This window comes from Collinsella sp. AF18-8LB (assembly GCF_003459795.1).
Lineage (GTDB): Bacteria > Actinomycetota > Coriobacteriia > Coriobacteriales > Coriobacteriaceae > Collinsella.
Genome location: NZ_QRWU01000001.1, coordinates 1 through 230,686 on the forward strand (window position 1 = coordinate 1; position 230,686 = coordinate 230,686).

The following is a 230,686-nucleotide window of genomic DNA, read 5'->3' on the forward strand; positions in this document are numbered from 1 at the left end:
GGGGAGGACAACCCGGGGAACTGAAACATCTAAGTACCCGGAGGAGAGGAAATCAATCTCGAGACTCCCCGAGTAGCGGCGAGCGAAAGGGGACCGATGGCCAAACCGTCGAGCGGGCATACCCGGCAGGGGTTCCGCCGGCGGGGTTGCAGGGCCGCGCATCCGGGGGCTGCCGCCCCCGGGCGCAGGTCCGGCTGGGGAGCGGAACGGCATGGGAGGGCCGGCCGCAGCGGGTGACAGCCCCGTACGCGAACCCAGACCGGACGGCGCGACGCGGTCCCTGAGTAGGGCCGGGCACGTGAAACCCGGTCCGAACCTGGGTGGACCACCATCCAAGCCTGAGTACTACCCTGTGACCGATAGCGCACCAGTACCGTGAGGGAAAGGTGAAAAGCACCCCGGGAGGGGAGTGAAACAGTACCTGAAACCGTGCGCCCACGAGCAGTCGGAGCACCTTTACGGTGTGACGGCGTGCCTTTTGTAGAATGAGCCAGCGAGTCGCTGGCGCGGGGCGAGGTTAACCGGAAGGGAGCCGTAGCGAAAGCGAGCCTTAACAGGGCGACTTGAGTCCCGCGCCGCGGACGCGAAGCCGGGTGAGCTATCCGTGGGCAGGCTGAAGCGGGGGTAAGACCCCGTGGAGGGCCGAACGCACGTCGGTTGAAAACGGCGGCGATGACCTGCGGATAGGGGTGAAAGGCCAATCAAACCCGGAGATATCTCGTTCTCCCCGAAATAGCTTTAGGGCTAGCGTCGCGCGTTCACCGCCGGAGGTAGAGCACCGGATGGACGAGGGGGCTTCGCCGCCTACCGAATCCAACCGAACTCCGAATGCCGGCGGCCCAGAGCGCGGCAGTCAGAGCATGTGGGCTAAGCTGTGTGCTCGAGAGGGAAACAGCCCGGACCGCCCGCTAAGGTCCCCAAGTTCCAGCCGAGTGGCAAAGGATGTGCGTCCGCCCAGACAACCAGGATGTTGGCTTAGAAGCAGCCATTCATTCAAAGAGTGCGTAACAGCTCACTGGTCGAGTGGACATGCGCCGACAATACACGGGGCTAAGCTGGACACCGAAGCGGCGGGATTTTAATTCATTAGAATCGGTAGGGGAGCTTCCCATGGGCGGGGAAGCCGCCGGGCGACCGGCGGTGGAGCGCATGGGAGTGAGAATGCTGGCATGAGTAGCGAGAGACGAGAGAGTAACTCGTCCGCCGTGAACCCGAGGTTTCCTGGGCAAGGCTAATCCTCCCAGGGTCAGTCGGGGGCTAAGGCGAGGCCGGTAGGCGTAGCCGACGCGCAGCAGGCAGACATTCCTGCACCGCGCACGCGGCGCTACGACCGACGGGGCGACGGATGGGGGTGGCTCGGCGGGGTTCTGGACGTCCCCGTGATGGAGCGCGGCCCGCGGACCAGGGAAATCCGGTCCGCACACAGGGCGAGGCTCCGGACGAAGCGACTGAGCGAAGCGAGTGAGCCCGAGGTCCCTAGAAAAACCCCTAGGCAGGCGCGTGCGCGCCCGTACCGCAAACCGACACAGGTGGGTGGGTAGAACATACCGAGGCGATCGGGTCAACCATGGTCAAGGAACTCGGCACAATGGCCCCGTAACTTCGGGAGAAGGGGTGCCCGCGCGTACGTGAACGGACTTGCTCCGGGAGCGGAGGCGGGCCGCAGTGGAGAGGCCCAAGCGACTGTTTACCAAAAACACAGGACTCTGCAGAAGCCGCAAGGCGACGTATAGGGTCTGACGCCTGCCCGGTGCCGGAAGGTCACGCGGAGGAGTTAGCGCACCGCGCGAAGCCCCGAAGCCAAGCCCCGGTAAACGGCGGCCGTAACTATAACGGTCCTAAGGTAGCGAAATTCCTTGTCGGGTAAGTTCCGACCTGCACGAAAGGCGCAACGACTTGGGCGCTGTCTCGACCATGGACCCGGTGAAATTGCACTGGTCGTGAAGATGCGACTTACCCGCGGAAGGACGGAAAGACCCCGTGAACCTTCACTGCAGCTTGGCATTGGCCGCTGGTCCCGCGTGTAGAGGATAGGCAGGAGGCACAGATCCGGAGGCGCCAGCCCCCGGGGAGCCGCCCTTGGAATACTGCCCTCGCGCGACCGGCGTCCTAACCCGAGGCCGTCAACCGGCTCGGGGACCGTGCCAGGCGGGCAGTTTGACTGGGGCGGTCGCCTCCTAAAGGGTAACGGAGGCGCGCGAAGGTCCGCTCGGGACGGTCGGCAACCGTCCTTTTGAATGCAAGAGTACAAGCGGGCTTGACTGCGAGGCCCACGAGCCGAGCAGGTGCGAAAGCAGGCTCTAGTGATCCGGCGGCCCCGAGTGGGTGGGCCGTCGCTCAACGGATAAAAGGTACTCCGGGGATAACAGGCTGATCTTGCCCAAGAGTCCACATCGACGGCAAGGTTTGGCACCTCGATGTCGGCTCATCGCATCCTGGGGCTGGAGCAGGTCCCAAGGGTACGGCTGTTCGCCGTTTAAAGCGGTACGCGAGCTGGGTTCAGAACGTCGTGAGACAGTTCGGTCCCTATCCTCCGTGGGCGCAGGAGAATCGATGGAGGCTGCCCCCAGTACGAGAGGACCGGGGTGGACGCACCTCCGGTGAACCGGTTGTCGACCAACGGCACGGCCGGGTAGCCGCGTGCGGCGCGGATAACCGCTGAAGGCATCTAAGCGGGAAGCCGTTCCAGGGATTAGTTCTCCTTCCGGTAAGGGCCCAGGTAGACTACCTGGTCGATAGACGGCAGGTGCAAGGGCGGCGACGCCCTCAGCCGAGCCGCACTAATCGCCCGAGCTCTTCCGGAACCGCACCTCGCGGCCCGCGGGACCGAGCGCTCCATGCGCGGTCCGGGCACGAGGATGCCCCCGAGTCGACTCCTCCTATGCGCCATGCGGCCCCCAGGGCACGTAGATGAGACCCAGGACACCGTGAACGGTGGGCGCCGCCCACCGGTCAGCGGCCAGAGCATGGGGGGCACGCCCGGTCCCGTTCCGAACCCGGAAGCTAAGCCCCATCGCGCCGAGAGTACTGCGGGGCCAGCCCGTGGGAGGCCAGGGCGCCGCTGACCGGTGGACGGCACCGAGCCGTACGCTTGAACTGAGAAGGGGGAGGCCTCGCGGCCTCCCCTTTTTTGCGTTTACGGGCTTTTGTCTCACATAGTAGCTGTGTTTTATAACCCTCGTTTGTCGCATCTTCTGCGAACGGGCTAAAATAACTTAGTCTGTGCGATATGGAGGTGAACATGGCTGAAGCTGGTATCGGCGTTGATATCGTCGAGATTTCCCGTATGAAATCAATTCTTGAAAAGACGCCGTCGTTTGCTCGGCGCGTGTTTACCGAAGAAGAGCGTGCGTATTGTGATGCATCATCGCGTCCCGCTGCTCACTATGCCAGCCGCTTTGCTTCGCGCGAGGCGGTACTTAAAGCTCTCGGCACGGGTTTTAGTCAAGGCGTTGGTCGCAAGGATGTTTCGGTTACGCGTGATAAACTCGGCAAACCGAAGGCGCTGCTTTCGGGCCGTGCTCTCGAGATCGCTCAAGAGCTGGGTGTTGTTGAGGTCGCTCTTTCCATTACGCTTACAGGAGACTTAGCCGTTGCGAATGCCATCGCGATTACCGAAGATGCTCGGCCTAAGCCAAAAGAGGAAAAGGTGAGCACCAAGAAACGCGTAGCGCAGACATTTAAAGAGGCTCGCTCTGTTTTAGATGAGCTTGAGCAGCTGCAGAATTCAGCATTGGCGGAGCACCTGGGCGATGCTTCGCAAGATACGCTAGGAGCATAGATGAAACCGGTTTTGAGTACCGAAGAAGTCGTTCGCCTCGAGGATATCATCGAACGCGAAGGGACTTCGAAGGCCGAGCTTATGGAGCTAGCGGGTGAGTTTGCCGCCAACGAGGTCTTGAAGCTCAATCCCGATCGGGTTCTCGTTCTGGTCGGTTTTGGTAATAATGGCGGCGACGGTTGGGTTGCCGCCGATATCCTGAGCCATAAGGGTGTGGACGTGGATATCGTTTCTCCGGTTGAGCCGGATGAGATTCCTGCTGCTCTGGCACGTCATGTTGCTCGTCGTACTGCCGGCCGCGATGTGCACGTTTGCATCGGCCCCTCTCGTGACGAACTCGAGGTTTTGATCGATAAGGCCGATGTTGTTGTCGATGCCATTTTTGGTACCGGTTTCCACGGAAATCTGCGTGCGCCGTTCTCCATCTGGATTCCTACGGTCAATGAATGCGCCGATTGTGTCGTATCCATTGATGTTCCTTCGGGCCTGAATGCCGAGACGGGCGTTGTTGATGACGACTGCATTCGTGCCGAGCATACGGTGACGATGATTGCGCCCAAGATTGGTCTGTATAGCGCTGATGGTCCTGAGTATGCTGGCGATTTGATCTGCGGCAATCTTTACGACCGTCTTGACGAGGTCATCGATGATGTCGACCACGCCGCCGAGATTGTCGAGCCCGGTGACTTAGTTGATTACTTTGCTCCACTTCCTACGAATATCGATAAGTATTCCCGTGGCTCTGTGCTTATTGTCGCCGGATCTGCGCAATATCCTGGTGCTGCCATTATGGCGGCCAAGTCTGCAGCTCGCGCGGGTGCTGGTTACGTGGCGGTCGCGGCTCCTGACGCCTGCGCTAATCTTATTCGCATGGCACTTCCTTCGATTCCCGTCTTTGCTATTCCGTCTGATTCCCGCGGCTCCTTTGGCGCCGCTGCGCGCATGACGGTGTGCGAGATTGCAAAGAAGTACAGCTGCGTACTGTGCGGTCCCGGTATGACGACGTCGGCCGGCGCTATGCAGGTGGTTTCGGGCTTGCTCGAGCTTGATGTACCGCTTATTTTGGATGCCGATGCACTCAACTGCCTTGCTAAGATTGCCATTGACGGTATTGATAGTAACCCCGAGATGTATCGTCGCGAGCAGCCGTTGGTTATGACGCCGCACTATCGTGAGCTTTCGCGTCTGGTTGCCGGTGACGAGGTGAACGACCTTGGTACCGCGATTGCGGCCGCGCAGAAGGTTGTCTGGGCTGCAGGCTCCGACAATCTGGTGGTCATTGCCAAGGGGCCGACGACGGCTATCTGTGGCGTTGAGCGCGTTCTGTTGCCGCTCTCGGGTCCGGCTTCTCTGGCAACTGCCGGTTCGGGTGATGTTCTCGCGGGTATTTTGGCCGGCACGCTTGCCACCATGCGCGACGAGATGGATCGTTGGGAGTTGCTGTATTCGTACGCCGTCGCACTTCACAGCTACGCCGGTTTTGCCGCGGCGACGGAGTATGGTGAGAAGAGCGTTATCGCGACCGATCTTATCGACTTGATTGGTCCTGCCATGGAGCTGGCGGCAAAGGATGCGCTCGAAGATCTGGGAATCATGGACGAAGGGTCGGATGACTAATCATGAATAAAGCCGATTTGACGCGCTGGTCCTGGGTCGAGATCGACCGCGGGGCGCTCCGTCGCAACACGAGGGCCTATAAGAACTTGTTGAATCCACGTCAGCGCCTGTGCTGCGTGGTCAAGGCCGATGCTTATGGTCATGGAGCTGTTGAGTGCGCCAAGATCATGTATTCGGCCGGTGCCGACATGTTTGCCGTGGCGACGGTTAACGAGGGCGTTGAGCTCCGACAGGGCGGGATTACGAAACCCATCCTCATCCTAAGCGAGCCGCCTATCGAGGCCATTCCGACGTTGCTCGAGTTTGATATCATGCCCTCGGTCTATACGTCTGACTTTGCTCTTGCGTATGGCGAATGTGCCGTCGCGGCGGGCAAGGTGGGCAAGTATCATCTCGCCATCGAGACGGGTATGAATCGTATCGGCGTACACTACACACAGGTGCTCGACTTTGTCCGCGGTATAAATTTCCATCGCGGTATTCAGTGCGACGGCGTATTTACGCACTTCGCCACGGCCGATGAACCTTCGGGCTGGGACTACAAGCTGCAGTGTCAGCGCTTTACCGAGGCCGTTCAGGCCATTAAGGATGCGGGTTTTGAGTGCGGTATCGTGCACTGCGCCAACACGCCGTCCTCGATGCTCGACCCCTCGATGCATTTTGATATGATCCGCGCCGGCGTTGGCTTGTATGGCATGCAGCCGTGCGAGCTGAGTGGCCGCGTGATGCAGCTTGATCCCGTTATGAGCGTCCATGCGCGTGTGACGCGCGTGGCACACCCTGCGATGGGTGAGGGCGTGGGCTACGGTTTTACCTACCGCGTACCGCGTACGCGCGTTCAGATCTGCACGCTGCCGATCGGTTATGCCGATGGCCTATCGCGTACGCTTTCCAATCGTATGGATGTGCTGTATCGCGGCGAGCGTGTGCATCAGGTTGGCAATATCTGCATGGACCAGTTTATGGTCGCCATTCAGTCCAACCCGGCACACGAGATTCCCGAGGCCGAGTATGGTGACGAGATGATCATTGTCGGCCGCGATGGCGATGCCGAGATCACTATGGACGAGATGGCCCGACTGCGCGGAACGATTAACTACGAGGTCGCCTGCGGCTTTGGCATGCGTCTCGACAAGGTCTACGTGTAGGAGCCGCTATGGGCGTCATGCACATCCCCGGCCATACCCATCAGGCACCACGTGAGGTCGCACTCGAGGAAATTGAGGCCGTTCTGGGCGATTGTCACCTCTGCCAGCTCTACCAGTCGCGTCACAATATCGTGTTTGGCGTGGGAAACCCCCGCGCTCGCGTGATGTTTATTGGCGAGGCGCCGGGCCGCAATGAGGATTTGCAGGGCGAGCCCTTTGTGGGGGCGGCAGGCGAGGACCTCAACGGCATTTTGTCGCTGGCGGGGCTCAAACGCGAAGACGTCTACATTGCCAACGTGCTTAAGTGCCGCCCGCCGGGAAACCGCAATCCGCGCCCCGAGGAAGTGCTGGCTTGCTCACCGTTTTTGCGCGAGCAGATTCGAAGCATCTGGCCCGATATCATCGTGACGCTCGGCAACCCCGCAACGCACTTTGTGCTCAAGACCGAGATCGGCATTACCAAGCTGCGCGGCAGGTTCCATCAGATGGGGCACTTTGTGGTGATGCCCACGTTCCATCCGGCAGCAGCGCTACGCAATCCGGCGTGGCAGGAGCTGCTGGAGGAAGACTTTAAGATGCTGGGCGACTATCTGGAGCGACATCCCGCACCAGAGGACGCCTCGGAATAATAAGGAGCATATATGTCCCTGGAGCGCCTGGGGGTAGGTACTTACAAAACGACTTGCGCTGCCGATACGGAGTACTTTGGCGAGCTAATTGCACCGTGCCTTGAGGATGGCGATGTGCTCATCCTGACCGGTGGCCTGGGAGTGGGCAAAACTCACTTTACCAAGGGCGTCTCGCGCGGGCTGGGCGATGGACATATGGTTACGAGCCCTACGTTCGCGCTCATGGCCGTTCACGATCAAGGTCGTATTCCGCTGTTTCACTTTGATCTATACCGCTTGGAGCATGCCTACGAGCTCGAGGATACGGGCATTTTTGACGTGCTGGGCTATGAGGGTGCTTGCCTGCTGGAATGGGGCGAACAATTCCAGGACGAGCTGACGGATGAGTATCTTTCGGTGACGCTCAAGCGTGACGAGAGCGACAGCGACGTGCGAACGATCACGCTCGAGGCTCACGGCGAGCGCGCGACGGAGCTTTCCGATTTGATTGATAGGGCTGTACAAGATGAGCTTGCATAGGGACAACGCGCCGGTGGTGGCGCTCGATACTTCGACTGACATGCTTGCCTGCGCGGTAAGCTGGATTGATGCGCAGACGGGCGAGGCGAAGCTGGTGAGTGGCGACCATATGTGCCGTCGCCATGCCAATGTGGAGCTCGTGAATACTGTTGATGGCGTACTGAAGCAGGCCGGCCTGGATCGCAGCGATGTTGGTTGCTACGTGGTCGGCCGCGGCCCGGGGTCGTTTACGGGCGTGCGCATCGGCATCTCCACTGCCAAGGGCCTCGCGCGTGGTGCCAATGTTCCGCTGCTGGGCGTGTCGACGCTCGACGCTTGCGCTTGGACGGCGTGGAAGGCTGGCGTGCGCGGCAAGCTTGGTATCTTGGCCGACGCTATGCGCGGTGAGGTATATCCGGCGCTGTATATGCTGGTCGATGAGGGCCCCGAGCGTCAATTTGAGCGCGAACACGTGGTCAAGGCCGCCGTGGCGCTCGATGAGTGGCGCCAAGCAGCGGACTGGGACCAGGTTCAGCTGACCGGTGACGGTCTCGTGCGCTATGGCAAGCTGCTGGGTGAGGACGAGACCGCCCGCTGCGTGGAGCGCGACCTGTGGTGGCCTTCGGGCGAGGGCTTGCTGCTCGCGCACGCTGCGGGTGACGGCGATCCGGCTCGCGTCCTGCCGATTTACACGCGCCTTTCGGATGCCGAGGAAAACGAGCGCAAGCGTCTTGGTCTTGCCGAGAGTGCGCAGAGCGAAATTACGGGCGTTGCCGATGAGCTCGCCGGTCGTCATCTGCAGTTCCGTCCCATGGGCGCGGCGGATGCCGAGGGCGCGAGCACGCTAGAGGCTGCCTGCTTTGAAGGTGCCGGACACGAGGCGTGGACGCCGGGTATGTTTCTGTCTGAACTGGGCAAGGACGTCGCTGCGCCGCGTAGTTGGTGGGTGGCGCACGACGACGGCCGTCTGCTGGGTCTTGCCGGCGGCATGGTCGTGGACGGGGACGTGCAGATTCTGGATGTCGCCGTCGACCCGGCACATCGCCGTGAGGGCATTGCTCGCAAGCTGCTGTCGCATGTGAGCTATGATGCCCAGATGCTCGGCTGCACCACGGCTTCGCTCGAGGTCGAGGACGGCAACGAGGGAGCGATCGCGCTTTATAACGCTCTGGGCTTTACCGAGGCTGGCCGTCGCCGCGGCTACTATGGTGCTGGCAAGGACGCAATCGTCATGACGGCTCCGCTGCCCCTGGTGCTTCCGGTCGACAATGCTTCGCCCGAGCCGACGGCGGCAGAGCAGCGCGTATGGCCGCTGGCCGCGCCCGATCGCACCGTTGAGGAACGTGCCGAAATCGAGCGCCGTCGCCTGGTGCTTGCCATCGAGAGCTCCTGCGACGAGACGGCCGTGGCGATTATCGATGCAGATGGCAATATGCTGGCCAACCAGGTGTCGACGCAGATTGATTTTCATGCCCGCTTTGGCGGCGTGGTGCCCGAGATCGCCTCGCGCAAGCACGTTGAGGTGATTGTGAGTGTCGTAGATGCGGCGCTTGAAGATGCCGCGGCATCGCTTGGCCTTGAGGGCGGAGCGATTGCGCCAAGTGAGCTTGCCGCCGTGGGCGTGACGCAGGGTCCAGGCCTGGTGGGCGCCCTGGTGGTGGGCGTCGCCTTTGCCAAGGGCTTTGCATATGCTGCCGGCAAACCGCTCGTGTGTGTCAATCATCTGGAGGGTCACCTGTTTGCCAACCTGTTGGCGCAGCCCGACCTCAAGCCGCCGTTCATCTTTACGCTTGTCTCGGGCGGGCACACCATGCTCGTGCACGTAAAGGCATGGGGCGACTACGAGGTGCTTGGCGAAACGCTGGACGACGCCGTAGGCGAAGCTTTCGACAAGGTGGCAAAGGCCCTGGGCCTGGGCTATCCCGGCGGCCCCATCATCTCCAAGCTGGCCGAGACAGGCAACCCCAAGGCGATCGATTTCCCCCGTGCGCTTAACAGCAGGGGAGACTACCGCTTCTCGCTTTCGGGTCTCAAGACGGCGGTGACGCTCTACATCGAGCAGGAGACCAAGGCCGGGCGCACGATTCACCTGCCCGACCTGGCGGCCTCGTTTGAGGCGGCGGTCTTTGACGTGCAGTACAAGAAGGCCAAGAACGCCCTGCATGCCACCGGGTGCAAGGAGTATTGCATTGGCGGCGGCGTCTCGGCCAATCCGCATCTGCGCGAGATGATGATCAAGAAGCTTGGACGTCAGGGAATCCGCGTAACGGTGCCGCCTCTCTCGGCATGCACCGATAACGCCGCCATGATCGCGGAGGTCGCTCGCCGTAAATTCGACCGAGGAGAAATCTCGCCGTTCGACGTCGACGCCGATCCGAACATGACGCTGTAGTCGTGCTCGTGCGGTCCCCGGCGCTGCCCGGGCGCCAGCGGCCACATATGAACTTTCCTGCTCGGACAGTCCTGCTCACGACGGAGGCCACATTAAGTGGCCTCCTGTTCGTGCGGAACTCGCGATAAAGTTCATATGTGGCCGCTGGCGCCCGGGCAGTGCCGGGGACCTTTCTGTCCCGATGCGGCGTGGGGGTTCGTTTGGCGTCGACAGCGTCCGGCGAGGGTGACCTGCCAGTGTCGAATTTCCGGCGTTCTTGAGCTGAAAGAAAAAGATGGCATGCGGAGCTTTGCTCCGCATTTGGGATGGGAGCCCCTCGGGAGCGGGCGGGCGTATACAAGGTTTATCGCGAGTTCCGCACGAGCCGGAGAGCACTTAATGTGCTCTCCGTGCGAGCAGGACTGTAGAGCAGGAAACCTTGTATACGCCCGCCCGCTCCCGAGGGACATCTGTCATGCAAAAACTTTTGTCGGGTAAAGTCCGAGGTCAGTGGCGTTCTATACCGTAAATTTCAAAAAAGTTGAAAATTCATTACATTTGTACGTTGACTTTAGGTAACTAAAGTTTCATACTGCTTTTCATCCACTGGGGGATGTGAACACGCACGGAACGTTCACATCATGATCGAAGAGGATTTCTTAGACATGTTCACGCATCAGCTAAACATTATCAGCGTAGTAATTATCTGATGCGGGTTAGCACATACAGCTAGCCCGTACGATAACGGGCGGCTGATGAAGATGAGGGCCGTCGAGCGCAACCGACGGCCCTCATTTTTTATGTCTAGGAAGTTCTTTTTAGAGGAGGAAATGTAATGAACGGAGTTTTGCTCATGGTTGTGGCCGCGACGGTGCTCGCCTGCGGCTATCTGGGCTACGGTCGCTGGCTGGCCAATAAGTGGGGCGTTGACAAAGAGGCCCTCACGCCGGCCAAGCGCATGAAGGACGGCAAGAGCTTCTCGCCCGTTTCCGCCTTCACCGCGTTCTCGCACCAGTTCAGCTCGATCTGCGGTGCCGGCCCTGTCACGGGCACGATTGTCGCCATGGCCTTTGGCTGGCTGCCCGTCGTGCTTTGGGTTCTCGTCGGCGGCATCTTCTTTGGCGCCGTCCACGACTTTGGCGCCCTGTACGCCTCGATGAAGAACAACGGCAAGTCCCTGGCTCAGCTCATCGAGAAGTACATCGGCAAGACCGGCCGTCGCCTGTTCCTGCTGTTCTGCTGGCTGTTCTGCATCATCGTCATCGCCGCTTTCACCGACATGGTCTGCAAGACGTTCATGTTCACCCCGGCCGTTGACGCTTCTGGTGCTGCTACCGGTGCCATCGACTTCACCAAGTCCTATGCCGCCGGCTGCGCTGGTACCATCTCCATCCTGTTCACCTTCGTCGCTATCGCCTTTGGTTGGGCCCAGAAGAAGTTCAACCTCACCGGCGCTGCCGAGTTCGTCACCGGCGTTGTCCTCATGGTTCTCATGTTCGCCGTCGGTATGCAGTTCCCGGTCTACCTGGATAAGTTCCAGTGGTTCGCCGTCGTCATGGTCTACCTGGTCTTCGCTGGCGCTATGCCCATCCAGATGCTCAAGACCCCGCGTGACTACCTCACTTCCATCATGATGATCGTCATGATCGTCTGCGCTGTCCTCGGCATCGTCGTCCTGGGCGTCAACGGTCAGGCTACGATGACCGCTCCGGTCTTCACCGGCTTCTCCACTGCCTCCGGCATGATGTTCCCGGTCCTGTTCGTCTCCGTCGCCTGCGGTGCTCTTTCCGGTTTCCACAGCCTCGTTTCTTCCGGCACCTCTTCTAAGCAGGTCGAGAAGGAGCAGGACGCCGTCAAGGTCGGTTACGGCGCCATGATCGTCGAGTCCTTCGTCGGCATCCTTGCCATCATCGTCGCCGGCATCATGTTCTCCGACATGAACACCGCCGGTACCGGCGCCCTCAACGCCGGTGTCGCTTCCACCCCGTTCCAGATCTTCGCCGCTGGCATCTCCCGCGGCATGCAGGCCTTCGGTGTTGACGGCACGCTCGCTACTGTCTTCATGACCATGAACGTCTCCGCTCTGGCCCTGACCTCGCTCGACGCTGTCGCCCGCATCGCCCGCACCTCGTTCTCCGAGTTCTTTGCCCAGACCAACGACGCCCTGGCCATCGAGTCCAAGGCCGGCTACATGAAGGTCCTCGGCAACCCCTGGTTCGCCACGGTCGTCACCCTGCTTCCTGGTCTCGCCCTCGCTTTTGGTGGCTATGCCAACATCTGGCCGCTCTTTGGTGCTTCCAACCAGCTGCTCGGTGGCATGACTATGATCACCCTCGCCGTGTTCTGCAAGTGCACCGGCCGCAAGGGCTGGATGCTCTACGTGCCCGTCGCCTTCCTGCTCTGCTGCACCTTCACCTCGCTGGTTCAGAGTGCCATGGGCTGCATGACCGCCGTCCAGGCCTACGGTTTCTTCGGTACCATCCCGGCTACCGCCACCACGGCCGCCGTCTCCGTCGCCGCCACCAAGGGCCTGCAGCTTGTCTTCGCTGTCCTGCTGATGGTCCTGGGCCTCATCGTCGCCGTCAACTGCCTCAAGGAGTTCTTCGGCAAGGAGGCTGGCTCCATGCCCGACGAGGAGCCCGAGTGGTCCGAGATGGGCAAGGCCGAGTATGGCCGCGCTGCTGCTGCCGAGGCTCCTGTCGACGCCGAGGCCGCCAAGGCTTAGTCGACCTGACGAGTTGAACGTCACATCTATATGACTCGGAAAGACCGGGTCCGCGACTTCGCGGGCTCGGTCTTTTTTCATGCAAAAGCGGGTGACGCTCGAGTGTTCTCGCAGATGTTTTGCGTGGATAAGGGCGCGCGTTGTACCATATAGACGTATATGTGTGCATATGAAAGGGGCCCCGTGGCCAAGACGGTATATTCCGATAACCAACAAAATGTCGATGCTCTGGCTGAGCGCCTGAGCAGCCAGACGTCGCTTTCTGCTGAGCGTGCCAAGCTGGTTGCCTACGACCTGCTTTGCCGCAAGGCGCTCAAGATTAAGTCGAGTGCGCTGGCGCAGATTTTCCGCTCCGTCGATAAGGAGTGCGACACCAAGGCGATGCGCGATGAGCTTATCGCGGCAAAGATCGTGACCAAGATCGAGGGTAGCGGCATTAACGGGCGCCCGGCGTTCTATACCATCAATGCCGAGATTAACGATGCCCAGGAGCGGCCCGTCGAGGTTGCCGAAGAGGCCGTCGAGGACGTTGTCGAGGCGCCCGCTTCGGTGGAAACGGCTCCGCGCGAGCATGTCGATACCGACGAGCTGCTTGACGAGAGCGTCGTTCGCGCCTTTACGGCCAAGGCCGGCCGCGGCGGTTTTGGCGGGAGTGGCAAGCGCGATGCGCAGCGCCGCGCCCAGCAGGAGCGCTTCCGTCGCGCCGTTGCTCAAAAGGGTGAGACGGATGCTGAGGCTGTTGAGACCGAGGTTGCTGCCGAGTCGCAGAAGCCCGCGAGGGAGCAAAAGCCCGTGGAGGCCCAAGAGCCCAAGCGTCGTCGCGGTGCTCACTTTAAGACTGCACAGCAGGATGCCGCGCGTGAGGTTGAAGAGTCTTCTGAGGTTGCAGACGATGTTGAGGAGTCTGCCAAGAAGGCTCCGGGTTCGTGTCGTCCTGGTCGCGGTTTTGCGGGACGTGCATATCCCGTAAAGCGTCAGGAGAAGGGCGAGTCGGTTTCGACCACCCAGGACGAGAAGACCGTTGAGCCGGCGGCTCGCGAGCAGAAGCCTGTTGAGCCGCAGCTTGAGGTTGATGCCGAGGCCAAGGGCCAGCAGCCTACTGATGAGCAGGCGGAGCAGGGCGCGTCGAGCAAGCCTCGCCGCCGTCGCCATCGTGGGGGCCGCAGTTCCCATGCCGAGACTGCAACCGAGAAGACCACGCCGCAGAACGAGGATGCGAAGGCCGAGGTTTCTTCGGGGCAGCCTAAGCGCCAGCCGGCGAAGGAGAGCAAGTCCGTTCGTCCGCAGAAGCAGGCGTCCTTGCCGAAGCACGAGCGCAATTCCCAGGGCGATTCTAAGCGCAAGTCTCAGAAGAAGCCGGAGTCTGCCGCAGCAGATACTGCTGCCCAGCAGCCCAAGTCGTCCGTCCACGGCGAGGTCTCGGCGTTTGCCCTTGCCCGCGTTTTAGGCAGGCAGCTGCTCAAGGTTGTCCCTACGCCTACGGCGCTCTCTAAGATCAAGGAGCAGCAGACACAGATCGTAAAGGTCGAGGGCAAGGACGGCAAAAAGGCTCCGCAGCGCACTCAGCACAACGAGATGTCCAACCGCAAGATTGCCGAGGAAATCGCAATCATCCAGGCTTGGATCGAGCAGAACCGAGGTGCCGATACGCCGGTTGCCTCGCGCCGCCAGCGTGCCTACCAGATCTTTAACGACGAGAAGGCTTTTGACGGCAAGCACGGTGAGCGCTTGATCAGACGTATGACCGAAAAGGGCATCAGCATGCAGGCGATCAAGGTCGCCCCCAATCGCCCCGTGCACTTTACGGGCTTCTTTACGCTGGGCGCCGACAAGCCGTTCATTATGGTCGAGAACCTGGACACCTACGACGAGATCGTCAAGCTGCTGCGTGGCCGCAAGCACGCCAAGCTCTTTGGCATCAAGGTGGGCGGCGTGATTTTTGGCGGCGGATGCAAGGCGAGCGTCTCGCATGCCCTGGACGATTATCTGGCCGAGATTGGCTATCGCTTTAACTACGTCTACTACGTGGGCGATATCGATCGCGAGGGCGCGCGCATCGTCGAGCAGACTCGCAATGCCAATGTGGTTGAGATTCGCCTGCATGCCGGCATGTACCGCGCCATGCTCGCCGAGCATAAACGTCGCGTGAAGGCCGGCGGCGAGTGCGAGCCCGCGGCTGCCAACCAGGGCGTGCCGCAGAACCTGGCGGCCACGATCAAAGACCTGCCCATGGTTACGCGCGTGCAGTTCCGCAACGTGCTGCGCGAAGGCGGGCGCATTCCGCAGGAGATCCTGATGACCGCTGACTATCGGGATGGCGACTCGGGAAGCTTCGACCGCATGCTGAACAATTAGTTCCGCCGGCCCCGGGAGAGCGGGGACACCGACTTAGGTTTCCTGCTCTAGAGTCCTGCTCACGATGGAGGCCACATTAAGTGGCCTCCTGTTCGTGCGGAACTGGGCTGATATTTTCTAGATGTAAGGCGCTCTTGGTTCTAATGGGCTTGGGGCGCCTGTATTTTGAGGGTGGATTTTTGGGACATGCCTGAAAATCTACCTTTTGCAACTTCTCGTTCTGTAGGAGAAGCTATGACCGGCACTTTGGGAGCGTCCCTAAGTGCCGGTTTGGCTGGAAAGTCGAGATGCGGGGAGCCCGTTGCTGGTATGGGACGGAGGGATTCCGCGTCCGCCTTTTCGGCGGCCGCGTCCCGCTGCGTCGCTTCGCTCCTTGCGTGCTGCGCTGGAAAACGCTTCGCGTTTCCTCAGCTCCGCACCCTGGCGGGTTCGAATCCCTCCGCTTGCCCACAAGAAAGCGCCCTGGGCTGATGAAAGCTCAGGGCGCTCAGTTACCTTGGCTGGGACGGAGGGATTCGAACCCCCAACAGCCGGCACCAAAAACCGGAGTTCTACCGTTGAACTACGTCCCAATGTGTGGTGTTGCCCAAAAGCAACTCGTCTAGTTTACCTAATCTGCGAGGGCATCGCAAACGCCATCGAGCAGGCGTACGGCGAGCGTCTGCGCGTCGCTGGCCGTGAAGGTGCCGTTGTAGCGCGTCATGCCCGTGAGCTCAATGCGAATGCGAGCCGGCTTCTGCTGCGCGGCGACATTGGCGGTGCGGATGCGCTGGGCCAGGTTGTGGCACTCGGCGAGGGCAATCGTGGCGCGCGGTGCGGCGTCGGCGGGCAGCTCGTCGCTTGCGATTTCGAGCACCAGGTCAACGTCGGTTGGGACCTCGGAGTCGCAGAGCATCATGCCGCTGTTGTCGGTCGTTGCCGTGGCGATATTCCACATGCGCGACGCAACGCTGCGTGCGATGGGGTCCTCGCCGATAACGGCAATCTGAAAGCGCTCAAGCACATTGGCGGCACGGGCAAAACCGATACGCGACTCGGCCTCGGTGACCGAGGGCTTACCCTCCCACACATGGTGCAGGCGGTTGATGTAGGCGTAGGTGTCCTGGAAGGCCATGCCGTCGGCAAACAGACCGACATTTTCCTGGAACTGCTGCAGGGCGGCCTCGGTATGCGGGCCAAAGTAGCCGTCGTCCTCGCCGCAGGCAAAGCCCAAAACGTTCAGAGCGCGCTGCAGGGCCTGCACATCGGCGCCATGGAAATTGGGCATGCGCAGATAGAGGGTGCGGTCGCCCAGCTTATACGAGGCGTCTACCAGGGCGCTCCAGCAGGGGATATCGACGGCGCTGCCGGCGGCAAGGCCGCTATCGAGCCTAAAGGTGCCAACAGCCTGCTCGGTGGTGGTGCCAAAGCGCTTGTCGGCGACCTCGGCGTCGTCGATTGTATAGCCGAGCTGCAGAAGGCGGGACTGGACGTCCTCGACGGCTGCTCCCTGCATGCCCGTAGTAATAGGTTCCATGAACGAACCCCTTTCGGCGTACCATTCGTACTATTTGAGCGTGTGTCGGATAGACAACGCAAAGGGATGCATAAACATGCACTCAACAGTGTAGCAAGTTGTACCCAAATACGCTGCTGACAGGTTTTATAACCCCCGCTAGTTAAGGCGCTCCACAAAGAAATCTGCCATGGAGAGGAATAGCTCGCGTGCATGCGGGTCGAGCTCGACGCCTTCGATGGCGGCCTTGGCCTTAGCGGTCAGGTCCAGCGCGTAGGTGTGGGCGTAATCGATGGAGCCGGTCTCCTGGAAGATCTCCACGGCGCGTGCGAGCTGCGCGGGATCATCGGTGCCCGAGGAAAGAATCGCCTCGACCTCGTTGTGGTGGCGCTCATCAGAGAGGGCGTGTACGGCGACGAGCGTACGCTTGCCCTCGGTGATGTCGGTACGGAAGTCCTTATTGGCGGTTTCCTTGGTGCCAACAAGGTTGAGCAGGTCGTCCTGGATTTGGAAGGCAAGACCGGTGTGCAGGCCAAAGGTGCGCAGCGCCTCGATTTGCTCATCGCTGCCGCCGCCAATAATGGCTCCGGCGGCAAGTGGCGTCGCTCCGCTGTAAAACGCGGTCTTGTGCGTCGCCATGTCCAGGTAGTCATCAACCGAGATATCAAAGCGCTCATCACGGACCCAACCCAGGTCGAGCGCTTGGCCCTCGATGGTGCGGACGATCATCTCGGTAAGCTCGTGGAGCACACGCACCTTCACGTCGGACTCCAGCGTGGGGTCGTCGAGAACCGTCTTGGTGACCATGGTGAGCGCTAGGTCGCCACAATTGATGGCAAGGCCCGTGCCCTCGGTAAGGTGCATGCAGGGCTTGCCTCGACGAAGCTGTCCGTTGTCGGCGATGTCGTCGTGGATCAGCGCGCCCGACTGGAAATGCTCGATGGCTGCCGCGGCGCTGCGGGCGCTCTCAAAGCTACCGCCCACTGCGGTTGCGGCGAGCATGCAGATAAGCGGGCGGTGGCGCTTGCCGGCGTTTGCCGTAAATGTCGAGAGCGGGGTATACAGGTAGCGCTCGATATCGGCGGAAGTCGCCTGTCCGTCAAAGAACGTGGCCAGATAGTCGTTAATCTGGTCAAAGTGCTGGGCTAAAAAGCTGGTAAACGGACTAGACACGGGCTCTCGCATTCTTTCTGAGGTTGCATCGTTGCATTATGCAGACAACATATTGCCACATTGGGGCGTCGAGCGCGGCGGTTGAAGACGATTGGTCCATGCGGCCGCAAGTGCGGTAGGGGCTTGGCTAGATAAGCCCAAAGTGTTCGAGCGCGGTGACGACGCCGTCGTGGTCGATGCTGTCGGTGACATAGTCGGCCTTTTCCTTGAGGAAGTCCGGTGCGTTGCCCATGGCGATACCGACATCGACGGCGTTCATCAGCGAGATGTCATTGCTGGCATCACCGATGCCATACACCGTTCCATGGTTGGGGTCGAGAGCGTCGAGTACGGACTGGATACCCTCGCGCTTGGTGCATTCGCGAGGCGAAATCTCGGTCACTTCGAGCTCGAGCTCGTTAAAGCAGAGCAGCGGCTCAAACGCTTGATCCTGAGCGATGCGGTTGGCAAGCGACGTAGACATTAAGATCTTGTAGGCGCTGTAATGTTGCAGCTGCGTAATTGCATCGCCCACGGTGCGGGCGTATCCGGGGGCGTCGGGCGCATCGGCACTCATGCGAACGACGCCATTGAGTCCCTCAAAACGAATCACTTCGTCCGATTGCTCAAGAATGGGAGCAAGGCGCTGCAGCATGCCGGGCGTCATCGCCAAATCGCGAATCACGTGTCCCTCAAGTTCGACATAGCCACCCGCGAGGCAGACGATGCCGGTCCAGGGCAGCTCGAGCAGCTTTGGATGGATGCAGCTCAGCGTGCGCCCTGTGCAGATAAACGCCATATTGTCCTTGGCGACAAAATCACGGATGGCTTGCGAGACCGCTTCATTGGGATAGGGGGAGAGGTCTCGCTCGCCCTCGGGAAGCTCTTGTGCCACTCGAGGGTCTTGCCAGGCGAGTGTTCCGTCGATATCGAAGAAGCAGATATCGCCGCGCTTATGGGCTGCGCTGGCGGCAGGGGAGGCCGAGGTGGTGGGCACAAATCCCGGCTCGAGGCCCATGATCTGGTCAAAATGCTCTTTAACGCGGGGAACGGAGATGCCGATAATCACCTGGGCGGTCTTGCCCGTAATGATGAGGCCCTTGGCGCCCACCGCGACAAACGACGCATTATCTGCAACGATGGAAGGGTCTGCGACCTCGACGCGCAGGCGCGTGGCGCAGTTGGTTGCGCCCACGATATTGCCAACGCCACCTAAAAGCTGAATTACCCGCTCAGCGAGGACGTGATCTTGATCGGATTGAATACTGACCTCGCCATTGGGAGATTGCTCTTTGACAAAGCCGCTTCCCGTTAAACGATCGATTGCCGCGCGATTGGAGGCATGATCCTCGCGGCCCGGCGTCTTAAGGTCATAGACCAAGATGAGTGCTCGAAAACTAACAAAAAAGATGAGGCTAAAGGCAAGACCGATACCGAGCGCCAAAAGGTAGGAGCTGGCATGCATTCGCATGAGTGGGATGAAGTTGAAGGCCGTCATTTCCATGAGACCGCCCGAGAAGATGCCGACGATGCCAAAGAAGTTCATGGTCATGGCAAGGCAGGAGGATAGGACGGCGTAGAGCAAAAAGAGTCCAGGATAGGTGAACATAAAGAGAAACTCGAGCGGCTCGGTGACACCGCAGACCACCGAGGCGACGATGGCGGGCAAAAGGATGACCTTAAGGCCGGTGCGGCGTTCGGGTTTGGCGGTGAAATAGAATGCTGCCGCGATGGCGGGAAGGCCAAAGAGCTTGCCCCAGCCGGTGGCGGTAAAACCTGCCCAGGGCGCAAGTTCATTTAAAGGGCGCGTGCTATGGGAGAGAATGGGGAGCAGGTTGGTCCACGTGGCGTAAATACCGTCGTGAATGACCAGATTGTCGTAATAGATGGGCATATAGAGCAGGTGGTGCAGCCCCATGGGCTCGAGTGCTCGCTCCAAAAACACAAAGATGCCCACGCCGAAGGGGCCGACGCCCGCAAGTGCGTGGCGCAGCGTTTCGGTTACAGCGTATGCGAAGGGCACGATGGCGGCCGAGATGGCGGCAAGGGCAAACACGGCAAAAAAGCTGATGAGGTAGACCAGCGAGGAACCCGAGAAGGTGCCGAGCCAATCGGGAACCTTGGCATCGTAGAAGCGGTCATGGATGGCGACGACGGTTGCCGATACCGCCAGCGGGCCGATAATGCCGGTGTCGAGCGTCTTGATGCCGTCGATGACGGTGATACCGCTGGCGGGGGTCAAAGATGATGGGTACTTAAGCCCAAGGTTGTCTCCGCTCAGCTTAATGATCTCGCTCAAAAAGAAGCAATAGGCAAAATAGGCCACAAGCGCCTCGAGGCAGCAGCGTGCCGGTTGCTTTTGGGCAAGACCGATAGGCAACGCTACGGCAAAAAGGAGCGGGAGACGTTTAAAGACCGTCCACGAGCCGCGCTGGATGATGGTCCAGAAAACGTACCAAGGGGTTCCGTATACGGCGAGGTCACCGACGATGTCTACGGTCGTGGCGAGGGCGGAGATGCCGACCATGAGGCCTGATATAGAAAACAGCATGGCGGGCGCGAACATGGCTCCGCCAAAACGTTGGATTTTCTGCAGCATAATATGCCTTCCGGATGCAACATGCTGTGCGAGCAAGAACGTTTAAACAATGAACTCATTGTAGAGGACTGGCTGCTTGCCGCATTGACGGTTTTGATTCGAATCGATTGGAGCATCACGGGCGCCGTTGACAGTTAATAATCGGTGCTTTGCCGATAGACGGTTTAAACAACCCAAAGAAATGCTATCGTGCCTAGCCATACATATTAATTAGAGGTGAAACAATGCCAAAAGCGATATACGAAGGAATCTACCGAGAAATACGCTCGCGCATCATTAATGGGACCTATGCGTTTCAGGAGATGCTGCCAACCGAAGCTGAGTTGACCGCGGAGTTCGGATGTACTCGCAATACTGTCCGTCGCGCCTTGGGTATGCTGGCCGACGGGATGTTTGTGCAGCCCATACACGGCAAGGGCGTGCGCGTTATTTGGCTTAAGGGCGAAACCGACATGTTGGGCGCACTCGAAGAGGTTGAGTCGTTTGGCGAGTTCGCAAAACGCAACAATGCCGTCGCATCGACCGAGGTCAAGTCTTTTGAACATTTGATTTGCACGGAGCAACTTTCTCGTCGCCTGGGCTTTAAGGTGGGCGAGGAGCTGATTCGTGTAGTGCGTGTCCGAAGCCTCAACGGCAGTGCTCGCCAGGTGGACCACGGCTACTTTTTGGAGTCGATCGCCAAGGGCCTGACGCCCGAGGTCGCCGAGAAGTCTATCTACGACTATCTGGAGCACAAGCGCGGCATCAAAGTGATGGCGAGCCGCCGTACGGTGAGTGTCGAGCTCGCCAACGATGAGGACTGCAGCTACTTGGACCTTGGCAAATACAACTGTGTCGCCGTCATGGAGAGCCAGTCGTACACCTCGGACGGCATCTTGTTCGAGGTCACGCATGCCCGCACGCATCCCGAGATCTTCCACTACCGCGTCAACTCCAAGCGATAGCCGGCTAGCTCGCAGCCTGACGAGACTCATGCCCTCAAAGCGAAAACGCCCGGTCAAACCGACAATGCATCGGCTTGACCGGGCGTTTTCGCTGCATTCGATAATAAATAATTGTTTATACAAAACTTGTCAAGTATCAAGTCGAAATTACCGTTCACCGAAGTTTTTCTACCGCTCTAGTAATACTTGTTCAAACAACTAGCCAAATAGCGTATTGTACAAATCAGCAAAAGGGGCAAAGTCCCCGAGCCAATCTCCGAAGGCGGCGGCAAAGGGTGCCGCCACGGTGTGAAAGGGTGGATTGTAATGAAGAACGAAATGAGCAGAAGGCAGTTCCTGGGCTTTGCTGGTTCCGCGGCTGCGGTTCTTGGTCTGGGCCTCGTGGGCTGCGGTGGTTCTGCCGGCTCTGGCTCCTCTGCTTCTGGTGACGCTGCCGAGGTCTACTTCCTCCAGTTCAAGCCCGAGGTCGACAAGGAGTGGAAGGAGATCGCCAAGGCGTACAAGAAGGAGAAGGGCGTCGAGGTCAAGATCGTGACCGCCGCCTCCAACACCTACGAGGAGAAGCTCAAGTCCGAGATGTCCAAGAGCTCCGCTCCGACGCTGTTCCAGGTCAACGGCCCCACCGGTCTTAAGAACTGGAAGGATTACTGCGCCGATCTGTCCGACACCAAGCTCCGCGGCGAGCTCATCGACGACTCCCTGGCTCTGCAGTCCGACGGCAAGGATCTGGGTATCGACTGGGTTCAGGAGAGCTACGGCATCATCTACAACAAGGAGCTCCTCGAGAAGGCTGGCTACAAGGCCGAGGACATCAACTCCTTCGACAAGCTGAAGGCTTGCGCCGATGACATCCAGGCCCGCAAGGACGAGCTCGGCGTTGACGGTGCCTTCACTTCCGCCGGCATGGATGACTCCTCCAGCTGGCGCTACACCACCCACCTCGCCAACCTCCCGCTCTACTACGAGTTCGAGAAGGAGCACAACCAGGAGGACGACGAGATCAAGGGCGAGTATCTCGACAACTTTAAGCAGATCTTCGACCTGTACATCACCGACTCCACCTGCGATCCTTCGCAGCTCGCCTCCAAGACCGGTGACGACGCCACTAACGAGTTCGCAACCGGCAAGGCCGTCTTCTACCAGAACGGCTCTTGGGCCTACGCCGACCTCACCAAGGCCGGTATGACCGACGACCAGCTCGGCATGCTGCCGATCTACATCGGCGTCGACGGCGAGGAGAACCAGGGCCTGTGCTCCGGCGGCGAGAACTACTGGTGCGTCAGCTCCCAGGCTTCCGAGGATGCCCAGAAGGCCACCGAGGACTTCATGTATTGGTGCGTCACTTCTGACACCGCCACCAGCATCATCGCTGACAAGATGGGTCTGACCGCCCCGTTCAAGAGCGCTAAGGAGACCACCAACGTCTTCTCGCAGCAGGCCGTTGCTATGGCCAAGGATGGCAAGAAGACCGTTGCTTGGGACTTCGTTTACATCCCCTCTGAGGAGTGGAAGAAGAACCTCAAGCAGGCTCTCATCGCTTATGCTGCCGACAACACCAAGTGGGACGGCGTCAAGAATGCCTTCGTCGATGGCTGGAAGACCGAGAAGGCTGCTTCCGAGTAAGCAGTTTCTGCCCAAGCTATCTGATTAGCGACAGGGGGCGGGCAGACGTAGGTTTGCCCGCCCCCTGCATATTGAAAGGACCCTTCTATGGGCAAAGCACTCAAGCGCTGGTGGCCGCTCTTTATGCTGCCCACGTGCCTGGCGTTTATGATCGGGTTCGTGATTCCCTTTATCCAGGGTTTCTATCTCTCGTTCTGCCAGTTTATTACCATCAATAACGCGCACTTTGTCGGTATCGAGAACTACGTGCGCGCACTGACCGACCCGCAGTTCTCCACGTCGTTCTTCTTTACCGTGGCGTTTGCCTTCCTGTCGACGGTGCTCATCAACGTGATCGCGCTGGCCATTGCGCAGGCGCTCACCCGCAAGGCGCTCAAGGGCACCAACATCTTCCGTACGATTTTCTTTATGCCTAACCTGATCGGCGGCATTGTGCTGGGTTACATTTGGCAGATTCTGATCAACTGCCTGCTCTCCAACGTGGGTGCCCAGCTTATCGCCCTCAACTCCGCCGCTGGCTTCTGGGGCCTTATCATCCTGACCCTGTGGCAACAGGTCGGCTACATGATGATCATCTACATCGCCGGTCTGCAGTCCATCCCGTCTGACTACATCGAGGCCGCCAAGGTCGATGGCGCTACGGCATGGCAGACGTTTTGGAAGGTTAAGATCCCCAACCTGATGCCGACCATCACCATCTGCCTGTTCCTGTCCATCACCAACGGCTTTAAGCTGTTCGACCAGAACCTCGCCCTTACCGGTGGCGCCCCGGCGCACTCCACCGAGATGCTCGCCCTGAACATCTACAACACGTTCTATTCGCGCGCTGGCATCGCATGGCAGGGCATTGGCCAGGCCAAGGCAGTCATCTTCTGCATCCTGGTCGTCGCTATTTCCATGATCCAGCTTAAGGCCACGAGGTCCAAGGAGGTGCAGCAGTAATGAAACGCGATAAGGCTATCAACCGCGCTCTCTCGATTTTCTTTACGATCCTGTCGCTCGCGTGGATCTACCCCGTGTTCATGATTGCACTCAATTCCTTTAAGAAGGGGACTGCAATCAGCACCACCACGGCGTTCGATCTGCTCACGCCCGAGACGTTCAACGGCCTTGCAAACTACGTGCATGCTCTTAACGAGCAAGGCTTTGCTTCGGCGTTTATGTATTCGCTTATCATCACGGTCACGTCGGTCGTGCTGATTTTGGTGTGCTGCTCCATGTGCGCTTGGTACGTGGTGCGCGTCAACAGCAAGATTTCGAACTTCTTCTATTACCTGTTCGTTTTCTCGATGGTCGTGCCCTTCCAGATGCTGATGTTCACGCTGTCCAACCTCGCGGACCGCATCGGCTTTAACACGCCGTTCAACATCTGCTTCATCTATCTGGGCTTTGGTGCGGGCCTGGCGGTCTTTATGTTCGCCGGCTTTGTCAAGAACATCCCGCTCGAGATTGAGGAAGCGGCCATGATCGACGGCTGCAACCCGGTCCAGGTGTTCTTTAAGATCGTCCTTCCCATCATGAAGCCCACCTATCTTTCGGTCGGCATCCTCGAGACCATGTGGGTCTGGAACGACTACCTGCTGCCCTACCTTACGCTCGACTCCACCAAGTACAAGACCATTCCTATCTTGATCCAGTACTTCCGTGGCGGCTATGGCCATGTCGAGCTTGGCCCCATGATGGCCTGCATCATGATGGTCGTCGTCCCCATCGTCATCATGTACATCTTCTGCCAGAAGTACATCATCGACGGTGTGGTGGCAGGTGCCGTCAAGGGCTGATGCCGTAACTGTTTTGCAAGTTTTGGCGGCGCCCCTCATCGCGGCGCCGCGTATCGAAAGGTAAAGACATGGCCGAGATCGTTCTCAAACATGTTCAGAAGGTGTATCCCAACAACGAGTCAAAAAAGAAGGGCTTCTTTGGCAAAAAGAAGAAGACCGGGGAGAAGAAGCACAACCTCAAGGTTACCGAGGACGGTGTGCTCGCTGTAGAGGACTTTAACCTCACCGTTCACGACCAGGAGTTCATCGTCCTCGTTGGCCCCTCTGGCTGCGGTAAGTCCACGACGATGCGCATGGTCGCCGGCCTGGAGGACATCACCTCGGGTGACGTGCTCATCGACGGCAAGCGCGTCAACGACGTCGCTCCCAAGGACCGCGACATCGCCATGGTGTTCCAGAGCTACGCTCTGTACCCCAACATGACGGTGTACGAGAACATGGCGTTTACGCTTGAGCTCAAGAAAGTCCCCAAGGACGAGATCGACCGCAAGGTCCGCTCCGCTGCCGAGATCCTGGGTATTACCGAGTACCTCGACCGTAAGCCCAAGGCGCTTTCGGGCGGTCAGCGTCAGCGCGTCGCCATCGGCCGCGCCATCGTGCGTGACCCCAAGGTCTTCCTGATGGACGAGCCGCTGTCCAACCTGGACGCCAAGTTGCGTAACCAGATGCGCGCCGAGCTCATTAAGCTGCGTCACGAGATCAAGGGTACCTTCATCTACGTTACCCACGACCAGACCGAGGCTATGACCCTCGGCGACCGTATCGTGGTCATGAAGGACGGCGTCGTCCAGCAGATCGCCACGCCGCAGGAGGTCTTCAACCATCCCGCGAACATCTTCGTCGCCGGCTTCATCGGCGTGCCGCAGATGAACTTCTTCGATGCCCAGCTGGTGCGCTCGGGCAACGGCTTTACCGTCAAGACCGAGGATATGAACGTGGCGCTCGCCCCCGAGACTTGCGCACAGCTTGCCCTCAACTGGGACGGCGGCGACGTGAAGGAGATTACGGCCGGCGTGCGTCCCGAGCAGATCCTGCTTGCCGACAAGGGCGAGGAGGGTGCGCTCCAGGGCACCGTCGAGGTGACCGAGCTCATGGGTTCGACCGAGCATGTCCACGTGACCGCTCCCGACGGCCAGTTTGTCCTGATTATCCCCGTCGTCGACCTCGAGGCCAAGGGCGCGCTCAAGGCGGGCGACCCCATCTGGTTCAAGTTCGAGAAGAACGCGACCCACCTCTTCGATAAGGTCTCTGGCAAGAACCTTATCTAGGCCCGGTGCATCCAGGCCCTCCCTTTGGGCGACTGCGGTATTGCCATCCTTTTGCCGCGGTCACATATAAGGCTTCCCTCCCGTCCACTGGGCGAGAGGGGAGCCTTTCTTTGTGTTGGGGCTGTCTGGCCGGTCGTTTGTCTCGATCTGTAACAGGTGGGGCCGATTTCGGACGTTAGATGTTACAGATCGAGACGGTTCCGCTGAGCTAACCATTTCATCTAAATCTGTAACACCAAAGACGAATTTCAGCTGCTAGATGTTACAGATTGAGATATTGCTGCGGGACGATTCCGTTTGTCTCGATCTGTAACAGGAAGAACCAATTTTAGGTGCCAGATGTTACAGATTGAGATGAACTCAGATGGACGGTTTTGATTGTCTCGTTCTGTAACGGGCGGTGCCAATTCTGCTGGCTAGTTGTTACAGATCGAGATTGTTAGGCAGAGTCGGGTCACAGGGTAACGTGCGGGCACAAAAAACGGAGCCGTGTTGCCACGACTCCGTTTCTCAAGAGGATGGGTAAGGGGAATGAGCTAGCTCAGGTGCCAGATCTCGTCGTTGTACTGGGAGATCGTACGGTCGGACGAGAAGGTGCCGGCGTTGGCGATATTGATGAGCGCCTTGCGCATCCAAGCGTCCTGGTCCTCGTATTCGGCCAGCACGCGCTCCTTGGTCTGGATGTACTCCTCAATGTCGAGTAGGGCCATGAACCAGTCCTTGCCCTTGATGTCGTCGTGCAGACGCTGCAGGCGCTCCGCGTTGCCGGTCGCCATAAAGGCGGGGTTGGTGATGAAGTCCACCAGCAGTTTGATGCCGGGCTTGCGGTAGAGTGCGCCGGCATCGTAGGTGCCGTCGGCGTAGAGCTGCTCTACCTGCTTGGACGAGGCGCCAAAGGTGTAGATGTTCTCGTCGCCCACGAGCTCGGCAATCTCCACGTTGGCACCGTCGAGCGTGCACAGGGTTAGGGCGCCGTTGAGCATGAACTTCATGTTGGAGGTGCCGCTTGCCTCCTTGGAGGCCAGGCTGATCTGCTCGGAGATGTCAGCGGCGGGGATCACGCGCTCGGCGGCGGTGACGTTATAGTTCTCGATCATGACAACCTGCAGGTAGGGCGCCACGTCGGGGTCGTTTGCAATCCACTGCGACAGCGTCAGGATCAGGTGAATGATGTCCTGGGCGATGGTGTAGGCAGGTGCCGCCTTGCCGCCAAAGATGATGGTGACGGGGTGAGCGGGCTTGTTGCCGTTCTTGATGTCGAGATACTTCCAGATGATGTAGAGCGCGAGCATCTGCTGGCGCTTGTACTCGTGGATGCGCTTGACCTGAACATCGATGATGGCGTTGGAGGGAATGGTCACGCCCTGCTCGAGCGCCATGAACTGGCGCATGATGCTCTTGGCCTCGACTTTGGTAGCAGCCAGGCGCTCAAGAACGTCCTTGTCGTCGGCGAATTCGGCGAGCTTGCTCAGATTGCCGGTGCTGCGCCAATCGGTGCCGATCACATCGTCGAGCAGGCTGGCGAGCGCGGGGTTGGCACCATGGATCCAGCGGCGGAAGGTGATGCCGTTGGTCTTGTTGGAGAACTTCTCGGGATAGATCTCGTAGAACGGATGAAGCTCGGTGTCCTCCAGGATCTTGGTGTGGAGGGCGGCTACGCCGTTGATGGAGAAGCCAAAGTGGATGTCCATGTGGGCCATGTGAACGGTGTTGTATTCGTCGATGATGGCGACGCGCGGGTCATCGTGCTCGGCCTTCGCAATCTCATCGAGCTTGACGATAATGTCGGCGATGGCAGGGGAGACCTTCTGCAGGCTGGCGAGCGGCCACTTCTCGAGGGCCTCGGCAAGAATCGTGTGGTTAGTGTAGGCGACCATGGAGCGTACGATGGTCACGGCCTCGTCAAACTCGATGCCATGCTCGGTGGTGAGCAAGCGAACGAGCTCGGGAATGACCATGGTGGGATGCGTATCGTTGATCTGGACCACGGCGTAGTCGGCCAGATCGTGCAGGTTACTGCCGCGCTCGACAGCCTCGTCGATCAGGAGCTGGGCAGCGTTGCTCACCATGAAGTACTCCTGGTAGATGCGAAGCAGACGGCCCTGCTCGTCGGAATCATCCGGATAGAGGAACAGGGTGAGGTTCTTGGCGATCTCGGTCTTATCGAAGTCGATGGAGCTGCCGGGGACCAGGCCATCGTCGACACTTGCCAGGTCAAACAGGCGCAGGCGGTTCTTGGTGGGCTGGCCGTAACCAGGCACATCGATGTTGACGAGCTTGGAGGTGACGGCAAAATCGTCAAACTCAACGGTGTAGGAGCGGTCGTCATCGACCAGGATGTCCTGCTCGCCAAGCCACTCATCGGGGACGGCCTTCTGCTGCTTATCGACAAAGCGCTGGCGGAACAGGCCGTAATGGTAGTTGAGGCCCACACCGTCTCCGGTAAGGCCCAGCGTGGCGATGGAATCCAGGAAGCATGCGGCCAGACGGCCCAAGCCACCGTTGCCCAGCGACGGCTCGACCTCAAACTCCTCGATCTTGTTGAGGTCGTGACCGGCGGCAGTGAGCTGATCCTTAACCTCGTCGTAGATGCCAAGGTCGATCATGTTGTTGATGAGCAGCTTGCCAATCAAAAACTCGGCAGAGATGTAGTAGAGCTTTTTCTTGCCATTGTTGAGCGGGCAGGCGGAAGAGCGCTCCTGCACGAGCTTGACCAGCAGCTTGTAAATGCGACGGTCGTCGAGCTGCTCGAGCGAGGCGCCAAAAGACTGCTCGGCGAGTTCCATGAGGTTTATTTGGGGCATGTTTCCTCCTGTGATGGGTTGTTTCATGTCTGCAATTCATAAGAAGCCCGCGCGAGGGGATTGGGGTGGCCTCGCGCGGGAAAAGCAAGCGCGTCCGCACGGTGGGGAGGGGTCGGGCGCGGTAGCTCCTATTGAGGAAGCTCGATTTCAGCTTCCGACGGGATGCGGAAGTAGGTTTCGGTCCAGTCGGTGAGTTTGTGCTCGAGCTCGCGGGTGATGGCGCCGTCGAGCATGCGCCAAGTCCAGTTGCCGCCCAGCGTGGCAGGGGTGTTGATGCGCGCCTCATTGCCCAAGTTGAGCAGGTCCTGCATGGTGTAGATGCACGTGTCGCTTACGCTGGCGGCGATGGTGCGATTGAGTGCATCTGCCATGGGTTCGCCGGCCTGCTGATGGGCGTACAGGGCTGCCTGCTCGCGCTGACGCGGGGTGGCCGTTCCCTCAAACCAACCACGCGCCGTTTCGTTGTCGTGGGTGCCCACGTAGGCGACGGTGTTGGCAATGTAGTTGTGCGGCAGGTAGTACGAGTTGGTGCCCTCAAAGGCAAACTGCAGGATCTTCATGCCAGGGAAGCCCGAGTTGTCGCGCATGTCGATGACACCGGGAGTGAGGAAGCCCAAGTCCTCGGCGATGATGGGCAGCGTGCCGAGCTTTTCCTCGAGCGCTTTGAAGAGCTTGAGGCCGGGACCCTGCGTCCACGAACCGTGGGACGAATCGGGCGAGGAGAACGGCACCTCCCAATAGGCCTCGAAGCCGCGGAAGTGATCCAGGCGGATGACGTCGTACATGTCGAGGGCAGCGCGAATGCGGCCCTCCCACCAGGAGAAGCCGTCGGACTCCATGGCGTCCCAGTCGTAGATGGGGTTGCCCCAGTACTGGCCGGTGGCCGAGAACTGGTCGGGCGGCGTGCCGGCGACGCTCACGGGATTGCCGGCGGCGTCGATCTTAAAGAGCTCAGGTGTCGCCCACATCTCGACGGAGTCGCGCGAGACATAAATGGGCAGGTCGCCGATGATGAGAATGTCGCGCTCGTTGGCATAGGCCTTGAGGCGGCTCCACTGGCGATCGAAGAAGTACTGCGTCATCTGGTGGTAGAGCATGCGCGCCGGATGGTCGGCGCAGACCTTGGCGGAAGACTCGCCGCGGGTGCGGAGCTCCGCGGGCCACTCCCAAAACGCCTTGAGACCGCACTCCTCTTTGACGGTCATGAACTCACAGTAGGGGATGAGCCAGTCCTCGTTGGCCTGGATAAAGTCATCGAAATCTGCCGGCTTATCGGCGGCAAAGCGCTCGGCGGCGCGGTCGAGAATCTGACGGCGGCCGCCAAAGATAGCACCGTAGTCGACATTGCTGGGGTCGGATCCCAGATACACGCCATCGATATCGCGCTGCTCAAGATACCCTGCCTCGATAAGCTCGGCAAAGTCGATGAAGTTGGGGTTGCCCGCGCGGGCCGAGAACGACTGATAGGGCGAATCGCCATAGCTGGTCGTCGTAAGGGGCAGAATCTGCCAGTAATGTTGTTTGCACGAGGCGAGAAAATCGACGAAGTCGTAGGCATTCCAGCCAAAGCCGCCGATTCCGTATGGTCCGGGCAGAGATGAGACGGGCATGAGGACGCCGCTTGCACGCTCCATGAATGCGCTCACCAACCTTCTTGTTGTGGGGTCGGCCTGCCAATGGGTGTGCAGTCCGCCTCCGGTGTTCTGATTCGATATGCCTATTGTAAAACATGTTGTTTAAACATGTATAGGCAAGATTAAAAAGTTGGTCGATTTTCGGCGAATGGCTATATGCCATGAAAAAAGCCCCGACCTCACAACGTGAAATCGGGGCAAGAGCGGTATGTAGGTTTTTGCTACTCGGCGTCGGCGAAGCCGTTGGGGTTGTGGCTCTGCCAGTTCCAGCTATCGCGGCACATGTCCGCGATGTCGTACTGGGCCTTCCAGCCCATCATGCGCTCGGCCTTGGAGGCATCGCACCAGTTGGCGGCGATGTCGCCGGCGCGGCGCTCGCGGATCACGTAGGGTAGCTCCTTGCCACAAGCCTTGGAGAAGGCGGCGACGACCTCGAGTACCGAGGTGCCGGTGCCGGTGCCCAGGTTAAAGATCTCGACGCCGGTCTTGCCGTTCATCCAGTTAAGGGCGGCAACGTGACCAGAGGCCAGATCGCACACGTGGATGTAGTCGCGCACGCCGGTGCCGTCGGGGGTGGGGTAGTCGTTGCCGAAGACCTGAACGGCCTCGAGCTTGCCCACGGCGACCTGGGCGACATAGGGCACCAGGTTGTTGGGGATGCCCTTGGGGTCCTCGCCGATCAGGCCCGACGGATGAGCGCCGATGGGGTTGAAGTAACGGAGCAGCACGACGTCCCACTCGGGGTCGGCGGTGTGGACGTCCATAAGGATCTGCTCGATCATCCACTTAGTCCAACCATAGGGGTTGGTCGCGGGCTTCTTAGGATCCTCCTCGGTGACGGGTGGGTTGTCCGGGTCGCCGTAGACGGTCGAGGAGCTCGAGAAGATGATGGACTTGCAGCCATGATTGCGCATGACGTCGATGAGCACCAGGGTGTTCTCGATGTTGTTGTGGTAGTACTCGACGGGCTTGCTCACCGACTCGCCGACGGCCTTAAAGCCGGCAAAGTGGATGACGCGGTCAATCTGATGGGTATCGAAGATCTTGTTCATCGCATCGCGGTCGAGCACGTTGGCCTCGTAGAAGGTGAGGTTCTTGGCGGCCTCGTCGCCCACGATGGTCTTGACGCGGTCGACGGCGACGGCGCTGGAGTTGGAGAGATCATCGACGATGACGACCTGGTAGCCACCCTCTAGCAGCTGAACGACGGTGTGTGAGCCGATAAAGCCGGCGCCACCGGTAACGAGGACGCAGGTGTCTTTGGGGTCGAGTGCTTTGGACATGTAGTCTCCTATCGAATCAGGAACACTTCTTCAGGGGAGTATAGCGCAGACAGTTGTTCCAAAAAACGTACGCGGCGGGAAAATCAGAGGATTATGTTAACGTACTCATACAAGAGCTTGCGTACGCATAACCTGATCTTTGGCATTTGCTTACGAGCCGTCGACCTTGCAGTTTCCTGCCGTTCGTGGAAATCGTTGGGACGCGCCATATGTACGCTAATATGTATGAGTTGAGCGACATATAAATAAGCATGTAACGGAGTACATATGTCACCAAACAGCGATTCCATCCTTTCCCAGGAGCTCTCGCGCCGTACCGCCCTCAAGGCCCTGTTCGGCGCCGCTTCTGCGGCAGTTCTTTTTGGCTTGCCCACTCGCGCCCATGCGGCGGAGGCTTCCAAAGAAACCACCGATAAACTGAATGCCGCCCAGGCCCAGCTCGACGAGGTTCAGGCCCAGCTCGACAGCATCGCAAATGAATACGCGGCGCTGGCCAGCAAGAATGCCCAGACCCTCAACGATATCGAGGGCGTACAGGGCCAGATCGACGACACGCAGGCGCAGATTGACGAGAAGAAGGCCGAGCTCAAAAAGAAACGCGGCGATCTTTCCGATCGCGTGGCCGCCAGCTACAAGTCCGGCGGCACGAACATCCTGTCGCTGCTGCTGGCCTCAGGCTCGTTTGAGGAACTCGTCGCCAACGCGCATTACGTTGAGAAGATTAACAAGAGCGACCGCGATGCCATCGAGGATATCCAGACGATTCAGGCTGAGCTCGACGCACAGAAGACCGAGCTCGAAGCACAAAAGGCCGACTTGGAGAAGCTCAAGGACCAGCAGACGGCTCAGATGCAGGATATGCAGGCCAAGCAGCAAGAAGTCCAGACCGTGCTGAACGGTCTTTCCGACGACGTCAAGGAGCTCATGGCTCAGCGCGATTCCGAGATCCTCGCTGCCGCCCAGGCCGAGGAGGCTGCCAGGAAGGCCGCCGCCGCTGCCGCCGCCGCGAACAAGAACAATTCCTACTCGGGCGGTTCGAGCTCGGGTGGCGGATCGTATGCTCCCGGAACTCCGCAGCAGAATGCCGGATCGGGCAAGCAGCAGGCCGTCGTCAACGCGTGCTACTCCACGCCTTCCCCGGGTCAGAACTGGTGCGCAGCGTGGGTTACCAACGTCTTCCGCAACGCCGGCGTTGGCTACTTTGGCGGTAACGCGTGCGATATGTTTAACGCCTGGTGCTATAGCTCTGACCGCTCGGCGCTGCAGGTGGGCATGATCGTTGCCGATTCCTCGCACAGCGGCACGGGTGCTCCGGGTCTTATCTACGGTCATGTGGGTATCTACGTTGGCGGCGGCATCGTTATGAGCAACGAGGGTGCCATTACGTCTAAGTCGCTTGACTCGTTTATTAGCTTTTACGGTACTGGCTCTGGCGTGCGTTGGGGCTGGCTTGGCGGCGTGGTGCTGTCGTAACTGCGGTTTGAAGTAAGTTGGTCCGCGGCTGCCCGAAAGGCATTAGGTTGCCTGCTCGGACAGTCCTGCTCGCACGGAGAGCACATTAAGTGCTCTCCGGCTCGTGCGGAACTTGCGATCAACCTAATGCCTTTCGGGCAGCCACGGACCTCTCGGGTCCAATACGTCACATACCGGACTGGTTTATCTGAATAAATATGGCGAAGGCCCCTTTCGGGGCCTTCTTTGTTAGAGGAATTCGCCTACTCGGTGAACTTCGGGTTCTAGGTCTACTCCGAATTGGTCTTTGACTTTGGCTTGGATGTCGCGGATGAGTTCGTCGACGTCGGCTGCGGTGGCGTGGTCGGCGTTGACGATGAAGCCGCAGTGCTTCTCGCTTACCTGCGCACCGCCGACGGCATGGCCGCGCAGGCCGGCGTCCATGATGAGCTTGCCGGCAAAGTAGCCCTCGGGGCGCTTGAAGGTGGAGCCGGCGCTCGGCATGTCGAGCGGCTGCTTGTCCTCGCGGCGCTGGCGGTATTCGTCCATGTCGGCCTTGATCATCGCGGCGTTGCCCGGGGCGAGATTGAAGGTGGCCGAAAGAACGATGAAGCCGTCGTCGGCAATGCGGCTCTTGCGATAGCCCAGGTTGAGCTCATCGACATCGAACTCGATGATGTTGCCGCTGCCGCGGGTGCCGTCGTCGAGCATGCGGGCGGGCTTGTAGACACGCACAGACTCCAGCACATCGGCCATGCAGGCACCATAGGCACCGGCGTTCATGTAGCAGGCGCCGCCGACCGATCCGGGGATGCCCGAGATGGGCTCCATGCCGGTGAGGCAGGTCTCGGCTGCTGCCGCGGCGACATCGGAAAGCAGGGCGCCGGCTGCCGCCGTGACGTGCGTGCCGTCGACCGTAATGTCGGAGAGGCCCTCGCCCAGCGCCACGACGACGCCGCGGATGCCCTTGTCTCCGACGAGCAGGTCCGAGCCGTTGCCTACGATGGTGAGCGGCAGATCACAGCGATAGCAGGTGTCAAGCGTGGCGACGAGGCCCTGCTCGGTATCGGGCGTGACAAAGACATCGGCCGGGCCACCGATCTTAAACGTGGTGTGCTCGCGCATGGGCTCGCTCATCAACACGTTGTCCTCGCCGGCAACGCCAGCGAGCGCGCACAGCAGGTCCTCGTTAAAAAAGTCGTTCTCGTGCATACGAATATCCGCCTTTTGGTGGTCGTTCTCATCAATCGATTGCAATATACCCCACCCAGATGTATTTGGTGCGCTGGCGGCGATAAAACTGCCGTCCACCGGATTGATAAAGTGTTTATCATCGAGGTAGAGGGGCAGTCGCTATACTTTCAAGAGATTGCGCGTAAACCCGGAAGGAGCGAGATGGCCAACAAAGTCACCCTCAAGCAGATTGCCCAAGAGGTGGGGCTTTCCCCTTCGTCGGTCTCGCTTGTTCTCAATAATCGGCCCTGTCGCATCTCGGAAGAAAACCGCAAACTCATCAAGGAGGTTGCGGCGCGCAACCACTATGTTCCCAACCAGATCGCGCGCAGCCTGGTCATGCGCGAGTCGCGCACCCTGGGCCTTATCGTCCCCAACATCGAGAGCCGCTTTTTCGCCTCGCTCGCCGGCAGCTTGGAAAAGCGCTGCCGCGAGGACGGCTACGCGCTTTTTATTACCAGCTCGGGCGGAAGCGCCGATGACGATCTGGAGCTGCTGCGCCAGCTGGTGACGCGCGGCGTTGATGGCGTCTTCCTGGTGGTAGGTGACGAGTTCTCCGACGACCGCGCCCTGCGCGAAGAAGTCAGCCACCTGCCCATCCCGGCCGTAATGGTCGACCGTGCCATTGAGGGGCTCGAGTGCGACAAGGTGATGTTCGACCACGAGATGGGCGGCTATATGGCCACCCGCTATCTGATCGAGCAAGGCCACCGCCGTATTGCCTGCTTGGTTAACGCGCGTCGCTCCAATACGGGTCGCAAACGACTTGCCGGCTATGAACGCGCGCTGCGCGAGGTTGGCCTGCCCATCGACGCGCGCTTGGAGTTCGAGAGCGAGTACTACATTCCGAGTGCCTACGAGGCCTCGGAGGCGGTGCTCGCAACCGATGCCACCGCCGTGTTCGCAAGTTCGGACAACATCGCCCTCGGTTTGCTCAAGCGCTTGCACGAGATGGGGAAGAGCATCCCGGGCGATATCTCGGTGGTGAGCTATGACAACTCGGCTGCCGACGTTCTCTTTGAGCCGGCGCTGACCGCGATCGAGCAGGATCCGGGCGTGCTTGCCGAGCATGCCTTTGGTTGCATGTCCAAACGTCTTGCCGGCAAGGGCGGCAGGCGTGCCGAAGAAGTGGTTCTGGAGCCTGCTCTCATTGTGAAGGGCAGCGTTCTAGAACTTACTAAATACAACTAAACATGTTTATCAATTCGAGAAGATCGAATGTGGAGCATCTGTGACAGGCAATGCCGCAGGTGAATGTTGCGTTTTGCCAATTGGTGTGTTTGATAGAGATGGTAAAACGTTTTTTCACCATGATAAAACGTTTTAGCAAATATACTAGTCCCAACGAATGGTTGCCGTATCGGAGGGTGACCGCGCAGCGAAGGGACATAAACAATGGCTAAAACACTGGGGACGCCGTGGCAAAAGCTGGGGCACGAGGTGCCGGCTTCCGAGCTCGAGGGTGTCGATCTGTATTGGCGCGCTTCGAACTACCTGTCCGTCGGTCAGATCTACCTTCGCTCCAACCCGCTGATGCGCGCTGACTTTGTCGACGATAAGACTGGCGAGGCGCGCGACTTCGGTCGTCCGGACGTCAAGCATCGCCTGGTTGGTCACTGGGGCACCACGCCCGGCATCAACTTCCTGTTCGGCCACGTCAACCGCCTTATTGCCGATCACAACCAGAACGCCATTTTCTTGATGGGCCCGGGTCACGGTGGCCCCGCCGGCACCGCCCAGTCGCTGCTCGACGGTACTTACCGCGAGATCCGCCCCGACATCACCAATGACGAGGCCGGCCTGCAGAAGTTCTTCCGCCAGTTCTCCTATCCCGGCGGCATCCCGAGCCACTTTGCGCCCGAGACGCCCGGCTCCATCCACGAGGGCGGCGAGCTCGGCTACACGCTCAGCCACGCTTACGGTGCCGTCATGGACAACCCGAGCCTGCTGGCCGTGGCCGTGGTGGGCGACGGCGAGTCCGAGACCGGCCCGCTCGCGACTTCTTGGCAGTCCAACAAGCTCGTGAACCCGGCAACCGACGGTATCGTCCTGCCGATCCTGCACCTCAACGGCTACAAGATCGCCAACCCCACCATCCTCGCCCGCGTGTCCGACGAAGAGCTCACCAAGTTCTTTGAGGGTATGGGCTATAAGCCGCACTTCTTTATCGCCGGCTTTGACGACGAGAGCCACGCAAGCATCCATGAGCGCTTTGCCGCCCTGTTTGAGCAGGTCTTTGACGAGATTTGTGACATCAAGGCCACCGCGCAGGCCCAGGCTGCCGCGGGCGAGACCGTGGTCCGCCCGGCCTACCCCATGATTGTGTTCCGTACGCCCAAGGGCTGGACCTGCCCCAAGCAGATCGACGGCAAGAAGACCGAGGACTCCTGGCGCGCCCATCAGGTGCCGCTGGCAAGCGCCAAGGACACTCACGAGCACTTCCGCGTGCTGCGCGAGTGGCTGCGCTCCTACAAGCCCGAGGAGCTCTTTACGCCCGAGGGCCAGGTGCGCCCCGAGGTAACGGCCTTTATGCCGACCGGCGAGCTGCGTATTGGCGCCAACCCCAACGCGAACGGCGGCAAGGTGCGTCGCGAGCTCGAGCTGCCCGATATCCACGCCCACGAGATTCCCGTCGCCGAGAAGGGCCATGGTTGGGGCTCCACCGAGGCTGCCCGCGTCTTTGGTGAGTACACTGCCGACGTTCTGGCCAAGAACATGGACGACTTCCGCATCTTCGGTCCCGACGAGACCGCGTCCAACCGCCTGCAGGCCGCTTATAAGGTGACCAAGAAGCAGTGGGATGCCGGCTTCTACGAGGACGAGGCCAACGACGAGCTGCTCGCTGGCTCCGGCAAGGTTGTCGAGCAGCTGTCCGAGCACCAGTGCGAGGGCTTCCTCGAGGCCTATGTGCTCACCGGCCGCTCCGGCGTGTGGAGCTCCTATGAGAGCTTTGTCCATGTGGTCGACTCCATGGTCAACCAGCACTGCAAGTGGCTCGAGGCTACCAAGCGCGAGATTCCGTGGCGTGCACCCATCAGCGGCCTCAACATTTTGCTGTCGAGCCATGTTTGGCGTCAGGACCACAACGGCTTCTCGCACCAGGACCCCGGCTTTATCGACCTGCTACTCAACAAGGCCAACGACACGCACATCGTGAACGCCTACTATCCGGCCGACGCCAACATGGCTCTCGCCGTGGCCGAGCGCGTCTACCAGTCCACCGACTGCGTCAACGCGATCTTCTGCGGCAAGCAGCCCGCCCCGACCTTCCAGACGGTCGACGAGGCAAAGGCCGAGCTCGCCGAGGGCGTCGCAACCTGGAAGTGGGCATCGACCGCTGACTCACTCACCGAGGCCGACGTCGTGGTCGCCACCTGTGGCGACGTGCCGACGCTCGAGGCTCTGGCTGCAACCGATATGCTGCGCGAGTTGGGCATCAAGGTATGGTTCGTCAACGTGGTCGATCTGCTCAAGATTCAGAACGTCTGCGAGAACGACCAAGCCATCAGCGACGAGCGCTGGGCTGAGCTGTTTGGCTGCGGCGAGAAGCCCGTGCTCTTCGCGTTCCACGCCTATGCCGGCACGATTCGCCGCCTGATCTGGAACCGCCCCGGACACGACGCGTTCCGCGTCCACGGCTACGAGGAGAAGGGCTCCACGACCACGCCGTTCGACATGCTGCGCCTGAACAACATGGATCGTTGGGCCCTGGCCGCCGACGTGCTGCGCATGGTCGACGCCGATAAGTTTGCCGAGCAGATTGATGAGTGGGAGGCCTTCCGCACCGACGCCTTTGAGTTCGCGTGCGACGAGGGCTTCGATCACCCGGCCTTTACCGACTGGGTCTGGCCCGACGCCGCTGCCGCAACCGCAGCCGACGGCGCGCTCTCCGCAACGCAGCTAACTGCCGGCGACAACGAATAGCATCCGGGACGGTCTCGCGCTGGGGCCGCCTCCGGGCGGGCGCCTTCCTCTGAGAAGTGGGCTTCGCGAACTTCTCAGAGGAAGGCGCCCGCCCGGAGGCGGCCCTCTCGACCGTTTCAATCTGCGGGGACTGATATTTTTAATGTAATGGGGACTTGGCTGTTGCTGCCTTGGAGACCGCGCACCTAACTATGGTCAGCCAAAATTACATTGCCGGGGCCGGGGCGGGGTGCTTGGTTTTGGAAGTTCGCGAAGCCCACTTCTCAAAACCAAGCACCCCGCCCCGGGTCTCGTCTGTGTATTTCCCGCTGAGCGAGCTATAGATGCCATGCACCGATGCGCTAAAGCGGCGACTTGAAATTGGTGCTATATTTAACTCGAGTTGTTAAGTGTTAGTACGGGAGTCTGATATGGGGCTGTTCAAGAAGAAAAACCCGCAGGATGCCTTTGATCCCGATGTGTTTACCATCACGGACACGATTTTGGACCCGCCGCGCTTTACGTTTTTGCCGGCTATCTACCAGGATGCCACGCGTCGCAAGTGGGCCGTGCATCAGCGCGGCGCGACCCCGAGGATTTTTGACTACGCGGATGTGCTGCAGTGCGAGGTGGTGGAAGCTGGCAATCCTGAGGCCGAAGAAGTGGCCTCGAAACAAGAATTTGCCCAGCGTATTCTGGCAAATCCTGCCAAGGCGGCAAAAATAAATGCGGCAAAGCGTAATATGTGTCTTGGTATGGGCGTTATTGTGGCGGTTCAGACGGGAAAAGACGAGGTTTCCAACTTAGAGATTCCCGTTATGACCGATGAAGTCAAACGCGATTCAAGCCTGTATAAGTCGTATCGGAATGTCGCCGAGAAGATCAAGGCCGAATTTGATGCCATGGGTGGTCTGGCCTAATTTTGGCGACATACGTTTCTGAACGAGGAGTCTGTGCAATGGCAGGCGAATCTTATGCAATTCCCCCCAAAGATCGTGCTGTCGAGGGGATTCTTTGGTATATCCAGCACCATCAGCTTGCCGGCGGCGACCGCCTGCCGGCCGAGCGCGTGCTGTGCGAAGAGATTGGCGTTTCGCGTGCGGCGTTGCGCGCCGGTATCACGCGGCTCATCTCGTGTGGAACGCTCGAGAGCCGTCGCGGATCGGGTACGTATGTGTGTCCTCCCAAACCGCTCAATATCTTTCAGGAAACGTATAACTTCTCCGATGCTGTGCGGACTGCCGGCCTGCACCCCTCTTCTCGTCTGGTTTCCACCGGGGCCATCGAGGCGGATGAGGCGCTTGCCGACAAGCTTGGGGTTGCTGTAGGCGCTCCTTTGCTCCGCATGCAGCGTGTTCGACTTATTGAGGGCGAGCCGGCGTCAATCGAGACGGCTCACGTTAACCTGTCCCTGTGCCCCGCGCTTCCCGATCACGATTTTGAGTGTGAGAGCCTTTACGATGTCTTGCTCAAAGAAGGTGGCGTGCGCGTTGAGCATGGACGTGAGCATATCTCCATCTCGCGTTTGAACGCCGAAGAGGCCGAGTTGCTCCAGCAAGAAGAGGGAACGCCGGTGTTCTATGAGAGCACGATAGAATTTGATAAGGACATGCGTTTTGTGGAGCATTGCAAATCGGTGATTTTGCCCACAAAGTTCCGCTTTGCCGATAACGGCGAAAAGAACGGCATGAGGAGCGTGGCAGGTGAACAATGGCTGAAACAGTAGATGCCACCCCGGTTTATATGCGCATTCGACGCCGCATCGAGGAGCGTATCGAGCGCGGTATATATCCTACGGGTTCCATGATTCCGTCCGAAAAGGACCTCGCCGAGGAATTTGGTACGACGCGCTTGACCATCCGAAGCGCTGTCGATGAGCTGGTTCGGCGTGGGCAGATTCGACGCGTCCGCGGAAAGGGCGCGTTTGTGGCACAGAAAGTGCCCGTTGCCTACGAGCGAACGGGAGGCTTTCGCGAATCGGTTCGTGCTTCGGGCGGCGAGCCGTCCGTCCGCATCCTCGCGCGTTCCAAGCGTTATGCGGGCCCATATTATGCCAACCTGTTTGGTATTGCCGAGGACGATTTACTGTATTCGATTCGGCGTTTGAACTGCGTCAACGGCGATCCCGTATCGATTGAGATGGCGTTCATCCCGTGCCTGCTGTTTCCCACAATCGAAGATATTGACGTGTCGGTCTTCAGTTTGTACGAGACCTATGAGATGTTGGGCCGAAAGCCGGTCATGGCACAGGAAAAGCTCGATATCGAAGCGCTGGGCGCGCGAGATGCCGGCCTGCTTGGACTGGAGCAGGGCGATCTTGCCTTGACGCTTGAGTGCGTGAGCTTCGATGCGAGCGGCCAGGCGATCGAGTACGTCAAGTCGTTTAACCGCGGTGATGCGGGTGGATATACCTATACGTACTAGCTGGTTTTTTGCATAACGGGCTGAAAGCTGACGGAATTTTGATTCGTTGAGCAGACTGCATATACAACCTTACATGGCTCAAAATCGACCGTTCGCCGATGGGGATAAATTAATCGACAAAGAGGTATCAAAAAGCCGTAACCTGTAACTGTGATTGGTATCAAATACTAATGATTTGTTACGAGGTGAGACGATGAAGATGCTCGATTACGTTCAGCTTGCCCATGTGCGTATGGGAGAGAATCTCGAGCGTTCGTCTGAGCTGGTAGCGCAGCTTGTTGATATTTTCCAGTCCGGTTCTTTTGACGCGCTGCGCATCGTTGCTTCGGGTTCGTCGCGCCATGCCGCCGATTGCGCCCGCGATTACCTGCAAGATGCCCTGCAAATGCAGGTGTCCGTTGTGACGCCCGAGGCCTTCGTCGATTTTGAACACACCTATCCGCAGCATGCGCTCAACATTGCCGTTTCGCAGAGCGGCTATTCGACCAATACGATCGCGGCTCTTGATTACATGCGCGCGCACGATATGGCTGCAGTTGCGCTCACGGCAAACGTCGAGGCACCCATCAAGGAACACGCTGACATCGTTCTTGACTACGGTGTGGGTGTCGAGTCGGTGGACTTTGTGACTCTGGGCGTCGAGGTTCTCGTTGAGTACCTGGTGCTCTTTGGTATTTACTGTGGTCAGGCGCGCGGAACGATTGGCGCCAAGGGCGTTGCCCAGCGTCTTGACGACCTGTGCGAGGCTATCCAGGCCAATGCCGTGATGTGCAAGATCGCCGAGGCATATGTCCAAGACCACATGCTCGAGCTTTCTGAGCACATGCCCGCGATGGTCGTCGGCAACGGCCCCAACTATGGCGTTGCCGAAGAAGCGGCCCTCAAGCTAAGCGAGACCATCAAGATTCCTGCCATGCATCACGAGGGCGAGGAGTTCGTCCACGGTCCCGAGATGCAGATAACCCCAGGCTACCTGGTGTTTATCGTCGACGATCCGCAGGGGTCGGAGCGTCTTGCGAATATCGCCGATGCGCTATCGAACGTTACGACAAAAACGGTGCTGCTCACGGCCCATCCCAAGGGTGGGGCTCACGAGGTTGTGGTGCCTCAGGTGGCTCCGCTGCTCAGCGCAATTCCCAATCTCGTGTTCTTCCAGACGATTGCGGCAATAATCGCCGAGCGTCTGAAGTCATGGGACGTTCACCCGTATCTCGATGCCGTCTCCAAGCAAATGGAGGTCAAGGCAGAGGGCTACGAAGAGTCAGTCAATGCGCTTAAGGCCAAAGCGGCTGAGTGTTACGGAATATAAGCGGGTTTTGATGCCCGTTGACATGGGGGATGTGGAAACAACCCCAGAAAGGAGAGACAAATGAAGGAAACCGAGAAGATCGAGATCATGCATTTCGACCAGGAGGGCTATCTCGAGGACGGCAAGGCGCTCTACGAGACCGGCAAGAAGATGACCGCGCTCGCCGACAAGGTCGCCGACGAGGGCTACGACGCCGTGTTCCTGATGGGCGTCGGCGGCACCTGGGACGAGCTCATGCAGCTCGAGTACCTCATGAACAAGTTCGGCGACCGCGACCTCGAGGTCTACCTGATCCACGCCGCCGAATGGAACGTCATGGGCCACAAGCGCATGACCGAGAAGTCCGTCGTGCTCACCGCCTCCGAGTCCGGAACCACCCCCGAGGTCCTCGAGGCCGTCAAGAAGATGAAGGAAAAGGGCATTCGCGTCTACGCCATGACCAAGCCCGAGGGCCCCATCGGCCAGGCTGTGGGCGCCGAGAACTGCGTCGCCATGGCTTCTGACCATGGTTCGGGCGGCTGCGAGAAGGGCTACTACCTCGCCGACTGCTTCGGCCTGCGCCTGCTCAACCGCCGCGGCTGCTTCCCCAAGTTCGACCTGTTTATCGAGCAGACCAAGGACATCTGGAAGGACATGCTCGATATCCGCAAGCGCTTCGAGCCGCGCGCCGAGGAGCTCGCAAAGAAGTACGCCCTGGCCCCCTACACCATGTTCATCGGCTCCGGCGCCCTGTGGGGCGAGACGATCCTGTTCTCGATGTGCATCCTGGAGGAGATGCAGTGGAAGCGCACCCGCTACATCACCTCGGCCGACTTCTTCCACGGCACCCTCGAGCTCGTGGAGCCCGGCGTCCCCGTGTTCCTGTTCATGGGTGAGGACGAGAACCGCAAGCTCGACGAGCGAGCCCGCGCGTTCCTGACCCGCGGCGTGACCGGCGACACCGACATCAACATCATCGACACCGCCGAGTTCGCGATCCCCGGCCTCGACGACGAGTTCCGCGTCATCGTGTCCCCGTGGATTCTGACGGTGCTCGTTACCGACCGCCTGGCTCGCTACTACGAGACGGTCACCAAGCACAACCTCAAGTATCGTCGCTACTATCACCAGTTCGACTACTAAAGAAAACGGGTGCGGGAACGCGCCGGGCTATTGAGAGGAACACAGAATGAGACAGTACATCATCGCCAGCCATGCGCACTTCGCTACCGGCATCAAGGAGAGCGTCGAGCTGCTCTCGGGCGCTCGCGACAACGTCCACGATCTTTCGATGTTCGTCGATGACCGTATGGACGTGGCCGAGGAGGCCCAAAAACTGCTGGCAGGCATGGCTGCCGACGATGATGTCGTCGTGTGCACCGACCTCTTTGGCGGCAGCGTCAACAACGAGTTCACCAAGATCGTCCAGACGCGTCCCCGCACGTACCTCGTTACCAACATGAACCTTCCTCTGCTCATTCAGCTGCTGTTCTCTGACGAGTCGGCGCCGGTTGAAGAGACGATTCGCGCCATCGTCGCTGCGGACGATACGCGCGTGAAGTTTGTCAACGACCTGTTGGTCGATGACGACGAGGAAGAAGAGTTCTAATCCGCAGCACCTACTGACACGCCGTAAGACGGCACAAAACCTTTGGGGGGTCACATTATGATTCAGCTACTTCGCGTTGACCATCGCCTGCTTCATGGCCAGGTCGCGGTTTCTTGGGTCCAGGGCCTTGGCTCCAACTGCATCTTCTGCGTGGGCGATAAGGTCGCCAACGACCCGGTGTGGAAGACGACGCTCAAGATGGGCAAGCCTGCCGGCTGCAAGCTCGTCATCAAAGATATGGCGAATGCCATCGAGGCCATTAACTCGGGCGTGACTGACAAATACAAGATGATCATCTGCGTCGCCACTATCGCTGAGGCAAAGCAGCTTGTTGAGGGCTGCCCGCAGATCAAGTCGGTCAACCTGGGTAACACCAAGCCCAAGGACGAGAAGCGTCCCGATGCCCGTCAGGTCTCTCGTCAGATCTTCCTGACCGCGGCTGAGGAAGCCGATGTGCGCGAGATGCTAGATCGTGGCGTTGAGGTCGAGATTCGACCCCTGGCCGATGACCCCAAGGTTGACTGCGCCAGCGTGCTCTAGGCGTTCAATTTCGAAGAGCCTTCGGGTTCTTCGTAGTGTCCTATATGGAAAGGGGGATGTATGCTTACCCAAGCAATCCTCATCGGACTTATCGCCGCATTTGGTAAGTTCGACTGCCAGCTCGGTACGCTCTACGCGTTCCGCCCCATCGTCCTGTGCCCGCTCGTGGGCCTGGTGCTGGGGGACCTGCAGTCCGGTCTCGCAATCGGTGCGAGCCTGGAGCTGCTGTTCATGGGCTCGATCTCCATCGGCGCCTACGTGCCGCCTGATGAGACGATCGGCGGCGTGCTCGCCTGTGCCTTCGCTATCCAGCTGGGCCAGAGCACCGAGGCAGCCATCGCGCTCGCTATGCCCATCGCCACGCTGTGCCTTGCCATCAAGAACATCCTCAACGCCGCCCTGCCGATTTTGGTTGACCGCGCCGATGTTTTCTCTGCCCAGGGCAACCTTAAGGGCGTCTATGCGATGCACTTCCTGATCGGTTCCACCGGTATCATCATGGCGTTCCTGTTGTGCTCGCTGTCGTTCTATCTGGGTGCTGACGCCATCCAGGGCGTGCTCGACTTTATCCCCGACTTTGTCCTTGCTGGCTTTGGCGTTGCCGCCAACATCCTGCCTGCCATGGGCTTCGCCATGCTCGGCCGCCTGGTGCTCACCAAGCAGCTCGTGCCCTTCTACTTCCTGGGCTTCCTGCTGTGCTCCTACGCCAACGTGCCCGTCCTGGGCGTCGCCCTGATCGCCATCATCATCGGCATCGACAAGTTCGACCTGCTCGGCCTGGGCGGAGCCCAGCCCCAGCTCTCCGCGGAAGGGGATGAGGACGATGACTTCTAGTCCCGAGAACAAGATCACGCGCTCCGACCTCATCAAGAGCGCCGTCAACACCGGCGCCCTGGGCATGGAGTTCTCCTGGACCTACTACAAGCAGATGAACATCGCCTTCTGCCTGATGGTCGCCAACATGCTCAAGAAGATCTACGCCGGCCGCCCCGACGACTACGCCGAGGCCCTGCACCGCCACTGCGCGTTCTTCAACATCACCGTCCAGTTCGCCCCGTTCGTCGGCGGCATCGCGATGGCCATGGAGGAGAAGGTCGCCCGCGGCGAGATCGAGCCCGAGAGCGTCAACGACGTCAAGGCCGCCCTCATGGGTCCGCTGTCCGGCATCGGCGACTCCATCTTCCTGTCGACGCTGCGCGTGGTCGCCGCCGCGGTGGGCATCAGCCTGTGCCAGGCCGGCAACCCCTTCGGCCCCATCGCCTTCCTGCTCATCTACAACGTCCCCGGCTTCGCGCTGCGCATCTGGGGCGCCGTCAAGGGCTACGAGCTGGGCGTGGGCTTCCTGGACGAGGCCCAGAGGACCGGCCTCATGCAGAAGATCATGACCTGCGTGGGCATCGTGGGCGTCATGGTCGTGGGCGCCATGTGCAAGGACATGTTCTGGGCCAGCATCCCGGTGGCCATCGGCTCGGGCGAGGACGCCCAGACCCTCCAGGACATCCTGGACGGCATCATGCCCGGCATGTTCGGCATGATCGCCTTCTGGCTGTACTACTGGCTGCTGTCCAAGAAGATCAACCCCATGGTGCTGATCGTGGCCACCATGGTCGTGGGCATCGTCGGCGCGTTCTTCGGCGTGCTGGCGTAAGGGCCCGGCTGCATAGACTGTCATTGCAACCTGGTAAGGGGATGGAGCGGGCCTATGCCCTCCATCCCTTTTTGTATAGAAGGAGTTCGTATGTTCGCGAAGGATCGCGAAGCAATGCGCCTGACACCGGCAGAGGTCAGGCTGATTCTTATTGAGTCCCTGCAGTGGTGCGCCAACAACGCGGTCTACTTTTTGGGGCTTATCGGTGCGGCCACGTATGATCTGGCCGGCACGGCCTTTTTGGTTGCCGCCATTACGCTCGCGCGCAATCTTATGACGTCGGTGGGCAATATGGTGTCGGGCTCGGTCATCGACCGCTTTGGACCGCGCCGGACGTCATTTGTGACGTGCGTGATTACGGCGGTGCTATCGCTTGGCGTGGGGTTGGCGCCGTTGTCTGTCCCCGGGCTTGTGTTTGCCGCGTGCGTCTTGGGACTTGCGGGCGGCTTTATCAACACCTGCACGCATGCGTTTCCGGGATACCTGGAGTCGACCACCGAGGGCCGTACCCGCGTGAACGGTCTCATGGTGTTCTACAGCAATATCGCCTATACCGCTGGCCCGCTGCTCGGCGGTGCCATCGTGAGCTGTTTTGCCACGCAATCGGTCTATCTGCTCATGGCGGGCATGATGGGTGTGGCGGCCGTGCTCTCCTTGGGCTGTCACGAGTGTGTTGCTCCCGCAAAAGGGGAGAAGCCGAAGGGCGGTATTCTGGGCGGCATGGCCGAGGGCGCGCGACTTACGTTTCACGACCACGACTTGCGCCTCATCTTTATCTCGGGCTTTTTGGGTTTCTTTGCGTTCGGCGCGTTCGATTCGCTTGAGTCGTTGTTCTACCGCGATGTGCTCAACGTGGATATCGTCTGGCTGGGCTGGCTGTCCTCGGTCGTGGGCCTCACTTCCTCGGTGGGTGCGTTCATCCTGACCAAGCTTTCTGCTCGCCATGTCAACCTGCGATTGTTGCTCGGCGCGCTCATGGCCGTGGGCATTGGGTCCATGGTGTACGTGGGCACCGATATGCTGGGGGTTGCGATTATCGGTCAGGCGATTAACGGTCTGGCCTGGGGATTCCTGGAACCGCTGCAGATGATCTTGATTCAGGAGCGCGCCGACATCAAATACCTGGGGCGCATTACCGGCTTTGTGCGTTTTGGCCTGATGAGCGCCGGCGTGCTGCCGCTGCTGGCGGCTCCATTTTTGGCGGAGGCTTTGGGCGTTCAGGCGGTGCTGTTTGGGGCATCGACCATTATTGCGCTGGTAGGAACGCTGTTCTTTGTCGCACAGGGGAGGCGGCAGAAATGCTAGATATACATCTAATTTTAATTTAATACCACTCACCCGAGAATATCGACCGTTCACCGAGGATCGGCGCAAATTACAAAGTGGTATTAAAAACACGTTGGGTGTATGTCGATAATTGGTATCGAAAAGAAACGCGATGTATAGATTCGCGTGCAGGACAGAAAGGAAAAGCCATGAAGGAAACCGAGAAGATCGAGATCATGCACTTTAGCCAGGAAGGCTACGTCGAGGACGGCAAGAACGTCTACGAGACCGGCAAGAAGATGACCGCGCTCGCCGACAAGGTCGCCGACGAGGGCTACGACGCCGTGTTCCTGATGGGCGTCGGCGGCACCTGGGACGAGCTCATGCAGCTCGAGTACCTCATGAACAAGTTCGGCGACCGCGACCTCGAGGTCTACCTGATCCACGCCGCCGAGTGGAACGTCATGGGCCACAAGCGCATGACCGAGAAGTCCGTCGTGATCACCGCCTCCGAGTCCGGCACCACCCCCGAGGTCCTCGAGGCCGTCAAGAAGATGAAGGACATGGGCGTGCGCGTCTACGCCATGACCAAGCCCGAGGGCCCCATCGGCCAGGCTGTCGGCGCCGAGAACTGCGTCAAGATGGCTTCCGATCACGGTAACGGCGGCTGCGAGATGGGCTACTACCTCGCCGACTGCTTCGGCCTGCGCCTGCTCAACCGCCGCGGCTGCTTCCCCAAGTTCGACCTGTTTATCGAGCAGACCAAGGATGTTTGGACCCACCTGGTCGACATCCGCAAGAGCTTCGAGCCGCGCGCCGAGGAGCTCGCCAAGAAGTACGCCCTGGCCCCCTACACCATGTTCATCGGCTCCGGCGCCCTGTGGGGCGAGACCATCCTGTTCTCGATGTGCATCCTCGAGGAGATGCAGTGGAAGCGCACCCGCTACATCACCTCGGCCGACTTCTTCCACGGCACCCTCGAGCTCGTGGAGCCCGGCGTCCCCGTGTTCCTGTTCATGGGTGAGGACGAGAACCGCAAGCTCGACGAGCGCGTCCGCGCCTTCCTCAACCGCGGCGTGACCGGCGACACCGACATCAACATCATCGACACCGCCGAGTTCGCGATCCCCGGCCTTGACGACGAGTTCCGCGTCATCGTCTCCCCGTGGATTCTCTCCTCGCTGATCACCGATCGCCTTGCCGCTTACTACGAGACGGTCACCAAGCACAACCTCAACTACCGTCGTTACTATCACCAGTTCGACTACTAATCGGTGACAAATAAGCTACTGATCAAGAAGCACCCTGCCCGGGCGCATGCGTCCGGGCATTTTTATGCCGAAATTCGCAAGAAAGGGGAATCGAATGAGGCAGTTTATCGTTGCATCCCATGCCCATTTTGCGTCTGGAATCGTCGAGAGCATTGGACTGCTTTCCGGCGAGCGCGAAAACGTCCATGCGCTCTCTATGTATGTCGACGGAAACGAGGACCTGACCAAAGAGGCCGCAGCGATTCTGGACGGCTTTGCCGCGGACGATGAGGTCGTTGTTTGCACCGACCTCTTTGGCGGCAGTGTCAACAACGAGTTCACCAAGATCGTCCAGACGCGTCCCAACACGCACCTCGTGACCAATATGAACCTGCCGCTCCTTATTCAGCTGCTGTTCGTGCCCGAATCCACCCCGATCGATGAGGCCATCCGCCAGATCGTCGAGGCGGACGACACCAAGGTCAAGTACGTCAACGACCTGCTGGGGCAGGCCGAACTCGATGAGTTTTAACCACTAGGGAGCACATCATGATTCAGATGATTCGTGTAGATTATCGACTGCTTCACGGCCAGGTTGCCGTTAGCTGGACCTCGGCTCTGGGTGCCGACTGCATCCTGCTGGTGAGCGACACGGTCCTCAATGACAAGCTTCGTCTGCAGGCCCTGTCCCTTGCAAAGCCGGAGGGCTGCAAGGTCGTTGTCAAAAACACCGAGGACGCCGTCAAGGCGCTCCAGAGCGGTGTGACCGACAAGTACAAGCTCTTCGTGGTTTGCGAGACGATCCAGCAGGCCGGTGCCGTCGCCAAGGCGATGGGGGTCAAGAAGATCAACCTCGGCAACGTTGCCTTTAGCGAGGATGCCCGCCAGGTCTCGACGAGCGTGTTCCTTACGCCCGAAAACGAGGCATATGTCAAAGAGCTGCTCAGCGAAGGCTACGAGCTGTTCATTCAGATGATTCCGGCAGATGCGAAGACTGACGCCGCGAAGGTCATCGGTTAGGGGCCGTCATGGTTATCAAGACAATCCTGATTTTCCTTATTGCCCTTTTGGGTTATTCCGAGTGGCTGACGGGCACGAGCTACCTCCAGCGCCCGATCGTGCTCGGACCTCTGGTTGGCCTTGTCATGGGCGACATGGTGACCGGCACGATCATGGGCGCCACGATGGAGCTTGCCATGGTCGGCGCCATCTCGGTCGGCGCCTATAACCCGCCCGATACGATTTCCGGCACTATCCTGGGCGTATCTCTTGCCATGCAGGCCGGCGCGGACGCTTCGGCGGCCCTGACCCTGGGTATTCCTATCGCCACGATCGTCCTGGCGCTCGACACGGCCCTGGGCCAACCGGTCATGCTGCTGCTGGTGCACCGTATCGACAAAAACGTCGAGGACGGAGACACCAAGGCCATCACGCGCAACATGCTCATCGCCGGTTACGCGCAGAGCTGGTGCGGCCTGCTGATTATTCCCCTGGCATTCTTCTTTGGTGCCGATGCTGTTGCCAGCCTGCTCAACATCATCCCCGATTTCGTTCAGACCGGCATGGATGTCGCCGCCGCCTTCTTGCCCGCACTCGGCTTTGCGATGCTGGCGCAGATGATTATGAACAAAACAGTGGCTCCGTTCTTCTTCGCTGGCTTCTTCCTCGTCGCCTACTTTGGCATTAGCACGACGGGCGTGGCGATCTTTGCCGCGATCATCGTCGTCGCGATGACGGTTTTGGGTGATAAGAAAAAAGCGGAGCAGCCCGCAGCGGCAACCGAGGATCCTGCGATTGGGAGTGGGTTCGATGAGTTTTAAGTTTGAGTCTTCTTACGACGGGCTGATTTCCCGCGCAGACCTTAAGAAGCTGTTCTGGCGCTCGATTCCCTATGAGCATTCCTGGAACTACGAGCGTATGGGCCATATCGGCTTTATGTGGGCCCTTATGCCGATCCTTCGCAAGCTGTATCCGCAGGATGCGGACTTTAAGGCCGCCCTTAAGCGCCATATGGAGCTCTATAACGTCACGCCGTACATCTCGACGCTTCCCATGTCCATCGCCGCTGCAATGGAGGAGGTCAACGCTACTGACGATAGCTTTGACACGAGCGCGATCTCTAATGTCAAGCTTGCTTTGATGGGGCCGCTGTCCGGCGTGGGCGATGCTTTCTACTGGGGCACGCTGCGAATTTTGGCAACGGGTGTCGGCACGTCGCTGGCGCTGCAGGGCTCTATTCTTGGCCCGATTTTGTTCCTGCTCGTGTTCAACGTTCCTCACTACATCATCCGTTACCTGCTGACGTTTGTGGGATATCGCTTTGGCTCGGACATGATCAGCAAGGTCCAGGAATCGGGCATTATGGACACGATCGTCAAGATGGCCTCTATCATGGGCGCCATGGTGATCGGTGCTATGACCATGGAGATGGTCACCGTGGACATTCCGCTCATGGTCGGTGCGGGCGATGGTGCTCAGACGCTCGCCGAGCTGCTCAACGGAATCTTCCCGGGCTTTGTCACGATGGGGCTGTTTGGAATTGTCTATCTCATGCTCAAGAAGAAGATGAATCCGCTGCTCATCATGCTTGTGATCCTGCTCGTGAGTATCGCTGGCGCGTTCTTTGGAGTGCTTGGTGTCCAGTAGGGTATCCGTCATAATGAAAACAATGTAAGAGGGGGCGTCGCGCACACTGTGCTGCGGCGCCCTTTTGCCGAAAGGTGGACAAGATGGAGTATCCGCAGCTTGCCGTTATGAATATCAGCCATCGCTACTTTAGTCTTGAAGAGTTCTTTTCTTCGGCGGCGGCCTCGGGCTACACGTGCTGCGAACTTTGGACGGGGGCGATGCACCTGTATGTGGACTGCCATGGTTACGATTCGCTCGAGCAGGTGCTTGAGCTGTCACAGCGGTATGGGGTTCGGATTGTGGGGCTTTGTCCCGAACAGAACAACCCCAAGCCGTGGAATATCGCGGCGCGCGGGAATGAGGCGCGTGCCCGCACGCTCGCGTACTTTAAGAACGTTGTAGATATCGCGGCGGAACTTGGAGCCGAGCAGGTCATGGTCTCGAGCGGCTGGGCATTTTTGAACGAGCCGATCGAGGACGCGTGGGGTCGCAGCGCCTCGATGCTGCGTGCGATTGCCGAGCATGCGGGAGAGCGCGGCGTGCGACTGGTGCTCGAGGCCCTGCAGCCAGTTGAGTCGATGATCGTGAACTCGGCGGCCGACACGAAGCGCATGATCGAGGCAGTTGATCATCCGGCACTTAAGGCATGTCTGGATATGGGCGCCATGGCGGTGGCGGGGGATACCATCGACGATTATTTCGATCTGCTTGGCGATGATGTCGCCCACGTGCATTTTGTCGATGTTGCGGCAGATGGCACGACGCATCTTGCCTGGGGTGACGGCGACCGCGATATGCGCGCCGACCTGGATAGACTGGTGGCGCGCGGCTATCGCGGAGTTGTTTCGGCCGAGACCTATGACGGGCGCTATTTTGCCGACCCCGCAGCTGCCGATGCGCAGGTAATGGCAGAGTATCGTCGTGCGATTGGCGCCTAGGTGGGGTCGGGCTGCGGCAACCTACCCTATGTTTCCAAATGAATACGGTGTGAGCGGCTGCGACGTATTTTCCCCGCAAGCACTCTAGTATGCTAAAGTACCCAGAAGACCGGCGGAGCTATGCCGGTCTTCTGTTCTATATGAAACACAGCATGAGGAGGCTCACCAGATGACGGCCACACCGTGGGGATTCCGGGACATATTGCCCGAGGAGGCTCAGGCACGCGAGGAGATCGCATGTACGGTGAAGGGCTGCTTTAGGGAGCATCATTACCTGCCGGTTGAGACGCCGCTGCTCGAGGACAAGGGTTCGCTCGAGGAAGGTGGCCGCATTGCGGACACGCCGTTTAAGCTCTTTGACGATGATGGGCGTTTGCTGGTGGTCCGTCCCGACAACACGTTGCCGATCGTGCGCTTGGTTTCGACCCGCATGCGCGCGGCCGACCTGCCCCTGCGCCTGCGCTACGAGGCGCCGGTGGTTCGCGAGTGCCAGCGCAATGCCGGCGGCTCGCGTCAGTTTACGCAGCTGGGCTTTGAGCTCATCGGTGCGGGAGATACCGCGCGCGATGTCGAGATTGTCTCGCTGGTAGCCGAGGCCGTGCGCAAGCTGGCGTTGCCCGATGCGCGCATTATCGCAGGTAGCGTGCGTCCTTTTAAGGAGCTGCTCGCGGCGTGCGAGGATCGCGAGCTGGCTGCCGAGGCCCTGCGCTGCGTGCACGCCAATGACTTTGTGGGCCTCGATGCCCGCGTGGCGGCAAGCGCCGAGTCCGAGGCCGTCAAGGCCGCCATTAGCGAGCTGCCGCGCTTGCACGGCGGTGCCGAGATACTCGACCGTGTGGATGCACTGCTGGAAGCTGCCGGTATCGTCGCGCCGCTGACGCGCGAGCTGCGTGCCCTGGTCGAGGGCCTGGCTCCCGAGGACGCCCAGGTGCTGTCCTTCGACTTCTCCATCATGAACTCTTTTTATTACTACACGGGCCTGGTCTTTAAGGCATATGCCGGTGGCCTGCCCGATCCGGTGGGTTCGGGCGGTCGCTACGACTCCATCTTTACCGGCGCGTTCAGCGATGGCATTGAGGTACCGGCGGCGGGATTTGCCTTTTCGCTCGAGCGTCTGGAGGCCGCGCACACTTCGGCTGAGGACGCCGCTTCCGACGGCGACCACGCCGCGGGCCGTGGTGCCGAGGGTCCGCTGCGCATCGCCGTTCCCAAGGGCTCGCTTAAGGCCGACACGCTCGATGTGCTCGAGGCCGCGGGCCTGGACGTCTCCGAGCTGCGCGACCCCGGCCGTCACCTGATCGTGCGCGGTCGCGATACGCGTGCCGGCGAGGGCGCGGTCGGCGATATCGAGTTTGTCATCGTGCGACCCAGCGACGCGCCCGCCTTTGTGGGCTGCGGCGGTGCCGACTGCGGCATCTGCGGGTGGGACTCGCTCATCGAGGCCGACCTCAACTTGCTGCAGCTGGTCGATTTGGGTTACGGCCTGTGCACCTTTATTGAGGCTGAGCCCGCTTGGCGCGCCGGTCAGGCCGAGCGCAACTATGCCCGCCGCGGTTCGCTTCGCGTGGCAACCAAGTACCCGCGCATCGCGAGTGCCTGGTATGCCGAGCGCGGCGTGAACGCCGACATTGTTTCGCTGCACGGCAACATCGAGCTGGGACCCATCGTCGGTATGACCGATCGCATCGTGGATATCACCGCCACGGGCGCCACGCTGCGCGACAACGACCTGGTCATCACCGGCCGCATTATGGACTGCACGGCCCGCTTCTTCGTCAACCCGGGTGCCGCGCGCCTGGATCCGCGCGTTCGCAACCTGGCCGATCGCCTGGCGGCTGCCGTGAAGGACAAGCATTTTGAGCCCGTCGCGGGCTCGGCACAATAGCGCGAGCGCGCACGGGCGCCCCATATCCGGGCTGCGGACCGATTGGTGCCGCTGCCCGGCATCTCGTTTTCCAAACGCAACCTCGACCGATAGAGGATACCGATATGAAGACCATCAAGCTTGCTCCCGGTGAGAGCCTCGTTACCAACCAGCTCAACCGCAAGGGTGTGCTGCCGCAAAACATCGTCGACGCCGCCCGCGATATCGTGGCCAACGTGCGTGCCAACGGCGATGCTGCGGTGCGCGATTACTGCCAGCGTTTTGACGGTGTCGAGCTGCAGAGCTTTCGTCTGCCGCAAGAGCAGATCGATGCTGCGCTCGAAGGCCTCGACCCGGCCTTTGTCGCCGCGCTCGAGAAGGCTGCGCGCCAGATTCGTGAGTTTCACCAGCGCGAGGTCGAGCAGAGCTGGTTTACCACGCGCCCGGACGGCACGATGCTCGGCGTTAAGGTGACCCCGCTTGCCGCGGCCGGCATCTACGTGCCGGGCGGTCGCGCGCAGTATCCCTCCACCGTGCTCATGAACGCTATCCCTGCCAAGGTGGCCGGCGTCAAGCGCGTGGTCATGGTGACGCCGCCACAAAAGGACGGCCTGATCAGCCCCTATACGCTCGCCGCGGCCAAGCTCGGCGGCGTGGACGAGATCTATATGGTGGGCGGCGCCCAGGCCGTGGCCGCGCTGGCGTACGGTACCGAGACCATTCCACGCGTCGACAAGATCACCGGCCCGGGCAACGCCTTTGTCGCCGCGGCCAAGCAGATTGTTTCGGGCGACGTGGGCATCGACATGGTCGCCGGCCCCTCCGAGGTCTGCGTGCTGGCCGATGCCACGGCCAAGCCCATGGTGGTCGCGGCCGACCTGATGGCCCAGGCCGAGCACGATCCGCTGGCCGCCTGCTATCTGGTGACCTGCGACGAGCAGTTTGCGCGCGAGGTCGAGGCGGGTATCGACATTCTAGTGGCGCAGTCGCCGCGTGCCGAGATCACGCGCTCCTCGCTCGACAACGAGGGCACCATCGTGGTGGCCGCCGATATGGCTGCCGCCGTCGAGGCCGTGAACACCGTGGCGCCCGAGCACCTGGAGCTGCACTGCAAGGATGCAATGGGCCTGCTCGGCGGCATCCGCAACGCCGGCGCCATCTTTGTGGGCGCCTGGAGCTCCGAGCCGCTCGGCGATTATGTTGCTGGCCCCAACCACACGCTGCCGACCGGCGGCACGGCCATGTTCTCCAACCCGCTTTCGGTCGAAGAGTTCGTTAAGCGCTCGAGTGTCATTTGCTATACACCCGAGGGCCTGCTCTCCGATGCTCCTGCCACGCAGCGTCTAGCCGAGGCCGAGGGTCTGTGGGCACACGCGCTTTCCGCCGCCCTGCGCCGCCGCGTGTTGGAGCAGGGCGAGGATGCCGTGAGCGCCGAGTCGATCGCCGCGGCCGACCTGACCAAGGTTGCCTGGCCGGGCGACGCCGTGGCGACGGTTGCCGAGGGCGTGGACCTGGCGGCTGCGGGCGCGGATGGCGCCGGCGCGACTGGCAAGGAGGCCTGATATGGCCGAGCTCACGCCCCGTATGAAGGAGCTCGTCCAGCCCTACTTGGCCGGCATTGAGCCCTACGATCCCAACTTTACGCCCACGCGCATCAACCTTTCGGCCAACGAGAACACCTATCCCGTGCCGGCTGGCGTGCGCGAGGCGGTCGACGCCGCCCTGGCTGCCACGCCGCTCAACCGTTATCCCGATCCCATGTCCAACGATCTGCGCGACGAGCTGGCCGCTTGGCATGGTGTGGCGCGCGAGAATGTCTGCGTGGGCAACGGCGGCGACGAGCTGCTCTATAACTACCTGTTGGCGTTTGGCGGCGCGGGGCGGACCCTGCTTAACTGCCCGCCGTGCTTTAGCGAGTACGCGTTCTTTGCGTCGCTCTGTCAGACCGAGGTGCGCGACGTGTGGCGCGACCCGGCAACTTTTGAGCTCGACCAGGCGGCTGTGCTCGCGGCCGCACCCGAGTGCAACCTGGCGATTGTGACCTCGCCCAACAATCCTACGGGCGACGTGGCGCCGCTCGACTTTATCGCGGCCCTGTGCGATGCCTGCCCCGGCATGGTGATGGTCGACGAGGCCTACGTGGAGTTTGCCGACGATTCGTTTGGCGCGGCCACCACGGCGCAAGGGCTTATCGCCGAGCATCCTAACCTGGTGATTTTGCATACGCTGTCCAAGGCGTTTGGCGCCGCCGGCACGCGTCTGGGCTACGTGATCGCGACCCCCGAGGTCATCGACGTGTTCGCGGCGATTCGCCAGATCTATTCAGTCAACGTGCTGAGCCAGGCCGCGGCGCTTGCCTGCGTGCGTGCCCGCGATGCGTATGCGCCCGTGGTGGCGCAAGTTGCATCCGAGCGCGAACGCGAGTTGTGCGCCCTGCGTGCAATGGCTGCCGAGGGCATGCCCGTGGAGGCATGGCCGAGCGCAGCAAACTTTGTGCTCGTGCGCACACCGCACGCCACGTGCGTGCGCGAGCGCCTGCGCGACGAGTATTCAATTTTGGTGCGCGACTTTAGCTACGCGCCGGGGCTTGCGGACTGTCTGCGCATTACCGTGGGTACCCCGCAGGAAAACGACGAGGTGCTGGCTGCGTTTGCCGCGCTGGTGAAGGAGGAGATGTAGATGGGCCGTTATGCCGAGGCAACCCGCAAGACGGGCGAGACCGACATTGTCGTTAAGCTCGATCTGGACGGATCCGGCGTGTGCGATATCTCGACCGGCGTGCCGTTTTTCGACCACATGCTCAACGCCCTTGGCCGCCATGGTCTGTTCGATCTGACGGTACATGCGGTGGGCGACGTGGAGGTCGACGCGCACCACACCGTCGAGGACACGGGCATTGTGCTGGGCGAGGCGTTTTGCCAGGCACTGGGTGACAAGGCGGGCATTACGCGCTTTGCCGATGCGGCGATTGCCATGGACGAGACGCTCGTGATAGCCGCCGTTGATATCTCGGGTCGCGGGCAGGCCTATTGCGATCTGCCCGTGCCGACCGAGCGCGTGGGCACCTTTGATACCGAGCTGGCCGTCGAGTTCTTCTACGCTTTTGCGCGAGACGCCAAACTCACGCTGCACGTGCGCGAGCTGGCGGGCGGCAACTCGCACCACATTATCGAGGCCGCCTTTAAGGCCGTGGGACGCACGATGCGCCACGCCTGCGAGCTTGATCCCCGCGTGCAAGGAATCCCCAGCACCAAGGGCTCGCTGTAACCGCCATATAGGCAGAAACCACCACAAAGGTGCCTGTCCCCTTTGTGGTGGTTTTGGATGATGGAAAAAGGAGGGTCGCGTGGGCGAACCGAAGATCGTGGTGGTCGACTACCACAAGGGCAACTTGTCGAGCGTCGTGCGCGGGCTTGCGCGCGCCGGTGCCGCTGCCTGCACATCGGACGATCCGGAGCAGATTCGCAACGCCGACGGCCTGGTCATCCCGGGCGTGGGCGCGTTCTATGACGCGATCGCCTTTATGCGCCAGAGCGGCGAGGAGGCGGCCGTGCTTGACGCCGTTGCCGCCGGAACTCCTCTGCTCGGCATCTGCCTGGGCCTTCAGCTGTTTTTTGAACGCGGCGACGAGGGCGTGCCGGCGGACGAGGGCGCGGACGCGGACGACGATGCCTCCGAGCAGGCCGGCGGTCCCTGGGTCGATGGCCTGGGCATTATGCGCGGCTCGTGCACGCGCTTGGAATCGAGTCGCCTGAAGGTGCCGCACGTGGGCTGGGACCAGGTGCACATGACGCCCGCCGGCGCGGCCGATCCGTTGCTCGCCGGTTTTGCCGAGGGCGCCAACATGTACTTCACCCACAGCTATGCGGTGGCCGACGATGTCGATGCCGCCGATGTTCTGGCGCGCACGCACTACACGCGGAGCTTCCCGTGCATCGTGCGCCACGGCAACGTGTGGGGCTGCCAGTTCCATCCCGAGAAATCCTCCGCGCTGGGACAGCGCATCCTTAAGAACTTCGTCAACATCGTCGAGGAGGCCGGCCGATGATCCTGTTCCCCGCAATCGATCTGATCGGCGGCAAGGTCGTGCGCTTGGAGCGCGGCGATCGCAGCCGCTGCAAGGTATATTCCGACAACCCCGTCGCCGTCGCCCGCTCGTTTGCCGAGCAGGGTGCGAACTGGGTGCATGTCGTCGATCTGTCCGCTGCCTTTGGCGAGGATGAGGACGCATGCGCTGCCAACTCGACGGCGATCAAGGCTATCTGCGGCGTCGACGGTCTGTCCGTGGACGTGGGCGGCGGCGTCCGCTCGCTCGCACGCATCGACGAGCTGGCCGGCTATGGCGCGCGCCGTATTGCGCTGGGGACCGTGCTGGTGACCGAGCCGGGTTTTGCCGAGGTGGCAGCGCGCGGCTTTGGCGAGCTGCTGGTGGCAGACATCGCCGCCCGTGACGGCCAGGTCAAGGTGAACGGCTGGCGCGATGGCGCGGGCGTGGCGCTCGATGATGCGGTGGCGCAGCTTTCCGAGTTGGGCTTTAAGCATTTGGTGTACACCGACATCGCGCGCGATGGCATGCAGACGGGCATCGACGTGGCGGCGTATCGCCATGTGGCCGAGGTCGCGGGTTTTCCCGTCGTGGCTTCGGGTGGCATCTCGACACTCGACGATATCTGCGCGCTTGCCGCGGTGGGTGAGGATGCTATTGAGGGTGCGATCACCGGTCGCGCACTCTACGAGGGCAACTTTACGCTGGTACAGGCGCTGGCCGCCGCCCGAGGGGAGGAGTAACCCATGCTTGCCAAGCGTGTGATTCCCTGTCTGGACGTTAAGGACGGCCGCGTGGTCAAGGGCGTCAACTTTGTGAGCCTGCGCGATGCGGGCGATCCGGTGGAGCTGGCGCGCGTCTACGACCGCGAGGGCGCGGACGAAGTCGTGTTCCTGGACATCACTGCGACGAGCGACAACCGTGCGACGACCATTGAGATGGCGGCGCATGCGGCCGAGGAGCTGGCCATTCCCTATACCGTGGGCGGCGGTTTTCGTGACCTGGCGGGCATGCGAACCATGGTGGCTGCCGGTGCCGATAAGGTGTCGCTCAACTCTGCTGCCGTGCGCGATCCGTCGCTGGTCAGCCAAGCTGCTGCTGCATTTGGCAGCCAGGCCGTGGTCGTGGCGATCGATGCCAAGCGTGTTGGTCTGCCCGGTGAGCCGGGAGCCGACAAGTGGGAGGTCTTTACCGCGGGCGGCCGTAACGCCACGGGTATCGATGCGGTGGCGTGGGCCGAGGAAGCGGCTCGTCGCGGCGCCGGTGAGATCTTGCTCACCAGCATGGATCGCGACGGCACCAAGGTTGGCTTCGACCTGGCACTCACCCGCGCCGTGGCGCGCGCGGTGCCGATCCCGGTGATCGCAAGCGGCGGCGTGGGCACGCTCGAGCATTTTGCCGAGGGCGTGATCGAGGGCGAAGCCGATGCCGTGCTGGCAGCAAGTGTCTTTCACTTTGGGGCCTTCAGCATTCGCGAAGTCAAAGAATACATGGCCAGCCAGGGAATACCTGTGAGATTGGACTTCTAAATGGAGCAAGTGACAATCGCGGCAGAGCTCAAATACGACGACCGTGGGCTGATTCCTTGTGTGGTTCAGCAGTATGACACCGGTGAGGTGCTTATGGTTGCTTGGATGAACGAGGAATCGGTGGGGCTGACGCTCAAGACCGGTACCACGTGGTTTTGGAGCCGCAGCCGCCAGGAGCTCTGGAACAAGGGCGCGACGAGCGGCAATATGCAGGAGGTCAAGGAGCTCTGGGCCGACTGCGATAGCGATACGCTGCTGGTCAAGGTCGACTCGCCGGGTCCGGCCTGCCATACCGGCAACCGTACCTGCTTCTTTAGAAAACTCGCGTAGGGCGGGCGCTCGACCAGGCGCTTGGCCAACCAGAAAGGATTGAACCATGGGTGTGCGCACCGCGAATGTTCAGGATGGAAATATCGGTGAGACGCTGACGGGGCTCGCCGGGGTGATTCACGGCCGTCGCGACGCATCGCCGCAGGAGAGCTATACCGCTCGCCTGCTGACCGATGTCGAGGACGAGCTGCTCAAGAAGCTTGCCGAGGAGACGAGCGAGGTCATCATGGCCTGCAAGGATAACGATCACGACCACATCCGCTACGAGGCCGGCGACCTGATCTACCACCTGCTCGTGACGCTCGAGCGCTACGGCATCACCCTCGATGAGCTGGCCGGCGAACTCAACGCCCGCCGTCAATAGTTGTTTAAGAACGTCCCCAACGACTAGTCTTAGGCGAGGGGCGTGGGTTCCCATTCGCCGGTGGCGTGGGGGATATCGAAGGTTCGGTAGCCGCAGTCGTAGGCGTGGGCCTGAGCCTCGCGGATGTTCCAGCAGATGTCGCAGGCGCGGTGTGCGTCCGAGCCAAAAGTAATCGGCACCTCGGCGTGGGCGAAGCAACGCAACAGCTTGGTCGCGGGATAGTAGTCGTCGAGGCCCTTACGCGGTGCGGCGGTCGAGATCTCAACGCGGCGGCCCGTATCGTGCGCGCACTCGGCCATCTGCTCCCAAAAGGGCATGGGGTTAAAGTCGGGCGCAAAGCCCTCTTTCGAAAAACGCATGACTAGGTCGGGATGGGCCATCACGTCAAAGTTGAGCGAGCTCTCGCAGGCGCGGCACCAGTCGTCGACATAGCGCTCCCATACGCCGCGCACGCCTAAGTTTTCCCAAACATGCAGGTTGGTATCGTCGTCAATCCAGCCGCAGAGCGAATCGGGCGTGTCGGGGCGAGCGACGTCCTCTGTCCCCGCCGTGCCTGCGGCGCCTGCCGCAATATCGCCTGGGTTGCCAATCCAATGCACGCTACCCAGGCGTACGATGGCGCCCTGGTACCAGCTCTCAACCAAAGGCTCGCAACCTTGGTACCAATCGCATTCAAAGCCATAGATAAGCTCGAGTTCGGGTGCGATCTGCGCGGCAAGCTTGCGGGCGTCCTCAAAAGCCAGACGGTGCGCCGGCAAGTCGCTTTCGACAACCTGCACCTCGCAGTTGGCATCCATGCTGGCGGGCAAGGTGAGGTGGTCGGTCGAGACCATGACCCGACAGCCAGCGGCCGCGGCAGCGCGAACGTTTTCCTCAAACGAGGCATGGCCGTCCGAAAACGAAGTATGGGTGTGGCAATCGACCAGCGGGCATGCGGGCATGGCGACTCCTTTGCATTTGGCGAATCCGCTCCATTGTAATGGCGTAACTCTCAAAACGCCGGGCACGTCGGGGGTCGAAATCGATTGGAAAGGCTGCGCGGCGCGCGGTGCGGCCTCGATTGCGCTCTCAAAACGTGTACGTCAGCCTCCAAAACCGACAAAAAATGGCATGTTTGGAGGCTGACGTACACGTTTGGATAGGGGCGAGGGCGGCGATGGACGAAAGTCACGTCTGCGCCACGTCCGATGTGCTAGCGTTTGGGTGAACAAAACGAGCCCGTGCGGAAAGGATCCGGACCGTATGCAACGTGGAAGTACATCTCCGCTGTCCCGCGAGACCGATGCGCCCGAAACCATCGTCAAGCTGGAGTGCGACATCGACGATGCATCGCCCGAGGTACTCGCCTATGCCGCCGACCGCCTGCGCGAGGCAGGTGCGCGCGAGGTGCACTGGCTGCCTCTCTACTGCAAAAAAGGTCGCCCCGGCTGGCAGCTGCAGGTGATCTGCTCGCACGAGGATATCGAGCGCCTACAGACGATTATCTTTTTGGAGACCACGACCAACGCCGTTCGTCGCCAGGTGATGGAACGCGTCTGCCTGCCGCGTCGTTTTGAGCAGGTAGCGACGCCTTGGGGCGAGGTGGCCGTCAAAGTAGCCACCCTGCCCGACGGCAGCGAGCGCGCGGCACCCGAGTACGAGGATTGTGCCCGTCTTGCCCGCGAGCACAACGCGCCGCTCCAGCGCGTGATGCAGGCAGCTCAGAGCGCGGTACTGCAATTTGAGTAGCACGGGCGAGCGACGCGCCACGCCAACCCTATTTGCCCCATCCCGAAAGGACTTCCCATGAAATACCTCATCGCCTCCGACATCCACGGCTCGGCATATTGGGCCGAGCGCCTGTGCGACGCCATCGAGTCCGAGCAGCCCGACCGCATCGTGCTGCTGGGCGACCTGCTCTACCACGGCCCGCGTAACGACCTGCCGCGCGATTACACCCCCAAGCGCGTGATTCCGCTGCTCAACGCCCTGGCCGACCGCATCATCGCGGTGCGCGGCAACTGTGACGCCGAGGTCGACCAGATGGTGCTCGACTTTCCCGTCATGGCAGACTACGCCACGCTGTTCGACGAGGCCGGCCGCGAGCTGTTCCTGACGCATGGCCATGTCTTTGGCGCCGGCATGCACAACAGCGTCGACCACGCGCCTGCGCTGCCCGAGGGCTCCGCGCTCGTCTACGGTCACACGCATATCAAGGTTAACGAGGCAAGCGAGGCACACCCGGGCCTGTGGCTGTTCAATCCCGGCAGCGTGAGCATTCCCAAGGACGGTACGCACAGCTACGGTATCTACGAGGGCGGCGCGTTCCGTCACGTGATCCTGGAGGAGGAATAACCATGGCCGAGCATATGGCTCAGCAAAATGCCGAGGGTTCGCGCGACCTGTCGACGCTGGTAGATGCGTCGGCCGAGCTGCAGCATCTGGTGCAGACCATCTGGCGCCTGCGTCAGCCCGATGGCTGCCCGTGGGACCGCGAACAGACTCATCAGAGCATCGGCAAGAACATGATCGAGGAGGCCTACGAGGCGCTCGATTGCATCGAGGCGGACGACGTGGCGCATCTGCGCGAGGAGCTCGGCGACGTGCTCATGCAGGTTGTGCTGCATGCGCAGATTGCGGCGGACGCCGGTGAGTTTACGCTGGCCGATGTGGCACGCGATATCGACGCCAAACTCATCCGCCGCCACCCGCACGTGTTTGGCGATGCGGATGCCGAGAACTCCGACGAGGTGCTCAAGATCTGGGACGAGGTCAAGCTTGCCGAGAGGGCCGTCAAGGACAAGGCCGTGGCAGCGGGCGAGGCAACGCCCGAGGGCCTGCTCGACGGCGTGCCCACGCATCTGCCGGCGCTGATGCAGGCTCAGAAGGTGTCGCGTAAGGCGGCTGCCGTGGGCTTTGAGTGGGAGACGGTCCAGGATGTGTGGGACGAGGTTGCCGAGGAGCGTGCCGAGTTTGAGGCCGAGGAGCCCGGCTCGCCCGAGCGCGAGATGGAGTTTGGCGACCTGCTCTTTGCCCTGGTCAACGTTGCGCGCAAAGAGGGGATTGACGCCGAGAGTGCCCTGCGCGCCAGTACGGCAAAGTTCCGCCGCCGTTGGGCCGCGATGGAGCAGATGGCAACCGACGTCCACGTGGATCTTGCCGAGCTTTCGACCCACGGCCTCAACGACCTGTGGGACGCCGCCAAGGCGGAGGAGTAAGACTGCGGGAACGACGGGCTGACATGCCTCATCGTTCCCGCTAAATAATTCGAAAAACAATTGTATCCTTCGGCTAACTTAGGGCATAATGCAAAAAGTGCGACGGCTAACTTACGGAGGCGCACCGACGGTGCGCAGTCGGCCAGTCGCTTGCATCCACTACGTTTCCAAGTGAGAGGGAGACAACATGAGCGATATTTTGGACGTCTACGGTCGTGAGGTGCTCGACAGCCGCGGCAATCCCACCGTCGAGGTCGAGGTCGTGCTCGAGGACGGCAGCTTCGGCCGCGCAATGGTGCCTTCGGGTGCTTCGACCGGCGCCTTTGAGGCCTGCGAGCTGCGCGATGGCGACAAGGGCCGCTACCTGGGCAAGGGCGTTTCGCAGGCCGTCGAGCACGTCAACAACGAGTGCGCTAACGCCGTCGTGGGCCTCGACGCCTTCGACCAGCGCGCCGTCGATGCCGCGCTGATTGCCGCGGACGGTACCCCCAACAAGACCAGGCTCGGTGCCAACGCCATCCTGGGCGTGTCGCTGGCCGTTGCCCGCGCCGCTGCCGAGTCGGCGGGTCTGTCGCTGTACCAGTACCTGGGCGGCGTCAACGCCCACCTGCTGCCCACGCCCATGATGAACATCCTCAACGGCGGCGTGCATGCCGACAATAACGTCGACTTCCAGGAGTTCATGATCATGCCGGTGGGCGCCCCGAGCTTTGCCGAGGGCCTGCGTTGGTGCGCCGAGGTCTACCACACCCTCAAGGGCGTGCTGCACGAGGCCGGCCTGGGCGGCGGCGTGGGCGACGAGGGCGGCTTTGCCCCCAACCTTAAGACCAACGCCGAGCCGTTCGAGTACATCACCAAGGCCGTGGAGAAGGCCGGCTTTAAGCCCGGCGTCGACTTCATGTACGCCATGGATCCGGCCTCGACCGAGTTCTACAACGCCGAGACCGGCATGTACGAGCTCAAGGGCGAGGGTGTGGAGTACACGAGCGCCCAGATGGTTGATTACTGGGAGAAGCTTGTCGACACCTATCCCATCATCTCCATCGAAGACGGCATGGCCGAGGAGGATTGGGACGGTTGGGTCGAGCTTACCCGCCGCATTGGCAACAAAGTGCAGCTGGTGGGCGACGACCTGTTCGTCACCAACACCGAGCGCCTCAAGAAGGGCATCGAGCTGGGTGCCGCCAACGCGATCCTGGTCAAGGTCAACCAGATCGGCACGCTCACCGAGTCACTCGAGGCCATCGAGACCGCCAAGGAGGCCGGTTACGCCTGCATCGTGAGCCACCGCTCCGGCGAGACCGAGGACTCCACGATCGCCGACCTGGTCGTGGGCGTCAACGCCGGCCAGATCAAGTCGGGCGCCCCGTGCCGCAGCGACCGTATCGCCAAGTACAATCAGCTCATCCGCATCGAGGACGAGCTCGAGGGCAGCGCGCGCTACGCCGGCAAGGCCGCGTTCTACAACATTCGCTAGACAGACGAGCCTGGCGGGGAGGGGGCAGACTCGGCTTTGCCCCGCTCCAGCTAGATGCTATAGAGCGCTATCGGGCGCTGGGCCACACGGCTCAGCGCCTTTTTTATGTCGAGCAAAGGCTGGCGAAGGCGGTGCGCATGCTCGTGCTATAACTAAAGGACTTAGCGCAAACAAACCTCAACCGCACAAGGCGCACATGGATCAGATTTACGACAACAGGTACTATTCCGCCGGTTCGCGCGAGCCGTCGCCTCGCCCTGCGCGCACGGTGCAGCTCGGTGGGTCCGCCTACGCCGGCGCCGACCGCTCCACGCAGCGCCCGACAAGTACCTCGCGCCCCAATGCTCAAGTGAATACTTCGACAGATGGACCAGTACGTCCGACACGTTCGCCGCATTCGTCGCGTCCCTCGGCCCAGACGCACGACAAATCGAGCAGACCTTCGAGCCGTCTTTCGGGCGCGGACTTTATGCGCTACGCCAACGACAATGCGGTGGTCGAGGCGATCTATGACTTTACGCATGGCTCTCTGCGCCTGCTGTTTATCGGTATCGTGGTGGCGCTGGCGCTCGTGAGCCTGTATTTTCCCGTACGCGACCTGTACGTGGCTAAGCGCTCGAGCGACATCTTGGCCAAGCAGGTCGAGATTCGCGAGCAATACAATGATGAGATGAAAAAAGACACTGATAAGTGGTTCTCGGAAGAGGGCATTAAGGATTCGGCACGGGACCTGGGCATGGTGATGCCCGGCGAGAAGAGGATTGAAGTGCAGGGTCTGGACGAGGATTCGGATTCGTCGTCGAGCAAAAAGTCCTCAAACGCCAAGAATGCCAGCGAGGTGGCCAAGGAGATCGAAGAAGTCGGCAAGGACGCGCCGTGGTACATTCAGACGCTCGACATGCTGTTTGGATTTAACGGCGTCGAGGGTCAGACGGTCGCGTCCAGCGGCGAGTAGGCGAGTAACGCCCGGAAGGGAGCCCGCAATGGCAGAGTGCAAACGATATAAGGTGGCCGCGATCGACCTGGGAACGGTGTCGTCGCGACTGGTGCTGGCGCAGGTCGAGGCCGGGGCGATCGTGGAATCGTCCAAGCATACCGAGATCACCGACTTGGGCGAGGGCGTGGACGCGACGGGGCGCTTTTGCGAGGCGGCCGTTGAGCGCGTGCTCGCTGCGTGCCGCATGTTTGTGGACGAAGCCCGTGCCTTTGGGGCCGTGCGCATCTGCACCACATGCACGAGCGCCGCGCGTGATGCGTCCAACGCCGCCCTGCTGCTAGGCGGCCTGCGCGAGCTGGGGCTCGAACCGCAGGTGATTCCGGGCGAGGTCGAGGCGCGCCTGACGTTTTTTGGTGTGGCGCACGACTTTGCGGGCGAGCGCATCATCGTCGCGGATTCGGGCGGCGGGTCGACGGAGCTTGCGACGGGTGTATACGCTCCGGAGCGCGGGGTCTTTGCGCTGGAGGGCACGCGTTCGCTGGACATTGGCTGCCGCCGTGTAACAGAGCGGTTTTTCTCGGCGCTGCCGCCTTTGGCAGGTGAGCTTGCGGCTGCTGCCGACTGGGCAAACGAGCAGTTTACGGCGTACTTTGAGAGCCTGCCCAACAACTTTGAGCGCGCCGAGCGCTTGGTCGCGGTGGGTGGCACCGTCACCACGCTCGTTGCACTCGTTCACGAGCTGGAGCCGTACGATTCGAGCTTTGTGCACCTGCGCGAGCTTTCGATGGAGCAGGTCTCGACCGCTATCGAGTGCATGTCTGCGCTGGACGTTGCGGGCATCGCCACGCTGCCAGGCGTGCAGCCCAAGCGTGCGGGCGTGATCTTGGCCGGCGCCGTGGTGATTCGCGAGCTCATGCGCGCTGGTGGCTACGAGACGCTCACCGTAAACGAGAACAGCCTGCTCGCCGGCATGGCCGCCACCATCAATGAGGTTCTCGATGACACGACCCCCACCATCGGCTGGACCCCCACTCTCAGCACACTCTAAAAGTAGTCTTTTTGGGACGGGGCTTTTTTAGCTACATGGTCCGCCCGAGCCTTTCCGTGAATGAGTTTTCTGGGACGGGGATTAAAAAATCATTGTGTACCTAATGATTTTTTAATCCCCGTCCCAGAAAACTCATTGGGTGGGCGGAAAAGTAGTCAAAAAAGCCCCGTCCCAAATTAGCTGCCCTGCAGTTGACGGCATCTAAAAGAAACGGGCCCGCATCCCTTGGGGACACGGGCCCGTAAAGCCAATGGTAGGGGCGGTGGGACGTCTGCGTATTTGCTTCGCAAATACGCACCGGCTTCGGTCGCCTGCCGGCGCCCTCGCCGGCTCGCTACAAACGCTCCGCGTTTGCTTAACGCTCGCCCCCTCGCGGGTTCGAGCCCCACCGGCGTGCAAAAGAAACGGGCCCGCATCCCTGGGAGATACGGGCCCGTAAAAGCCAATGGTAGGGGCGGTGGGACTCGAACCCACAATCCTTGCGGCGAGAGATTTTAAGTCTCCTGCGTATGCCAATTCCGCCACGCCCCCGTGAGACTAGAAGTCTAGCACAAGCCGCCCGTTACGCGTTGACAGCCATCGAGTGCTGGCCCGACTTCTCTAGGAACTCCTGGAACTTGGCCTCGTCGCCCTTGTTCTTGTACTGCAGGGCCAGCAGGTACTCCAGGCGGCAGCGCTTGACCGGGTCGTCGCCGACATCCTCGAGCATGCGCTCCAGTTCGGGAATGTCGTTGTGGCGCTTGAGGATCATCGTGTCGTACATCAGCTGACACTCGTGCGCGACTGCCTCGGCCTGACCGCCCTCAAAGCCCTTGATCTCGTGCAGCAACTCCTTGGACTTTTTGCGGTCCTCCTGGCCAACGTAGTAGTTAAAGGCCTTAATTACCAGGTCGACGCGCTGCATCTTGGGCAGGTTGAGCCCCAGCAGCAGGTCGAACATTTCGCCAGCGCGCTCGTGGTCCTCGCGCAGCAGATAGGAGTTCAGGCGCAGGTAGTCGCGGTTGTAGCGCGGGTACAGCATGCTGGTGAGTTTGCCGTCGAGCAAACGATCGAACTCGTCCCACTGCTTGGCGGCCATAAGCTGCTGCAGGCGTTTAAACGTGGTGCGTTTTTTAACGCTAAAGAACACCGACACGGCGATACAAATAATGACGACGGCGGTCCAGAGTGTGCGGGAATCGGGCATATTGAGCTCCTCGGTCGCTCATAAAACAGGCGGTATGACAACACGTACTAGATGTATTATACGCAGTGCGCAGGCAAACTGGTACAAAAGTGCATCGAAGCCGAGCACCATCGCTCGCTGCGGTACACTTACCTAAAGTAAACCATGAAGGGAGACATTACCTATGAAGAAGATCGTTTTGGCTTGCGGTGCTGGCGCTGCTACTTCCACGCTCGTTGCCCAGAAGGTCGCTACCATGCTCGACGCCAACGGTTATGCCGGCAAGTATGAGATCGTGCAGTGCGCCATCTCCGAGGCTAAGGACGCTTGCGACGAAGGCGCCGACCTGCTGATCGCCACCACCGTTGCCCCCGAGGGCCTCACCTGCCCGTACGTGAGCGGCGTGCCCTTCATGACCGGCATGAACCGCGTTGCTGCCGAGAAGGCCGTTCTCGACGTCATGGCTCAGTAGGCGCTGCCTGTATGAATGAGCAGAACGCCAATCCGGTTGAGCTCTTTGGCATGCGCGTCGCCCATGTGGGCATCAACGCCGCCGACCCGGCAGACGCCTTGGAGATCGCGGAGCTGTTCTCGACGATGATGGGCTTGCCCGTTATCGAGACCCCGGTTTCGTACTTTAACGATTCGCTGATCGAGGTCATGAAGCAGAACGGTCGTGGCGCCAAGGGCCACATCGGCTTTGCCGTCAACGACATCGATGCGGCCGAGAAGTGGTTTGCCGAGCGCGGGCTCGAGGTTAACGAGGAGTCGCGCGCGCTGCTGCCCGACGGTTCTACCAAGCTCGTGTACTTTAAGCGCGAGTTCGCCGGCTTCGCCGTGCATCTGTGCCGCGAGTAGCGCACAAACTGCCATAACGAACAAAAAGGGATAGGGCCGCATGGCCTTATCCCTTTTTTACGCCGAGGGGCTTCCTACCGTGGCAGGCGAATCGTAAAGCGGCTGCCGACGCCTTCGACCGAGGTCACGCCAATAACGCCGCCATGGCTATCGACAATCCACTTGGCAATGGCAAGCCCCAGACCCGAGCCCTGCGCGCCGGCATCGCGTGCGTTGTCGGCACGGTAGAACCGTTCAAACGCGTGAGCTGCGGATTCCTGATTCATGCCGATACCCTCGTCCTCAACACTTATGTCGATCGCGCCCGTGCCCGTATCCTGCGCTACGCCAAAGGTGATGGACGTGCCCGCGTCCGAATACTTGGCGGCGTTTTGCACGATCACGCGCAGGGCCTGCTTCACGAGCGCCACGTCGACAGAAGCATCGCAGCGCGGGTCGCTGGCGAGCGCAGTGTCGTACGCCAGCCGATACGTGTGCTCGGCATCGATCATCTGCGATTCCTCGCACACCTCGCCGACCAGTGCGGCCATGTTGGTGTCCACGCGCCTCAGTACGGTGCGGCCGGCATCGCCGCGCGCCAAAAACAGCAGCTGCTCCACGAGCTCTTGCATGTGCTCGCTTTCGGCCTTGAGGGACGCGATGGATTCTGTCAGCACGTCCGGGTCGTCTTTGCCCCAGCGGTCGAGCATGTTCACGTAGCCCTGAATCACCGCGATGGGCGTGCGCAGCTCGTGGCTCGCATCGTTGACAAAGCGCATCTGCTGTAGCTTGGCCTCTTGCATCTGGCGCAGCAGGCGGTTGAGCGCGACCTCGATGCTCGCCAGGTCGGCGTCGCCGGTGGTGACGCTCGGCGAGTCGACACTCGCGCGTTCGATTGCCTGCTCCAGCGTTTCCATCTTGCCGCCGGAGAGCTGCATGCGGCCGAGCTCGTCCACGCGCAGGGCCAGGTCGTTGAGCGGTGCCATGGTGCGGCGCACGCGGCGAGCGCCGCTGAGCATGTTGAGCACGCTGATGACTTGCCCGCCCGCAACGACAAGATAGAGGGGCCACAGCGCGATGAGGTCCTGCGCGAGGGGGAAGGTCTTGGTGGTGCGCGCAAGCTCGACGGTATAGGTGAGCGTGGCCAGGTCCAAGCCGCGCGCGGGCGCGAACGACATGCCGTGAACGGTGGCGCCGGGGATCCAGCCTGCGGTAAACGCGCCGTCGGGCAGCGTCTGGTTGTAGCCATAGACCAGGATCGCCGCCGCAACAACCAGCAGCCACAGATCGAGCCAGACGTAGCTCATCAGGCGGCGCCACATGTAGCTCCAGTTGATGGCGCGGGCAATGGAGGTGACGCGCTTGGTCTCGGCGTTATGCGCGGCAGACATAGCCCACCCCGCGCACGGTCTGGATGATGCGGGCGCCGCCGGCGTCTTCAATCTTGGCGCGTAGGTGCGCGATGTGCACGTCGACGTTGTTGGTGTCGCCTACGTATTCGTAGCCCAGCGCCTCGTGCGCGATGCGCTCGCGCGTGAGCACGGTGCCGGCATGCGCCATAAGCAGGGCGAGGACGTCGAACTCTCGGGCCGTGAGTACGATGGTTGAACTACCAACGATGACTTCGCGGCGGTCGGGATCGAGCGCAACCGAGCCCACGGTGAGCACGGCGGGGGAGGGCACGGCAGAGGTTTTGGCCGAGTCGCTAGCCGGGGACGTCGCGGCGGTACCGGCACCCGTAGCGCCCTCCCCGGTCCCAGCGCCGCCAACGCCCGAAGCCGCCCGCACGGCCTCCGAGCGCTTCAACGCCACGCGGATCCGTGCGAACAGCTCCTCAATCGCAAACGGCTTGGTCAGGTAATCGTCGGCGCCGGCGTCGAGCCCGGCTACCTTGTCCATCACGGCATCGCGCGCGGTGACCATGATCACCGGCACATCCTTGTGCTTGCGCACGCGCCGCAGCACCTCCATACCGTTGAGCTGTGGCAGCAGCACGTCGAGCAGAATCAGATCGTAGTCGCGCTCCAGCGCCAGGTCGACGGCGGTGCGGCCGTCGGCGGCGTGCTCCACCTGGTAGCCCTCGTGCTCCAGCTCGAGCGTCACAAAGCGGGCGATTTTCTCCTCGTCCTCTACGATCAGGATTCGTGCCATGCGTTCCCCCGTCTGCGATTACTTGTCGTCGTTCAGATTTTGCTTGATATCGTCTGCGGCATCGGCGGCGTGATTCATCAGGTTGTTGATGCTGCCGGGCACGTCGCCGTCGCTATCGATACGGTAACGCATGCCAAAGAACAGACCGATCAGCATCAGCCATATCGTGGCGCCCCAGGCAAACAAGGCGACGATGGGAATCAGGATGGGGATGTTGAGGATGATCGCATCGCGGCGCGTGGCGATAAACTTGGTGTCCAGGCTCAGGCGGAAGAGCTTTTTGAGGTACTCCCACACGCTGTCCATCTTCTTGGAGAAGTCGGTCTTTTCGCTCGACTTCTCGTAGGCGGCCTGCGCGGCGACCATCTCGGCCGAGGGCTCATCTACCGGCTCGGACTCGGTGGCGGCGTGCGCCGACGTGGTCTGGGTCTTGCCTTGCGACTCGAGCCAAATGATGGCGTCCAAAACGTTGCCGTCGGCGGCATCGAGTGCTGCCTTGGCATCGGTGTAACTCACGTTGCACTTGGTGCGGATGGTTTCAACTTTTTCGAGGTCGTCCATGACCTGTCCTTTCGTTCGATGGGCGCGACGCCGGGCGATTTGCCCGGGCGCGAGCGTTGCGTTCGGCTGCCTGCGTCGCGCGGCGCCGCCCCGCCCTTGGTCGAACTCTATAGTGCAGGTTATAGATTAAGCGATTCTTGAGCCAAGATTAATGTTGGATGAGTTTTTGGGTGGGGCGGAGGCCAAGCGCGCGGGGCGCTCGGGGCCCAGGGATAAATTTGTGTCCGCACGGCGAGATATACTTTTAACAATGTTGAGGGGTGTGACAGGACAAGGTTGCCCGGCGCCCGCGAAATCAGAGGGGCCGCCGTGCCACATGGCGCAAACGAGCGAGACCCCGACGCAAACAGGGGGTCATACGTGCATATCTACGCTATGAGCGACATTCACGGGTGCTTGGACGCCTTTAAGGCATCGCTCTCCACCATCGACCTCGATGCCGAGGGTTCCAAGCTGGTTTTGCTTGGCGACTACTGCGACCGAGGCCCCGATTCGCTCAGGGTCTTCGAACTCATCATGGACCTGCAAAAACGGTACGGCAATCGCGTCGTCGCTCTGCGCGGCAATCACGAGGAGATGTTTCTCGAGTACATTGACGAGGTGGACGATCCCAATTTTACGCAGGCATGGATACTTGCCGATAGTAATCTGGCAACGGCTAAGAGCTTCCTAGATGCCGAGGCGTTCAAGCACGTTAAGCACCTGTTGAGGCTCAGGAAGTTCGAGGAGGCCTACGCCTATACGGTTGAACGCATGAAGGTCGAACATGCGGACGTCATCGCGTGGGTTCGCAAGCTCCCTTACTTTTACGAGAGTCCCTTCGGCCAGGTCTTTGTGCATGCCGGCATTGACGAGGGTGCCGGGGAGTACTGGAAGCTCGGCACATCTGACGAGTCGTTTACTATGACGCTGCCCGATTACGTGGGGCGTAAGTTCTATCTGGATGTTATCGCCGGGCACATCAATACCGAGGCGGTCTCGGGCATTGCGGGCTACCGCGGTATCTGGCATGACGGAGCCAGCCATTTCTACATCGACGGGAACGTAGTTCAGCACGGCGAGGTCGTCGTGCTGAACTACGACTCAGAGACAGGGAAGTACAGCGGACAAGGGCTGGAGTAGGTTGGCGGGCGATTAGTTCTCCTACGGCCTACACAACGCTACTTTAAGCCATTCGTTCATCGCCGAAGAGGGCTGCCGTTGCCATTTTTTACCCTTTGGTCTAAGTTGAAGTTCAATGGTGCCGGAGACATAACGGCTGAATCGCAGTTCCAGGGCGTTCAAGTCCCCTTTGTCCCAGTCTTTAATGTGCTGGTATAGGCAATGGTATTCGTGCTGTTCGTTGCTTAAGGCGTGAGCGACATCAAGGTATGCGAGCAAGGAAATGAGCACGTGCCATTGCTGGTTGAGATTGTCGTGCGCGTTGTCGGTAAAGGGTTTAAAGGGGTCGATTCTTGCGATCGTATTGCCGCTATCATCAAACTGGTAGTGGTAATACCCCTGCTCATCAGGGTGTTCCTTGAGTCTGAATTTGAGTGCGAAATAGAAGGCAACATTCTCTGGCAGCTCTTTTGCTAGCGTGTCTGATATCGTTCTTTGATTGTTTTTGAGTTTGGAGATAAGCTCGTCACAATCGAGGAGTTTGGAGCGCGCTTCTGAGCCATCGGTATCGTTGAGAATCTGTCTGAGGTTATCAAGAACGTCGCTGCCAAGTTCGTTAAGCGCGCATATGGTTTGACCTAGTCTGTAGGTTGGGTCACTAGTGCTGCTTTCGGGAATATACTCGCAAGGCTCGTTGCACCATCCAATGAAGTCCTTGACGTCTATCGACTCGACAGAAGGCCTGTTGACACGGGTGAAAAAGTCCTGGATTTCGTTCAAATCGGCGTGCTTGGCTTCGTTCATAGCTGGATTCCTTTCTCATCAGGAAACATGTCTCATTATAGGCATACCTGCGGTCGTAGTGGCTAGGGGCGCCAGTGCTAGTGAGGGTTCCAGAGAAGGAAGCGGCGCACCCTCGGAACAGCCAGGAATCAAGGTCTAATACTTTTCCCGAGAAGTGAACGAGCTAAATCGGACCCCCGAAGCATCGACACTTTAGGAGTGCCGTTTCCTGCGGTTTCGGTACTGAGATCCTGCGATTTTGCCGTCGAAAAATGCGGATGTTTCAGGGGTTCAAAAACAGCCGTTCACTTCTCGGGAAAAAGTATTAGACCTCGACAGCGGGGGATGGGGTGCCGGTGTAAAACGGCGTCAAGGGTTGGTCGAGCAGGCTGTTTCTCCATTGATGTCCGCACGGCGTGTGACACTTACCCTGCCGCCCTGCTCTGCCGCGGCGGCATGTACCCGAACAGCGACCCTCTAAGGAGTTCGATATCGATGAGTGATAACACCAAGCATCTCGCAAAGAAGTGCGTCAAGGACGCGGGGCCGTGCCTCGTGCTGTGCCTTGCCGGCGCAGCGGTCGCGCTGCTGGCTGTTCTGGGGCCGTTCGACGTGCTCCGAAGTGCCGTCTCTCTACACATTTGCATGGCTCTTGCCGGCGCCATGATGACCGGCGGCGCGCTCGATCTGGTTTTTTGGGTGCTTGACCCGTTTGGATGGAAGAACGAGGGGTAAGCCCTAAGGGATGGAAGGGCTGGAACGATTGGCTTAGTGATCGTGCAGAATGCGGGCTAGCGACTTACAGGGAAGTGGTGATCCGATGACGGTCTATGTGACGGGCGATATTCACGGCGGCGTCGACATGCAAAAGCTGCGCGACTGGGATCTTGGGGATAGTTTGACGAGCGACGACTATCTCATCATCGCGGGCGACTTTGGCTTTCCGTGGGATTTCTCTGCCGAGGAATGCGCCGACATCGCTTGGCTGGAGTCGCGCCCCTATACCGTGCTGTTCGTCGACGGTAACCACGAGCGTTTCGATCACTGGGCGGAGCGCCCCATGGAGTTGTGGCACGGCGGGCTGACGCAACGCCTGTCGGATACCTCTCCCATACGGCGCCTGACGCGTGGCGAGGTTTTTGAGCTCGATGGCTCAACGATCTTTACCATGGGCGGTGCCACGAGTGTTGACAAGGAATACCGCATTCCGTATTCCAGCTGGTGGCCGCAGGAGCTGCCGGACGAGCGTAACTTTGAGGAGGCACGGACAAAGCTCGACGGCGTGGGCTGGAAGGTCGACTACGTAATCACCCACACTTGCTCCACGCGCATGCTTTCGTCCACGCTCTATCCGGCGCCCGGCTGGAATTGCCCCGCGGTTGATCGGCTTACAGCGTTTTTCGATGAGCTGGAAGATCGCTTGGACTACAAGCGCTGGTATTACGGGCATTTCCATCGGGATGCCAACCCGGCCGAGCGCCATACCGTGCTCTACGACTGCATCGTTCGCCTGGGCGACGAACTCCAGCCCTGGGATGTTGCGTAGGGGTGGGAATAGCGAGAACTTCATACGATACCTTGGGTAGTTACCCTACATTTCAGTAGTAATCTTTATTTGTAGGGTAACTTAGGGCATGCTGGGAGCTGGAGGAGATGTCGCCCGACGATCTAAAGTTTCAGCGCCATTCGGTTGGTGCCCGGTAGGGTGGCGAAGCCAAAATGTTCATAGAATGCTGCCGCCTCATCATCTACTGGATCGACAACTAAAGCTCGCGCTCCTGCTAGGGCAGAAATTTTCAAGGCGTTCTCGATGGCATCTTTGAGCAGTGAAGCTCCAAGACCAAGCCCCTTGAACTTCTCATCGACCCCCATCATTCCAAGCAGCACTGTGGGGACTTGGGAGGGGGAGTTTCGCACGAACCATCCTCCATCAACATTTTCGCGAGCCACGGAGTGCGTGCACAACGTATAAAACCCAGCGACTGCGCCGTCGCAATACGATGCGTATATAACTGCTGATCCTCTTCTTCGCGCCGAGGCTGATCTGTTTTTAGCCCATCCGTCTACAAGAGTATTTCCGCAGTGGAAAGCCTCGATGCCTTGGCCAACGGGGAGTTGAACGGGCTTGGTAAATGTGCTCATTCCCAAACCGCTTTACGGTCAAGCAGCGCTTTTGCGGCTTGGGGCATGGGGGAATCGAGCATTTCGCAAAATGCATCGAAACCATCAGGAGAAAGATAGGTTGTTGATGCCTCGGCGATATCACGTGCGGAGCTCTCGTCAAGGTGGGCTGTGGCCCATTGGGTGAGAGTTTGCCCGCGCAAGGCCGCGGCGCGCTCGTAAGTAAGGCGTTGACGTTCGGTCAACCTTAGATCCATACGGCGTTGTTTCTCAATCGTTGGCATGGCAAAAACCTCCTTTGCACAATTGTACGGAATTATTCCGTACATAACAAGACGCAGAATTATGTCCTCGTTGAGGGGGGGGCGAGGGGGCGGGGCGTATTTGACTACTCGGCCATTACGGTGATGTTCTCGCGGTGTGCGCGGATGACGTCCCAGCTAAAGTGCTCGGCCAGCTGCTCGGCAGAGCGCGGTGTGGTGTCCGGCGCGATGCCCGTTTGCCCGGCGAGCCATCCCAGCAGTGCCTCGGGTATGCCAAAGCGGGCGCGTAGTTCGCCTAGGTCCAGATCGCGGTCGCGCTTGGAAAGGCGGCGACCGTCCGGCGACATGAGCAGCGGAATGTGCGCGTAGTGCGGCGTGGGCAGTTCCAGCAGATGCTGCAGGTAAATCTGGCGGGGCGTGGAGCCCAGCAGATCGCATCCGCGCACGACCTCGGTGACGCCCATGGCGGCGTCGTCGACCACTACGGCTAGCTGATAGGCAAATACGCCGTCGCTGCGGCGCACCAAAAAGTCGCCGCACTCGGTGGCGAGCGCCTCGCATTGGGCGCCGTACGTGCGGTCCACGAATTCAATCACGTCTTCCGCGAGGTCATCTACGGTGGGCACGCGCAGGCGTGTGGCCGGGGCGCGCAGAGCACTGCGGCGTGCAACTTCTTCGGCAGAAAGAGCGCGGCAGGCGCCGCGGTAGATGGGCGTGCCGTCGCTGGCGTGCGGCGCGCTTGCGGCGTGGAGCTCGGCGCGCGTGCAAAAGCAGGGATAGGTGAGGCCGGCGTCTTGCAGCTGGCGTAAAGCGGCTTCGTACAGGTCTAGGCGATCGTGCTGATAGTAGGGGCCTTCGTCCCACTCGAGCCCCAGCCAGGCCAAGTCGTCAATTAGCTGAGCGGCAAGCTCGGGGCGCTTGCAGCGATCGTCGAGGTCCTCGATGCGCAACACGATGCTGCCGCCCTGGCTGCGGGCCGAAAGCCACGCGCACAAGCAACTGAACACGTTGCCCAGGTGCATGCGGCCCGAGGGCGACGGGGCAAAGCGGCCCACGACGGGGGTGGGCACTGCCGTTGCCGGTGCGACCGCGGCGGGTGTTGCTATGTTGCGTGCGTTGATATCCATGCGGACGAGTATAGCGCGGGACGCGGTGGGGGAGACGTTGCCGTGGCCTGCAAGTTGCCGAAGCCGCGCGTTGCGCGTGTCGGACCACCGGCTCGACAGCTCGATCGCCGCCCGCCAGCCCAACCCCTCAAACGACAGAAACCCCGGCAGCTCTTCGCAACTGCCGGGGTTTCCGCGGAAAAGGGGGACATGATCCTCGAGCGAACGGGAAAGGGGCAACCGTTTTCGCTCAACTGCTTTATGCCCCTCGGTTGGCGGCTCAATCAGCGCGTGCCGCGCCCACACAAAGCCGCTACACCTGTGACGGTGCTGTGAAGTGGTATCTATTGCTGGCGCGGGCCATGCCAAGGAGTGTCCCTAATGACTAGTCATTTAAGAACGTCCCCAATGACTAACTGCCGGGGTGCGGGCGTGACTTTTGTCCCGTTTTGACACTCCGCTGACCTAGATGTTCGTCACATGAACCCGCAAACGTGGGACAATGACGCTACTGGTATCACAGACAAAGGATGTGCCTATGAACGCCCCCGTTGCCAAGACCTGCCGGCAGCGCCACCTGTTTGCGCGATTCGCTTCCGTCTGCGCACTCGTCGCGCTTGCGTTGTTGCTACTGCCTGCCGCCGCGCACGCCGACGGCTACTCCATGACCCAAACCTATATCGGTGCCACGGTTGAAGCCGATGGATCGCTGACCGTTGTCGAGGGACGCCAGTTTGATTTCGATGACGATATCAACGGCGTGTATTGGGATATCAATACGGGCACCAACCAGCAGGGCGGCACGGCGGGCGTCGATGTGCTGAGCGTCGAGGAAGACGATGCCGCGTTTAGCAGGGTCGACTATGCAAACAAAGGCGACAGCGGCGTCTATACGGTTGAGCAGTCCGACGGCGGCGTAAAGATCAAGGTGTTCAGCCCTCACGAGAGCGGCGACAGCGCGATCTTTTACGTGAGCTACACCATGACCGGTGCGGTCATGAGCTGGTCCGATACCGCTGAGCTCTACTGGAAGTTTGTGGGCGACGGCTGGTCCGCGGATTCCGACGATGTCGAGATGGAAGTGCACTTCGCAAATGCCGCTGCCGGGACGGCGGCCGTCAAGGGCGATAACTTCCGCGCATGGGGCCACGGCCCGCTGACGGGCGACGTATCGATCGATGCGGACAAACCCATGGTCACCTACACCATTCCGTGCGTGCACGAGGGCGAATTTGCCGAGGCGCGCATCGCCTTTCCCAGCGACTGGGTGCCGCAGCTTGCCGCTTCGGGCGAAGATCGCATGTCAACGATCCTGAGCGAAGAAAAGGAATGGGCCGACGAAGCTAACGCCCGCCGTGAGCACGCGCGTGCGGTTGCCAGCGCGATTGCCGTGGTATGTGTTGTTGTGGCGGTTACCTATACCGGTGTGATCGTGATGCTCAAGCTGCGCAGGCTCAAGCCCAAGCCGCTCTTCCAAGACGAGTACTTCCGCGATGTGCCCTCGGCCGACCATCCCGCGGTGCTTGCAGCTCTTATGAGCTGGAACGACGTGCCCGATCAGGCATATATCGCCACGCTGATGAAGCTGACCGACGACCGCGTGATCAAGCTAGAAGAAGCGACCGAGACCAAGAAGAAGGGTCTGCTCCGTCGCGAAAAAGAGGAGCGGACGTATCGCATCACAGTGACCGACGAGGCCTGGAAGGCTGCCAAGAAGGACGGCATCGATCGCGACGTGCTCAAGGTCTTCTTCGCTGGCGTTAAGCCCGATAAAGACGGCGTCCGTTCGCGCACGTTTAGCGAGCTGGAGGAGTATGCCAGCGAGCGTACTGAATCTGTTAGCGACAAGCTCGAGGACTATCAGAGCACGGTTAAGGGCAAGCTGGAGGAGCGCGAGTTTATCGCATCGGATGGCACTATCGCGATGGTGGCCGGCCTGGTTCTCGGCATCATCATTATCTTTGGCATTTTGGGTTCTCTGTTCTATACCGACTTTGCGGACGCCAACGTCGGTGCCGCTATGATCTCGATCCCCGTCACGATTGTGGGTTTTGTCCTGAGCTGCACCTTCCGCCGTTACACGCCGGAGGGCGCCGAGGTGGCGGCTCGCTGCAAGGCGCTCAAGCATTGGCTCGAGGATTTTACGCGCCTGAAGGAGGCCGTCCCGGGAGATCTGGTGCTGTGGAACAAGCTGCTGGTGATGGGTGTTGCGCTGGGCGTTTCGAAGGAAGTGCTGCGTCAGCTTGCCGAGGCCGTCCCGCCCGAGGTGCGCGAGGCCGATGGCTTCTACGACAATTATCCCTGCTACTGGTGGTATTACCATCATTACGGTACCGAGTCCCCGCTCGATTCGTTTAACGACGTGTATCACGAGACCATCCGCGAGCTGGCTTCGAGTTCCGATAGTTCGAGCGGCGGCGGAGGCGGTGGCTTCTCGGGCGGCGGAGGCGGCGGCGTCGGCGGAGGCGGCGGCGGAACGTTCTAGCGGTCCTAAATTACGGGACGGGCTTTTCTCGACAGCCGTCGGGGAAAGCCCGTCCCTTTCTTATGTGCCGAGATGGGACGTTCTTGAATGACTAGGTGTGGCTACCGGGGTTAGGCGGTTAGGTCCAGCTCGTAGAGGAAGCTTTCGCGCGGCATGTCGTGGCGGCGCTCTTCGCGGTTGGCGCGGTGCGTTGCCGTGCGCTTAAAGCCGTGCAGCTCGTAGAACTTCCACGAGCAGTTGGAGTCGGTGTGCAGGTGCGCCCTCGTCGCTCCGCGTGAGGACAGGTGCGAGACCGCAGCATCGAGCAACACCGAGCCGACGCCCAAGCCATGGACATCGCGATCCACGGCAAGCAGCGTGACCTCGTTGTCGTGTGGCAGGGGGCTGCTTTCGAGCAGACGGTTGTTGGTGCGGATGGTTGCGCGCACAAACGAGAGATACTCGGCGCAGGCATCGGGCTCCAGCTCGCGCATCTGCGATAGCAGCGCGCGCTCGGTATCCATCCAATGTTCCTTGACGGCGGCGCCGGAGCTTTGCCCCGCACGCGCGAGCGCAATGCCGCGCGCCTGGCCGTCGATTACGGCAACCTGCGAAAACGTCGACGACGAAAGGCAATAGGCGAGGTCGCACGCGGCCTCGAGGCGGTTGTACTCATCGTTATCCGAATTGTTATGCCAAAGCTGCTGCAGAATCAGCGCGATGGCGTCGAAGTCTTCGGTGTCAAACGGTCGGTAGAGAACCCGCGAGACCATGGTGCCTCTTTCTTTTGCGGATGCATATCGAGCACAGTTCTACCACGCCATTGGCATCTAATTATGGTGCCCCTGTGTTCCATGAACTCACCGTGCCCGGTGCCGCACCATACCCTCCGCTCGCAAGCTTTTTCTGCACATGCGGCCGTTGCGGGGTGCATCGATGCGCTCGATGCGCTACATTAAATCAGTATTTTCAATGCCGCTGCGCGAGCGCTGCAGATCGACGTATCACCGACTCACAGAGCACGGCGGCGTACCAGACAGGAGGACTGCATGGGATCTGATGTGAAGATCGCACGCGCGTTGATCTCGGTTACCGATAAGACGGGCGTCGTCGATTTCGCACGGACGCTGGTCGATGACTTTGGCGTCGAGATCATCTCTACGGGCGGTACGGCTCGTGCTATCGAGGATGCGGGCGTTCCCGTAACCCCCATCGAGGAGTTCACGGGCTATCCCGAGATGATGGACGGCCGCGTTAAGACCCTGCACCCCAAGGTTCACGGCGCGCTGCTGGCCCGCCGCGATTCCGAGCAGCACATGCAGGAGGCGGCTCAGCACGGCATTAAGCTGATCGACCTGGTCGTCGTCAACCTGTACGAGTTCGAGAAGACCGTCGCCAACCCCGAGGTCACCTTTGCGGACGCCATCGAGCACATCGACATCGGCGGTCCCTCCATGCTGCGCTCTGCCGCCAAGAACGCTGCGAGCGTTACCGTCATCTCCGATCCGGCCGACTACGACGCTGTCCTGGCCGAGATGCACGAGACCGGCGGTTGCACCACGCTTTCCACCCGTCGTCGTCTGCAGGTGAAGGTCTACCAGACCACCGCTGCCTACGACACGGCTATCTCTCGTTGGCTTGCCGCCCAGGCAAGCGATGTGGCGGACACCTCTGCCAAGCTCGAGGTTTCGCTCGAGAAGGTCGACGACCTGCGCTATGGCGAGAATCCGCAGCAGAAGGCCACGGTCTACCGCTTTGCCGAGGGCTGCGAGAACTCCGCGAGCTCGCAGTTCCCGCTCGTGGGCTCCGAGCAGGTCCAGGGCAAGCCGCTCAGCTACAACAACTATCTGGACGCCGACGCCGCTTGGAACCTGGTCCGCGAGTTCGACGAGCCTGCCTGCGTGATCCTCAAGCATCAGAACCCCTGCGGTTCCGCCGTTGCCGAGGATATCACGGCTGCCTACGACCGCGCCTTTGCCTGCGATCCCAAGAGCGCCTTTGGCGGCATCATCGCCTGCAACCGCGAGGTTCCCTTTGAGTTGGTTGAGCACTTTGCCGACCAGAACAAGCAGTTCGTCGAGGTCATCATCGCGCCGAGTTACACCGCCGAGGCGCTCGAGCGCATGGCCAAGCGCCCCAACCTGCGCGTGCTGGCTACCGGTGGCGTGGACCACGGCGCCAAGGTGGAGCTGCGCTCCATCGATGGCGGCATGCTGGTGCAGGAGGTCGACCACGTGACCGAGGACCCCGCGACCTTCACGTTCCCCACCGACCGCAAGCCCACCGATGCCGAGATGGCCGAGCTCGAGTTTGCCTGGAAGGTCTGCAAGGGTGTCAAGTCCAACGCCATCCTGGTCTCCAAGGGCAAGGCCGGCATTGGCATGGGCCCGGGTCAGCCCAACCGCGTTGACTCCGCGCTGCTTGCCTGCGAGCGCGCCGAGGACTTCTGCGAGCGTGAGGGCGTGGAGAAGGGCGGCTTTGCCTGCGCAAGCGACGCGTTCTTCCCGTTCCGCGACAACGTCGATGTGCTTGCCGCACACGGCGTGACCTGCATCATCCAGCCCGGCGGCTCCAAGCGCGACGACGAGAGCATCCAGGCCTGCAACGAGCACGGCATCGCGATGGTCTTCACAGGTGCCAGGCATTTTAGGCACTAGGGCTTTCCCAAGAACCCGACCTTGCCCCTCAAACCGTCGCTTGCGTACATTTAGTACGCGGCGCTCCTCTTTCGGGGCAATCTCGGGCACTTGGAAAACCCTTAATGGAATGTTGTTCTATCCCATTAAGCTGATCGGTCGCTTGGCCATATCGTCAAAATAATCTCTGCAAAAGACGGCCGCTCCGTTTGGAGGGCCGTCTTTTTGGTATAAGAGGACGGAATGACTAACACGAAAGGGATGACCATGCCCCAGATTGATGATGCCGAGCTGTTTGGCAATGCCGAGGACCAGCGCGCGTACGAGGACTTTTGCGCCAATCAGGAGGCGGTTGAGAAGTTTACGCTCGACGAGCCCGCGCTCGTGTGCCGTTGGCGCATGTCCAACAAAAAGGTACCCATGCTCAACCGTCACATCCGTGCGCTGTCCGAGCGCTTGGTGCAGGGCGAGCCGCTCACCCATAACATGCTCAGCTGGGCAAAGCAGCACGTTGAGTGGTCGCTTGCCGAGGGCGATTACACCGCGCACGACGGCGTGCTCATGCTAGTGATCGACGTCAACGGCAATGCCGCCATGACGGTGGGCGAGTACGAGCCGCTGTCCGACACTTCGGCCAAGGCCTTGCGTGCCCGCTCTGCCGAGGCCCGCTCCGAGGCTGACGAAACCGGCGTGGCGCCCGAGCTGCTTGCTTCCGTCAACGACGGTGAGCTGGCCTTTGTGGCGCCGGCAGACGAGTGCCTGTGCGGCACGGCGACGCTCATCGAGCAGCTGGCCCAGACCAAGGGCATCTCGGTCGCGCGCGTGGACATTCCCGCGCAGCTCAAGGGTGCCCTGTTCCTGGTGAGCGATGAGCATGGCGTGGTTCCCGCCGCCGACGCGGACGCTGCCGAGTCCGATACCGCGACGGTCGCCTTCTTTGCCGACGGCTACGAAAAGCTCCGTGCCCGCCGCTAAATGATTTTTCTGGGACGGGGATTTTATAATCATTTGATCCCCGCGTCCGCTGCGAGCGAGGGCGAGTCGAACGCTTTCGTTCGCGAACAGTTCTGTCACCTTGCCGCCGTGCGAGCCGTGTGCCGGCGGTTTCGCGGCAATAATGGCTGTAAGACAACAAGAGGGGGAGCGGAATCCATGGCGCTGATCTATATCGTTGAGGACGACGAGCCCATTCGCCGTGAGCTTGCCGACATCCTTGTCCGTGCAGGTTTTGAGGTCGAGGCCTGCGAATTGTTCGAGCACGTCTCGCGCGATATTCTCGCTGCCGCGCCCGACCTGGTACTGCTCGACCTCACGCTTCCCGTCAAAGATGGCCAGCACATCTGCCACGAAGTCCGCCGCGAGTCCGAGGTCCCCATCATCGTCCTTACGTCGCGCACGACCGAAATCGACGAGGTCATGGCAATGACACTCGGCGCAGACGACTTTATTTCCAAGCCCTATAGCGCGCGCGTGCTCGTGGCGCGCATCAACGCGCTGCTGCGCCGCACCACGTCGGCAGGCGAGCGCAGCACCATGGTCCACAAGGGGTTGGAGCTCGACCTTGCCCGCTCCACGGTCACCAATACGGCAACCGGTGACAGTACCGAGCTCACCAAAAACGAACTGCGCATTCTCTCGCTGCTCTTGGGTCGCGCGGGCAAGATCGTCTCGCGCTCGGCCATCATGCAGGACCTGTGGGATTCCGATGCCTTCGTGGACGACAACACGCTCACCGTCAATATCAATCGCCTGCGTGCGACGCTCGACAAGATCGGCGTCAAGGGGTACCTCACCACGCACCGCGGCCAAGGCTATTCGGTTTAGGACCCGGCCATGTCGTTTGGCAAGTTCTTTAAAGACGCGTTGCTGCCCGTTGCCGTGTGGACGTGCGGCGTGCTGCTGAGCTGCTTTGTGCTGACGGTGGCCGGCGCCCCCGCATCCATCGTGATCGTGGCGGTTGGCGTGTCCTTTGTCTTTGGCATGCTGGGTATTGTGATCGAATACGCGCGCCGTCGCCGCTTTTTGCACCAGCTGGAGCGTGCGGCCGAGGAGCTGGAGAGCCCTGCGTGGGTGCAGGAGATGGTGCAATGCCCAACCTATGCCGAGGGCGAGCTCGAGTACGAGGTTCTGCGCCGGGTGGGCAAAGCCGCGTGCGATGAGGTTGCCGAAGGCCGGCGTCAGACCGATGACTATCGCGACTATATTGAGAGCTGGGTCCACGAGGCCAAGCTGCCTCTGGCGGCAGCCCATCTGATTTTGGAAAACTTGGACGGCAGCGAAGACGACCTGTCGCGTGTGGATGATCTGGGTCGCGAGCTGACTCGCGTGGAACGCTATATCGACCAGGCGCTGTTCTATGCGCGCTCGGAAGTCGTGGAGCGCGATTACCTGATTCGCCGCTGGGATCTTAAGACCTTGGTGGCGGGTGCGATTAAGGCCAACGCGCGCGAGCTCATCGCGGCGCACGTGGCCCCGGTGTGCGAGAACCTCGACTTCGAGGTCTTTACCGACGAGAAGTGGCTCGAGTTTATCCTGGGCCAGCTCATTCAGAACAGCATTAAATATGCGTGCGAGGACGGCGCGAAGATCGTGTTTTCGGGCGCGTTGCTGGACGAGGGCCTGGCAAGCGAGCGCATTGAGCTTGCCGTCGCCGATAACGGCTGCGGCGTGTGTGCGGCAGACCTGCCACGCGTGTTCGAGAAGGGCTTTACCGGCGACAATGGCCGCACCACCAAGCGCGCAACGGGCATCGGCCTCTACCTGGTGGCGCGCCTGTGCTCCAAGATGGGCATCGACGTCACCGCGGCATCCGACCCCGGTGAAGGCTTTGTCGTAACGTTCGCCTTCTCAACGAACAAGTTTCAATACTTTGAGTAGGCGTCGTGGCATGACGCTTCTGAGAGCCATTCACATAAAGTAGATTATCCCAAATGGGATAATTCAATCATATTGTGCTATGATTATCCCGTTTGGGATAAACATAGGGGATTAGCATGCAAGACTGGAATGAGCGAACGATTTTTGACCCAGCTGAACTCGGTGCATATTTGCGCGAACGCCGGAAGAAGCTCGGTTATACCCAACGCGATGTGGCTGACTTCAACCAGTGCAGTTTGCGCTTTGTGAGCGAGCTTGAGCGTGGAAAGGCGGGTGCCAATCTTCGCCAAACCCTTCAAATCGTCAACAGCCTGGGAGTCGATTTGATCCTGAGGGAGAGGGGCGACGGCTCATGGCATTAAAGGTTTATCGTGAGTATCGGGGAACGTTTGAGCTGGTCGGAGAATTTGAGAGGGCCGATCCCGCAAACGAGACGTTTGCCTATAATGCGGGCTATCTTGAATGCGATGATGCCGCCGCACTATCAGTTTCTCTTCCCTTGCGGCAAGACCCATATACCAGCAATGAGTTTTCGGCCTTTTTCTCGGGCATGCTTCCCGAGGGCCCGGTTCGGCATGAGCTGTCGATGCGTTTTCAAATCCCTCAGTCAGACTATCTATCGATGCTCGAGCGTTTGGGCGATGAGTGCGTCGGCGCCTTGAGGTTTCTCAACGATGAGAAATCGAGCCACGATCCTGGATATCGGCCTTTGCAGGACAAAGATTTTGAGGCGCTTTCTAAGGCGGAAGTGTTCGAGATTGCAAATGATATGCAGGATTCGAGGCTGTCGTTGGCGGGCGCTCAGTCTAAAACCGGTTGGTTTTTGCCGCGCGGCAAAGATGCAAAAAAGGCTGGGGCGGGGGACTGGATGCTGCCGATCGGCTCAGCCCCCTCGACTCACATAGTCAAGATTGCTTCTGCTAAACACCCGGATTTGCCGCTCAACGAATTCATTTGTATGACGGCAGCGTCTGCGGCCGGGCTTGAGGTCGCCCGTTCAGAAGCTTCTGATACCGTTTCTGGTGCATTTATTTCCGAACGTTACGACAGGATTTGGAGCGATGAGTCGCCATCGATGGGCGGATTTGATGTGCCTCTGAGACTGCATCAGGAGGATTTTTGCCAAGCGGCTGGCTGGCCTTCGTATATGAAATACGAGACACGTCCCGATACCTGCTATATGGCTCTTTGCGGCCGGTTGATAAGAGAACAATCGTCTAATGTAATTGCCGATGCTCAAACGTTTACTCGTCAGGTAATGGTCGATTATGCGTTGGGGAATTGCGACTCGCATCTCAAGAACCATTCGTTTCTCTATAGTCCGAGTTGGCGTGAAAAGAGGCTGGCCCCTGCATACGATATTGTCTGCACGACGATAATGGGATACGACCATAACCTTGGGATTGATATTGGGGATCATCGAGTGATCGATGAGGTGACGCCTGAAGATTTTGAATTCATGTCTCAAGATCTTCATCTACCGCTCAAGATGATCAAGAGCATCGCGGCAGAAGTTGCTGAAGGGGCGTCTGCCCAGCTTGCAGAGCTTGCTTCTGCAACTGGAGATTTGGGCAGGGTCGCATTGAAAATTCAGTCGGACTCCGTTGGGAGAATGAGGGTTCTGGAGCAATTCTCGGCCTAAAACAAAACGTGCCGCCCCAACCGGGGCGGCACGCCATCTTTATATCAGCCAGCTCGCTGAAGTAAGGCTGCGAAGGCCGCGGGGCCGGGAGGGGTTTCCTAAGGGCACATCCCGCAGCCGCAACGCGGCGAGGACGTGCCCGTGGAAACCCCGCAGACCCCGCGGCCGGTGGGAGCAACGCTACTTCACGACCAGAATATCGCAATCGGTGTTACGCAGCAGGAACGTCGAAATCGAGCCCAGTAGCGCATACTTGATCGAGGACAGGCCGCGGGCGCCGCAGAGCACCAGGTCGGGCTTGACCACGTCGAGCATCTCGTCTTTGAGCGTCTCGCGAATACGACCGGCGCGAATCATGACCTCGACCTCGGGAATATCAGGATTGGCCTTGGCCTCTTCGAGCTGCTTGGCGATGGAGTTGTTAAATGCCTCCTCCAGACCGTTGACCAGATCGACCGGATAGGAACCGGCGCTCTCGAGCGCCGTGGAATCGATAACGTGGCCGATAATCAGCTTGGCACCGTTGTTTGCGGCGACCTTGATGGCGCGTGCGAGCACAAAATCCTGCTGCTCAGTACCGTCGAGTGAAACAAATACCTTGGTGTAGCCCTCGTTCATGGTTTCCTCCTTGGTCTATCGCACGGGCGCTGGGCTCGTGCATCGGGCGGGCGCGGATGCGTGGCCGCCGGACACTTTATCTTGTTGCAGTTATACCCAAGGATTTGGGTTTGACCGCTCGCAATTCTGTGAACGGGCGAGTTTTTTGGTAAGGGTAGGCGCAGACGCGCCCGTACGGTTGATAATGGGATATCGCCCGCACCGTCCGCAGAATAATATCGGCGGGTGTCTAACGAGGGGGTCCCTTTGGATATCATCGAGCTTCTAAAATCTGCCTTTATGGGCCTGGTCGAGGGCATCACCGAATGGCTGCCCGTTTCGTCGACTGGTCACATGATCTTGGTGGACGAGTTCGTCAAGATGAACGTGAGCGAGACGTTCTGGAATATGTTCCTGGTCGTGATCCAGCTTGGCGCCATTTTGGCCGTTTGCGTCCTGTTCTTCTACGACCTTAACCCGTTTTCTCCCAGCAAGGGCAAGGAGGGCCGTCGCGACACCTGGGTGCTGTGGGGCAAGATTGTGCTCGGCTGCATTCCCGCCGCGGCAATCGGCCTGCCGCTCAACGACTGGATGGAGGAGCATTTCTACAATGCTCCCGTCGTGGCGCTGGCGCTCATCGTGTATGGCGTGCTGTTTATCGTGATCGAGAACTGGCGCGCGAGCAAGCGCGAGCAGGCTGCTCTTGCCGGTTCGTTTGGTTCTCGTGCCGTGACGTCGGGTGGGCGTCCCGCTGGCGCACACTTTGCCGCACCCGCTGCGACTGCCGCTGCAGACGACGATGACGATAACCTGGACTTTGGTTCCATCGCTACGCTCGAGGACCTGAGCTGGAAGACCGCACTGGGCATCGGTTGCTTCCAGGTGCTCTCGCTGGTGCCGGGTACGTCGCGCTCTGGCTCCACCATCATCGGTGGCCTGCTTTTGGGCTGCACGCGTTCGGTGGCGTCCAAGTTTACGTTCTTCCTGGCCATCCCTGTCATGTTTGGCGCGAGTGCGCTCAAGCTGGTCAAGTACTTTATTAAGGGCGGTACGTTCGGTGCCAACGAGGTCGCTATCTTGGGCGTGGGCTGCGTTGTGGCCTTTGTGGTTTCGCTCATCGCCATCAAGTGGCTCATGGGCTTCGTTCGCCGTCACGACTTTAAGTGCTTCGGTGTTTACCGCATCATCCTGGGCATCGTAGTGCTCGCATATTTCTTCGTTCTGGAGCCCATGCTCGGCCTGTAACTTGGTTGACGCTGCGCGGCGGCCAGAGCGACAACTTGTCATTCAAAGAGGGCGACATGACCAGAAGGTCTATGCCGCCCTCTTTTCATGCCAATTTGTTCGCTCTGGCCGCCGCTCGCTACCGTTGCCATGACATCGGTGGCTCCCTGATTGGTGCATTGGGGTCAGGTTATTTTGCACCGGCGTGGTGCAGACAAACCTGACACCTTTGCACCAAATTCGCTGGGGTGGGCCTGACGGTGGCGCACGGAGTCGTGGTGTGATTTGCGTCGGTGTCCGCGCGGCTCGGTATACTGGTACGGCTCAAACTATGGCGCTGCCCGCAGGCGCGCCGTCCGTCAGATGAGGAGTCGCCCATGACCCAGCCCTTGCCCTGGGAAAAGAACACCGCGGTACCCGTGCCGCCCGCGCCGGAACCCGTGCCACTCGATGCATACACCGCCCCCGCTGCGCCGGAGCCCGAGCTCGTTCCGCTCGACATCTACGACGCCCCCGCGCCGGCTCCTGCGCCCGCAAAGCCGCTTGTCGACATCGACAGCCTTAATCCCGCCCAGCGCGAGGCGGTGCTCACCACCGAGGGTCCGTTGCTGGTACTTGCCGGCGCCGGCTCGGGCAAGACCCGCGTCCTGACCTTCCGTATCGCACATATGCTCGGCGACCTGGGCGTTAAGCCTTGGCAGGTTCTTGCCATCACGTTTACCAACAAGGCCGCGGCCGAGATGCGCGAGCGTCTGGCAGCGCTCATCCCCAGTGGCACCCGCGGCATGTGGGTGTGCACCTTCCACGCCATGTGCGTGCGCATGCTGCGCGAGGACGCCGACCTGCTGGGCTACACCGGTCAGTTCACCATCTACGATGATGACGACTCAAAGCGCATGGTGCGCGACATTATGCAGGCGCTCGGCATTGAGCAAAAGCAGTTCCCCATCAACATGATCCGCAGCAAGATCAGCTCGGCTAAAAACGCCATGATCGGGCCCGAGGACATGCTCAAATCTGCCGACAGCCCCAATGACAAAAAGGCCGCGCAGGTCTACCTGGAGCTGGAGCGCCGCCTGCGCGCCGCCAATGCGATGGACTTCGACGACCTGCTCGTGCGCACGCTCGAGCTGCTGCGCACCCGCCCCGAGGTGCTCGATAAGTACCAGGAGCGCTTCCGCTACATTAGCGTCGACGAGTATCAGGACACCAACCACGTCCAGTACGAGATCGCCAACCTGCTGGCCGCCAAGTACCAAAACCTCATGGTCGTGGGCGATGACGACCAGTCCATTTACAGCTGGCGCGGCGCCGACATCACCAACATCCTGGACTTTGAGCAGGATTTTAAAAACTGCAAGACCGTCAAGCTGGAGCAAAACTACCGCTCCACGGGCCATATCCTGAGCGCCGCCAACGCCGTGGTGCGCCACAACTCGCAGCGCAAGGACAAGCGCCTGTTTACGGCCGAGGGCGATGGCGAGAAGATCCAAGCCTTCCAGGCGAGCGACGAGCGCGACGAGGGCCGCTGGATTGCCGGCGAGATCGAGAAGCTGCATGCCAAGGGTACGAGCTACGACGATATCGCCGTGTTCTACCGCACCAACGCTCAGTCGCGTATTCTCGAAGATATGTTCCTGCGTGCGGGCGTGCCCTACAAGATCGTGGGCGGCACGCGATTCTTCGACCGTGCCGAGATCCGCGATGTCATGGCCTACCTCAAGATGATCGTGAACCCGGCCGACGAGATGAGCGTCAAGCGCGTCATCAACACGCCGCGTCGCGGCATCGGCTCCACTTCGATCCAAAAGATTGAGCAGCTGGCGCGCGACAACCGTTGCTCGTTCTTCCAGGCCTGCGAGATTGCGACAGCCGAGACGGGCATGTTTAGCGCCAAGGTGCGCAATGGCCTGTCGAGCTTTGTGGCGCTGGTGCGCGAGGGCCGTTGCATGGACGGCGAGCTCAAGGACGTCGTCGAGATGATCGTCGATAAGACGGGCCTGCTGCGGGCTTTTCGCGCCGAGGGCACCATGGAATCCGAGAGCCGTGCCGAGAACATCCAGGAATTCCTGGGCGTCGCCGCCGAATTTGAGGAGACGCACGAGGATATCGAGGGCACGCTCGAGAGCTTGGAGGAGTTGCGCGCTGCCGGCGTTGCCGACGTGCCTGCCGGCGCCGAGCCCGAGCCCGTCGTGGTGAGTGCGCCCGCGCCCGAGCCGGGACCCTCCGCCCCGGCATCTTCGTTTGAAGTGCCCATCGGCGCACGTGACGCCGCGGGCACCAATCCGCTCGATAGCCTGGCCGCTCCGGCACTCTCGCCGCAGGACGCCCTGGCCGCCGCCATCGCGGGCAACGCATATGCAGCGCCGACGGAGTTGCCGGCGGGTGCCGTGCATGCCGATGAGATTGAGCGCACCTACGGTCCGCTCACCTGTAAGGCGCTTCCTGCACTTATGGAGTGGCTGGCCCTGCGCTCCGACTTGGATTCCCTGGCTGGCGAGACGCATGCCATCACCATGATGACCATCCACTCCGCCAAGGGCCTGGAGTTCCCGGCGGTGTTCGTGGCCGGCATGGAGGAGGGCATCTTCCCGCATGTGCACGACTTTAGCGGCAGCGATGACCCGGGCAAGCTCGAGGAGGAGCGTCGCCTGGCCTACGTCGCCATCACGCGTGCCCGTAAGCGCCTGTTCTTGACCTATGCGGCCACGCGCCGCACGTACGGCTCAACTTCTGCCAACCCGCGCTCGCGCTTCCTCAACGAGATTCCGTTTGAGGATATCGAGTTCAGCGGTATCGGTTCTGCCGGTTTTGAGGGCACGGGCTGGGAGAAGCGCGGCGACCGTCATGGCACCTTTGGCTCGGGTATGGGCTCGGATATGTACGGCGGCAAGGTGTTTGGCTCGCATACGCGCTCGACGGGCGGTTCCGCCTCGCGCGGCGGATCGAGCTTCGACGATTTCTTTGGCGGCAGCAGCTATGGGACCGAGCGCCATCGCGGGGTCTCACCCGATGCCGGCCGTGTTGCTTCGACCTTTGGCTCGGGTGCACCGCGAGCCAAAAAGCCGTCGTCCAAGGTGTCGCCGACGGTGGATCGCAAGGTCGATCGCGCGAGCGCGTCGCAGGACTTTGCCGCGGGCGATACCGTGAGCCACAAGACCTTTGGCACGGGTACCGTGATCTCGGTCGCCGGAGACATGATCGAGGTTCAATTCGAAAAGACCGGCCAGACCAAAAAGCTAATGAAGGGCTTTGCGCCTATAGTGAAACTGACCTAGGCGGCTTTCCCAGGCACGGCACCTCGGCCTTCAATCGTCGGGCATGACCTCAAGGTCTATGCCCTCCTCTTTCAGGCCGATCTGCCGCACCTGGAAAACCCGTACATCCGGCTGGCGGGCACGCCGGGGGCTTTGGTCGCCTGCTCGGGCAGTCCTGCGCAAGACGGAGAGCACATTAAGTGCTCTCCTTTGCGTGCGGAACTCGCGACCGATGTTGCCCTATACGCCCACCCAGGTCCTCAGGTAACGTTGCTTGCGAACAACGCTCTGCTCGTTCGCTTTATGGTCTGGAGAGCCGGGTGGGCTGATAAATGGATATGAGTAGGGGCTCCCCCGTTGATGGACGGGAGAGCCCCTTGTTGCTTTTAGGTTGTTGCTGCTGTCCAGAGGCTCGCCGGGATGGGCGCGGGGTTTGGTCGATCGCGAGTTCCGCACGAGCCGGAGAGCACTTAATGTGCTCTCCGTGCGAGCAGGACTGCCCGAGCAGGCGATCAAACCCCGCGCCCATCCCGGCGAGCACTTGGGGACCGGTGGCTTACAGGTGCGAGATGATCAGTTCCATCTTGCCCTCGAGGTCGATGGAGGTGACGGTGCTGGGGGCTAGCAGATGGCTTCCCTTGTGGACGGGGTCGCCGCAGACGGTGCCTTCGCCGTCGATGACCGACAGGCACATGAAGGGCCAGCGCTGGTCGAGGGTATTGCTGCCGTTGACACGCACGCGATCGACGGTGTAGCAGGAGTTAGACTCGAGCTCGGTCACGCCATCGATCTCGGGCGCGGTCACCGTGCCGTCGGTCGGAGCCTGAACGTCAAAATCGATGCAGTCGAGGCTCTGCTCAATGTGCAGGGGACGCAGTTTGCCGTCGGTGCCGGGACGGTCGTAGTCGTACAGGCGATACGTCACGTCGCTCGACTGCTGCGTTTCCAAAATGAGCGTGCCGGTCTTGATGGCGTGCACGGTGCCGGAGTCAATCTGGAAAAAGTCGCCCTTGTGAATCGGCAGCACGTTGAGCATGTCGTCCCAGCGGCCGTCCTTGATCATCTGTGCGGCCTCGGCGCGATCCTTGGCGCGCTGCCCGACGATAATCGTGGCGCCGGGCTCGCAGTCCAGCACATACCAGCACTCGGTCTTGCCCAGGCTGCCGTTCTCGTGCTCGGCGGCGTACTCGTCGTTGGGATGAATCTGGATCGAAAGATCGTCCTTGGCGTCCAGAATCTTAATGAGCAGCGGGAACTCCTTGCCCTCGCAGTTGCCAAAGAGCTCGCGGTGCTCGGCCCACAGCCACGAGAGCGTGTGACCGGCATACGGGCCCTCCGCAATCTGGCAGTCGCCGTTGGGATGGGCCGAGATGGCCCAACACTCACCGATGGGACCCTCGGGAATGTCGTAGCCAAATACGGTTTCGAGCTGGCGGCCGCCCCAGATCTTCTCGTGGAAAATCGGCGTCAGTTTAATCAAATCGGACATGTTCATACCCCCATGGCGTTGCGCGGCCGCCCGCTCTAAATGAGCCAAAACGAGCGCCCGCATGACTACAAAAATCTATGCCAACGTTACGTTGTGCAGCTCAAAGCGGTCGCCGACGTTGTGCGAGATCGAATGCTCAAAGGCGATGCCGCTATCTAAAAAGCCAATCTGGCTGAGTTCGAGTAGGGGAGAGCCGGGCTTGGTGTCCAGGCGCTCAGCTTCTTCCTCGGTTGCCGCTACGGCGCGGATGGTGCGGTGGAAGCTCGAAATCTTCAGCCCACATTGCTCGCGGATGAAGCTGTAGACCGATCCGTACAGATCTTTCTTTTTAAGGCCCGGGATCAATTCGAGGGGCATGTAGGTGTACTCGATAACGATGGGCTTCTCGTCCACCTGGCGCACGCGCACGATGTGATAGGCAAAGTCATCCTCGGCAATTCCCAGCTGAGCGGCGACGTCCGCTGGTGGATTGACAATCGAGAAATCGTAGACTACCGAGGACACCTTCTCCCCGCGGTGCTCATGCGAAAAACCCGCGGCGCGGTCGTTCTTGCCCTGGAAAAACGCCTTGCCGGGAAGCCCCGTCGTGTCCTTGACGTAGGTGCCCGATCCGCGCCGGCTGGTAATAAGACCTTCCTCGGTAATCTGCTCAATCGCTCGTTTGACGGTGATTTTAGAAACGCTATAGAGCTCACAGAACTCAACGACGGTGGGCAGCTTGTCACCCGGCTTAAGAGCGCCGTCCTCGATGCTTCGACGGATATCCGCAGCTATCGCCTCGTATTTGGGAATCATGGAACCCCCTTTCCGACATACATGGATACAAAAGTAAGTATAACCCTCTGCGAGGCATCCATATAATTCTTATCTAAGAAGTTCGAGAAAGAAAAAAGAAAAAGACGCTTTACTTATAAAATTAGAGCGCTATAGTTGTAGCCAACGAACGGAACCCTGCCGGACGGCAGGACCGACCGTTTGGGGACGGTTTTGTTTTGGCGGGCTGAATATCCAGATATCCGGTGCGCGCCCGCGCCGGATAACCTGCCAAGGCAAACCCGTCTCCAACCGGAAGCTCTAGAACACGAAAGCGAGGACTTCGATGGCACAGTATCAGCTGCCCCGTGACTTCTTCTTTGGCGCCGCTATGTCCGGCCCGCAGACTGAGGGTCAGTGGAACCAGGGCGGCAAGCTCGAGAACCTGTGGGACACCTGGTCCATCCAGGATCTGGATTCGTTCTATAACCGCGTTGGCTCTTATGCTGGCAATGACTTTATGGCTAAGTACCAGGAGGACCTTCGCATTTTGAAGGACTTGGGCCTGGATACCTACCGCACCTCCATCCAGTGGAGTCGCCTGCTCGATGCTAACGGCAACCTCAATGAGGAGGGCGCCGCGTGGTATCACGAGCTGTTCCGTGCCTCTCGCGAGGCCGGCCTGGAGCCGTTCGTCAACCTGTACCACTTTGACATGCCCACCTACCTCTTTGACCGTGGTGGTTGGGAGAGCCGCGAGGTCGTCGAGGCTTACGCTCATTACGCCGACGTCGCCTTCCGCGAGTTTGGCCAGGAGATCAAGTACTGGTTCACCTTTAATGAGCCCATCGTCGAGCCCGAGCAGCGCTATCAGGAGGGCGTGTGGTACCCGCAGCTCCATGACTATAACCGCGCTCGCACCGTGCAGTATCACATCTCGCTGGCGCACGCGCTGGCCGTGGCCAACTACCGCCGCGCCTATGACGAGGGCGCCGTTCGCGCCGACGCCAAGATCGGCATGATCAACTGCTTTACCCCGGTCTATACCAAGGAGAACCCCAGCGAGGCAGACCTCGAGGCCGTGCGTATGACCAGCGGTATCAACAATCGCTGGTGGCTCGACCTTATTACCAAGGGCGAGCTTCCCGCCGACGTGCTCGACAGCCTGGCCGAGGGCGGCGTTAAACTTCCGTTCCGTGCCGGCGACCAAGAGATCCTCAAGCAGGGTGTTGTCGACTGGCTCGGTTGCAACTACTACCATCCCACGCGCGTTCAGGCCCCGGCGAGCAAGATCGACCAGTACGGTCTGCCGCACTTTGCCGACGAGTACGTGTGGCCTGACGCCGTTATGAACGAGAGCCGCGGCTGGGAGATCTACCCGCAGGGTCTCTACGACTTTGGCATGGACTGCGCTAAGAATTACCCCGATCTTGAGTGGTTTGTGTCCGAGAACGGTATCGGCATCATGGACGAACACAAGAACCGTGACGCCGAGGGCACCATTCAGGACGATTACCGCGTCGACTTTGTGCGCCAGCACCTGGAGTGGGTTGCCAAGGCAATCGCCGAGGGCGCCAAATGCCGCGGATACCATTATTGGGCCGTCATCGATAACTGGTCTTGGGCTAATGCCTTTAAGAACCGTTACGGCTTTGTCGAGGTCGACCTTATGGACGGCTACAAGCGCCGCCTTAAGAAGTCGGCAGCTTGGCTCAAGCAGGTCGCAACGACCCACGTGGTTGACTAGCGACCAGGCGAACGCCCAGACCGCGCGCCGCCGCGCGCAAAACATGGCACATCTGGTGGCAAAGGGCGACAGACCACCGTGCGCATAGGAAAAGGCCGGATTTGATAGTTAGGAGCAATCATGGCCAGTGAAAACGGAAAGAGCTTCCTCGACAAATTTGCCGAGGTCTCTGCGAAGGTGGGAAACCAGGTTCACCTGCGTTCCCTGCGCGATGCCTTCGCAACCATCACGCCGCTCTATATCCTTGCGGGTATCGCGGTTCTTATTAACAACGTCGTGTTCCCTCTGTTCCCGCTCGATGCAGCGGGCCTTGCCAACCTTCAGACCTGGGGCTCGGCAATTACGCTGGGCACCCTCAACGTCTCTGCCATTATCTTGGCCGGATTGATCGGCTACAGCCTCGCTAAGAACGAGCGCTTCGATAACCCGCTTGCCTGCGTGGTCGTCGCCATCTCCGCTTTCGTTATCATGATGCCGCAGCAGATCACCGCCACGCTTGCCGCCACGAGCCCGCTGCTCACCGACAAGATCACCTCTGCCGAGGTCACGGGCGCCCTTTCGACTGCCAACACCGGTACCAACGGTCTGTTCGCGGCTATTATCATCGCCCTGCTCTCCGTCACGCTCTTCATCAAGATTTCCGGCGTCGAAAAGCTTAAAGTAAAGCTGGGCGAGGGTGTGCCCCCCGCGGTCTCCAACTCCTTTAACGTCATGATCCCGATGCTGCTCAACCTCTCGATCTTCGCAGTTGCCGCAGCGCTGCTCGCCGTGTTTGCCGGCACCGATCTGTGCACCATCATCTCCACGTGCATTTCCAACCCGCTCAAGAGCATCATGAACGCCGGCCCGTGGGCTGTTATCCTCATCTACACCCTTGCGAACCTGCTGTTCTGCGTCGGTATTCACCAGTCCACCATCTCTGGCGCTACCGTCGAGCCGATCCTGACCATGCTCATCGTCGACAACATGGCTACTTTTGCCGCCGGCGGTACCATCCAGCCCGACCACTACATGAATATGCAGATCGTCAACAGCTTCGCCCTCATCGGCGGCTCGGGCTGCACCCTCATGCTCCTGCTCGACACCTTCCTGTTCTCCAAGAACAAGGCTTCCAAGACCGTTGCCAAGATGGCTATCGTTCCTGGTCTGTTCAACATCAACGAGCCGGTCATCTACGGTTACCCCGTCGTGTACAACCTGCCGCTCATGATTCCGTTCGTGCTTCTCCCCGACCTGTTCATCGGCGCCACCTATGCTCTGACCTGCGCGGGCATCATCAGCCCTTGCATTGCCCAGGTGCCTTGGACCATGCCTCCCGTCATCAACGCTCTGCTTGCTACGGGCTTTGACTGGCGCGCTGGCGTGTGGCAGGCGCTCGAGCTTGTCATCGGCATGGCTGTCTACCTGCCCTTTATGAGGATCTCCGAGAAGGCTATCGCTAAGCAGGAGGCTCTTGCCGAGCAGAACGCTTAAACGTCGTTCTCCCTTCCACCGTTGCGGGCACCGGTACGCGGTGCCGATGCCCGCGGCTCTCCTCTTGTGTGAAGACGCAGGGGGTGGGCACAATAGCCGCAAGGAATAAAACCAGTTGTCGTCTGCGCGCCGCGCAGTTATAAGGAGGAAACCATGAAGAAGATCATGCTTTGCTGCAATGCCGGCATGTCCACGAGTCTGCTGGTCCAGAAGATGCAGGCCGAGGTCGCGAACCGCGGTCTGGACATCGAGGTCGAGGCTCGTCCCATGAACGAGGCTCACGATCACCTGGACGAGTGCGACATCCTGCTGCTCGGTCCGCAGATTGGCTACACCAAGGGCGATTTTGAGAAGGAGGCCGCCGGTCGTTTCCCGGTCGAGGTCATCAACATGGTCGATTACGGCCGCATGAACGCCGCCGGCATCATCGACCACTGCGTCAGCGTGATGGGCTAGGTGCAGCACATGGAGGATATGAATGAGCTGCAGATGACCTGCTTCGAGATCATCAGCTACGTCGGCACCGCCAAGAGCATGTATATCAATGCCGTGCAAAAGGCCAAGGAGGGCGATTTTGACGCCGCTGAGGAACTTATCAAGCAGGGCGACGAGGCTTACAACGGTGGCCACGATGTCCATATGGGGCTCCTCAAAAAGGAGGCCAACGGCGAGCGTAACGGCGAAGCCCCGCTGATTCTGCTGCATGCCGAGGACCAGATGGCCGGCACCGAGACCATGCGCGTCATGGCCACGGAGCTCATCGAGGTCCACAAGCTGCTGCAGGCGCTTAAGGCCTAGTCGGCGTTATCGCCGCGACGGAGTGTGCGGTTCACCAGACAATTCAGTCCCTTTCACGGGCGCTGGGAGTTTTCCGTCTCCCGGCGCCTTTGTATTTGGCGAAGGCCTGCGCGACCTGTTGGGCGGGCCTTCGTGTTTTCCCAGATAAAACCTGCCAAAACAAACCTGTCCCTTTTTGGCAGGTTTTTGTCTTGGGAGCGGTACCATACAGGCAATGTTTAAACGAGAAAGGTGGCTCCCATGGAACCTAAGCAGTACTACATCGGCATTGATGTCGGCGGCACTTCGGTTAAGGAGGGCCTGTTCGATGAGGACGGCAACCTGCTTGCCAAGGCCAGCGTGCCCACGCCTCCCATCGTTGATGCTGCGGGCTTTGCCGCGGTGACCGAGGCGATCGACCAGGTGGTCGCCAAGGCGCAGATTCCGCGCGCCTTTGTGGCGGGCATTGGCCTGGCTGTTCCGTGCCCCATCCCGGCTTCGGGCGATGCTAAGGTCAAGGCCAACATTGCCATTAACCTGCCCGAGCTTAGGATCGCCATTCAGGAGCACTGCCCCGACGCGGTCGTTAAGTACGAAAACGATGCCAACGCCGCTGCCATGGGCGAGGCCTGGCTCGGCTCTGCCAAGGGCGTACAGAACGTGGTGATGGTCACCATCGGTACCGGCGTGGGCGGCGGCGTCATCGTCAACGGCGACGTGGTGTCGGGCGTTGTGGGCGCCGGCGGCGAGATTGGCCACATGTGCCTGAATCCCGACGAGGAGCGCACCTGCGGCTGTGGCGGCCATGGCCACCTGGAGCAGTATTCCAGCGCTACCGGTGTGGTGAGCAACTACCTTGCCGAGTGCAAGAAGGCGGGCGTCGAGCCCATCGAGCTCACCGGCCCCTCCGATTCCAAGGACGTGTTCCAGGCCTGCCGCGAGGGTGACAAGCTCGCGCTGGCCGCGGCCGATACCATGGCCGATTATCTCGGTCGTGCTCTGGCGCTTATCGCCAACGTGGTCGACCCCGAGATGTTCCTGATCGGCGGCGGTGCCTCTGCCTCGGCCGATGTCTACCTCGATGCGGTTCGCGAGCACTTCCAGCACTATGCGCTTTCCGCCTCGCGCGAGACGCCTATCGAGGTCGCCTCGCTCGGCAACGACGCCGGCATCATCGGTGCCGCCTACGTAGCCCTGCGCGCCGCCGGCAAATAGCTGGTGCAAGGGGGACAGGTTACTTTGCGCCAACATGGTGCAAGGGGGACAGACTTCCCCCAACGCTTGCCCCAAATTGCGTCGCGGCCCTTCCATCGTCTAGGGTTCGGCGTCAGCGTGCTACCATAGCTACGTCCAAGTACACATATCAAGTGGAGGATATCCATGGCAAACGTTCTTGTCTTTGGTCACCAGAACCCCGATAACGACGCCATCATGAGCGCCGTCGTCCTGTCCCAGCTGCTCAACCAGGTTGAGTATGCCGGCAACACCTACGAGGCTTGCGCCCTTGGTCAGCTTCCGGCAGAGTCTGCCAAGCTGCTCGCCGACGCCGGCATCGCCGAGCCCCGCGTGATTGATTCCGTCGAGGCCGGTCAGCTCGTCGTCCTCACCGACCACAACGAGTCTGCCCAGTCTGTCGCCGGCCTTAAGGACGCCACGGTCTTTGGCGTTGTCGATCATCACCGCATCGGCGACTTCGAGACCGCCGGCCCGCTGCACTACATCTGCCTGCCCTGGGGCTCCAGCTGCACCATCGTCACCAAGCTCGCCGACGTGCTCGGCGTTGAGCTTTCCGACGTCCAGGCTAAGCTGCTGCTCTCGGCTATGATGACCGATACGCTCATGCTCAAGAGCCCCACCACCGCCGCCGCCGACCGCGTCGTCGCCGCTAAGCTCGGCGAGCAGGTGGGCGTCGACCCGGTCAAGTTTGGCATGGAGGTCTTCCTCACCCGTCCGTCCGGCTCCTTCACTGCAGCCGAGATGGTCGGCAACGACATCAAGATGTTCGAGCCCGCCGGCAAGAAGCTGCTCATCGGCCAGTACGAGACCGTCGACAAGACCCGTGCGCTTGGCATGATTGACGAGATCCGCGAGGCCATGCGCGCCTACGCCGCCGAGAAGGGTGCTGACGGCATTGTCCTGTGCATCACCGACATCATGGAGGAGGGTTCGCAGGTCCTGCTCGAGGGCGAGACCGAGGCTGCTCAGAAGGGCCTGGGCATTGCCGACGAGCACGACGGCGTCTGGATGCCGGGCGTCCTCTCCCGTAAGAAGCAGGTCGCTGCCCCCATCATGGCCGCCTGCTAGTTTTTGTAACCTGCTCACGACCGGATCGCGGACGCTCCGCGCTCCGGTCGTTTTTTTGTGCGCGGGATCGCGTCGCCTATTGAACGGGGGCGCTCGCACCGTTGAACAAATAATGTTCAACCTGTGGTTCCGCTTTTCGGCCGCGCTTGTGCGCTTGTCGCGCAGGGTAGGCTAGATGCAAGCGTAATACGTTGGAGCGCGGCGCTGCCATTTGGGCGGGCCGTTCTTTTTTAAGACGGGAGCCTTCCCGTGAAAGGAGCCGCCCATGGCAGCACCCGAGCAGCTGTTTAACGTTCGTGAGCGCAAGCGTTTTGAGCGTCACGACATTTGGGAGCGCATTGCCGAGAACGGCACGATTTCCGCCGCCGTCATGGTGATCGCTGCCATCGCCGCAGTCATCTGTGCCAACACCGATGCCTACGAGGCCATTCATCACTTTTTGGAGACCCCGCTGTATGTGGGTCTTGGCAGCCTTACGGCCGGCCTCACCGTCGAGGTCTTTGTCAACGACTTTCTCATGGCGATCTTCTTTTTGCTGGTGGGCATCGAGCTTAAGTACGAAATGACGGTCGGTGAGCTTAAGAACCCGCGTCAGGCCATGCTTCCCATGTTGGCGGCCGTGGGCGGCGTCGTCGTTCCCGCCTGCATCTACCTGATCTTTAACCATGCCGGCGCGCACAACGGCTGGGCTATTCCCATGGCAACCGATATCGCCTTTGCGCTGGGCGTGCTATCGCTTTTGGGCAACCGCGTGCCCAACGGCGTGCGCGTGTTCTTCTCGACGCTCGCCATCGCCGACGATCTCATCTCCATCGCCGCCATCGCCATTTTCTACGGTCAGAGTCCCAACCCGTTTTGGTTGGGCGCCGCCGCGGTTGTGACTTGCGCGCTCGTGTGGCTCAACAAGACGCAGCACTACCGTCTTGCCCCGTATTCGGTGCTGGGTCTGCTGCTGTGGTTCTGCATGTTCAAGAGCGGCGTGCATGCTACGCTTGCTGGCGTCATCTTGGCCTTTACCATCCCGGCCAAGTGCGGCGTCAAGCTCGATAGCCTTACCGACTGGCTGGGCGAGTGCCTGCCGTTGCTCGACGACCGCTACGACGACGAGGCGCACATCCTGGGTCAGCACGACTTTACCGTCTCGACCACCAAGGTCGAGCGCGTCATGCACCGCGTGACCCCGCCGCTCATCCGCATGGAGCGTCTGATCTCCACGCCGGTCAACTTTGTGATCCTGCCGATCTTTGCGTTCGTAAACGCGCAGGTTCGCCTAGTGGGCGTGGACATGAGCACGCTGCTCACCGACCCGGTGACGCTCGGCGTATATTTTGGCATGCTGCTGGGCAAACCGATCGGCATCTTTGGCATGACGTTTGCCCTGGTTAAGCTCAAGATTTCCGAGCTGCCGCACAATGTCAACTGGCATATGATCGCCGGTGTGGGCATTTTGGGCGGTATCGGCTTTACCATGTCGATCCTCATCAGCGGCCTCGCCTTCCCGACGGCCCAGTTTGAGGTCCTGGCCGCAAAGGCCGCCATTCTTGCCGGTTCGGTCACCGCGGCCGTGCTGGGCATGATCTACATGAGCGTGGTCTGCAAACACCCTGCGCCCAAGGACGAGTAAGAGCACATACAAGTTTGAAAACGCCGCCTGTGAATACCATCACAGGCGGCGTTTTAGTCACTGGGTAGTCGTTGGGGACAGACTTAAATGACTGCCCCATAGTCGTTGGGGACAGACTTAAATGACGACTACTCATTTAAGTCTGTCCCCAATGAGTGGTTCTATTCCACGGTGCCGTAGACGGCGCCCCAGCCGTGGGCGGCTAAGGCGGAGTTCAGCTGGTCGCAAAGTGACTGGCGGTCGTAATAGCCGGGCGGCAAAAGGTTCACGATCTCCATAAGGTCGGGCGCCAGGTCCAAGATTTCGGCCTGCACGATTAGGTCCAGGCGGTCGATGGCGTGGCGGTCGTAAAACAGCCCGTCGATCAGGCGCTGCAGGTCGCCGAATTCCTCAGCCCTAAACGAACCGTATTCCATAATGCCTCCTTAGGCGCCCCACGCCGGCATGTGCGGCGATGTCGTAATTCATTGCGATGAACTTAATCTATCACGGCTTCATACCGTTGCGGCGGTGGCGGTCTATACTTAGACGAACTGCAACGTCCCGCTTCGCGAAAGGTCGCACCCATGCAGACGATCTACCAGAAGATGGAAACCACCGAACTCGATGCCGCCATCGAGGCGCTCAAAGCCGAGGTCGCCGAGGTCAAGGCCAAGGGCCTGGCGCTCGACATGGCCCGCGGCAAGCCGTCGCCCTCCCAGGTGGACATCTCGCGCCCCATGCTCGATATCCTCAATGCCGAGGTCGATCTGCACGACGGCAACGTCGACTGCTCCAACTACGGCTGCTTCGAGGGCATTCCCTCGGCACGCAAGTTGGCAGGGGAGTTCCTGGGCTGCCCCGCCGAGCAGACGCTCGTGCTGGGTTCGTCGAGCCTTTTGATCGAGCACGACATCGCCGGCATGTTCTGGCGCTGTGGTTCGTGCGGCAGCGAGCCCTGGGATGCCTACGAGGCCGCGCACGACGGCAAGAAGGTCAAGTTCCTGTGCCCCGTTCCCGGCTACGATCGCCACTTTGGCATCACCGCCGACTTGGGCATCGAGAACGTCCCCGTTGCGATGACCGAGGCCGGCCCCGACATGGACGAGATCGAGCGCCTCGTTGCCGCCGACGATTCCATCAAGGGTATCTGGTGCGTGCCCAAGTATTCCAACCCCACGGGCATCACCTTTAGCGAGGACACCGTGCGCCGCCTGGTCGAGATGCCCACGGCCGCGCCCGATTTCCGCATCTTCTGGGACAACGCCTACTGCGTGCACGACCTGTACGACGAGACCGACGAGCTTGCCAATATCTTTGACCTCGCTCGCGCGGCGGGCACCGAGGACCGCGTGGTGGCCTTTGCCTCGACGTCCAAGATTACCTTCCCGGGCGCCGGCATCGGCTTTATCGGCGCGAGCCCTGCGGTCATCGCGGAGTTCTCCAAGCGCCTCAAGGCCGGCCTTATCAGCGCCGACAAACTCAACCAGCTGCGTCACGTGCGTTTCCTTCCCACCATCGAGGCGGTCAAGGAGCATATGAAAAAGCATGCCGAATTTTTGCGCCCGCGCTTTGAGGCCGTTGAGCGCAAGCTCACCGAGGGTCTGGGCAACACGGGTTGCGCCACTTGGACGCATCCCCGCGGCGGCTACTTTGTGAGCTTCGATGGTCCTGAGGGCTCGGCCCAAAAGGTCGCCGCGCTTTGTGCCGATCTGGGCGTTAAGCTCACGCCGGCTGGTGCCACCTGGCCCTATGGCAAGGACCCGCGCGACACCAACATCCGCATCGCGCCGAGTTATCCCACGGTCGAGGACCTGGAGGCCGCGCTCGACGTACTGGTGCTGGCCGTCAAGCTCGTCGCTGCCGAGATCACGCGTGCCGAGCGCGCCTAGCGCGCAGAGCTCTGCAAGTCCGCGCCGCGTACTTTTCCGCACTTTCGATACGCAAAGGAGCGTATACATGGATTTGGGTATTTCCACCAACCCCACGCCGGAGCTCTACACCATTAAGGTGACCGGCGAAATCGATATCTCTAACGCCGACAGTTTGCGTAACGCCATCGACTTGGCGCTTGAGCAGCCCACCGAGGCCGTTGAGCTCGACTTTGCCCAGGTGAGCTATATCGACTCGACGGGCATTGGCGTGCTTGTGGGCGCCGCGCACCACGCAGCCGATCATGGCAAGCGTTTTAGCTGCGCCAACGTGCAACCCCCGGTGATGCGCGTGGTTCAGCTGTTGGGTGTCGACCAGGAGATTTCGATCACCGCTGCATAATCTTTGCCCCCAAAAGGGGCGTGCCGTTTGGCATATGTTTGTGATGCGCTCGAACGTTTTGGCGTTCGGGCGCTATACTTGACCGAATGAATAGACGAGTTCCGGCCGAATGGCGCGGTGCGGGCTCGACTCACATCGAGCCTTGGAGGTATGTGTGTTTGGTATTGGAGAGGGTGAGCTGGCAATCATCGTGGTCTTCGGCTTTTTGCTGTTTGGCCCGGATAAGCTCCCGCAGATGGGCCGCACGATCGGCCGTGCCATCCGTCAGTTCCGCGAGACGCAGGAAAAGATGACGGCAGTTGTTCAGTCCGAGATTATCGATCCGGTAAGTGAGGCCGCTTCGGCGCCGGTCAAGCCCAAGAAGGCTGCTGTCGATGACGATTCCGATGCTGACGCCGATGCCGTCAAGACGGCCGCGCCCGCAAAGAAGGAGACCTTTGCCGAGCGCCGTGCCCGCCTTGCCGCCGAGAAGGCCGCGAGTGAGGGTGCTGCTGAGGGCGAGGCTGCTGCCGAGGAGACGGAGGCCGAGGGCGCTGGGCCCGCCGCTGCTGTGTCCGCTGCCGATGCTGCCACTGCCGCCGTCGAGCCCGAGCCTGCCGCAGAGCCCGAGCCCGAGCCGGCAGAGCCCACGACGGCCGACCTCTACGCCCGTCGTCCCCGCAAGCGCAAGGCCGTCGTCGACCAGCTCGCTCGTGAGCTTGAGGTCGAGGACGAAGCCGCTGCCGCCGACGCCCCGAAGGGAGGCGATGAGTAATGCCTATCGGACCTGCGCGCATGCCGCTCTTCGATCACCTGGGAGAGCTCCGTCGCCGCCTGACCATCGTGGTCGTATCGGTGTTTGCCGCCGCCATCGTGCTGTATTTCGCCACGCCCGTGGTGCTCGATATCCTGGAAGACCCCATCCGCTCGTTTGTGCCGGACGGTAAGTTCTACATCACCACCACGCTCGGCGGCTTTGGCCTGCGCTTCTCGCTGGCCATCAAGATGGCCGTTGTCATGTGCACGCCCATGATCATCTGGCAGATCTTGGCGTTCTTCCTGCCGGCGCTTCGCCCCAACGAGCGCAAGTGGGTCGTGCCCACGGTGCTCGCTTCGACGGTGCTGTTCTTCCTGGGTGCCATCTTCTGCTACTTCATCATCATTCCTGCGGGCTTTGAGTGGCTCATCGGCGAGACCTCTGCCGTCGCAACTGCGCTGCCCGATCTGGAGAACTACGTCAACATGGAGCTGCTCTTTATGATCGGCTTTGGTGTGGCGTTTGAGCTGCCGCTCATCATTTTCTACCTGTCCGTTTTCCACATCGTGTCCTACGCGGCTTTCCGCGGCGCCTGGCGCTACGTGTACGTGGGCCTGCTCGTGGGCTCGGCTGTGATCACGCCCGACGGCTCGCCCGTCACGCTGGGCCTTATGTACGGTGCCCTGCTTTCGCTCTACGAGATTTCGCTCGCCATCGCTCGCGTGGTCATTACTGCGCGCGAGGGCAAGGAGGGCCTGTTCGTGAGCCGTCTGGACCTGTTCTCGGACGACGAGGACGACGAGGAGTAAATCGGTATGCACGAGGTTGGCATTGTCAACGGCATACTCGATACAGTGATTCGCGCGGCGCGTGGGGCGGGGGCCTCGCGCGCCGTTTTGGTAACGCTGCGTATCGGGGATATGACCGAGGTGGTGCGCGAGGCGCTCGACTTTGCGTGGGAGACGTTTCGCGACGAGGACCCGCTCACGCGAGGCTGCGAGCTTTCCGTGGAGGAAGTCCATCCACAAAGCGAGTGCCTGGACTGCGGCGACGTCTTCGACCACGATCGCTTCCACTGTCGCTGTCCCCAGTGTGGTGGTGCCAACGTGCGCCTACTGCACGGCCGCGAACTCGACATCGCAAGTATCGAAATCGAAACCCCCGACGATTAGCCGTCACCAAATGGCAGAAGTAAGGAGTGCCGAGTATGGCCGAGAAAACGATTGATATCGCATCGCCGATCCTGTCGCGCAACGAGCGTCTGGCAGACCAGCTGCGTCAGCGATTTAATGAGGCAGGCACCTATGTGATCAATGTGCTGTCGAGCCCCGGTTCGGGCAAGACCACCACGATCCTGGGCACCAACGAGCGCCTGCGTGACAAAGCCGGCCTGCGCTGTGCCGTCATCGAGGGCGATATCGCCTCGGACGTCGACGCCATCATCATGAAGGAAGCCGGCATGCCCGCCATCCAGATCAACACCGGTGGCCTGTGCCATCTTGAGGGCAACATGATCATGGAGGCCGTTGACGCGTTCGACCAAGCGGTGGGCCTTCAAAACATCGATGTCATCTTTATCGAAAACGTGGGCAACCTGGTCTGCCCGGTCGACTTTGACCTGGGCGAGAACCTGTCCATCATGATTCTCTCGGTGCCCGAGGGCGACGACAAGCCCATCAAGTACCCGGGCATCTTCCAGCACGCCGGCGCGCAGCTGCTCAATAAGGTCGACGTGGCCCCGGCTTTCGATTTTGACATGGATAGGTATACTAAGACACTCGATGACCTCAATCCGCAGGCGCCGCGGTTTGCCGTGAGCGCGCGCAAGGGCGAGGGCATGGATGCCTGGTGCGATTGGCTCATCGGGCAGATCGAGCAAGCAAGGGCGTAAGTCGGCCGCCATAAGCGCGGGCGCAGCCGCAGAGACATGAGATAGGAGCCTCTTTTGAAGCTCATCATCGCCGAGAAAAACGACGCCGCGCGCCAGATCGCCGAGCGTCTGTCCACGGGCAAGCCCAAAAAGGACAAGGTGTACAACACCGCCATCTACCGTTTTGAGTGGAAGGGCGAGGAGTGCGTGACGATCGGCCTTGCCGGTCACATCCTCGCGCCCGATTTTTGCGACAGCGTGCTGTTCGATAAAAAGCTGGGCTGGTATTCGGTCACCGAGGACGGCGAGATGCTGCCGGCCGACATGCCCGATGGCCTGGCACGTCCGCCCTACGACACCAAGCGCAAGCCGTTCCTTGCCGACGGTATCTCCATCAAGGGCTGGAAGCTCGAGAGCCTGCCTTATCTCACCTGGGCGCCCGTTATTAAGCTGCCGGCCGAGAAGGAGCTCATTCGCTCGCTCAAGAACCTTGCCAAGAAGTCCGACAGCGTCATCATCGCCACGGACTTCGATCGCGAGGGTGAGCTGATCGGTTCGGACGCTCTCAACAAGGTGCGTGAGGTGGCGCCCGACTTGCCGGTTGCCCGCGCCCAATACTCTTCGTTTACCAAGGCCGAGATCACGCAGGCCTTCGATAATCTCGTCTCGCTCGACCAGAATCTGGCCGACGCCGGCGAGAGCCGCCAGCACATCGACCTCATTTGGGGTGCGGTGCTCACGCGTTACCTGACGCTCGCCAAGTTTGGCGGCTTTGGTAACGTGCGCTCTGCCGGCCGCGTGCAGACGCCGACGCTTGCCCTGGTGGTCGAGCGCGAGCGCGAGCGCATGGCGTTTGTGCCCGAGGACTATTGGCAGATTCGCGGTATGGGTGCCGCGCAGGGCGCCGCCGAGGACGACCGCTTTAAGATCGCGCACAAGACGGCGCGTTTTACCGATAAAGATGCTGCCGAGACGGCATACGGCCACGTTGACGGCATCAAGACGGCAACCGTCGCCGCGGTGACGAAGCGCTCGCGCAAGCAGCAGCCGCCCACGCCGTTCGCGACCACCTCGCTGCAGGCAGCCGCTGCGGCCGAGGGCATATCGCCCGCACGCACCATGCGCATCGCCGAGTCCCTCTACATGGCGGGTCTCATCAGCTATCCGCGTGTCGACAACACCGTGTACCCCGCGACGCTCGATCTGGGCGCCGTGGTAAGCGACCTGGCAAAGATCAACCCGGCGTTGGCGCCCGTGTGCAAAAAGGTGCTCGCCGGCCCCATGAAGCCCACGCGCGGCAAGGTCGAGACCACCGACCACCCGCCTATCTACCCCACGGGCGAGGGCGATCCATCCACGCTCGATGGTGGCCAGCGCAAGCTCTACGACCTCATCGCCCGCCGCTTCCTGGCGACGCTCATGGGTCCCGCGACCATCGAGAACACCAAGCTTGAGCTCGACGTTAACGGCGAGCCGTTCGTGGCTTCGGGCGACGTGCTCGTGACCCCGGGCTTCCGCGAGGCGTACCCGTACGGCCTTAAGCGCGACGAGCAGATGCCGCCGCTTGAGCAGGGCGATACGGTCGACGTGTTCGACATTAAGCTCGAGGCCAAGCAGACCGAGCCGCCCGCGCGCTACAGCCAGGGCAAGCTCGTGCAAGAGATGGAAAAGCGTGGCCTGGGCACCAAGTCCACGCGCGCGAGCATCATCGAGCGCCTGTACGCCGTGCGTTACCTCAAAAACGATCCCGTGGAGCCGAGTCAGCTGGGTATCGCCATTATCGATGCACTGTCGCAGTTTGCCCCGCGCATCACGAGCCCCGATATGACCAGCGAGCTCGACGGCGACATGACCCGCGTGGAGCGCGGCGAGGACACCGAAGAGCATGTCGTGACGCACTCGCGCGCGCTGCTGGCCGGCGTGCTCGACGAGCTGCTCAAACATACGCAGGAGCTGGGCGACGCCATCAGCGACGCCGTCACGGCCGATGCGCGCGTGGGCGCCTGCCCCAAGTGCGGCAAGGACCTGGTTATGAAGACGAGCGCCAAGACCCGCGGCAGCTTTATCGGCTGCATGGGCTGGCCCGACTGCGATGTGACCTATCCGGTGCCGAGCGGTGTCAAGGTGAGCCCGCTCGAGGGCGAGGCCGCCGTGTGCTCCGAATGCGGCGCGCCGCGCATTAAGTGCCAGCCGTTCCGCCAGAAGGCCTTCGAGATCTGCGTGAACCCGACGTGCCCCACCAACTACGAGCCCGACCTTAAGGTGGGCGAGTGCAAGGTGTGCGCCGAGGCCGGACGCCATGGCGATCTGATCGCGCACAAGAGCGAGAAGAGCGGCAAGCGCTTTATCCGCTGCACCAACTACGATGACTGCGGCGTGAGCTATCCGCTGCCGGCGCGCGGTAAGCTCGAGGCGACGGGTGAGACCTGCCCCGAGTGCGGTGCCCCCATCGTGGTGGTCAACACGGCGCGCGGCCCGTGGCGCATCTGCGTCAACATGGACTGCCCGACCAAGGAGAAGAAGCCCGCCCGCGGCCGCAAAACCACAACCAAGGCGAGCACGGCGAAGAAGACAACGGCGGCCAAAAAGACGACGGCCAAAAAGACGACCGCCAAGAAGTCGACGGCGAAGAAGTCGACTGCCAAGAAAGCGGCTACCGACAAGTAGCGGCGCAGTCGAAACATTGCCCTAAAAACGAGCGAGGACCCTGCGATCCTCGCTCGTTTTTTGACCGGCAGTTAGGGACGTTCCTTTTCTGCCGGCAGTTTAGGAACGTCCCTAACTGCTGGCTCGGGAACGACAAAGCGCTAGTTCACTTCGACGGGTTTGGCGCCGGGATAGCGCTCCTCAAAGTCTAGGCGGTACTTATTGTCATTGGTGCCCGCCACGTTGTCGTGTGACAGCGGCGCCACGATCTCATTCTTATGGTCCGCAGGCTTGGCGTATTTCAGGCTGATCTCCCAGGCATCACAGATTGCGTCGATGCGGTGATCCAGGTCGTCGTACAGGGCAACGATGTCCTTCCAGGAGCTGTAGTTCCTGGAGCTCGTCGGGACGTCCAGATCCTCGACGATGTCGTAATACTGCTCGATGGTGTCCTCCGTGCGCTCGGCGACGTCGGCGAGATTTTGACGGGTGGTGCGATCTTCTTCCAGATAGCTGCCATTGAAGGCCTGCGCGCAGGCGCGGACCTGGCTGTCGAGGTCTTCGAGCAGGTCGTAGTATTCGCTCAGTCGGCGGTAGAGGTTCTGCTCGGAGAGCGTTGCTTCGCCGCCATCCTCGTCGTCATCGTCATCATCGTCGTACAGGCTGTTGGGATCGCCGAGGGGCTTTAGGTCATCGTCGTCGACGTCATGGTGCAGCTTAGCTACCTCGGCAGTCGTCTGCGTGGCGGCGTTGTCGAACGGTCTGATTGCAAAGAAGATGACCAGAGCGATGATGATCGCCACCAGCACAACGATAACGGCGATAAGCGGCCCGGTGCCGCTCTTTTTGGGAGCGGGGGTCTGTGGCGAAGCGGGCGCGTATGAGGGAGCCGGCTGCTGTTGGGGCGAGCCGCTCGCGACGGGTATGCGCTGCGTGGTCTCGACGGCCGCGGGGCTTGCGGCGGAGTCGGGGCGATAGGCGAGGGGGTCGTCCGCCTTGGCTTGCGGCATATCAAGGGAGCCGGTCTGCTCAAAAGCGGGCTGGCTATCGCTCGCGGTTGTTTGCTCAACGGGTGCACCGCACGAGGTGCAGAACTTGGCATTATCTGCAAGAAGCTTGCCGCACGAGGAGCAATACCGAGACATTGCCACTCCTTTCGCCACATTTCAATGCAATACGACGATTATACCCATCGTCCAAAATTCCCCATCATGACAGTTGGGGACGTTCCTTTTCGGCCGGCAGTTTGGGAACGTCCCTAACTGCCGCCTGGTGGTTGGGGCGCGCCTGCCCCTGGGGTATCATGATTTGGTTGATATATCTGCATTTACGCGCCATGTAGGAAGGGGCTGCGCCCATGGCTTTTGAGCCCGCTCAACATAGCTTCATCACGCTCGAGGGCGTCGACGGCGCCGGCAAGTCTACGCAAGCGCGTCTGCTTGCCCGTGCGCTCGATCTTGCCGGCTACCAGGTGGTGAGTCTGCGCGAGCCGGGCGGTACTGCCATCAGCGAAAAGATTCGCGCCCTGCTGCTCGACCCCGCCAACACGGCGATGGGTGACACCTGCGAGCTATTGCTGTACGAGGCGGCCCGTGCCCAGTTGGTGCACGAGGTCATAGCCCCCGCCCTCGCGGCCGGTAAGGTGGTCCTGTGCGACCGCTTCTACGATTCCACGACCTGCTACCAAGCGTTTGCCGACGGCCTCGATCGCCAGATGGTACGCGATGCCAATAACCTGGCCGTCGCGGGAACGCATCCGGCGCTCACGCTCGTCTACCACATCACACCCGAGCAGGCGGCGCTGCGTATGGCCGCCCGTGGCGCGGCAGATCGCATGGAGGCAAAGGGCATGGCGTTCCAAGAGCGCGTTTACCAGGGATTTTGCAGCATTGCCGCCGAGGAGCCAGGCCGCGTAAAGCTCATCGACGCCACCGCGCCCATCGAGGAAGTCTTTGCGAAGACGGTCGAGCAGGTCCGCGCGCACGGTCTCGATATCTCCCAAGACGCCGTTGCCGCCGCGCTTGCCCAGGAGGCCGAGTAACATGGCCCCCGCTCAGACAAGCCTGTTGGCCAAGCTCGACACCCAAGAGCGCGTGCGCGACTTTTTGACCAATGCCGTCGCCGGCGGCCGCGCATCGCACGCTTACCTGTTTTTGGGTGCTCCCGGCGCCGGCAAGCTCGACGCTGCATGGGCGCTCGCCCAGGCCTTCCTGTGCGAGCAGGATGGCTGCGGCGCATGCGACAGCTGCGTGCGCGTTGCTCGGCATACGCATCCCGACGTGCACTATTACACGCCCGAGAGTGCCACGGGCTACCTCATTGCCCAGACCCGCGAGTTGCTCGATGACGTGCCGCTGGCGCCCATCCGCGCCAAGGCCAAGGTCTACATCATCGACCGCGCCGAGCAGCTGCGCGCCAACACCGCCAACGCGCTGCTCAAAACGCTCGAGGAGCCGCCCGAGGGCGTTATGTTCATCTTGCTGGGCACCTCGGCAGACGTGATGTTGCCCACTATCGTGAGCCGCTGTCAGTGCGTGCCGTTTCGGCTGGTGTCGCCCGCCGTGGCCGCGCAGGCCGTGAGCCGCGCCACCGGCCAGGACCTCGCGCGTTGTCGCATGGCGGTCGCCGTGGCGGGGAGCCCCACGCGCGGCATCGAGTTCCTTAAGAGCGCCGAGCGCCAGGACGCTCGCCGTCAGATGGTCCGTGCCATCGACTCGCTCATCGCCGCCGACGAGGCTGATGTGCTCAGCCTCGCCAAGTCGCTCATCGTCGCCGTTAAGGCGCCGCTCGCCGAGGTCAAGTCCACGCAGGAAAAGGTGCTCGAGCAAAATGCCGATTACCTGTCGCGTGGAGCATTGAAGCAGCTTGAGGACCGCAACAAGCGCGAACTCAACGCGCGCGAGCGTTCGGGTATCATGGAAGCGCTGGCGAGCGCGCGGACGCTCATGCGCGATGTGCTGCTGACGCTTCAGGATGAAGCGGCCGACGTGGTGAACGAAGACGTGCGCGACACGATCGGTCGGCTTGCCGCCGCGACCAATGTTGCGGGTGCCACCCAGGCGCTCGAGGCGGTCGCAACCGCCGAGCGCAACATCGCCAGAAACGTTACTCCCCAGCTGGCCATCGAGGTCATGCTGTTCGATATCAGGAAGGCACTGAAATGCCGTTAGTCGTACCCGTTAAGTTTACCTACGCCTCGCGCGACCTGTGGTTCGACCCACAGGATCTGGATATCCTCGAGGCCGATTACGCCATTTGCTCCACCGAGCGCGGAACCGAGATCGGCCTGGTCACGGCCGATCCCTTCGAGGTGCCGCAAGATGAGATCGGCCAGCCGCTCAAGCCCGTGCTGCGCGTGGCGAGCGACATCGACCTGCAGCTTGCCGATGACCTGGCCATCCAAGGCGACGAGGCCATGGTCGATTTCCGCCGTCTGGTCAAGGAACTCGACCTCGAGATGAAGCCGGTCGGCGTCGAGTACCTGTTTGGCGGCGAGAAGGCCGTGTTCTACTTTGCGGCCGAGGAGCGCGTCGATTTTCGCCAGCTCGTCAAGGACCTGTCCTCGACGCTGCACATTCGCGTCGACATGCGCCAAATCGGCGTGCGCGACGAGACCCGCCTGGTGGGCGGCTATGCCCAGTGCGGACAGGAACTCTGCTGCACGCGTTTTGGCGGACAGTTTGAGCCCGTCTCGATTCGCATGGCAAAAGAGCAGGACCTGCCGCTCAACTCGTCCAAGATCAGCGGTGTTTGCGGCCGCCTGATGTGCTGCCTGCGCTATGAGTTCGAGGCGTACAAGGACTTTAAGAGCCGCGCGCCCAAAAAGAAGACGCTTATCGACACGCCGCTCGGCAAGGCGCGCATCCAGGAATATGACACGCCGCGCGAGCAGCTTGTGCTGCGTCTGGAGAACGGCAAGGTCTTCAAGGTCAATCTGGCCGACATGACGTGCTCGGAGGGCTGCAAAAAGAAGGCCGCCGAGCAGGGCTGCAACTGTCGCCCCGACTGCGTGACGCGCGACGTGCTCGAGCGCATCGAGTCGCCTGAGATGCGCCTGGCGCTCATGGAGCTCGACCGTGAGAACGGCGTCGACGTGGGTGATGGTCTGTCGAGTGCCGACCGTCTGGCCGGTACGTCGATGCCCAAGCGCCGTCGTCGCGATGCTGAATCCGATGCTCGCGCCGGTCAAGGCCAGGGCGAGGGTCGTGGCCGCGGAAAGGGCCGCGGCAAGGCCGAGGTGCCCGAAGTCGAGGAGGCCGCCGGTGGCCGTCGTCGTCGCAAGCGCGCGGGCTCGGGCGATGTTACCGAGGCCGCGGCCGCGGGCAAGAACGCCTCTCGCGAGCGCGAGGCTCAGCAGCCCCAGCAGCAGAATCGCGGCGGTGGCATGAACCCCACACGTCGTCGTCGCCGCCATTTGTCGAGTGAGGAGCGCGAGGACGCCTTCCGCGCCGCAGCTGCTCGCGAGGCTGGTGCCGCCCCCAAGGGTGGTTCGGGTTCCGATACGCCTGCCGACAAGGGTGGCAAGCAACGCAACGATGACGAGCGCGCGCCGCGTCCGCGCCGTCGCCATTCCTCGGGCGCGCAGCAGAAGCCCTCAGTTCCCTCCGTGGCCGATCAGGTCTCGGATGGCGAGGTCAAGGTCACGCGCCGTCGTCCCGGAGATGGCGGAGGGACTGCCGCCAAGGCTTCGCGTGGCGCCGCTCGCGATGAGCACGAGCTGCGCGAGGATCGCGGTAGCGAGGGTTCGGCCGATCAGGGCCAGAAGCGCCGTCGTCGTCGCCGTTCCCGCAAGCCGCGCCAGGATGGTGGCGAGGGCTCGACCCCGTCTTCGTCTGCACCACAACCGCCCGCCGGCGAATAACGCCTGCGAGCGGATTTAGCCCGCCTTGCCCCGAGCGCATCGGGGTATCATAGCGCTGAATCAACAACCCTCCCTGCGACCGAACGTAGGGAGGGTTGTGTCTTGAAGAGCCATCTGAACATATTGAGCCGTCTGCAGGGTGCCGGCGCCCTACCGTTTGCGGACGAATTGCGACCGTTTGCCGAGCGGGCGGCACGCGAGGTGCTTGAGGCATTGTCGCCAACACGATGTGCCGGCTGCGAGCGCGCCGGTACGCTTATTTGCCAAGACTGCCTGGCTGCGCTCACGCTCATCGACCCATGCCATAGCTGCATCCGATGCGGTGCCCCGTTTGGGGATTTGCTGTGCACTGAGTGTTCGGTCGAGGGCACGTCCTCGGCAATGTCGGAGGCGCTCGACCGCTGCCTGGCGTGCGCCGTCTATGCGCATCCGCTGCCGCGCATCATTAAAGCTTACAAGGACGCGGGCGAGCGACGTCTGGCTCCGTATCTGGCGGAGTTGCTCTACGACACCGCCCTGCATGCCCAGGTCGTAGCGCCCGAACGCTTAGGAGGCGTGCTGTCCGGTGCGGATGCGGTGGTGTTTGTGCCTGCGACGGCGGCAGCGTTTCGGCGGCGCGGTTTCGATCATATGGAGGCCATTGCGCGCCCATTTTGCGAGCTGTCGGGTGTCCCTCTGCTCGATGCCCTCGTCAAGTACGGCCATGGCGACCAGCGCGAACTCGGTCGTGAGGAGCGCCGCGAGCGTGCCCAAGGCATGTACGAGACGGTTGAGGACGTGTACGGCCGCCGCCTGCTGCTTATCGATGACGTTATCACTACGGGCGCGACGATAGCCGCGGCTTCGGCGGAACTCAAGCGCGCCGGCGCTGCGGCAGTCGATGGCCTTGCTATCGCACGTGTTTGGTAGGGGTGGTTTTGTGGCAGTAAAGATTGAGCGGCGCAACGAGCCGACAGGCGAACAGCTAGCGGCTTCCGTAATCCTAACAGGCGCCTCGGCGCTGCGCATGATGCGCGCCGAGCGCCGGCAGATGGGCTATATCAGCTGGAAGGACCTTGATCCCGATGAGGAGCGCCGCGTACTAAACGCTTCGTCGCCTTCGGCTGAGGACATCTATCTTCCTGACTTGGTGCGGATTGGGGCCGCAAGCGGCGAGGTGCAAGAGGATTTGTGCTTGCTGGTAGGGTCTGCAGCGCAGCGCCGCCGCATGCCTGGCGTGGGCTGGTCCGTGTCTTCCGGGTTGCCTGCCGGCTCGATTCTAGAGGTGGAACCGGGGGTGTACAGCCTATCTCCCGAGGCCCTTTGTGTTGCCGTTGCACGCGAGGTTGGCTGCATCCAGGCGTTTGCCCTGACCCAGGAACTGTGCTCTAAGATTTCACTGAGCGACCGCGGGAAGTATCTGCCTCCCTACACCTCGCCCGTTGCGAACAAACTTGCAAAGGACAAGGACCAACCGACAGACGTGGGCTACTTTGAAGTCGAGCCAGTGCTGACGCCCGATCGCTTGGCAGATTACCTCGCGGTATGCAAGGGAAACGCGGCCAAACAATTGCAGCGTCTGTGTCCCTACTTGTCAGAAAACCTGCGCTCGCCCATGGAGTGCATCATGCTCGCCCTGTTTTCGCTTCCGTTTTCCTATGGAGGATTTGCCTGCGGTCCCTTTAAGACCGACTACAAGATCGAGTTCGATGATCGCGCGCAGGCAATCTCGGGGATGTCCCATGCAGTTTGCGATGCATATCAGGAGACAGCCCGGTTTGACCTGGAATACAACGGTGAGCTGGGCCATTCCTCCCGGAGGGGACGTACCCATGATGAAAAACGCAACACGGGCTTGATTACTATGGGAATCGAGGTCGCAACGGTCAACAACGAAATGCTTTGCGACATGGAAGCGATGGAAGCGCTCGCATGGCGCATCCACCAGCGTATGCGAAAGCGGTACCGGAATCGTGTCGATGCCCGCAGAAAGAAGCAAGAGGCGTTGCTTAACACGCTGCGGGTGTGTTTTGGGCTTAAGCCGGTCTAATTCGCGTCGAAAACAGGGGGTTAATCATATGCCCTGGCCAAAATATGGCAAATATGAGTACTGTCACTAAATCAGTAACAGCAAAATCAAAGAATTTAGGACTCGGAGGCGGCGTAAAGTAAGAAGATAATAAACAAATGTAGAATAACTAAGCATCAGGTTGGCGACACTGAGCGCGAAATCTGTCCGAGAGGCCAAAACTGCCTGTTACTAAATCGGTGACAGTACTCATATTTGCCATTTTTTGGTCACGGCACCCTAAGAAGGGTGCCCCGGAGCTCCCCACAGGGGAGCTTCGGGCTTCATAGGGGCACGAATAGCCCACTCCGACCTGCAAATCTGTACTCGCGATGCGAATGACGCCCCTAACCTTAAACTTTAGCTTGAACTTAGCTATAATGCGCTTCGTTCCTACCAGGCTGTGGTTGCGGACGGGCGAAATGCCCGTCCTAGTCCAAGACAGACGCGGTCAAAGGGATCCACGTAAGCGACCGCGTGCGCGCGGCGCGATCATGGCGCGTCCTAGATGTAAGCCGCACCGTCCGTTCTACTTTCTTTGGGGCAATACCGCCTCGCGGGCGAGCGGGTCAGTCGTGAAGGTGGCTGCGGCCTCCCGAGCAAACACCCCGGTGCGCAAGTGTGGGGTCAAATACCAGGTCAGCTGGTGGGAACAACCTGATATTCCGCGCAACGCACGGATCGTATACGACACAGAAGGCAGGGTAGTGGACATGGTGAGGGGCAGCTTGATGCACGCGGCTCGGTTAGGTGCTGGGACTGCAGCGGTCATCGCCGTTTTGGGCCTGAGCGGATGCGCGTTCAACCCGCTGTCTACGTTCACGACTCCCACGATCGACCAGATCGAGTACGAGACCGTCACGCCGGCGGTGTCGGATGATGCCCTGGTCACTCCCGGAACCCTGACGGTCGCCCTCGATACTTCCGATGCGCCACAGGCAATGCAGGGCGCCGACGGCGAGCTTACGGGGTATGCAGTCGACGCTGCCCGCGCCCTCGCAAGCCGCATGGGCCTTAAGGTCGCCTTTGTCGATGCGTCCTCGGCAGGTTCCGCACTCGGCGACAAAAAGGCCGATATCTTTATCGGCGAGATCAACTCCACGGACGGGGACATTAGCTCGCTCGGCGCCTGCCTGTACGATGCCGCTTCTGTGTTCGGTAAAACTAGCGATGGTGGGTCGCTCAGCGTTTCCACCGATACCCTTAACACGTCCACCCTGGGCGTTCAGATGTCCTCGGCCTCGCAGGAGGCGCTTGCTAAGCAGAGCATCACCGCCAACCAAAAGACCTATTCCAACATCAACGAGTGCTTTGAGGCGCTCGAGTCCGGCGAGGTCGACTATGTGATCTGCGACTCTACGGCCGGCGGCTACCTTGCACGCCTGATGAGCGAGGTCTCCTATGTCGGTTCGCTCGAGGCGCCCTCGACGCTTAGTGTTGCGGGCCTCTCGTCCAATGACGAACTGTGCCGTGCCGTGAGCGATGCCCTCGACGGTATTACGGCCGACGGCACGCTCGAGGCGGTCCACTGCGTCTGGTACGGCACGATGCCCTACGACCTCACCACTAAGACGGTTTCGGGCGCTAACGTGCAGCTGGGCGATTCTGAGTCCAGTGAGACCATGTCCTCCGGAAGCGAGTCCTCCGATTCCAACAATGAGACCGCATCCTCCGAGGACAAATCGTCCAGTCAGGAAGGCGCCATCACCGACGACGACATTAACAAACTCAATAGCTAGTTATTGCTAGGGGTGGCGTCTCCTATACGTTGGAAAGGACACCTCTTCACGGTTTCAACACGCACCGCCGGGCTTCCCCAATAGGGGAGCCCGGCTTTTTTGTTTCCGTAAAACCAGCAGGTCAAGGGCAATTTCCAGGAGAAAAACCAACTCAGCCGACGCTTTCCTATAGCGCACTTTGCCACGGAAAAGTGCGAGACTTCGGTATGCGGTATCAAGCAATCGTTATTCGGGTCTTTGGGAATTCGGGTGATTAAATGCACGGCAGTGGGTACATAGCCAGTACAGTAAGTCCCCGAGGCAGATTGGAGCCACGTATGGATATCAAGGTTTCTGGACGCAAGACGACGGTAACCGATGCTCTGCGTGCGCATGTGGATGAGAAGATCGGCGAGGCGCTCAAGGTTTTCGATATCGAGCCCATGACGGTCGACGTTGTGCTTCGCTATGAGAAGAACCCCTCGAACCCCAACCCGGCAATCGTCGAGGTTACGGTTCGTGCCCGCGGTTCGGTGATTCGCGTTGCCGAGCATGGCGCAGATATGTACGCCGCCATCGACCTCTCCGCCGATAAGGTCACCCGCCAGCTGCGCAAGTTTAAGACCAAGGTCGTGGACAACCGCCAGGGCGGTGCCAGCGCAGCGGATGTCGCACCGGTCGAGCGCGTCGAGGATTTGGCCGACCTGCTGCTGCCCGAGGAGGAGGACGATCTGCTCGTCCGCGAGAAGGTCATCGATGTCACCCCGATGACTGAGGAGCAGGCGCTGGTACAGACCGATCTGCTGGGCCACGACTTCTACGTGTTCGAGAACGCGACGACTGGCCTCATCAATGTGGTGTATCACCGTAAGAATGGTGGATATGGCATCATCAAGCCCCGCATCGAAACACTTGACGAGTAAAATACGTTAACTTGCATGAGTTAACGGCCGGCGGTCATCCCATGCGGATGGCCGCCTTTTTTACGTAAGGAGTCGCTTTGATGGACAAGGCTGCATCTACCGGCCATTCTGACCGCTGCCGCATCGTCGTCGATACCTGCTGCGACTTTAGCCCCGAGGTCGCTGCGAACCTCGATGTCGATATCTTGGGCTTCCCCTTTATCATCGATGGCGAGGAGCGCACGGACGATATCTGGTCGAGCATGAGCCCCAAGGAGTTCTACGACCGCATGCGCGCCGGCGCTCGCGTGTCTACCTCCGCCGTGTCACTCGGTCGCTATATCGAGTTCTTTACCGAGTGCGCCAAAGAGGGTACGCCCACGGTCTACCTGTGCTTTACCTCGGCGCTGTCGTCGAGCTACAACTCCGCGTGCCAGGCGGCAGATGCCGTGCGCGCCGAGTATCCCGATTTTGAGCTCTACGTGGTCGACAACGCTCTGCCCTGCGCGACCGGCGAGCTCTTGGCGCTCGAGGCCGTCCGTCAACGCTCGGCGGGACTTACCGCCAAGCAGCTGGTCGACTGGGCAAACGAGGCCAAGACCTATGTCCACGGCTACTTTACGCTCGAGAGCTTCGATGCGCTGGCTGCCGGCGGCCGCATTCCGCCCGCAGCGGCACAGCTCACGGCAAAGCTCGATGTCAAACCCGAGCTGTCTTACGACCTGGCCGGCTCGCTGTCGCTGATCGGCGTCAACCGCGGTCGCAAGAAGGCGCTCAAGTCCATCCTCAAGTCGTTTCGCGAGAACTACGTGCCCGACCGCACCATGCCCATCGCCATTATGACGGCCGATGCCGAGAAGGACGGTGACTGGCTCGAGGCCGCCATCCGCAAGGAGGAGGGCTGCGCCGACGTCACGATTATCCGCAGCTCCGTGGGCCCCACCATCGGCTCGCACGTGGGTCCTGGCATGGTGGCCTGCGCGTTTTGGGGCAAGAACCGCGCCGACAAGGCGTCGCTTTCCGACCGCATCGCCCGCCGTGTGCGCGGCCAGTAGACAGGCGCTGCGGCCGTAATCGCCCTCAACTCACAGCCCAAACGCTGGCACCGAGTATTCAACCTGGTAATAACACCCAACCCAAAAGGAAAGGTTTCATGGCAAACAAGCTCTCTGTCGCATTTATTGGCACCGGAATTATGGGTGCCCCCATCGCCGGCCACATTCTGGACGCCGGCTATCCCGTCACGGTCAACAACCGTACCAAGTCCAAGGCCGCGGCGCTTATCGAGCGCGGCGCTGTCTGGGCCGATACGCCGGCCGATGCCGTGGCGAACGCCGACGTCGTCTTTACCATGGTGGGTTATCCCTCCGAGGTCGAGGAGCTCTACCTGGCGGGCGACGGCCTGCTCGCGTGCACCAAGCCCGGCGCGGTCCTGATCGACCTCACCACGAGCTCGCCCGAGCTCGCGCGCGATATTGCCGAGGCCGCCCAGGTTTCCGGCCGCATGGCGTTTGACTGCCCCGTCACCGGCGGCGAGTCCGGTGCTATCGCCGGCACGCTCACGGCCATCGTGGGCGCCACCGAGAACGACATCGCCCCGGTCCGCGACATCCTTTCCACCTTTGCGGCAAATATCTGCTGCTTCGATGGCGCCGGCAAGGGCCAGGCTGCCAAGCTCGCCAACCAGGTGTCGCTGGGCGCCTGCATGGTCGGCATGGCCGATGCGCTGGCGTTTGCCGAGCTGAGCGGCCTTGATCTTGAGAAGACCCGTCAGATGATCCTGGGCGGCACCGGCAAGTCCGGCGCCATGGAGAGCCTGGCGCCCAAGGCGCTCGACGGCGACTACAAGCCCGGCTTTATGGTCGAGCACTTCATTAAGGACCTGCGTTTGGCGCTCGCCTATGCCGACGATCGCGAGCTTGCGCTGCCCGGCGCCGACGTGGCCTTTACGCTCTACGACATGCTCGACGCCATCGGCGGCGCCAAGCTGGGCACCCAGGCCATCACGGTACTCTACAAGGAGGAGGCCGACGCCATCGCCGCCGGACTGGACTGGTCGCAGTATCGTCCCGAGGAGCATGGTGCTCACGAGGAGGGCTGCGGTTGCGGCGAGCACGGCGACGAGCATGAGTGCGGTTGTGGCCACCACCACGGCGAAGACCACGAGTGCTGCGGCGGTCACGGTCACGATGACGGCCACGAGTGCTGCTGCGGCCACCATCACGAGGAGTAGCGCCCATGAGCTGGACGTTCGTGGTGCTCGCGCTGGTGCTCTTTCTCTTTGCGATCTACATTGGCTTTTTGTGCGGCCAGTGGGCCTGCGAAAAGCGCGTCATCACCAAGCGCGACTACTGGATTGCCAACTTTGCAGGAGCGGCGGCAGTCGTCCTGCTGACCTGGGTGTTCTCGCTGTTCCCGCTGGTGCAGTTTGCGCCGATCGGCTGGCTCGGCGGTTTTATCGCCGGTCTTAAGATGAGCTTTGGCGAGTCCGTCGGTCCGTGGCGCAAGCACGACGAGGTCTTTAACGTCAACAAGGCCCATCGCGCCGCCGCCGACGCGGGTGACGCCGAGGAGCGCCGCCGTGCGCGTCGCAATGGCGCGGCAGACCGACAGCTCATCTCGGTCACCGATGACAGCAAGGGTGCTGGCAAGCACGCTAAGAAATAGTAAGAAGAGGTAACTATGGCAGAAAACAAAGACGAACAGCTCACCGACGAGGAGCTGGCACAGCTTCAGCTGGCAGAGGAGAACGAGAACGCCGTCGACCGACTGGTCCAGGAGCTCGGCTGCCCCACGCGCCGCATGCGCCAGTTTGCCGCCCGCGTGCTGCACCTGCTTGCCGAGCGCGATCCGCAGCGCGTCGTGCCCTGCGTGCCCGCGTTGATCGAGGCGCTCGACCGCCCCGAGGCTCAGACCCGCTGGGAGGCTCTCGATGCCCTGGCGGCGCTCGCCACCACCTGCCCCGAGCAGCTGGGCGATGCCTTTGAGGGTGCCGAGACCGCGCTGTTCGACGAGATTTCCTCCACGCTGCGCTATGCCGCCTTCCGCCTGCTGTGCCTATGGGGCGCCACGAGCGTCGAGCGTTCGCGCGAGGCTTGGCCCATCCTGGACGAGGCCATCCAGTGCTACCACGGCGACCTCGAGTATCGCGACATGCTCGGTTGCCTGTACGAGTTTAGCCAGGGCGAGATCGACGCCGAGGTCGCCGACAAGCTCGCACTGCGCCTTAAGTTCGATGCCGAGAACGGCAAGGGCAGTTATCTCAAGGCCCGTTCGAGCGAGATTTGCGAAATGCTTGTTAAACGTTTTGGCCTGGAACTCTCCAAAAAGAAGAAGCGTGCTAGCGTTAAGAAATCTGACGACGCCGAAGACGAGGAGTAACAGATTATGGCGCACGATGTAGTCCTGATTCCCGGTGACGGTATCGGTCCCGAGATTACGCAGGCCATGCGCCGCGTGGTCGAGGCCACCGGTGTCCAGATCAACTGGAACGTCCAGGAGGCCGGCGCCGGCGTCATGGACGAGTTCGGTACGCCGCTGCCCCAGCACGTCCTCGATGCGGTCGCCGAGACCAAAGTTGCCATCAAGGGCCCCATCACCACACCGGTCGGCACGGGCTTCCGCAGCGTTAACGTCGCCCTGCGCAAGCACTTCGACCTGTACGCCTGCGTGCGCCCCTGCCTGTCGCAGCCGGGCGACGGCTCGCGCTTCCGCGACGTCGATCTGGTCATCGTGCGCGAGAACACCGAGGACCTTTACGCCGGTATCGAGTTCGATGAGGGCGCTGCCGAGGTCGAGGAGCTCTCGCAGCTCGTCGAGCGCTCGGGTCAGAAGACCTTCGCCGCTGATTCCGCCATCTCGATCAAGCCCATCTCCATCGCCAAGAGCCGCCGCATTGTGGAATACGCCTTTGAGTACGCCCGCCGCTGCGGCCGCAAAAAGGTGACGGCCGTGCACAAGGCCAACATCATGAAGGCGACCGACGGCCTGTTCCTGCGCGTTGCGCGCGAGGTGGCCGCCAACTATCCCGACATCGAGTTCAACGACAAGATCGTCGACGCCACCTGCATGGGCCTGGTCCAGAACCCCAACGACTTTGATGTCCTGGTGCTGCCCAACCTGTACGGCGACATCGTGAGCGACCTGTGCGCCGGCCTGGTGGGCGGCCTGGGTATGGCCCCCGGCTCCAACATCGGTGCCGACTGCGCCATCTTTGAGGCAACGCACGGCTCCGCGCCCGATATCGCCGGCCAGGATATCGCTAACCCCACGGCAGAAATTCTCTCTGCTGCCATGATGCTTGATCACTTGGGCGAGAACGACGCCGCTAATCGCATTCGCGCCGCCGTTTCTGCCACGCTCGACGAGGGCGAGCAGGTTACCGGTGACGTGCGTCGTGCCCAGACCGGTTCCGTTGAGGGTGCCGTGGGTACGCAGGCCTTTGCCGATGCCGTTATCGCGCACCTGGTCTAAGGCATGCAGGCTGCAAACGCCTAAATAGTACTTAAGTGTTTGCGTATAACCTAAGAATCAATACGCCCGGCGCTCCGTCGGGCGTATTCTATTGGGGACTATGTTTCCTAACAAGGAGTAACCGATATGGGTTTGATTCAAAAGAAGGACGAGAAGGACGAGATCGACGGCATCCAGATCATCGAGCGCGGCGAAGGCCCCAATGGTGACGAGGATGAGAAGATCGATCTGGTCGCCGGTACGTCTGCCGAGCACATTGCCGCCGGTACGACGGCCGAGGAGGAGGACGCCCGTCTGGAGGCTCAGATCGCCGCAGATGCCGCTGACGAGAATCTGATGCCCGAGGAGCAGGACGAGGACGATTCCGACGCGGACGATCATGCATCCAAGCACAAGAAGACGATGATCGCCGCCTTCGTGGTTACAGTCGTGATCGCTGCCGTGGTCGGCTTCTTTATTGGCAATGGCGGCTTTGGCGGCAAGGGTGTCGGTTCGGCGACCCTGACCGAGGACCAGCTCGATTCGACCGTGGCAAGTTATAGCTACAACGGCAAGAAGAGTGACATCACCGCGCGCGAGGCCATCGAGAGCCAGTACAGCCTCGACACCGTCAAGGACGGCGACGGCAACTACACGGCTCCTTCTGCCGACGTCATCCTGTCCTACGTGCGCAACAAGATTCTGCTCGATGCTGCCGAGGACGAGGGTATTACCGTCTCTTCTAAGGAGATGAAGAAGTACGCCGAGGATTCTATCGGCACTTCTGACTACGACACCATGGCCAAGCAGTATGGCGTCTCCAAAGACCAGGCCAAGCAGATCGTCCGCCAGTCCGCGACGCTGCAGAAGCTCTACAAGAAGAAGGTCGGCGACAGCTCCGCAAGCATGCCGACCGCCCCGACCGAGCCTGCTGACGGCAACGAGGAGACCGCGAGCAAGGACTACGCCGACTACATCATCAACCTTGCCGGCGACGAGTGGGATAGCTCAAAGGGCACTTGGAAGGACGCCGATGGCACCTACGCTAAGGCATTCGCCGACGATGCCTTTACTGCCGATAGCGCTACCTATAAACAGGCCATGACCGCCTATTACACCGCCTACCAGCAGTACTCCTCGCAGGCTTCGAGCGCCAGCTCCAAGTGGACCGAGTATGCTAACGGCCTCTACGCCAAGGCCAACATCAGCATCTACGGCCTGTTTGCGTAAGGGCTGCCCGAGCCACCGAGTGCGTAGCCAAAAAAACTGATAAGCCCGCTAGAACGGATGTCGTTCTAGCGGGCTTATTGCGTTTAGACACTGGTGGTTAGATTATGCCTATTAATCTTTAAGTCCAAAAAGGTTATCGGCTTCATCGTCAGGCATATATTCCAGTACATCGCCCGGTTGGCAGTCGAGTGCTCGGCATATCGCGTCAAGAGTTGAAAAGCGCACGGCGGAAACCTTGCCCGTCTTGATGCGCGACATATTGACCTGGGAGATGCCCACGCGTTCCGCAAGCTCTTTCGATGAGATCTTGCGTTCGGCGAGCATGCGGTCGAGCCGCAGAATAATCATGGATTCCCCCTAGAGCAACTCGTCATCTTGTTTTTGCAGGATGCACCCGTACTGGAAGACGCTGGCAATCAGGCTAATAATCAGGCCTGTAAAGAGCATGGAGAGGTCGAGATGCTGGCCGCCAAGCGCATCCGTAAAGCTACCGCCAAATCCTGAGAGAATCAGCCCTGTGACTATGGCACCAAAAAGTTTCACGGCGGCGCCGCCGATAAGGAACAAATGTCCTATTTGACGTAGTATGCGGATGCATTCGAGGTCAAAGGGCCTGCCCGCCTTTTCAATGGCGGAGAAAAACCTGTATGCGCTTAGCGCGATGGCAAGCGCGAGGCATGCCATCATGCCGCTCCCTATGGCAGTATGACCGTCGTGCGCGACAAGCATAAGAGGGGTCTGTTCGTTGGCGCCGACGAGAGCGAGAAATGGCCCTTCGCCAGCCGTAAGCTCTACGGATTGGAGACAGAACCCTTGGGAGAGGCTAGGCAATATGAGTAGAAGTTCGATTGCAATGACTGCGAGGAGTGCCAGAGCGAGCGCCACGATGGTGCAGATTGTGCCCCATTTGCAGTAGCGAGTGAGCTTCCTCAGCTTGGCGATTGCCTGTTCACGGTCGATGGCTTCATTCGATTTGGATACGTTCCAGCGGACCATAGCTCCTCCAACCAATGTCTTGGATGATACTTGTATCTTATATCATACTTAATGATAAACGATAAACAATTACAGATTAGAGTAAGTAATGTTTGTGAGACGAATAGTGAGAGCTATGGCATATTCAGGGAATGGGAGTTTGGAATGCGGGGGGGGGTGGACAAAGAACGATATTTCCTGCAATCGCGCAAATGCTTCATCGGGTCTCCCTAATTCATATGGGAAAACGGCTGCAAACGATTGCAAATAACCGGTGAACGGTCAAAAACTACCGTTCACCGATAATTTCTAAACTGGTTCTAACTGGTATTAAGTCAAAAAGACCAATTCACAAATCTTCACAATGACCTGCATTTTTCCTACACGCTATATTTAGCCGCCCTACGTTGTTTAGACACAGAAAAAGATCCGATCTTTTGCCAACGCATTTCGAAACGGTTTCAAAACCGCAGGTAGAAGTGTTAACGAGCGGTAAACGGTCGATTTATCACCGTGAACGGTGCAAAAACGTTTTACTGTATGAATCAACGAAAGCGACCTCTTCTGTGGTGATATAGTGACAACAACACGTCACGTGGTTACTACCAGTTGAGAGACCACTGGTCTTCAAAGAACGCTTTCTAAGAAGCTTTAAGGGCGAGCGCCCGCTGGCTTCCGAACATCATCGGACTCAGATCGTACACACCTTCGGAAGGGAAATTTGAATGGTTGGCTTTATTCTTACCGGTCATGGACAGTTCGCACCCGGCCTTGCAAGTGCTATCGCTATGGTTGCCGGCGACCAGCCCGCTTTTACCGTCGTTCCTTTTGAGGGCGACCAGGCTGCTTCCTACGGTGAGGATCTCCGCGCCGCTATTACCGCCATGCGCGAGGAGTGCGATGGCGTGCTCGTCTTTACCGACCTGCTCGGTGGTACTCCGTTCAATCAGTCGATGATGATTGCCCAGGATGTCGACAACGTCGAGGTTCTGACTGGCGCCAACCTTCCCATGGTTATTGAGCTTCTGTTCCTCCGCGGTAACGCCACGCTCGCCGAGCTTGGCGAGCAGGCCGTGACTGTTGGCCAGACGGGCATCACCGCCCAGACGGTCGCATCCGTTGCCGGCTCCGATGAAGAGGATATCTTCGGCGACGAGGACGGCATCTAATGGCCGATTTCGGAGCCAGTGTTCTGAGTTCCTCGGTAGCTCTTTTGGGCCTGCTTGCCATCATGGGTGTGATTTACACCATCTGGTCGCAAATCAACATGAAGAAGAAGCAGAAGTACTTCAAGGAGCTGCACACCGAGCTCAAGCCGGGTCAGGAGGTTCTTTTCGCCGGCGGTATCTACGGAACCGTCAAGGGCATCGAAGGCGAAAAGGTCCAGATCAAAGTCCGATCCGGTGCCGTCGTAGATGTTTCGCGTTACGCGATTCAGGAGATCAAGTAACTGTCGTCAGCAAATAACGAAAGGAAGCTGATCAACATGGCAGAACCCAACATTCTTCTTACCCGCATCGATAACCGACTGGTCCATGGTCAGGTCGCTACCCAGTGGAACTCCACCCTGGGCTCCAACCTCATCCTCGTCGCCAACGACGATGTGTCGACCAACACCATGCGCCAGAACCTCATGAAGATGGCCGCTCCCGCCGGCGTCGCTACGCGTTTCTTCTCCCTGCAGAAGACCATCGACGTCATTGGCAAGGCGAGCCCGCGCCAGAAGATCTTCATCGTGGCCGAAACACCGGAAGACGTGCTTACGCTCGTCAAGGGCGGTGTGCCTATAAAGAAGGTAAACATCGGCAACATGCACATGTCGGAAGGAAAGCGCCAAGTCGCCACCTCCGTCGCAGTTAACGACGAGGATGTCGCTGCGTTTAAAGAGCTGCAGGAATTGGGGGTGGAGTTGGAGATCAGGCGCGTTCCGAGCACGCCTGTTGAGGACACGAGCAAGCTCTTCTCGTAATCCTCGTGATCCACGTTGTCAGGATTGAAACCCTGACGTTCTGTACGTGAAATCCAAAGTGCGTACATACATTTTGAAAGGAGGAGCAAGATGGAATTCTCGATCATTCAGGTCGCCTTGGTCTTCGTTGTTACGTTCATCGCGGCAATCGACCAGTTTGACTTCCTCGAGTCTCTCTATCAGCCCATCGTCACCGGCGCCGTCATCGGTCTTATCCTTGGCGACCTCAACACCGGTCTTCTCGTGGGTGGTACCTATCAGCTCATGACGATTGGCAACATGCCGATCGGAGGCGCTCAGCCGCCTAACGCCGTCATTGGCGGCATCATGGCAGCCATTCTCGCTATCGCCACGGGCCTCGAGCCCAACGCGGCAGTCGGCCTTGCCATTCCGTTCGCTCTGCTTGGTCAGCTCGGCGTTACCCTGGTCTTCACGCTTATGTCCCCGCTTATGTCCACGGCCGATAACATGGCTCATAACGCGGACACCAAGGGCATCGAGCGCCTGAACTACTTCGCCATGGCTCTGCTCGGCCTGATCTTCGCTGTCGTCGTCACCCTGTTCTTCATCGCTGGCGCTACCATTGGTCAGACCATCGCTTCCGCCATCCCGACTTGGCTGCAGACCGGTCTGTCCGCTGCAGGCGGCATGATGCGCTTCGTCGGCTTCGCCGTCCTGCTCAAGGTTATGATGAACCGCGATATGTGGGGCTTCTTCCTCATGGGCTTTGGCCTCGCGCTCATCACCGTTGCCAACGATTCGCTGGCAACCCCTGCTCTGCTCATCCTCGCTCTCATCGGCTTCGGCATCGCTTTCTGGGACTTCCAGCAGCAGACCGAGCTGAAGGGTGCAGCTGTTTCTGACGGAGGTGACTTCGAAGATGGCATCTAATGAGTATGTGATCCCGGAGCACTACGAGGATCTCACTCCTGCTCCGCAGCTCGACCAGAAGACCCTCAACAAGATGGCTTGGCGCTCCTGCTTCCTGCAGGCATCGTTCAACTACGAGCGCATGCAGGCCGCTGGCTGGCTTTACTCCATCATCCCCGGTCTGGAGAAGATCCACACCAACAAGAACGACCTCGCGGCTTCCATGAGCCACAACCTGGAGTTCTTCAACACCCACCCGTTCCTCGTCACCTTTGTTATGGGTATCGTGCTTTCGCTCGAGCAGAACAAGGTTGACATCCCCACGATCCGCGCCGTCCGCGTCGCCGCAATGGGCCCGCTCGGTGGTATCGGTGACGCCCTGTTCTGGCTGACGCTCGTGCCTATCACGGCCGGCATCACCTCCAACATGGCCATCAACGGCAACGCCGCTGCGCCGATCATCTTCCTGGTGATCTTCAACGTCGTCCAGTTCGCTCTGCGCTTCTGGCTCATGAACTGGTCCTACAAGCTTGGCACCAGCGCTATTGACGCTCTGACTGCCAACATGCAGGCCTTCACGCGTGCCGCTTCCATCATGGGCGTCTTCGTCGTCGGTTGCCTGGTCGTCACCATGGGTGGCACCCAGATCAACCTCCAGATCCCCAACGGCACCACCCGTGGCCTCTCCGCTACTACCGTGATCGTCTCCGAGAAGGAGGCCGAGAACTTCACCGGTATGGAGGGCATCGATACCGAGACCGCTGAGGCCGGTACCATCGCCATGACCGATAAGGACGGCAACGCCCTTACCGCTTCCGATGCCGACGGCAACGCTGTCGAGTGCGGCGTCACCGATCTGGGCAACGGCATGGAGTCCGTTACCTACGGCACCGTCACCGAGGATCCGGTCAACTTCTCCGTTGCCGACACCCTCAACACCATCGTCCCGAAGCTCGTCCCGCTTATGCTTACGCTGCTGCTTTACTACATGTTCGCTAAGCACAGCTGGACCCCGACCAAGGGCATTCTGCTGCTCTTCGTCCTGGGCATCCTGGGCGCTGGCCCGCTTGGTCTCTGGCCGAGCATCTGGTAAGGCTCTAGCTTGAGGGGTGTGTCCCTACGCGGCTCACACCCCGACCCCTTAAGCCATGTGTATGTTAAAAGCCGCGTGCTCGAAAGAGCGCGCGGCTTTTGTTTTCTTGATGATTCGGGTGTGGCAGACAGATAATGCTAAACACCCTAGGTAGTTAGCCGAGTTTGAGAAAATGGGAGGATAGGATGGCGATCGGAGCGCGTAAGCAACCGCTGTACGATCAGCTGGTCGATATTCTGACCGAAAAGATTGACCATGAATATCGCGCCGGTGACATGATTCCTTCCGAGCGCGAACTTTCGGAACGCTATGGCCTCTCGCGCACTACGGTACGCCTGGCTCTGCAGGAACTGGAGCGTTTGGGACTGGTGGTTCGGCAGCACGGTCGCGGTACCTTTGTGACCGACCGTTCGGCAAAGGCAACCAATCTTATGCAGTCCTACAGTTTTACCGAGCAGATGCGCGCGATGGGTCGCGACCCCGAGACCACGATTCTCGAGTTTTGCGAGATGGAGGCCGATAAGAATCTGGCCGAGCATATGGGATTACGTATCGGTGATCGCATTTTTAAGCTCAAGCGCCTTCGTTCTGCCGACAACATGCCCATGATGGTCGAACGTAGCTATCTACCGGTTCGTCAATTTCTGTCCCTAAAGCGACCGCTGCTGGAGCGTAAGCCGCTTTACGATGTGATTGAGCAGGACTTTCAGCAAAAGATACGCGTGGCCGAAGAGGAGTTTTATGCGAGCATAGCCCGTCCCACCGATGCCCATCTTTTGGGAATTGTCGAGGGTTCGCCTGTGCTCGATTTGGTCAGGACTACGTATAACGAGTCAAACGAGGTTGTGGAGTATACGCTCTCGGTTGCTCGTGCCGATCAGTTTAAATACAAGGTTTACCACCAGCGTGGCGACTAGTGTTCACATCGTTTCCATGTGATGATTCTTTGCATTTAACTGGTTACTACCAGATAACCAACTGAAGTGTATAATTGCACGTCAGAGGATTACTTCTAGAGAGAGGTATTAGAAATGTTCGAGAAGAGTGTCGAGGAGCTCACCGAGCTCGGCGCCCAGATCACCACGGCCGAGATTGCTCAGCAGCCCGAGCTCTGGCGTGATACGCTCAACATCTATCGCGAGAACAAGGAGGCCATCGAGGCCTTTCTGGCCGAGGCTCGCGCTATGGGCGAGGGCCGTCTGTCCGTTGTCTTTACCGGTGCCGGTACGTCCGACTATGTTGGCGATACCTGCGCCCCGTACCTGCGTCACGCTGGCAACACTGATCTCTACGACTTTAAGCCCATCGCCACGACCGACATCGTGAGCGCCCCGCGCGACTTCCTGCGCGCCGAGGATCCCACGCTCGTGGTTTCCTTTGCCCGTTCTGGCAACAGCCCCGAGAGCCTTGCCGCCGTTGCCGTTGCCAAGGAGCTCGTCCACAACGTCAAGTTCCTTAACATCACCTGCGCTCCCGAGGGCAAGCTCGCCGTCGAGTCCGCTGATGACCCCAATGCGCTGACGCTGCTCATCCCGCGCGCCAACGACAAGGGCTTCGCCATGACCGGTTCTTACACCTGCATGACCCTGCTCTCTACCCTCATCTTTGACGAGGCTTCCGACGAGCAGAAGGCCGAGTGGGTCGAGACCATCGCCAAGATGGGCGAGGAGGTCATCGATCGTGAGCCCGAGGTCGCCGATTACCTGGCTGGCGACTTCAACCGCGTGACCTACTTGGGTTCCGGCTCCTTCGGGGGCCTTGCCCAGGAGAGCCAGCTCAAGATCCTCGAGCTCGCTCACGGTCTGGTCGCTACTTCCTACGACACCTCCATGGGTTATCGTCACGGACCCAAGTCCTTCGTCGACGACAAGACCCTCGTGTTCGTGTTCGTCAACAACGATGCCTACACCCGTCAGTACGATATCGACATCCTCAACGAGATCGGTGGCGACGAGATCGCTCAGCACACCGTTGCCGTTCAGCAGGATGGCGCTACCGTCTACGAGGGCGAGTCCTTCACCTTTAAGGGCTATGAGGCACTCCCCGAGGGCTACCTTGCCCTGCCGTTCGTGATGTTTGCCCAGGCCATCAGCCTGCTCAACTCCGTGCGCGTGGGCAACACGCCCGATACGCCGAGCCCCACTGGCACGGTCAACCGCGTGGTTAAGGGCGTGACGATTCACCCCTTCACCGCTTAATCGCGTCCCCCCTGTAAGGGCGCCCGTCCGCTCATAACGGCGGGCGGGCGCTTTCTGTTTTTACTAGGACCGGGTATAAGCATCACCACAGTCAACTGCTTTAGAAGCAAGGAGTGCATATGAGCACGTACGCAATTAAGGCTGACAAGTTCTTCTTGCCGGCAGGTCCGCAGCTGGGCGGCTATCTTATGGTCGAGGATGGCGTCTTTGGCGCCTGGCAGGCCGACAAGCCCTCTTGCGAGATTAAGGACTACACGGGATCGTGGATCGCACCGGGTATGGTCGATACCCACATCCATGGCTTCTACAACCACTCAACTACTGACAACGATCCCGAGGGTATCGATATCAGCTCGACCGAGCTCGCCCGTCGCGGTACCACCAGCTGGCTGCCCACGACGTTCACCGATGGCGTCGAGCAGATCAAGGACGCCTGTGCCGCTATTGCCCAGGCTGACGAGGGCCGCGGCCCCGACTTCTGCGGTGCTCGCATTCAGGGCATCTACCTGGAGGGCCCCTTCTTTACCATGAAGCACGTGGGCGCACAGAACCCCGCTTACCTGATCGACCCCTCCGAGGAGGTCTTCGACCAGTGGCAGGAGGCTGCCGGCGGACGTATCGTTAAGAGCGCCATGGCCGCCGAGCGCGATGGTGCTGCTGCCTATGCTGCCGCCCTGAACGCTAAGGGTGTCGTGACCAGCATCGGTCACTCTGATGCCACGTATGACGAGTGCGTCGCCGCCATCAATGCCGGTGCTAGCTGCTTTACGCACACCTATAACGGCCAGCGCGGTCTGCATCACCGCGAGCCCGGTGTTGTGGGCGCTGCTATGACCACCCCCGAGACCTACGCCGAGATTATCTGCGACGGCAAGCATGTGAACCCCGCCGCTATCAAGGCACTGCTGCAGGCTAAGGGCTGGCAGCATACGGTGCTCATCACCGACTGCTTGGGCTGCGGCGGCATGCCCGAGGGCAGCTACACCAGTGGCGGTATGGACGTTATCATGAAGGACAACCTGTGCTGGCTCGCCGACGGCAAGAGCATTGCCGGCTCGGTGCTCACGCTTGCCCAGGGCGTCAAGAACATTGTCGACTGGGGCATTGCCAGCGCCGATATCGCCATTCGCATGGCAACCGAGGTGCCGGCTCGCTCCGCGCACATCGAGGATAAGTGCGGCAGCATTATGCCGGGTCGCGATGCTGACTTTGTCGTATTCGACCACGAGCTCACCCTCGTCGAGACGTATGTTGGCGGCCAGAGCGTCGGCAACGCCTTTACCGAGTAACGATAGAAAAAGACGGCGGGCCCGAATCTGCTCGGACCCGCCGTATGGGTTAAACGCTCAAAAGCACCTTCACAGTTACAGCTTGTTAGCGATCTTCTTTGCTGTGCGCTTGACGCCGGCCACAAGACCTCCCGCAGGATGCTCCTTTTCGTAGGCTAGACGCTTCTCGCGCTTGGCATACTCTTCGACGATGATATCGCCGTACTCGTCTTCGATTTTGTCGAAGAAATCGACGGCGCCCTTAATTTCCTCGGCGGTTGGGTGTCCCTTTTGGACGCCGCCGGTAATCTTGAACGGTCCCCACGTGTCAAAACCGGGACAGCCGTAGACGCCCATAAATATGGCCTGTCTCATGCGGCAGATGCCATCGATATCCTTGCCGTACCACTTGTTTTTGCCACCGTAGGTCATAAGGCCAAACACCTTGTCCTGCGGCTGCAGCACGTTGGTGAGCACGCGTGCCATATCTTTGTCGATCTCGGAGTAATAAATGCCCGTAGCGACACCGATTAGATGATATTCGTGCAGGTCGGGATACTCGTTTTTTCCGAGCGTTTTTACATCGAGGGTATCGATCTCGGGGTGCGCCTCAACGATGGCGTCCACGAGCTTTTTCGTATTGCCGTGGTGACGCGAGGCGTAGAGGATGATGGTTCGCATAAGAAGGCCTTTCAGCTGTAATGACGTCAATGTCTGTATGGTACCCCGTTGCATGGCTGGGATACCGGACGCATCGATGAACATGCGGGTTTGTCCTTTGGTTAGGGCCGAGACGGGTACTTGCGAGCAAAAAAGCAGTTGTTCGAAAGGATGGGCAATGGAATACGCTCTCTCCAACGATTCGATCTCTATCAAGGTTTCCACAGCCGGCGGCTCGTTTACCTCGATTGAGGCCGACGGTCGCGAGTATTTGTGGCAGGGCGATCCTGCCGTGTGGTCCGGCCAGGCGCCGATTTGCTTCCCGATTTGCGGAGGTCTGCGCGACGGCAGCGGCATGACGTTCGCCGGGCATCATGTGAAGCTCGCCCGCCACGGGTTTGCGCGCAAGCAGGAGTGGAAGCTGCTGAGCCAAAGCACGAACGAGCTGGCTGTGTGTCTGGCATCCGAGGATAACGCTGCATTGCTGAGAGATTATCCGTATCCGTTCAAGCTCGTCGCCCGCTATACGCTTGAGGACGCTGCCGTGCGTGTCTCCTATGAGGTCACCAATGAGGGCACCGAGGACATGCCGTTCTTTATCGGTGGACATCCTGGCTTTAGGTGCCCGCTCGACGAGGGCGAGGCCTATACGGACTACGAGCTGCGCTTTGAGAAGGACGAGGCTGCGGAGCTTTGCACCGCCGTACCCTCGACCGGATTGATTGATGTGGCTAACCGCTCCAAGAACCCTATGGTGGGAAAGACGCTACCCCTGTCGCATGAGCTCTTCGATTTTGCGGAGACCATCTTTGACGTGCTCGAGAGCCGTCAGGTCACGCTTTCCAAGAAGGGCGAGGACAAGGGTGTTCGCCTGAGCTTTGAGGGCTTCCCGTATCTTATTGTGTGGAGTAAGCCCGAGGGTGATTTTGTGGCAGTTGAGCCCTGGGGTGGCCTTTCGACCTGTTCCGATGAGGACGACGTGCTTGAGCATAAGCGCGGCTGCCTTATCGCCAAGCCCAAGGAGACCGTCGTTCGCTCGTTCACGATTGAGATTCTGTAATTCCGTTTTGTCGACTCGTATCGCGAGGCACAAGGAGCCTGCGAGATAAGGAGCTAAAAATGATCCTCACCGTTACGATGAACCCGTCCGTCGATACACGCTATCAGCTCGATGAGCTCATTATCGACGACGTTAACCGTGTGACGCCCGAAAAGACCGCCGGCGGCAAGGGTCTCAACGTGGCCCGTGTACTGGGTCAGCTGGGCGACGACGTTGTGGCAACCGGTTTGCTCGGCGGCCACATGGGCGCCTACATGGCCGAGCTCATGGATGCCAACGGCATTAAGAATGATTTTGTACCCATCAAGGGCGAGACTCGCATTTGCCTCAACATCCTCCACGCCGGCAACCAGACCGAGCTGCTCGAGAGCGGCCCGACGATTGCCCCCGAGGAGCTTGATGCCTTTACCGCCAAGTTCGCCGAGCTTGCGAGCAAGGCCGCTGTCGTTACCATCTCGGGTTCGCTGCCCCGTGGTGTCGAGGCGGACTACTACGCCAAGATCACGGGCATTGCCGAGAACGCCGGCGCCAAGGTGCTGCTCGATACCTCGGGTGCTTCGCTTGAGGCTGCGCTCAAGTCCGAGGTCAAGCCTGAGCTGGTTAAGCCTAACCTGACCGAAATTAACGGCCTTCTGGGCACGAGCTTTACCACCGACGATGTGGACGAGCTTCGCGCCGCGCTCGCCTCTGATGCCCGCTTCTCCGATATCCCCTGGGTCGTCGTGTCCATGGGTGCCGCCGGTTCCGTGGGCTTCCATAACGGCCGCGCGTTCCGCGCCAAGACCCCCGATATCCCCGCCGTTAACGCTACGGGCTCTGGCGATTCTACCATTGCCGGCTTCGCGCACGCCATCGCAGCCGGCGCGGATGATGAGACGGTGCTGCGTACCGCCAATACCTGTGGCAAGCTCAACGCCATGGATCCCATGACTGGCCACTTGGTTATGGATCGTTGGGACGAGGTCTACAACGGCGTTACGGTGACCGAGCTGTAAGAGCTTGTGCTGCGGCCCCGGCATCGCTTGCTAGCTCATGTCGACGACAAGTGCAGTAGCATTATGCCGGGGCACGACTCCGACTTTGTCGTGTTCAGTCCCGACCTTACCCTGGTCGAGACGTATGCGGGCGGCAACAGCTTTGGTAATGCGTTTGCCGAGTAGCCGCCAAGGAAACGATCCGAGAGGGGATTTAGATGATTTACGGTGCATTGGGCGATATCGAGGAGTATCGCGGAATGCTCAAGGGCCTCGACGTGCTGATCGACTGGCTCGAGGAGAACGACCCGGCGCAGCTCGAGGTCGGCAGCCATCCGATTCTGGGCGACAAGGTCTATGCGAACGTCATGGCTCCCACGACGCGTCCCGAGGCCGAGGCTCACTACGAGACGCATCAGCGCTATCACGACCTGCAGATCGATGTCGAGGGTCGCGAGGCCTTTAAGGTTGCCACGGGCAGCCTGACGCTGGTCCAGGAGTTTGACGAGAAGGACGACTACGATCTGGTCGATTCCGACGCTTCGATCGCCGGCGATCTTGCCGACGACAAGTTCGCGCTGTTTGTTGCCGGCGAGCCTCACATGCCCACGCTCGAGTTCCCGGGCGATGGCGCACAGCCGGTCAAAAAGATTTGCTTTAAGCTGCTTGCAGATGCTTACTGGGAGGAGTAGCGAGCTGCTCGGTTGAGTTGTTCGTCTGATGGCGTGATTCCCCTAGGGAAATCACGCTAGGACCCCGCCAAACATGTTTTCCCTAGGGGAATCACGTTTGGCGGGGTTTTCTGTTGTTTGAGCTGGATTCATTGGAGCGGCCAAATTAGGCTGAACGACGCAGTTATTGAGACACGATTGATGCTAAATGGATTGAAGAATAATTAAAATGGCTGTGTATACGAGAAATAGCTAATTGATGGGAGCTCTTTATGGGACTCAGCACAACCGCTTTAATTCCTAGGCGCGCTTTCTTGGCGTTGGGGCTCGCAGCTGGTTCTGCCTGCCTTACCGCTTGCTCCGGGAAGGGAAGCTATGACGATGGTTACGCTGCGGGCTATGCTGCTGCTCAGGCAGACACTGCCGGAAAAGAGAAAGATGGCAGCGGCGGGGACGGCGATATCCCAGCATCGGGTATTGAGTACACCATCACGGGGGCGCAACGCGGAGTAGAAAGTTATAGTGACGGCAAGCCACTGTTGATTTTGAATGTGACTGCAAAAAACGTTTCGGATGACCCTCAGTTTGTCTTGTTTTCTGGAAATGAAATAGCGGCTTTCCAAGATGGAAAGGGGCTTAAGTCGGGTATGTTGGCGGAAGGCCTTGACCTTCCTGAATCGCGCCAAATAAAACCTGGTGCTGAGTTAGAGGGCTGGCTCGGTTATGAGCTGATTGACGAAACTACTCCGGTTGAATGTGAAGTCGGACACCAAGCCACATCCGCTGACCATGAGACTGCTTTCTATGGCCTGACTAATCCACAGACAATCGATCCGAGTACTCTTTAATCCCTATTCATGCGTATAAAAGCCGCTGTAATTCTTCTGGGGAACATATTTGAGTCCCGTTGATTGTGGTCTACTTGGGGACCGCAGTTGGCGGGGCTTTTGTTGTTGGAGGGAGCTGTTTGCCGTCGGGGTTGCTGCAGTTTCTTGGTGCAATGCACTCAATCGGCAACAAAAAAGCCGCCCGAAGGCGGCTATCTTGTGCAATGGAGCCAGCGACCGGGCTCGAACCGGTGACCCCCGCTTTACGAGAGCGGTGCTCTACCAACTGAGCTACGCTGGCGGCCATGTGGTGACGCAACTGAGGCGTCAACGGCTGTCTATGATACGGGACATCGCACATCCGCGCAAGTGTTCTGACGGCTTTTCTCACTTTAAATGCACTAATATTGGAGACGTGATGTCTTGCTCTTACGGGTCTCAAGCAGAATGGGGCAGTGATGATTCAACCCAAGATTCTTCTCACGCGCATCGATGATCGGTTTATTTACGGGCAAGACGTTGAGCTGTGGAATGAGGCGGTTGGTTCCAACCTCGTCCTGATCGTTAACGACGAGATTGCGGCGGATTCGCGCAAGTGGGCGCCTATGAGGGTCGCGGTGCCCGAGGGCGTGTGGACACGGTTTTTCTCGGTGCAAAGGGCCATCGACATCATTCATACCGCAACGCCGCGCCAATTGATTCTGATCATGGTGGCCTCACCCGCCGATGCACTCGCGCTGGTTAAGGGTGGCGTGCCGATCACCAAGATCAGCATTGGCCATATGCAGGCAGGGGAGGGCAAGCACCCCATAACGCCCGCAGTCGCCGTAGACGGCGAAGATGTCGCCGCCTTCAAAGAGCTGCAAAAGCTCGGCATAGAACTAGAAATCCGCTATCTCCCCAGCTCCAATCCCGACCCCATCGGCAATCTGTTCAACTGATCCCTTGGGGACGGAGAAAAACGAATCATTTTGCCCTTGCGAGGGACGCGTGCGATGCTGCCTGTCAAAAACAATGCCCATTTACTACGTTTGATCGGCTATCGCCGAGCATGTCGAATTTGAGAAAAACAAAACCGCAGGTAGGCGGCTCGCGAATTTAGCAAAAACCTGTGCATGGTCGAGCATCCCGGGCTAAACGTAGTAAATGGGCATAGTTTTGATATGTCGCTCATACAGTCACAGCGAAATTGAGCCCAAAAGATGAAAAAAACGCCCGTCGGCGGTGGTGCCGGCGGGCGTTGCTGTGCGATATGTTGCATTATGGGCTTAGTGCCTCATAAAGTGGTATTCGATCACATTGCTGTAGGGGTGACCCGGGCCCACAATGCCCTGCGGGAACAGCGGCTGGTGCGGCGTGTCGGGGTACATCTCTGCCTCGAGGGCAAAGCCGGCGCCCCAGCCATAGTTGGCATCGTCCTTGGCGTGCTCGTCGCCCAGCCAGTTGCCGGTGTAGAGCTGCACACCCGGGGCGGTGGTGTAGTAGTCCAGCTCGCGGCCGGTCCACATCTCCTCGACGTGCATCGCGCGGCGCAGGTTGCGACCGTACTGATAGCCATCGATACACAAGCAGTGGTCGTAGCCGCGTGCCTGCTTAATCTGCGGATCGTCGGCCTCCATGCCAGGCGCGACGGGGCGCAGCTCACGGAAGTCAAACGGCGTGCCCTCGACCGGAGCAATCTCGCCGGTGGGGATGTTCTGCTCGTTGATGGGCAGGTAGCGGGCAGCGTTAGCAACAAAGAAGTGCTCACAGTCCATACCGGCGTTGTGACCGGCAAGGTTAAAGTACGTGTGGTTGGTCATGGACACGTACGTGGCGCGGTCGCTCTCACAGCCATATTCGATACGGAAGCAGCCGGTGCGCGTCACGGTAAACACGGCCGTAAAGGTGCGGTTGCCGGGAAGGCCCAGCTCACCGTCCTCAAGCGAGGTGGTCATGCGTACGGCATTGTGGACCTCGTCGAGCTCAACGTCCCATACGCGCTTGTGCAGACCATGTTCAAGATCGCTGTGCAGGTTGTTGGTGCCCTCGTTGGCGGGCATATGCCAGTCCGTGCCGGCGATGGTGATCGTGGCACCTGCAGTGCGGTTGGCCACAGGTCCGATGGTCGCGCCAAAGCAGGCGGGGTTGTCAAAGTAATCCTCGAGCTTATCGAAGCCCAGCACCACATCGCGCACGTTGCCGGGGATGTCGGGCACGTCGATGCCCAGCACGGTGGCGCCAAAGTCCATAATGCGAACGCAGATCTCGGGCCCGTTGAGGGTGTAACGATGAACGGGGGTACCGCACGGCGCGGTGCCGAAAAGCTCGGAAGTGATCATTTGGTTCCTAACATCGAGGTATTTCCGACAAACTGTAGCGCGAACAGGCGAGATTATCACTACACCCCACTAAAGCAGGGGGTATTTTTCTCAAAAAAGTGATGATTGAGCTGTACGGGCGTTCATTTTTGACACGCACGGGTCTGATACAATTTGTTCGTTACTGTTTGAATGATATGCACGCATAGAACGGCGAGGATTCATCGTGATTAAGGCAGAGCGACAGGATAGGGTTCGTCAGCTGCTCGAGGAGCAGGGCACGGTCTCGGTCAAGGAGATTTCGGATGCACTGGGTGTCTCGGATATGACGATCCGCCGCGATCTCGAGGAGCTTGCGAGCCTGGGCGAGATCGAGCGCGTGCACGGTGGAGCCCGCAGTGCGCAGGGCCGTCCACATGCTATGTTGCGCCATGAGTATTCGCACAGCGAAAAGCGCACCAAGCATGCCGAGGAAAAGTTGCAGATCGCGCGCCGCGCCGTGGAGCTCATCGAGGAGGGCTCGACCATCTTTTTGGGTACGGGCACCACGGTTGAGCAGATGGCCTCGATGCTGCCGGCATTTCGTCTGCGCATCGTGACCAATTCGCTTTCGGTGTTTAACCTGCTCGAGGCGCGCGAGGACTGCGACCTGTGCCTAGTGGGCGGCATGTACCGTCGCCGTACCGCCGCTTTTGTGGGACCAACGGCCGAGGATACCCTGCGTGCGCTGGGTATCGACGCGGCGTTTATCGGCGCCAACGGCATTCTGGATGGCGACGTGTCTACGTCTAATATGGATGAGGGTCGTATCCAGCAGCTCGCCTTTAGCAAGGCCGACTCGCGCTATCTGATCGCCGACTCCAGTAAGATCGGCAAGCGCGACTTCTACACCTTCTGCCGTCTGGACAGCCTGGACGCCGTGGTGTGCGAGCCGGGCATCGCCGCCGAGGATCGCGCCGCCATCGAGGAACTCACGCAGGTCATTTGCTAGCTAGCGCTGCAAGCGATACATCTGCCCCCTGCCGGCGCGGGGGTACCGCTTTACAATGACGCGTAAATAACTTTGGGCAACAAGGATGAGGCTATTCTGGGATATGACTAGACTCCGTATTTCGTCTTTATGTCCCTTGAGAATGAATCGTAGTCTTCATAGAGCCCCTCTCTGCTTTCATCCTCGGCGTGGTTTACACGTTCAAGGAGCTTATCCTTTGGAGCCTCTTTTGTTATTGCGGCCTCGCTATCGGGTAATGTGGATTGCAAGAATAGTTCTAGAGCATGGACGTCTTTGAGTATGTAGCCCGTCGAACGACCCGCTCCTGTTTTTTCGATTGCGCTGCAACTAACAAGCTGACCGAGGGTTCGTTTAACGGTAACCTCGCTGATATCGGGGCAGTTGGATCGGATGTCGGATTTCTTAATGACACCGGGTCTCTGTTGAAATAGAACGGCGATGCGCGCTTGCTTCGACATGGGACGAGTGCTTGATTCAATTAAGGTACGCTGCTCGAGCTGTCGGTAGGCGGCCAGGGTTGTTCCGAGCATGAAACGGATAAAGGGTGCTTCGGTGTTTTGATTTTCATTCCATCCAGCGGAGCTTGCAGCGAGGGCGTTGTAGTAGAGCGCCTTGTTGTCTTCAATAAGTCGTTCGATGCTGATGTAACGCGCAACGTCGTATCCAGTCTTTTCGAGTAGCAGCGTTGTAAGGAGCCGGCTCATCCTGCCATTGCCATCGTTGAAGGGATGAATGCTGACAAAATCGAAGATGAAGCGGAATGATATAAGGAGGGGGTCGCAAACTTGACGAGATAAGGCGTCGTTGAGGGACCGACAGGCTTCTTCGATAAGTCCGGGGGTTGCTAGGGCCGAAGGCGGCCTAAAGCGCACAAATCGATTGCCTTGATCGTCGATGGAGATGATTTCGTTATCGCTATCTTTCCAATGGCCCCCATACGAGATTGCTGTGTGTACCATGAGGTCACGATGCAACTGCAGAATGACCGATGGCGTTACGGGAATGGAATCGTGTTGCTCGTGAATAAGCGACAGCACATCTCGGTATCCAGCGATTTCTTCCTCTGCGCGGGAGCTTGGCTTGGCGGAATACGCCATGATCGCTTTGAGTCTTTTTTGGGTGGTAACAATTCCTTCAAGTCCGTTGGAGGATTGGGTGCTTTGGATCTTAGCTTCCTCCATAAGGGACGATAGAAGTTCGGGTTTGACTTGACTCAGAGCAAGCTGTCGGCCTTTATGCTCGCGTATCGAGAGGAGGAGGTTGGTGATTGGAGTTGCTTCGAGTTCCGCTGGGACTGTGGTGTAATCGAACTGGCGCATGCGGCTCCTTTCGGTATCACGAACACACTTTCGATATCATAATATCATTAAATGATACCGAAAGTATGTTCGTGATACCGAAAACTAGAAACCATGCTTCATAACTGCTTGGAAAGTTTGGATTTGACTATCTTATTGTCTTGATCTGTAACATCTAGACGGTCAAAAGTGGTCTACATGTTACAGATCGAGATTGTTCGGCCCGGGCCACCCGTTCGTCTAAATCTGTAACAGCTAGGGCCGAAATACTCGACTAGATGTTACAGATCGAGACGAATGATCCGCTCGGGCCCACCAAAACAAAAAAGCCGCATGCGAACCCATGGAGGGATTCGTATGCGGCCGACAGGGGGTATGCGGCAAAAGTTAGGCCATGAGCAGGCCGGTCTCCGCGACGTTCTTGTACCAGTACGCGCTCGCCTTGGGATAGCGCTTCTGGGTCTCAAAGTCGATGTAGAACAGGCCGTAGCGCTTGTTATAGCCGTTGGTCCAGGAGAACTGGTCCTGCAGCGACCACACAAAGTAGCCGTCGACGTTCACGCCGCCGTCGATTGCCTTGAGGATCCACGCGAGATGCTGACGCATGTAGTCGATGCGAGGGGCGTCGTCGATAAAGCCGTCTTCGAAGTCGTCCTTATAGCCCATGCCGTTCTCGGTGATGTAGATCTTCTTGTAGTTGGGGTAATCGTTCTTAATGCGCAGCAGCAGGTCGTAGAGGCCCTCGGGATAGATAATCCAGTCCCAATCGGTGGTGGGTACGCCTTCGCGCACGCATGACTCGCCCACGCCCTTGAGGAACCAGCGCGAGGAGCCCTTGTCGCCGGTGCCATTGTGGTTGATGTCGTTTTCGCCCTCGGCGGCACGCAGGAACTGGCACTTGTAGGTGTTGACGCCCAGGCAATCGTTGTAGGGGAGCGCGGCGGTCAGCGCGGCGATGTCCTCGTCGCGGACGTCGAGCTCGCCGCCGGCGATATGGGCCAGCTTGGTCGCAGCCTCCATGGTGTCGGCTGCATAGTGGCCGCGGAAGGTGGCGTCGAGCACCCAGCGGTTGTTGATGACATCGGCCATGCGAGCTGCCTCGCAGTCGGCAGCACTGTTGGGATCGAGGGGATACTTGGGCTCCAGGTTCTGGACAATGCCGATCTCGCCCTCAAAGCCGCCCTCATGGAAGGCGACGACAGCCTTGGCGTGGGCCACCATCATGTTGTGCATGAGCTGGAAAGCCTTGTCCAGGCGATACTTCTCGCCGTGCGGCCAGTTGCCGACGATAAAGCTGCCCTCGGCGGTCGCGGGAATCTCGTTAAAGGTAAACCAGTGCTTGACCTCGGTGAACTCGGCAAAGCAGAACTTGGCGTACTCGACAAAGGCGTCGATCGTCGTGCGCGTCAGGAAGCCCTCGCCGCCGTTCTGGTAAAAGGCCTCGGGCGTATCGAAGTGATCGAGCGTGACATAGGGGATAACGCCGGCTTTATTGCAGGTGGCAAAGAGCTCGTGATAGAAGGCAACACCCTCGGGGTTAATCTCACCAGTGCCGCTGGGGAAGATGCGGCTCCAAGCGATGGAGACACGGATACCGTTGATGCCGAAGCGCTGGCACAGGTCGATATCGACCGGGTACTTGTTGTAGAAATCGCTTGCGGGGTCGGGGGAGAAACGGCCCTGAGCAGCCAGGAAATCGTCCCAGGGCACTTTGCCCTTGCCGTGTGTACGGGTCTCGCCCTCAACCTGGTAAGCAGCGGTGGCGCCGCCAAACACAAAGCCGTCGGGGAACTGCATGGGGTTGGTCATGAGTCATCCTTTCTGTGGGATACGAATAGGGAGAGGTGCCCGAACCGGGAATCCGGGCACCAACAGAGGGAGGTAACTAGTCGAGGTTCTCGCGGAGCCACTTGATGGCGCCAGCGGGGTCGCGAGTAAGGTCGATATATTCCTTACCGCGGGGAGCGAGCAGCTTAATGCCCAGGCGATCGGTGTCGGCCTTCATGTCGTTGTAGTAGCTACGAACCTGCGGGGCGAGCACGATGACGTCGTACTGATCCATGATGGCAGTGTGCTGACCATAGGCGCCTGCGGAGGAGGCGATGTTCTCTCCGGTCTGCGCAGCACCTTCCTTGATGGCGTTGGCAAGCATGGCAGAGGTGCCGGCGCCGGCGCACAGGACGAGGACCTTCAGACCGTCGACATCCTTCTTGGCGGATGCATCGGCAGCGGGCTCGGGCTCGGGCTCGGGCTGATCGGCGACAGGCTTGCTGTCGGCGGCGGCAACAGTCGTCTCGACGGAAGCGGTAGCCTGCTCGACGGCGGGCGCAGAGGGCTTGGCGGCGATGGCAGCGGCACCATTGGACTCGAGACCCAGCTCGGCGGCGCGCTCGGCCTCCTGGTCGCAGAGCAGCTTATCGTATGCCTTCAAGAACGGCAGGTAGATGATGGCGTCCAGCAAGATGATAATCGCGACAAATACCAGGGCGATAAGCTGGAAGTTCGTGGTGATGAAGATGCCGATGGGGGCGGGGGTAGCCCAAGGCACCACGAAGGAGAAGCCGTTCATGCCCACGTTATCGATAAAGAACTTGGCAACACTCACGTTGACGCAACCGGCGGCAACAAAGGGGATGAGCATGTAGGGGTTAAGGATCATCGGCGCGCCAAAGAGCAGCGGCTCGTTGACGGCGAAGGCAACAGGAACAATCGAGGCCTTACCGACGGCTTTGAGCTGCTTGGACTTCATAAAGAGAATCAGCAGAAGCGGCACGATGAACGTGGCGCCGGTGCCGCCGAACTCACCCACGAGCGACATGTTAAAGGTGAGGGAGTGGGCGGGGTGACCGCCTGCCAGCAGAACCTGCAGGTTCTCGGCCTGGTTGGCAAGACGGATGGGGTCGATGCCCGGCTGGACGATCGAGGGGCCGTGGACGCCGATGAACCAGAAGAACGCGGTGGCTGCCTGGATAAGGATAAGGCCAGGATAGGTTTCTGCGGCGGTAAAGAGCGGGGAGAGCAGTTTGATAAGCAGCTCGGAGAACGGAACGCCCATGAGGTTGCGCACGACGACATCGATGATGCCGCAGATGATGACGGCGCCGCCAAAGGGGATGATGTCGCGGAAGTTCTGAGCGATGGCCCCCGGGACCTCCTTGGGTAGCTTAATAGTCAAATCGCGCGAGACACAGAATTTGTAGACCCACACGGTAATGAACGCGGCGATATAGGCCGAGAACAGACCGCGCGTGCCCATGCTGGTGCAATCGAAGACCGAAAGTTCGGAGCCGTTGAACTTGGTGGTGAACTGCGTGACTGCGAGCAGCAGCATGCTGCACTGGGCGGCCACCATGGTGGAACCGTCGTTGAGCACTTTGCCGGCGGGCATACGACGGTTCATGGAAGCCGTAAAGTTCTTGGCAGTGGTGCCGGCGACCATGATGCCCATAACGCCCATGGTGAAGTTGTACAGCTTGTTGCACCAGTCGATGAGCGGTTGGGGCAGCGTGATGCCAACTACGCCAGGAAGGGTGGCGATCAACAGAAAGATCGAAGAGGTGAGGACGATGGGCATGCACCCAAGGAATCCGTCCTTAATGGCCTGGAGATAGATGTTCCTCGAGATCTTCTCAAAGAACGGCTGATGCTTTTCGAGCATCTTTACGATGGCGTCCATAGAGCTCCTTTGCTGCTTGATGCGCGATGCATGTGGATGGAACTGGTCGTCGATGGATGGTCAGGACTGCCCGGAAACCTTCCTGCTTGAGGGAGGCATTGCGAAATGACAACGTTGTCATTTCGTTAATGACAACGTAAGACATTTTTGGAAGAGCAACAAGGATATACGGGTGAGCGGTCGATATTGTTCGGTAAACGGTTGATTTATCAATCAGGCAGGTAGTGTATGCTAGAACGTAAAAAACAAGCGATGCAAAACCGACTGGAGAAGTAGTGGCAACGATGGACAAGAAAAATGTCTCAATGAACGATGTGGCAGTTGCCGCGGGCGTTTCTCTCAAGACGGTGTCGCGCGTGATCAACGAGCCCGATAGCGTGCGCGAGTCGACGCGCGATAGGGTCCATTCCGCAATGGAGGCGCTCGGGTTTCGAACCAACTTTGCCGCGCGTTCACTCAAGTTGGGCCGTTACGGGTGCATCGGCGTGGTGATGTTCCACTTGTCGGGCGGCGCCGTGGACATGATCGACGGTATCGCCGATGCCGCCGAAGAGCGAGGCTTTGCTCTCACGATGATCAAAAAGCGGGCGGGGGAGAAGATGACCCTTGCCGAAGCGGCGCATAGGATGTCGCAGCTTCCCGTCGACGGCATGATTTTCAACCTGCGCCAGATGGTCGATGACTTTGATACCTTTGAGGCACCGAAAGACCTCAAGACGGTGATTATTACGCCGATGGAGCATCCTACCTGCTCCACCGTCAGTGACGACCAAGAGGGCGGCGCGCGCATGGCGTGCGAGTACTTCTTGAATCACGGGCACAAGAGCGTGTACTTCGTTTCTGGTAAAAAAGAGTCACTGTCGAGCCAGTGCCGTATGAAAGGTTGGCGAGCGGCACTCGAGGCGCGTGGCATTGAGCCGCCCGAGCCTCTGCAAGGCGATTGGAATGCGGATAGTGGCTATGCCGCGGGCCTTGTGCTTGCCGATAAGCCCGATTGCACGGCGGTCCTCGCTGCTAACGACTGCATGGCAAACGGCGTGATGATGGCTCTACGTGACAAAGGGCTCGGTGTGCCCGACGACGTGTCCGTGATCGGCTTCGACGATGAGCTTTATAAGACGATTCCCAACTCGATTCTGACGTCGGTGAAGTTTCGTCACCGCGAGCTGGGCATCCGTGCGCTCAATGAGGTCGTCGCAGGTCTGGAAGCCCCGAGCTCCAGAAGCCGTACGCTCGTCTCGGGCGTGTTGGTCGAGCGCGCGAGCGTGCGGGATCTGCGGGCGTAGACGTGCTCGGCTCGTTCATCTCAACCTGTAACAGTTAGGGCCGAAATACTCGGCTAGATGTTACAGGTTGAGATTGAGAGGATTGTCCTGTGCGTTTATCTCAATTTGTAACAACTAGACGTCCAAAACCGGTTCTAGTGTTACAGATTTAGACAATTCGACCCGGTCTCCCCGGTTTGTCTTGATTTGTAACAGCTAGGGACCAAAAACTCGGTTAGATGTTACAGATTGAGATAAACGGCTTTCGACCTGCACAAAAGGGCCGGGGGCAGCGCGTCGTGTGACGTGCCGCCCCCGGCTGAGAAATGGGGACAGGTTATGTGGGCGGGTAACCCCGTCAGCCGCTAGTCCAGACGGCGGGTCTGCGCTACGTGCTTGTACCAGTAGGCGCTTGCCTTGGGCGTGCGCTTCTGGGTTTTAAAGTCAACGTAGAAGAAGCCATAGCGCTTGTTGTAGCCATTGGTCCAGGAGAACTGATCCTGCAGGCTCCACAGGAAGTAGCCACCCACGTTGACGCCCACCTCCATGGCCTTAAGCAGCCAGCGCAGGTGCTGCTCGATGTAGTCGATGCGCGGCTGGTCGTCCACAAAACCGTCCTTGTAGGGGTCCTTGTAGCCCATGCCGTTCTCGGTGATGAAGATCTGCTTGTAGTTGGGGTAGCGCTGCTTAATGTAGACGAGAAGATCGAACAGACCCTCGGGATAGATAATCCAGTCCCAGTCGGTGGTGGGGATGCCAGGCTTGTTCACATGCTCGCCAATGCCCTTAACGCGCCAGCGGCCGGTGCCCTTCTCACCCGTACCGTTGTGGTGCAGGTCGTTCTCGCCATCGTAAGCCTTGAGGAAGCGGCACTGGTAGTTGTTAACGCCCAGGTAGTCGTTGTAGAGTGCGGCCTCGCGCATAATCTCGAGGTCCTCGTCCAGGATCTCGATGGTGTCGCCCGAGATGGCCGCCAGGCGGTTGGCGCACTCGAGGGTGTCGGGAGCATAGTCGCCGCGGAAGGTGGCGTCGAGCAAGAACTGGTTCTGCAGCACGTGCTCGTTATTGGCGGCTTTGATGTCGGCAGGGTCGTTCTCGTTGAGCGGGTATTTAAACTCCAACGACTGGATGACGCCGATCTTGCCCTTAAAGCCGCCGTTGTGGAAGGCCAGTACGGCCTTGGCGTGGGCGAGCATCATGTTGTGCTCGCACTGGAAGGCCTCGGCAAGATGCGCCTTGACGCCACCGGGGAAGGTGCCCTCGATGTAGGTGTTGGAGGCGTCCGCCCAGATCTCGTTAAAGGTGAACCAGTGGGTCACCTGGTCGGCGTACTCCTTAAAGCAGAAGGTGGCAAAGTCCACAAAGGCGTCGATGGTCTCGCGGTTGAGGAAGTCGCCCTTCTCAAAGAGGGGCAGCGGCGTATCGAAGTGATGCAGCGTGACAAACGGCTCAACGTGGTGCTTGTGACATTCGGCGAAAAGGTCGTGATAGAACTGGACGCCCTCGGGGTTAATCTCACCGGTGCCGTTGGGGAAGATGCGGCTCCAGGCGATGGAGAGACGAATGCCGTTGATACCAAACTCCTCGCACAGCTCAAGGTCGACGGGGTACTGGTTGTAGAAGTCCGAGGCGGGATCGGGGGAAAAGCGCCCCAGGGCCTCCAGGAAGTCGTCCCAGGCAACCTTGCCCTTACCGTGAGTGCGGGTCTCGCCCTCTACCTGGTAGGCAGCAGTGGCGCCGCCAAAGACAAAGTTCTCGGGAAACTGCGCAGGCGGGTTGGTGACGCTAGCAGGGTTAACGGACATGATGATCCAATCGTCTAAATCGAAGGGCCAGTCGCTCTTGGATGGTCGGCTGGCCCTGAGCGTTACTTACTTCGAAAGCTGCTCGGAGACGAAGGCGAGAGACTTGTCGCCGTTCTGGGAGAGCTCGATGTACTGCTTGCCACGGCAGGCGACGCACTTGTTGCCCACGCGCTCGCAGTCCTTCTGCAGGTCGGCCAGGTAGCTGGCAGCCTGCGGGGCCAGGACGACCAGATCAAAGTCGGGGAGCATGTCCACGTGGTTGCCATAGGCCTCGGCAGCGGTCTCGAGGTTAATACCGCGCTCCTTGGCGGCCTTGGCCAGCGCGTTGGCGAGCAGGCCCGAGGTTCCGCCGCCCTGGCAGAGCACAAGCACGCGCTTGCCGTTGAGGTCGCTGGCGGTCGTTGCCCCGGCAGCGGGTGCTGCAGAAGCGGCGGGGGCGTCAGCCTTTACGACCTCGGCAGCGGCGCCGGCGGCAACGCTCTTGGCGTCGGCCTTACCCTGGAAGGCGTCGTTGAGCTTGGCGGCCTTCTCGGCGTTCTTGGCGGCGAGCTCCTCCCGGGAGATTTCGGCCTCCTCGGCGCACTTCTGGGCGTCATAGGCACGGAAGAAAGGGTAGTACAGGGCAAAGTCGACGACCAGGATAAGGGCGAGCATCACAAAGGCGAGCGGCTGGAAGCCCAGGCCCATGATGGTGCCAATGGGGCCGGGGACGGTCCAAGGCAGGGTGTACATAAAGCCGTTCATGCCCAAGAAGTCGATAAAGACCTTGAGGATCCAGATGTTGGCGATCGGGGCAAAGACAAACGGGACAAAGAAGACGGGGTTGAGCACGATGGGCGCGGCGAACAGCAGCGGCTCGTTGACGGCAAAGCACACGGGGACGATGGCGGCCTTACCGACGGCGCGCATCTCCTGGGACTTGGCCAGGAAGCAGAACATAAAGACCAGGACGAGCGTGGCGCCGGTACCGCCCATGCAGACGACGAAGTACTGGGCACCCTGGGTCAGGACAGCGGAAGCGTGCTGGCCAGCCTGGAACGCAGCCAGGTTGTCGGTCATGTTGGCAACGAGCGCGGCGGCGATGGCGGGCTCGACGATCGAGGGGCCGTGGACGCCCACGAACCAGAACAGGCTCATGGCGCCGTAGATCACAGCGAGGCCGATGTAGCCATCGGCAGCGGTGAACAGGGGCTGGAACACCTGGATGACGCCCTGGGCAAAGCAGAAGCCAAAAGCAGCGCGGAAGACGATGTCAAAAACCCAAAAGACGGTGATGCAGACGGAGAAGGGGATGATGTCCTTGAAGGTCTGCGAGATGTTGGGCGGAACCTGCTCGGGCATCTTGACGGTGATGTTGCGCTTAATGAAGAACTTGTAGATGATGCCGGTCACAAACGCAGCGATAAAGGCGGTCAGCAGGCCCTTGGAACCAAGGTAGGTGGTGTTGAAGCCGCTGGCGGCGTCCGTGGCGATCGTGTCGCTCGAAAGGAGCAAGAAGCCGATGATGGCCGCGCACATGCACGAGATGAAGTTGATCTGATTGTTCTTGGGCAGGTCGCGGTTCTGAGCGTCGGCGAAGTGCTTGGCCGTGGTGGCGGCGCAGGCGATGGCCAGGATGCCCATGGAGTAGTTGTAGCACTTCCACAGGGCGTTGTTGATGTCATCGGGCCAGTAGAAACCCCAGATGTTGGGGACCGAGGCTACTAGGCAGAAGATGGACGAGAAGATGATGATGGGGATGACGGAGATAAAGCCGTCGCGAATCGCCTTGAGGTACTTGTTGCGGGCGATCGCGTTGAAAAAGGGCTGGCCTTTTTCGATGGTGGCGATGAGTTGCTCCATGCAAAGCTCCTAAGAGTCGGTGGGTTAGCAACGATGGTAGCTTTTGACATCTGGTTGCCAAAATGTTGACGTTGCCATTTTGCGACACAAAAAAAGATGTGAATCGGTGGCCCCTGTGCCTGTAGACCGTCGATTCCTTGCGTGTAAACGATTGAGCTGCCCGGTGGCTCTGTGTTTGCACAATGGCAACGTTAACATTTGGGCGACAAAAGCCGTTCGGCGAAGCAGAATTGTCGGTGAACGGTAGGTTTTGGGTGGTAAGCGTATCGTTGGAGAGACGTTGGATATACTTAAATGTGTTCAAAATGACTGCGCAGGATGCCGTCAATGGCATCGTTGACATAGAAAGATCGACCTATGGCCGCTGTTAAAAAATCGGTATCCGTCAAAGATGTGGCGCGCCTCGCGGGCGTCTCGGAGCAGACGGTCTCGCGCACCGTGCACGATTCGCCCAGCGTGCGCCCCGAGACCAAGGAGCGCGTGCGTGCCGCCATGCGCGAGCTGGGGTATCGCCCCAATTTTGCCGGCCGGTCGCTGCGCCGCGGCAAGTTCAAGACCGTCGGCGTCGCCATGTTCAACATTACCGGTACCGGCAACCTCGATCGTATGGAGGGCTTTGCCGCCGCGGCCGACAAACATGGCTATGCCATCACCCTCACTAAGGTAGACGGGCATCCGTATACCCTCGAGAGCGCATCGTCGCGTATGAGCGCACTGCCGGTGGACGGCGTGGTCGTGATCATGAATCGCATGCCGGCGGACTTTGGCACCTTCGAGCCGCTGTCCGGCATGCAGACGGTGCTCGTTACGATGTTGGAGCACCCGCTCTGTTCAACGGTCGATAACGACCAGTTCGATTGCTCGCGCCAGGTGGTCGAGTACTTGCTGGAGCAGGGGCACAAAACCGTGCACTTTATCTCGTGCCCCGAGCGCTCGCTTTCGGGCATGCGGCGCGAGGAAGGCTGGCGCGAGACATTGCGTGCGCATGGCATTGAGCCACCGCAGCTCGTGCGCGGCGACTGGACGGCGCAGAGTGGATATGCTGCCGGCCAGGTGCTTGCGGATGATCCGACCTGCACGGCCATCTATGCCTCCAACGATGCCATGGCATATGGCTGCATTCGCGGGCTCGAGTCGCGCGGGAAGTGCGTGCCCCAGGACGTGAGCGTGGTGGGTGTTGATGACAGTCTGGGCGACATCGTGCCCGATTGTCGCCTGACTACGGTGCGCTTTGACAACAAGCGCGTCGGCATGTGGGCGGTCGACAAGATTGCCGGCGCCGAGGGCGTTGAACCCGGTGTGGAGCACATGCTGTTTCCGGGCGTGCTCGTCGAGGGCGATACGGTGCGCGATGTACGCTAGGGCGCGGGTCTGTTTGGGTTTCCGCTAATGGTGTTCGATATTGTTTGGATTGGTTTAAAAACCGTTCACGGGCGAAAAGTGACCGTTCATAGCTCGAAATTACGTTTTGCGCTGTTCCTTTTTGTTTGAATGTTATTGTTTCTGTCATACACAGCGCAGCGCGTATGCCCGGACGCGATGCTCTCCGTTGGTTCATATGTGAAAGGAACGCAATATGGCAACCAAAGAAGAAATCTCGATGGTTGGATTCGAGATTGTCGCATACGCAGGTGACGCCCAGACCGATCTGCTTGCAGCGCTCGATGCTGCTCGCGAGGGTGATTTTGAGAAGGCCGAGCAGCTGCACAAGGATGCCAGCGATGCGCTCATCGGTGCCCACGACACGCAGACCAAGCTGCTTTCGCAGGAGGCCGGCGGCGGCGAGATGGAGATGACCTTCATCATGGCCCATGCTCAGGACACTCTCATGACCACTATGATCCTGGAGAAGCAGACCCGCTTTACCATCGATGCCTACAAGCGCATCGCCGAGCTCGAGGCCAAGCTCGCCTAACGAGCCCTCACAACCAAGTCCCCTTCCAAAAGCCCTGCCGTTACCCGCGGCAGGGCTTTTTCTGTCCTCCTCCAAGTTGCGGTGAAATGGGGACTGAATAGGGGCCGGCGGGCGCAAAACAATCCCTATTCCACCGCAACTCATTCCGAGATAGTCATTGGGGACGTTCTTAAACGACTAGTCATTGGGGACAGCCTTGGTGCGCTCCATTCGTCCTCCCGTTCGATTTTTGCTCGGTGGGTATACTTCCATCCGCAATACAGACCGGACTGAGGAGGTATCCAAATGCCGGATAACGGGTCAATACAAAAAAGAGACGTGCGCGAGATGGCTCATGGGCGTCCTGTCCAGATAACCGAGCACACGACGGTAACCGAGCTGCAGCCCAGCCTGTCCGATGTCGTGTGCGCAAACAAAAAGCTGCAGATTGGCTTTATCGTTGCGCTCGTAGTACTGGCGCTGCTGTCGGGCTTTGTAGCTCGTCCGCATTTTGCCGATACCAAAACTTGGGACTCCACTATCGAGGTCATCGATCAAAAGAAGGGCAATGTTTTGGCGCTCACGACCTCGTGCGTGGCACTGTCTGCGGGTATTACCGCGCTGCCGGGTGATACGGGAACGCCGGTTGCCGAGCAGCTCGCGCAGCTTTCAGGCAACCTTGGTATCGTGCTTGCCGTGCTCTACCTAGAGAAATATTTGCTCACGATTTTGTGGTCGGTTGGCCTGGGCATCTTAATCCCGTTTGCGTTGGTACTCTTTGCGGTGTCGCTCGGCATTCACGGGCGCTGGAGCACGAGCACCGTTCTGCGCCGCGCGGCGACGCGCGTGCTGGTGGTTGCCGTGATCGGTATGGCGCTTGTGCCCGTGAGCGTATGGGTGTCGCAGAAGGTCGATGAAACGTATCGCGTAAGTATTGAGCAAGCCGAGCAAAAGGCTGCGGATGCGGCCGACACCACGGACAAGTCAGTCGAGACCAGCTCAAAATCGAACAAGAAAAAATCCGAGACCACGGAGTCCAAAAACGTGCTCGAGCAGTTGACTGATGGGGCATCGAGCCTTGTTACGTCGGTGACCAGCGGCGCCAAACAGATGACTGACGAGATCGTGCAGCAGGTGACCGATCTGATCGAAGGTGTCATCGTGATGATCGTGACCTCGTGCGTGATTCCACTGCTGGTGCTCGCGGCGTTTTTGTGGCTGGGGCACGTGCTGCTGGGGATCGATATCTCCGGTCCCGCGAACTATCTGACGGGCCGTTTCTTGAGCGCTCCGTCTAAACATGCCAAGAAGAGCGGGCAGTCTGAGTAGCTAAAACAGCTGTATATACCGGGGAATACCGCCGAAGGGCGGGCGAGACACGTTCTCGGCCGCCTTTTTGTTTGTTGAACACGTGGTCACTACGTCCGCGCCGGGCCCAAACGGCCAGCAATCATCCGTAAACGGTATTTGTTCAAAAAAGAACAAAGATAAACAAATAATACTTGCAGTTACTGTTCGAATGTGTTCAAATAAACATGAACAGTGAAGAACCGCACATTCAGATGCCCGGACCTGAACGCGATTCAACACTTCCAAACAGAAACTACGCACCTGCGTATCTCTCAAGGAGGATGTCATGAGGGTTGTAATCGCTTCCGATGCCGACGGTATGTCGATGAAGGAGTCCATCAAGGAGATGCTCATCGCCGACGGTCACGAAGTCGTCGACTATTCCGAGACCCCTGCCGCGGACCTTGTCGATTCCGCGACCGCCGTTGCCAAGGACCTGCTGGAGCACAAGGATTCCCAGGGCTTCGCATTCGATAAGTACGGCGTCGGCTCCTATATGGCTGCCGTCAAGATCAAGGGCATGGTCGTCGCCAACATTTCCGACGAGCGTTCCGCTTACATGACCCGTGAGCACAACGGCTCGCGCATGGTCACCATGGGCCCGGGCGTCGTGGGCACCGAGGTCGCCAAGAAGATCGCCCGCGAGTTCCTGCGTGCCCAGTACGCCGGCGGCCGTCACCAGATCCGTGTCGACATGCTCAACAAGATGGCCTAACGAGAGCCACCGAGAACTCGAACTTCTACCTCAACTTGTGAATTCAGACGAAAGGACGTTCTGATGAAGAAGACCATCGCAATCGGTTGCGACCATATCGTTACGGACGAGAAGATCTATCTGGCCGACCGCCTGGAGCAGGCTGGCTACAAGGTGCTCGACTGCGGCACCTACAGCCACACCCGTACGCACTATCCCATCTACGGTAAGGCCGTGGGCGAGGCTGTTGCCAGCGGCAAGGCCGACTTTGGCGTGGCCCTGTGCGGTACCGGCATCGGCATCACCAACGCCGTCAACAAGGTTCCCGGCGCCCGCTGCGCCCTGGTTCGCGACATGACCTCTGCCCTGTATGCCCGTCGCGAGCTCAACGCCAACATCGTGGGTTTTGGCGGCAAGATTACCGGCGAGTTCCTGATGGCTGACATCATGCTTGCCTTCCTGGAGGAGCCCTACGAGAAGACCCCCGAGCACGATGCCCTGATCGCCAAGATCGATGCCTGCAACAAGGCCGACGCCGAGGCTCAGGCTGATCCGCACTTCTTTGACGAGTTCCTCGAGAAGTGGGACCGCGGCGAATACCATGATTAGCGGGTATCCGGCGTAATTAACTAGTCCGTTGACGGCTCGCGTTTCTGTGAGGGGGCGCGGGCCGGTTTTCTATCAGCCCCACTGACTTGGCGGGCTGGCGTACGAAAGTGAAGGCTCCTATGGAGTTTGTTCTTGATAACGGTTCTATTCGTGTGGCACTGAGCACGGCTGGCGGATCGTTCACTTCGATTAAAGCCAACGGTCGCGAGTACCTGTGGCAGGGCGATCCTTCGGTCTGGTCGGGCCAGGCACCCATTTGCTTTCCGATTTGCGGCGGCCTTCGCGACGGTCACGCAATGACCATGGGCGGCCGCGAGGTTAAGCTCGCCCGCCACGGCTTTGCGCGCAAACAGGAGTGGAAGCTCGAGGAACAGAGTGACAACATGGTTGCGCTGAGCCTAAGCTCTGCCGACCATGCCGAGTTGCTCGAGCAGTACCCGTATCCGTTTAAGATCGTTGCTCGTTACACGATTGATTCGGAAAAGGTGGCCGTGTCGTACGAGGTGACCAATGAGGGCACCGAGGACATGCCGTTCTTTGTGGGCGGTCACCCCGGCTTTAAGTGCCCGCTCGACGAGGGCGAGTCCTACGACGATTACGAGCTCCGTTTTGAGCAGCGTGAGGCCGCCGAGCTCTGTACTGCCGTTCCCTCGACGGGCCTGATTGATGTTGAGCATCGCAGCAAGAACCCCATGATCGGCCAGAACCTGCCGCTTACCCACGAACTCTTCGACTTCGCGGAGACCATCTTCGACGTGCTCGAGAGCCGCGTGGTTACGCTGACCAAGAAAACCGAGGACAAGGGCGTGCGCCTGACGTTCCCCGATATGCCGTACCTGATTGTGTGGAGCAAGCCCGAGGGCGACTTTGTGGCAATTGAACCGTGGGGTGGCCTGTCCACCTGCTCCGACGAGGACGATATTCTAGAGCACAAGCGTGGCTGCCTGGTGGCCAAGCCGGGGGAGACCGTCACCCGCGGCTTTGAGATCGAGATCCTTTAACGAGCTATCGTATGTTTGGGGTGGGTCATGCCGCCCCGGAACAGGAGTTCAATATGATTCTGACCGTTACCATGAACCCGTCGATTGATACGCGCTATCAGCTCGACAAGCTGATCATCGACGATGTTAACCGCGTGACGCCCGAAAAGACCGCTGGCGGCAAGGGCCTCAACGTGAGTCGTGTGCTGCTGCAGTTGGGCGACGATGTGCTCGCGACCGGTCTGCTTGGCGGCCACATGGGTGCCTATATGGCCGAGCTTATGGATGCCGACGGCGTCAAGAATGACTTTGTGCCCATCGCCGGTGAGACGCGCATTTGCCTGAATATTCTGCACGAGGGTAATCAGACCGAGCTGCTGGAGAGCGGCCCGCAGATCGCTCCGGCCGAGCTCGAGGCCTTTACGGCCAAGTTCGCCGAGCTCGCTGCGAAGGCTGACGTCGTGACGCTTTCGGGCTCGCTGCCGCGTGGCGTCGATGCCGGCTACTATGCCAAGCTCGTCAAGATCGCCGAGGAGGCGGGCGCCAAGGTGCTGCTCGACACCTCGGGTGCATCGCTGGAGGCTGCGCTGGAGTCCGACGCCAAGCCCGAGCTTGTGAAGCCCAATCTGACCGAGATCAACGGTCTGCTGAGCACGTCCTTCACGACTGACGATGTCGATGCCCTGCGCGAGGCGCTTGCCGCCGATGGCCGTTTTGCCGGTATTCCCTGGGTTGTCGTTTCGATGGGCGCTGCCGGTTCGGTGGGCTTCCATGAGGGTCGCGCATTCCGCGCCAAGACGCCCGCGATTGCGGCTGTGAACGCGACGGGTTCCGGCGACTCGACCATCGCCGGCTTTGCGCATGCCATTGCTGCTGGTGCCGACGACGTCACCGTGCTCAAGACTGCCAATACCTGCGGCAAGCTCAACGCCATGGACCCCAAGACCGGCCACCTGGTCATGGACCGCTGGGACGAGGTCTACAACAGCGTTGAGGTCGTAGAGTTGTAGCGGTTGCGACTCCTAATAGAATGAGCGTGGACAATCTCCTGCTTTTGGGGCCCATACGAGCTCAAAGTGGGAGATTTTCCACGCTCGAGTCATTAGTCGTTGGGGACGTTCTTGTTTGACTAGTCGTTTAAGAGCGTCCCCAATGACTACACGCAAAAATGGCGCCCGCCGGCGATGTTGCCGGCGGGCGCCGGTGTCTTGAAGACGAAATGATCCGTTTTCCTTCGTCCGAAAGGGATCATTACAGTGAGTCGATAAAGCGCTGCTGGGCGGCGCGGCCGGCTTCGTCCCATTTAAAGACGCCGGCGTTGTCGAGCACGTGGCCAAACACCACGCCGACCTCCTCGTGCAGGATATCGATGGCGTTGTCCGCCGTAAGCTCGTCGGCGCGGCGGGCATAGACATCCTCGGCCCATGCGGCGTGGCTGCGGCAAAGACTATCGCCCTCGAGCGCGCCGGCAAGGTCGTAGCTGGCATCGGCCTTGGCCGCCAGCAGGTGCTCGCGGACAGCACCGAGCTCGGGAACCAGGCGCGGCGGAAGAATGGCGAGACCCATAACCTCGATCAGGCCGATGTTCTCCTTCTTAATGTGGTGATACTCGGCATGCGGGTGGAACACGCCCAACGGATGCTCGTCGGTCGTGATGTTGCAGCGAAGCGCCAGGTAGGCCTCGTAGATTTCGCCGCCGGCATTGCCGCGGGAGTCGACGCGGCGGATGACGGGTGTCACGGTGTTATGCGCCATGCCATCGGCTGTGTGCGCGATGACGCCCACAGACTCATCGGTCCACTCGCGCCAGGCGAGGATAATCTTCTCGGCAGCGTCGAGCAGCTGAGCGCGATCATGCGAGCGCAGGCGAAGCACCGAAAGCGGCCACTGCAGCACAGCACCCGTAACGCTGTCAAAGCCGGGCACGCTAAACTGTGAGACCTCGGTGGCATGCATCATGGGGAACTCGTGCGCGCCGCCCTGGAAGTGGTCGTGCGACAGAATCGAGCCGCCCACGATGGGCAGGTCGGCGTTGGAGCCAATAAAGTAGTGCGGGAACAGGTCCACAAAGTCGAGCAGGCACGTCAGGCCCTTGCGGTCAACGTGCATCGGGCGATGCTCGGAGCTCATGGCAATGCAGTGCTCGTTAAAGTACGCGTACGGGCTGTACTGGAAACCCCAGCGATCGCCATTGAGCGAGATGGGGATAATGCGCAGGTTCTGGCGTGCAGGATGAGCGCCGCCGTCGGCTGCGGCGGAGCGTCCGGGGTAGCCCTCGTTTTCGATGCAGAGCTGGCAGGCGGGATACTTTTCGCCCGTGTTCTTGGCGGCACCTGCCGCGGCGATATCGCGCGGGTCCTTCTCAGGCTTGGACAGGTTGATGGTTATCTCGAGATCGCCCCAGTTGGTGGGGGTGCTCCATTTGATGTTGCGCGCGATGGCGGCACGGCGCACGTAGCCGGCGTCGCAGCACAGGCCGTAGAACCAGTCGGTCGCGGCGCGGGGCTCGTTGACGCCCATGCGGCCGTTGAACTCCTCGTTTACAACCGAAGGCCTCGGCATGAGCATACCCATGATGCGCATGGCGATGCGGTCGCGCCCCGATGCCGTGTCCTCGGCAGCACCGTTGGCAACGGCGGCCTCGGCAAGCGCGGCGAGCGTGCCCTCCAGGTCAAAGTCGGGCAGGGTATCGGGGTGCAAGAGCGAAATCTTCTCGGTCTTGAGCGCCCAAGCCATGTCGAGTGCGGGGCCCGTGGCGCCGATGCACTCCAAAATGGTGTTGTATGCCCAGATGCGATCGTCCTGGCCGATCATCGACCGGTGGATAGCGTACTCGATCAGGCCCTGCGCGGCCTCGCGCACGTCGGTCATTACAGCCATGCCGCGTAAGCCCCCTTGTCAGAAATTGCGTAGTGGCGGGCAGAGCCCTCGCCCAGCCAGCCGTTCATCTTGGCAATGAAGGTGTCGACCAGGTCGAGCGGCACGAAGGCCTGGATGGTGCCACCAAAGCCGCCACCGTGAATGCGAACGGCGCCGCGGCCGTCGAGCACGTGCTCGGCCAGCGCCAGGGCATACATGGAAGGCTGCTCAGATCCCAGCTTGGCAACAACATTCTGCAGGTACATGGCGGAGCTGGCGCCGGACTCGCGCGTCAGGACCAGGAACTGATCGATATCGCCGGCGTTAAGGGCCGACCAACGCTTATCGACCAGGCCGTTCTCGTACCAGTAGTGAACGGCGCGCAGGCAGGCACGGTCGCCCAGCTTGGCGCGCAGCTCGGGGAGCTTGGCGTCAAAATCGGCAACGTTTACCTCGCACAGGCGTGCCTTGCCAAACTCGGCGGCGACGTCTTGCATTTCGCGCGGAACGGCGGCGTAGTCGTCGGTGGCGGCCACGTGGTCGGCACCGACCTTAACGAGCACGAGCGCATAGCCGTGATCTTCAAAGTTGAGCTCGAGCTTCTGGGTCTTAGGCTGAGCCTGATCCTCAAAATCCATGTAGGCAAGGCCGCCCAAGCACACGGCGGCCTGGTCCATAAGGCCGCAGGGCTTACCGTAGTAATTGTTCTCGGTGCGCTGGCTCATCTGGGCGAGCGCGACGGGCTCGATGGCGGGCGCTCCCCAGAGCGTCTCCATGGCACGACCGTATGCCGCCTCGACAGCAGCGGAGCTCGAAAGACCGCCGCCCGAGGGGACGGAGCAGGTGAAGGCGAGGTCGAAGCCCTGGGGCTCAACGCCCAGAGCAGCGATTTCGTGGGCCATGCCGCGGACGAGGCTCGCGGACGTGCCCTTCTCGGACTCCTGAACGTCTAGCGTGTCGAGCGCGATCTCAAACGTGGGATAGCCCTCGTCGGCAACGCGGACCTTGTTGGAAGCGGTTGCCACGGCGATGCCGTCGACGGCGACATCGAGCGAGCCGGCGATAACGTGGCCGCCCTCGTGGTCGGTGTGGTTGCCGCTGATCTCGGAGCGGCCGGGCGCGTGCACATAGAGCACCTGGCGATCGCCGATGGGGCCAAACTCATCCTCGAACAGCTTGGTGAGCGTGGCGAGTGTCTTTTCGTCGGGAGCGGTCATGAGGGTCCTTTCCTTGGCGCATACTGACGAGCTTTGCGTCGTAGTGAGTACGTTAACAATCTGAAGCGGCGTAAACTCAGCATCTACGATGCCGCACGTTACGGGCTATGTTAACGTACTCATAACACAACGCTTATCACTTTTTGAGAATCTGGTAATCGGTAGAAATTCAGCCGTGAACGGTATTGCCGTATGGACTTATAGAGCAGAAGAGTTGCGGATTGAAAAAGTAGAGTACGTTAGCATGCGTCCGACGATAGCGGGCTTCGGCGCGGGGTGTGTTTCTGCCCGGGCCGGCATTCACGCTATTCAGATCTCGCAAGGGTGAAGGTGATCCTGTGGCAAGGCGCCCGTCCAACGATACAGGTACGCGTCCGGTCTCCATGGCCGACGTCGCCCGCGCTGCTGGCGTTTCGCAGCAGACGGTTTCGCGCGTCGCCAACGGCTTGCCCAACGTTAACGAACAGACGCGCCAGCGCGTGCAGGCCGCCATGCAAGAGCTCGGCTTTCGTCCGAGTTATGCCGGTCGCTCGCTGCGCGACGGCCGCTACCATTCGGTCGGTCTGTGCGTCAACGATGTCACCAAGTTCGGTAACCTGACGATGATCGACGGCATTGCCAGTGCGGCCCGTGAGCGCGGTTGCGCCATCACGCTGGTCGAGATGTCCAAGACCGAGGAGTTTTCGCTTGCCGAGGCCACGCGTCGTATGGCTGCATTGCCGGTGGACGGCATCATCATCGGCATGAGTCGCATGGCGCCCGATTTTGAGTCGTTTGATCCACTGCCGGGCATTGGCACGGTTATCGTCACCATGTATGCGCATCCGCGCGTGACCACGGTCGATTCCGATCATTACGGCTGCTCGCTGCTGCTCATGGATCACCTGTTTGAGCTGGGGCACGAGCAGATTCGCTATATTGGTGGCCCGTCGTTCTCAGTCGACGAACAGTTTCGTCGCGCCGGCTGGCAGGATGCACTCGAGCGTAAACACATCGAGCCGGTAGAGCCGCTCGAGGGTGACTGGTCTGCCAACAGCGGTTACGAGGCCGGCAGGTACCTGGCCGAGCACGACCGCACCATGACGGCGATTTACGCGGCAAACGACCAGATGGCAAACGGCGCCATCGCCGCGCTGCGCGATAGCGGCTTGCGCGTGCCCGAGGACGTGAGCGTGGTGGGCGTCGATGACTCACTCGACGACTTTGTCGCGCATAACGAGCTCACGACCGTTCGATTCGACTTGCATCAGCGCGGACGAGAGGTGTTTGAGCATGCGGTTCCCGAGGCGGGTACGGCGGGCAAAACCGTTGCCATTCGTATTCCCGGCCAGCTTATCGTTCGACATAGTACGGCGGCACCGCGCGCATAGTTTCCGCAGGTCAACGGTGATATGTTGAACATCAATAACAATCGATAAGGATGCCGGCAGATGGCTGTTGGGATGCAGCCGAGTGCTATGATAGACGGGTTCTTTTGTCTATCTAGGAGGTTTTGCCTGATGGAGATCACCAAGGATATCCGCTACATCGGCGTCGACGACCACGACATCGACCTGTTCGAGGGCCAGTACGACGTGTCCGAGAACGGTATGGCATACAACAGCTACGTTATCTTGGGCGAAAAGATCGCTGTCGCCGATTCGGTCGACGCTGGCTTTGTCGACGAGTGGCTCGGCAACCTCGAGGCCGAGCTCGATGGCCGTACGCCCGACTACCTGGTCGTCCATCATATGGAGCCCGATCACTCCGCCGGCATTGCCGCCTTTATGGAGCGCTATCCCCAGGCCCAGATCGTGGCAAGTATGGGCGCCTTCCGCATGATGGTCAACTTCTTTGGCACCGATTTCCCCGAGCGCAAGATGGTCGTCAAAGAGGGCGATGTGCTCGACCTGGGCGGCCACAGCCTAACGTTTGTTGGCGCCCCCAACGTTCACTGGCCCGAGGTGCTCTTCTCCTACGAGGCCACCGACAAGGTGCTCTTTAGTGCCGACGGCTTTGGCAAGTTTGGCGCCAACGACATCGAGGATCCTGAGGGCTGGGCCTGCGAGGCGCGCCGTTACTACTTTGGCATCGTGGGAAAGTTCGGCAAGTTTGTGCAGGCCGTGCTCAAGAAGGCCGCCGATCTGGACATTCAGATTATCTGCCCGCTTCACGGCCCCGTGCTGACCGAGAACCTGGGTTATTACCTCGACACCTACAACACCTGGTCGAGCTATCAGCCCGAGGACGACGGCATCACGATTGCCTACGCGAGCGTGTACGGCCATCTGAAGGCCGCCGTTAAGGAACTCGCATCCGCGCTTGAGGCTCGCGGCCAGAAGGTTTCCGTCTTTGATCTGGCTCGCGACGACATGGCCGAGGCCGTTGAGGATGCGTTCCGCTATGACCGTCTGGTACTCGCTTCCATCACCTATCAGGGCGAGATCTTCCCGTTTATGAGCACCTTCATCCACACGCTCGCCGAGCATGCCTACCAGAACCGCACGGTGGCGCTTGTCGAGGCCGGCTCTTGGGCGCCCGCTGCTGCCAAGGTTATGACCAAGGAGCTCGAGGGCATGAAGGACATCACCCTGACGCAGAACAAGGTGACCGTGCTGGGTTCGCTCAACGACGCCTCGCGCGCCCAGATCGAAGCCCTCGCCGACGAGCTTTCCAAATAGCGATACGCTCACTTTTGACGCGCAAACCACCACAAAGGGGACAGGCACCTTTGTGGTGGTTTTTGTTTATGCGCCGGTGATGATGAGGTTCGGGCGTTCGTCATCGGCAATCTCGGCGATTGAGGTGGCAACGGCATGGTCGGGGTCGCAATCCATCACGACGGTGTCGACATCGGTCAGTTCGGCAAAGCGATACATGCCGCGTCCGTTGACCTTGCTGGCGTCCATGAGAGCGGCGCTTTGACGGGCTGCGGCGATCATAGCCGCTTTGGTCTCGGCCATCTGGGGAAAGTCGGTCGTAAAGCCGCAGTGGGGGACAAAGGCGCCGGGGCACATGACGGCAAGGTCTGCGTGGACCGTTTGAAGCGCCTGCATGGTGAGCGGGCCATATAGATAGCGATGGCCTTTGCGCAGCGCCCCACCCAGCATGACGACATCGACCGAGGGCATGCTTTCGTCGATGTAATCGGAAATGGTGATGTCGGCCGTGATGACGGTGATGCCGTCGCGCTGATCGAGGAGCCGGACAAACTCGAGTGCCGTGGTGCCCGAGTCGACGAGCAGGGTGTCACCGTTGCCGACGAGTTCAATGGCACTTTGTGCGATAGCCTGCTTGGCGGCGACATTGATGTTTATGCGGCGATCTTGCGTGGAGACAGTTAGGCGTTTATGAAGCGACACGGCGCCGCCATGCGTGCGGCGCAGCTTACCGGATTCGGCGAGCGCGTCCAGGTCGGCGCGGGCGGTGACAGAGGACACGCCAAAGGTTTGGGCGATGTCTGCCACCTGAACGGAGGCGTTATGCTCGAGCATTTCCATAATGGCGGCGCGCCGCTCGTCGGCGAATGCTCGAGTTGTTACGTGGGCCATAGCTGCTCCATCCGCGTCTGAAATTTGCAGGAATTGTGTTGAGTCCATTTTCGTTCATTTTCTTTTTAAGTAAGAAAACACCTTTCGATTACTTATCTTTTCTATAAAAGAAAGACGATTCGCGTGAAAACTTCAGTGTCGGATAGAGAAATTTGGTCCGAATCCCTTCCGTTTGCTTTTCAAAAACGGGTGTCCTGACCTGCGTGCCGGTGATATCTCATACATGTAACACGAACGATTTCCATACAATGGGCGCAGCAAAACGCAAGGTAAAAGGCCTTGCGGACACGTACGCCCGATGTCCAGATGCGGGCGAGGGAGAGGAGCAAACGCTCATGGCACTTGTTACCACCGAAAAGATGCTCAAGGACGCTCAGGCCGGCCACTACGCCGTCGGCGCGTTCAACGTCGAGAACCTCGAGTTTGTTATGGCCGTTCTGGCCGCTGCCGAGGAGACCAAGTCCCCCGTCATCATGCAGACCACCCCGGGCACCATCAAGACCGCTGGTCTGGACTACTTCTACGGCATGGTCAAGGCTGCCGCCGAGCGCGCTTCCGTGCCCGTCGCTCTGCACCTCGATCACGGCGATGGCTATGACCGCTGCATGCAGGCTTTCCGCACCGGTTACACCTCTGTCATGATTGACGGCTCGCACGAGTCCTTCGAGGACAACATCGCCCTGACCAAGTCCGTCGCCGACGCTGGCCGCGCCATGGGCGTGCCCGTCGAGGCTGAGCTTGGCAAGGTTGGCGGCAAGGAGGACGACGGTCCCGCGGTTGAGGGCGAGAGCCCCTACACCGATCCTGCCGAGGCCAAGGAGTTCGTCGAGCGCACCGGCTGCACCTCGCTGGCCATTGGCGTTGGCACCAGCCACGGTGTGTACACGAGCGATCCTCACATCGAGCAGTCCGTGGTCAAGGCCATTCGCGACGCCGTCGACGTGCCGCTGGTTCTGCACGGCACCTCCGGTGTGCCCGATGAGCAGGTCGCCGAGGCTGTGAAGAACGGCATCTGCAAGGTTAACTATGCCACCGAGCTGCGTCAGGCCTACACCAAGGGCTTCATGGCCTACATGGCCGAGAACCCTGCCTGCTTCGATCCCAAGAAGCCGGCCAAGGAGGGCATGCGTGAGATCACCGAGCTGGTTAAGATCCGCATGACCAACCTCAACTCTGTGGGCAAAGCAGAGTAACAGCAAGGGTACTCCGACTCGCTACATATCCCGGGGAGGGACGAGGGCTTAGTTCCCCAATCGTCCTCGGGCATGCAAAAAGCCTCGCTGCGCACTTCGTGCGGCGAGGCTTTTTGCCCCCTGCGGAAAGATTGGGGAACTAAGCCCTCGTCCCTCCCAGGTTGACCTACTCGAGGTCGTCGCCCTTGTGGCGTTGGGCGGAAAATTGGAGCGTTAGGGCTACTTTGTTGATGGGGGGGCTAGTATGCCCGGGCTTGGTTGGGGAAGGTTTTGTCTAGGGATGCTTGGAGCTTTTCGAACGATGCTTGCAAGTTGAGATTCTGATTGGTTGAGCGTTTGGCTTTTGTGGTGGGGGAGTCGAGGAGACCGTCTCTCTGTGTCGGGGGGAAGGAGAAAAGGTCTGCATGTGTTAGGGATGGCTGCTGTGCTGCGTCATTGGAAGAATGCATGCTTATGCGGCCTCCTCGATATCCACCAAAAGGATGCGCGCGGGGTGTGCTGCTAGGTCCCGTGCGTTGGCAGTATTATGCCGCGGCCGTCGCAAAGAAGCGCTAAAGAAAGGCTTAATGAGGTTTGGCGTTACGATGAAACCGCAGGTCAGAGGTATCGAGTAACACTCTTGAAAGGTTTTGGGCTTAAGGGCTTTCTAAGGTTTGTGACGTGGATGTGGCTCGCCTGTGTGGGGTGTGTGGACGGCTCGTTCCTAGCGCTGCGGCTCTGCGGCGCGCACCCGCTCGATGACCTTTTCCATCGTGGCGTCGATGCGGTCTTTTTTGAGATCGCATTCCCAGATGGTTATGGACGTCCAGCCCATTTGAGTGAGTGCTGCCACGGCAGCGCGGTCGCGCTCGACGTTGCGACGGAACTTTGCCTCCCAAAACTCAACATTGCGTTTTGGCTGGCTCGGATTGCACTTAGGGCAGCGATGCCAAAAGCAACCGTTGACAAAGATGGCGATCTTGCGGCCGGGGAAGGCGATGTCGGGCTTGCCGGGAACCTTCCATTCCAAGCGATAACCCGTAAGGCCCGCTGCGCGCAGGCGCTGGCGAACGAGCAGCTCGGGTTTGGTGTTTGCACGCTTGTTGCCCTTCATGGACTTTTTGATGGCAGCGCGACGGCGCACCAGTTCGCGCTCGTCGGCGGAAAGGTCCGAGGTATCGATGCCGTCGAGCAGACCGGGCTTGGGACGCTTTTTGCTGCGGCGCCTAGGTGCGCGCTTGGGCTTGGAAGCGGGCTCGTCGGTCGTGGTGGCCTCGGTGTCGTTGGCAGTGCTGTTGGCCTTAAGCCGATCTTCCTTCAGCTCAATCAGGGCATCAATGAGCCCCTTGTCGGCGGGCATCCATTCCACCGTGGTAAGCGAGGTGCGCGGAATCCAGCGGATATCGAGCTGGCGGTCGTGCTTCTGAGGCTCATCGGATTCATCGGCGAGCGAGCAGTAGTAGCACTCCATTGAGAGGTGGAAATCTGGGTAGTCATACTCAACGGTGTAGAAGTCACGCAGGTTGGTGACTCTGACCTGCAGCTCTTCCATGAGCTCGCGGCGCACGGCGTCTTCAGGTGTCTCGCCGCGCATGAGCTTACCACCCGGGAACTCCCAAAGTCCCTGCATGTCGCCGTAGCCGCGCTGCACAGCAAGTAGCTCGTCAGATCCATCCTTGCGAATGATCCCAGCGGCAACATGAACAGTCTTCAACAGGAGTCCTCTCTCAACATCATTACATGACGGGGTAGTCTTTTTGGGACGGGGCTTTTTTAGCTGCCCTATGTCAAATGCGCCCTCATGCCTCAAAAGCTTCGGATGGGGCAGCTAAAAAAGCCCCGTCCCAAAAAGACTACCCTTACCTTACGCAACGGTAAGGCAAGCGTAAGCCATATCGATGGTAGCCGACTCGGCTTCTTGCGACTATAGATGCCGTAGACTAATCGCAAGAAAGGACTCGGTATGCAAACCACGCAAACGGCAACCCCGGTACTGGAGGTCGCGCATCTCGAAAAGGTATATGGAGCGCTGGGCAACGTGACCCGCGCGCTCAACGACGTCAGCTTTACCGTCAACCGTGGCGAATTCGTCGGCATCATGGGCGCCTCGGGCTCGGGCAAGTCGACGCTGCTCAACTGCGTGTCGACCATCGATAGCGCCACGAGTGGCACCATCCGCATCAACGGCCAGGACGTGACGCGCATGAAGCAGGCCAAGCTTTCGCAGTTCCGCCGCGAGGAGCTTGGCTTTATCTTCCAGGACTCCAACCTGCTCGATACGCTCACGGCGCGCGAGAACATCGCCCTGCCGCTCACCATCGCCCGTATGAACTCGGCGGAGATCTCGACCCGCGTGCAGGATGTGGCTGCGCGCCTGTCCATCAGCCAAGTGCTCGACAAGTACCCCTACCAGATGTCCGGCGGCCAGCAGCAGCGCGTTGCCGCCTGCCGCGCGCTCGTCACCGACCCCACGATGATCATGGCCGACGAGCCCACCGGCGCCCTCGACTCCAAGAGCGCCCGTCTGCTGCTCGAGAGCCTGGAGGCGCTCAACCGCCGCCTGCGCGCCACGGTGCTCATGGTTACGCACGATAGCTTTGCCGCCAGCTACACGAGCCGTGTGCTGTTTATCCGCGACGGCAAGATCTTCACCGAGCTGCGCCGCGGCGACACCGACCGCCGCGAGTTCTTCGACCGCATTATGGAGGTCGTTGCCATGATGGGCGGTGAGGGCTCCGATGCTCTGTAAACTCGCTTGGGGCAACGTCCGCCGTGCCGGCCGCGACTACCTCGTCTACTTGTTGACGCTCACCCTGGGCGTCACGGTCTTCTATGCCTTTAACACCATCTCGATGCAGGTCGACATCGCCGGAATTGATGAAGAGGGCTTGGCGCAGGTTATGGGCAGTATGCTCGGCGACCTGACGTACTTTTTGGCCGGTGTCATGGCCTTTTTGATGGTGTACGCCAATAACTTCATCATGAAACGCCGCAAAAAGGAGTTTGGCCTGTACCAGGTGCTCGGCATGGGGCGCGGGCGCGTCGCCACGATCATGGCGCTCGAGACGGTGATTGTCTCGGTGGTGGCCTTTGTTGCCGGCATTGTGCTGGGTGTGGGACTCTCCCAGCTCATGACGTTCTTTACGGCCTCGCTCTTTAAGACGCAGATCGCCAATTTCCACTTCTTTTTCTCGATGCATGCGTTCAATCTGACCCTTGCCTGCATGCTCGTAATGTTTGTGCTCACGCTACTGCTGAACCTCCGCGCCGTGCGTCGTACCAAACTCATCGAGCTTATGGGTGCCGAGCGTCGCAACGAGACCATCAAGACACGCAACCCCTGGATCGCGATTGCCATCTTTGCCGTGGGCGTGGTGCTGGTGGGCGTGGCCTATTACCGTCTGCTACGTGATGGGTTCCCGCTAACCGCGACGGACAGCAAGCTGCAAGAGGCCATGAACCAGTTTGGTATTACGACCGCTATGGTTACCGCGGGCACCTTTGCCCTGTTCTGGGGACTCTCGGGCATGCTCATCAAGCTGCTGCAGAGCCTGCGCGGCGTGTATTGGCGCGGTCTCAACATGTTTACCGTGCGCCAGCTTGCGGCCAAGGTCAACACGGTGTGCTTTTCGATGGGCGTCATCGCGATGATTCTGTTCCTTGCCATTACTTCTGTGACTTGCGGTATGTCGATTGCCAGCGTGATGAACGAGAACCTGGAGCGCTATAATCCGGCCGACATGTCGCAGACGTATGTCTATTACACGCCCGATACGCTCGACTACTACAAAGAGTACGTCAATCCGTCTGAGGCCGATCGCATGGTGCTGGCCGATAGTACGGTCGATTTGTACTCCGCATGGCACGGCGATCCATGGCACGGCGATCGTAAGGACAAGTCGGCGGACAACAACGACGAGACCGGCAAGAAGGTCAATATCGCCGATGTTGCCGGGGAGCATGTGCAGATCGATTCGTATCTGAGTTACCCGCTTGGCGGCTCGAATCCTTCGGTGATCCCAAGTGAGATGTGCAAGACCATGGGCGAAAAGCTCCCCAAGGCGTTCGAGGGCAGCAACGCCGACATGACAGGCCTGTCTGTGACGCCGGCAAGTCAGTACAACAAATTGCGCCAGATGATGGGCGAGGAGCCGGTGAGCATTGGCCGCGACCAGTACTTGCTTACGTGTGATATGGGCGGTGAGCTGGTCGACCTGTACACCAAGTATATGGCTGGCGGCCATGCCCTTACCTTGGGCGGGCATACGCTCAAGCCCGCAACCGATAAGTCGGACGAGGACACGGCGGCCATCGCCAACTCGGCGATGGGCAGTAACGGGGGTACCGTCGTCGTTGCCGACGAGCTGTTGTCCCAACTCAATCTGCAGCCGTATTCCAGTAGCCTGCTCGTTAACTACAAACAGGGGATGGATACGACCGAGGCAGACGAGAGTATTAAATACACTGTGCTCGACAATCTGCTCGTTGACGGCAAGGAGCCGGGATCGTGGGGAATCTTCATCACACGCTCCGAGATGTACGCGCAAGCAGCGCAAATGAACGGTCTTATTAGCTACCTAGCCATCTACATCGGCTTTGTATTGGTCGTTGCATGCGCGGCGATTCTGTCGATCCAGCAGCTCTCCAACGTGGCCGACGGCAGCCGCAGCTATCGTGTGCTGGCACAGATCGGCTGCGACGACCGCCAGATTCGCCATTCGGTGATGGCGCAGCAAGCGGTATTCTTCCTGTTCCCGCTGGCAGTGGGCTTGGCGCACTCCTTTGTGGCGCTCAAGGTGATCATCGAGCTGGTGAGCATCTTTGGCAACATGAGCATCGGTGGCACGGTGGGCCTTACCTGTGCGATTTTCCTGGCAGCCTACGGCGGCTACTTTCTGGTAACGTACCTTATGAGTACCGGCATGGTGCGAGCCGCCATCGCCACCCGCTACAGCGAGTAACAAGCGGGTAAAACCATCGCAAAGCCACTGCGAACAACCGCTGCGGAGGGAGTCGGACTCCCTCCGCAGCGGTTTTTTGTCTATCGGATGCCTTTCAGATGCAAGTGAGTAGACTTTTTTGGATTTGCCGAGCACATCGCGACAAATGCGCGGTATAACCGCAGGTCAGCGCTGTGGCGTTTTGGGGCGTGCTTGGCCTCCTGCAAAAAGTCTACTCACTTGGTTTTGCTGTTAGAAAGCCGCCGCAAGGGAAAGCGGCTCCGTTGACGTTTGCCCAGATAAAACCCGCCAAAATAAACCTGTCCCTTTTTGGCAGGTTATCGCTTCCAAAAGTGGAGGATCAGGGTGGCGCCTTTTTGCGGAAGGGGCACATTGATTAATTCGGGTAACAGTTTTTTACGCCGGGGACGATGTTAAAATAGCCTAAATGCTATCTAGGAGCTTTGATTTTATGGCAACTGAGGCGGCTACCCTACAAAACGTGACGCGCTCGTTCCTCTGGCATCCAATTATGTTGTTTATAGGGGCGGCTGGTCTGTATTGTGTGGCGCCAAGTATTTATGCGGGCCTTTCTGGCACCGTTCTTATCGGCCTGCATCTGCTTTCGGGCTTCTGTGTGGGCCTCATCTCTCGCCCCGTGGGACCGGGTATTTCCAAAAGGCTTTTTGGACTTATGCTCGCAGATATTGCACTTCTTTTGATGTACACGATATCTCTTAATGTGTTTCATCAATTTCATGTTGTGGTTTCGGCGCTCGCGTTCATTTTGTTGTTGCTAGCCCCCTTGCTTGTCGCTTGCTGTTCTTGGGCGCTTGGCGGTGAATTCGCAAACATGCGTGCGGGATCAAAGGGGAAACATGTAGCCGATGACCCTACTCTCCACGGGTATCCTGAGCTTGCTCTTTACGGCCCCGTTGTGCTCTTGATTGCTTTGCTTGTTGGCCTTCAGTTTCTTCTCGTTCCGTTGATGGAGTCCATCGGTTCTTTCCTTTCCGTTAACGCCGAGATGGGGGTTGCTGCCTCGCTCGCCGAACCTCTTGCGTTTGGTAATGCTGCCGTTATTCTTGATACGGATTGTTTGTTTTCGCGCAATATAAACATCGGAGCTGTGCTCCTGAGCTTTGGTGGGCATCAAGAGATCGTATTGCTTCTGGTTACCGCCTTGGGCAGCATTCTTGCCAGGGCCATAACGCGATTTTTACCAGACTTAACGAGCACTTTTTCTGCGGCTGCCAAATTAGGAGGAAAGCACTCTTCAGTTGCCGATATCCCTGCGGCTTCGGGTTTTTCTCAAAGGGAGTTCGCGGTTTTCTCTATGAGGATAGAGGGAAAAACGTACGAGGAGATTGCTTCTGCCTTGGACATTTCCCCGTCTACCGCCCGTACCTATTTGTCGCGGGCATTGACTAAAACCGGATATAAGAGCATTTCAGAGGCGACCGCTGGGCTTCTTTTGTCAAAGGATGCGTGGCATCTTGACGCAGCAAATGGCCATGATCACCGTTCAGAATCGCTGGGGCCCTCATCGTCCAATCGGAACTGCAGGATAGTCTTCGCCTGCTTCTTGTTTATGTATGCGTCTGGAATGGGCATCGAGGAAATCCTCGTATATTTCGGCTTTGAGCATGATGCGATAATCCTATCGATAGCTATAGTGCTTGTGGCCCTGTGTTGCCGTGCGGCTATACGGTGGATGTCTGAAATACACTCGTGCCTTTCGCCTGAACTTACTCTTTCTTCGGTGTCTGTGGGTGCTGGAGCAGCGTTCTGGGTTCACGATGTGGTAAGTCGGCTGTACATTTTCTTTGAGTCCGTTGGGAGCGGTGAGGCCGTTGGCGGCCTTTTGCTTGCTTTACGCGTGACTGCGTTCCTTGTTGTACTTATCCTTATGGCTTATTCGCTGCTATTCTTGCGTTCGAAAGATACAGTTCGGGCGGCTGATCGACGCGATGTCGTGCGTGAGGCTTTCTTGAGGCTTGGCTTCACGCCGCTTTATGCCGACATCATGGCATGCGTTTTTGATGGTAATAGAACCGCCGAGATTTGTGCGCATCTTAACGTTGCTCGGGGAACCGTCAAAGAGGCCAAGAGCAAGAGCTATGCCTTGCTTGGAGTTCACTCAGAGCGTGAACTTAGAGATAGGGTTTTTAGTCTTATAGCAGATGTTATAGAAAATAGCAGGTAGAAGCCTGTAGACAAACAAGATTGTAAATCCATCCCACGCGTCTACAGACAGTTCTGACGATAAAGGTGATACTTCCGGACAACGGGTCCGACGACCCGTGCGTTGCGATCCGGAGGTGCTTACTGTGAAGACTTGTGATTGCCTCACATATGTACGGCTTAATTTAGAAATACTTGCGCACAACCGGGGAACTATGTTGCTGACGGCGCTGCTCGCGCTCGTATTCTGCATCCCGGTATTTCTATCCGTTCCAACGGGAGCGGATTATCTATATGGTAGAGCTTCCATCGAAGATCAGAGAGCCCTTTTGGTCTCTCAAGTCTCTGACGGCGTTTATGACACTGCCCCACAGGAGCTCAACAGCATCATTGCCGACGAAAGGGCGTGCCTTGATCGAGCGCTTGAAAGCAAGGCAGACTCCAGAGAGTATTACGATGCGATTGCCGATTACGACAATCTATTGCTCAAGGAATACCGACTCGGTTATTTGAATGGCGTTGATTCGGAGTTATCGCTTGAGGCCCAAGGGCGTCTTCCCCGAGCCATAGCGATGCTGCCCCATCCGGAATCGTACGGCTCAACAACAAAAATGCCTGGGATGATTCTTCTCGCATATTATTGCGGCGCTGTTCCGGCAATAGCGTGGCTTTTAGTTCCGGTCCTCGTCCTCTATATGTCGCTTGAGGGGGATGGAAAGCGGTTCTACGATCGGGCGTTGTTGTCAAAGTTAGAGATGAATGCATGCCGCGTTCTCGTCTCTGGTATTGCATCGACGGTGGTTTTGGTTCTGGCGTTGGTTCCCTGTTTTGTATTGGCAACGGTGTTTAACGGTGTCGGTCAGACAGAGTACCCAGTCGTATTCATTCAGTATGGTGACGTAGTCGAAAGAACTGTGTTAGTTCAGCTAGGGCTATTTGCCGTCTTTGAAGCTGCGCTGTCGATGATGTTTGCTTGCTTGGGCGTGTGCGTGTACGCCGGAAGCAGAAACAGGGCCATTTCGTCTATGGTGATCGCTCTTGTGGGGGGCATAAGCCAGCTTCCATTTTATGCGAGCAAAGATGCTCCATGGCATGCGTTGCTGCCGTATATGGTGTCGAGCTATTCTGCCTCTTCGTTTGCGCTCGGCGGCGCTTCTTACGCCAATGGAGCGGAGGTATCTCTCGTTCCTGAAGCCAGCGCATCGCACTGCTTCTTTGCCGTGATGGGCGCGTTTGTTGTTTGCGCGTTGGGAGTCATCTCGTTTTCGCGTCTAAAAAGCAAGAATCGTTGGGCCTGGAACCATATTCGCCCGGATAGTTTGGGCGAGAAAAGCTTGCTCTCTCTGTCGCTGGATGCGTTGACGGTTGGAAAAAAGCAGCTGGTAAAGGGATTGCAGCTTGATATGACCGCTGGCCAGATATGGGGTCTTGTCGCGCCAAATGGACATGGCAAGACTACGTTACTTAATACTCTTTGGGGAGATGCTGGGCCATCAGTGCGCGTGTCAGGTGCTCTCTGCTTTCATGCAAAACTATGCGTCGACTGTGAGGAAATGAGAAAGGTATTCTTCTTGGTTCCGAATAGGCCGTCGCTGTTGATTCCATACATGACCGTTGCTTTTCATCTCGACCGATGCAGGCAAATTTGGCATTCACCTCGCACTTTGGACCAAGTGCTTGATCGCTTTGACTTGACTGAGCTGATGAATACGCCCGTATCTAGGCTGTCTGATGGAAATAGACAATTACTTAATGTGGCGATGGCGTATATGTCCTATTGCGAAGTCGTCCTTTTGGATGAGCCCATGAATGCACTTGATGTGAGACACGTTGCGATCGTTTCGAATGCTCTTAGAGATGAAGCGGGTAGGGGAGCACATGTCATCATCTCTTCTCATCTTATCGGAAACCTCGAATCGCTCTGCGATGCCGCCGTATTGCTCACAGGAGATGACTCGCGTGTCGTTACCCGAGAAATGGGAGGTGATTCGGAGTGGATCGGTAATGTGTACACGCAGCTTTTCAAGACGAACGACAGTGAAACTAGGAAAGGAAGATAACCATGAAACGCCATGTAACGAAGAACTTTGTGAAGGCAATGTTCGCATGTTTTATGCTTACTCTGTCGATGGTCGCAATTCCCGTTTATGCGACGGCGCAACCAGATGCAGGTTCTGTTGCACCTTGTCGTCTTGTGACGGCGGATGTCTTGGACACCTACAAATCGTTCTCCACTGCAAACCACCCGAGTGAGAATATTGACTGTTTCGATCAGACATACAAGAGGCTGTCTTTCAAAACTTCGTATTCTCGTACGGGGCAAACGATTCTCTATACGGGTGCAGCGTTAAGCCCACGCGGCAACGGGATGCCCGGGTTTGAGACAAAATATCAGTGCACATATCGTACCTGGTAGATAACTCTAGGATCGGGTCTTTCCGAATAACTTTGCAGTGAACTTGTTTAACGCTGCAGCTCCTTCGTTTATCTCAATCTGTAACATCTGGCTGGCAAAAACGCCTCCACCTGTTACAGATCGAGATTATTCGACGCGCGCTCTGTAACTCGTCTCGATCTGTAACAGTAAGACGGCGATTTGGCCTCCATATGTTACAGATTGAGACGAAAGAAATTGTGAGTCAAAAGGCCGTCGCGAGGGAAAGCAGCTCCCCTCGCGACGGTTGGCGTTTGCCCAGATAAAACCTGCCAAAATAAACCTGTCCCTTTTTGGTAGGTTATCGCTTCCAGAAGTGGAGGATCAACGTCGTGCGGTTTTGCTGCTCGGTTTTGACCAGGATGTTGTGGATGTGGGTCTTGACGGTGCCTACGGCAAGGAATAGCTCGTCGGCGATCTCTTGGTTCGATTTGCCCAGCACAACCAGACGCAAAACCTCGGCCTCGCGGTTGGAGAGCCTGTAGGCGTTGCGGTAGAAGGGCATCTGCTCTTCGATGTGTCGATCAAGATCGCTGACGTTCTTTTCCTCGGGTGCCTCCTGCATGCGAATCGAAAGCACGTGATAGGCATAGATAATCAGCAGGATCGCAAAGTAGCACGCAAAGATATTCTCGCTAAAGTTGCGCTCGGATAGGTACAGCTGCAGCCAGGAGGGTGCCAGGCTCATGGGGACGACCAAGATGTTGTAGAAGTCCTCGGCAACGATGCACCCGACCAGAATGGCGCCGATAATGAGGTGCTTTCGTTGATTGTTGACGCGCGCCTTAAGCTCGACCTGCGTGCTTTTATGCGCCGTCCAAAAGATATAGAGCCCCACAAATACAAGGAATACCTGACGCATCGTGTAGTAGAGCCATTGATGCATGGGGCCGTAGGGGACAGCGACAATGATCAGCAGCTCGCTCAGGAAGAACGTTGCGACGGGAATTACAAACTGCTTTTTTGAATGTTTGTCGAGCAAGTCCATGGCAATGAGCCAAATAAAAGCTTGTGAAGCGGTTGCCACAAGCGTCCGCAACACAGGCATGGTAATTGAGTAATAGTCGCTGGCCGGAAAACTCTGGTTTTGCAGCGTGTATTCAAAAAAGAAAATCTCGGTCATCTCGATGGCATAGCAAATAAAAACGCCGCTGCCATAGATAAAGAACCGTCGACGAGACGAGGCATAGGCGGCAAGCGAAAGCACTGCCGTCACAATACAGATCACGAGTATCGCTAGGGTATAGAAGAACATCAGAGTGTTCATCTGCCACCGTCCCATCTCATTTATCTATGGCCGAGTCCTGTATATCTTGTGGGATATAGACGTCTCAACCCTTCGTTCCATTGCGGATTAGGCGCCGAGTTACAGCATAGCCGTATACCGTTCGCTGTTCTAGATACTAAACCCCCTGCAAGCTCGCTACCTGCGGGTTTATATTGGATTAGAGAGGTTGTAACTCCGTGAACGGTCTTTAATCCCGAATAAACTAGGTAAAAATTGCATACGGGTGAATGATGGTCTTGTCAACACGAGGCGTGATGTTCGAGCGCCTCATAGTAATAGTCGGCACGACCGGCGGAAAGGAAATTGACATGGCACTGCCTAAGGATTTCATCGACACCAATGACTTCACCAAAGAGCAGATCCTGGCTATCGAGGATCTTGGCCTGGCAATGAAGAAGGCCATCAAGGTTGACGGTTATTATCCGCACCTGCTCCGCAACAAGAGCCTTGGCATGATCTTCCAGCAGGTCTCCACCCGCACCCGTCTTTCCTTCGAGACCGCTATGACCGACCTCGGCGGCCATGCTCAGTTCTATGGCCCTGGCACCATCCAGCTCGGCGGTCACGAGTCCCTGGGCGACACCGCTCGCGTTATGGGCTCGCTGCTCGACATCATGATGGCTCGCGTTGACCGTCACAAGGACGTCGTCGGCCTCGCCGAGGGCTCCGCTGTGCCCGTCATCAATGGCATGTCCGAGTTCAACCATCCCACGCAGGAGATGGGCGACCTCATGACCATGCTCGAGAACCTCCCCGAGGGTAAGAAGATCGAGGACTGCACCCTGGCCTTCATCGGTGACGCCACCCAGGTCTGCGTCTCCCTCATGTTCATCGCCTCCAAGGTCGGCATGAAGTTTGTCCAGTTTGGACCTAAGGGCCACCAGGTCCCCGACGGCGGCCTGCACGTTGGCACCGTTGAGGAGCGCGCCGAGTTCGGCAAGCAGATGATGGCCATCGCCGAGGAGAACTGCAAGGTCTCCGGTGGCTCCATCGTCATCTCCGACGACATCGAGTGCATCAAGGGCGCCGACTTCATCTACACCGACGTGTGGTATGGCCTGTACGACGAGGAGGTCTCGGGCGAGAATTACATGGACGTGTTCTATCCCAAGTATCAGGTCACCATGGACATGATGAACTTTGCCGGCCCCAACTCCAAGTTCATGCACTGCCTGCCGGCCACCCGCAACGAGGAGGTCGTCGACGAGGTCATGGACGACCCTGAGCGCTCCCTGTGCTGGGTTGAGGCCGAGAACCGCAAGCACTCCATCCGCGCTCTCCTTGCCGCCCTGGGCAAGCGCACCCCGCTCAACGACGAGGGTGTCGAGTACTCCGCCAAGGCTGAGCTCCACGCCGCTCTCAAGGCTCTCGAGCAGCTCTAAGCCTCAAGGCCGCTAAAAGTACGTTTGCGGGCGGCGGATACTCGTCTCCTGTCGCCCGCTCACCGAGGCTTAAGCAATTGCCTTAGTACCTTGGGCCTCGGATCTGTCCAAGACTGAGCGAAGGAGCTCATCATGAGCGACGGAAAGAAAAAGCTTTCCTTCTTGACGGTCATTTCGACCATCATCTGCGTCGTCTTCGTTTGCGAGGCCGCCGCTCCTGCTGCTGCCATTGGCAACCAGCAGTTCTTCTGGTGGATCTTCCTGATCCTGACCTTCCTGCTCCCTTATGGCATGGTTGTTGCCGAGCTCGGTACCACCTATGACGGCGAGGGCGGCATTTACGACTGGGTACGCGACGGCCTGGGCGACAAATGGGGCGCCCGCATTTCGTACTACTACTGGGTTAACTACCCGCTGTGGATTGCCTCGCTGGCTACCATGTTCCCCGACATTTTGGGCATGGTCTTTGGCGTCGAGTTCAACTTGATCGCCAAGATGGGTATCGATCTTGCCTTTGTGTGGATCGTCTACCTCATGGGCCGCTCCAAGGCGTCCGACTCCGAGTGGGTCCTTAACGGTGGCGCCATCATCAAGGTCGCCGTCGCGGTTATCGTTGGCGCTCTGGGCATTTGGTATGCCATGGAGAACGGTTTTGCGAACGACATGTCCGCCGCCACCTTCCTGCCCGAGCTCACCAACACCAACGCTCTCGGTTACCTGTCGATCATCATCTTTAACTTCATGGGCTTCGAGGTCATCTGCACCATGACCGACGACATGGCCGATCCCGCTCGCGATATCCCCAAGGCTATCATCGTCGGTGGCCTGTCCATCGCTGTGATCTACCTGTTCGCTGGCTTTGGCATCGGCGCTGCTGTGCCGGCCGATTCCATCGACCCCGACTATGGCATGATTGTCGCAGTCCAGACCATGGTGGGCGACTCCATGATCTTTAAGGTCATCTGCATCGCCTTCCTGATCACCCTGTTCGCCAACATGGCCGCTTGGTCCTTCGGCGTTAACTCCGTTGCTCGCTACGCTGCCGAGCACGGCAACATGCCCAGGGTCTTCGCCTCGATGATCTCTGACGACGATATGCCCAACGGCGCCAACCTGGTCAACGCCATCGTTGCCTCCCTGGTGCTGTGCCTGCAGCTGGTTCCTATCGACGCCATCTCCAATGGTGTTTTCTGGATGCTCTTTGGCACCTCCGTCGTCTTCCTGCTGCTCACCTACATCCCGATGTTCCCGGCGTTCCTCAACCTTCGTAAGAACGACCCGAACCGTGAGCGCATCTTCACGTTCCCGTTTAAGGGTGCCATGATGAAGGTCATGCTGGCCATCCCTTGCATCGAGCTGATCCTGGCCATCGTTGCAACGCTGGTTCCGTTCTCCGTCGATGAAATTGCTGACAAGGTCCCGATGATCGTTATCTTCATCGTGCTTCTGCTCATCGGCGAGGTTGTCCGCGTCGTCAGCGCTAAGGGCCGCGAGACCGAGTACAAGGGCCTCACTCCCGAGCTGGCAGCTCAGCGTCTCGCTGAGGAGGCCGCCGAGGCCGAGGAGAACTAGAGCACCCGGTTCTGGGGCTCCAACCCTCCTCGCGTACCAACGTGCGCTTCGTCGGGCTTGTCGCTCCCGACTCCGGGCACTCTAGCCTCTTTGGAGACGTGCCCAAGCGACAGGTTTGCTAACCATTCCCTGGGGTGGGTGTGAGCGATAGCTCCGGTAACCACCGCCCACCCCAATCTCTCTTCCGTATCCTTCGTGCGTTTTGTCTCCGCGCACTTGGTTACGTCGTCGCTCGCCGGTGCGACTCCGTGAAAACCGGCGCCGGGCGCCCCGACCTTTGCCGGGGAACGGGCGCCTACCATCTCTTGGTTTTAGGCTGCGGGTAACCCGCCCGCAGCAAGCGATCGTTCGATTTGGAGGAAATCTTATGCGTACGATCACCGAGTCCGAGTCCACCCCCAAGGCCGACGGCTTCTTTATGCCCGCTGAGTTCGCCCCGCAGGATCGCGTGTGGATGGGTTGGCCCCACCGCACCGACACCTGGGCCCACGGCGCCAAGCCGGCTCAGAAGCAGTATGCCGCCATCGCCCGCGCCATCGCCGAGTTCACCCCGGTTACCATGTGCGCCAACCAGGTCGACTATGCCAACTGCAAGGCCGTCTTCGAGGAGGACGAGAACGTCACCGTCATCGAGATGACCACCGACGACGCCTGGTTCCGCGACACCGCCGCCACCTACGTCATCAACGGCAAGGGCGAGAAGCGCGCCAACCACTGGCACTTCAACGCCTACGGCGGTCTCGTCGACGGCCTTTATTTCCCGTGGGACAAGGACGAACAGATCGCCCTTAAGATGGCTGAGCTCTCCGGCTGCCGTCGCTATCGTCCCGATGACATGATCCTCGAGGGCGGGTCCATCACCGTCGACGGCGAGGGCACCCTCGTCGTGACCGACCAGTGCCTGCTTTCCCCGGGCCGCACCTGCTCTGCGGTTCTGGAGGAGGAAGAGGACCCCGAGTCCATCTGGCCCAAGTACCACAAGAAGTTCGAGCCCTGGAGCGAGGAGCTTCGCGCCTACATGGACGAGCACCTCAAGGATTACCTGGGTGTCGAGAAGGTCATCTGGGTCAAGGAGGGCATCGACCCCGAGGAGACCAACGGCCACATCGATGACGTCGCCACGTTCATCGCCCCGGGCGTCATGGCCTGCATCTGGACCGACGATCCCGAGTATCCGTTCTACGAGCAGTGCCACGCTGCCTACGAGACCCTCTCCAACGCCGTTGACGCCAAGGGCCGCAAGATGAAGGTCTACAAGCTCTGCATGCCCGTGAACCCGCTGTTCATGGACCAGGCTTCCTGCGACACCATCGACGCCGACGAGAACGCCGAGCCGCGCGTTCCCGACGAGCCGCTGATCGCCTCCTACATGAACTACCTGGTCACCAACCACGGCGTTATCGTCCCGCAGTACGGCGACGAGAACGACCAGTTGGCCGTTGACACGCTCCAGAAGATCTATGACGAGGTCTGGGGCGAGGGCGTCTACAAGTGCGTCGGCGTTCAGTCCGAGCAGGTCGTCTTCGGCGGCGGCAATATCCACTGCATTACGCAGCAGGAGCCCTCGGCGTAACTCAGGCACGCCACCTTGGCGTTCACTCGTCGCTTACGTAGCGTCAGTACGCTTCGCTCCTCGTTCGCGCCAATCTGGCGCACCTGAGCACGCCGAGTAAACGTCTGGCTTTCCGAGGCACCCCATCTCGCCGCTCAAACCGTCGCTCGCGTACCAAAGTACGCTTCGCTCCTCTTTCGCGGCGACCTGGGGCACCTCGAAAACCCAGTCGATCAATCGGACAGGTGGCGTGTCGTCCCATCTCGGGGCATTGATGGGCTGCTGCTTGATGTCTTGGTCGGTTGGGTTGTCTTTGGGCACTCCGTTGCCTCCACATCGGAGTGCCTTTTTTCTTTGATTGAATACGCGTCTGGCCTGGGATTTTTTGCGGGTTAGGCCAATTGTTCGCTTGAATTTCCCAGGTCAGACGCGTCTTCAATTGCCGAAAGTTCCCGGTCGCGAACGCGGCCGTTTTGATCGGAGTATCTATGTACCAGCGTATCGTCATCTACACGCGTCTGTTCCGCGAGCGTTGGTCCAACAACTGCATCCTCTCCTCTCTTTGGGATGGCACCTGTACCGGTGACGCGGCCTGTAACCCTACCTTGGGCTGCGCCTTCGGTACAGATGCCATCCTTTTTGCTGTAGGGGGCGCGCGCCATGGCAGGTAAAAAGTTCTCCCTGATCGAGGTCATCCTTTCGGTTATCTGCGTTGTGTTTACCATCGAGGCGGCGGCTCCGGCATCTGCCATGGGCAACGTGCAGTTCTTCTGGTGGATCTTCCTTATCATTACGTTTTTGCTTCCCTATGGTCTGGTGGTGGCCGAGCTGGGTACGGCGTTTGATTCCGAGGGCGGCCTGTACGATTGGGTTCGCTTGGGTCTGGGCGACCGTTGGGGCGCCCGTTGCTCTTGGTGCTACTGGGTTAACTTTCCGCTGTGGGCGGCAAGTATCGCCTGCATGTTCCCCAGTGTCATTAATGCGGTGTGGGGTATCGAGTTCTCACTCGGGATCCGAATTGCCATCGAGATTGCCTTTGTGTGGGGCGTCACGGTCATGGCAATGCAGCCGGTGGCCGAGGCCGATTGGGTTATGGACGGCGGCGCCGTCATCAAGGTGCTCATTACCGCTGTGGTGGGAATCGTCGGCATTTGGTTTGCCTGCAATAACGGCTTTGCCAACGACATGTCATTTAAGACCTTCATTCCAGATCTGGGCGACACCAATTCGTTGACGTACCTATCGATTATCCTGTTCAACTTTATGGGCTTCGAAGTGGTCGCGACTTTTGCCAGCACGATGAAGAACCCGTCGCGCGATATCCCCAAGGCGGTTATTGCCGGTGGCGTGGCCATTGCGGCAATTTACATCATTTGCGGCATTGGCATTGGAGCCGCGGTTCCCACCGAGCAGCTTTCACTCGATTCGGGCATTGTGGACGCAGTCGCCGCTATGGTGGGGCGCACCCACCCGCTGACGATGGTCGTGGGCGTGGCCTTTTTGGTGACGCTGTTCGCCAATATGATCTGCTGGAGCTTTGGCGTCAACAACGTAGCGAGCTATGCCGCGCGCCATGGCAACATGCCGCGTCCCTTTGCGTTGGTGTCCAAAAAGACCGGCATGCCCAACGGCTCGGCGCTCATTAACGGCTGTTTTGCCAGCCTGGTGCTGCTGCTCCAGATTCCGCTGGGTGAGGGTTCCGACGTCTTTTGGGTCTTCTTCTCGATGAACGTCGTCTTTCTGCTCATGAGCTATATCCCGATGTTCCCAGCGTTTTGGCGCCTGCGCAAATACGACGATCGCCCGCGCGTGTTCCGCGCGCCCTTCGAGGGCAAGGTGCTTGCGGTGGCGCTTGCGATTCCCGTGGTGGAGCTCGTGCTTTCGATTGTTGCTACGATTGTGCCGCTCAACAGCTCACCTGCCGAGATGGCAAAGTTGCCGATTCTCGCGGGCGTAGTGATTGGCCTGTTATTGGGCGAGGTTTCGCGCCTCATATCGCGCCGCGGCCGAAGCGTCGACAATCCCGGCGTTGGTGCACGGGGGTCAGGTTACTTTGCACCAAAACAGTAAGCGCCGCGAGTTGCGCAGCGCTTGGTGCATCTTGGATTACTGTTCGCGGTGCTCGGGATCGGAAACGAGCTTAGGCGCAAAGTAGGGGACGTGGCCCAGGTAGGGGCAGCTGTCCGAACGCTCCTCGACGACACAGGGGACGTCATTGTAGGTAAGTGAGTCGCTCAGGTGGACGATGGCCTTGGCGGCAGGGGCAACGAGTATTTTGAGCAGTGCGATAGGCGCCATGGCATCTCCTTTCCTGCATGCGACCCGTGTTTTAGCGCGAATGTGTACGCCGCAAGTCTAACATCCCGCCGCGGAGAGCTCCAAACCACCACAAAGGGGACAGGCACCTTTGTGGTGGATTTGGGGTTTGACCAGATAATACCTGTTATCGCTCCCAGGCAGTCGTCGGGGACGTTCTAAAACGGTTATAGGTTACTATCCAATAACGCCTCTGAACTGGGCTACTATTAGATTATGGAAAACACTACTGCAAGATTATGGCAAATGATACTGTCAGATTATGGCGTGTGCTGCTGTAGTCGTCGGGGGCCTGCCTTATGAGCGCCGGCATGGTGCGAACTGCCATCGCTGCCCGCTACAGCGAGTAGCAAGCGGGCAAAACCGCCTCAAAACCAGCGCGAACAACCGCCGCGAAGAGGATCGGACCCCTTTCGCGGCGTTTTTTGCCTATCTGGAGCGCCTCAAAACCAAGTGAGTAGGCTTTTTTGGATCTGCCGAGCACAGCACGACAAGTGCTCAATAAAACCGCAGGTCAGCGCTGTGGCGATTTGGGGTGTGCTCGGCTTCCTGCAAAAAGTCTACTCACTTGGTTTTGGCTGCTAGAAGACCGCCGCGAGGGAAGGCAACTTCCCTCGCGGCGGTTGGCGTTTGCCCAGATAAAACCTGCCAAAATAAACCTGTCCCTTTTTGGCATGTCCCTTTTGGCGTGGCTGATTGGTTTGGGCTGTTTTGGAGAAAGCCATGAGGCGGCACTCAGGCTAATCCTGCGTGTCGCCTCCGTACATGTAGACGATAAAGCCGTCGCCGGTGTCTTGGCTGTGATCCTCCAGGATGCGCTTCATGTTGAGGTGCTCGTAGAACTGCCAGTCAGAGTTGCAGTCGCTCATCAGGAAGAATTTGGTGCACCCGTCTTTGGCGAGTTCGGCGCGCGCAAGGTCGATGAGCTCGCGGCCGAGTCCCTTGCCCTGCCACTTGGGCACAATGATGATCAGGTTGAGCTGGCCCTGGGCATACTCGTTGCCCGTGGCGGCAAAGCGATCGGCCGTTGCCTTCTCACGGCTGTCGCCAAAGAGCGAGCCCTCGAGCTTGGCGTCGGCAGTCTTTGCCATCTCGGTTGCCTGGGCGAACATCTCGTCGTAGCAGGGTACCCACGTGGGGTTGGTACGCGGCTTGCCGTTCTCGAAGATGCCGATGCAGCAGGCGGCGATAATGCGGCCCTCGGCCTCGGCGACAAGCGCGATGGGGGAGCGCTGCAGCTGCATGGCGATGTTGAAGCGCGCGCAGAAATCGGCAGCTTCGACGTCGCCGCGGTTGCGTAGCGTGTTGCACCACAGCTGGTTGTAGATGGCGGCGATGCCGGTCAGGTCATCAAGCGTGGCGGCGCGCAGGGTTACGTTGTCAAGGCTCACGGAGGCTCCTTCCAGGTAGGGTCAGGCCACCTCTGAGTGTGACATGGGCGCACCGCCGCTGCAGCAACCATTCGGCAGACGAGCCCCGATCCTTCGGGGGCGGAGGAAAAGGGATCACGAGGATAGTCATTGGGGACGTTCTTAAACGACTAGTCAAACAAGAGCGTCCCCAACGACTACCCCAAGGAATGTCCCAGACTGCCGGCAGGAAAGGAACGTCCCCAACTGCCGCATCTCCGCGGATATGAGACTGAGCCGAAGGCGTCGATGACATGCCGGGGGCGGACCGGGACGGGTTTAACGGCAGGCCCCGCCGACCGATCGCAAGCGGTCGGCGGGGCCATTGTGGCCCTTGACAGTGGATTGGGTCATATGAGCGAGCGGGTCGCATTTGAGGCAAGGTGACGTGAAACGAAAGGGCGCTGACCTTCTGGTCGCGCCCTTGAAGTTGAACGTCAGATTGTCCAAATGCGGCCCGCGTAACTAAACACGCTCCGCGATCTCGTGGATGAGGTAATCGGTCTTTTCCCAGCCCAGGCACGGGTCGGTAATCGACTTGCCAAAGACGCCGCCGTCAACCGGCTGGTTGCCGTCCTCAAGGTAGGACTCGATCATAAAGCCCTTTACCAGCTTGGAGATGGACTCGTTGCGGCGGCAGCTGTCGAGCACTTCCTTGCAAATGCGATGCTGCTCCAGCGGACGCTTGCCCGAGTTGTCATGGTTGCAGTCGATAACCGCTGCCGGGTTGGCGTAGCCGGCGTGCTCGGTATAGCGTTCGGCCAGACGCTCCAGGTGCTCGTAGTGGTAATTGGGGTAGGTACGACCGTCGAGGCCGATGTAGCCGCGCATAACGGCGTGCGTGAGCGGGTTGCCGTCGCACTCGACTTCCCAGTTACGGAAGATAAAGCTCTGATGCGCCTGGGCGGCGTAGATGGAGTTGAGCATGACGGTGGTGGAGCCGGCGGTGGGGTTCTTCATGCCCACCGGCACCGAAATGCCGCTCGACACCAAGCGATGCTCCTGGTTCTCAACCGAGCGCGCACCCACGGCGACATAGCTCAGCAGGTCGACGAGGTACTGGTAGTTCGACGGGTAGAGCATCTCGTCGGCGGTGAAGAAGCCCGTTTCCTCAATAACGCGCAGGTGCATATGACGGATGGCCTTGACGCCCTCGAGCAGGTCGTCGGGAGCCTCGGGGTTGGGGTTGTGCAGAAGGCCCTTGTAACCGGTGCCCTTGGTGCGCGGCTTATTGGTGTAGACGCGCGGAATGATGATGAGCTTGTCCTTGACCTCCTCGGCGGTCTTGGCCAGACGATTCATATACTCGAGAACCGAATCCTCGCGGTCGGCAGAGCACGGGCCGATGATGAGCACCTTGCGTGCGTCCTCGCCGGTAAAGACTTTGGCGACCTCGGCGTCAAATGCCTGCTTTTTGGCGGTAAGCTCGGCGGAAAGCGGCATTTCTTCGCGGATCTCCATGGGGATCGGCAGCCTGCGTTTGAATTCCATGGCCATAGGGGCCTCCTTTATCAATTAACGGCAACAATTGGCGAATTCTCGAATGCTCGGCATTATCCGCTGTCGCACGCTAAAGTGCAAGCGAAACCTGCCGAAAAGGGACAGGTTTATTTTGGTCGGTTTTATCTGGGGAAATGTCGGCACTCGCCGGAAGGGGGGACCGGCGTACGACATGCTGGAGCAAGTTGGATCTTCTGCGGCATACCCCGTGGACAAAAAATGGCAAATATGAGTACTGTTGCTAGCTTAGTATCATATCGACCTTATAAGATATTAGACACAACAGTAGATATGTTCATTAACGTTGGCACGCAGAAGCATGCTACCGGGCGTTTTGATCAATTTGAAGGCATATCTAGGCCGCAAAGACGTCGTTTGGGGCAGTTTTGGCTGTTACTAAAAAGGTGACAGTACTCATATTTGCCATTTTTTGCCCACGGGGTCTTGAGGGAGAGCGTCAATCAGGTTCCAGGGGAGGCGTTTCGAGGCCCAAAGGACACAAAACGGGGGCGCAGGTTGTCCTGCGCCCCCGTTCTCGGGCGTTATTCGTTCCCTGCGGCAGAATTTACGCCGCTTCGTCGAACTGCGAGTTGTACAGGTCGGCGTAGAAGCCGCCTTGGGCGAGCAGCTCATCGTGCGTGCCCTTCTCGACGATGTCGCCGTCGCGAATTACCAAGATCACGTCGGCGTTGCGGATCGTGGACAGGCGGTGCGCGATGACAAAGCTGGTGCGGCCCTGCATCAGCGCATCCATGGCGCGCTGAATGAGCTCCTCGGTGCGGGTATCCACGTTGGAGGTCGCCTCGTCCAGAATCAGCGCCGGGCGGTCGGCCAAAATGGCGCGAGCGATGGTCACGAGCTGGCGCTGGCCCTGCGACAGGTTCGTGCCTTCCTCATTGATCATAAAGTCGTAGCCGCCGGCGAGCGTATGGATAAAGTGATCGCAGCGCGCTGCGCGTGCAGCTGCCTCGACCTCGGCATCGCTCGCATCGGGGCGTCCGTAGCGGATGTTCTCGCGGATGGTGCCGTTAAACAGCCAGGTATCCTGCAGCACCATGGCAAACTCGCCGCGAAGTGCCGCGCGGTCCCAGTCGCGCGCGTCGATGCCCTCGACGCGTAGCGAACCGTCGTCCACATCGTAGAAACGCTGCAGCAGCTTGATGAGCGTGGTCTTGCCGGCGCCGGTGGGGCCGACGATGGCGATGGTCTGGCCGGGCTGCGCCTCGCAGCTAAAGTTGTGGATGATGGTCTTGTCGGGCGTGTAGCCAAACTTGACATGGTCAAACTCAACGTGGCCGGGGCGCTTTTCGGGAATCTGGGCGTCGGCCTTCTGCTCCTCTTCGGGCGCGGCGAGGAACTCAAAGACGCGCTCGGTGGCAGCTGCCATCGACTGCATCGTGTTGCTCACGTTGCCCAGCTGCTGCACGGGTTGCGTAAAGTTGCGAACGTACTGGATAAAGCTCTGAATATCGCCAGGCGTGGCATTGCCGGTCAGCGCGAGCTGCGCACCCACCACGACGACGCCCACGTAGCCCATGTTGCCCACCAGGCTCATAAGCGGCATCATCAGGCCCGACAGGAACTGCGAGCGCCAGCCGCTAATAAAGAGACGGTCGTTCTCCTTATCGAACTCCTCGATCGAGGCCTCGGCGCGGTCGAACACCTGAATGACGTTCTGGCCGGCAAAGTCCTCCTCGATAATGCCGTTGACGGTGCCCAGGACCTGCTGCTGCTCGCGGAAGTACGGCTGCGAGAAGTGAATCATCACCATCAAGATAATCGCGGCGGCCGGCAGCGTGAGCACGGTGACGCCGGTGAGCGGCAGGCTGATCGACAGCATCATGACGAGTACGCCGATAATCTGCGTGATGGACGTGATGAGCTGCGTCACGCTCTGGTTGAGCGACTGGCCGAGCGTATCGACGTCGTTGGTAATGCGGCTGAGCACGTCGCCCTTGCTGTGGCCGTTGAAGTAGCTCATCGGTACGACGGCGATCTTGGCGGCGATCTCCTTGCGCATGCGGTAGCAGATCTTTTGCGTAACGCCGGTCATGAGCCAGCCCTGGATCAGGCTGCAGGCAGAGCTCGCCAGGTACAGGCAGAGCAAAAAGCCGAGCGTCTTGGCGATCCAGTTAAAGTCGACATCGCCGGTACCGTTGACCTTGGCAACCAGGCCTTCGAACAGCTTGGTCGTAACCTGGCCGAGCACCTTGGGCCCCACAATGTTAAAGATGACCGAGCACACGGCAAAGGCGACGGCGGCAAACACGGCAACCTTGTGTTGGCCGATATAGCCGAGCAGCTGCCGAATGGTGCCCTTAAAGTCCTTGGCCTTTTCGCCGCGGCCCATGCTGCCCATACGACCCATGGGGCCACGCTGGCGGGTGGGTTTGGGAATCTGAGTCTTGGTCTCGTCTGCCATTATCGCTCGCCTCCTTCCATAACAGCTGCAATCTCTTCTTGGGTAAGCCCCAGTTCCTCGGCAGAAAGCTGCGACTGTGCGATCTCCAAGTACGCCGGGCAGTTGTGCAACAGCTCCTCGTGCGTGCCGGTGCCCACTACGTGGCCGTCATCGAGCACGATGATCTGGTCGGCGTGCATGATGGTCGCGATGCGCTGGGCCACGACCACGAGCGCAGCGTCAGTGACGTTTTTGGCAAGCTCCTCGCGCAGGCGCGCGTCGGTCTTGTAGTCGAGGGCGCTAAACGAATCATCGAACACTAGGACCTCGGGCTTTTTGGCCAGGGCGCGGGCGATGGCCAGACGCTGGCGCTGACCGCCCGAGACATTGGAGCCGCCCTGGCTGATGGGGGAGTCGTAACCGCCCTCGCGCTCGGCGATAAAGTCCTCGGCCTGTGCGATGCGCGCTGCCTGGCGCATATCCTCGTCACTAACCATATCGCCGGCAAACTTGAGGTTGCTCTCGACGGTGCCCGAGAACAGACGACCCTGCTGCGGGATGTAACCGATGCGACGGCGCAGCTCGGAAAGGGTCATATCGCGCACGTCGATACCGTCGAGCGAAATGCTGCCGCCCGTCACGTCGTACAGGCGCGGAATCAGCTGCACGAGCGTGGACTTGCCCGAGCCCGTGGAGCCAATGATGCCGAGCATCTGGCCGGCGTGCGTGGTGAAGTTCACGCCGCTGATGACATCGGCGCGGGCATCGGGGTACTGGAAGCTCACGTCGCGGAAGGTGAGCTCACCGCGCGGCGCGTTTGCCGCGGGCAGCTTGGGCGAGACGGGGTCGTTGATGCTTGTGGGGCAGGTGATGACCTCTTCCACGCGCTCGGCTGCGACCTCGGCGCGGGGCAGGATGACCGAAACCATGGTGAGGATCATAAACGCCATGACGATCTGCATGGTGTAGGAGATAAACGCCATCATGTTGCCGACCTGCATCACGCCGTCGGACACGCCTTGTGCGCCAAACCAGACGATAAGCACGGTGATGCAGTTCATGACGAGCATCATGAGCGGCATCATAAAGCTCATGGCGCGGTTGGTGTAGAGCTGCGTGGTCATCAGATCGAGTGATGCCTTGTCAAAACGCTCGAGCTCGTGCTCCTCGCGGTTAAACGAGCGGATGGGCATAAGGCCGTCGAGCAGCTCGCGCGCGGTAAGGTTCACGCGGTCCACAAAGCTCTGCATCTTTTTGAACTTGGGCATGGTGAGGCCCATGAGCACGCCGACGACGGCCGAGACCGCGATGATGGCCACGGCGATGGTCCATTCCAGGCCGGTGTGGTTGGCCAGGACGCGCATGACCGCGACGATGCCCATGACGGGCGCCATGAGGCACATGCGGATGAACAGGGTCGCTGCCATCTGGATCTGCTGAATGTCGTTGGTGCAGCGGGTGATGAGCGAGGCCTGGCTAAACTTGCCCACCTCGGCCGGCGAAAAGTGCATGACCTTGTTGAAGGTCTCGCGGCGCAGGTCGCGGGCGATGGAGCAAGCAGTGCGCGAGGCCACGGCGCCGGTCAGGATGGTGGCGACAAGCGACACCAGGCACAGGCCAAACATCGTGGTCGCCATACGGCCCAGGTAGGAGTTCTGCACGTCGGCGGGGTCGATACCCTGCGCCTTGTACTCGTCCTGCACGTAGGTCACGGCGCGCTGCGTGACGATGGAACCCGACATGGAGCCCATTTTGTCCGCCATCTCGTTGGCACCTTCGACGAGCTTGCTTTGGTCTACCAGACCGCCCTCGATGCCCAGACGTAGGCTCTTCATGGTGATCTTACCGCCGTCGGCATCAATCTGCTTTTGCATGTTCTGTGCCGCTGCGGCCTTCTGCTGCATTTCGGCGAGCTGCTCGGGCGTCATCGCCGCCATCTGCTCGGGGGAGGGCATGGCCTGGGCGGCGCTGTTATCTTTCTCACTGGACGTGCCCATCATGTCGCCCATGGAGCTGGCATCGATGCCCTGGTTGAGCGAAAGGACGACGGTCTCGGGCAGGCTCATGATATCGGCGAGCTTGCTGCCGTCGGCGCGCTCATCTTCTGTTCCCTTGTACGTTCGAATGCCGTTCTTGTTCGCCTTGCTAAACACGGCCTCCACAGCCTTGGCATCCTTGGCGCTCATAAAGAGCTTGAGGTCATCGAGCGATTCGGCGCGAATGGTGTCGGGTACGGGCGAGGCGATGCCGCCTTGCTGCACGCCCACATCGACGATGTCACTCATATACGTAGGTAGCGCTAGGTCGGCATTGCAGCTGATTACGATAAGTACGATAGCTGTGAACAGTGCCAGAATATGCTTTTTAAAGAGCTTGAGAATCCTCACTCGGCATCTCTCCTTTCTTGATTGCGGTCGATAATTTCGTTGGCGCGTCTAAGAAGGCGCACCATCTCTTGGGTATCTGTTTCGCCGAGCTGCTCGAGGAAAGCCGCGGTGCGGTTCTCGAATTCCCGACGTTTGATTTCGAGATCCTGGAATCCCTTGTCGGTCACCGTGACGTGTACGCGACGACGGTCGGTCTTTGAGTGCTCGCGCTCGACCCAGCCCTTGGCTTCGAGAGCGCGCAGGATATTGGCGATGCGGGCGCTCGAGACCCAGGCACGATCAGCGAGTTCGCTCGGTGTGAGCGAACCACCAGCGAGCATGAGGGCGCGCATGACGGCCATCTCGCCGCTCAGGGCCTGGTCGGCAAAGCGCGAAATGCGCTGATGCATGCTGCCAAACTCGGTAAAGAGCTGACGCCCAAGCGCATGGAAATCGGTATCTTCCACCGAAAACCCCTAACACTAGAAACTATTTTCGGTGGAAGATGATACCCACATACGCGGGCTTCATGCGGTGAGCAATATAAAGAGCGCATAAAGACTTAAAACCATTCAATTGGTGAAGCGTTTCAAAGAATTATCATGCACGCGGTTGGGCGAGGGGTTGTCACCACCATGACGATTGGGACTCAAGTAACGCCACGCGCGATGCTCCAACTTCCCGCAAGGAGACACCTGAATCAAGGGGGTTGGAGTCATGGCATTTGACTTCACGGGCAAAACCGCGATCGTTACCGGCGGCACTCAGGGCATTGGCCTCGAGATTGCCAAGGGTATCGTTGCGGGCGGCGGACACGTCGCGCTCATCGCAAGGAACGCTACCAAGGGCGAGGCCGCGGTGGCCGAGCTTGGCGAGGGCAACAAGTTCTACCAGCTCGATGTCGCCGATGCGTCCAAGGCGCGCGAGACCGTCGAGCAGATCTTCGCGGATCTGCCCCAGACCAACATTCTGATCAACTGCGCCGGTGTCATCAGCACCAAGAAGTTCGACGAGATCGACGACACCGAATGGCGCCGCACCATCGACATCAACCTCAACGGCACCTTTACCATGATGAATGCCGTGTACCCGCACTTTAAGGCGGCCCACACCGGCACCATCGTCAACGTGAGCTCTGTGGCCGGCAAGATCGGCGGCGGCCTGCTCGGCACTGCTGCCTACGCAAGCTCCAAGGCCGGTGTCAACGGCCTAACCAAGGCGGTCGCCAAGGAAGGCGGTAAGTTCGGCATCCGCTGCAACGCCGTGTGCCCGTCGCTTACCCTTACCGACATGACCTCGATTCTCTCTGATGAGAACTCTCAGCGCATCATCAACGGTATTCCCCTGGGCCGCGCTGCCCAGGCTAGCGAGCCTGCACAGATGGTGCTGTTCTTTGCTTCCGACCTCGCCAGCTTCGTGAACGGCGAGATCGGCGACTGCGACGGCGGCATCGTTCTGGACGGGTAATACCCCGCGGCGATAATTCGGCGACGGCTCCTGCGACTCGGGACCGTCGCCTTCTTTCTGACTCAGGAGCGTGTGGCCGCGTGTCACACGCATCAAAAGGAGATATAAATGAGTGAATCGACTGCGGTGGAGGCGCCGGCAACAAAAGAGCCGTTCTTTAAGATGTCCTCCATCCCGGGCGCCAATATCCTGGTGCCGCTTTTTTTGGGTTGCCTGCTCAACACGCTGTTCCCCGACCTGTTTAAAACGCTCGGCAGCTTTACGCTCGGTATGACCCAGCAGGGCGCCGGCCCGCTTGTGGGCGCTTTTTTGCTCATCGTCGGTACGACGATTTCGTTTAAGAGCGCTCCTGCTGCCGCTGCCCGCGGTGCCATTATCATTGCCGTCAAGCAGATCGTGGTTGTCGCCGTGTCGCTGCTCATCCTTTATGTGTTCAACGACAACCTGTTTGGCATCTCGGCCATGGTGATGCTGGCCGCTTGCACGGGTGCCAACAACGCTATGTACGCTGGATTGATGGGCACCATGGGCAACGAGGCCGAGCGTGGCGCCGTCGCCATCACTACGCTGGTTGTCGGCCCTCCGGTCACGATGATCGTGCTCGGCGCCGCCGGCCAGGCTCCGATCGGCTGGTCGCTCGTGGGCGCCATCCTGCCGATCGTCGTCGGCATTATTCTGGGTAACCTCTTCCCGAGCTTTAAGAAGATGATGGCACCGGCACTTTCCGCCATCATCGTGCTCGTCTTCTTTGCCATGGGCTCGACCATGACTTTTGGTCAGCTTATCAACGGCGGTCTTCCCGGCATTCTGCTCGGCGTGATCTGCTCGGTGGTCTTCGCTGTCCCCGTTGTTGCGGTCGATAAGCTTACCGGTGGCACCGGTGTCGCAGGTGCGGCAATCTCCAGCTGCGCCGGAGCCAATGTGGCCACGCCTGCTGCCATGGCTAGCGTCAACGAGGCCATGTACGGCGGTGCGGTGCTCGCGACGGCTACGGCTCAGGTTGCAGCCTGCGCTATCGTGACGGCCATTTTGACCCCGCTGGTCACCAGCTGGTGCTACAAGCATTTTCAGGGCCAGCAGAGCAACAGCAAGGCAGCGACCGGCAGCGCCGCCTCAGCCGCTTAATGCCAAGCGGCAATCAAAGCTAAAAAACTAGCCACGCCACAGGGCGGCCGCGGGGAAAATCCCGTGGCCGCCCTTCAGTTTCTGAAGGGTCTCTAGGACACTTTACCCTGCTAAAGCTGGCATAACAGCTAGAGTGAAGGACGTATAAAGGCAAGGGGAAATATCAAACAATTCGGTGAACGGTAGCTGATGACGCGTGCGTTTCCTGCGGATTTGTCAAAAAAGGACTAATGGTATAAAAAAAGGAACATATAACAGCCCTGATGAAGGGGGTGGCTATGTTATCCTTCACAGACGGGTGAAATCTTGGGTTTAGGGTTGCAAGACCAAGGTGAATAAACGTTTTTCCCTGCGCTAACGCGCGATGAAAGGCGAATGAAGCCGGTCATGCAGGTCGAATATTCAAGAATTCAATAAGCAGCGGTGTGAGAGCGCCGCATAATACGTAACTAGGAGCGTGGTTACACAATGCAGGAGGCATGGGAAGGCTTCAAGGAAGGCATCTGGACGGGAGAGGTTGACGTCCGAGACTTCATCCAGAAGAACTACACCCCCTACGAGGGCGACGAGTCGTTCCTCGCCGGCCCGACCGAGCGTACCAAGGAGCTGTGGGGCGAGGTTCTCGACCTGCTGCTCAAGGAGCGCGAGCAGGGCGGCGTCCTCGATATGGACACCAAGACCGTCACGGGTATCGTGAGCCATCCCGCTGGCTACATCGATAACGCCCATCGTGAGAAGGAGACCATCGTCGGCCTCCAGACCGACAAGCCGCTCAAGCGCGCGTTGCACGTCAACGGCGGTATCCGCATCGCTTGCCAGGCTGCTAGCCAGCACGGCTACAAGATCGACGAGAACGTTGTCGAGCGCTACACCTTCGAGCGCAAGACCCACAACGCGGGCGTCTTCGATGTCTACACCCCCGAGATGCGCGCTTGCCGTTCGGCCCACATCATCACCGGTCTGCCCGATGGCTATGGCCGCGGCCGCATCATCGGCGACTACCGTCGTGTCGCCCTGTACGGTGTCGACTACCTGATCAAGGACAAGGAGGCCCAGAAGGCTTCCACCCCGACGGTCATGACTGCCGACAACATCCGCGATCGTGAGGAGCTGCAGGAGCAGATCCGTGCCCTCGGCGAGCTCAAGATGATGGCCGAGACCTATGGTTTCGATATCTCCAAGCCTGCTACCAACACGCAGGAGGCCATCCAGTGGATGTACTTCGCCTACCTCGCTGCCGTCAAGGAGCAGAACGGCGCCGCTATGTCCATCGGCCGTACCTCCACGTTCATCGACATTTACGCTGAGCGCGACCTTGCCAACGGCACCTTCACCGAGGAGCAGATCCAGGAGTTCGTGGATCACTTCATCATGAAGCTCCGCATGGTCAAGTTTGCCCGTACCCCCGAGTACCAGGCCCTGTTCACCGGCGATCCGCAGTGGGTCACCGAGTCCATCGGCGGCATGGGCGTCGACGGCCGTACGCTCGTTACCAAGATGAGCTACCGCTACCTGCACACGCTTGAGAACATGGGCACCAGCCCCGAGCCCAACATGACCGTTCTGTGGTCGACCCGTCTGCCCGAGAACTTCAAGAAGTTCTGCGCCAAGACTTCCGTCGCCAGCTCCTCGATCCAGTACGAGAACGATGACCTCATGCGTGTTTACCACGGCGACGACTACGGCATTGCCTGCTGCGTGTCCTCCATGCGCATTGGCAAGGAGATGCAGTTCTTCGGCGCCCGCGCCAACCTGGCCAAGTGCCTGCTGTACGCACTCAACGGCGGTGTTGACGAGGTCTCCAAGAAGCAGGTCGGCCCCAAGTACCGCGCCGTCGAGGGCGACACGCTCGATTACGACGACGTCGTGGCAAAGTACAACGACATGATGAAGTGGCTCGCTGGCGTGTACGTCAACTCGCTGAACATCATTCACTACATGCACGATAAGTACTGCTACGAGCGCATCCAGATGGCTCTGCACGACAAGCACGTGCACCGTTGGTTCGCTACGGGCATCGCTGGCCTTTCCGTCGTGGCTGACTCCCTGTCTGCCATCAAGTACGCCAAGGTCCACCCCGTCCGTGACGAGAATGGCATCATCGTCGACTTCGAGACCGAGGGCGAGTTCCCCAAGTACGGTAACGACGACGACCGCGTCGACCAGATCGCTCACGACGTTGTGCACCAGTTCATGGAGTACATCCGCATGAACGACACCTACCGCAACTCCGTGCCCACGACCTCGGTTCTGACCATTACCTCCAACGTCGTGTACGGCAAGAAGACCGGTTCTACGCCTGATGGCCGCAAGGCTGGCCAGCCCTTCGCCCCGGGTGCTAACCCCATGCACAAGCGCGATAGCCTCGGCGCCATCGCCTCGCTGTCTTCGGTTTCCAAGCTCCCGTTCCGCGATGCTCAGGACGGCATCTCCAACACCTTCTCCATCATCCCGGGTGCGCTCGGCAAGGAGGACCAGGTGTTCTTTGGCGATATCGACCTTGATCAGCTGGGCGAGTAACTATTGTTAATGCTATACTAACAATAACGATTACTGATTGGCGCGCCGGTTTCGGCCGGCGCCTATCAATCGAAGGAGACACATTATGAAGGTTTCTGAAGTTTCCGAGACTCAGGCCGATAACCTGGTCCACATGCTCGACGCTTACGCCGAGAAGGGTGGCCACCACCTGAACATCAACGTCTTTAACCGTGAGACGCTGCTCGACGCTCAGGCTCATCCCGAGAAGTATCCGCAGCTGACCATCCGCGTTTCCGGCTACGCCGTGAACTTCCACACACTCACCAAGGAGCAGCAGGACGAGGTCATTTCGCGTACCTTCCACAACAAGTTCTAAAGGGACTCAACTCCCACCGGAGACCCGGCAAGGCCTACGCACTTTGCCTCTCAAACGTCCTCGCCGCTTCGCGGCTGCGGAATGTTTGCGAGACAAAGTGCTCCCGGCCTTGCCGGGTCTCCTGCGTTGTCGCCCTTTAGGGAACCACGCTAAATCAAAATTGGTGTCCTCGGACATGCAAAGAGGCTCGCTGCGCACTTCGTGCGGCGAGCCTCTTTGCGTCCTGCGGAATATTTTGGGAGGTAGCCCAAACAGCCTTGGCTGGGTCCTGTGTAGTCACCCTTTAGGCGGAACTCTCCTAATTATTTGGATGAGTCGTTTACTTACTTGTACTGTTACCGTCTTCCCGCTCTTGTTGGGGTATGCTTTGTTCGTATGTAAACGTATGACATGTTGATGGGGGAGGGTGCTATGGCTCGCGAGAGTGCTCGTTCTAAGGATACGGCTAAGCCTGGTATCAAGGAAGTTGCGGCGGTGGCGGGGGTTTCGCCTACTACGGTATCTCGCGTGCTTAATAATCGCGGCTATATTAGCCAAGAGACCCGCGATAAGGTCCATGCCGCGATGAAGCGCATCAACTATACGCCCAACGATATCGCCCGTGCCATGCTCAACGGTCGCCTGAATCTTATCGGTATGATCGTCCCCTATGTCAGCAGTCCGTTTCATGCCCAAGTGGTTCAAGTCATTGAGCATACCCTGGCCGAAAACGGTTTTAAGATGCTGCTGTGCAATAGCGCCAATCGACCCGAGCTTGAGCGCTCTTATATCGACATGCTTCGACGCAATATGGTTGATGGCGTCATCGTCAACTCGCTTAATATCGGTGCCGAGGCGTATGCCGAGATGGGTTTGAGTCTGGTTGGTATCGACTGCGACCTTGGCGAGGCCTCTGTTCAGATTGCGAGCGACAGCTATAGTATCGGCGAACTTGCCACGCGTCGCCTGATCGATGACGGGTGTTCGCGCATCCTGTGCCTGCGCAGCAATAGCCGCATGCGCATGCCTGCCAATAAGCGTACCGATGCCTACCTCGATGTTGTTGAGCAGGCCGGTTTGCCCGCGCTTGTCCGTGAGGTCGAGTTCGTTAAGCCCGACGACGAAAAGAGCGCGGTCGTTGCGAAGATCCTCGATGAGAACCCCGATATTGACGGCATCTTTGCGGGAGACGACACGATGGCGGCTATCTGTCTTAACGTGATGAAGCAGCGCGGCTTGAGCGCTCCGGGCGATATTAAGGTCGTGGGCGCGGATGGTGCCCGCCGCACTATGACGTTTATGCCTGACTTAACAACCGTTCGCCAAGATATCGATCGCATCGGAGAGCTCGCGGCGCAATCCATCATTGCTCTTATTAACGGCGAAAAGCCCGAATCGAATATCAAGCTCCCCGTTGAACTCATTGAGGGTAAAACCGCGTAGTTCATCCCGTGCCAAAAGAATTCCTCAAACACCTCTGATGACCGTTCGCCAGCATATGTCAACCGTTTGCCGACGACTGGAACTGCGAAAAGACGTATTGGTGTGAAAACGTTTGACATATGAAAACGATTGACATATCTTGCAGTTGTACCGAGTTAGTATCTCGTGAGAAAGGAAGTCTCGGATGCACAAGGTGTATTACCAGCCTGAGGGAATTTGGGTAGGCGACATCATGCCGTACGGCGAGGACGGCACGTTCTATCTCTATCATCAGCGTGACACGCGAAACCCCGGACCTTTCGGAGAGCCGTTTGGCTGGGCACTCGCGACAACCAAGGACTTCGTCAATTACAAAGACTTTGGCGAGAGCCTTGAGCGTGGCGGCGACGAGGAAGTCGACCAGTATGTTTATGCCGGCACGGTGTTTAAGGTGGGCGACAAGTACCATGCGCTCTACACTGGTTGCAATCGCGATAAGGTCAAGGCACGCTTGATGAAGCAGGTTCTTCTTCACGCAACGAGTGACGACGCCGTCAAGTGGGAGAAGAACATCGCCGAGACGCTGCTTCCGCCCCAGGAGGGTTACGATGACCGCAACTGGCGCGATCCCTTTGTGCTTTGGGATGAGGAGAACGAAGAGTACATGCTCATCCTCGGCACGCGTGTGGGCGAGGACAAGCGTCTGATGACCGGTCGTCTGGTCAAGTTCACCTCCAAGGACCTGGATACCTGGGAGTTCCAGGGCGACTGGTGGAATCCGGGCCTGTACACCATGTTCGAGATGCCTGATCTCTTTAAGATGGGCGACTGGTGGTATCTGGTGTTCTCCGAGTACAGTGATGGCAACAAGACCCGTTACCGCATGTCTCGCTCTATCAACGGTCCTTGGATCACTCCTGCGGACGATTCCTTCGATGGCCGCGCGTACTATGCCGCGCGTACCGCATTTGACGGCGAGCGCCGCGTTCTCTTTGGTTGGGTTCCTACGCGTGACGAGGGCGGCGACCCCAGCTCTTACCTGTGGGGTGGCACCTTTATGCCCCTCGAGATCGTTCAGCGTGCCGACGGAACGCTCGGCACCAAGCTTCCTGACAGCATGCTTGGCGCCTTTGGCGAGGCTAAGGCAGTCGAGGCCTTTGAGCTCTCCTGCGAGTCGGGCAAGGTCGAGCAGGTGCTCGCCGCGGATGCCGGTTCCACCTATATGCTCGATGCCGACATCGAGCTCGCCGGTGACGCTGCCGGCTTCTCGGTGAAGCTTGCCGAGGACGCCGAGTCCGGTCTTGCCTATGAGTTCCGCGCCAACCTGCGTGAGGGCAAGCTCGAGTTTACGGCGGCCCCCCAGTATCCGTGGTTCCAGGTCAACAACATGGGCCTCGAGCGTCCGTTGTTCTTTAAGGGCGAGGGCACTCATCATGTGCGCCTGGTCGTTGACGACGATATCGCGACCATCTTTGTCGATGATGTTGCGCTTAACGCTCGATTCTGCAATAAGCAGGGCCAGGGTGTGGCGCTGACGGTCACCGACGGTACGCTTAAGTGCGCAAATGCAACGATCGCGTCTCTGTAATGGCATCAAAACGTCTTATGATTTCGTAAAGGAATGGAGAGGAACATGGACTACAAAGTAGTGTCTCAGCAAGTCGTCGATAACGTCGGCGGTCTGGAGAACATCGAGGGCGCCACGCATTGCGTTACGCGTCTGCGTCTGGTGCTCAAGGATACGAGCAAGTACAACAAGGCCGAGCTCGAGAACATCGATGGCGTCAAGGGCGTGCTGTACAACAGCGGCCAGCTCATGATCATCTTCGGTACCGGTACCGTCAACAAGGTTTACGATGAGTTTATGGCTCTGACGGGCGTTAAGGAGATCAGCGCTTCCGAGGTCAAGGGCGCCGAGGCGGACAAGAAGGGCAAGTTCTTCTCGGTCCTCAAGGTATTCTCGGACATCTTTATCCCCATCATTCCCGCTTTCGTCGGCGCTGCTATCATCATCGGCCTTAAGTCGCTGATCGTTGCCAACGGCCTCTTTGGCATGGAGGGCAGCCTCGCCGATCACAGCGAGTTCCTCAAGAACCTCGCAAGCTTCTTTGCCATTATCGCCACCACCTTCGACTACCTACCTGTCCTGGTTATGTACAGCGCGGTCAAGCGTTTTGGCGGTAACCCGATCCTGGGCATCCTCGTCGGTATCGTCATGGTTCACCCGAGCCTTATGAACCGTAACACGTTCGTTATGGACCCGACGGGTGCTGAGTACTGGAACTTCGGTCCGCTCTCCATTCCCATGGTTGCTTTCCAGGGCGGCGTGTTCCCTGCAATCCTGACTGCCTGGTTTATGGCCAAGGTCGAGAAGATTGCCCAGAAGTACATCCCCGAGGTCGTTTCGTTCGTCTTTGTCCCGACCGTTACCCTGATTCTTGCTAACGTCGCCCTGTTCACCGTGTTCGGCCCGCTCGGCAACCTGATCGGCGACGTCCTCGCCGGCGTAATCGATATCCTGTACAACAGGATGGGCGTCTTCGGTGCCTTTGTCTTTGCCGCATTCCTGCAGCCGCTCGTCGTTACCGGTACGCATCAGTTCATCCAGGGTATCGAGGCAAACCTCGTTGCCACGACTGGCTTCAACTACATCCAGGCAATCTGGTCGGTTTCCATCATCGCCCAGGGCGGCGGCGCCATCGGCATGTACCTCATTCACAAGAAGCATTCCAAAGAGCGCAACATCTGCATGTCGTCCTTTATCCCGACGCTGGTCGGTATCTCCGAGCCCGCAATCTTTGCTGCAAACATGCGCTACTCGATCATCCCGTTCATCTGCGCTTGCATCGGTGCAGGCTGCGGCGGTGCCTTCGTGAAGCTCTTTGAGGTGCGCGCCATCGGTCAGGGTCTGACCGGCGTGCTTGGCCTGCTCATCGTTACGCCCGAGACGCTCGTGTGGTATGTGGCTGGCAATCTCATCGCCTTCATCGTGCCGATCGTCTTGATCTTTGCCTACAACAAGGCAAAGGGCGTGCCGACCACCGATGAAGAGGGCGCTGGCGCTGGCTTCGACGTTAGCTTCTAGTTGAGCCGTTCAGCGTAATGTGCGGATAAGTCCATTTGGGGAAGGGCGTTCGGCTCGTGTGAGTCGAGCGTCCTTTCCTATAGACGAGAAGGTCAATGGCGATGTTTAATCAAAAAAACAAGGTGATGCGTGCGGACTATGAGCAGTGGCGTGCCGGACAGGATGAGACGGCGGCTCGCATCGCGTCCGACCCCGATAGGCTTTTGTTCCATGTGGAGCCTGAGCTTGGCTGGCTCAACGACCCCAATGGTTTGGTTCAGATTGGTGATACGTATCACATCTATCATCAATACGATCCGTTCGATGCTGCGCATGGCGGTCCAGTGCTTTGGAACCATCTGGCGACAAAGGATTTTGTGACGTACGAGAATCACGGTCCCGTGCTGTTCCCCGATTCCGATTTGGATTCGAGTGGAGCGTATTCTGGTTCTGCCTTTGTACGTGATGGCAAGATTCACTACTTCTATACCGGCAACGTTAAGCATTTTGACCGTGATGATTACGACTACGTGTTGACGGGCCGTGAGCAAAACCAGATTCATATGGTTGCCGAGAATCCCGACGAATTGGGCGAGAAGCGCATAGCTGTTGGGCCGGTCGATTACCCCGACGATATCGGTACGCACGTGCGCGACCCCAAGATCCTTGAACACGACGGTATCTACTACATGGTTCTGGGCGCTCGTACGAAAGACGACCGTGGCTGCGTGCTTGTCTATACCTCGCGCAATCTTGAGGACTGGAGCTATGCGACGCGCATTGAGTTGGGCGAGAAGTTTGGCTTTATGTGGGAGTGCCCCGATCTGTTTGAGCTCGATGGCGAGCTTATTCTCGTTTGCTGTCCGCAGGGTGTGCCTGCCGATGGTTGGCGTTACCGCAATCCGCATCAGTGCGTGTGGTTCCCCATCGAGGCCGATTGGGAGGCGCCGAGCTTTAAAATCGTCGGGAAGGGCATGCCCCCGATGGTCGATGCCGGTTTTGATTTCTATGCCCCGCAGTCCTTTGAGGACGCTGCGGGTCGGCGTTTGATGATCGGATGGTCGGGTTGCCCCGATGCGACGACAGAAAGCCCGACGGCGGCGCGCGGGTGGCAGTGCGCGCTGACGATGCCGAGAGAGCTGAGCATGCGCGGCGGCAAGCTCTGCCAGTGGCCGGCGCACGAGATTGAGAGGATGCGCGGCGATTGCGTTCGTGCTGTAGGCGGTGAGACCGTTGAGGAGCCGGGACGCCTGTTTGATGTCGTGGTTTCCTGCGAGGGAGCCAAGATGATCGAGCTCGAAATCCGCAAGGGTGTCTTTGTGCGTTATACGGACGGGATGCTTGCCCTCGATATGGGCGACGAAGGCTATGGACGCGACCAGAGGTCGATCGAGCTCGGCGAACTTCGCGACCTGCGCGTGCTTTCGGACACTACGATGGTCGAGATTTTTGCCAACGGTGGCGAGGCGGCACTTACGAGCCGTACCTATTCGCCGGCGGTTCCGGCGATGGCGCTGAACGCCGAGGGTGCGGCGTCGATGGATTTCTACCGCCTCGCTCATTAACCGTGCATGGAGCACGATTGGACTTGTTGGGCGGAATGTGTCGCAGTTGCCGCGGCCAGCTACCGCTTATCGCGTATAGCGACCGTTTGCGGAATAAGTAACACTCCTTAATAAACCGTGTAGAATCTCAGATAAGCACGGAGTTTTCCAGGGAGACGCTGTCCTTTGTTGTGTGCAAGGGACGGCGTCTCTTTGGCGCTTGGAGGCCGTTCTACAGCAGGACGGTGGACGTGCGTCATATATTAAAAAACCAACGTCGAGATGGGTCGTGATAAGAATGGGCAAGTATGTAATCGTGGTTGAGTCTGGGTCGGATGTGACGCCAGAGCTCTGCGAGCGCTACGGCATCGTGCGCGTGCCCATGCATGTCACGATTGGTGACGAGACCGTCGAGGACGGCTCGATCGATCCGCTCGAGATTTATTCGCGCTGCAACGAGTTTGGTGTGATGCCCAAGACCAGTGGCTGTTCGCCAGCGGATTTTGCGTATGTGTACGACCGCATCCATGCCGAGCAACCCGACGCGACTATTTTGCATCTTGCATATTCCGAGGCCACGACCTGTTCGCATCAGTCCTCTAAGATTGCGGCTCAGGGGCGCGACTACGTGTTCTCCATGGACACGCGCTTTGTCTCGGTGGGCCAGTCGCTCGTTGTCGTCGAGACCGCCAAATACATCGAGGCTCACCCCGATGTCACCGTCGACGAAATCTTTGCATTTACGAACTCCGTCATGGACCGCGTGCTGCTGGGCTTTGTTCCTACGGACCTTGCCTTCCTTAAGGCGGGCGGTCGCTTGTCCAACGTCGCGTTCCTGGGCGCCCATCTGCTCAAGATTAAGCCCTGCATTGAGGTGACGGGTGGTAAGTTCGTGGCGACCAAGAAGTTCCGCGGCTCTATGCTCAAGTGCGCCCGTGCCTTTATTGATCACATGGTAGAGAAGGGCGAGATCGACTACTCGCATATTGGCCTGGCGTATTCGGTAGGCCTTTCCGAGGAATTGCGCGACGACATGGAAGTCTATGCGCACGGCCTGGGCTTTAAGGACGTTACCTGGACTCAGGTCGGCGGCGTCATCTCGAGCCATTGCGGCCCGACCGCCTTCGGCGCGGTGCTCACACTCAAGGCGTAAAGGCCTGGCGTCTATCGATTTCTATTGCCACGGCGGCGGGCGGGTTGCGATAACCCTCCCGCCGCTCTTGCGTGGGGTCAAATAGAACAATCCAATTGACCGCTAAACCATTTCACCATCATGCGTATGGGCTAGAATGGCTCTGGCATTTTAATTGGTTGCACCCAAGGAGAGGCAAGGTAGCGCGAATGGCAGAAATGACGCTTGAGGGTGTGGACGCTCGTCCCGAGGACTCTGCGTTTGCCCTTGGCCGCGTGCATTCAATCGAGACGATGGGAACGGTCGACGGACCCGGCATCCGCTTTGTGGTGTTTGTCCAAGGCTGTCCCATGCGCTGCGCGTATTGCCACAATCCCGATACCTGGTCGGTCAACGGCGGCACGATGGTGACCGTCGAGCACCTCATGGATGAGTTCCAGAGTAACCACGAGTTCTATCGCAGCGGCGGAATTACGGTGTCCGGCGGCGAGCCGCTCCTACAGCCTGAGTTTTTGGCCGACCTGTTCCGTGCAATGCACAACAACCCCGACGGCCGCGTGCATACCTGCTTGGACAGCTGCGGCTATGCGTTCGATCCCAACCACCCCGAGAAGTTCGATGCCGTTCTCAACGAGACCGACATGGTGCTGCTCGACATCAAGCATGCCGATCCGGCTGAGCATAAAAAGCTGACCGGTTGCGATCCCGCACGCATCTTGGCGTTTGGCGATGAGCTTGCACGTCGCAAGATCAAGGTCGTTATCCGCCACGTGGTGGTGCCCGGCATTACCGACACGGTGGAGGAGTGCGAGGCGCTCGGTCGTCTGATCGCTCCATGGCACAACGTGGTGGGCCTGGAAATGCTGCCGTATCACACCATGGGTGTCGCCAAGTACGAGCAACTGGGCATTCCCTATAAGCTTGAGGGCGTGCCCCAGATGGATACCGCGCGCATGCCCGAGCTGCGCAACGCCGTCATGACGGGCATGAAAAAGCGCCGCGCCGAACTCAAAAACGCCATCGGCTAGCGAGCCATTTTCGCTCCCCAAAGGCACTCATTGGGGACAGACTTAAATGAGTACCCCTGGGCACCAAGTTGATTGCCAAAGAGCCCCGTCAAGTTGCGGTGGAATAGTTCTTGTTTTTCGGCTTATGCCGTCCAAACAGGAACTATTTCACCGCAACTGCGTTTTGGGTAGAGATGTGCAACAGAATTGGCAAAAATGCATAGAAACGCTTGTGGTTTCTTTAAAGACACCTTAAACGCCACTGAATATCTTTGGAAAGAAATGCCTGCTCGGTATCATGCTGCTCGTATATAAACGGTAGCAGTCAGGAGACCACGTGCGAAACATCGCATCGCGGGACGAGTATGTGCCGCAGCATGGCAGCAGATATAAGACGAAGGACACGTCTTCGCGTGGCCTTGCCGACACTCGCATCCGCGTGAGGAAGATTGCCGCCATTGGGATGCTAACGTCGGCGGTTATTATCCTCGGAATTACCGCCAAAACCTACGCGTCGGAGCGAATGGCACACTCAGATGCGTCAACGGTACAGACGCAAAACAAAAAGGTCTCTGAATCTAAAGTCACCGCAAGTCAAACCCTGTCGACAGCGAACCTCAAGACGGGGCTTTCGAAGGCGGACTTTAACGATATTCCCTCAGGCGATACCGTGCAGACCTTCTCACTGGTTGATGACCAGATCCTCGCCCTGGAGGATGAGAACCTCGCCGCACTCCAGAATGCGCTTGACCAGGCGCAGGAGCTGGGCGATGTGGGCGTGGTGTTTTACGACCTGTCGGGCGGTAAGGGCGTGACGTATAACGCTGATGTCGAGGTGTACGGTGCGAGTAGCTACAAGGCACTCTATGCGTTGTACATTTGCGAATCTCTGGTCGAGACGGGCCAGGTTTCACTCGATGACTCCCTTGGCACCTATGGTGGCTACAACATGGGTTGGCAGACGGTACGCGACTTGATCGAGGCTGCGGTCGTTTATTCAGACAACGATTCGTTTATTGCGTTACGTGCGGCGTTTGACCGTGTCGGTTACGAGGATTGGATTGTCGGCCTTGGCATCGATTACGATACGGCACTGGATCCGATGAGTGATTTTCCGACCTACTGCCCGCGCACTTCTGCGAGGTTATGGCGTGAGATGAGCGAGTATCTGAGCATGGATACCGAGACTTCACAGTGGTTGTCGGGCCTTCTGGCATCAACATCGCGCTCGTTTATTCGCGATGGCATTGCGGACGAGCAGGTTTTGGTGCGCAACAAGGCAGGCTGGATTAGCGAGGATGGTTACTATTCGACATGCGATGCAGGCCTCATCGACATCGATGGCCGTACCTATGTCATGAGCGTCATGACATCGATGCCATGGAGTGACCGTTCGAGCGAGGTTACGGCTGCGATTGCAAAGGCTCTGTTTGATACGCGAGCTGCACTGGCTTAGCGTGTTCGTTTGGCGAGGTCAAACAAAATGCTGGTACCATACCTTGGTTGAGAATTTCGTATAGGTTTGGGGAATGGTATGGCTACCATCGCGATTATCGGTGCGCTCGAAAAAGAGATCATGCAGATTAAGGAAGAGCTGAGCGACGTTTGCGAGGCACGGGAGGCAGGCTTGACCGTTGTGAGCGGCGAGCTCGACAGTTTGTCAGTTGTCGCTACGACCGCTGGCATGGGTACCGTGAACGCCGCGGCGGCAACGCAGCATCTCATCAGCAAATATGCCCCGCAGGCCGTTGTGTTTTCGGGCATTGCGGGCGGCCTAAATCCTAAGCTCCATATTAACGACGTGGTTATAGGCAAGTGCCTGCGCTATCTCGATACCGACACGGCGCTCATCGCCGAGTCGGCGCCGGGGCTCGAGGAGTTTGTCTCGACGCCGGCGTTGGCTGATGTTGCCGCCGCCGTGCTTGCCGAGCATGGGTTTGTGGACGTATCGCTGGATGTGGCGGCTGCGGAGAAGGACCCCAAGCAGTTCCTGTGTGGCACTATCGCCACGGGTGACCGCTTTGTTACGGGTGACGCCATGCGTAACGCTGCGATTGAGGCCACGCATGCCGATTGCGTCGAGATGGAGGGCGCGGCAATTGCGCACATCGCAGCCAAGAATGGTGTCGATTGCCTGGTGCTGCGCGCTATCAGCGATAATTGCGACGAGGCATATGACGCGTTTTGCGAGCGCGAGTTCGATCTGGATGAGTACGCTCGCACCGCGAGCGGCATCACGCTTGACATCGTTCGTCGTATCGCCGCCGCGCAATAGCACGCCCGTTTTGTAAAAACCTACGACCAAGGAGTGTCCATGGCCGATTCCATTAACTACCAGCTTGCCAAGTTCGTCGCCAGCTACGGCAAGGTTTCGCAGATTCCCGAGTCCACCTGCCCCGAGGTGAGCTTTGTCGGCCGCTCCAACGTGGGCAAGTCGTCGATTATGAACAAGCTCTTTGGCCGCAAGAACCTGGTCAAGGTTTCCAGCACGCCGGGCAAGACGAGCAACATCAACTTCTTCGAGGCCGACGACGTACACTTTGTGGACCTGCCGGGTTACGGTTTCGCCCGTCGCTCCAAGGCCGAGCGCGACCGCTGGGCCGAGCTTATCGGCGACTTCTTCGACTCCGAGCGCAGCTTTAACCTGGTTGTGTCGCTGGTGGACATTCGCCACGACCCCAGCAAGCTCGATCACGATATGATCGACTACCTGCAGGGCAACGAGTTCAACTTTATCGTCTGCCTCACCAAGGCCGACAAGCTCAGCCGTACCCAGCAGGCCCGTCAGGCAGCGGCCATCAAGAAGCAGCTCAACGTCCCGGCCGAGAACGTAATCATCACGAGCTCCCAGACCGGCACCGGCATCGACGAACTAAAAAAGCGCATCGCCGAGGCTTGCCTCTAGTAAGGCTGCAGCCCCTCAAAAGCTCTCATCTATATCACCCCAGTGATAGTTATTGGTAAACTATCACTGGGGTGATATTTTTAGGAGGTCGATATGGAGCTTTGGCACGGGTCGGAGGTTGTTGTCGAGCATCCATCGTTGGATAAATGCAGGCAATTCAATGACTATGGGCGCGGGTTTTATTGCACACCACATGAGGAAATGGCAATGGAATGGGCATGCCGGACCGAGTCTGATGGCATTGCCAATCGATATGAGCTTGATTTAGATGGCCTTTCGGTCTTGGATTTAGAGTCTGGGGAGTTCTCAATCCTCAATTGGCTTGCGATTTTGGCCGACAACCGGGAGTTTAATGTCTCGACGCCGCTGGCACGCGAAGGACTTCGGTATTTGCTGGACAACTGCCTGATTGATATTTCTCCCTATGACGTTATTCGAGGCTATCGCGCTGACGATTCCTACTTTTCGTTTGCAAGACAGTTCGTTAACGGCATGATTTCGCTCAGGCAATTGCAGCGCATTATGTTTTTGGGGGATTTGGGCATTCAATATGCGCTTATGAGTGAGCGCGCGTTCTCGGCGATCAGGTTTCGCGATTGGAAGCAGGCCTCGGGAGCTGAGTTTTATCCCAAACGATTTGAGCGAGAACAGAACGCTCGACGTAAGTACCTGGATACGGTAAACGGATTTGACACCGAGGGTGTCGACATTAGGGATTTGATGTCAGGGAGGGTTGATTTAAATGATCCAAGAGTTAACGGATCGTGGGCCGAGTAGGACATATCCCGTCTATTACCTTGAGGACGCAATGAACAACCTCGGGGATTGCTTCGACTATGCCGTTAACGATTACGGAGCAGAAGGATCGGAAGTTGCTGAACTCTTTTGCCTGAGCGGCGTAGCTCGCGAGTTCGAACGCGGCAACGCATGGGTAGTGTCGGGAAAATCGGGCGTTGAGCTGTTCGCGCTTATCGCCGAAAGGTCGGGCTACCAAAACGGGCCTATACCGGACTGCGCCTATCGATTTGAGAAGACGCCGGAATATTGGGCGGGCTGGATACTGGCATACCTGCAGTGGCGCCTAGGAGAGTCTTTCGAAGATTTGCTGCATGTCGTTCCATTCGATGTGCTACGCAGTCTGTACTACCCCTGGCACGAAGCCTCGGAGGAACGCGTGGCTCGTCTCGTCTGCGATATGGCGAAAAAAGCGTCCAGGCAAACAAAACTTGCGTTAGCAAGAAAGAAGCTTAAGAAAACCCAACAAGACCTAGCATACGAATCGGGCGTATCACTCCGCTCAATCCAAATGTACGAACAGCGCCAGAGAAACATCAACGAAGCTTCGGTAACAAGCGTAAGAGCCATAGCAAAAGCCCTCCACTGCAACATCGAAGACCTCCTAGAACCAGTCTTCGAATACAAAGAACCCAGCGCAGCCTAAGCCAAGCACATAGTCGAAGCCTGTCACTAGTAAGTGCTCCAGCCTATCAAGAGCCCCTACCAATAAAAAGCCATAATTTCAGCCTGGCGCCCCTTCAAAGCGTGGGTCCCTGTAGACATCGCCAGTCACGTTACCATAGGGCCACCCAGGGGCATCCCCTTAAAAACATTCCGCAGCACGAGGCCCGCTTATCCGCAGCTCCGAAGGAGCAGGATAAGCGGGCCTCAAGTGCGAGGACGTTTTTAAGGGGAAGCCCCTGGATGGCCCGGACAGACCGATCGGCGATGTCTACAGGTACTCGATTTGAGCGCCCTCGGTGTCGCACGTCAGAATATGCGTCTCACACTTGGGGAACTGCTCGCGCAGCTTGACCTGCAGGAACTTGGCTACGATGGTGTCATCGGTTACGGCCATGAGGGTTGAGCCCGAACCGCTGATCCAGATGGTCTTGGCACCGCCGTTCAGGCAGGTGTCGCGCACGGCGTTGTAATCGGGGATCAAGCGGCGACGATAGGGCTCCTGGATGCGGTCGTCATTGGCGGCGGCAATAAGGTCCAGGTCGCCGGTCTCCAGGCCGCGCGTCATGCCGGCGATGCGGCCCATTTGCCACACGGCGGTGGAGAGCGGAATCTCCTGCGGCACGACTTTGCGCGCCTCGCTCGTGTGCACCTCGTAGGGCGGAATCACGGTAATAAAACGCAAGCGATCGCTCACCTCATAGCGCAGGCACTGGGGAAGCGAATCGGTTGGCGTAAAGGAGCAGACGGCGCCGCCCAGGATAGCGGGGGCGACGTTATCGGGATGGCCTTCGACCTCGGTGGCGATGCGGACGAGCTCGGCGCGGTCGACGGTGTGGCCTGTCAGCGCGGCGGCAGCCATGATGCCAGCGACGACGCAGGTGGAGCTGGAACCCAGGCCGCGGGCGACGGGCACGTCGGTCTGAATGTCGATAGCGACGGGGAATGCCGGCTCGCCCCAGGCGGCCAGAGCATCGACAAAGCTCACATAGACCAGGTTATTCTCGTTTTGGAACTCCTCGGGGCAGCCCGTGATGGTGAGTTTGTCGGCGCGCTCGAAGGTGAAGTGCGAGTAGAGGCTGACGGCCATGCCGAGGGTATCGTAGCCAATACCCAAGTTGGCGCTTGTTGCTGGGACGGTGATTTTGATCATGTGAGTCCTCCTGGCGTGCCTGGCTGTTTAGTTCGCTGCTCGGGCAGTCCTGCGCAAGACGGAAAGCACATTAAGTGCTTTCCTTTGCGTGCGGAACTCGCGACGAACTAAACAACCAGGCACGCTGTGCGCGTTCGTCATCATCCCGGGGGCTATCTGATGGAAGAAGGCGCGCCGGCTTTCGCCGGCGCCTTATAAGGGGTTTTAGTTGGTAGTCATCTTTTTTGCTGCAGACTCTACGTAGTTGGCCATCTCATCGACGTCACAGACGTCTTCGAAGCGGACGGGTTTGGATTCGAGTTCGGCGAGCTGGGTCGGGGCGACCGTGTTGGTGGCCTGCTCGAGCACACGCATGGCCTCAAAGTCGTCCTCGGGAACGTCGAGGCCCAGGGCGTCGCAGCAGGCGCGCGGGAACTTGTAGGGGCTGGCGGTCGAAAGCAGCACGCGGACCTTGGCGCCCTCGGCGGGGGCGACCTGCTCAAAGACGTGATAGCCGCAAGCGGTGTGCGGGTCGATCACGTAGCCGTTGGCGTCCCAGCAGCTCTTGATGGCAGTGCGGACCTCGTCCTCGCTGGCCCAACCGCAGCCAAACACACTTTGGATCTTGGCCAGCAGCTCGGCGGGCACTTCGTAGCGACCGGTCTGTGCCAGCTGCTCCATAAGGCCGGCAACGAGCTCGCAGTCGCCATCGGACAGGAAGTAGAGCATACGCTCCAGGTTGGAGCTGATAAGGATGTCCATCGACGGCGAGATGGTCGTGAAGAACGGACGGTTGCGGTCGTAGACGCCGGTGGTCAGGAAGTCGGCCAGCACGTTGTTCTTGTCGCTCGCCACGACGAGCTTGGCGACGGGCAGACCCATGCGCTTGGCGTAGTAGCCGGCCAAGATATCGCCAAAGTTGCCGGTGGGCACACAGAACTCTACGGCGTCGCCAGCCTCGATAGCGGCGGCGCGCAGCAGCTGCGCATAGGCGGCAAAGTAGTAGACGACCTGCGGCACCAGGCGGCCGACGTTGATGGAGTTGGCGCTCGAAAGCACCGTGCCGGCGGCCTCCAGGCGCTCGGCCAGCTCCTTATCGGCAAAGATGCGTTTGACGGCGCTCTGGGCGTCGTCAAAGTTGCCGCGGATACCGCAGACGGCGACGTTGTCGCCCTCCTGTGTGGACATCTGCAGATTCTGGACGCGGCTGACCTTGCCCTCGGGATAAAAGACGGTAATGCCCGTGCCCGGAGCATCGGCAAAACCAGCGAGTGCGGCCTTGCCCGTGTCGCCTGACGTGGCGGTGACGATCATGATGCGCTCGGCGCCGCCTTCTTTGGCGGAGGTGCGGGCCATCAGGCGGGGGAGCATCTGCAGGGCGACGTCCTTAAAGGCGCTCGTGGGGCCGCCAAAGAGCTCCATCACATAGGTCTGAGGGGCGTCGGCGCCCGGTGCGGCATCGAGTTTGACGAGCGGCGTAACCTCTTCGCTCGCGAACGTGCCGCGGTATGCTTCGTCGACACACGCCGAAATTTCTTCGGCCGTGTAATCATTCAGTAACATTCCCAACACATCTTGAGCGATTTCAAAGTACGATTTATCTGCAAGCGAGCTGATATCGACCTGCTGGGTGCCGAGCTCGTCCGAGACAAACAAACCCCCGTCGGGAGCGATGCCAGTACGGATTGCCACCTTACTTGAGCACGATAAAGTGCGTCCTCGTGTACTATGATAAGTTCCCATATAACACTGCTCCTCGGATGCCTTGGTCCCAATCGGTGAAACCATGGTATCAGAGCGCGCAAAATAGGTTCGCAGAGGCTTTTTAGAAAGGTAACCTCCAGCCCATGATTAAGATTGCCAAGTTTGGCGGCTCGTCGGTCGCCGACGCCGAACACTTTAAGAAGATCAAGGCCATCGTCGATGCCGACCCTGCCCGCCGTTTTGTGGTGGTTTCTGCCTGCGGTCGCCGTTTTAAGGGCGACACCAAGGTGACCGACCTGCTTTACCTGGTTAACGCGCACGTTAAGTACCACGTGTCGTGCGAGGAACTGCTCGAGGACATTGGCCAGCGCTACTTTGATATCGCTGACGAGTTGGAGCTCACCTATCCCATCCGCGAAGAGTTTGCGGCCTTTGCCGAGCGTGCTCGCTCCGGTGGCTACTCCACTGAGGAGCTTGTGAGCCGCGGCGAGTACTTCACCGCTCGCCTGATGGCCGAGTACCTGGGCCTGCCGTTCCTGGACGCCGCGACGGTCGTTGCATTCCATCACGATGGTACGCTCAGCATGAACCGCACCTCCGAGTTGGTGCAGGAGTACGGTCAGCAGGGCGGCTTTGTTATGCCCGGTTTCTATGGCGCGACGCGTGAGGGCCAGATTAAGCTGCTTGATCGAGGCGGCGGCGATATCTCGGGTTCGATCTTGGCCAAGTGCCTTGGTGCCGACCTGTACGAGAACTGGACCGACGTTTCGGGCTTCTATTCTGCCGATCCGCGTATTGTGCCCGAGGCGCAGCCCATCGCCCGCGTTACCTACGAGGAGCTGCGCGAGCTTTCGTACATGGGCGCAAGCGTCCTGCACGAGGAGGCCGTGTTTCCTGTGCGTGAGGCGGGTATTCCGCTGGTCATCAAGAACACCAATGCGCCGCAGGACCCCGGCACCATCATTAGCGAGACGGCTGACGAGGGCGAGGCAGAGCCCATCATTACCGGCGTGACCGGCAAGCGCGGCTTTGTCGCCATCAATGTGGCCCGCGACCGCACCAAGCCCCGCGTCGGCTTTATGCGCCGCGCGCTTTCGGTGTTCGAGCGCTATGACGTTTCCGTTGAGCACATGCCCACCGGCGTCGATCGCTTTGGCGCCGTGGTGCAGGAGCAGGATGTGCACGATTCGCTGTACTCGCTTGTGGGCGACATTCAACAGGAAGTCGAGCCGCTCGAGATCGAGGTGGTTGAGGGTCTGGCACTTATTGCTACCGTCGGTCGTAACCTGCGCGGTCGTGCAGGTATCTCGGGCCATCTGTTTGGCATGCTCGGCCAGGCCGGCGTGAGCGTGCGCATGATTTCGCAGAGCTGTGACGAGATCAATATCATTATCGGTGTCGAGGAGAAGGACTTTGACCTGGCGATTCAGACCATCTACCGAGCCTTCTCCGACGAGAACGGCATTGTGAAGGTCTCCGATCTGGAGGCTCCTGCGCCGGTCGATCCCGCTCTGGCCGCACTCCACAAGTAGTTTCCGTCCCGGTAGATTTTTAGGATGTCCCAAAAATCTACTGCCGGGCGTTTCGTTTCGGTTTCGTTTCGACGGGGCGGGTTTTGTATCCGCCCCGTTCTTGTATAAACTGGGCAAGAATATCCGGCCTGCTTGGCGTGCGGGCGATAGCTACAACCTTTAAAGGGGGAAGCATGAAACAGTACACGGTTGCTATTTTGGGCGCGACGGGAGCTGTGGGCACCCAGATGCTCGAGTGCCTCAACGAGCAGGAGTTTCCGGTCGGTAAGCTCAAGCTGCTGGCGAGCGCGCGCTCTGCGGGCAAGACCGTTGAGTTCCGCGGCGAGCAGGTTGTGATCGAAGAGGCTTGCCCCGAGGCCTTTGAGGGCTGCGACATCGTACTCGGCGCTGCCGGCGACGATATCGCCAAGGAGCTGCTGCCCGAGGCCGTCAAGCGCGGTGCCGTTGTGGTCGACAACAGCCACGCCTTCCGTCTGGATCCCGAGGTGCCGCTGGTCGTGCCCGAGATTAACGCCGATGACATTAAGTGGCACCACGGCCTGATCGCCAACCCCAACTGCGCGACCATCATCGGTCTGGTTCCTACGTGGCCGCTACATCAGCTCGCCGGCGTGAAGCGCATGATCGTGTCCACGTATCAGGCAGCTTCGGGTGCTGGCGCTCCCGGTATGGCCGAGCTCGAGGCTCAGCTGGCCGCTCTGGGCCGTGGCGAGGAGATTCCCGAGCCGCGTGCATTTGCCGCCCAGCTGGCGAGCAACCTGATTCCGCAGATTGGCGGCGTCAAGGAAGAGGGCTTTACCTCCGAGGAGATGAAGCTGCAAAACGAGGGCCGCAAGATCATGCACCTGCCCGAGCTGCGCGTGAACTGCACCTGCGTGCGCGTGCCCGTGCTGCGCTCGCACTCCGAGAGCATTACGCTCGAGTTCGAGCGCGACATCACGGTGGAAGAGGCCCGTGCTGCGCTTGCCGCCGCTCCGGGCGTCAAGCTGGTTGACGATCTGGGTGCCGAGGATGCACACGATCGCTTCCCCATGCCGATGGACACCTCCGACCAGGACCTGATCTGGGTCGGTCGCGTGCGCCGTGATATCTCGAACCCCGAGGCCGCACGTGGCATCACCTTCTGGTGCTGCGGCGACCAAATCCGTAAGGGCGCGGCAACCAACGCCGTCCAGATCGCTAAGCTGCTCTGCGAGTAGGTTGACCTGTCCGGCGGGGGCCGGGTTTAGTTTTCAGAACGTCCTCGACCATGTGTGGCGCCTTGTCCTGCTCCTTCGGAGCCGCGGACAAGGCGCCACACTGGTCTGCGGAGTGTTCTGAAAACTAAACCCGGCCCCCGCCTGCGGTGACGCTGCTGCGCGCGGCCTGCGATGGGGCCGTTGTTGGTTGGGGCCGTTGGGCTGATGTGGGGGCACGTGGTTGTTGCGGGCCCTGGTCCCGGCGGCGGCCTTGGCGCTTCGCGCCTGCCGCCTTTGGGGACTGTGGGGCTCGGCCGGCAGCTGCGGCGCGTTCGCGCCTGCCGCCTTGGGTGACTTTGGGGTCGATTGGGGTTGTCTGCACAATTCGCGGTATTATGTTGCGGAGTTTTGAAAGGAGCCGCTGGTGGTCACGACGACGTTTGCTTCGCCTTTGGGCGAAATCCTGCTTGCCGCTGATGGCCGCGGTTTGACGGGGCTTTGGTTTGAGAGGCAGGAGCACTTTGGCTCTACGCTGCTCAAAGAGGATGCGGAGTATGTCGTAGGTGCCGATGCGGTTTCTGGTGCCGGTGGGATGTCTTCGGTGAGTCCGGCAAATGGTGCGGCTTCTTCGGTGCTTGAGCGTTCCTGGGCTTGGCTGAATGCTTATTTTGCGGGGCAGGAGCCTCGGTTTACGCCGCCGTTGCATATGATTGGCACGGCGTTTCAGCGTGAAGTTTGGTACGAGCTGCTTTCAATTCCGCGTGGCGAGGTCGCTACGTATGGCGAGATCGCCCAGCGTGTTGCGGCTCGACATCGTGTGCCGGGAAATGAGGCACCCGTTGTGTCTCCCCGTGCCGTGGGGGCCGCGGTCGCGCGTAATCCCATTTCGATTATTGTGCCGTGCCATCGCGTGGTTGCCGCCGATGGTTCGCTCAACGGATATGCTGGCGGCCTTGACCGCAAGGAGTGGCTGCTGCGGCTTGAGGGCGCGTACGAGGAGTAACGCTCGAGCACTTTGCATAGCCAAGATGCCGTGAAAGAACGGGACACGCTTTCCGAATGGAGGCTCAGACGGAAACCACGTTCCGGAATTCTGTTATAAAGCGGGATGCGCTTTCCGAATGGCGTCCCGAGCGGAAACCGTGCCCCGGAATACAGCCTCAGAGTGGGACGCCGTTTCCGGTTGAGACCACCTGCCTGGACATCGATCTACGCCCGCTCCTGCAGGGCGTAGATGGACTTATCCATGTTGAATAGGTAAGCCACAACGCAGACGATGAAGAACGCCGGCAGATTACCGAAACCGAAGACCTCGCAACCGATAAGGATTGGCGCGAGCAGCGTGTTGGTGGCGCCGCCAAAGACGGCGGCGTAGCCCAGCGCGGCGCAGAACTCGACGGGCATGCCGAGAATTCCGGCGAGCACGACACCCAGGCTTGCTCCGATGGAGAACAGCGGCGTTACCTCACCACCTTGATATCCTGCGGCAAGCGTGGCGATGGTGAGTGCGAATTTAAGCGCCCAGTCCCAAGGCATGATGGCAATCTTGCCGTTGTCGTCCAGCGCTGCCGATATCAGGTTTGTGCCAAGGCCGCAGTATCGCCCCTGCCACAGTACGAACAGAATCGCCGACAGTGCAAGGCCCATAACGGCAACGCGTATGTAAGGGTTGGGGAACAGCCGCGCTGCAAGGGTCTTGGCATGGGCAAGGCACCAGGCAAAAGCGCCGCCTACCATACCAAACGCGATACCCAACAGCGCTAGCCGTCCAAGACCGGGGATGTCGAGCGCATGCGAGGCGGTAACGGCGACCTCGAACTTCTCGAGTCCTAGGGCGCCGGAGGTCATACTTGCTGCGAGTGAGGCCGTAAGCGCGGGAAACAGCGCGCGGTATTCCATGCGTCCTGCGACCAGCACTTCGATAGCAAAGACCGTGGCTGCAAGTGGCGTTCGAAAGAGTCCGGCAAAGCCGGCAGCCATGCCGATAAGCAAAAACGTGTTGCCGGGGTCGCGGAAAGGCAAACGTCGGCCGATCCAATGTGAGACGGTTGCACCGATCTGCACGGCCACGCCCTCGCGTCCCGCGCTGCCGCCAAAGAGGTGCGTTCCCCACGTGCTCAGCATAATGAGCGGCACCAAGCGCGGGGAGATAGCGTCTTCGCGCCCGTGGCCTACGTCGAATACTAAGTTCATGCCGCGTTCGGTGCCTTTGCCCCAAGTGCGGTAGGCAAACACGATGGCAAGGCCCGCGAGGGCGAGGAGGGGAAGGAGCAGAGTGATGTGCTCGTCACGGAAGGTGCCAATCGCCAGAAGCACGCGACCAAAGAGCGCGCAGATGGCGCCAACGATAATGCCGACGGGGATTCCGACAGCGCCCATAAGCACGAGGCCGCTATAGGTGTTGACCAGGCGTTTAATCCTGCTCGATGTGCTGCTTTCTGACACTTCTCCTCCAAAACAAAAAAGACTCCTGCCGCGGCGTGATACCTAGGAGGCACCACGTAACAGCAGAAGTCATCAGCAACAAGGCGGTTTAGGGTGACGCGACAGCTTAGCTAGCGCACCCAGCGGAGACATTCATTCCGAAGCGGCATCATAGCGGTGGGCGAGGCTTGGGTCAAATGGTTGACTTGGGTAGCCTCAATGCCTCGCCCACACCCGCCATTCCCCCGTATAAAACCTGCCAAAATGAGCCTGTCCCTTTTTGGTGGGTGGGAAATGGGTAATACTAAAGAGTTATCCGACCAGATGGGAATTAATCGATGGCCTATATTGAATTCAAAGACGTCATCAAGGCATACGGCGAGGGCGACGCCCGCATCCACGCGCTCGACGGCGCGAGCTTTACGGTCGAGCGCGGCGAGCTCGCCATCATTCTTGGTGCTTCGGGTGCCGGCAAGACCACGGCGCTCAACATTCTGGGCGGCATGGATACGGCGACCTCCGGCACCGTGACGGTGGACGGGCGCGACGTGAGCTCCGCCAACGAGGCGCAGCTCGTGGAATACCGCCGCGCCGACGTCGGCTTTGTTTTCCAGTTCTACAATCTGGTCCCCAACCTGACGGCACTCGAAAACGTCGAGCTCGCGGCGCAAATCTGCCCCGATTCGCTCGATGCCGAGCAAACGCTTTGCCAGGTCGGCCTGGGCGAGCGCCTCGCCAACTTTCCCGCGCAGCTTTCGGGAGGAGAGCAGCAGCGCGTGTCCATTGCCCGCGCGCTGGCCAAGAACCCTAAGCTGCTCCTTTGCGACGAGCCCACGGGCGCGCTCGACTACAAAACCGGCAAGCAGATTCTGCAGCTGTTGCAGGACACCTGTCGCAAGCAAGGCATTACGGTCATTATCATCACCCACAACTCCGCGCTGGCGCCCATGGCCGATCGCCTGATCCGCTTTAAGAGCGGCCGCGTGGAGAGCGAGACGGTCCAGCAAAATCCTGTACCTATCGAGACGATCGAGTGGTAGCGCCCATGGACCAGGATCGCCAAAACAGCCAAAACCGTGATACGGAGCACGTCGGTCGCGACCGAGAGTTCGCGACCTACCGCACTGCCCAAAGTTCAAACGACATGGTGCCGACGGTGTTTCGCCGTGGCATCTACCGCACAATCCGAGGCAGTCTTAAGCGCTTCTTGTCCATCGTGGTCATCACGGCGCTTGGCGTGAGCGTGATGTGTGGCCTTAAGGCGGGCTGCGAGGACCTGTGCGATTCGGTTGACGCCTACTTTGACCAGCAGAATGTCTATGACATTAACGTGCAGTCGACCTATGGCCTTACGCGCGACGATCTTGCGGCCATTCAAGAGGTCGACGGCGTCGAGACAGCCGAGGGCATCTACACCGAGACCGCCTACACCGCCGTGGGTACAACGCGCGAGCGCGTGGTCGTCCAGAGCCTTTCCAGGGAGAATATCGATCAGCCGGTGCTGGTGAGCGGCGATTTGCCCGAGCGTGCCGGCGAGGTCGCGGTGACCTCGCGTTTTTTGAAGGCTTCGGGCAAAAAGCTCGGCGATACCGTGAGTTTTGCCGCCAATGACGCGAGCTCGTCCAATCAAAGTGCCAAGGACCAGTTCGCCGCAGGCGATTACACCATTACGGCTGAGGTCCTCGACCCCACCGATGTGAGTTCCGACTCGACCGTCAATGCCTTTCGCGCTGCTTCGGCTGCGGACTATAAGTTCTATGTGAGCGAGGATGCCGCGACATCTTCTTCCTACTCCGCGGTTCACGTGACCGTCGAGGGGACTAAGAGCCTCAATTCCTATTCGGATGCCTACACGACAAAGATTAATGAGGTCAAGGGCAATATCGATAAGATCCGCGACGGACGCGAAAAGGCACGTGCTCAAGAGTTGACGGTCGATACGCCGGCAAGTTTGGATGCGGCCGAGCGCCAAGCGAATATGCTCTTTGGGATTGAACAGGACAACATCGATCGTATGGCCGAGGGCAGCGAGGAGCGTGCGCAGGCGCAAGCCGACCTGGACCAGCGCCGTGCCGCCGCCGACCAGCAGTTTGCCGATGCCCGCGCCGAGATTTCCGACCTTGGCGAATGCACCTGGTACATCCAGGACCGCGGCAACATCGCGAGCTACTCGAGCGTCGAGAGCGATAGCTCCTCGATTGAGGCCATCGCCACGGTTTTCCCGTTCATCTTCTTTATCGTCGCTGTGCTCATCAGTCTCACCACCGCCACGCGTATGGTCGAGGAGGAGCGCACGCTCATCGGTCTGTACAAGGCACTCGGCTATTCACGCGGGCGTATCCTGTCCAAATACGTGGACTATGCGCTGTGGGCTTGCCTGATTGGCGGCGTGCTGGGCAACATCATTGGATTTGTGGGCCTGCCGCTGTTCTTGTTTACGGTATTCGACGACATGTACTCGCTGCCCCAGATGCTGCTTTCGTACGACATCGTGTCCTCGATCGTTTCGGTGGCGCTGTTTGCCGTGGGCGTGGTGGGCGCCACGATTATCGCCTGCCGCCACGAGATGGCCGAGACCCCGGCCTCGCTCATGCGCCCCAAGGCCCCGCGCGCCGGCTCGCGCATCTTGCTCGAGCGCATAGGCTTTATCTGGCGCCGCATGGGCTTCTTAAATAAGGTCGCTGCACGTAACCTATTCCGCTACAAAAAGCGCGCCTTTATGACCATCTTTGGCATCGCGGGCTGCACGGCGCTCGTGATCTGCGGTATGGGCATCCGCGATACATCGGTGGCGCTTTCGCCCAAGCAGTACGGGCATATCACGCGCTATGACCTGCTAGCGGTCGCCAATCCCGACGATTTTTCGCAGACGTGCGCGGCGCTCGACGAGCGAAGCGCAGCCAAGGATTCCGACGTGACCATGACTTCGACGCTGCCGATTATGACCGACAACGTCACCTTTACATTTGGCGGCAAGAGCGAGACCGTGCAACTGATCGTGGTGCCCGATGACCGCACGAACGACCTGGACGACTACGTGTGTCTCGAGGACGAGTCCGAAGAACCGCTCGCCCTGCGCGACGGGGATGTGTATTTGAGCAAGAGCTCTCAGCTGGTGCTGGGGATCAAGCCGGGTGACACAGCACATGTCCAGGATTCGTCACTCAACGTCGCCAAGGTCAAGGTCAGCGACATTTCGCTTAACTATCTGGGCAACACGCTCTATATGACGCAGAGCACCTATGAGAGCGCGTTCGGTCGAAGCGCGCGCCTCAACGGCATCCTTGCGCTGCTTAAGGGTTCGTCGGCCGATCAGATTGCGTTTACCAACCGTCTTAAGAGCGATGGTTGGATTACGCTGTCGAGTACCGCCGAGCATTGGGAAAACTATGAGGCAAACTTTACGATTATCAATTCGGTCGTGGTGCTTGTGACCTTTATGGCGGCGTGCCTGTCGTTTGTGGTGGTATTTACGTTGTCTAATACCAACATCTCGGAGCGCGAACGCGAGCTGGCGACTATCAAGGTGCTGGGCTTCCGTCGTGGCGAGGTGCACCACTACGTTAACAAGGAGACGCTGATTTTGACGGCGATTGGTGCCGCGCTGGGCGTGCCGCTGGGTGGCCTGCTTGCCGAGAGCTTTACGTACATCCTGCAGATGCCGTCGCTGTACTTTGACGTCGAAGTCGAGCCGCTGAGCTATGTGCTTGCCGTGGTGCTTTCCTTCGGCTTTACGATCATCGTCAACCTCGCCACCAACCGAACGCTCAACAAGATCGACATGGTCGGCGCCCTCAAGAGCGCCGAGTAACCTGCCAAAAAGGGACAGGGTTATTTTGGCAGGTTTTATCTGGGCGAACGCCGGACAACCATTAGGTGGCCCAGCGTTTGCCCCGTTTTGCTGGGGAGGTCTGTCGTTCAGTGCTCTTACTGCCCAATCCAGCGTTGCGCATAGCTCTTAATGTCCTCGGTAAAACCGTCAAGGTCGTCAAGGGTGATCACGCTGTCGATAAGCAAATTGGCTATCTCGCGGTGCATTGTGCTGCGGCGAATGTTGTTTGCGATTACGCCTGAGGACAGCTTGTCTCTATTGAGGCGCTCTTCTAATGCCCAAAATCTACTGGACGCTTCGCTGTCGCCGTTCAGCATCTCAACGTACTGGGCGATGAGCTTTTCCATATAACGTTCTTGCCATTGAGGAAGCATTTTCTTAAACAGCTTCCAGTCGCTTTCGGCTACGTCGCGCATATGTCCTCCGCTCGTCAAACGGGCTTTCCATTTGCCTTTCATTCTATTTGGTTTTCGCTCCCAGGCGTGGATGAGAGGCTCTCTTTAGCCTTCGAGATTGGGCTTGAATGGGTCGTATGCCACAAAACGGGCCTATCTACTACGTTTGCTACCACACCCTCGACCATGACAAAGATTATGAAATTAAAACCGCAGGTAGAGGGCTTGCCATTTTTCGGAAAAGGCGGGTATGGTCGGCCCTCTCGAGTTAAACGTAGTAAATAGGCCCTTTTCTTGGCGCGCGGTCAGCTCAATGCTAATCTCCGTGCCGGAACTGACCCAGTTGTTTGTAAGTTGTGGTGATATACGGACTGTTTGGCGCTTTGGAACTTCGAAACAGTCCCTATCTCACCGCAACTTAGGAGAAGGGCGGGGGGTGGTTGGGTGCTGGTGGGTCGGAGCGTGTTAGGCCTGTTTGCGGTGCTTCCATTGTTTGCGGCACCAGCGCATGAGCGCCTTTATGACGGGAATCGTGATGAGGATGATCCATGCAGGATGGGGCTGTCCCAAACAGAGCCACATGTAGAGGAACCAAGCGATGGCGGCTGCCGGGTAGATGGCCTCGATCAGCTTAGACAGGTGGCGCCGATCGATGAAGTCACCAATCGCGTAGTAGACGGGAACCAGAAAGACGAGGAAAAGCCCCATGCCCCATGTGCCGTAGACAATGCCGAGCACCAGATAGGCGAGAGCGACAAGTGCGGGGAAGGGAAACTTGTTCCACGCACGACCGACCTTGGTGTGGAAATGCTTGCCATGATGGTCGAGCTTGTCGTGTGCTTCCTTCCAGCTGGAAAACGTCTCGCCGTCGATGGTGACGGTGCCATCGTCATTGGTATGCACGTTATGTCCATCGTCCTCTAGCGTATCGATATGCAATCCGCCTGGCCCCACATGGACCTCTTCACCCTTGCGCTCGTTAGCCACATGGATGCCACTCCAGCCAACATGGACCTCTTCGCCTTTGTTGGGATCAATAACGTGGATGCCGCGCGCGAGGGAAATATCGACAAGTGGCTTATCGCTGCAATCAGCGTGCTCAGTAGAAGCCTCAGCCTCTTCAGCCTCATCTGGAGCTTTGGTGCCGGCGTTGCTGTTCTGTGCCTCATCATCAGTCTGCGAGTCATCAGTGCTATCCACCGCCTCTCCATACAGCAGTTCATCCAGCGACACGCCATACAGCGCGGCGAGCGCAATAAGGTTATCGGTATCGGGTGAGGATTCGCTGCGCTCCCATTTACTGACAGCCTGACGACTCACACCCAGCTGGGCGGCAAGCGCCTCCTGAGAAAGCCCGGCAGCCTTGCGGCGATCAACGAGCTGCTGCGCCATCGCAAGATCCATAACAGTTCCTTTCATGTGGTGACCGTAATCGAATGAGCCGAGTATGCCGAGAACAACCAGTAGCGACCACCATTTCTAGTTAGAATCTGCTCCAACCCTACCGCAACTACCGGTAGCAACCCCTAACGACCAGCCATTTCAGGACAAATGTCAGTGCTACTCTCAGCTAAGAGCCTGCAACATCCCAAAATCTCAGCCCACGCACTTGCAGCAAGAAGACGAATAGCCTCGGCGAGTATGTAAACGCAGGGCCCTCCGACCCCGCCCGACGATTTCGATTGGCGACCTTTGACGGAGTCAAGGGAGGAGCCAAATCGAAATACGTCGGGCGGGGTCGGAGGGCCCGATGGGATGGGTTTCGACCGAGGCTATTCGTCGCCGAAGCTGATGCCCAATGCCTTGGCCTCGCGCACCAGGTCGCTCTGGGGGTCGACAAACTTGAGCTTGCCGGCGACCTCCTCGAGCGGCATGTGGCACATCTTGCCGTCACGCAGGGCAATCATGTAGCCAAACTCGCCGCGTAGGCAGCCCAGTGCCGCCTCGACGCCGCACTGGGTCGCAAAGATGCGGTCCTGGGCGTCGGGCTGACCGCCGCGCTGCGTGTGACCGGGGATGGCGACGCGGGTCTCGCGACCGGTCTTGGCCTCGATCTCCTTGGCGATGTCGTAGACAATCGACGGGCTCGTACGCTCGGCGAGCTTCTTCTTGTACTCCTTCTTGGACAGCGCCGCGTCCTCCTTGGAGATAGCGCCCTCGGCGACGGCCACGATGGTAAAGCGGCTGCCGGTCTCCATGCGATGCTCGATGGTCTTGATGACGTTATCCATGTCGTAGGGGATCTCGGGAATCAAGATGACATCCGCGCCGCCCGCGACGCCGGCGTACAGCGGGATCCAGCCAACCTTGTGGCCCATGATCTCTATGACGAACACGCGGCCGTGGCTCGAGGCGGTGGTGTGGATGTCGTCGATGCACTTGGTGGCGACGTCGATGGCGCTCGTAAAGCCAAACGTCATCTCGGTGCCCCAGGTGTCATTATCGATGGTCTTGGGCAGAGCGATAACGTTGAGGCCTTCTTGGCGCAGACGGTTAGCGGTCTTGGTGGAGCCGTTGCCGCCCAGCATAAACAGGCAGTCGAGCTGCAGCTTGTGATAGGTGTGGACCATCGCGGGCACCTTTTCGACGCCGTCAGCCTCGGGAATGTCCAGGCGCTTGAACGGCGTGCGGCTCGTGCCTAGAATGGTGCCGCCGCGGGTGAGGATGCCGCTAAAATCGGCGGGAGTCATAACGCGGAACCTGCTGTAGATAAGGCCCTGGTAGCCGTCCTCAAAACCATAGATCTCGATAGGCTCTTCGCTATTGGTCATGAGCGTTTTGACAATGCCGCGCATGGTGGCGTTGAGCGCCTGGCAGTCGCCGCCACTGGTAAGAAGACCGATCCTAAGCATGATGAATCCTTCCGGGCAAGTTATAACATGCGCATAAGTTTACCCCCGCACACTGTTGATACAGGGGTAAAACGTGTTAGCTCAAGCGTATAGAAATGTAAGCAACGTCAGGCGAGCGTAAGGTCGACGGGCCTGGCTCCTTACAGCGCGAAGGCGTCGACGTCGCCCCAGTGGCGGCGCAGCGTGATGGCGGCAGCGGGCTCGGTGTTGTCAAAGACGACCGACCACTGCGTGTTGCTGGTGATGTCTTCCGGATTGGGCTCTTGCGCCGCAGCGCGTAGGGCCTTCCAAGCGATTGCCTCGTCTTGGGCGCCGGCACGGGCGTCGAGGACATCGGCGATTGCGACGGCGCGCTCTTTACCATGGCCCAGCTCGCCGTTCTTTTGGTTGGGGAGCACCTCATCACCATAGCAGGCGTAGAAGTTCGTGACCTGGCGTACGGGCGTCGCCTTGCATGCACGGTCGGGATCGCGCGGATCCCACTCCACCACCCGCGCGTCACCGGCGGCGTCGTTGATAAAGAAGTGGTAATCGCGTCCTGCCATGGCGTGCATGTCGTAGGCGGAAAGCAGGTTGACGGCCTCTTGCGTGGTGGCGGCACGGTCGAGCACCAGACGGATGGCGAGCGAGGTATTGATGACGGGGCGTTGCGTGTCCTGGTCACAGGGTTTGGAATCCAGGGTGAGCACGGCAATGGACACGCCACATTCGTTGACGCCGTCGAGCTGGGCAAACGGGCCCATCAACGCCGCAGCGCGTCCGCCGACGGAGTCAAGCGGAGTGTTATCGCCCAGGTTGTTAAGGGCGGCAAACCCGATGGAGGCATAGCCGTCGCACGGGTGATTACGCACCAGCAGCGCCGAGGTGTCGTCCTTAAAGTCGTAATTGCGACCGGTGCGCACGCGGCCTTCGGCATCTACGGCGACAAAAGCGCTGCAGGCAAACTGGGGCGCCTGGACATGTGCCGGCACACCGGGCAGCACCTGTGCCACAACGGCATCGATGTAGGCCTGGTCGTCGCGCACGCCAGTGGCGATGATGCGATCAAGATCGTAGTCGTAGGCAATGTCGATTGCGTACAGGTCATAGCCATCCGCGTAGCCGGTCAAGCGTTTGAGTGACGTGGCAGACTTGATTTGTTTGTGATAAACGATGCCGGTGGCAGCGGCAAGGCCGACGGCGACTCCTGCGACACCGCAGGCGATGGCAATGTTACGTGGCTTCATGACGGCTCCTTTCGCCCTGTTAGCGTAATTGTCGCAAAAGGAGTGCGGGCATGATGGCTCAACTTGGCGAGCGGCGCGGGATTAAACATGGAATGAAAGGCACGGCACTGGCGCGGCGGGGTATGCTGGAGGGGACCATCAGCCCAGTGAAAGGGGAGAGCATGACTGATCAGGAAACGCCCGAGCGCGCGCATGTGACGGCCGACGATATCGAGGCCGCCAACGACCTTATCGACTTTATCGAGGCATGCCCCAGCATGTTCCATACGGCGGCGACCATTATGGCTGAGCTCGACGAGGCGGGCTTTACCTATCTGCCCGAGAATGCGGCGTGGGACATCGAGCCGGGCGGGCGTTATTACACGCAGCGCAATACCTCGAGCGTTGTTGCCTTTAAAGTGGGCGAGGACCTGGCCGCTACGTGGGGCGAGGACGGCGTTGCCGGTGACTATCATTTTCAGCTGACGGCGTCGCACAGCGACTCGCCGACGTTTAAGGTTAAGGCCGTGCCCGAGCTCGACGGCGCGGGCGAGACGCTACGCCTGAACACCGAGGCCTACGGCGGCATGATCGACTACACCTGGTTCGACCGTCCGCTGGCACTCGCGGGCCGCGTGTTGGTACGCGAGGGCGACCGTATTGAGAGTCGTTTGCTCGCTACCGAGCGCGAAGTCGCCATCATCCCGAGCCTTGCCATCCATATGAACCGCGGCGTTAACGAGGGCTTTGCGCCCAACCGAGCCGTTGACCTGTGCCCTCTCATCAGCGCTGGCGACCTTAAGCAGGGCGACTTTGACGCCCTGATCGCCGACGAGCTGGGTGTTGAGCCCGAGCAGATTTTGTGCCGCGATTTGTTCCTGGTCAACCGCCAGGATGCGCGCATTTGGGGCTGGGCCGACGAGTTTATCTCGACGCCCAAGCTCGACGACCTGGCCTGCGCCTACACCTCGCTGCAGGCATTTTTAGGAGCTGAGAACGCGCACGACGTTTCGGTCTTCTGCTGCTTTGATAACGAGGAGGTTGGCTCCGAGACCAAGCAAGGCGCCATGTCGACGTTCTTGGCCGACGCGCTGCGCCGCATTAACGGATCGCTGGGCTTCGATGACGAGTCGTACCACCGTGCGCTTGCCGCTTCGATGCTCGTGAGCTGCGACAACGCGCATGCCGTGCACCCCAACCACGCCGAGAAGTGCGACGCCCGCAACCAGGTTGTGCTCAACGGCGGCATCGTTATCAAGGAGGCCGCCAACCAGCACTACTGCACCGATGCCTTTAGCCGCGCGGTGTTCCAGGCTATTTGCGATGACGCCGACGTACCCACGCAGGCCTTCGCCAACAAGAGCGATATGGCCGGCGGCTCCACCCTGGGCAACCTGTCGAACATGCAGGCGAGTATGCACGCTGTGGACGTGGGCCTGCCGCAGCTGGCCATGCACTCGAGCTACGAGACCGGCGGCGTGCGCGATGTGATGTGCGCCATCCGCGCCCTCACCGCCTTCTACGAGCGAAACCTAACCATCAACGGCGCCGAAAGCGTGGAACTCTAAAACCTACCAAAAAGGGATGTTAATTTTGGCAGGTTTTATCTGGGCAAATGCCGCAACGCCAACAGCTGGACAGAATTGTTAAGACACCGCAGATTGAGCAAGCGTCAGCGAGCGATGTCCAGAGCGAACAAGTTGGCATGAAAAAGGCAAGGCATAGACCTTCTGGTCATGCCTTGCCTTTTGAATGACAAATTGTCGCTCTGGGCGGCGCGCAGCGTCGACCGGTCCGCCGTTCGTTAGAACGGCGGAACCCTAATGCTCAATCCAGCAGCGTAGCGTCTCGCCAGCCAGAAGATGGCGTAGATTCTCCGCGGCGATGTCGACCACGTTATTGAGCGTGGCCTCTAGGTGGAACCAGCCGGAGACATGAGGCGTGATGAGCATGTTGGGCGCGTCCCACAGGGGGCTTGTCGCGGGCAGCGGCTCGGGATCGGTGACGTCGATCGCGGCGCCGGCAAGGTGTCCCGACTCAAGGGCGGCGACCAGGTCGTCGGCAACCACAAGGTCACCGCGGCCGCCGTTGGCAAAGAAGGCGCCCGGCTTCATTGCGGCGAAGAACTCGGCATCCGCAAGACCGCGGGTCTCGGGCGTGCTGGGCATAAAGGATGCGACGATGTCGGCCTCCGCCAGGCGCTCAGACAGGGCATCCATGCCGTCCATGTCCTCAAACACAATGGGGTAGACGAGCGGATGACGCTTGATGCCGCGGACGTGCGCGCCCATGTTGCGGCAGAGCGTGGCGAAGTGACCGCCAATGTCGCCCGCGCCCAGCACCAGCACATTGGCATTTTTGAGCGAGGTGACCGGGCCCAAGTCCTCCCAGCGATGCTCGCGCTGCAGGTCCTGGTAGCCGGGCAGGCGCTTCATCATTGACAGCACCATGGCAAACATGTGCTCGCTTACGGCCTGACCGTAGGCGCCGATCGAGCAAGACAGCTTGGCGTCAGCCGGCACGGTGCCGGCGGCCAAGTAATCGTCATAGCCCGCGGTCTGCAGTTGCAGTAGCTGGAGGTGCTCGCATGCGGTAAGCAGGGCAGGGTCTATGTTGCCCAAGATTACGTCGGCGTTGGCGACCTGCTCGCACGTGATGGCGTCGGCGCTCGTGTAGATAAAGTCCTCGCCTGGAGCGCTCGACTCGAGGATCGCTCGATGACGGTCGTTGACGGGCAGCAAAACTAGGATGTTCACAAGCAGTCCTCTCCGCTTGACCTACCAAAAAGGGACAGGTTTATTTTGTCAGGTTTTATCAGGCAAAACGTTCAAATAAAAACGCCGGATGCAAGACGAGCGTGCCCGTCAGCATCCGGCGCATCCACGGTTACCAGCTCAGCAGCTCGTAACCGTCCTCGGTCACCACGAGCTGTACCTCGCATTGAGCCGAATCGCTACCGTCTTTGGTGCGCACGCACCAGCCGTCGCCCTTGCTAATCTTGATGTCGGGCGCTCCGGCATTGACCATGGGCTCGATGGTAAAGACCATGCCCGGAGCCATGATGGTGTCCACATCGGGCGCCTCGGTGGTAAAGCCCACAAACGGGTCCTCGTGGAACTCCTTACCGATTCCGTGTCCGCCGTACTCGCGCACCACGCTAAAGCCGGCGTCCTCGACGGTCTTTTGCACAGCCTCGGCCATCACGGACAGCGGCAGCCACGGCTTGACGGCGGCAAGGCCAGCCTCCACGCTGGCGCGGGTGACGTCGACCAGGCGCTGGCGCTCGGCCGAGACCTCGCCGATGCAGAACATACGGCTCGAATCACTAAAGTAGCCGTCCAAGATTGTGGAACAGTCCACGTTGATGATGTCGCCCTCGTGCAGCACATCCGCATCGCAGGGGATACCGTGGCAGACGACGTCGTTGATTGAGGTACACACGCTCTTGGGATAGCCCTCGTAGTTGAGGTCGGCCGGCGTGCCGCCGTGCTCGACGGTGTAGTCGTAGATTATCTGGTCGATCTGGTTGGTGGTCATGCCCGCGGCGATGTGTTCGCCCACGTAGTCGAGCACGCCCACGTTGATGGCGGCCGAGCGCTTAATGCCCTCGATATCGGCGGGCGTCTTGTAGAGCGTGCGGGGCAGAACCTCCCAGCCCTCTTCCCACAAGCGCTCGAGGCGCTCATCAAAGGCGCTATGGCATTTCTTGTATTTCTTGCCGCTGCCGCACCAGCAAGCGTCGTTGCGGCCAGGCACGGGTCCTTTGTCATACATGGCTAACTTCCTTTCATTTGCAGCTAGTATAGCTCACCCGCAGACCAGCTCATTTGGGACGGGGCTTTTTTAGCTACCCTGTCAGTTGAGGATGATTTGCTGGCGGGCGGCCGCGCTAGTAGCTCACCTGGCAGGGAATGCCGAGGGCGCGCACACGTGCGGCGATCGCATCGAGCGCCTCGGGCGCTGCTTTGGCAAGGCCGGCGATCGGTGTTTCGCGCGCTACCGTGTAGATGGTCGCCTCCTGTGGGCGAATGCGCTCGAGCGCCGCGAGCCAAGGGCCGACATACGCTTCGCCGGTGTTATCGAGGGACTTGCCCTGATACTCGCCGGTCAAAAAGATCGTCTGGATAATAACGTGACCGTCAAAGCTCGCGAACGTCTCGATCTGGTGCTCGACGTCGTAGGGGCCAACAGGCTGGTCGAGCAGCTGGATAAATGTCGGGTCGACGGTATCGAGCTTGAGGATGTTGTCGTCGACCATCATGAGCGCATCGTGCACCTCGGGGCGATCGGTGCGCGTGCCGTTGGAGAGCACGGCGATCTTGGAGTTCGGGGCAAGCTCGTCGCGCAGCGCGACGGCGCCGGCGATGGCCTGCGGAAACTCCGGTGCGGCGGTGGGCTCGCCGTTGCCTGCGAAGGTGATCACATCGGGGAGCTCGCCCTCGGCTGCCATCTCGCGCAGCTTTGCCTCGAGCGCGTCGAGTACCACGGCAGCTGTGTTGTACGGCTCATGGCAGGGGCGCTCGGCGTTGAGGCCGTTCTCGCAGTAGATGCAGTCAAACGTACAGATCTTGCCCGATGCCGGCATCATGTTGACACCGAGAGAAAGGCCCAGACGGCGGCTGCGCACCGGTCCAAAGATGGGGCTGGCATTTAAAAACGTAGACATAGGCATATGCTCCTTGGGACAGTTGTGCCTAAGCATAGCATCGGCGCCAAAGTCTGGTTTGGGCTTGTGCTCTTAGGTTTCGTTTTTTCATTCTGCCCTTGATGCCTGCGATATGAAAGGTTTCGGGTCGGGTACAGTTCATGTGTTAACAAGGCACAAGACGATGGGGCATAACATGGATTTTACGGTCGAGAATGCGGGCACTACGATTGCCTGTCGCGAGTTTGCCGAGTCGGGCGTGCCGTCGGATGCGCCTGCCTTGATATGCGTGCACGGTGCCTGCGTCGATGGCACATTTTTTGAGGGCATCGCCCGCGAGCTCAGCCAAGTGTGCCGCGTAGTTGCCTACGACCGCCGCGGCTGCGGCGAGAGCGGCGACGCCGCGGACGGGCGCTACGACCTCGCCGCCCAGGCCGACGACCTGCAGGCCGTCATCGAGCATATCGGCGCTCCGGCAAACGTGCTCGCGCACAGTGCCGGTACGCTGGTGACCCTGGAGCTTCTCCGTACAAACCCGACCATTGTCTCGCGTGCGATTCTGCATGAACCCGCCGTGACAAACGAAGGCGCCGGCCTGGGTGCGGCCCCGGTTTTACTCGAGATGATTGCTGCGGGAAAGGTCTCGAGGGCGCTAAGGGCCTTCCTGGGCGCCATCGGCGATTCGGACCCTCAAGCCCCCAAGTTAACCGAGGCAGAAGCCAAGCATGCCCTGCGCAACGGCCGCAGTTTCATGGCAAACGAATACGAGATCACTATGACCTGCGTTCCCGATTGGGATGGCGTCCGCGTATCGAAAACGGTGGCCTCCGTGTTTCTGGGCGAGCTCTCGATTGGCACGCCCCGCGAGGCGGGCACGAGAACGGCGGCTGAGCTTTTGAATTGTCCGCTCGTAGTAGTTCCCGGCGCGCACAACGGGCTGCGCGATCGCCCGACAGCGGCCGCCCAGGCTGTCCGCGGCATCTTGGGGCTCTAGCGGCCGAATCATCAAACGGGCTTCTTTCGTAGACGTTTCGGCTGTGTTAACAAGGGTGCTCAAAACCCAACGTCTGCGGCTTCAGCCCTACCCCGTGGTGCGTTTGCTGTCGGCCGACCAGATTAAGGGCGATCCCAACTGCCTGCTCGCCGGCGATCGGTGTCCCTGTCTGCGCCAGTCAGGTCTGGAGGTCTTGGCAGGCTCCGATGAGGTGTCGGAACGGCTGCTCAACGATGGCGTTGAATACCGCGCTCGCCTGCGCCCTCTGAAGGTCGAGGGCGAGCCTCACGTCCTGCTGATGGTGCGTCCGATTGATGGACAGGAGGCCGCAGAGGAGGACCTTGTCTACACCGACGTGCTGACGAGCGTGCGCAATCGCCGATATTATGAGGAAAAGCTTCGCAGCGCCCGCATGCAGGCCGGTGTGGCGATGAGCTGTCGCTCGTGCTGCTGGACATTGTCATGCCGGGCATGAACGGCTTTGAGGTGTTGGGCGATCTGTCGCGCCGGTCGATTATTGACAATCTGCCTGTCATCATGATCTCGAGCGAAGATTCCGACGATGTGGTGCTGCGCGCGTACGAGCTGGGTGCTTCGGACTATGTCAACCGCCCGTTTGACTCCCGTGTCGTGCGCCGCCGTGTAAGCAACACTATCCGCCTGTACGCCAAACAGCGTCGTCTGACGAGCCTGCTGTCCCAACAGTACAACGAGCGCGTCAAGAACAGCCGCATGCTCATCGACATCATGGCCGGCGTCATGGAGCTTCGCAATGGCGAGAGCGGCAGGCACGTTACGAACATCGAGAAGCTGACCGAGCTACTGCTCGGCTGCCTGGCCCACCGTAGCGACAACATCTCCCTCGACAACGAGGAGCGCTCCACGATTGCCCTGGCTTCGGCGCTGCACGATATCGGCAAGATGTCGATTGACGATGCGATTCTCAACAAACCCGGGCGCCTCACGCCCGAGGAGTTCGAGATTATGAAGACGCATACCACGATCGGCGCCGACATGCTGCATGAGCTGGGCCGCCATCACGCCGGCAATGCGCTTATGGAATATGCGTACCAGATT

197 protein-coding genes, 3 tRNA genes and 2 rRNA genes (1 of these 202 cut by a window edge) are annotated in these 230,686 nt (G+C 59.5%); 147 read left to right on the forward strand and 55 right to left on the reverse strand.

The features are described 5' to 3' along the window. The 10 genes from DWX25_RS00005 to DWX25_RS00050 all read left to right on the forward strand — a co-directional run. Positions 1 to 2,804: ribosomal RNA gene (locus DWX25_RS00005) — 23S ribosomal RNA — on the forward strand; the annotation flags it as partial. Between the two features lie 147 nt (positions 2,805 to 2,951). Further along, positions 2,952 to 3,067: ribosomal RNA gene (rrf, locus tag DWX25_RS00010) — 5S ribosomal RNA — on the forward strand. Positions 3,068 to 3,241: 174 nt separating this feature from the next. Next, the gene (gene acpS / locus DWX25_RS00015; RefSeq protein WP_117802761.1) at positions 3,242 to 3,781 is read left to right on the forward strand and encodes a holo-ACP synthase; all 540 of its coding nucleotides are present in this window, start codon (positions 3,242 to 3,244) and stop codon (positions 3,779 to 3,781) included. After that, positions 3,782 to 5,398, forward strand: a complete 1,617-nt coding sequence (locus tag DWX25_RS00020) for an NAD(P)H-hydrate dehydratase (RefSeq protein WP_117858775.1) — start codon at positions 3,782 to 3,784, stop codon at positions 5,396 to 5,398. A 2-nt stretch (positions 5,399 to 5,400) separates the two neighbouring features. Beyond that, a complete protein-coding gene (alr, locus tag DWX25_RS00025) occupies positions 5,401 to 6,546 on the forward strand; it encodes an alanine racemase (RefSeq protein WP_035137770.1) in 1,146 nt (381 codons plus the stop codon). Between the two features lie 8 nt (positions 6,547 to 6,554). Then, positions 6,555 to 7,175: a uracil-DNA glycosylase gene (locus DWX25_RS00030; protein ID WP_006235848.1), complete on the forward strand. Its 621-nt coding sequence runs from the start codon at positions 6,555 to 6,557 to the stop codon at positions 7,173 to 7,175. A 12-nt stretch (positions 7,176 to 7,187) separates the two neighbouring features. Further along, complete coding sequence (gene tsaE, locus DWX25_RS00035) at positions 7,188 to 7,694, forward strand: tRNA (adenosine(37)-N6)-threonylcarbamoyltransferase complex ATPase subunit type 1 TsaE (protein ID WP_117843703.1); 507 nt, start codon at positions 7,188 to 7,190, stop codon at positions 7,692 to 7,694. Next, positions 7,681 to 10,065, forward strand: coding sequence for a tRNA (adenosine(37)-N6)-threonylcarbamoyltransferase complex transferase subunit TsaD (tsaD, locus tag DWX25_RS00040; protein ID WP_117858778.1), 2,385 nt, complete (start codon positions 7,681 to 7,683; stop codon positions 10,063 to 10,065). Before tsaE ends, tsaD begins: the two co-directional genes overlap by 14 nt. 814 nt (positions 10,066 to 10,879) lie before the next feature. Beyond that, on the forward strand, positions 10,880 to 12,769 hold the full coding sequence (locus tag DWX25_RS00045) for a carbon starvation protein A (RefSeq protein ID WP_117858781.1): 1,890 nt from the start codon (positions 10,880 to 10,882) through the stop codon (positions 12,767 to 12,769). 183 nt (positions 12,770 to 12,952) lie between these two features. Beyond that, positions 12,953 to 15,124, forward strand: a complete 2,172-nt coding sequence (locus DWX25_RS00050) for a hypothetical protein (RefSeq protein WP_117858784.1) — start codon at positions 12,953 to 12,955, stop codon at positions 15,122 to 15,124. 497 nt (positions 15,125 to 15,621) lie between these two features. Here the strand turns inward: DWX25_RS00050 and DWX25_RS00055 are convergent. The 4 genes from DWX25_RS00055 to DWX25_RS00070 form a co-directional block, all read right to left on the reverse strand. Beyond that, positions 15,622 to 15,696 (reverse strand) — tRNA-Gln (locus DWX25_RS00055). Between the two features lie 38 nt (positions 15,697 to 15,734). Next, positions 15,735 to 16,640 (reverse strand): peptidoglycan-binding protein, encoded by a 906-nt coding sequence (locus tag DWX25_RS00060; RefSeq protein WP_199406666.1) that lies wholly within the window; start codon positions 16,638 to 16,640, stop codon positions 15,735 to 15,737. A gap of 138 nt (positions 16,641 to 16,778) precedes the next feature. Beyond that, a complete protein-coding gene (locus tag DWX25_RS00065) occupies positions 16,779 to 17,792 on the reverse strand; it encodes a polyprenyl synthetase family protein (protein ID WP_117858787.1) in 1,014 nt (337 codons plus the stop codon). A gap of 127 nt (positions 17,793 to 17,919) precedes the next feature. Beyond that, positions 17,920 to 20,370, reverse strand: a complete 2,451-nt coding sequence (locus DWX25_RS00070) for a PTS transporter subunit EIIC (protein WP_117858790.1) — start codon at positions 20,368 to 20,370, stop codon at positions 17,920 to 17,922. A 224-nt stretch (positions 20,371 to 20,594) separates the two neighbouring features. Between DWX25_RS00070 and DWX25_RS00075 the strand changes: the two genes are divergently transcribed. The 5 genes from DWX25_RS00075 to DWX25_RS00095 all read left to right on the forward strand — a co-directional run bounded on the left by DWX25_RS00075 (position 20,595) and on the right by DWX25_RS00095 (position 25,986). Next, on the forward strand, positions 20,595 to 21,314 hold the full coding sequence (locus tag DWX25_RS00075) for a GntR family transcriptional regulator (RefSeq protein WP_117743782.1): 720 nt from the start codon (positions 20,595 to 20,597) through the stop codon (positions 21,312 to 21,314). 306 nt (positions 21,315 to 21,620) lie between these two features. After that, positions 21,621 to 22,937, forward strand: coding sequence for an ABC transporter substrate-binding protein (locus tag DWX25_RS00080; protein WP_055252173.1), 1,317 nt, complete (start codon positions 21,621 to 21,623; stop codon positions 22,935 to 22,937). An 87-nt stretch (positions 22,938 to 23,024) separates the two neighbouring features. Continuing rightward, positions 23,025 to 23,879, forward strand: coding sequence for a carbohydrate ABC transporter permease (locus DWX25_RS00085; protein ID WP_099432301.1), 855 nt, complete (start codon positions 23,025 to 23,027; stop codon positions 23,877 to 23,879). Further along, on the forward strand, positions 23,879 to 24,718 hold the full coding sequence (locus DWX25_RS00090) for a carbohydrate ABC transporter permease (RefSeq protein WP_117858793.1): 840 nt from the start codon (positions 23,879 to 23,881) through the stop codon (positions 24,716 to 24,718). Before DWX25_RS00085 ends, DWX25_RS00090 begins: the two co-directional genes overlap by 1 nt. A 68-nt stretch (positions 24,719 to 24,786) precedes the next feature. After that, the gene (locus DWX25_RS00095) at positions 24,787 to 25,986 is read left to right on the forward strand and encodes an ABC transporter ATP-binding protein (RefSeq protein WP_117743781.1); all 1,200 of its coding nucleotides are present in this window, start codon (positions 24,787 to 24,789) and stop codon (positions 25,984 to 25,986) included. 536 nt (positions 25,987 to 26,522) lie between these two features. Here DWX25_RS00095 and glgP read toward each other — a convergent pair. The 3 genes from glgP to galE all read right to left on the reverse strand — a co-directional run bounded on the left by glgP (position 26,523) and on the right by galE (position 31,707). Next, a complete protein-coding gene (gene glgP, locus DWX25_RS00100) occupies positions 26,523 to 28,790 on the reverse strand; it encodes a glycogen/starch/alpha-glucan family phosphorylase (protein ID WP_233514222.1) in 2,268 nt (755 codons plus the stop codon). A 128-nt stretch (positions 28,791 to 28,918) separates the two neighbouring features. After that, positions 28,919 to 30,436 carry a 4-alpha-glucanotransferase gene (gene malQ / locus DWX25_RS00105; RefSeq protein ID WP_233514223.1) on the reverse strand — a complete coding sequence of 506 codons (1,518 nt, stop codon included), beginning with the start codon at positions 30,434 to 30,436 and terminating at the stop codon, positions 28,919 to 28,921. 209 nt (positions 30,437 to 30,645) lie between these two features. Further along, on the reverse strand, positions 30,646 to 31,707 hold the full coding sequence (gene galE, locus DWX25_RS00110; protein WP_006235870.1) for a UDP-glucose 4-epimerase GalE: 1,062 nt from the start codon (positions 31,705 to 31,707) through the stop codon (positions 30,646 to 30,648). 267 nt (positions 31,708 to 31,974) lie between these two features. Between galE and DWX25_RS00115 the strand changes: the two genes are divergently transcribed. Beyond that, positions 31,975 to 33,180, forward strand: coding sequence for a hypothetical protein (locus DWX25_RS00115; protein WP_117735684.1), 1,206 nt, complete (start codon positions 31,975 to 31,977; stop codon positions 33,178 to 33,180). 228 nt (positions 33,181 to 33,408) lie between these two features. Here the strand turns inward: DWX25_RS00115 and murB are convergent, their stop codons facing one another. Next, the gene (gene murB / locus DWX25_RS00120) at positions 33,409 to 34,371 is read right to left on the reverse strand and encodes a UDP-N-acetylmuramate dehydrogenase (protein ID WP_117858804.1); all 963 of its coding nucleotides are present in this window, start codon (positions 34,369 to 34,371) and stop codon (positions 33,409 to 33,411) included. Positions 34,372 to 34,554: 183 nt separating this feature from the next. On the opposite strand from murB, the gene DWX25_RS00125 reads away from it, so the two are divergent. From DWX25_RS00125 to hisE, 27 genes are all read left to right on the forward strand, one after another. Beyond that, positions 34,555 to 35,583: a LacI family DNA-binding transcriptional regulator gene (locus DWX25_RS00125; protein ID WP_055252182.1), complete on the forward strand. Its 1,029-nt coding sequence runs from the start codon at positions 34,555 to 34,557 to the stop codon at positions 35,581 to 35,583. Between the two features lie 204 nt (positions 35,584 to 35,787). Next, positions 35,788 to 38,316, forward strand: coding sequence for a phosphoketolase (locus DWX25_RS00130; RefSeq protein WP_117858807.1), 2,529 nt, complete (start codon positions 35,788 to 35,790; stop codon positions 38,314 to 38,316). Positions 38,317 to 38,726: 410 nt separating this feature from the next. Next, positions 38,727 to 39,215, forward strand: a complete 489-nt coding sequence (locus DWX25_RS00135; RefSeq protein WP_117744000.1) for a hypothetical protein — start codon at positions 38,727 to 38,729, stop codon at positions 39,213 to 39,215. Between the two features lie 38 nt (positions 39,216 to 39,253). Next, positions 39,254 to 40,021 (forward strand): GntR family transcriptional regulator, encoded by a 768-nt coding sequence (locus tag DWX25_RS00140; RefSeq protein WP_117858811.1) that lies wholly within the window; start codon positions 39,254 to 39,256, stop codon positions 40,019 to 40,021. Next, positions 40,006 to 40,719 carry a GntR family transcriptional regulator gene (locus DWX25_RS00145; protein WP_117638248.1) on the forward strand — a complete coding sequence of 238 codons (714 nt, stop codon included), beginning with the start codon at positions 40,006 to 40,008 and terminating at the stop codon, positions 40,717 to 40,719. Before DWX25_RS00140 ends, DWX25_RS00145 begins: the two co-directional genes overlap by 16 nt. A gap of 193 nt (positions 40,720 to 40,912) precedes the next feature. Beyond that, positions 40,913 to 42,028, forward strand: a complete 1,116-nt coding sequence (locus DWX25_RS00150) for an SIS domain-containing protein (RefSeq protein ID WP_117744003.1) — start codon at positions 40,913 to 40,915, stop codon at positions 42,026 to 42,028. A 60-nt stretch (positions 42,029 to 42,088) separates the two neighbouring features. Next, positions 42,089 to 43,150, forward strand: coding sequence for an SIS domain-containing protein (locus DWX25_RS00155; protein WP_117858815.1), 1,062 nt, complete (start codon positions 42,089 to 42,091; stop codon positions 43,148 to 43,150). Between the two features lie 46 nt (positions 43,151 to 43,196). Continuing rightward, a complete protein-coding gene (locus tag DWX25_RS00160) occupies positions 43,197 to 43,616 on the forward strand; it encodes a PTS sugar transporter subunit IIA (protein ID WP_117744006.1) in 420 nt (139 codons plus the stop codon). 57 nt (positions 43,617 to 43,673) lie between these two features. Beyond that, positions 43,674 to 44,156 (forward strand): PTS sugar transporter subunit IIB, encoded by a 483-nt coding sequence (locus DWX25_RS00165; protein ID WP_117646647.1) that lies wholly within the window; start codon positions 43,674 to 43,676, stop codon positions 44,154 to 44,156. A 60-nt stretch (positions 44,157 to 44,216) separates the two neighbouring features. Further along, on the forward strand, positions 44,217 to 44,990 hold the full coding sequence (locus DWX25_RS00170; RefSeq protein ID WP_117858818.1) for a PTS sugar transporter subunit IIC: 774 nt from the start codon (positions 44,217 to 44,219) through the stop codon (positions 44,988 to 44,990). Continuing rightward, on the forward strand, positions 44,971 to 45,804 hold the full coding sequence (locus DWX25_RS00175) for a PTS system mannose/fructose/sorbose family transporter subunit IID (RefSeq protein WP_117858822.1): 834 nt from the start codon (positions 44,971 to 44,973) through the stop codon (positions 45,802 to 45,804). The genes DWX25_RS00170 and DWX25_RS00175 overlap by 20 nt, the downstream gene beginning before the upstream one ends. Before the next feature lie 90 nt (positions 45,805 to 45,894). Then, positions 45,895 to 47,109 (forward strand): MFS transporter, encoded by a 1,215-nt coding sequence (locus tag DWX25_RS00180; RefSeq protein ID WP_199407178.1) that lies wholly within the window; start codon positions 45,895 to 45,897, stop codon positions 47,107 to 47,109. 170 nt (positions 47,110 to 47,279) lie between these two features. Continuing rightward, positions 47,280 to 48,341, forward strand: a complete 1,062-nt coding sequence (locus DWX25_RS00185) for an SIS domain-containing protein (RefSeq protein ID WP_117858825.1) — start codon at positions 47,280 to 47,282, stop codon at positions 48,339 to 48,341. A gap of 94 nt (positions 48,342 to 48,435) precedes the next feature. Then, positions 48,436 to 48,852 (forward strand): PTS sugar transporter subunit IIA, encoded by a 417-nt coding sequence (locus tag DWX25_RS00190; protein ID WP_117743676.1) that lies wholly within the window; start codon positions 48,436 to 48,438, stop codon positions 48,850 to 48,852. Positions 48,853 to 48,869: 17 nt separating this feature from the next. Next, the gene (locus tag DWX25_RS00195) at positions 48,870 to 49,340 is read left to right on the forward strand and encodes a PTS sugar transporter subunit IIB (protein WP_117743677.1); all 471 of its coding nucleotides are present in this window, start codon (positions 48,870 to 48,872) and stop codon (positions 49,338 to 49,340) included. An 8-nt stretch (positions 49,341 to 49,348) separates the two neighbouring features. Then, entirely contained in the window at positions 49,349 to 50,140 is a 792-nt protein-coding gene (locus DWX25_RS00200) for a PTS sugar transporter subunit IIC (RefSeq protein ID WP_117564886.1), read from the forward strand. Continuing rightward, positions 50,130 to 50,966, forward strand: coding sequence for a PTS system mannose/fructose/sorbose family transporter subunit IID (locus DWX25_RS00205; protein ID WP_117564887.1), 837 nt, complete (start codon positions 50,130 to 50,132; stop codon positions 50,964 to 50,966). The genes DWX25_RS00200 and DWX25_RS00205 overlap by 11 nt, the downstream gene beginning before the upstream one ends. A gap of 83 nt (positions 50,967 to 51,049) precedes the next feature. Continuing rightward, entirely contained in the window at positions 51,050 to 51,886 is an 837-nt protein-coding gene (locus tag DWX25_RS00210) for a sugar phosphate isomerase/epimerase (protein WP_117743678.1), read from the forward strand. 169 nt (positions 51,887 to 52,055) lie between these two features. Beyond that, the gene (gene hisG / locus DWX25_RS00215) at positions 52,056 to 53,771 is read left to right on the forward strand and encodes an ATP phosphoribosyltransferase (protein WP_117858828.1); all 1,716 of its coding nucleotides are present in this window, start codon (positions 52,056 to 52,058) and stop codon (positions 53,769 to 53,771) included. A 104-nt stretch (positions 53,772 to 53,875) separates the two neighbouring features. After that, complete coding sequence (gene hisD, locus DWX25_RS00220) at positions 53,876 to 55,312, forward strand: histidinol dehydrogenase (protein ID WP_117858831.1); 1,437 nt, start codon at positions 53,876 to 53,878, stop codon at positions 55,310 to 55,312. Between the two features lies 1 nt (position 55,313). After that, positions 55,314 to 56,429, forward strand: a complete 1,116-nt coding sequence (gene hisC, locus DWX25_RS00225; protein ID WP_199412280.1) for a histidinol-phosphate transaminase — start codon at positions 55,314 to 55,316, stop codon at positions 56,427 to 56,429. Beyond that, positions 56,430 to 57,017, forward strand: coding sequence for an imidazoleglycerol-phosphate dehydratase HisB (gene hisB, locus DWX25_RS00230; protein WP_117798392.1), 588 nt, complete (start codon positions 56,430 to 56,432; stop codon positions 57,015 to 57,017). It begins immediately after the preceding gene. A gap of 79 nt (positions 57,018 to 57,096) precedes the next feature. Next, the gene (locus DWX25_RS00235; RefSeq protein WP_117798393.1) at positions 57,097 to 57,798 is read left to right on the forward strand and encodes an imidazole glycerol phosphate synthase subunit HisH; all 702 of its coding nucleotides are present in this window, start codon (positions 57,097 to 57,099) and stop codon (positions 57,796 to 57,798) included. After that, entirely contained in the window at positions 57,795 to 58,538 is a 744-nt protein-coding gene (locus tag DWX25_RS00240) for a HisA/HisF-related TIM barrel protein (RefSeq protein WP_117798394.1), read from the forward strand. The genes DWX25_RS00235 and DWX25_RS00240 overlap by 4 nt, the downstream gene beginning before the upstream one ends. Positions 58,539 to 58,541: 3 nt before the next feature. Then, entirely contained in the window at positions 58,542 to 59,324 is a 783-nt protein-coding gene (gene hisF / locus DWX25_RS00245; RefSeq protein WP_117798395.1) for an imidazole glycerol phosphate synthase subunit HisF, read from the forward strand. After that, positions 59,325 to 59,654, forward strand: a complete 330-nt coding sequence (hisI, locus tag DWX25_RS00250; protein WP_117798396.1) for a phosphoribosyl-AMP cyclohydrolase — start codon at positions 59,325 to 59,327, stop codon at positions 59,652 to 59,654. Between the two features lie 46 nt (positions 59,655 to 59,700). Next, positions 59,701 to 60,018: a phosphoribosyl-ATP diphosphatase gene (hisE, locus tag DWX25_RS00255; protein ID WP_117798397.1), complete on the forward strand. Its 318-nt coding sequence runs from the start codon at positions 59,701 to 59,703 to the stop codon at positions 60,016 to 60,018. Between the two features lie 29 nt (positions 60,019 to 60,047). On the opposite strand, the gene DWX25_RS00260 is transcribed toward hisE, so the two are convergent. Beyond that, the gene (locus DWX25_RS00260; RefSeq protein ID WP_117798398.1) at positions 60,048 to 60,959 is read right to left on the reverse strand and encodes a PHP domain-containing protein; all 912 of its coding nucleotides are present in this window, start codon (positions 60,957 to 60,959) and stop codon (positions 60,048 to 60,050) included. 301 nt (positions 60,960 to 61,260) lie between these two features. Between DWX25_RS00260 and larC the strand changes: the two genes are divergently transcribed. From larC to DWX25_RS00290, 6 genes are all read left to right on the forward strand, one after another. After that, entirely contained in the window at positions 61,261 to 61,746 is a 486-nt protein-coding gene (gene larC / locus DWX25_RS00265; RefSeq protein ID WP_117798399.1) for a nickel insertion protein, read from the forward strand. A gap of 57 nt (positions 61,747 to 61,803) precedes the next feature. Continuing rightward, positions 61,804 to 62,352 (forward strand): phosphodiesterase, encoded by a 549-nt coding sequence (gene yfcE / locus DWX25_RS00270; protein WP_117798400.1) that lies wholly within the window; start codon positions 61,804 to 61,806, stop codon positions 62,350 to 62,352. 2 nt (positions 62,353 to 62,354) lie between these two features. Then, positions 62,355 to 63,215 carry a nucleoside triphosphate pyrophosphohydrolase gene (gene mazG, locus DWX25_RS00275; protein ID WP_117798401.1) on the forward strand — a complete coding sequence of 287 codons (861 nt, stop codon included), beginning with the start codon at positions 62,355 to 62,357 and terminating at the stop codon, positions 63,213 to 63,215. 187 nt (positions 63,216 to 63,402) lie between these two features. Further along, positions 63,403 to 64,692, forward strand: coding sequence for a phosphopyruvate hydratase (gene eno / locus DWX25_RS00280; RefSeq protein ID WP_117743689.1), 1,290 nt, complete (start codon positions 63,403 to 63,405; stop codon positions 64,690 to 64,692). A 196-nt stretch (positions 64,693 to 64,888) separates the two neighbouring features. After that, on the forward strand, positions 64,889 to 65,647 hold the full coding sequence (locus DWX25_RS09580; RefSeq protein ID WP_233505166.1) for a hypothetical protein: 759 nt from the start codon (positions 64,889 to 64,891) through the stop codon (positions 65,645 to 65,647). 28 nt (positions 65,648 to 65,675) lie between these two features. Next, positions 65,676 to 66,677 carry a hypothetical protein gene (locus tag DWX25_RS00290; protein ID WP_117798402.1) on the forward strand — a complete coding sequence of 334 codons (1,002 nt, stop codon included), beginning with the start codon at positions 65,676 to 65,678 and terminating at the stop codon, positions 66,675 to 66,677. Positions 66,678 to 67,123: 446 nt separating this feature from the next. Here DWX25_RS00290 and DWX25_RS00295 read toward each other — a convergent pair. Then, positions 67,124 to 67,208: transfer RNA gene (locus tag DWX25_RS00295), tRNA-Leu, on the reverse strand. 31 nt (positions 67,209 to 67,239) lie between these two features. Beyond that, a complete protein-coding gene (locus DWX25_RS00300; protein ID WP_117743691.1) occupies positions 67,240 to 67,863 on the reverse strand; it encodes a hypothetical protein in 624 nt (207 codons plus the stop codon). A gap of 163 nt (positions 67,864 to 68,026) precedes the next feature. On the opposite strand from DWX25_RS00300, the gene DWX25_RS00305 reads away from it, so the two are divergent. Both DWX25_RS00305 and DWX25_RS00310 read left to right on the forward strand, forming a co-directional pair. Next, on the forward strand, positions 68,027 to 68,314 hold the full coding sequence (locus tag DWX25_RS00305) for a PTS sugar transporter subunit IIB (protein WP_055252380.1): 288 nt from the start codon (positions 68,027 to 68,029) through the stop codon (positions 68,312 to 68,314). Between the two features lie 11 nt (positions 68,315 to 68,325). Beyond that, positions 68,326 to 68,700 (forward strand): VOC family protein, encoded by a 375-nt coding sequence (locus DWX25_RS00310; protein ID WP_117798403.1) that lies wholly within the window; start codon positions 68,326 to 68,328, stop codon positions 68,698 to 68,700. A gap of 74 nt (positions 68,701 to 68,774) precedes the next feature. Here DWX25_RS00310 and DWX25_RS00315 read toward each other — a convergent pair whose 3' ends face one another. From DWX25_RS00315 to DWX25_RS00325, 3 genes are read right to left on the reverse strand one after another with little or no spacing between them, the layout of a single operon-like run. Next, on the reverse strand, positions 68,775 to 70,070 hold the full coding sequence (locus DWX25_RS00315; RefSeq protein WP_117635644.1) for a cell wall metabolism sensor histidine kinase WalK: 1,296 nt from the start codon (positions 70,068 to 70,070) through the stop codon (positions 68,775 to 68,777). Continuing rightward, positions 70,054 to 70,830 carry a response regulator transcription factor gene (locus DWX25_RS00320; protein ID WP_117743693.1) on the reverse strand — a complete coding sequence of 259 codons (777 nt, stop codon included), beginning with the start codon at positions 70,828 to 70,830 and terminating at the stop codon, positions 70,054 to 70,056. The genes DWX25_RS00315 and DWX25_RS00320 overlap by 17 nt, the downstream gene beginning before the upstream one ends. 18 nt (positions 70,831 to 70,848) lie before the next feature. Beyond that, positions 70,849 to 71,391, reverse strand: a complete 543-nt coding sequence (locus DWX25_RS00325) for a hypothetical protein (RefSeq protein ID WP_055252376.1) — start codon at positions 71,389 to 71,391, stop codon at positions 70,849 to 70,851. Positions 71,392 to 71,751: 360 nt separating this feature from the next. On the opposite strand from DWX25_RS00325, the gene DWX25_RS00330 reads away from it, so the two are divergent. Continuing rightward, positions 71,752 to 72,513, forward strand: coding sequence for a metallophosphoesterase (locus tag DWX25_RS00330; protein WP_117798404.1), 762 nt, complete (start codon positions 71,752 to 71,754; stop codon positions 72,511 to 72,513). 21 nt (positions 72,514 to 72,534) lie between these two features. Here the strand turns inward: DWX25_RS00330 and DWX25_RS00335 are convergent, their stop codons facing one another. Beyond that, entirely contained in the window at positions 72,535 to 73,296 is a 762-nt protein-coding gene (locus DWX25_RS00335; protein ID WP_117798405.1) for a hypothetical protein, read from the reverse strand. Between the two features lie 474 nt (positions 73,297 to 73,770). On the opposite strand from DWX25_RS00335, the gene DWX25_RS00340 reads away from it, so the two are divergent. Together DWX25_RS00340 and DWX25_RS00345 are read left to right on the forward strand one after the other, a co-directional pair. Beyond that, positions 73,771 to 74,010 (forward strand): hypothetical protein, encoded by a 240-nt coding sequence (locus DWX25_RS00340; protein ID WP_117798406.1) that lies wholly within the window; start codon positions 73,771 to 73,773, stop codon positions 74,008 to 74,010. Positions 74,011 to 74,095: 85 nt separating this feature from the next. Then, positions 74,096 to 74,821 (forward strand): metallophosphoesterase, encoded by a 726-nt coding sequence (locus tag DWX25_RS00345; protein WP_117798407.1) that lies wholly within the window; start codon positions 74,096 to 74,098, stop codon positions 74,819 to 74,821. Positions 74,822 to 74,943: 122 nt separating this feature from the next. Here the strand turns inward: DWX25_RS00345 and DWX25_RS00350 are convergent, their stop codons facing one another. The 3 genes from DWX25_RS00350 to gluQRS all read right to left on the reverse strand — a co-directional run bounded on the left by DWX25_RS00350 (position 74,944) and on the right by gluQRS (position 76,786). Continuing rightward, positions 74,944 to 75,417 (reverse strand): GNAT family N-acetyltransferase, encoded by a 474-nt coding sequence (locus DWX25_RS00350; protein ID WP_082435587.1) that lies wholly within the window; start codon positions 75,415 to 75,417, stop codon positions 74,944 to 74,946. Next, the gene (locus DWX25_RS00355) at positions 75,414 to 75,680 is read right to left on the reverse strand and encodes a DUF1778 domain-containing protein (RefSeq protein ID WP_158550249.1); all 267 of its coding nucleotides are present in this window, start codon (positions 75,678 to 75,680) and stop codon (positions 75,414 to 75,416) included. The genes DWX25_RS00350 and DWX25_RS00355 overlap by 4 nt, the downstream gene beginning before the upstream one ends. 104 nt (positions 75,681 to 75,784) lie before the next feature. Then, positions 75,785 to 76,786, reverse strand: coding sequence for a tRNA glutamyl-Q(34) synthetase GluQRS (gluQRS, locus tag DWX25_RS00360; protein ID WP_117798408.1), 1,002 nt, complete (start codon positions 76,784 to 76,786; stop codon positions 75,785 to 75,787). 517 nt (positions 76,787 to 77,303) lie between these two features. Between gluQRS and DWX25_RS00365 the strand changes: the two genes are divergently transcribed. Beyond that, entirely contained in the window at positions 77,304 to 79,250 is a 1,947-nt protein-coding gene (locus tag DWX25_RS00365) for a DUF2207 domain-containing protein (RefSeq protein ID WP_158557541.1), read from the forward strand. A gap of 110 nt (positions 79,251 to 79,360) precedes the next feature. Here the strand turns inward: DWX25_RS00365 and DWX25_RS00370 are convergent, their stop codons facing one another. Next, entirely contained in the window at positions 79,361 to 80,002 is a 642-nt protein-coding gene (locus tag DWX25_RS00370; protein ID WP_055251276.1) for a GNAT family N-acetyltransferase, read from the reverse strand. A 276-nt stretch (positions 80,003 to 80,278) separates the two neighbouring features. On the opposite strand from DWX25_RS00370, the gene purH reads away from it, so the two are divergent. The 6 genes from purH to DWX25_RS00400 all read left to right on the forward strand — a co-directional run bounded on the left by purH (position 80,279) and on the right by DWX25_RS00400 (position 86,384). Continuing rightward, positions 80,279 to 81,886 (forward strand): bifunctional phosphoribosylaminoimidazolecarboxamide formyltransferase/IMP cyclohydrolase, encoded by a 1,608-nt coding sequence (gene purH / locus DWX25_RS00375; RefSeq protein WP_117735529.1) that lies wholly within the window; start codon positions 80,279 to 80,281, stop codon positions 81,884 to 81,886. Positions 81,887 to 82,132: 246 nt separating this feature from the next. After that, complete coding sequence (locus tag DWX25_RS00380; protein WP_233505167.1) at positions 82,133 to 82,840, forward strand: hypothetical protein; 708 nt, start codon at positions 82,133 to 82,135, stop codon at positions 82,838 to 82,840. A gap of 177 nt (positions 82,841 to 83,017) precedes the next feature. Next, on the forward strand, positions 83,018 to 83,689 hold the full coding sequence (locus tag DWX25_RS00385; RefSeq protein WP_117798410.1) for a response regulator transcription factor: 672 nt from the start codon (positions 83,018 to 83,020) through the stop codon (positions 83,687 to 83,689). 9 nt (positions 83,690 to 83,698) lie between these two features. Further along, entirely contained in the window at positions 83,699 to 84,742 is a 1,044-nt protein-coding gene (locus DWX25_RS00390; protein WP_117798411.1) for a sensor histidine kinase, read from the forward strand. Positions 84,743 to 84,858: 116 nt separating this feature from the next. Next, positions 84,859 to 85,104 carry a helix-turn-helix domain-containing protein gene (locus DWX25_RS00395; protein WP_117798412.1) on the forward strand — a complete coding sequence of 82 codons (246 nt, stop codon included), beginning with the start codon at positions 84,859 to 84,861 and terminating at the stop codon, positions 85,102 to 85,104. Continuing rightward, on the forward strand, positions 85,095 to 86,384 hold the full coding sequence (locus DWX25_RS00400; protein ID WP_117798413.1) for a HipA domain-containing protein: 1,290 nt from the start codon (positions 85,095 to 85,097) through the stop codon (positions 86,382 to 86,384). Before DWX25_RS00395 ends, DWX25_RS00400 begins: the two co-directional genes overlap by 10 nt. A 180-nt stretch (positions 86,385 to 86,564) precedes the next feature. On the opposite strand, the gene DWX25_RS00405 is transcribed toward DWX25_RS00400, so the two are convergent. Then, positions 86,565 to 87,002, reverse strand: a complete 438-nt coding sequence (locus DWX25_RS00405) for a universal stress protein (RefSeq protein ID WP_055251269.1) — start codon at positions 87,000 to 87,002, stop codon at positions 86,565 to 86,567. 246 nt (positions 87,003 to 87,248) lie between these two features. Here DWX25_RS00405 and DWX25_RS00410 point away from each other — a divergent pair, with 246 nt between their 5' ends. Together DWX25_RS00410 and DWX25_RS00415 are read left to right on the forward strand one after the other, a co-directional pair. Continuing rightward, complete coding sequence (locus DWX25_RS00410) at positions 87,249 to 88,226, forward strand: undecaprenyl-diphosphate phosphatase (protein WP_117735525.1); 978 nt, start codon at positions 87,249 to 87,251, stop codon at positions 88,224 to 88,226. Positions 88,227 to 88,582: 356 nt separating this feature from the next. Continuing rightward, positions 88,583 to 91,483 (forward strand): ATP-dependent helicase, encoded by a 2,901-nt coding sequence (locus DWX25_RS00415; RefSeq protein WP_117798414.1) that lies wholly within the window; start codon positions 88,583 to 88,585, stop codon positions 91,481 to 91,483. 535 nt (positions 91,484 to 92,018) lie between these two features. On the opposite strand, the gene DWX25_RS00420 is transcribed toward DWX25_RS00415, so the two are convergent. Then, the gene (locus DWX25_RS00420; RefSeq protein WP_369832048.1) at positions 92,019 to 92,951 is read right to left on the reverse strand and encodes a type I phosphomannose isomerase catalytic subunit; all 933 of its coding nucleotides are present in this window, start codon (positions 92,949 to 92,951) and stop codon (positions 92,019 to 92,021) included. A gap of 75 nt (positions 92,952 to 93,026) precedes the next feature. Continuing rightward, entirely contained in the window at positions 93,027 to 93,746 is a 720-nt protein-coding gene (locus tag DWX25_RS00425; protein WP_117798416.1) for a GntR family transcriptional regulator, read from the reverse strand. A 304-nt stretch (positions 93,747 to 94,050) separates the two neighbouring features. Between DWX25_RS00425 and DWX25_RS00430 the strand changes: the two genes are divergently transcribed. The 7 genes from DWX25_RS00430 (at position 94,051) to nhaA (ending at position 101,629) form a co-directional block, all read left to right on the forward strand. Then, positions 94,051 to 95,451: a glycoside hydrolase family 1 protein gene (locus DWX25_RS00430; RefSeq protein WP_055251261.1), complete on the forward strand. Its 1,401-nt coding sequence runs from the start codon at positions 94,051 to 94,053 to the stop codon at positions 95,449 to 95,451. Between the two features lie 120 nt (positions 95,452 to 95,571). Beyond that, positions 95,572 to 96,924 (forward strand): PTS sugar transporter subunit IIC, encoded by a 1,353-nt coding sequence (locus DWX25_RS00435; protein ID WP_117794135.1) that lies wholly within the window; start codon positions 95,572 to 95,574, stop codon positions 96,922 to 96,924. Positions 96,925 to 97,077: 153 nt separating this feature from the next. Next, positions 97,078 to 97,380, forward strand: coding sequence for a PTS sugar transporter subunit IIB (locus tag DWX25_RS00440; protein WP_055251257.1), 303 nt, complete (start codon positions 97,078 to 97,080; stop codon positions 97,378 to 97,380). 9 nt (positions 97,381 to 97,389) lie between these two features. After that, a complete protein-coding gene (locus tag DWX25_RS00445) occupies positions 97,390 to 97,722 on the forward strand; it encodes a PTS lactose/cellobiose transporter subunit IIA (protein WP_199412282.1) in 333 nt (110 codons plus the stop codon). Between the two features lie 240 nt (positions 97,723 to 97,962). Beyond that, a complete protein-coding gene (locus DWX25_RS00450) occupies positions 97,963 to 98,916 on the forward strand; it encodes an ROK family protein (RefSeq protein ID WP_117794134.1) in 954 nt (317 codons plus the stop codon). A 165-nt stretch (positions 98,917 to 99,081) separates the two neighbouring features. Beyond that, positions 99,082 to 100,005 (forward strand): manganese-dependent inorganic pyrophosphatase, encoded by a 924-nt coding sequence (locus tag DWX25_RS00455; protein WP_117798417.1) that lies wholly within the window; start codon positions 99,082 to 99,084, stop codon positions 100,003 to 100,005. A gap of 265 nt (positions 100,006 to 100,270) precedes the next feature. Beyond that, a complete protein-coding gene (gene nhaA, locus DWX25_RS00460) occupies positions 100,271 to 101,629 on the forward strand; it encodes a Na+/H+ antiporter NhaA (protein WP_117798418.1) in 1,359 nt (452 codons plus the stop codon). 161 nt (positions 101,630 to 101,790) lie between these two features. Here nhaA and DWX25_RS00465 read toward each other — a convergent pair whose 3' ends face one another. Continuing rightward, entirely contained in the window at positions 101,791 to 102,045 is a 255-nt protein-coding gene (locus DWX25_RS00465; protein ID WP_055251249.1) for a hypothetical protein, read from the reverse strand. Positions 102,046 to 102,195: 150 nt separating this feature from the next. On the opposite strand from DWX25_RS00465, the gene DWX25_RS00470 reads away from it, so the two are divergent. The 7 genes from DWX25_RS00470 (at position 102,196) to DWX25_RS00500 (ending at position 109,155) form a co-directional block, all read left to right on the forward strand. Beyond that, positions 102,196 to 103,500 (forward strand): aminotransferase class I/II-fold pyridoxal phosphate-dependent enzyme, encoded by a 1,305-nt coding sequence (locus DWX25_RS00470; RefSeq protein WP_117798419.1) that lies wholly within the window; start codon positions 102,196 to 102,198, stop codon positions 103,498 to 103,500. A gap of 67 nt (positions 103,501 to 103,567) precedes the next feature. Then, positions 103,568 to 103,882 carry an STAS domain-containing protein gene (locus DWX25_RS00475; RefSeq protein ID WP_117735514.1) on the forward strand — a complete coding sequence of 105 codons (315 nt, stop codon included), beginning with the start codon at positions 103,568 to 103,570 and terminating at the stop codon, positions 103,880 to 103,882. Between the two features lie 154 nt (positions 103,883 to 104,036). Next, complete coding sequence (locus DWX25_RS00480; protein WP_158557542.1) at positions 104,037 to 104,636, forward strand: twin-arginine translocase TatA/TatE family subunit; 600 nt, start codon at positions 104,037 to 104,039, stop codon at positions 104,634 to 104,636. Then, positions 104,636 to 105,427, forward strand: coding sequence for a twin-arginine translocase subunit TatC (gene tatC, locus DWX25_RS00485; protein WP_022093860.1), 792 nt, complete (start codon positions 104,636 to 104,638; stop codon positions 105,425 to 105,427). The genes DWX25_RS00480 and tatC overlap by 1 nt, the downstream gene beginning before the upstream one ends. A gap of 6 nt (positions 105,428 to 105,433) precedes the next feature. Continuing rightward, positions 105,434 to 105,790 (forward strand): hydrogenase maturation nickel metallochaperone HypA, encoded by a 357-nt coding sequence (hypA, locus tag DWX25_RS00490; protein ID WP_117735512.1) that lies wholly within the window; start codon positions 105,434 to 105,436, stop codon positions 105,788 to 105,790. Between the two features lie 35 nt (positions 105,791 to 105,825). Next, a complete protein-coding gene (hypB, locus tag DWX25_RS00495) occupies positions 105,826 to 106,509 on the forward strand; it encodes a hydrogenase nickel incorporation protein HypB (protein WP_117798420.1) in 684 nt (227 codons plus the stop codon). A gap of 54 nt (positions 106,510 to 106,563) precedes the next feature. Further along, positions 106,564 to 109,155 (forward strand): DNA topoisomerase I, encoded by a 2,592-nt coding sequence (locus DWX25_RS00500; protein WP_117798421.1) that lies wholly within the window; start codon positions 106,564 to 106,566, stop codon positions 109,153 to 109,155. Positions 109,156 to 109,295: 140 nt separating this feature from the next. Here the strand turns inward: DWX25_RS00500 and DWX25_RS00505 are convergent, their stop codons facing one another. After that, positions 109,296 to 110,279, reverse strand: a complete 984-nt coding sequence (locus tag DWX25_RS00505; RefSeq protein WP_117798422.1) for a zinc-ribbon domain-containing protein — start codon at positions 110,277 to 110,279, stop codon at positions 109,296 to 109,298. Between the two features lie 212 nt (positions 110,280 to 110,491). Between DWX25_RS00505 and tmk the strand changes: the two genes are divergently transcribed. The 13 genes from tmk to DWX25_RS00570 all read left to right on the forward strand — a co-directional run bounded on the left by tmk (position 110,492) and on the right by DWX25_RS00570 (position 124,344). Continuing rightward, positions 110,492 to 111,175: a dTMP kinase gene (gene tmk / locus DWX25_RS00510; protein ID WP_117798423.1), complete on the forward strand. Its 684-nt coding sequence runs from the start codon at positions 110,492 to 110,494 to the stop codon at positions 111,173 to 111,175. 1 nt (position 111,176) lies between these two features. After that, positions 111,177 to 112,304 carry an ATP-binding protein gene (locus DWX25_RS00515; RefSeq protein WP_117735508.1) on the forward strand — a complete coding sequence of 376 codons (1,128 nt, stop codon included), beginning with the start codon at positions 111,177 to 111,179 and terminating at the stop codon, positions 112,302 to 112,304. Further along, complete coding sequence (ricT, locus tag DWX25_RS00520; RefSeq protein ID WP_117798424.1) at positions 112,295 to 113,995, forward strand: regulatory iron-sulfur-containing complex subunit RicT; 1,701 nt, start codon at positions 112,295 to 112,297, stop codon at positions 113,993 to 113,995. Before DWX25_RS00515 ends, ricT begins: the two co-directional genes overlap by 10 nt. A 102-nt stretch (positions 113,996 to 114,097) precedes the next feature. Next, positions 114,098 to 114,904, forward strand: coding sequence for a ComF family protein (locus DWX25_RS00525; protein WP_233505168.1), 807 nt, complete (start codon positions 114,098 to 114,100; stop codon positions 114,902 to 114,904). Positions 114,905 to 115,001: 97 nt separating this feature from the next. Beyond that, positions 115,002 to 116,024 (forward strand): hypothetical protein, encoded by a 1,023-nt coding sequence (locus DWX25_RS00530; RefSeq protein ID WP_147335799.1) that lies wholly within the window; start codon positions 115,002 to 115,004, stop codon positions 116,022 to 116,024. 749 nt (positions 116,025 to 116,773) lie between these two features. Beyond that, the gene (locus tag DWX25_RS00535) at positions 116,774 to 117,781 is read left to right on the forward strand and encodes an ABC transporter substrate-binding protein (RefSeq protein ID WP_199412283.1); all 1,008 of its coding nucleotides are present in this window, start codon (positions 116,774 to 116,776) and stop codon (positions 117,779 to 117,781) included. 317 nt (positions 117,782 to 118,098) lie between these two features. Further along, the gene (gene hpf / locus DWX25_RS00540) at positions 118,099 to 118,683 is read left to right on the forward strand and encodes a ribosome hibernation-promoting factor, HPF/YfiA family (RefSeq protein WP_035137685.1); all 585 of its coding nucleotides are present in this window, start codon (positions 118,099 to 118,101) and stop codon (positions 118,681 to 118,683) included. Positions 118,684 to 118,763: 80 nt separating this feature from the next. After that, positions 118,764 to 119,717, forward strand: coding sequence for a DegV family protein (locus DWX25_RS00545; protein WP_117763426.1), 954 nt, complete (start codon positions 118,764 to 118,766; stop codon positions 119,715 to 119,717). Between the two features lie 98 nt (positions 119,718 to 119,815). After that, positions 119,816 to 120,895, forward strand: coding sequence for an NAD(P)-dependent oxidoreductase (locus DWX25_RS00550; RefSeq protein WP_117763427.1), 1,080 nt, complete (start codon positions 119,816 to 119,818; stop codon positions 120,893 to 120,895). 5 nt (positions 120,896 to 120,900) lie between these two features. Further along, positions 120,901 to 121,329, forward strand: a complete 429-nt coding sequence (locus DWX25_RS00555; RefSeq protein WP_055310425.1) for a hypothetical protein — start codon at positions 120,901 to 120,903, stop codon at positions 121,327 to 121,329. Positions 121,330 to 121,344: 15 nt separating this feature from the next. Beyond that, positions 121,345 to 122,043 (forward strand): hypothetical protein, encoded by a 699-nt coding sequence (locus DWX25_RS00560; protein ID WP_117798427.1) that lies wholly within the window; start codon positions 121,345 to 121,347, stop codon positions 122,041 to 122,043. 6 nt (positions 122,044 to 122,049) lie between these two features. Next, positions 122,050 to 123,135 (forward strand): isocitrate/isopropylmalate dehydrogenase family protein, encoded by a 1,086-nt coding sequence (locus DWX25_RS00565; RefSeq protein WP_117743273.1) that lies wholly within the window; start codon positions 122,050 to 122,052, stop codon positions 123,133 to 123,135. A 126-nt stretch (positions 123,136 to 123,261) separates the two neighbouring features. Then, positions 123,262 to 124,344, forward strand: a complete 1,083-nt coding sequence (locus tag DWX25_RS00570; RefSeq protein ID WP_117798428.1) for a hypothetical protein — start codon at positions 123,262 to 123,264, stop codon at positions 124,342 to 124,344. A 111-nt stretch (positions 124,345 to 124,455) separates the two neighbouring features. Here DWX25_RS00570 and DWX25_RS00575 read toward each other — a convergent pair whose 3' ends face one another. Together DWX25_RS00575 and DWX25_RS00580 are read right to left on the reverse strand one after the other, a co-directional pair. Then, entirely contained in the window at positions 124,456 to 124,692 is a 237-nt protein-coding gene (locus DWX25_RS00575) for a helix-turn-helix transcriptional regulator (protein WP_117564746.1), read from the reverse strand. A 9-nt stretch (positions 124,693 to 124,701) separates the two neighbouring features. After that, positions 124,702 to 125,340, reverse strand: a complete 639-nt coding sequence (locus DWX25_RS00580) for a DUF2975 domain-containing protein (RefSeq protein ID WP_117735499.1) — start codon at positions 125,338 to 125,340, stop codon at positions 124,702 to 124,704. A 704-nt stretch (positions 125,341 to 126,044) separates the two neighbouring features. On the opposite strand from DWX25_RS00580, the gene DWX25_RS00585 reads away from it, so the two are divergent. The 8 genes from DWX25_RS00585 (at position 126,045) to nagA (ending at position 132,738) form a co-directional block, all read left to right on the forward strand. Next, on the forward strand, positions 126,045 to 126,488 hold the full coding sequence (locus DWX25_RS00585; protein ID WP_117735498.1) for a PTS fructose transporter subunit IIA: 444 nt from the start codon (positions 126,045 to 126,047) through the stop codon (positions 126,486 to 126,488). After that, a complete protein-coding gene (gene yajC, locus DWX25_RS00590; protein WP_117735497.1) occupies positions 126,488 to 126,769 on the forward strand; it encodes a preprotein translocase subunit YajC in 282 nt (93 codons plus the stop codon). Before DWX25_RS00585 ends, yajC begins: the two co-directional genes overlap by 1 nt. A gap of 36 nt (positions 126,770 to 126,805) precedes the next feature. Next, positions 126,806 to 127,288: a PTS N-acetylgalactosamine transporter subunit IIB gene (gene agaV, locus DWX25_RS00595; RefSeq protein WP_089572404.1), complete on the forward strand. Its 483-nt coding sequence runs from the start codon at positions 126,806 to 126,808 to the stop codon at positions 127,286 to 127,288. A gap of 90 nt (positions 127,289 to 127,378) precedes the next feature. Beyond that, a complete protein-coding gene (locus DWX25_RS00600) occupies positions 127,379 to 128,179 on the forward strand; it encodes a PTS sugar transporter subunit IIC (RefSeq protein WP_117735496.1) in 801 nt (266 codons plus the stop codon). Then, positions 128,169 to 129,251, forward strand: coding sequence for a PTS system mannose/fructose/sorbose family transporter subunit IID (locus tag DWX25_RS00605; protein WP_055251210.1), 1,083 nt, complete (start codon positions 128,169 to 128,171; stop codon positions 129,249 to 129,251). Before DWX25_RS00600 ends, DWX25_RS00605 begins: the two co-directional genes overlap by 11 nt. Positions 129,252 to 129,436: 185 nt before the next feature. Further along, entirely contained in the window at positions 129,437 to 130,168 is a 732-nt protein-coding gene (locus DWX25_RS00610; RefSeq protein WP_117735495.1) for a GntR family transcriptional regulator, read from the forward strand. Between the two features lie 114 nt (positions 130,169 to 130,282). Continuing rightward, entirely contained in the window at positions 130,283 to 131,449 is a 1,167-nt protein-coding gene (locus DWX25_RS00615; protein WP_117743270.1) for an SIS domain-containing protein, read from the forward strand. Positions 131,450 to 131,568: 119 nt separating this feature from the next. Continuing rightward, on the forward strand, positions 131,569 to 132,738 hold the full coding sequence (gene nagA / locus DWX25_RS00620) for an N-acetylglucosamine-6-phosphate deacetylase (RefSeq protein WP_117735494.1): 1,170 nt from the start codon (positions 131,569 to 131,571) through the stop codon (positions 132,736 to 132,738). 75 nt (positions 132,739 to 132,813) lie between these two features. Here the strand turns inward: nagA and DWX25_RS00625 are convergent, their stop codons facing one another. Continuing rightward, positions 132,814 to 133,398, reverse strand: coding sequence for a flavodoxin domain-containing protein (locus DWX25_RS00625; protein WP_233505087.1), 585 nt, complete (start codon positions 133,396 to 133,398; stop codon positions 132,814 to 132,816). Between the two features lie 157 nt (positions 133,399 to 133,555). On the opposite strand from DWX25_RS00625, the gene DWX25_RS00630 reads away from it, so the two are divergent. The 4 genes from DWX25_RS00630 (at position 133,556) to DWX25_RS00650 (ending at position 136,930) form a co-directional block, all read left to right on the forward strand. Continuing rightward, entirely contained in the window at positions 133,556 to 134,437 is an 882-nt protein-coding gene (locus DWX25_RS00630; RefSeq protein ID WP_117763429.1) for an aldose 1-epimerase family protein, read from the forward strand. 59 nt (positions 134,438 to 134,496) lie between these two features. Further along, a complete protein-coding gene (locus tag DWX25_RS00635; RefSeq protein WP_117763430.1) occupies positions 134,497 to 135,432 on the forward strand; it encodes a hexose kinase in 936 nt (311 codons plus the stop codon). A gap of 197 nt (positions 135,433 to 135,629) precedes the next feature. Beyond that, positions 135,630 to 136,103 carry a YhcH/YjgK/YiaL family protein gene (locus tag DWX25_RS00645; protein ID WP_117743267.1) on the forward strand — a complete coding sequence of 158 codons (474 nt, stop codon included), beginning with the start codon at positions 135,630 to 135,632 and terminating at the stop codon, positions 136,101 to 136,103. A 251-nt stretch (positions 136,104 to 136,354) separates the two neighbouring features. After that, entirely contained in the window at positions 136,355 to 136,930 is a 576-nt protein-coding gene (locus DWX25_RS00650) for a DUF5067 domain-containing protein (protein WP_117798429.1), read from the forward strand. A gap of 204 nt (positions 136,931 to 137,134) precedes the next feature. Here the strand turns inward: DWX25_RS00650 and DWX25_RS00655 are convergent. Further along, positions 137,135 to 137,210, reverse strand: a tRNA-Thr gene (locus tag DWX25_RS00655). 157 nt (positions 137,211 to 137,367) lie between these two features. Here DWX25_RS00655 and DWX25_RS00660 point away from each other — a divergent pair. Continuing rightward, entirely contained in the window at positions 137,368 to 137,850 is a 483-nt protein-coding gene (locus DWX25_RS00660) for a PTS sugar transporter subunit IIB (protein ID WP_006236279.1), read from the forward strand. Between the two features lie 327 nt (positions 137,851 to 138,177). On the opposite strand, the gene DWX25_RS00665 is transcribed toward DWX25_RS00660, so the two are convergent. After that, positions 138,178 to 139,230: an aldose epimerase family protein gene (locus DWX25_RS00665; RefSeq protein ID WP_117798430.1), complete on the reverse strand. Its 1,053-nt coding sequence runs from the start codon at positions 139,228 to 139,230 to the stop codon at positions 138,178 to 138,180. A gap of 205 nt (positions 139,231 to 139,435) precedes the next feature. Between DWX25_RS00665 and DWX25_RS00670 the strand changes: the two genes are divergently transcribed. Further along, positions 139,436 to 140,200, forward strand: coding sequence for a DeoR/GlpR family DNA-binding transcription regulator (locus DWX25_RS00670; RefSeq protein ID WP_233505086.1), 765 nt, complete (start codon positions 139,436 to 139,438; stop codon positions 140,198 to 140,200). A 107-nt stretch (positions 140,201 to 140,307) separates the two neighbouring features. Here the strand turns inward: DWX25_RS00670 and DWX25_RS00675 are convergent, their stop codons facing one another. The 3 genes from DWX25_RS00675 to DWX25_RS00685 form a co-directional block, all read right to left on the reverse strand. Then, positions 140,308 to 141,540 carry a Fic family protein gene (locus tag DWX25_RS00675; protein ID WP_117743264.1) on the reverse strand — a complete coding sequence of 411 codons (1,233 nt, stop codon included), beginning with the start codon at positions 141,538 to 141,540 and terminating at the stop codon, positions 140,308 to 140,310. 366 nt (positions 141,541 to 141,906) lie between these two features. Further along, a complete protein-coding gene (gene lacG, locus DWX25_RS00680; protein WP_197032106.1) occupies positions 141,907 to 143,328 on the reverse strand; it encodes a 6-phospho-beta-galactosidase in 1,422 nt (473 codons plus the stop codon). Positions 143,329 to 143,404: 76 nt separating this feature from the next. Beyond that, entirely contained in the window at positions 143,405 to 145,195 is a 1,791-nt protein-coding gene (locus DWX25_RS00685; protein ID WP_117798431.1) for a PTS lactose transporter subunit IIBC, read from the reverse strand. A 284-nt stretch (positions 145,196 to 145,479) separates the two neighbouring features. Between DWX25_RS00685 and DWX25_RS00690 the strand changes: the two genes are divergently transcribed. Further along, positions 145,480 to 146,481 (forward strand): LacI family DNA-binding transcriptional regulator, encoded by a 1,002-nt coding sequence (locus DWX25_RS00690; protein ID WP_147336897.1) that lies wholly within the window; start codon positions 145,480 to 145,482, stop codon positions 146,479 to 146,481. 344 nt (positions 146,482 to 146,825) lie between these two features. On the opposite strand, the gene lacG (DWX25_RS00695) is transcribed toward DWX25_RS00690, so the two are convergent. Continuing rightward, complete coding sequence (lacG, locus tag DWX25_RS00695) at positions 146,826 to 148,265, reverse strand: 6-phospho-beta-galactosidase (RefSeq protein WP_117798433.1); 1,440 nt, start codon at positions 148,263 to 148,265, stop codon at positions 146,826 to 146,828. Positions 148,266 to 148,331: 66 nt separating this feature from the next. After that, on the reverse strand, positions 148,332 to 150,107 hold the full coding sequence (locus tag DWX25_RS00700; RefSeq protein WP_117798434.1) for a lactose/cellobiose PTS transporter subunit IIB: 1,776 nt from the start codon (positions 150,105 to 150,107) through the stop codon (positions 148,332 to 148,334). Between the two features lie 357 nt (positions 150,108 to 150,464). Between DWX25_RS00700 and DWX25_RS00705 the strand changes: the two genes are divergently transcribed. The 7 genes from DWX25_RS00705 to DWX25_RS00735 all read left to right on the forward strand — a co-directional run bounded on the left by DWX25_RS00705 (position 150,465) and on the right by DWX25_RS00735 (position 156,644). Then, complete coding sequence (locus DWX25_RS00705; RefSeq protein ID WP_117798435.1) at positions 150,465 to 151,469, forward strand: LacI family DNA-binding transcriptional regulator; 1,005 nt, start codon at positions 150,465 to 150,467, stop codon at positions 151,467 to 151,469. A 214-nt stretch (positions 151,470 to 151,683) separates the two neighbouring features. Continuing rightward, entirely contained in the window at positions 151,684 to 152,022 is a 339-nt protein-coding gene (locus DWX25_RS00710; RefSeq protein WP_006234827.1) for a PTS lactose/cellobiose transporter subunit IIA, read from the forward strand. 285 nt (positions 152,023 to 152,307) lie between these two features. Beyond that, positions 152,308 to 153,330, forward strand: a complete 1,023-nt coding sequence (locus DWX25_RS00715) for a hypothetical protein (RefSeq protein WP_147335800.1) — start codon at positions 152,308 to 152,310, stop codon at positions 153,328 to 153,330. Between the two features lie 307 nt (positions 153,331 to 153,637). Beyond that, positions 153,638 to 154,066, forward strand: a complete 429-nt coding sequence (gene lacA, locus DWX25_RS00720) for a galactose-6-phosphate isomerase subunit LacA (RefSeq protein ID WP_117735479.1) — start codon at positions 153,638 to 153,640, stop codon at positions 154,064 to 154,066. A 63-nt stretch (positions 154,067 to 154,129) separates the two neighbouring features. Further along, positions 154,130 to 154,654 carry a galactose-6-phosphate isomerase subunit LacB gene (lacB, locus tag DWX25_RS00725; protein WP_006234831.1) on the forward strand — a complete coding sequence of 175 codons (525 nt, stop codon included), beginning with the start codon at positions 154,130 to 154,132 and terminating at the stop codon, positions 154,652 to 154,654. A gap of 119 nt (positions 154,655 to 154,773) precedes the next feature. Next, positions 154,774 to 155,655, forward strand: a complete 882-nt coding sequence (locus tag DWX25_RS00730; RefSeq protein WP_117798437.1) for an aldose 1-epimerase family protein — start codon at positions 154,774 to 154,776, stop codon at positions 155,653 to 155,655. A 53-nt stretch (positions 155,656 to 155,708) separates the two neighbouring features. Next, positions 155,709 to 156,644 carry a hexose kinase gene (locus DWX25_RS00735; RefSeq protein WP_117798797.1) on the forward strand — a complete coding sequence of 312 codons (936 nt, stop codon included), beginning with the start codon at positions 155,709 to 155,711 and terminating at the stop codon, positions 156,642 to 156,644. A gap of 241 nt (positions 156,645 to 156,885) precedes the next feature. Here DWX25_RS00735 and DWX25_RS00740 read toward each other — a convergent pair whose 3' ends face one another. Together DWX25_RS00740 and DWX25_RS00745 are read right to left on the reverse strand one after the other, a co-directional pair. Then, positions 156,886 to 158,514 (reverse strand): UDP-glucose--hexose-1-phosphate uridylyltransferase, encoded by a 1,629-nt coding sequence (locus tag DWX25_RS00740; RefSeq protein WP_233505169.1) that lies wholly within the window; start codon positions 158,512 to 158,514, stop codon positions 156,886 to 156,888. Continuing rightward, the gene (locus DWX25_RS00745) at positions 158,505 to 159,710 is read right to left on the reverse strand and encodes a galactokinase family protein (RefSeq protein WP_117798439.1); all 1,206 of its coding nucleotides are present in this window, start codon (positions 159,708 to 159,710) and stop codon (positions 158,505 to 158,507) included. The genes DWX25_RS00740 and DWX25_RS00745 overlap by 10 nt, the downstream gene beginning before the upstream one ends. 383 nt (positions 159,711 to 160,093) lie before the next feature. Between DWX25_RS00745 and DWX25_RS00750 the strand changes: the two genes are divergently transcribed. Both DWX25_RS00750 and DWX25_RS00755 read left to right on the forward strand, forming a co-directional pair. Continuing rightward, complete coding sequence (locus DWX25_RS00750; RefSeq protein ID WP_117743253.1) at positions 160,094 to 161,080, forward strand: LacI family DNA-binding transcriptional regulator; 987 nt, start codon at positions 160,094 to 160,096, stop codon at positions 161,078 to 161,080. Positions 161,081 to 161,209: 129 nt separating this feature from the next. After that, complete coding sequence (locus DWX25_RS00755; protein WP_117743252.1) at positions 161,210 to 162,370, forward strand: FprA family A-type flavoprotein; 1,161 nt, start codon at positions 161,210 to 161,212, stop codon at positions 162,368 to 162,370. A gap of 66 nt (positions 162,371 to 162,436) precedes the next feature. Here DWX25_RS00755 and DWX25_RS00760 read toward each other — a convergent pair whose 3' ends face one another. Beyond that, the gene (locus DWX25_RS00760; protein ID WP_117798440.1) at positions 162,437 to 163,240 is read right to left on the reverse strand and encodes a DeoR/GlpR family DNA-binding transcription regulator; all 804 of its coding nucleotides are present in this window, start codon (positions 163,238 to 163,240) and stop codon (positions 162,437 to 162,439) included. 335 nt (positions 163,241 to 163,575) lie between these two features. Between DWX25_RS00760 and DWX25_RS00765 the strand changes: the two genes are divergently transcribed. Further along, positions 163,576 to 164,433 (forward strand): class II fructose-bisphosphate aldolase, encoded by an 858-nt coding sequence (locus tag DWX25_RS00765; RefSeq protein WP_022095149.1) that lies wholly within the window; start codon positions 163,576 to 163,578, stop codon positions 164,431 to 164,433. A gap of 703 nt (positions 164,434 to 165,136) precedes the next feature. Here the strand turns inward: DWX25_RS00765 and vsr are convergent. Continuing rightward, the gene (vsr, locus tag DWX25_RS00770) at positions 165,137 to 166,126 is read right to left on the reverse strand and encodes a DNA mismatch endonuclease Vsr (RefSeq protein ID WP_117798441.1); all 990 of its coding nucleotides are present in this window, start codon (positions 166,124 to 166,126) and stop codon (positions 165,137 to 165,139) included. Between the two features lie 249 nt (positions 166,127 to 166,375). Here vsr and DWX25_RS00775 point away from each other — a divergent pair, with 249 nt between their 5' ends. From DWX25_RS00775 to DWX25_RS00790, 4 genes are all read left to right on the forward strand, one after another. Further along, on the forward strand, positions 166,376 to 167,161 hold the full coding sequence (locus tag DWX25_RS00775; RefSeq protein ID WP_117735470.1) for an ABC transporter ATP-binding protein: 786 nt from the start codon (positions 166,376 to 166,378) through the stop codon (positions 167,159 to 167,161). After that, positions 167,151 to 169,373: an ABC transporter permease gene (locus DWX25_RS00780; RefSeq protein WP_117798442.1), complete on the forward strand. Its 2,223-nt coding sequence runs from the start codon at positions 167,151 to 167,153 to the stop codon at positions 169,371 to 169,373. The genes DWX25_RS00775 and DWX25_RS00780 overlap by 11 nt, the downstream gene beginning before the upstream one ends. Positions 169,374 to 169,824: 451 nt before the next feature. Continuing rightward, positions 169,825 to 171,558, forward strand: a complete 1,734-nt coding sequence (locus DWX25_RS00785) for a LuxR C-terminal-related transcriptional regulator (RefSeq protein ID WP_199412284.1) — start codon at positions 169,825 to 169,827, stop codon at positions 171,556 to 171,558. Between the two features lie 124 nt (positions 171,559 to 171,682). Then, positions 171,683 to 173,596, forward strand: a complete 1,914-nt coding sequence (locus DWX25_RS00790; RefSeq protein WP_147335801.1) for an ATP-binding cassette domain-containing protein — start codon at positions 171,683 to 171,685, stop codon at positions 173,594 to 173,596. A 675-nt stretch (positions 173,597 to 174,271) separates the two neighbouring features. On the opposite strand, the gene DWX25_RS00800 is transcribed toward DWX25_RS00790, so the two are convergent. Beyond that, the gene (locus DWX25_RS00800; protein WP_158553144.1) at positions 174,272 to 175,237 is read right to left on the reverse strand and encodes a response regulator transcription factor; all 966 of its coding nucleotides are present in this window, start codon (positions 175,235 to 175,237) and stop codon (positions 174,272 to 174,274) included. A gap of 329 nt (positions 175,238 to 175,566) precedes the next feature. On the opposite strand from DWX25_RS00800, the gene ptcA reads away from it, so the two are divergent. The 4 genes from ptcA to DWX25_RS00835 all read left to right on the forward strand — a co-directional run bounded on the left by ptcA (position 175,567) and on the right by DWX25_RS00835 (position 181,834). Beyond that, positions 175,567 to 176,640 carry a putrescine carbamoyltransferase gene (gene ptcA / locus DWX25_RS00805; protein ID WP_055252459.1) on the forward strand — a complete coding sequence of 358 codons (1,074 nt, stop codon included), beginning with the start codon at positions 175,567 to 175,569 and terminating at the stop codon, positions 176,638 to 176,640. Between the two features lie 132 nt (positions 176,641 to 176,772). Next, entirely contained in the window at positions 176,773 to 178,212 is a 1,440-nt protein-coding gene (locus DWX25_RS00810; protein ID WP_117798443.1) for an APC family permease, read from the forward strand. Positions 178,213 to 178,579: 367 nt separating this feature from the next. Next, complete coding sequence (locus DWX25_RS00820; protein ID WP_117646255.1) at positions 178,580 to 179,785, forward strand: agmatine deiminase family protein; 1,206 nt, start codon at positions 178,580 to 178,582, stop codon at positions 179,783 to 179,785. 639 nt (positions 179,786 to 180,424) lie between these two features. Further along, entirely contained in the window at positions 180,425 to 181,834 is a 1,410-nt protein-coding gene (locus DWX25_RS00835; RefSeq protein ID WP_117798445.1) for an APC family permease, read from the forward strand. 36 nt (positions 181,835 to 181,870) lie between these two features. Here the strand turns inward: DWX25_RS00835 and DWX25_RS00840 are convergent, their stop codons facing one another. The 6 genes from DWX25_RS00840 to DWX25_RS00865 form a co-directional block, all read right to left on the reverse strand. Next, positions 181,871 to 182,062: a hypothetical protein gene (locus tag DWX25_RS00840; RefSeq protein WP_055252464.1), complete on the reverse strand. Its 192-nt coding sequence runs from the start codon at positions 182,060 to 182,062 to the stop codon at positions 181,871 to 181,873. 758 nt (positions 182,063 to 182,820) lie between these two features. After that, positions 182,821 to 183,471, reverse strand: a complete 651-nt coding sequence (locus DWX25_RS00845; RefSeq protein WP_055252465.1) for a GNAT family N-acetyltransferase — start codon at positions 183,469 to 183,471, stop codon at positions 182,821 to 182,823. 483 nt (positions 183,472 to 183,954) lie between these two features. Beyond that, complete coding sequence (locus DWX25_RS00850; RefSeq protein ID WP_055252435.1) at positions 183,955 to 184,986, reverse strand: 3-deoxy-7-phosphoheptulonate synthase; 1,032 nt, start codon at positions 184,984 to 184,986, stop codon at positions 183,955 to 183,957. Between the two features lie 568 nt (positions 184,987 to 185,554). Further along, entirely contained in the window at positions 185,555 to 187,411 is a 1,857-nt protein-coding gene (locus tag DWX25_RS00855; protein ID WP_117798446.1) for an ABC transporter ATP-binding protein, read from the reverse strand. Further along, positions 187,411 to 189,777 (reverse strand): ABC transporter ATP-binding protein, encoded by a 2,367-nt coding sequence (locus tag DWX25_RS00860; protein WP_117798447.1) that lies wholly within the window; start codon positions 189,775 to 189,777, stop codon positions 187,411 to 187,413. The genes DWX25_RS00855 and DWX25_RS00860 overlap by 1 nt, the downstream gene beginning before the upstream one ends. Beyond that, entirely contained in the window at positions 189,774 to 190,223 is a 450-nt protein-coding gene (locus DWX25_RS00865) for a MarR family winged helix-turn-helix transcriptional regulator (protein ID WP_117798448.1), read from the reverse strand. Before DWX25_RS00865 ends, DWX25_RS00860 begins: the two co-directional genes overlap by 4 nt. A 250-nt stretch (positions 190,224 to 190,473) precedes the next feature. Here DWX25_RS00865 and DWX25_RS00870 point away from each other — a divergent pair, with 250 nt between their 5' ends. From DWX25_RS00870 to DWX25_RS00940, 15 genes are all read left to right on the forward strand, one after another. Beyond that, positions 190,474 to 191,223, forward strand: coding sequence for an SDR family NAD(P)-dependent oxidoreductase (locus DWX25_RS00870; RefSeq protein ID WP_117763451.1), 750 nt, complete (start codon positions 190,474 to 190,476; stop codon positions 191,221 to 191,223). 108 nt (positions 191,224 to 191,331) lie between these two features. Continuing rightward, a complete protein-coding gene (locus tag DWX25_RS00875; RefSeq protein ID WP_117735727.1) occupies positions 191,332 to 192,348 on the forward strand; it encodes a 2-keto-3-deoxygluconate permease in 1,017 nt (338 codons plus the stop codon). 468 nt (positions 192,349 to 192,816) lie between these two features. Further along, complete coding sequence (pflB, locus tag DWX25_RS00880; RefSeq protein ID WP_117735726.1) at positions 192,817 to 194,868, forward strand: formate C-acetyltransferase; 2,052 nt, start codon at positions 192,817 to 192,819, stop codon at positions 194,866 to 194,868. Between the two features lie 85 nt (positions 194,869 to 194,953). Continuing rightward, the gene (gene grcA3 / locus DWX25_RS00885; protein WP_055252439.1) at positions 194,954 to 195,205 is read left to right on the forward strand and encodes an autonomous glycyl radical cofactor GrcA3; all 252 of its coding nucleotides are present in this window, start codon (positions 194,954 to 194,956) and stop codon (positions 195,203 to 195,205) included. A 411-nt stretch (positions 195,206 to 195,616) separates the two neighbouring features. Next, a complete protein-coding gene (locus DWX25_RS00890; RefSeq protein WP_225093894.1) occupies positions 195,617 to 196,627 on the forward strand; it encodes a LacI family DNA-binding transcriptional regulator in 1,011 nt (336 codons plus the stop codon). A gap of 184 nt (positions 196,628 to 196,811) precedes the next feature. Continuing rightward, positions 196,812 to 198,194 carry a family 43 glycosylhydrolase gene (locus DWX25_RS00895; protein ID WP_117743236.1) on the forward strand — a complete coding sequence of 461 codons (1,383 nt, stop codon included), beginning with the start codon at positions 196,812 to 196,814 and terminating at the stop codon, positions 198,192 to 198,194. Between the two features lie 45 nt (positions 198,195 to 198,239). Then, the gene (locus tag DWX25_RS00900) at positions 198,240 to 199,691 is read left to right on the forward strand and encodes a PTS transporter subunit EIIC (protein ID WP_040358954.1); all 1,452 of its coding nucleotides are present in this window, start codon (positions 198,240 to 198,242) and stop codon (positions 199,689 to 199,691) included. Positions 199,692 to 199,792: 101 nt separating this feature from the next. Then, entirely contained in the window at positions 199,793 to 201,235 is a 1,443-nt protein-coding gene (locus DWX25_RS00905; protein ID WP_158553143.1) for a glycoside hydrolase family 32 protein, read from the forward strand. Between the two features lie 277 nt (positions 201,236 to 201,512). Beyond that, the gene (locus DWX25_RS00910; protein WP_117743234.1) at positions 201,513 to 202,367 is read left to right on the forward strand and encodes a DegV family protein; all 855 of its coding nucleotides are present in this window, start codon (positions 201,513 to 201,515) and stop codon (positions 202,365 to 202,367) included. A 188-nt stretch (positions 202,368 to 202,555) separates the two neighbouring features. Continuing rightward, the gene (pflA, locus tag DWX25_RS00915) at positions 202,556 to 203,374 is read left to right on the forward strand and encodes a pyruvate formate-lyase-activating protein (RefSeq protein ID WP_117635676.1); all 819 of its coding nucleotides are present in this window, start codon (positions 202,556 to 202,558) and stop codon (positions 203,372 to 203,374) included. Positions 203,375 to 203,690: 316 nt separating this feature from the next. Further along, complete coding sequence (locus DWX25_RS00920) at positions 203,691 to 204,809, forward strand: serine hydrolase (protein WP_117763454.1); 1,119 nt, start codon at positions 203,691 to 203,693, stop codon at positions 204,807 to 204,809. A 78-nt stretch (positions 204,810 to 204,887) separates the two neighbouring features. Continuing rightward, complete coding sequence (mtnN, locus tag DWX25_RS00925) at positions 204,888 to 205,628, forward strand: 5'-methylthioadenosine/S-adenosylhomocysteine nucleosidase (protein ID WP_117798450.1); 741 nt, start codon at positions 204,888 to 204,890, stop codon at positions 205,626 to 205,628. A gap of 39 nt (positions 205,629 to 205,667) precedes the next feature. Further along, positions 205,668 to 206,258: a ribosome biogenesis GTP-binding protein YihA/YsxC gene (yihA, locus tag DWX25_RS00930; protein WP_006234871.1), complete on the forward strand. Its 591-nt coding sequence runs from the start codon at positions 205,668 to 205,670 to the stop codon at positions 206,256 to 206,258. 93 nt (positions 206,259 to 206,351) lie between these two features. Next, the gene (locus DWX25_RS00935; protein ID WP_117798452.1) at positions 206,352 to 207,035 is read left to right on the forward strand and encodes a DUF3990 domain-containing protein; all 684 of its coding nucleotides are present in this window, start codon (positions 206,352 to 206,354) and stop codon (positions 207,033 to 207,035) included. Beyond that, positions 207,001 to 207,699: a helix-turn-helix transcriptional regulator gene (locus DWX25_RS00940; protein WP_233505602.1), complete on the forward strand. Its 699-nt coding sequence runs from the start codon at positions 207,001 to 207,003 to the stop codon at positions 207,697 to 207,699. The genes DWX25_RS00935 and DWX25_RS00940 overlap by 35 nt, the downstream gene beginning before the upstream one ends. Positions 207,700 to 207,987: 288 nt before the next feature. On the opposite strand, the gene thrB is transcribed toward DWX25_RS00940, so the two are convergent. Together thrB and thrC are read right to left on the reverse strand one after the other, a co-directional pair. Further along, positions 207,988 to 208,869, reverse strand: coding sequence for a homoserine kinase (thrB, locus tag DWX25_RS00945; protein WP_117563865.1), 882 nt, complete (start codon positions 208,867 to 208,869; stop codon positions 207,988 to 207,990). Positions 208,870 to 209,073: 204 nt separating this feature from the next. Further along, positions 209,074 to 210,591, reverse strand: coding sequence for a threonine synthase (gene thrC, locus DWX25_RS00950; RefSeq protein ID WP_117635681.1), 1,518 nt, complete (start codon positions 210,589 to 210,591; stop codon positions 209,074 to 209,076). Positions 210,592 to 210,695: 104 nt separating this feature from the next. On the opposite strand from thrC, the gene DWX25_RS00955 reads away from it, so the two are divergent. The 3 genes from DWX25_RS00955 to DWX25_RS00965 all read left to right on the forward strand — a co-directional run bounded on the left by DWX25_RS00955 (position 210,696) and on the right by DWX25_RS00965 (position 214,265). Then, a complete protein-coding gene (locus DWX25_RS00955; RefSeq protein ID WP_117743714.1) occupies positions 210,696 to 212,084 on the forward strand; it encodes an aspartate kinase in 1,389 nt (462 codons plus the stop codon). 173 nt (positions 212,085 to 212,257) lie between these two features. After that, positions 212,258 to 213,283, forward strand: a complete 1,026-nt coding sequence (locus DWX25_RS00960; RefSeq protein ID WP_117743715.1) for an aspartate-semialdehyde dehydrogenase — start codon at positions 212,258 to 212,260, stop codon at positions 213,281 to 213,283. Positions 213,284 to 213,686: 403 nt separating this feature from the next. Next, positions 213,687 to 214,265 (forward strand): methylated-DNA--[protein]-cysteine S-methyltransferase, encoded by a 579-nt coding sequence (locus tag DWX25_RS00965; protein WP_233503857.1) that lies wholly within the window; start codon positions 213,687 to 213,689, stop codon positions 214,263 to 214,265. A 206-nt stretch (positions 214,266 to 214,471) separates the two neighbouring features. Here DWX25_RS00965 and DWX25_RS00970 read toward each other — a convergent pair whose 3' ends face one another. Then, positions 214,472 to 215,707 (reverse strand): chloride channel protein, encoded by a 1,236-nt coding sequence (locus DWX25_RS00970; RefSeq protein ID WP_199412286.1) that lies wholly within the window; start codon positions 215,705 to 215,707, stop codon positions 214,472 to 214,474. Between the two features lie 317 nt (positions 215,708 to 216,024). On the opposite strand from DWX25_RS00970, the gene DWX25_RS00975 reads away from it, so the two are divergent. Both DWX25_RS00975 and DWX25_RS00980 read left to right on the forward strand, forming a co-directional pair. Then, on the forward strand, positions 216,025 to 216,726 hold the full coding sequence (locus tag DWX25_RS00975; protein ID WP_117743716.1) for an ABC transporter ATP-binding protein: 702 nt from the start codon (positions 216,025 to 216,027) through the stop codon (positions 216,724 to 216,726). A gap of 5 nt (positions 216,727 to 216,731) precedes the next feature. Continuing rightward, a complete protein-coding gene (locus tag DWX25_RS00980; protein ID WP_233505170.1) occupies positions 216,732 to 219,497 on the forward strand; it encodes an ABC transporter permease in 2,766 nt (921 codons plus the stop codon). A gap of 116 nt (positions 219,498 to 219,613) precedes the next feature. On the opposite strand, the gene DWX25_RS00985 is transcribed toward DWX25_RS00980, so the two are convergent. The 4 genes from DWX25_RS00985 to DWX25_RS01000 form a co-directional block, all read right to left on the reverse strand. Beyond that, positions 219,614 to 219,934: a multidrug transporter gene (locus DWX25_RS00985; RefSeq protein ID WP_117734238.1), complete on the reverse strand. Its 321-nt coding sequence runs from the start codon at positions 219,932 to 219,934 to the stop codon at positions 219,614 to 219,616. A gap of 444 nt (positions 219,935 to 220,378) precedes the next feature. Beyond that, complete coding sequence (locus tag DWX25_RS00990; protein WP_117798453.1) at positions 220,379 to 221,317, reverse strand: helix-turn-helix domain-containing protein; 939 nt, start codon at positions 221,315 to 221,317, stop codon at positions 220,379 to 220,381. 368 nt (positions 221,318 to 221,685) lie between these two features. After that, positions 221,686 to 222,765: a 6-phosphofructokinase gene (locus tag DWX25_RS00995; protein ID WP_117798454.1), complete on the reverse strand. Its 1,080-nt coding sequence runs from the start codon at positions 222,763 to 222,765 to the stop codon at positions 221,686 to 221,688. Between the two features lie 140 nt (positions 222,766 to 222,905). Further along, entirely contained in the window at positions 222,906 to 223,991 is a 1,086-nt protein-coding gene (locus tag DWX25_RS01000; RefSeq protein ID WP_117798456.1) for a carcinine hydrolase/isopenicillin-N N-acyltransferase family protein, read from the reverse strand. A gap of 161 nt (positions 223,992 to 224,152) precedes the next feature. On the opposite strand from DWX25_RS01000, the gene DWX25_RS01005 reads away from it, so the two are divergent. Then, positions 224,153 to 225,538 carry a M18 family aminopeptidase gene (locus tag DWX25_RS01005; RefSeq protein ID WP_233505171.1) on the forward strand — a complete coding sequence of 462 codons (1,386 nt, stop codon included), beginning with the start codon at positions 224,153 to 224,155 and terminating at the stop codon, positions 225,536 to 225,538. 252 nt (positions 225,539 to 225,790) lie between these two features. Here DWX25_RS01005 and DWX25_RS01010 read toward each other — a convergent pair whose 3' ends face one another. From DWX25_RS01010 to DWX25_RS01020, 3 genes are all read right to left on the reverse strand, one after another. Beyond that, positions 225,791 to 226,726: a D-2-hydroxyacid dehydrogenase gene (locus DWX25_RS01010; protein WP_117798458.1), complete on the reverse strand. Its 936-nt coding sequence runs from the start codon at positions 226,724 to 226,726 to the stop codon at positions 225,791 to 225,793. A gap of 130 nt (positions 226,727 to 226,856) precedes the next feature. Continuing rightward, a complete protein-coding gene (map, locus tag DWX25_RS01015) occupies positions 226,857 to 227,744 on the reverse strand; it encodes a type I methionyl aminopeptidase (RefSeq protein ID WP_117798460.1) in 888 nt (295 codons plus the stop codon). 115 nt (positions 227,745 to 227,859) lie between these two features. Further along, positions 227,860 to 228,636 carry a radical SAM protein gene (locus DWX25_RS01020; protein WP_117734244.1) on the reverse strand — a complete coding sequence of 259 codons (777 nt, stop codon included), beginning with the start codon at positions 228,634 to 228,636 and terminating at the stop codon, positions 227,860 to 227,862. A gap of 175 nt (positions 228,637 to 228,811) precedes the next feature. On the opposite strand from DWX25_RS01020, the gene DWX25_RS01025 reads away from it, so the two are divergent. The 3 genes in view from DWX25_RS01025 to DWX25_RS01035 are tightly spaced (at most 55 nt apart) and all read left to right on the forward strand, a layout consistent with a single transcriptional unit that may run on beyond the window. Continuing rightward, on the forward strand, positions 228,812 to 229,609 hold the full coding sequence (locus tag DWX25_RS01025) for an alpha/beta fold hydrolase (RefSeq protein WP_158557544.1): 798 nt from the start codon (positions 228,812 to 228,814) through the stop codon (positions 229,607 to 229,609). 55 nt (positions 229,610 to 229,664) lie between these two features. Beyond that, positions 229,665 to 230,084: a hypothetical protein gene (locus DWX25_RS01030; RefSeq protein ID WP_147335802.1), complete on the forward strand. Its 420-nt coding sequence runs from the start codon at positions 229,665 to 229,667 to the stop codon at positions 230,082 to 230,084. Next, positions 230,054 to 230,686, forward strand: the 5' portion of a protein-coding gene (locus tag DWX25_RS01035; protein WP_199412288.1) for an HD-GYP domain-containing protein. The gene runs 291 nt beyond the window's last position; only the first 633 of its 924 coding nucleotides appear in the window; its start codon is at positions 230,054 to 230,056; the stop codon falls past the right edge of the window. The genes DWX25_RS01030 and DWX25_RS01035 overlap by 31 nt, the downstream gene beginning before the upstream one ends.

Bases quoted from the DNA above. Each gene is read 5' to 3' on its own strand.
- DWX25_RS00240 (WP_117798394.1), top strand. From the start codon at position 57,795: ATGATCCTGTTCCCCGCAATCGATCTGATCGGCGGCAAGGTCGTGCGC.
- DWX25_RS00545 (WP_117763426.1), top strand. From the start codon at position 118,764: ATGGACAAGGCTGCATCTACCGGCCATTCTGACCGCTGCCGCATCGTC.
- DWX25_RS00175 (WP_117858822.1), top strand. From the start codon at position 44,971: ATGAGGACGATGACTTCTAGTCCCGAGAACAAGATCACGCGCTCCGAC.
- DWX25_RS00850 (WP_055252435.1), bottom strand. From the start codon at position 184,986: ATGGCCATGGAATTCAAACGCAGGCTGCCGATCCCCATGGAGATCCGC.
- tmk (WP_117798423.1), top strand. From the start codon at position 110,492: ATGGCTTTTGAGCCCGCTCAACATAGCTTCATCACGCTCGAGGGCGTC.
- DWX25_RS00750 (WP_117743253.1), top strand. From the start codon at position 160,094: ATGGCCGACGTCGCCCGCGCTGCTGGCGTTTCGCAGCAGACGGTTTCG.
- ricT (WP_117798424.1), top strand. From the start codon at position 112,295: ATGCCGTTAGTCGTACCCGTTAAGTTTACCTACGCCTCGCGCGACCTG.
- DWX25_RS00675 (WP_117743264.1), bottom strand. From the start codon at position 141,540: ATGCGCCAGTTCGATTACACCACAGTCCCAGCGGAACTCGAAGCAACT.
- DWX25_RS00140 (WP_117858811.1), top strand. From the start codon at position 39,254: ATGGCAGGCGAATCTTATGCAATTCCCCCCAAAGATCGTGCTGTCGAG.
- hisB (WP_117798392.1), top strand. From the start codon at position 56,430: ATGGGCCGTTATGCCGAGGCAACCCGCAAGACGGGCGAGACCGACATT.
- DWX25_RS00070 (WP_117858790.1), bottom strand. From the start codon at position 20,370: ATGCTGCAGAAAATCCAACGTTTTGGCGGAGCCATGTTCGCGCCCGCC.
- DWX25_RS00385 (WP_117798410.1), top strand. From the start codon at position 83,018: ATGGCGCTGATCTATATCGTTGAGGACGACGAGCCCATTCGCCGTGAG.
- DWX25_RS00080 (WP_055252173.1), top strand. From the start codon at position 21,621: ATGAAGAACGAAATGAGCAGAAGGCAGTTCCTGGGCTTTGCTGGTTCC.
- DWX25_RS00660 (WP_006236279.1), top strand. From the start codon at position 137,368: ATGATTCAACCCAAGATTCTTCTCACGCGCATCGATGATCGGTTTATT.
- DWX25_RS00960 (WP_117743715.1), top strand. From the start codon at position 212,258: ATGAAACAGTACACGGTTGCTATTTTGGGCGCGACGGGAGCTGTGGGC.
- DWX25_RS00585 (WP_117735498.1), top strand. From the start codon at position 126,045: ATGGTTGGCTTTATTCTTACCGGTCATGGACAGTTCGCACCCGGCCTT.
- DWX25_RS00425 (WP_117798416.1), bottom strand. From the start codon at position 93,746: ATGATTCCCAAATACGAGGCGATAGCTGCGGATATCCGTCGAAGCATC.
- DWX25_RS00440 (WP_055251257.1), top strand. From the start codon at position 97,078: ATGAAGAAGATCATGCTTTGCTGCAATGCCGGCATGTCCACGAGTCTG.
- DWX25_RS00910 (WP_117743234.1), top strand. From the start codon at position 201,513: ATGGGCAAGTATGTAATCGTGGTTGAGTCTGGGTCGGATGTGACGCCA.
- DWX25_RS00135 (WP_117744000.1), top strand. From the start codon at position 38,727: ATGGGGCTGTTCAAGAAGAAAAACCCGCAGGATGCCTTTGATCCCGAT.
- DWX25_RS00020 (WP_117858775.1), top strand. From the start codon at position 3,782: ATGAAACCGGTTTTGAGTACCGAAGAAGTCGTTCGCCTCGAGGATATC.
- gluQRS (WP_117798408.1), bottom strand. From the start codon at position 76,786: ATGGATATCAACGCACGCAACATAGCAACACCCGCCGCGGTCGCACCG.
- DWX25_RS00145 (WP_117638248.1), top strand. From the start codon at position 40,006: ATGGCTGAAACAGTAGATGCCACCCCGGTTTATATGCGCATTCGACGC.
- lacB (WP_006234831.1), top strand. From the start codon at position 154,130: ATGAAGAAGACCATCGCAATCGGTTGCGACCATATCGTTACGGACGAG.
- eno (WP_117743689.1), top strand. From the start codon at position 63,403: ATGAGCGATATTTTGGACGTCTACGGTCGTGAGGTGCTCGACAGCCGC.
- DWX25_RS00700 (WP_117798434.1), bottom strand. From the start codon at position 150,107: ATGGAGCAACTCATCGCCACCATCGAAAAAGGCCAGCCCTTTTTCAAC.
- DWX25_RS00800 (WP_158553144.1), bottom strand. From the start codon at position 175,237: ATGAACACTCTGATGTTCTTCTATACCCTAGCGATACTCGTGATCTGT.
- DWX25_RS00975 (WP_117743716.1), top strand. From the start codon at position 216,025: ATGGCCTATATTGAATTCAAAGACGTCATCAAGGCATACGGCGAGGGC.
- thrC (WP_117635681.1), bottom strand. From the start codon at position 210,591: ATGGGAACTTATCATAGTACACGAGGACGCACTTTATCGTGCTCAAGT.
- DWX25_RS00350 (WP_082435587.1), bottom strand. From the start codon at position 75,417: ATGAGCACATTTACCAAGCCCGTTCAACTCCCCGTTGGCCAAGGCATC.
- DWX25_RS00635 (WP_117763430.1), top strand. From the start codon at position 134,497: ATGATCCTCACCGTTACGATGAACCCGTCCGTCGATACACGCTATCAG.
- hypB (WP_117798420.1), top strand. From the start codon at position 105,826: ATGGCCGAGAAAACGATTGATATCGCATCGCCGATCCTGTCGCGCAAC.
- DWX25_RS00475 (WP_117735514.1), top strand. From the start codon at position 103,568: ATGGATTTGGGTATTTCCACCAACCCCACGCCGGAGCTCTACACCATT.
- DWX25_RS01005 (WP_233505171.1), top strand. From the start codon at position 224,153: ATGACTGATCAGGAAACGCCCGAGCGCGCGCATGTGACGGCCGACGAT.
- DWX25_RS00685 (WP_117798431.1), bottom strand. From the start codon at position 145,195: ATGGACGCCATCGTAAAGATGCTCGAAAAGCATCAGCCGTTCTTTGAG.
- DWX25_RS00745 (WP_117798439.1), bottom strand. From the start codon at position 159,710: ATGACCGCTCCCGACGAAAAGACACTCGCCACGCTCACCAAGCTGTTC.
- DWX25_RS00630 (WP_117763429.1), top strand. From the start codon at position 133,556: ATGGAATACGCTCTCTCCAACGATTCGATCTCTATCAAGGTTTCCACA.
- DWX25_RS00605 (WP_055251210.1), top strand. From the start codon at position 128,169: ATGGCATCTAATGAGTATGTGATCCCGGAGCACTACGAGGATCTCACT.
- hisE (WP_117798397.1), top strand. From the start codon at position 59,701: ATGGGTGTGCGCACCGCGAATGTTCAGGATGGAAATATCGGTGAGACG.
- nagA (WP_117735494.1), top strand. From the start codon at position 131,569: ATGAGCACGTACGCAATTAAGGCTGACAAGTTCTTCTTGCCGGCAGGT.
- DWX25_RS00180 (WP_199407178.1), top strand. From the start codon at position 45,895: ATGTTCGCGAAGGATCGCGAAGCAATGCGCCTGACACCGGCAGAGGTC.
- DWX25_RS01020 (WP_117734244.1), bottom strand. From the start codon at position 228,636: ATGTCTACGTTTTTAAATGCCAGCCCCATCTTTGGACCGGTGCGCAGC.
- yihA (WP_006234871.1), top strand. From the start codon at position 205,668: ATGGCCGATTCCATTAACTACCAGCTTGCCAAGTTCGTCGCCAGCTAC.
- lacG (WP_197032106.1), bottom strand. From the start codon at position 143,328: ATGACCAACCCCATGCAGTTCCCCGACGGCTTTGTGTTTGGCGGCGCC.
- DWX25_RS00455 (WP_117798417.1), top strand. From the start codon at position 99,082: ATGGCAAACGTTCTTGTCTTTGGTCACCAGAACCCCGATAACGACGCC.
- map (WP_117798460.1), bottom strand. From the start codon at position 227,744: ATGTATGACAAAGGACCCGTGCCTGGCCGCAACGACGCTTGCTGGTGC.
- pflB (WP_117735726.1), top strand. From the start codon at position 192,817: ATGCAGGAGGCATGGGAAGGCTTCAAGGAAGGCATCTGGACGGGAGAG.
- DWX25_RS00405 (WP_055251269.1), bottom strand. From the start codon at position 87,002: ATGAACGAGGGCTACACCAAGGTATTTGTTTCACTCGACGGTACTGAG.
- DWX25_RS00200 (WP_117564886.1), top strand. From the start codon at position 49,349: ATGGTTATCAAGACAATCCTGATTTTCCTTATTGCCCTTTTGGGTTAT.
- tsaD (WP_117858778.1), top strand. From the start codon at position 7,681: ATGAGCTTGCATAGGGACAACGCGCCGGTGGTGGCGCTCGATACTTCG.
- DWX25_RS00715 (WP_147335800.1), top strand. From the start codon at position 152,308: ATGCCGGATAACGGGTCAATACAAAAAAGAGACGTGCGCGAGATGGCT.
- DWX25_RS00505 (WP_117798422.1), bottom strand. From the start codon at position 110,279: ATGTCTCGGTATTGCTCCTCGTGCGGCAAGCTTCTTGCAGATAATGCC.
- hpf (WP_035137685.1), top strand. From the start codon at position 118,099: ATGGATATCAAGGTTTCTGGACGCAAGACGACGGTAACCGATGCTCTG.
- DWX25_RS00415 (WP_117798414.1), top strand. From the start codon at position 88,583: ATGACCCAGCCCTTGCCCTGGGAAAAGAACACCGCGGTACCCGTGCCG.
- larC (WP_117798399.1), top strand. From the start codon at position 61,261: ATGCAACGTGGAAGTACATCTCCGCTGTCCCGCGAGACCGATGCGCCC.
- acpS (WP_117802761.1), top strand. From the start codon at position 3,242: ATGGCTGAAGCTGGTATCGGCGTTGATATCGTCGAGATTTCCCGTATG.
- nhaA (WP_117798418.1), top strand. From the start codon at position 100,271: ATGGCAGCACCCGAGCAGCTGTTTAACGTTCGTGAGCGCAAGCGTTTT.
- DWX25_RS00185 (WP_117858825.1), top strand. From the start codon at position 47,280: ATGAAGGAAACCGAGAAGATCGAGATCATGCACTTTAGCCAGGAAGGC.
- galE (WP_006235870.1), bottom strand. From the start codon at position 31,707: ATGTCCAAAGCACTCGACCCCAAAGACACCTGCGTCCTCGTTACCGGT.
- DWX25_RS00400 (WP_117798413.1), top strand. From the start codon at position 85,095: ATGGCATTAAAGGTTTATCGTGAGTATCGGGGAACGTTTGAGCTGGTC.
- mazG (WP_117798401.1), top strand. From the start codon at position 62,355: ATGGCCGAGCATATGGCTCAGCAAAATGCCGAGGGTTCGCGCGACCTG.
- DWX25_RS00370 (WP_055251276.1), bottom strand. From the start codon at position 80,002: ATGGTCTCGCGGGTTCTCTACCGACCGTTTGACACCGAAGACTTCGAC.
- DWX25_RS00570 (WP_117798428.1), top strand. From the start codon at position 123,262: ATGGGTTTGATTCAAAAGAAGGACGAGAAGGACGAGATCGACGGCATC.
- DWX25_RS00060 (WP_199406666.1), bottom strand. From the start codon at position 16,640: ATGGAACCTATTACTACGGGCATGCAGGGAGCAGCCGTCGAGGACGTC.
- DWX25_RS00550 (WP_117763427.1), top strand. From the start codon at position 119,816: ATGGCAAACAAGCTCTCTGTCGCATTTATTGGCACCGGAATTATGGGT.
- DWX25_RS00785 (WP_199412284.1), top strand. From the start codon at position 169,825: ATGGCAACTGAGGCGGCTACCCTACAAAACGTGACGCGCTCGTTCCTC.
- DWX25_RS00095 (WP_117743781.1), top strand. From the start codon at position 24,787: ATGGCCGAGATCGTTCTCAAACATGTTCAGAAGGTGTATCCCAACAAC.
- murB (WP_117858804.1), bottom strand. From the start codon at position 34,371: ATGCACGAGAACGACTTTTTTAACGAGGACCTGCTGTGCGCGCTCGCT.
- purH (WP_117735529.1), top strand. From the start codon at position 80,279: ATGGGATCTGATGTGAAGATCGCACGCGCGTTGATCTCGGTTACCGAT.
- DWX25_RS00315 (WP_117635644.1), bottom strand. From the start codon at position 70,070: ATGTCTGCCGCGCATAACGCCGAGACCAAGCGCGTCACCTCCATTGCC.
- DWX25_RS00420 (WP_369832048.1), bottom strand. From the start codon at position 92,951: ATGTCCGATTTGATTAAACTGACGCCGATTTTCCACGAGAAGATCTGG.
- tatC (WP_022093860.1), top strand. From the start codon at position 104,636: ATGCCTATCGGACCTGCGCGCATGCCGCTCTTCGATCACCTGGGAGAG.
- agaV (WP_089572404.1), top strand. From the start codon at position 126,806: ATGGCAGAACCCAACATTCTTCTTACCCGCATCGATAACCGACTGGTC.
- DWX25_RS00935 (WP_117798452.1), top strand. From the start codon at position 206,352: ATGGAGCTTTGGCACGGGTCGGAGGTTGTTGTCGAGCATCCATCGTTG.
- DWX25_RS00125 (WP_055252182.1), top strand. From the start codon at position 34,555: ATGGCCAACAAAGTCACCCTCAAGCAGATTGCCCAAGAGGTGGGGCTT.
- DWX25_RS00465 (WP_055251249.1), bottom strand. From the start codon at position 102,045: ATGGAATACGGTTCGTTTAGGGCTGAGGAATTCGGCGACCTGCAGCGC.
- DWX25_RS00610 (WP_117735495.1), top strand. From the start codon at position 129,437: ATGGCGATCGGAGCGCGTAAGCAACCGCTGTACGATCAGCTGGTCGAT.
- DWX25_RS00045 (WP_117858781.1), top strand. From the start codon at position 10,880: ATGAACGGAGTTTTGCTCATGGTTGTGGCCGCGACGGTGCTCGCCTGC.
- grcA3 (WP_055252439.1), top strand. From the start codon at position 194,954: ATGAAGGTTTCTGAAGTTTCCGAGACTCAGGCCGATAACCTGGTCCAC.
- DWX25_RS00615 (WP_117743270.1), top strand. From the start codon at position 130,283: ATGTTCGAGAAGAGTGTCGAGGAGCTCACCGAGCTCGGCGCCCAGATC.
- DWX25_RS00130 (WP_117858807.1), top strand. From the start codon at position 35,788: ATGGCTAAAACACTGGGGACGCCGTGGCAAAAGCTGGGGCACGAGGTG.
- glgP (WP_233514222.1), bottom strand. From the start codon at position 28,790: ATGCCCCAAATAAACCTCATGGAACTCGCCGAGCAGTCTTTTGGCGCC.
- DWX25_RS00165 (WP_117646647.1), top strand. From the start codon at position 43,674: ATGATTCAGCTACTTCGCGTTGACCATCGCCTGCTTCATGGCCAGGTC.
- yajC (WP_117735497.1), top strand. From the start codon at position 126,488: ATGGCCGATTTCGGAGCCAGTGTTCTGAGTTCCTCGGTAGCTCTTTTG.
- DWX25_RS00650 (WP_117798429.1), top strand. From the start codon at position 136,355: ATGGGACTCAGCACAACCGCTTTAATTCCTAGGCGCGCTTTCTTGGCG.
- DWX25_RS00380 (WP_233505167.1), top strand. From the start codon at position 82,133: ATGCCCCAGATTGATGATGCCGAGCTGTTTGGCAATGCCGAGGACCAG.
- DWX25_RS00665 (WP_117798430.1), bottom strand. From the start codon at position 139,230: ATGATCACTTCCGAGCTTTTCGGCACCGCGCCGTGCGGTACCCCCGTT.
- DWX25_RS00940 (WP_233505602.1), top strand. From the start codon at position 207,001: ATGATCCAAGAGTTAACGGATCGTGGGCCGAGTAGGACATATCCCGTC.
- DWX25_RS00430 (WP_055251261.1), top strand. From the start codon at position 94,051: ATGGCACAGTATCAGCTGCCCCGTGACTTCTTCTTTGGCGCCGCTATG.
- DWX25_RS00445 (WP_199412282.1), top strand. From the start codon at position 97,390: ATGGAGGATATGAATGAGCTGCAGATGACCTGCTTCGAGATCATCAGC.
- DWX25_RS00705 (WP_117798435.1), top strand. From the start codon at position 150,465: ATGGCCGCTGTTAAAAAATCGGTATCCGTCAAAGATGTGGCGCGCCTC.
- DWX25_RS00305 (WP_055252380.1), top strand. From the start codon at position 68,027: ATGAAGAAGATCGTTTTGGCTTGCGGTGCTGGCGCTGCTACTTCCACG.
- DWX25_RS00170 (WP_117858818.1), top strand. From the start codon at position 44,217: ATGCTTACCCAAGCAATCCTCATCGGACTTATCGCCGCATTTGGTAAG.
- DWX25_RS00085 (WP_099432301.1), top strand. From the start codon at position 23,025: ATGGGCAAAGCACTCAAGCGCTGGTGGCCGCTCTTTATGCTGCCCACG.
- hisG (WP_117858828.1), top strand. From the start codon at position 52,056: ATGACGGCCACACCGTGGGGATTCCGGGACATATTGCCCGAGGAGGCT.
- DWX25_RS09580 (WP_233505166.1), top strand. From the start codon at position 64,889: ATGGATCAGATTTACGACAACAGGTACTATTCCGCCGGTTCGCGCGAG.
- DWX25_RS00190 (WP_117743676.1), top strand. From the start codon at position 48,436: ATGAGGCAGTTTATCGTTGCATCCCATGCCCATTTTGCGTCTGGAATC.
- DWX25_RS00395 (WP_117798412.1), top strand. From the start codon at position 84,859: ATGCAAGACTGGAATGAGCGAACGATTTTTGACCCAGCTGAACTCGGT.
- DWX25_RS00890 (WP_225093894.1), top strand. From the start codon at position 195,617: ATGGCTCGCGAGAGTGCTCGTTCTAAGGATACGGCTAAGCCTGGTATC.
- DWX25_RS01000 (WP_117798456.1), bottom strand. From the start codon at position 223,991: ATGAAGCCACGTAACATTGCCATCGCCTGCGGTGTCGCAGGAGTCGCC.
- DWX25_RS00810 (WP_117798443.1), top strand. From the start codon at position 176,773: ATGAGCGACGGAAAGAAAAAGCTTTCCTTCTTGACGGTCATTTCGACC.
- DWX25_RS00155 (WP_117858815.1), top strand. From the start codon at position 42,089: ATGAAGGAAACCGAGAAGATCGAGATCATGCATTTCGACCAGGAGGGC.
- DWX25_RS00210 (WP_117743678.1), top strand. From the start codon at position 51,050: ATGGAGTATCCGCAGCTTGCCGTTATGAATATCAGCCATCGCTACTTT.
- DWX25_RS00335 (WP_117798405.1), bottom strand. From the start codon at position 73,296: ATGAACGAAGCCAAGCACGCCGATTTGAACGAAATCCAGGACTTTTTC.
- DWX25_RS00205 (WP_117564887.1), top strand. From the start codon at position 50,130: ATGAGTTTTAAGTTTGAGTCTTCTTACGACGGGCTGATTTCCCGCGCA.
- DWX25_RS00325 (WP_055252376.1), bottom strand. From the start codon at position 71,391: ATGGACGACCTCGAAAAAGTTGAAACCATCCGCACCAAGTGCAACGTG.
- DWX25_RS00990 (WP_117798453.1), bottom strand. From the start codon at position 221,317: ATGGATCTTGCGATGGCGCAGCAGCTCGTTGATCGCCGCAAGGCTGCC.
- DWX25_RS00870 (WP_117763451.1), top strand. From the start codon at position 190,474: ATGGCATTTGACTTCACGGGCAAAACCGCGATCGTTACCGGCGGCACT.
- DWX25_RS00390 (WP_117798411.1), top strand. From the start codon at position 83,699: ATGTCGTTTGGCAAGTTCTTTAAAGACGCGTTGCTGCCCGTTGCCGTG.
- DWX25_RS00150 (WP_117744003.1), top strand. From the start codon at position 40,913: ATGAAGATGCTCGATTACGTTCAGCTTGCCCATGTGCGTATGGGAGAG.
- DWX25_RS00365 (WP_158557541.1), top strand. From the start codon at position 77,304: ATGAACGCCCCCGTTGCCAAGACCTGCCGGCAGCGCCACCTGTTTGCG.
- DWX25_RS00995 (WP_117798454.1), bottom strand. From the start codon at position 222,765: ATGCTTAGGATCGGTCTTCTTACCAGTGGCGGCGACTGCCAGGCGCTC.
- DWX25_RS00160 (WP_117744006.1), top strand. From the start codon at position 43,197: ATGAGACAGTACATCATCGCCAGCCATGCGCACTTCGCTACCGGCATC.
- DWX25_RS00600 (WP_117735496.1), top strand. From the start codon at position 127,379: ATGGAATTCTCGATCATTCAGGTCGCCTTGGTCTTCGTTGTTACGTTC.
- thrB (WP_117563865.1), bottom strand. From the start codon at position 208,869: ATGATCAAAATCACCGTCCCAGCAACAAGCGCCAACTTGGGTATTGGC.
- mtnN (WP_117798450.1), top strand. From the start codon at position 204,888: ATGGCTACCATCGCGATTATCGGTGCGCTCGAAAAAGAGATCATGCAG.
- DWX25_RS00450 (WP_117794134.1), top strand. From the start codon at position 97,963: ATGGAACCTAAGCAGTACTACATCGGCATTGATGTCGGCGGCACTTCG.
- DWX25_RS00260 (WP_117798398.1), bottom strand. From the start codon at position 60,959: ATGCCCGCATGCCCGCTGGTCGATTGCCACACCCATACTTCGTTTTCG.
- tsaE (WP_117843703.1), top strand. From the start codon at position 7,188: ATGTCCCTGGAGCGCCTGGGGGTAGGTACTTACAAAACGACTTGCGCT.
- hisD (WP_117858831.1), top strand. From the start codon at position 53,876: ATGAAGACCATCAAGCTTGCTCCCGGTGAGAGCCTCGTTACCAACCAG.
- DWX25_RS00755 (WP_117743252.1), top strand. From the start codon at position 161,210: ATGGAGATCACCAAGGATATCCGCTACATCGGCGTCGACGACCACGAC.
- DWX25_RS00760 (WP_117798440.1), bottom strand. From the start codon at position 163,240: ATGGCCCACGTAACAACTCGAGCATTCGCCGACGAGCGGCGCGCCGCC.
- yfcE (WP_117798400.1), top strand. From the start codon at position 61,804: ATGAAATACCTCATCGCCTCCGACATCCACGGCTCGGCATATTGGGCC.
- DWX25_RS00300 (WP_117743691.1), bottom strand. From the start codon at position 67,863: ATGCCCGATTCCCGCACACTCTGGACCGCCGTCGTCATTATTTGTATC.
- DWX25_RS00555 (WP_055310425.1), top strand. From the start codon at position 120,901: ATGAGCTGGACGTTCGTGGTGCTCGCGCTGGTGCTCTTTCTCTTTGCG.
- hisF (WP_117798395.1), top strand. From the start codon at position 58,542: ATGCTTGCCAAGCGTGTGATTCCCTGTCTGGACGTTAAGGACGGCCGC.
- DWX25_RS00340 (WP_117798406.1), top strand. From the start codon at position 73,771: ATGAGTGATAACACCAAGCATCTCGCAAAGAAGTGCGTCAAGGACGCG.
- DWX25_RS00875 (WP_117735727.1), top strand. From the start codon at position 191,332: ATGAGTGAATCGACTGCGGTGGAGGCGCCGGCAACAAAAGAGCCGTTC.
- DWX25_RS00030 (WP_006235848.1), top strand. From the start codon at position 6,555: ATGGGCGTCATGCACATCCCCGGCCATACCCATCAGGCACCACGTGAG.
- ptcA (WP_055252459.1), top strand. From the start codon at position 175,567: ATGGCACTGCCTAAGGATTTCATCGACACCAATGACTTCACCAAAGAG.
- DWX25_RS00530 (WP_147335799.1), top strand. From the start codon at position 115,002: ATGATGCGCGCCGAGCGCCGGCAGATGGGCTATATCAGCTGGAAGGAC.
- DWX25_RS00780 (WP_117798442.1), top strand. From the start codon at position 167,151: ATGCTCTGTAAACTCGCTTGGGGCAACGTCCGCCGTGCCGGCCGCGAC.
- DWX25_RS00740 (WP_233505169.1), bottom strand. From the start codon at position 158,514: ATGGCTGTAATGACCGACGTGCGCGAGGCCGCGCAGGGCCTGATCGAG.
- lacG (WP_117798433.1), bottom strand. From the start codon at position 148,265: ATGTCCGTTAACCCTGCTAGCGTCACCAACCCGCCTGCGCAGTTTCCC.
- DWX25_RS00735 (WP_117798797.1), top strand. From the start codon at position 155,709: ATGATTCTGACCGTTACCATGAACCCGTCGATTGATACGCGCTATCAG.
- DWX25_RS00710 (WP_006234827.1), top strand. From the start codon at position 151,684: ATGGCAACCAAAGAAGAAATCTCGATGGTTGGATTCGAGATTGTCGCA.
- DWX25_RS00320 (WP_117743693.1), bottom strand. From the start codon at position 70,830: ATGGCACGAATCCTGATCGTAGAGGACGAGGAGAAAATCGCCCGCTTT.
- DWX25_RS00690 (WP_147336897.1), top strand. From the start codon at position 145,480: ATGGACAAGAAAAATGTCTCAATGAACGATGTGGCAGTTGCCGCGGGC.
- DWX25_RS00900 (WP_040358954.1), top strand. From the start codon at position 198,240: ATGGACTACAAAGTAGTGTCTCAGCAAGTCGTCGATAACGTCGGCGGT.
- DWX25_RS00470 (WP_117798419.1), top strand. From the start codon at position 102,196: ATGCAGACGATCTACCAGAAGATGGAAACCACCGAACTCGATGCCGCC.
- DWX25_RS00435 (WP_117794135.1), top strand. From the start codon at position 95,572: ATGGCCAGTGAAAACGGAAAGAGCTTCCTCGACAAATTTGCCGAGGTC.
- DWX25_RS00565 (WP_117743273.1), top strand. From the start codon at position 122,050: ATGGCGCACGATGTAGTCCTGATTCCCGGTGACGGTATCGGTCCCGAG.
- hypA (WP_117735512.1), top strand. From the start codon at position 105,434: ATGCACGAGGTTGGCATTGTCAACGGCATACTCGATACAGTGATTCGC.
- DWX25_RS00535 (WP_199412283.1), top strand. From the start codon at position 116,774: ATGCACGCGGCTCGGTTAGGTGCTGGGACTGCAGCGGTCATCGCCGTT.
- DWX25_RS00075 (WP_117743782.1), top strand. From the start codon at position 20,595: ATGCCAAAAGCGATATACGAAGGAATCTACCGAGAAATACGCTCGCGC.
- pflA (WP_117635676.1), top strand. From the start codon at position 202,556: ATGGCAGAAATGACGCTTGAGGGTGTGGACGCTCGTCCCGAGGACTCT.
- hisI (WP_117798396.1), top strand. From the start codon at position 59,325: ATGGAGCAAGTGACAATCGCGGCAGAGCTCAAATACGACGACCGTGGG.
- DWX25_RS01025 (WP_158557544.1), top strand. From the start codon at position 228,812: ATGGATTTTACGGTCGAGAATGCGGGCACTACGATTGCCTGTCGCGAG.
- DWX25_RS00855 (WP_117798446.1), bottom strand. From the start codon at position 187,411: ATGGCAGACGAGACCAAGACTCAGATTCCCAAACCCACCCGCCAGCGT.
- DWX25_RS00090 (WP_117858793.1), top strand. From the start codon at position 23,879: ATGAAACGCGATAAGGCTATCAACCGCGCTCTCTCGATTTTCTTTACG.
- DWX25_RS00575 (WP_117564746.1), bottom strand. From the start codon at position 124,692: ATGATTATTCTGCGGCTCGACCGCATGCTCGCCGAACGCAAGATCTCA.
- DWX25_RS00625 (WP_233505087.1), bottom strand. From the start codon at position 133,398: ATGCGAACCATCATCCTCTACGCCTCGCGTCACCACGGCAATACGAAA.
- hisC (WP_199412280.1), top strand. From the start codon at position 55,314: ATGGCCGAGCTCACGCCCCGTATGAAGGAGCTCGTCCAGCCCTACTTG.
- DWX25_RS00560 (WP_117798427.1), top strand. From the start codon at position 121,345: ATGGCAGAAAACAAAGACGAACAGCTCACCGACGAGGAGCTGGCACAG.
- DWX25_RS00835 (WP_117798445.1), top strand. From the start codon at position 180,425: ATGGCAGGTAAAAAGTTCTCCCTGATCGAGGTCATCCTTTCGGTTATC.
- DWX25_RS00980 (WP_233505170.1), top strand. From the start codon at position 216,732: ATGGACCAGGATCGCCAAAACAGCCAAAACCGTGATACGGAGCACGTC.
- DWX25_RS00645 (WP_117743267.1), top strand. From the start codon at position 135,630: ATGATTTACGGTGCATTGGGCGATATCGAGGAGTATCGCGGAATGCTC.
- DWX25_RS00730 (WP_117798437.1), top strand. From the start codon at position 154,774: ATGGAGTTTGTTCTTGATAACGGTTCTATTCGTGTGGCACTGAGCACG.
- DWX25_RS00355 (WP_158550249.1), bottom strand. From the start codon at position 75,680: ATGCCAACGATTGAGAAACAACGCCGTATGGATCTAAGGTTGACCGAA.
- DWX25_RS00905 (WP_158553143.1), top strand. From the start codon at position 199,793: ATGTTTAATCAAAAAAACAAGGTGATGCGTGCGGACTATGAGCAGTGG.
- lacA (WP_117735479.1), top strand. From the start codon at position 153,638: ATGAGGGTTGTAATCGCTTCCGATGCCGACGGTATGTCGATGAAGGAG.
- DWX25_RS00515 (WP_117735508.1), top strand. From the start codon at position 111,177: ATGGCCCCCGCTCAGACAAGCCTGTTGGCCAAGCTCGACACCCAAGAG.
- DWX25_RS00895 (WP_117743236.1), top strand. From the start codon at position 196,812: ATGCACAAGGTGTATTACCAGCCTGAGGGAATTTGGGTAGGCGACATC.
- DWX25_RS00115 (WP_117735684.1), top strand. From the start codon at position 31,975: ATGTCACCAAACAGCGATTCCATCCTTTCCCAGGAGCTCTCGCGCCGT.
- DWX25_RS00290 (WP_117798402.1), top strand. From the start codon at position 65,676: ATGGCAGAGTGCAAACGATATAAGGTGGCCGCGATCGACCTGGGAACG.
- DWX25_RS00820 (WP_117646255.1), top strand. From the start codon at position 178,580: ATGCGTACGATCACCGAGTCCGAGTCCACCCCCAAGGCCGACGGCTTC.
- alr (WP_035137770.1), top strand. From the start codon at position 5,401: ATGAATAAAGCCGATTTGACGCGCTGGTCCTGGGTCGAGATCGACCGC.
- DWX25_RS00345 (WP_117798407.1), top strand. From the start codon at position 74,096: ATGACGGTCTATGTGACGGGCGATATTCACGGCGGCGTCGACATGCAA.
- DWX25_RS00195 (WP_117743677.1), top strand. From the start codon at position 48,870: ATGATTCAGATGATTCGTGTAGATTATCGACTGCTTCACGGCCAGGTT.
- DWX25_RS00985 (WP_117734238.1), bottom strand. From the start codon at position 219,934: ATGCGCGACGTAGCCGAAAGCGACTGGAAGCTGTTTAAGAAAATGCTT.
- DWX25_RS00840 (WP_055252464.1), bottom strand. From the start codon at position 182,062: ATGGCGCCTATCGCACTGCTCAAAATACTCGTTGCCCCTGCCGCCAAG.
- DWX25_RS00310 (WP_117798403.1), top strand. From the start codon at position 68,326: ATGAATGAGCAGAACGCCAATCCGGTTGAGCTCTTTGGCATGCGCGTC.
- DWX25_RS00955 (WP_117743714.1), top strand. From the start codon at position 210,696: ATGATTAAGATTGCCAAGTTTGGCGGCTCGTCGGTCGCCGACGCCGAA.
- DWX25_RS00580 (WP_117735499.1), bottom strand. From the start codon at position 125,340: ATGGTCCGCTGGAACGTATCCAAATCGAATGAAGCCATCGACCGTGAA.
- DWX25_RS00765 (WP_022095149.1), top strand. From the start codon at position 163,576: ATGGCACTTGTTACCACCGAAAAGATGCTCAAGGACGCTCAGGCCGGC.
- DWX25_RS00775 (WP_117735470.1), top strand. From the start codon at position 166,376: ATGCAAACCACGCAAACGGCAACCCCGGTACTGGAGGTCGCGCATCTC.